This is a genomic window from uncultured Dokdonia sp., assembly GCF_947492815.1.
In the GTDB taxonomy this organism is placed as follows: Bacteria; Bacteroidota; Bacteroidia; order Flavobacteriales; family Flavobacteriaceae; genus Dokdonia.
In genome coordinates, this window is sequence record NZ_CANLOB010000003.1 from 57672 (window position 1) to 288357 (window position 230686).

The 230686-nt window shown below is 33.8% G+C and carries 214 protein-coding genes and 1 tRNA gene (2 of these 215 only partly in view); 133 read left to right on the plus strand and 82 right to left on the minus strand.

What is annotated here, in order from left to right; genetic code table 11:
* The 9 genes from Q1A01_RS04670 to Q1A01_RS04710 form a co-directional block, all read right to left on the minus strand.
* Window positions 1–1782 carry the beginning of an acyltransferase domain-containing protein gene (locus Q1A01_RS04670; protein ID WP_299676727.1) on the minus strand. The gene continues 2298 nt to the left of window position 1, outside the view, so 1782 of the gene's 4080 nt are visible here — the first part of the coding sequence; its start codon is at window positions 1780–1782; its stop codon lies off the left edge, out of view.
* A 13-nt stretch (window positions 1783–1795) separates the two neighbouring features.
* Window positions 1796–2461, minus strand: coding sequence for a class I SAM-dependent methyltransferase (locus Q1A01_RS04675; protein ID WP_299676730.1), 666 nt, complete (start codon window positions 2459–2461; stop codon window positions 1796–1798).
* A gap of 10 nt (window positions 2462–2471) precedes the next feature.
* Window positions 2472–3593, minus strand: a complete 1122-nt coding sequence (locus tag Q1A01_RS04680) for a citrate/2-methylcitrate synthase (RefSeq protein ID WP_299676733.1) — start codon at window positions 3591–3593, stop codon at window positions 2472–2474.
* A gap of 3 nt (window positions 3594–3596) precedes the next feature.
* Complete coding sequence (locus tag Q1A01_RS04685; protein ID WP_299676736.1) at window positions 3597–3854, minus strand: hypothetical protein; 258 nt, start codon at window positions 3852–3854, stop codon at window positions 3597–3599.
* Window positions 3851–4597, minus strand: a complete 747-nt coding sequence (locus Q1A01_RS04690) for a glycosyltransferase domain-containing protein (RefSeq protein WP_299676738.1) — start codon at window positions 4595–4597, stop codon at window positions 3851–3853. Before Q1A01_RS04690 ends, Q1A01_RS04685 begins: the two co-directional genes overlap by 4 nt.
* A complete protein-coding gene (locus Q1A01_RS04695; protein ID WP_299676740.1) occupies window positions 4594–5571 on the minus strand; it encodes a TauD/TfdA family dioxygenase in 978 nt (325 codons plus the stop codon). The genes Q1A01_RS04690 and Q1A01_RS04695 overlap by 4 nt, the downstream gene beginning before the upstream one ends.
* An 11-nt stretch (window positions 5572–5582) precedes the next feature.
* Entirely contained in the window at window positions 5583–6656 is a 1074-nt protein-coding gene (locus Q1A01_RS04700; protein WP_299676743.1) for a hypothetical protein, read from the minus strand.
* A 5-nt stretch (window positions 6657–6661) separates the two neighbouring features.
* Window positions 6662–14542, minus strand: a complete 7881-nt coding sequence (locus Q1A01_RS04705; protein ID WP_299676746.1) for a type I polyketide synthase — start codon at window positions 14540–14542, stop codon at window positions 6662–6664.
* Window positions 14543–14629: 87 nt separating this feature from the next.
* A complete protein-coding gene (locus Q1A01_RS04710; protein ID WP_299676749.1) occupies window positions 14630–14932 on the minus strand; it encodes a hypothetical protein in 303 nt (100 codons plus the stop codon).
* 292 nt (window positions 14933–15224) lie between these two features.
* Between Q1A01_RS04710 and Q1A01_RS04715 the strand changes: the two genes are divergently transcribed.
* Window positions 15225–15455: a YgjV family protein gene (locus Q1A01_RS04715; protein WP_299676752.1), complete on the plus strand. Its 231-nt coding sequence runs from the start codon at window positions 15225–15227 to the stop codon at window positions 15453–15455.
* Between the two features lie 389 nt (window positions 15456–15844).
* Window positions 15845–16069 carry a hypothetical protein gene (locus Q1A01_RS04720; RefSeq protein ID WP_089374008.1) on the plus strand — a complete coding sequence of 75 codons (225 nt, stop codon included), beginning with the start codon at window positions 15845–15847 and terminating at the stop codon, window positions 16067–16069.
* Window positions 16070–16256: 187 nt separating this feature from the next.
* Here the strand turns inward: Q1A01_RS04720 and meaB are convergent, their stop codons facing one another.
* Window positions 16257–17276 carry a methylmalonyl Co-A mutase-associated GTPase MeaB gene (gene meaB, locus Q1A01_RS04725; RefSeq protein WP_299677371.1) on the minus strand — a complete coding sequence of 340 codons (1020 nt, stop codon included), beginning with the start codon at window positions 17274–17276 and terminating at the stop codon, window positions 16257–16259.
* 243 nt (window positions 17277–17519) lie between these two features.
* On the opposite strand from meaB, the gene Q1A01_RS04730 reads away from it, so the two are divergent.
* From Q1A01_RS04730 to Q1A01_RS04740, 3 genes are read left to right on the plus strand one after another with little or no spacing between them, the layout of a single operon-like run.
* A complete protein-coding gene (locus tag Q1A01_RS04730) occupies window positions 17520–18068 on the plus strand; it encodes a sigma-70 family RNA polymerase sigma factor (RefSeq protein ID WP_299676772.1) in 549 nt (182 codons plus the stop codon).
* The gene (locus Q1A01_RS04735; RefSeq protein ID WP_299676775.1) at window positions 18052–18651 is read left to right on the plus strand and encodes a hypothetical protein; all 600 of its coding nucleotides are present in this window, start codon (window positions 18052–18054) and stop codon (window positions 18649–18651) included. Before Q1A01_RS04730 ends, Q1A01_RS04735 begins: the two co-directional genes overlap by 17 nt.
* A gap of 11 nt (window positions 18652–18662) precedes the next feature.
* Complete coding sequence (locus tag Q1A01_RS04740; protein WP_299676778.1) at window positions 18663–20348, plus strand: hypothetical protein; 1686 nt, start codon at window positions 18663–18665, stop codon at window positions 20346–20348.
* On the opposite strand, the gene Q1A01_RS04745 is transcribed toward Q1A01_RS04740, so the two are convergent.
* A complete protein-coding gene (locus Q1A01_RS04745) occupies window positions 20349–20903 on the minus strand; it encodes a hypothetical protein (RefSeq protein ID WP_299676781.1) in 555 nt (184 codons plus the stop codon). It lies immediately after the preceding gene.
* An 83-nt stretch (window positions 20904–20986) separates the two neighbouring features.
* Here Q1A01_RS04745 and Q1A01_RS04750 point away from each other — a divergent pair, with 83 nt between their 5' ends.
* Window positions 20987–21658: a peptidoglycan DD-metalloendopeptidase family protein gene (locus Q1A01_RS04750; protein WP_299676784.1), complete on the plus strand. Its 672-nt coding sequence runs from the start codon at window positions 20987–20989 to the stop codon at window positions 21656–21658.
* 257 nt (window positions 21659–21915) lie between these two features.
* Here Q1A01_RS04750 and Q1A01_RS04755 read toward each other — a convergent pair whose 3' ends face one another.
* The 11 genes from Q1A01_RS04755 to kynU all read right to left on the minus strand — a co-directional run bounded on the left by Q1A01_RS04755 (window position 21916) and on the right by kynU (window position 31984).
* Entirely contained in the window at window positions 21916–22797 is an 882-nt protein-coding gene (locus Q1A01_RS04755; protein WP_299676787.1) for a hypothetical protein, read from the minus strand.
* Window positions 22798–22959: 162 nt separating this feature from the next.
* A complete protein-coding gene (locus Q1A01_RS04760; protein ID WP_299676790.1) occupies window positions 22960–23451 on the minus strand; it encodes a DUF3592 domain-containing protein in 492 nt (163 codons plus the stop codon).
* Window positions 23452–23682: 231 nt separating this feature from the next.
* Complete coding sequence (locus Q1A01_RS04765) at window positions 23683–25605, minus strand: HEAT repeat domain-containing protein (protein ID WP_299676794.1); 1923 nt, start codon at window positions 25603–25605, stop codon at window positions 23683–23685.
* Between the two features lie 331 nt (window positions 25606–25936).
* Window positions 25937–26188 (minus strand): biotin/lipoyl-binding protein, encoded by a 252-nt coding sequence (locus Q1A01_RS04770; RefSeq protein ID WP_299676797.1) that lies wholly within the window; start codon window positions 26186–26188, stop codon window positions 25937–25939.
* A 17-nt stretch (window positions 26189–26205) separates the two neighbouring features.
* Complete coding sequence (locus Q1A01_RS04775) at window positions 26206–27036, minus strand: Cof-type HAD-IIB family hydrolase (protein ID WP_299676800.1); 831 nt, start codon at window positions 27034–27036, stop codon at window positions 26206–26208.
* A gap of 54 nt (window positions 27037–27090) precedes the next feature.
* Window positions 27091–27573, minus strand: a complete 483-nt coding sequence (locus tag Q1A01_RS04780; protein ID WP_299676803.1) for a hypothetical protein — start codon at window positions 27571–27573, stop codon at window positions 27091–27093.
* A gap of 97 nt (window positions 27574–27670) precedes the next feature.
* Window positions 27671–27967: an immunity 53 family protein gene (locus tag Q1A01_RS04785; RefSeq protein WP_299676806.1), complete on the minus strand. Its 297-nt coding sequence runs from the start codon at window positions 27965–27967 to the stop codon at window positions 27671–27673.
* A gap of 166 nt (window positions 27968–28133) precedes the next feature.
* Window positions 28134–28556, minus strand: a complete 423-nt coding sequence (locus Q1A01_RS04790; RefSeq protein WP_299676809.1) for a RidA family protein — start codon at window positions 28554–28556, stop codon at window positions 28134–28136.
* 2 nt (window positions 28557–28558) lie between these two features.
* The gene (locus Q1A01_RS04795) at window positions 28559–29956 is read right to left on the minus strand and encodes an NAD(P)/FAD-dependent oxidoreductase (protein ID WP_299676812.1); all 1398 of its coding nucleotides are present in this window, start codon (window positions 29954–29956) and stop codon (window positions 28559–28561) included.
* Between the two features lie 68 nt (window positions 29957–30024).
* Window positions 30025–30648 (minus strand): FMN-binding negative transcriptional regulator, encoded by a 624-nt coding sequence (locus tag Q1A01_RS04800; RefSeq protein WP_299676815.1) that lies wholly within the window; start codon window positions 30646–30648, stop codon window positions 30025–30027.
* Between the two features lie 55 nt (window positions 30649–30703).
* On the minus strand, window positions 30704–31984 hold the full coding sequence (kynU, locus tag Q1A01_RS04805; protein WP_299676817.1) for a kynureninase: 1281 nt from the start codon (window positions 31982–31984) through the stop codon (window positions 30704–30706).
* Window positions 31985–32274: 290 nt separating this feature from the next.
* Between kynU and Q1A01_RS04810 the strand changes: the two genes are divergently transcribed.
* From Q1A01_RS04810 to Q1A01_RS04830, 5 genes are all read left to right on the plus strand, one after another.
* Entirely contained in the window at window positions 32275–33435 is a 1161-nt protein-coding gene (locus tag Q1A01_RS04810) for an MFS transporter (RefSeq protein WP_299676820.1), read from the plus strand.
* A 153-nt stretch (window positions 33436–33588) separates the two neighbouring features.
* A complete protein-coding gene (locus tag Q1A01_RS04815) occupies window positions 33589–34221 on the plus strand; it encodes a 7-carboxy-7-deazaguanine synthase QueE (RefSeq protein ID WP_299676823.1) in 633 nt (210 codons plus the stop codon).
* Between the two features lie 130 nt (window positions 34222–34351).
* On the plus strand, window positions 34352–35704 hold the full coding sequence (locus tag Q1A01_RS04820) for a Mur ligase family protein (RefSeq protein ID WP_299676826.1): 1353 nt from the start codon (window positions 34352–34354) through the stop codon (window positions 35702–35704).
* A 56-nt stretch (window positions 35705–35760) separates the two neighbouring features.
* Window positions 35761–37107 carry a hypothetical protein gene (locus Q1A01_RS04825; protein ID WP_299676829.1) on the plus strand — a complete coding sequence of 449 codons (1347 nt, stop codon included), beginning with the start codon at window positions 35761–35763 and terminating at the stop codon, window positions 37105–37107.
* A 55-nt stretch (window positions 37108–37162) separates the two neighbouring features.
* Complete coding sequence (locus Q1A01_RS04830; protein WP_299676831.1) at window positions 37163–37837, plus strand: hypothetical protein; 675 nt, start codon at window positions 37163–37165, stop codon at window positions 37835–37837.
* 165 nt (window positions 37838–38002) lie between these two features.
* Here the strand turns inward: Q1A01_RS04830 and Q1A01_RS04835 are convergent, their stop codons facing one another.
* Window positions 38003–38443 carry a DUF1569 domain-containing protein gene (locus tag Q1A01_RS04835; RefSeq protein ID WP_299676833.1) on the minus strand — a complete coding sequence of 147 codons (441 nt, stop codon included), beginning with the start codon at window positions 38441–38443 and terminating at the stop codon, window positions 38003–38005.
* A 143-nt stretch (window positions 38444–38586) separates the two neighbouring features.
* Between Q1A01_RS04835 and radC the strand changes: the two genes are divergently transcribed.
* The 7 genes from radC to Q1A01_RS04870 all read left to right on the plus strand — a co-directional run bounded on the left by radC (window position 38587) and on the right by Q1A01_RS04870 (window position 47448).
* Complete coding sequence (gene radC, locus Q1A01_RS04840) at window positions 38587–39285, plus strand: DNA repair protein RadC (RefSeq protein ID WP_299676835.1); 699 nt, start codon at window positions 38587–38589, stop codon at window positions 39283–39285.
* Between the two features lie 90 nt (window positions 39286–39375).
* On the plus strand, window positions 39376–40584 hold the full coding sequence (locus tag Q1A01_RS04845; protein WP_299676837.1) for a polysaccharide deacetylase family protein: 1209 nt from the start codon (window positions 39376–39378) through the stop codon (window positions 40582–40584).
* Window positions 40577–41263 carry a YjjG family noncanonical pyrimidine nucleotidase gene (locus Q1A01_RS04850; protein ID WP_299676840.1) on the plus strand — a complete coding sequence of 229 codons (687 nt, stop codon included), beginning with the start codon at window positions 40577–40579 and terminating at the stop codon, window positions 41261–41263. Before Q1A01_RS04845 ends, Q1A01_RS04850 begins: the two co-directional genes overlap by 8 nt.
* An 86-nt stretch (window positions 41264–41349) precedes the next feature.
* Window positions 41350–41880 (plus strand): hypothetical protein, encoded by a 531-nt coding sequence (locus Q1A01_RS04855; protein ID WP_299676843.1) that lies wholly within the window; start codon window positions 41350–41352, stop codon window positions 41878–41880.
* Window positions 41881–41887: 7 nt separating this feature from the next.
* Entirely contained in the window at window positions 41888–43288 is a 1401-nt protein-coding gene (locus Q1A01_RS04860; RefSeq protein WP_299676845.1) for a DUF5723 family protein, read from the plus strand.
* Between the two features lie 3 nt (window positions 43289–43291).
* Entirely contained in the window at window positions 43292–44104 is an 813-nt protein-coding gene (locus tag Q1A01_RS04865; RefSeq protein WP_299676847.1) for a hypothetical protein, read from the plus strand.
* On the plus strand, window positions 44104–47448 hold the full coding sequence (locus Q1A01_RS04870; protein WP_299676849.1) for a VCBS repeat-containing protein: 3345 nt from the start codon (window positions 44104–44106) through the stop codon (window positions 47446–47448). Before Q1A01_RS04865 ends, Q1A01_RS04870 begins: the two co-directional genes overlap by 1 nt.
* A 2-nt stretch (window positions 47449–47450) precedes the next feature.
* Here the strand turns inward: Q1A01_RS04870 and Q1A01_RS04875 are convergent, their stop codons facing one another.
* On the minus strand, window positions 47451–48728 hold the full coding sequence (locus Q1A01_RS04875) for a replication-associated recombination protein A (RefSeq protein WP_299676851.1): 1278 nt from the start codon (window positions 48726–48728) through the stop codon (window positions 47451–47453).
* A gap of 87 nt (window positions 48729–48815) precedes the next feature.
* Between Q1A01_RS04875 and Q1A01_RS04880 the strand changes: the two genes are divergently transcribed.
* Window positions 48816–49568: a rhomboid family intramembrane serine protease gene (locus tag Q1A01_RS04880; RefSeq protein WP_299676853.1), complete on the plus strand. Its 753-nt coding sequence runs from the start codon at window positions 48816–48818 to the stop codon at window positions 49566–49568.
* On the opposite strand, the gene rlmB is transcribed toward Q1A01_RS04880, so the two are convergent.
* The 8 genes from rlmB to Q1A01_RS04920 form a co-directional block, all read right to left on the minus strand.
* Window positions 49565–50302: a 23S rRNA (guanosine(2251)-2'-O)-methyltransferase RlmB gene (gene rlmB, locus Q1A01_RS04885; RefSeq protein WP_299676855.1), complete on the minus strand. Its 738-nt coding sequence runs from the start codon at window positions 50300–50302 to the stop codon at window positions 49565–49567. The two genes, Q1A01_RS04880 and rlmB, sit on opposite strands and share 4 nt — an antisense overlap.
* Window positions 50303–50371: 69 nt before the next feature.
* Window positions 50372–51349: a hypothetical protein gene (locus Q1A01_RS04890; protein ID WP_299676858.1), complete on the minus strand. Its 978-nt coding sequence runs from the start codon at window positions 51347–51349 to the stop codon at window positions 50372–50374.
* Between the two features lie 22 nt (window positions 51350–51371).
* A complete protein-coding gene (locus tag Q1A01_RS04895; RefSeq protein WP_299676861.1) occupies window positions 51372–53039 on the minus strand; it encodes a SusD/RagB family nutrient-binding outer membrane lipoprotein in 1668 nt (555 codons plus the stop codon).
* A gap of 25 nt (window positions 53040–53064) precedes the next feature.
* Window positions 53065–56349 carry a SusC/RagA family TonB-linked outer membrane protein gene (locus Q1A01_RS04900; RefSeq protein WP_299676864.1) on the minus strand — a complete coding sequence of 1095 codons (3285 nt, stop codon included), beginning with the start codon at window positions 56347–56349 and terminating at the stop codon, window positions 53065–53067.
* A gap of 428 nt (window positions 56350–56777) precedes the next feature.
* A complete protein-coding gene (locus Q1A01_RS04905; protein ID WP_299676867.1) occupies window positions 56778–57629 on the minus strand; it encodes a hypothetical protein in 852 nt (283 codons plus the stop codon).
* Between the two features lie 12 nt (window positions 57630–57641).
* Window positions 57642–59114, minus strand: coding sequence for a RagB/SusD family nutrient uptake outer membrane protein (locus tag Q1A01_RS04910; protein WP_299676870.1), 1473 nt, complete (start codon window positions 59112–59114; stop codon window positions 57642–57644).
* A 17-nt stretch (window positions 59115–59131) separates the two neighbouring features.
* Window positions 59132–62170 carry a TonB-dependent receptor gene (locus Q1A01_RS04915; RefSeq protein ID WP_299676873.1) on the minus strand — a complete coding sequence of 1013 codons (3039 nt, stop codon included), beginning with the start codon at window positions 62168–62170 and terminating at the stop codon, window positions 59132–59134.
* A gap of 416 nt (window positions 62171–62586) precedes the next feature.
* Window positions 62587–64284, minus strand: coding sequence for a BamA/TamA family outer membrane protein (locus tag Q1A01_RS04920; RefSeq protein ID WP_299676876.1), 1698 nt, complete (start codon window positions 64282–64284; stop codon window positions 62587–62589).
* 185 nt (window positions 64285–64469) lie between these two features.
* On the opposite strand from Q1A01_RS04920, the gene rpsL reads away from it, so the two are divergent.
* The 38 genes from rpsL to Q1A01_RS05110 all read left to right on the plus strand — a co-directional run bounded on the left by rpsL (window position 64470) and on the right by Q1A01_RS05110 (window position 88935).
* A complete protein-coding gene (gene rpsL, locus Q1A01_RS04925) occupies window positions 64470–64844 on the plus strand; it encodes a 30S ribosomal protein S12 (protein ID WP_089373255.1) in 375 nt (124 codons plus the stop codon).
* Window positions 64845–64870: 26 nt separating this feature from the next.
* Window positions 64871–65347 carry a 30S ribosomal protein S7 gene (gene rpsG, locus Q1A01_RS04930; protein ID WP_299676881.1) on the plus strand — a complete coding sequence of 159 codons (477 nt, stop codon included), beginning with the start codon at window positions 64871–64873 and terminating at the stop codon, window positions 65345–65347.
* 3 nt (window positions 65348–65350) lie between these two features.
* On the plus strand, window positions 65351–67474 hold the full coding sequence (gene fusA / locus Q1A01_RS04935; RefSeq protein ID WP_299676884.1) for an elongation factor G: 2124 nt from the start codon (window positions 65351–65353) through the stop codon (window positions 67472–67474).
* A gap of 12 nt (window positions 67475–67486) precedes the next feature.
* Window positions 67487–67792: a 30S ribosomal protein S10 gene (gene rpsJ, locus Q1A01_RS04940; RefSeq protein WP_013073266.1), complete on the plus strand. Its 306-nt coding sequence runs from the start codon at window positions 67487–67489 to the stop codon at window positions 67790–67792.
* Window positions 67793–67943: 151 nt separating this feature from the next.
* A complete protein-coding gene (rplC, locus tag Q1A01_RS04945; protein WP_089373252.1) occupies window positions 67944–68555 on the plus strand; it encodes a 50S ribosomal protein L3 in 612 nt (203 codons plus the stop codon).
* A complete protein-coding gene (gene rplD, locus Q1A01_RS04950) occupies window positions 68555–69184 on the plus strand; it encodes a 50S ribosomal protein L4 (RefSeq protein WP_299676893.1) in 630 nt (209 codons plus the stop codon). The genes rplC and rplD overlap by 1 nt, the downstream gene beginning before the upstream one ends.
* 6 nt (window positions 69185–69190) lie before the next feature.
* Window positions 69191–69481 (plus strand): 50S ribosomal protein L23, encoded by a 291-nt coding sequence (gene rplW, locus Q1A01_RS04955; RefSeq protein WP_299676896.1) that lies wholly within the window; start codon window positions 69191–69193, stop codon window positions 69479–69481.
* A 9-nt stretch (window positions 69482–69490) separates the two neighbouring features.
* The gene (rplB, locus tag Q1A01_RS04960) at window positions 69491–70315 is read left to right on the plus strand and encodes a 50S ribosomal protein L2 (RefSeq protein WP_299676899.1); all 825 of its coding nucleotides are present in this window, start codon (window positions 69491–69493) and stop codon (window positions 70313–70315) included.
* 6 nt (window positions 70316–70321) lie between these two features.
* Window positions 70322–70600, plus strand: a complete 279-nt coding sequence (gene rpsS, locus Q1A01_RS04965; RefSeq protein ID WP_299676902.1) for a 30S ribosomal protein S19 — start codon at window positions 70322–70324, stop codon at window positions 70598–70600.
* 8 nt (window positions 70601–70608) lie between these two features.
* Window positions 70609–71019, plus strand: a complete 411-nt coding sequence (rplV, locus tag Q1A01_RS04970) for a 50S ribosomal protein L22 (RefSeq protein ID WP_299676904.1) — start codon at window positions 70609–70611, stop codon at window positions 71017–71019.
* A 4-nt stretch (window positions 71020–71023) separates the two neighbouring features.
* Window positions 71024–71740 (plus strand): 30S ribosomal protein S3, encoded by a 717-nt coding sequence (rpsC, locus tag Q1A01_RS04975; RefSeq protein WP_299676907.1) that lies wholly within the window; start codon window positions 71024–71026, stop codon window positions 71738–71740.
* 20 nt (window positions 71741–71760) lie between these two features.
* Window positions 71761–72183 (plus strand): 50S ribosomal protein L16, encoded by a 423-nt coding sequence (gene rplP, locus Q1A01_RS04980; RefSeq protein WP_089373245.1) that lies wholly within the window; start codon window positions 71761–71763, stop codon window positions 72181–72183.
* Window positions 72184–72194: 11 nt separating this feature from the next.
* Complete coding sequence (gene rpmC / locus Q1A01_RS04985; protein WP_089373244.1) at window positions 72195–72383, plus strand: 50S ribosomal protein L29; 189 nt, start codon at window positions 72195–72197, stop codon at window positions 72381–72383.
* An 11-nt stretch (window positions 72384–72394) separates the two neighbouring features.
* Window positions 72395–72652 (plus strand): 30S ribosomal protein S17, encoded by a 258-nt coding sequence (gene rpsQ, locus Q1A01_RS04990; RefSeq protein WP_089373243.1) that lies wholly within the window; start codon window positions 72395–72397, stop codon window positions 72650–72652.
* Complete coding sequence (gene rplN, locus Q1A01_RS04995; RefSeq protein ID WP_089373242.1) at window positions 72652–73020, plus strand: 50S ribosomal protein L14; 369 nt, start codon at window positions 72652–72654, stop codon at window positions 73018–73020. Before rpsQ ends, rplN begins: the two co-directional genes overlap by 1 nt.
* Before the next feature lie 11 nt (window positions 73021–73031).
* Window positions 73032–73343: a 50S ribosomal protein L24 gene (gene rplX, locus Q1A01_RS05000; protein WP_299676919.1), complete on the plus strand. Its 312-nt coding sequence runs from the start codon at window positions 73032–73034 to the stop codon at window positions 73341–73343.
* A 2-nt stretch (window positions 73344–73345) separates the two neighbouring features.
* Entirely contained in the window at window positions 73346–73897 is a 552-nt protein-coding gene (rplE, locus tag Q1A01_RS05005; protein ID WP_299676922.1) for a 50S ribosomal protein L5, read from the plus strand.
* Between the two features lie 2 nt (window positions 73898–73899).
* Entirely contained in the window at window positions 73900–74169 is a 270-nt protein-coding gene (rpsN, locus tag Q1A01_RS05010) for a 30S ribosomal protein S14 (RefSeq protein WP_089373239.1), read from the plus strand.
* 77 nt (window positions 74170–74246) lie between these two features.
* On the plus strand, window positions 74247–74645 hold the full coding sequence (rpsH, locus tag Q1A01_RS05015; protein WP_299676930.1) for a 30S ribosomal protein S8: 399 nt from the start codon (window positions 74247–74249) through the stop codon (window positions 74643–74645).
* Window positions 74646–74666: 21 nt separating this feature from the next.
* Window positions 74667–75209, plus strand: a complete 543-nt coding sequence (gene rplF, locus Q1A01_RS05020; protein ID WP_299676933.1) for a 50S ribosomal protein L6 — start codon at window positions 74667–74669, stop codon at window positions 75207–75209.
* A gap of 10 nt (window positions 75210–75219) precedes the next feature.
* Window positions 75220–75573 (plus strand): 50S ribosomal protein L18, encoded by a 354-nt coding sequence (gene rplR, locus Q1A01_RS05025; RefSeq protein ID WP_299676936.1) that lies wholly within the window; start codon window positions 75220–75222, stop codon window positions 75571–75573.
* A gap of 7 nt (window positions 75574–75580) precedes the next feature.
* Window positions 75581–76105, plus strand: a complete 525-nt coding sequence (gene rpsE, locus Q1A01_RS05030; RefSeq protein ID WP_089373235.1) for a 30S ribosomal protein S5 — start codon at window positions 75581–75583, stop codon at window positions 76103–76105.
* An 11-nt stretch (window positions 76106–76116) separates the two neighbouring features.
* Complete coding sequence (gene rpmD, locus Q1A01_RS05035; protein ID WP_089373234.1) at window positions 76117–76296, plus strand: 50S ribosomal protein L30; 180 nt, start codon at window positions 76117–76119, stop codon at window positions 76294–76296.
* A 12-nt stretch (window positions 76297–76308) separates the two neighbouring features.
* Window positions 76309–76761: a 50S ribosomal protein L15 gene (gene rplO / locus Q1A01_RS05040; RefSeq protein WP_299676940.1), complete on the plus strand. Its 453-nt coding sequence runs from the start codon at window positions 76309–76311 to the stop codon at window positions 76759–76761.
* Window positions 76762–76774: 13 nt separating this feature from the next.
* Window positions 76775–78139: a preprotein translocase subunit SecY gene (secY, locus tag Q1A01_RS05045; RefSeq protein ID WP_299676943.1), complete on the plus strand. Its 1365-nt coding sequence runs from the start codon at window positions 76775–76777 to the stop codon at window positions 78137–78139.
* The gene (gene infA, locus Q1A01_RS05050) at window positions 78139–78354 is read left to right on the plus strand and encodes a translation initiation factor IF-1 (protein ID WP_013751343.1); all 216 of its coding nucleotides are present in this window, start codon (window positions 78139–78141) and stop codon (window positions 78352–78354) included. The genes secY and infA overlap by 1 nt, the downstream gene beginning before the upstream one ends.
* A gap of 18 nt (window positions 78355–78372) precedes the next feature.
* Window positions 78373–78489, plus strand: coding sequence for a type B 50S ribosomal protein L36 (ykgO, locus tag Q1A01_RS05055; protein WP_010519235.1), 117 nt, complete (start codon window positions 78373–78375; stop codon window positions 78487–78489).
* Window positions 78490–78494: 5 nt separating this feature from the next.
* Entirely contained in the window at window positions 78495–78869 is a 375-nt protein-coding gene (rpsM, locus tag Q1A01_RS05060; protein WP_299676948.1) for a 30S ribosomal protein S13, read from the plus strand.
* A gap of 12 nt (window positions 78870–78881) precedes the next feature.
* On the plus strand, window positions 78882–79265 hold the full coding sequence (gene rpsK, locus Q1A01_RS05065; protein WP_089373230.1) for a 30S ribosomal protein S11: 384 nt from the start codon (window positions 78882–78884) through the stop codon (window positions 79263–79265).
* An 80-nt stretch (window positions 79266–79345) separates the two neighbouring features.
* On the plus strand, window positions 79346–79951 hold the full coding sequence (gene rpsD, locus Q1A01_RS05070; protein ID WP_299676961.1) for a 30S ribosomal protein S4: 606 nt from the start codon (window positions 79346–79348) through the stop codon (window positions 79949–79951).
* A 27-nt stretch (window positions 79952–79978) separates the two neighbouring features.
* Window positions 79979–80971 (plus strand): DNA-directed RNA polymerase subunit alpha, encoded by a 993-nt coding sequence (locus Q1A01_RS05075; protein ID WP_089373228.1) that lies wholly within the window; start codon window positions 79979–79981, stop codon window positions 80969–80971.
* Window positions 80972–81016: 45 nt separating this feature from the next.
* On the plus strand, window positions 81017–81484 hold the full coding sequence (rplQ, locus tag Q1A01_RS05080; protein WP_299676966.1) for a 50S ribosomal protein L17: 468 nt from the start codon (window positions 81017–81019) through the stop codon (window positions 81482–81484).
* Between the two features lie 140 nt (window positions 81485–81624).
* Window positions 81625–82329 (plus strand): hypothetical protein, encoded by a 705-nt coding sequence (locus Q1A01_RS05085; RefSeq protein WP_299676969.1) that lies wholly within the window; start codon window positions 81625–81627, stop codon window positions 82327–82329.
* A 28-nt stretch (window positions 82330–82357) separates the two neighbouring features.
* Window positions 82358–83059, plus strand: coding sequence for a hypothetical protein (locus Q1A01_RS05090; protein WP_299676972.1), 702 nt, complete (start codon window positions 82358–82360; stop codon window positions 83057–83059).
* Between the two features lie 98 nt (window positions 83060–83157).
* On the plus strand, window positions 83158–84270 hold the full coding sequence (gene carA, locus Q1A01_RS05095) for a glutamine-hydrolyzing carbamoyl-phosphate synthase small subunit (protein ID WP_299676976.1): 1113 nt from the start codon (window positions 83158–83160) through the stop codon (window positions 84268–84270).
* Between the two features lie 132 nt (window positions 84271–84402).
* Complete coding sequence (gene eno, locus Q1A01_RS05100) at window positions 84403–85692, plus strand: phosphopyruvate hydratase (protein ID WP_299676979.1); 1290 nt, start codon at window positions 84403–84405, stop codon at window positions 85690–85692.
* A gap of 901 nt (window positions 85693–86593) precedes the next feature.
* Complete coding sequence (locus Q1A01_RS05105) at window positions 86594–87880, plus strand: citrate synthase (RefSeq protein WP_299676982.1); 1287 nt, start codon at window positions 86594–86596, stop codon at window positions 87878–87880.
* Between the two features lie 140 nt (window positions 87881–88020).
* Complete coding sequence (locus tag Q1A01_RS05110) at window positions 88021–88935, plus strand: arginine deiminase family protein (protein ID WP_299676985.1); 915 nt, start codon at window positions 88021–88023, stop codon at window positions 88933–88935.
* A gap of 60 nt (window positions 88936–88995) precedes the next feature.
* Here Q1A01_RS05110 and purT read toward each other — a convergent pair whose 3' ends face one another.
* A complete protein-coding gene (gene purT / locus Q1A01_RS05115; RefSeq protein WP_299676988.1) occupies window positions 88996–90159 on the minus strand; it encodes a formate-dependent phosphoribosylglycinamide formyltransferase in 1164 nt (387 codons plus the stop codon).
* Window positions 90160–90194: 35 nt separating this feature from the next.
* Here purT and Q1A01_RS05120 point away from each other — a divergent pair, with 35 nt between their 5' ends.
* On the plus strand, window positions 90195–91961 hold the full coding sequence (locus tag Q1A01_RS05120) for a DUF4397 domain-containing protein (protein WP_299676991.1): 1767 nt from the start codon (window positions 90195–90197) through the stop codon (window positions 91959–91961).
* A 61-nt stretch (window positions 91962–92022) separates the two neighbouring features.
* On the opposite strand, the gene Q1A01_RS05125 is transcribed toward Q1A01_RS05120, so the two are convergent.
* The 3 genes from Q1A01_RS05125 to Q1A01_RS05135 all read right to left on the minus strand — a co-directional run bounded on the left by Q1A01_RS05125 (window position 92023) and on the right by Q1A01_RS05135 (window position 96312).
* Entirely contained in the window at window positions 92023–93807 is a 1785-nt protein-coding gene (locus Q1A01_RS05125; protein WP_299676994.1) for a DUF885 family protein, read from the minus strand.
* 175 nt (window positions 93808–93982) lie between these two features.
* Window positions 93983–95167, minus strand: coding sequence for a pyridoxal phosphate-dependent aminotransferase (locus Q1A01_RS05130; protein WP_299676997.1), 1185 nt, complete (start codon window positions 95165–95167; stop codon window positions 93983–93985).
* Between the two features lie 44 nt (window positions 95168–95211).
* The gene (locus Q1A01_RS05135) at window positions 95212–96312 is read right to left on the minus strand and encodes an acyl-CoA desaturase (protein WP_299677000.1); all 1101 of its coding nucleotides are present in this window, start codon (window positions 96310–96312) and stop codon (window positions 95212–95214) included.
* A gap of 192 nt (window positions 96313–96504) precedes the next feature.
* On the opposite strand from Q1A01_RS05135, the gene rsmG reads away from it, so the two are divergent.
* From rsmG to dnaG, 6 genes are all read left to right on the plus strand, one after another.
* Entirely contained in the window at window positions 96505–97134 is a 630-nt protein-coding gene (gene rsmG / locus Q1A01_RS05140) for a 16S rRNA (guanine(527)-N(7))-methyltransferase RsmG (protein ID WP_299677003.1), read from the plus strand.
* Window positions 97135–97271: 137 nt separating this feature from the next.
* A complete protein-coding gene (locus Q1A01_RS05145; RefSeq protein WP_299677006.1) occupies window positions 97272–97832 on the plus strand; it encodes an RNA polymerase sigma factor in 561 nt (186 codons plus the stop codon).
* Window positions 97819–98652 carry a hypothetical protein gene (locus tag Q1A01_RS05150; RefSeq protein ID WP_299677009.1) on the plus strand — a complete coding sequence of 278 codons (834 nt, stop codon included), beginning with the start codon at window positions 97819–97821 and terminating at the stop codon, window positions 98650–98652. Before Q1A01_RS05145 ends, Q1A01_RS05150 begins: the two co-directional genes overlap by 14 nt.
* A gap of 72 nt (window positions 98653–98724) precedes the next feature.
* Complete coding sequence (locus tag Q1A01_RS05155) at window positions 98725–99789, plus strand: hypothetical protein (RefSeq protein ID WP_299677012.1); 1065 nt, start codon at window positions 98725–98727, stop codon at window positions 99787–99789.
* Window positions 99790–99960: 171 nt separating this feature from the next.
* Window positions 99961–101406, plus strand: coding sequence for an aminotransferase class V-fold PLP-dependent enzyme (locus Q1A01_RS05160; RefSeq protein ID WP_299677015.1), 1446 nt, complete (start codon window positions 99961–99963; stop codon window positions 101404–101406).
* A gap of 121 nt (window positions 101407–101527) precedes the next feature.
* Entirely contained in the window at window positions 101528–103507 is a 1980-nt protein-coding gene (gene dnaG / locus Q1A01_RS05165; RefSeq protein ID WP_299677017.1) for a DNA primase, read from the plus strand.
* Here dnaG and Q1A01_RS05170 read toward each other — a convergent pair.
* Both Q1A01_RS05170 and nadE read right to left on the minus strand, forming a co-directional pair.
* Window positions 103504–104145, minus strand: coding sequence for a response regulator transcription factor (locus Q1A01_RS05170; RefSeq protein WP_299677020.1), 642 nt, complete (start codon window positions 104143–104145; stop codon window positions 103504–103506). The genes dnaG and Q1A01_RS05170 overlap by 4 nt on opposite strands.
* A 123-nt stretch (window positions 104146–104268) precedes the next feature.
* The gene (nadE, locus tag Q1A01_RS05175) at window positions 104269–105060 is read right to left on the minus strand and encodes an NAD(+) synthase (protein WP_299677023.1); all 792 of its coding nucleotides are present in this window, start codon (window positions 105058–105060) and stop codon (window positions 104269–104271) included.
* Between the two features lie 105 nt (window positions 105061–105165).
* Here nadE and gldB point away from each other — a divergent pair, with 105 nt between their 5' ends.
* The 3 genes from gldB to Q1A01_RS05190 are packed head-to-tail and all read left to right on the plus strand — an operon-like array spanning window position 105166 to window position 106886.
* Window positions 105166–106113, plus strand: coding sequence for a gliding motility lipoprotein GldB (gldB, locus tag Q1A01_RS05180; protein WP_299677026.1), 948 nt, complete (start codon window positions 105166–105168; stop codon window positions 106111–106113).
* Window positions 106114–106115: 2 nt separating this feature from the next.
* Window positions 106116–106454 (plus strand): gliding motility protein GldC, encoded by a 339-nt coding sequence (gene gldC / locus Q1A01_RS05185; RefSeq protein ID WP_299677029.1) that lies wholly within the window; start codon window positions 106116–106118, stop codon window positions 106452–106454.
* A 45-nt stretch (window positions 106455–106499) separates the two neighbouring features.
* Entirely contained in the window at window positions 106500–106886 is a 387-nt protein-coding gene (locus Q1A01_RS05190; protein WP_299677032.1) for a GTPase, read from the plus strand.
* Here the strand turns inward: Q1A01_RS05190 and yihA are convergent.
* Both yihA and Q1A01_RS05200 read right to left on the minus strand, forming a co-directional pair.
* The gene (gene yihA, locus Q1A01_RS05195) at window positions 106870–107475 is read right to left on the minus strand and encodes a ribosome biogenesis GTP-binding protein YihA/YsxC (protein WP_299677035.1); all 606 of its coding nucleotides are present in this window, start codon (window positions 107473–107475) and stop codon (window positions 106870–106872) included. The genes Q1A01_RS05190 and yihA overlap by 17 nt on opposite strands.
* 12 nt (window positions 107476–107487) lie before the next feature.
* Window positions 107488–108252, minus strand: a complete 765-nt coding sequence (locus Q1A01_RS05200; protein ID WP_299677038.1) for an alpha/beta hydrolase — start codon at window positions 108250–108252, stop codon at window positions 107488–107490.
* Between the two features lie 308 nt (window positions 108253–108560).
* On the opposite strand from Q1A01_RS05200, the gene mraZ reads away from it, so the two are divergent.
* From mraZ to Q1A01_RS05300, 20 genes are all read left to right on the plus strand, one after another.
* Window positions 108561–109034, plus strand: coding sequence for a division/cell wall cluster transcriptional repressor MraZ (mraZ, locus tag Q1A01_RS05205; RefSeq protein WP_299677373.1), 474 nt, complete (start codon window positions 108561–108563; stop codon window positions 109032–109034).
* Entirely contained in the window at window positions 109021–109917 is an 897-nt protein-coding gene (rsmH, locus tag Q1A01_RS05210) for a 16S rRNA (cytosine(1402)-N(4))-methyltransferase RsmH (RefSeq protein WP_299677042.1), read from the plus strand. The genes mraZ and rsmH overlap by 14 nt, the downstream gene beginning before the upstream one ends.
* 1 nt (window position 109918) lies before the next feature.
* On the plus strand, window positions 109919–110239 hold the full coding sequence (locus Q1A01_RS05215) for an FtsL-like putative cell division protein (RefSeq protein ID WP_299677046.1): 321 nt from the start codon (window positions 109919–109921) through the stop codon (window positions 110237–110239).
* Between the two features lie 8 nt (window positions 110240–110247).
* Entirely contained in the window at window positions 110248–112239 is a 1992-nt protein-coding gene (locus Q1A01_RS05220; protein ID WP_299677049.1) for a penicillin-binding protein, read from the plus strand.
* Entirely contained in the window at window positions 112236–113699 is a 1464-nt protein-coding gene (locus tag Q1A01_RS05225) for a UDP-N-acetylmuramoyl-L-alanyl-D-glutamate--2,6-diaminopimelate ligase (protein WP_299677052.1), read from the plus strand. The genes Q1A01_RS05220 and Q1A01_RS05225 overlap by 4 nt, the downstream gene beginning before the upstream one ends.
* Entirely contained in the window at window positions 113699–114937 is a 1239-nt protein-coding gene (gene mraY, locus Q1A01_RS05230; RefSeq protein ID WP_299677055.1) for a phospho-N-acetylmuramoyl-pentapeptide-transferase, read from the plus strand. The genes Q1A01_RS05225 and mraY overlap by 1 nt, the downstream gene beginning before the upstream one ends.
* A 162-nt stretch (window positions 114938–115099) precedes the next feature.
* Window positions 115100–116437 (plus strand): UDP-N-acetylmuramoyl-L-alanine--D-glutamate ligase, encoded by a 1338-nt coding sequence (gene murD, locus Q1A01_RS05235; protein ID WP_299677057.1) that lies wholly within the window; start codon window positions 115100–115102, stop codon window positions 116435–116437.
* Between the two features lie 372 nt (window positions 116438–116809).
* Window positions 116810–118030 (plus strand): FtsW/RodA/SpoVE family cell cycle protein, encoded by a 1221-nt coding sequence (locus tag Q1A01_RS05240; RefSeq protein WP_299677060.1) that lies wholly within the window; start codon window positions 116810–116812, stop codon window positions 118028–118030.
* Complete coding sequence (murG, locus tag Q1A01_RS05245; protein WP_299677062.1) at window positions 118017–119114, plus strand: undecaprenyldiphospho-muramoylpentapeptide beta-N-acetylglucosaminyltransferase; 1098 nt, start codon at window positions 118017–118019, stop codon at window positions 119112–119114. The genes Q1A01_RS05240 and murG overlap by 14 nt, the downstream gene beginning before the upstream one ends.
* Before the next feature lies 1 nt (window position 119115).
* Window positions 119116–119952, plus strand: a complete 837-nt coding sequence (locus Q1A01_RS05250; RefSeq protein WP_299677064.1) for a hypothetical protein — start codon at window positions 119116–119118, stop codon at window positions 119950–119952.
* Window positions 119953–119994: 42 nt separating this feature from the next.
* Window positions 119995–121344: a UDP-N-acetylmuramate--L-alanine ligase gene (gene murC / locus Q1A01_RS05255; RefSeq protein ID WP_299677066.1), complete on the plus strand. Its 1350-nt coding sequence runs from the start codon at window positions 119995–119997 to the stop codon at window positions 121342–121344.
* On the plus strand, window positions 121334–122050 hold the full coding sequence (locus Q1A01_RS05260; RefSeq protein WP_299677068.1) for a hypothetical protein: 717 nt from the start codon (window positions 121334–121336) through the stop codon (window positions 122048–122050). Before murC ends, Q1A01_RS05260 begins: the two co-directional genes overlap by 11 nt.
* A gap of 47 nt (window positions 122051–122097) precedes the next feature.
* Complete coding sequence (gene ftsA, locus Q1A01_RS05265; protein WP_299677070.1) at window positions 122098–123429, plus strand: cell division protein FtsA; 1332 nt, start codon at window positions 122098–122100, stop codon at window positions 123427–123429.
* Between the two features lie 149 nt (window positions 123430–123578).
* A complete protein-coding gene (gene ftsZ, locus Q1A01_RS05270) occupies window positions 123579–125561 on the plus strand; it encodes a cell division protein FtsZ (RefSeq protein ID WP_299677072.1) in 1983 nt (660 codons plus the stop codon).
* Between the two features lie 122 nt (window positions 125562–125683).
* Complete coding sequence (locus Q1A01_RS05275; protein WP_299677075.1) at window positions 125684–126133, plus strand: GatB/YqeY domain-containing protein; 450 nt, start codon at window positions 125684–125686, stop codon at window positions 126131–126133.
* Between the two features lie 88 nt (window positions 126134–126221).
* Window positions 126222–128186, plus strand: a complete 1965-nt coding sequence (locus Q1A01_RS05280; RefSeq protein WP_299677078.1) for an OmpA family protein — start codon at window positions 126222–126224, stop codon at window positions 128184–128186.
* A gap of 29 nt (window positions 128187–128215) precedes the next feature.
* Window positions 128216–128289: transfer RNA gene (locus tag Q1A01_RS05285), tRNA-Arg, on the plus strand.
* Between the two features lie 99 nt (window positions 128290–128388).
* Window positions 128389–128775, plus strand: a complete 387-nt coding sequence (locus Q1A01_RS05290) for a hypothetical protein (RefSeq protein WP_299677081.1) — start codon at window positions 128389–128391, stop codon at window positions 128773–128775.
* A gap of 124 nt (window positions 128776–128899) precedes the next feature.
* A complete protein-coding gene (locus Q1A01_RS05295; RefSeq protein ID WP_299677375.1) occupies window positions 128900–129727 on the plus strand; it encodes a transposase in 828 nt (275 codons plus the stop codon).
* A 315-nt stretch (window positions 129728–130042) separates the two neighbouring features.
* Window positions 130043–130285: a hypothetical protein gene (locus Q1A01_RS05300; protein WP_366520085.1), complete on the plus strand. Its 243-nt coding sequence runs from the start codon at window positions 130043–130045 to the stop codon at window positions 130283–130285.
* Window positions 130286–131025: 740 nt separating this feature from the next.
* On the opposite strand, the gene Q1A01_RS05305 is transcribed toward Q1A01_RS05300, so the two are convergent.
* From Q1A01_RS05305 to Q1A01_RS05365, 13 genes are all read right to left on the minus strand, one after another.
* Entirely contained in the window at window positions 131026–131868 is an 843-nt protein-coding gene (locus Q1A01_RS05305; RefSeq protein WP_299677084.1) for a helix-turn-helix domain-containing protein, read from the minus strand.
* 401 nt (window positions 131869–132269) lie between these two features.
* Window positions 132270–132617 (minus strand): hypothetical protein, encoded by a 348-nt coding sequence (locus Q1A01_RS05310; protein WP_299677087.1) that lies wholly within the window; start codon window positions 132615–132617, stop codon window positions 132270–132272.
* Between the two features lie 594 nt (window positions 132618–133211).
* Window positions 133212–133580, minus strand: a complete 369-nt coding sequence (locus Q1A01_RS05315) for a hypothetical protein (RefSeq protein WP_299677090.1) — start codon at window positions 133578–133580, stop codon at window positions 133212–133214.
* Window positions 133581–133773: 193 nt separating this feature from the next.
* A complete protein-coding gene (locus tag Q1A01_RS05320; RefSeq protein ID WP_299677093.1) occupies window positions 133774–134160 on the minus strand; it encodes a DUF2721 domain-containing protein in 387 nt (128 codons plus the stop codon).
* A gap of 3 nt (window positions 134161–134163) precedes the next feature.
* The gene (locus Q1A01_RS05325; protein WP_299677096.1) at window positions 134164–135573 is read right to left on the minus strand and encodes an FAD-dependent oxidoreductase; all 1410 of its coding nucleotides are present in this window, start codon (window positions 135571–135573) and stop codon (window positions 134164–134166) included.
* 50 nt (window positions 135574–135623) lie between these two features.
* Window positions 135624–136181, minus strand: coding sequence for a glutaredoxin domain-containing protein (locus Q1A01_RS05330; RefSeq protein WP_299677099.1), 558 nt, complete (start codon window positions 136179–136181; stop codon window positions 135624–135626).
* A gap of 131 nt (window positions 136182–136312) precedes the next feature.
* The gene (locus Q1A01_RS05335) at window positions 136313–137107 is read right to left on the minus strand and encodes a hypothetical protein (RefSeq protein WP_299677102.1); all 795 of its coding nucleotides are present in this window, start codon (window positions 137105–137107) and stop codon (window positions 136313–136315) included.
* Between the two features lie 13 nt (window positions 137108–137120).
* Window positions 137121–140678 carry a ShlB/FhaC/HecB family hemolysin secretion/activation protein gene (locus tag Q1A01_RS05340; RefSeq protein WP_299677105.1) on the minus strand — a complete coding sequence of 1186 codons (3558 nt, stop codon included), beginning with the start codon at window positions 140676–140678 and terminating at the stop codon, window positions 137121–137123.
* A 6-nt stretch (window positions 140679–140684) separates the two neighbouring features.
* Window positions 140685–141779, minus strand: a complete 1095-nt coding sequence (locus Q1A01_RS05345; RefSeq protein ID WP_299677108.1) for a trypsin-like peptidase domain-containing protein — start codon at window positions 141777–141779, stop codon at window positions 140685–140687.
* Between the two features lie 23 nt (window positions 141780–141802).
* Entirely contained in the window at window positions 141803–142369 is a 567-nt protein-coding gene (gene msrA / locus Q1A01_RS05350; RefSeq protein WP_299677111.1) for a peptide-methionine (S)-S-oxide reductase MsrA, read from the minus strand.
* Between the two features lie 21 nt (window positions 142370–142390).
* A complete protein-coding gene (locus Q1A01_RS05355; RefSeq protein WP_299677114.1) occupies window positions 142391–142552 on the minus strand; it encodes a hypothetical protein in 162 nt (53 codons plus the stop codon).
* 224 nt (window positions 142553–142776) lie between these two features.
* Window positions 142777–142908 carry a hypothetical protein gene (locus Q1A01_RS05360; RefSeq protein WP_299677117.1) on the minus strand — a complete coding sequence of 44 codons (132 nt, stop codon included), beginning with the start codon at window positions 142906–142908 and terminating at the stop codon, window positions 142777–142779.
* A gap of 12 nt (window positions 142909–142920) precedes the next feature.
* On the minus strand, window positions 142921–143703 hold the full coding sequence (locus Q1A01_RS05365; protein ID WP_299677120.1) for a hypothetical protein: 783 nt from the start codon (window positions 143701–143703) through the stop codon (window positions 142921–142923).
* Window positions 143704–144075: 372 nt separating this feature from the next.
* Between Q1A01_RS05365 and Q1A01_RS05370 the strand changes: the two genes are divergently transcribed.
* Window positions 144076–145440 (plus strand): sigma-54 dependent transcriptional regulator, encoded by a 1365-nt coding sequence (locus Q1A01_RS05370; protein ID WP_299677123.1) that lies wholly within the window; start codon window positions 144076–144078, stop codon window positions 145438–145440.
* Window positions 145440–147533 (plus strand): sensor histidine kinase, encoded by a 2094-nt coding sequence (locus tag Q1A01_RS05375; protein WP_299677126.1) that lies wholly within the window; start codon window positions 145440–145442, stop codon window positions 147531–147533. The genes Q1A01_RS05370 and Q1A01_RS05375 overlap by 1 nt, the downstream gene beginning before the upstream one ends.
* A 10-nt stretch (window positions 147534–147543) precedes the next feature.
* Here the strand turns inward: Q1A01_RS05375 and Q1A01_RS05380 are convergent, their stop codons facing one another.
* Together Q1A01_RS05380 and Q1A01_RS05385 are read right to left on the minus strand one after the other, a co-directional pair.
* On the minus strand, window positions 147544–148317 hold the full coding sequence (locus Q1A01_RS05380) for a TauD/TfdA family dioxygenase (protein WP_299677129.1): 774 nt from the start codon (window positions 148315–148317) through the stop codon (window positions 147544–147546).
* 44 nt (window positions 148318–148361) lie between these two features.
* Window positions 148362–148922 carry a sigma-70 family RNA polymerase sigma factor gene (locus Q1A01_RS05385; protein WP_299677132.1) on the minus strand — a complete coding sequence of 187 codons (561 nt, stop codon included), beginning with the start codon at window positions 148920–148922 and terminating at the stop codon, window positions 148362–148364.
* A gap of 542 nt (window positions 148923–149464) precedes the next feature.
* Here Q1A01_RS05385 and Q1A01_RS05390 point away from each other — a divergent pair.
* The 4 genes from Q1A01_RS05390 (at window position 149465) to Q1A01_RS05405 (ending at window position 152156) form a co-directional block, all read left to right on the plus strand.
* Window positions 149465–150016, plus strand: coding sequence for a carboxymuconolactone decarboxylase family protein (locus tag Q1A01_RS05390; protein ID WP_299677135.1), 552 nt, complete (start codon window positions 149465–149467; stop codon window positions 150014–150016).
* A gap of 164 nt (window positions 150017–150180) precedes the next feature.
* Entirely contained in the window at window positions 150181–150480 is a 300-nt protein-coding gene (locus Q1A01_RS05395; protein WP_299677138.1) for a hypothetical protein, read from the plus strand.
* Between the two features lie 217 nt (window positions 150481–150697).
* Entirely contained in the window at window positions 150698–150856 is a 159-nt protein-coding gene (locus tag Q1A01_RS05400) for a hypothetical protein (protein WP_299677141.1), read from the plus strand.
* 412 nt (window positions 150857–151268) lie between these two features.
* On the plus strand, window positions 151269–152156 hold the full coding sequence (locus Q1A01_RS05405) for a DUF6268 family outer membrane beta-barrel protein (RefSeq protein WP_299677143.1): 888 nt from the start codon (window positions 151269–151271) through the stop codon (window positions 152154–152156).
* Window positions 152157–152457: 301 nt separating this feature from the next.
* Here Q1A01_RS05405 and Q1A01_RS05410 read toward each other — a convergent pair whose 3' ends face one another.
* The 12 genes from Q1A01_RS05410 to Q1A01_RS05465 all read right to left on the minus strand — a co-directional run bounded on the left by Q1A01_RS05410 (window position 152458) and on the right by Q1A01_RS05465 (window position 165825).
* Window positions 152458–152625 (minus strand): hypothetical protein, encoded by a 168-nt coding sequence (locus Q1A01_RS05410; protein ID WP_299677146.1) that lies wholly within the window; start codon window positions 152623–152625, stop codon window positions 152458–152460.
* Between the two features lie 11 nt (window positions 152626–152636).
* Window positions 152637–154841: a peptidase domain-containing ABC transporter gene (locus Q1A01_RS05415; RefSeq protein ID WP_299677149.1), complete on the minus strand. Its 2205-nt coding sequence runs from the start codon at window positions 154839–154841 to the stop codon at window positions 152637–152639.
* Entirely contained in the window at window positions 154838–158005 is a 3168-nt protein-coding gene (locus Q1A01_RS05420; RefSeq protein ID WP_299677152.1) for a lantibiotic dehydratase, read from the minus strand. The genes Q1A01_RS05415 and Q1A01_RS05420 overlap by 4 nt, the downstream gene beginning before the upstream one ends.
* Window positions 157983–158936 (minus strand): LLM class flavin-dependent oxidoreductase, encoded by a 954-nt coding sequence (locus tag Q1A01_RS05425; RefSeq protein ID WP_299677155.1) that lies wholly within the window; start codon window positions 158934–158936, stop codon window positions 157983–157985. Before Q1A01_RS05425 ends, Q1A01_RS05420 begins: the two co-directional genes overlap by 23 nt.
* An 11-nt stretch (window positions 158937–158947) precedes the next feature.
* Window positions 158948–160168 carry a lanthionine synthetase LanC family protein gene (locus tag Q1A01_RS05430; RefSeq protein ID WP_299677158.1) on the minus strand — a complete coding sequence of 407 codons (1221 nt, stop codon included), beginning with the start codon at window positions 160166–160168 and terminating at the stop codon, window positions 158948–158950.
* An 8-nt stretch (window positions 160169–160176) separates the two neighbouring features.
* Entirely contained in the window at window positions 160177–161361 is a 1185-nt protein-coding gene (locus Q1A01_RS05435; RefSeq protein ID WP_299677161.1) for a lanthionine synthetase LanC family protein, read from the minus strand.
* Between the two features lie 108 nt (window positions 161362–161469).
* Window positions 161470–161631 carry a class I lanthipeptide gene (locus Q1A01_RS05440; protein ID WP_299677164.1) on the minus strand — a complete coding sequence of 54 codons (162 nt, stop codon included), beginning with the start codon at window positions 161629–161631 and terminating at the stop codon, window positions 161470–161472.
* Window positions 161632–161886: 255 nt separating this feature from the next.
* Entirely contained in the window at window positions 161887–162048 is a 162-nt protein-coding gene (locus Q1A01_RS05445) for a class I lanthipeptide (protein ID WP_299677167.1), read from the minus strand.
* 98 nt (window positions 162049–162146) lie between these two features.
* Window positions 162147–162308 (minus strand): class I lanthipeptide, encoded by a 162-nt coding sequence (locus tag Q1A01_RS05450; protein WP_299677167.1) that lies wholly within the window; start codon window positions 162306–162308, stop codon window positions 162147–162149.
* 96 nt (window positions 162309–162404) lie between these two features.
* The gene (locus Q1A01_RS05455) at window positions 162405–162566 is read right to left on the minus strand and encodes a class I lanthipeptide (RefSeq protein WP_299677169.1); all 162 of its coding nucleotides are present in this window, start codon (window positions 162564–162566) and stop codon (window positions 162405–162407) included.
* A 133-nt stretch (window positions 162567–162699) separates the two neighbouring features.
* Complete coding sequence (locus tag Q1A01_RS05460; RefSeq protein WP_299677171.1) at window positions 162700–165093, minus strand: outer membrane beta-barrel family protein; 2394 nt, start codon at window positions 165091–165093, stop codon at window positions 162700–162702.
* Window positions 165094–165141: 48 nt separating this feature from the next.
* Window positions 165142–165825, minus strand: a complete 684-nt coding sequence (locus Q1A01_RS05465; RefSeq protein ID WP_299677174.1) for a hypothetical protein — start codon at window positions 165823–165825, stop codon at window positions 165142–165144.
* A gap of 159 nt (window positions 165826–165984) precedes the next feature.
* Between Q1A01_RS05465 and Q1A01_RS05470 the strand changes: the two genes are divergently transcribed.
* The gene (locus tag Q1A01_RS05470) at window positions 165985–166743 is read left to right on the plus strand and encodes a LuxR family transcriptional regulator (RefSeq protein ID WP_299677177.1); all 759 of its coding nucleotides are present in this window, start codon (window positions 165985–165987) and stop codon (window positions 166741–166743) included.
* On the opposite strand, the gene Q1A01_RS05475 is transcribed toward Q1A01_RS05470, so the two are convergent.
* The 4 genes from Q1A01_RS05475 to Q1A01_RS05490 all read right to left on the minus strand — a co-directional run bounded on the left by Q1A01_RS05475 (window position 166740) and on the right by Q1A01_RS05490 (window position 170896).
* Entirely contained in the window at window positions 166740–167495 is a 756-nt protein-coding gene (locus tag Q1A01_RS05475; protein WP_299677180.1) for a ThiF family adenylyltransferase, read from the minus strand. The two genes, Q1A01_RS05470 and Q1A01_RS05475, sit on opposite strands and share 4 nt — an antisense overlap.
* A gap of 200 nt (window positions 167496–167695) precedes the next feature.
* Window positions 167696–168370, minus strand: a complete 675-nt coding sequence (locus tag Q1A01_RS05480) for a response regulator (protein WP_299677183.1) — start codon at window positions 168368–168370, stop codon at window positions 167696–167698.
* 29 nt (window positions 168371–168399) lie between these two features.
* Window positions 168400–170376, minus strand: coding sequence for a tetratricopeptide repeat-containing sensor histidine kinase (locus tag Q1A01_RS05485; RefSeq protein WP_299677186.1), 1977 nt, complete (start codon window positions 170374–170376; stop codon window positions 168400–168402).
* 244 nt (window positions 170377–170620) lie between these two features.
* A complete protein-coding gene (locus Q1A01_RS05490; protein WP_299677189.1) occupies window positions 170621–170896 on the minus strand; it encodes a hypothetical protein in 276 nt (91 codons plus the stop codon).
* A 304-nt stretch (window positions 170897–171200) separates the two neighbouring features.
* Between Q1A01_RS05490 and Q1A01_RS05495 the strand changes: the two genes are divergently transcribed.
* The 28 genes from Q1A01_RS05495 (at window position 171201) to Q1A01_RS05630 (ending at window position 208746) form a co-directional block, all read left to right on the plus strand.
* Window positions 171201–172157, plus strand: a complete 957-nt coding sequence (locus Q1A01_RS05495) for a hypothetical protein (protein WP_299677192.1) — start codon at window positions 171201–171203, stop codon at window positions 172155–172157.
* Window positions 172158–172168: 11 nt separating this feature from the next.
* Window positions 172169–172831: a hypothetical protein gene (locus Q1A01_RS05500; protein ID WP_299677195.1), complete on the plus strand. Its 663-nt coding sequence runs from the start codon at window positions 172169–172171 to the stop codon at window positions 172829–172831.
* A 558-nt stretch (window positions 172832–173389) separates the two neighbouring features.
* Window positions 173390–173995: a hypothetical protein gene (locus Q1A01_RS05505; RefSeq protein ID WP_299677198.1), complete on the plus strand. Its 606-nt coding sequence runs from the start codon at window positions 173390–173392 to the stop codon at window positions 173993–173995.
* Window positions 173996–174267: 272 nt separating this feature from the next.
* Window positions 174268–174588 carry a hypothetical protein gene (locus Q1A01_RS05510; protein WP_299677201.1) on the plus strand — a complete coding sequence of 107 codons (321 nt, stop codon included), beginning with the start codon at window positions 174268–174270 and terminating at the stop codon, window positions 174586–174588.
* Between the two features lie 15 nt (window positions 174589–174603).
* On the plus strand, window positions 174604–176073 hold the full coding sequence (locus Q1A01_RS05515; RefSeq protein WP_299677204.1) for a contractile injection system tape measure protein: 1470 nt from the start codon (window positions 174604–174606) through the stop codon (window positions 176071–176073).
* A 261-nt stretch (window positions 176074–176334) separates the two neighbouring features.
* Window positions 176335–177651, plus strand: coding sequence for an ATP-binding protein (locus Q1A01_RS05520; RefSeq protein WP_299677207.1), 1317 nt, complete (start codon window positions 176335–176337; stop codon window positions 177649–177651).
* 479 nt (window positions 177652–178130) lie between these two features.
* Window positions 178131–181919 carry a hypothetical protein gene (locus Q1A01_RS05525; RefSeq protein ID WP_299677210.1) on the plus strand — a complete coding sequence of 1263 codons (3789 nt, stop codon included), beginning with the start codon at window positions 178131–178133 and terminating at the stop codon, window positions 181917–181919.
* 2 nt (window positions 181920–181921) lie between these two features.
* A complete protein-coding gene (locus Q1A01_RS05530; protein WP_299677213.1) occupies window positions 181922–182446 on the plus strand; it encodes a hypothetical protein in 525 nt (174 codons plus the stop codon).
* Between the two features lie 239 nt (window positions 182447–182685).
* Window positions 182686–183063 (plus strand): hypothetical protein, encoded by a 378-nt coding sequence (locus Q1A01_RS05535; RefSeq protein WP_299677216.1) that lies wholly within the window; start codon window positions 182686–182688, stop codon window positions 183061–183063.
* A 2-nt stretch (window positions 183064–183065) separates the two neighbouring features.
* Window positions 183066–183587 carry a hypothetical protein gene (locus Q1A01_RS05540; protein ID WP_299677219.1) on the plus strand — a complete coding sequence of 174 codons (522 nt, stop codon included), beginning with the start codon at window positions 183066–183068 and terminating at the stop codon, window positions 183585–183587.
* 270 nt (window positions 183588–183857) lie between these two features.
* Window positions 183858–184928, plus strand: a complete 1071-nt coding sequence (locus Q1A01_RS05545) for a leucine-rich repeat domain-containing protein (protein ID WP_299677222.1) — start codon at window positions 183858–183860, stop codon at window positions 184926–184928.
* 650 nt (window positions 184929–185578) lie between these two features.
* Window positions 185579–186196 (plus strand): DUF4255 domain-containing protein, encoded by a 618-nt coding sequence (locus tag Q1A01_RS05550; RefSeq protein ID WP_299677225.1) that lies wholly within the window; start codon window positions 185579–185581, stop codon window positions 186194–186196.
* A complete protein-coding gene (locus Q1A01_RS05555; protein ID WP_299677228.1) occupies window positions 186189–187031 on the plus strand; it encodes a hypothetical protein in 843 nt (280 codons plus the stop codon). The genes Q1A01_RS05550 and Q1A01_RS05555 overlap by 8 nt, the downstream gene beginning before the upstream one ends.
* Before the next feature lie 28 nt (window positions 187032–187059).
* Window positions 187060–188721, plus strand: a complete 1662-nt coding sequence (locus Q1A01_RS05560; RefSeq protein ID WP_299677231.1) for a phage tail sheath C-terminal domain-containing protein — start codon at window positions 187060–187062, stop codon at window positions 188719–188721.
* Between the two features lie 32 nt (window positions 188722–188753).
* Window positions 188754–189185 (plus strand): phage tail protein, encoded by a 432-nt coding sequence (locus Q1A01_RS05565; protein ID WP_299677234.1) that lies wholly within the window; start codon window positions 188754–188756, stop codon window positions 189183–189185.
* Window positions 189186–189222: 37 nt separating this feature from the next.
* Complete coding sequence (locus Q1A01_RS05570) at window positions 189223–190572, plus strand: phage tail sheath C-terminal domain-containing protein (RefSeq protein WP_299677237.1); 1350 nt, start codon at window positions 189223–189225, stop codon at window positions 190570–190572.
* A gap of 138 nt (window positions 190573–190710) precedes the next feature.
* Window positions 190711–191142, plus strand: coding sequence for a phage tail protein (locus Q1A01_RS05575; protein ID WP_299677240.1), 432 nt, complete (start codon window positions 190711–190713; stop codon window positions 191140–191142).
* Between the two features lie 3 nt (window positions 191143–191145).
* Window positions 191146–191607, plus strand: coding sequence for a phage tail protein (locus Q1A01_RS05580; RefSeq protein WP_299677243.1), 462 nt, complete (start codon window positions 191146–191148; stop codon window positions 191605–191607).
* Window positions 191608–191780: 173 nt separating this feature from the next.
* Window positions 191781–191942, plus strand: coding sequence for a DUF5908 family protein (locus Q1A01_RS05585; RefSeq protein ID WP_299677246.1), 162 nt, complete (start codon window positions 191781–191783; stop codon window positions 191940–191942).
* Window positions 191942–192673, plus strand: coding sequence for a LysM peptidoglycan-binding domain-containing protein (locus Q1A01_RS05590; protein WP_299677248.1), 732 nt, complete (start codon window positions 191942–191944; stop codon window positions 192671–192673). The genes Q1A01_RS05585 and Q1A01_RS05590 overlap by 1 nt, the downstream gene beginning before the upstream one ends.
* A gap of 2 nt (window positions 192674–192675) precedes the next feature.
* Window positions 192676–194421, plus strand: coding sequence for a type VI secretion system tip protein VgrG (vgrG, locus tag Q1A01_RS05595; protein WP_299677251.1), 1746 nt, complete (start codon window positions 192676–192678; stop codon window positions 194419–194421).
* Between the two features lie 12 nt (window positions 194422–194433).
* A complete protein-coding gene (locus tag Q1A01_RS05600; protein ID WP_299677254.1) occupies window positions 194434–194724 on the plus strand; it encodes a PAAR domain-containing protein in 291 nt (96 codons plus the stop codon).
* A gap of 2 nt (window positions 194725–194726) precedes the next feature.
* Window positions 194727–195137, plus strand: coding sequence for a GPW/gp25 family protein (locus Q1A01_RS05605; RefSeq protein ID WP_299677257.1), 411 nt, complete (start codon window positions 194727–194729; stop codon window positions 195135–195137).
* 4 nt (window positions 195138–195141) lie between these two features.
* Entirely contained in the window at window positions 195142–198420 is a 3279-nt protein-coding gene (locus Q1A01_RS05610) for a baseplate J/gp47 family protein (protein ID WP_299677260.1), read from the plus strand.
* Window positions 198421–198506: 86 nt separating this feature from the next.
* Window positions 198507–201281, plus strand: coding sequence for a hypothetical protein (locus Q1A01_RS05615; RefSeq protein WP_299677263.1), 2775 nt, complete (start codon window positions 198507–198509; stop codon window positions 201279–201281).
* A 22-nt stretch (window positions 201282–201303) separates the two neighbouring features.
* Window positions 201304–204645: a PKD domain-containing protein gene (locus Q1A01_RS05620; RefSeq protein ID WP_299677266.1), complete on the plus strand. Its 3342-nt coding sequence runs from the start codon at window positions 201304–201306 to the stop codon at window positions 204643–204645.
* Window positions 204646–204662: 17 nt separating this feature from the next.
* Window positions 204663–208142 (plus strand): PKD domain-containing protein, encoded by a 3480-nt coding sequence (locus tag Q1A01_RS05625; protein WP_299677269.1) that lies wholly within the window; start codon window positions 204663–204665, stop codon window positions 208140–208142.
* A 433-nt stretch (window positions 208143–208575) separates the two neighbouring features.
* Entirely contained in the window at window positions 208576–208746 is a 171-nt protein-coding gene (locus Q1A01_RS05630) for a hypothetical protein (RefSeq protein WP_299677272.1), read from the plus strand.
* Between the two features lie 57 nt (window positions 208747–208803).
* Here Q1A01_RS05630 and Q1A01_RS05635 read toward each other — a convergent pair whose 3' ends face one another.
* The 3 genes from Q1A01_RS05635 to Q1A01_RS05645 all read right to left on the minus strand — a co-directional run bounded on the left by Q1A01_RS05635 (window position 208804) and on the right by Q1A01_RS05645 (window position 213181).
* Entirely contained in the window at window positions 208804–209784 is a 981-nt protein-coding gene (locus Q1A01_RS05635) for an aldose epimerase family protein (RefSeq protein WP_299677274.1), read from the minus strand.
* Between the two features lie 287 nt (window positions 209785–210071).
* Window positions 210072–210695 carry a hypothetical protein gene (locus Q1A01_RS05640; protein WP_299677277.1) on the minus strand — a complete coding sequence of 208 codons (624 nt, stop codon included), beginning with the start codon at window positions 210693–210695 and terminating at the stop codon, window positions 210072–210074.
* A 146-nt stretch (window positions 210696–210841) separates the two neighbouring features.
* Window positions 210842–213181 carry a glycosyl hydrolase gene (locus Q1A01_RS05645; RefSeq protein WP_299677280.1) on the minus strand — a complete coding sequence of 780 codons (2340 nt, stop codon included), beginning with the start codon at window positions 213179–213181 and terminating at the stop codon, window positions 210842–210844.
* Window positions 213182–213563: 382 nt separating this feature from the next.
* On the opposite strand from Q1A01_RS05645, the gene Q1A01_RS05650 reads away from it, so the two are divergent.
* From Q1A01_RS05650 to Q1A01_RS05675, 6 genes are all read left to right on the plus strand, one after another.
* Window positions 213564–214478, plus strand: coding sequence for a hypothetical protein (locus Q1A01_RS05650; RefSeq protein WP_299677283.1), 915 nt, complete (start codon window positions 213564–213566; stop codon window positions 214476–214478).
* A gap of 19 nt (window positions 214479–214497) precedes the next feature.
* Window positions 214498–215400 (plus strand): hypothetical protein, encoded by a 903-nt coding sequence (locus Q1A01_RS05655; RefSeq protein ID WP_299677286.1) that lies wholly within the window; start codon window positions 214498–214500, stop codon window positions 215398–215400.
* A 74-nt stretch (window positions 215401–215474) separates the two neighbouring features.
* A complete protein-coding gene (locus Q1A01_RS05660) occupies window positions 215475–216008 on the plus strand; it encodes a sigma-70 family RNA polymerase sigma factor (RefSeq protein WP_299677289.1) in 534 nt (177 codons plus the stop codon).
* Window positions 216005–216823 carry an anti-sigma factor gene (locus tag Q1A01_RS05665; RefSeq protein ID WP_299677292.1) on the plus strand — a complete coding sequence of 273 codons (819 nt, stop codon included), beginning with the start codon at window positions 216005–216007 and terminating at the stop codon, window positions 216821–216823. The genes Q1A01_RS05660 and Q1A01_RS05665 overlap by 4 nt, the downstream gene beginning before the upstream one ends.
* Before the next feature lie 103 nt (window positions 216824–216926).
* On the plus strand, window positions 216927–218021 hold the full coding sequence (locus Q1A01_RS05670) for a type 1 glutamine amidotransferase domain-containing protein (protein WP_299677295.1): 1095 nt from the start codon (window positions 216927–216929) through the stop codon (window positions 218019–218021).
* A gap of 34 nt (window positions 218022–218055) precedes the next feature.
* Window positions 218056–219111 carry a helix-turn-helix domain-containing protein gene (locus tag Q1A01_RS05675; RefSeq protein ID WP_299677298.1) on the plus strand — a complete coding sequence of 352 codons (1056 nt, stop codon included), beginning with the start codon at window positions 218056–218058 and terminating at the stop codon, window positions 219109–219111.
* 107 nt (window positions 219112–219218) lie between these two features.
* Here Q1A01_RS05675 and Q1A01_RS05680 read toward each other — a convergent pair whose 3' ends face one another.
* From Q1A01_RS05680 to Q1A01_RS05690, 3 genes are all read right to left on the minus strand, one after another.
* Window positions 219219–220496, minus strand: coding sequence for a hypothetical protein (locus tag Q1A01_RS05680; RefSeq protein WP_299677301.1), 1278 nt, complete (start codon window positions 220494–220496; stop codon window positions 219219–219221).
* Window positions 220497–220585: 89 nt separating this feature from the next.
* Window positions 220586–221221 carry a DUF4331 family protein gene (locus tag Q1A01_RS05685; RefSeq protein WP_299677304.1) on the minus strand — a complete coding sequence of 212 codons (636 nt, stop codon included), beginning with the start codon at window positions 221219–221221 and terminating at the stop codon, window positions 220586–220588.
* A gap of 24 nt (window positions 221222–221245) precedes the next feature.
* On the minus strand, window positions 221246–221923 hold the full coding sequence (locus Q1A01_RS05690; protein WP_299677307.1) for a DUF4331 family protein: 678 nt from the start codon (window positions 221921–221923) through the stop codon (window positions 221246–221248).
* 180 nt (window positions 221924–222103) lie between these two features.
* Between Q1A01_RS05690 and Q1A01_RS05695 the strand changes: the two genes are divergently transcribed.
* The 3 genes from Q1A01_RS05695 to Q1A01_RS05705 are packed head-to-tail and all read left to right on the plus strand — an operon-like array spanning window position 222104 to window position 225885.
* Complete coding sequence (locus tag Q1A01_RS05695) at window positions 222104–224488, plus strand: O-antigen ligase family protein (RefSeq protein ID WP_299677310.1); 2385 nt, start codon at window positions 222104–222106, stop codon at window positions 224486–224488.
* The gene (locus Q1A01_RS05700; RefSeq protein WP_299677313.1) at window positions 224489–225022 is read left to right on the plus strand and encodes a hypothetical protein; all 534 of its coding nucleotides are present in this window, start codon (window positions 224489–224491) and stop codon (window positions 225020–225022) included.
* A 26-nt stretch (window positions 225023–225048) separates the two neighbouring features.
* Window positions 225049–225885, plus strand: a complete 837-nt coding sequence (locus Q1A01_RS05705) for a zinc-dependent peptidase (protein WP_299677316.1) — start codon at window positions 225049–225051, stop codon at window positions 225883–225885.
* 73 nt (window positions 225886–225958) lie between these two features.
* Here the strand turns inward: Q1A01_RS05705 and rpe are convergent, their stop codons facing one another.
* The 5 genes from rpe to Q1A01_RS05730 form a co-directional block, all read right to left on the minus strand.
* The gene (rpe, locus tag Q1A01_RS05710) at window positions 225959–226618 is read right to left on the minus strand and encodes a ribulose-phosphate 3-epimerase (RefSeq protein WP_299677319.1); all 660 of its coding nucleotides are present in this window, start codon (window positions 226616–226618) and stop codon (window positions 225959–225961) included.
* 47 nt (window positions 226619–226665) lie between these two features.
* Window positions 226666–227076 (minus strand): BLUF domain-containing protein, encoded by a 411-nt coding sequence (locus tag Q1A01_RS05715; RefSeq protein WP_299677321.1) that lies wholly within the window; start codon window positions 227074–227076, stop codon window positions 226666–226668.
* A gap of 57 nt (window positions 227077–227133) precedes the next feature.
* Window positions 227134–227544 carry a BLUF domain-containing protein gene (locus Q1A01_RS05720; protein ID WP_299677324.1) on the minus strand — a complete coding sequence of 137 codons (411 nt, stop codon included), beginning with the start codon at window positions 227542–227544 and terminating at the stop codon, window positions 227134–227136.
* Between the two features lie 131 nt (window positions 227545–227675).
* On the minus strand, window positions 227676–228539 hold the full coding sequence (locus Q1A01_RS05725; protein ID WP_089373128.1) for a sigma-70 family RNA polymerase sigma factor: 864 nt from the start codon (window positions 228537–228539) through the stop codon (window positions 227676–227678).
* Between the two features lie 137 nt (window positions 228540–228676).
* Window positions 228677–229675 (minus strand): hypothetical protein, encoded by a 999-nt coding sequence (locus tag Q1A01_RS05730; protein ID WP_299677327.1) that lies wholly within the window; start codon window positions 229673–229675, stop codon window positions 228677–228679.
* Window positions 229676–229812: 137 nt separating this feature from the next.
* Here Q1A01_RS05730 and Q1A01_RS05735 point away from each other — a divergent pair, with 137 nt between their 5' ends.
* Both Q1A01_RS05735 and Q1A01_RS05740 read left to right on the plus strand, forming a co-directional pair.
* Window positions 229813–230253 carry a hypothetical protein gene (locus Q1A01_RS05735; RefSeq protein ID WP_299677330.1) on the plus strand — a complete coding sequence of 147 codons (441 nt, stop codon included), beginning with the start codon at window positions 229813–229815 and terminating at the stop codon, window positions 230251–230253.
* A gap of 107 nt (window positions 230254–230360) precedes the next feature.
* Window positions 230361–230686, plus strand: partial view of a hypothetical protein gene (locus Q1A01_RS05740; protein WP_299677332.1) — the 5' portion only. It continues 280 nt past the right edge of the window; the window shows 326 of its 606 coding nt (coding positions 1–326); it begins with the start codon at window positions 230361–230363; its stop codon lies beyond the right edge, outside the window.

Here is a 230686-nt window from a genome sequence, read left to right on the forward strand (position 1 = left end):
ACATATAGCTCCTACATCACTTATTTCTTTTTGAAAATCATCAATCGTTTCATTTTTTCCAAAAACTACAAATTGATGCGGACAATTATCCATAGCGATATAGATATCCTCTTTATATTTTTCTAGGATAGCATCTATATTTTGTTGAAATAATGCTACAGATATAAATTTACCTACCGGTATTTCTCCTTCGCTAATACCTTCGGAACCACGTCTGCTTATCTCGGTGACCAAATCAAAGAAGGCAGCTCTATCATTAGATAAAATTCCAGAAGTATTCAGAGCTGTGTTTTCTCCATGACTATGCCCCATATGTACTTCAGGAGATACACCACATTTTTTTAATAAATCAAATAGAGCGACACTAGAGATCACAATATTTGTAGCTCCGCCTTCCATATTGAATAGCTCTTTCTGAAGCATTTCTTTTTCTTCAGAAGTTTTTGCGCCCTCAGTTGGATACACAATCATACTATTAGGAAGCGCATTAATTCCATATAGAGCTTGATCTAATTCTGAAATGCTGGACCTAACGTCAGAAAAATGTAAAGAGAGTTCTTGTAACATACCTGTATACTGAGAACCTTGTCCAGGATATGTAAATGCTATTTTAGGTTTAGTCTGATGTACACCATAAACAATTCCTTTTTTAGAATGAGACCCAGATATCGTTTTTTCTTTTAATAGTGTGATGGCCTCTTCTAGTTTTTTTATGATAGTAAGAGGAGTTGCAGGAAAAACAAGCCTATAAGATTGGTGATGTTGCTGATTTAGCTTTCGCGAAAGCGTATACACGTCCTCTTCCTGATTTGTAAGAGAGAGAAGAGTTTCTTCTAACTGATGTAATAAACTAGGTTGATTAACAGCACTAAATAATAATAATTGGGGCTTATCTAAACTAAATAAATGCGCCTGTTCTTTTTTTGATGCTTCTTGAATGGTGATCTTATAAGCACTATCAGAAGTGATAAGACAACTTATGCTTTCTCTTTTAATCTCTGGAATGCTATGAAACCAAGGGAATACTTTTTTATAATGTTTTACAGTATCGTCGACTCCTATTTCTGATGCTGGAAGTAACTCCGAATAACTCGCTAAAATGGAACGTGAGATAGAAAGGAATGATTCAAAAAGAAGGGATTGAGAAGTACTCCAGTAGTAATGTTTAAAATTTTCAAGGGTATTTGTGGATGTCGCTTTTTGATATAAAGGAGCCGATTGATCTTTTTGTAAGATATCAATATACTTAGCGGTACCTATCTCACTATTCCATTCTTCTATAGATAATGTATTAGATACTTCGGTTATAGTACCTAATGATTTACTGTTTTGCTCATTTAGAAGTAGAAAAATAGCTTCATTAGATGCCTGTCTTTCGTATAAACTAGCAAAAATGGTAGTCTTTGTGTTGGGTGTCGTATACAACTCTTGTATAAAATCAGCTTCTTTAGCTCTTTGTACAGTTACCTTTTGAGGATTGAAATTAGAGTTCTTAATTGCTTTCTCAATATTAATGATATATTGATCTGTACTATTTTCTTCTATCAATATGATAAGATCATATGAAGATCGTAAAATGGTAGGAGATTGTACTATGATATTCTGGATAGCTAGATCAATAACTTCTTGAGTTGTGTATTTTTTAATGCTGTTCTCAAGTTCAAAGTCAGGTAAAAGAGTTTGTTGCCAAAAATCCTGAATACCTTGGCCTCTATAGCCTATATATGAAATAGCCTGTACAGCGTGTTTTGTAGTGGTTATATGTTGTGTGTTTGAACTCAAAATATATTACTGATTAGTTTTTCCAAATTTTTACTTCATATCCTAAAGCAGCCATCCCCTCATCTTCAGAATAGACATAAGAACAATCTGCTAGACCTGCTTCATGTAAGAATGTTTTCATCTCTGTTACGGTATATTTCTCGTGTACTTTGGTAGGTGGGTAGTTTACTTTTTGTCTAAGTGCATTAAAAGTATCGAGTATTGTCTGTGGGACATCACGTCTCATATCATGAATTAAACAAACACCGCCTGGTTTAAGAACTCTATACTTTTCCTGTAATGCTTTTATCGGGTTTTTTAAATGATGAATCGTTGCACGACTAATGACCATATCAAAATTATTATCCTGAAAATCTAGAGCATGTGCATCTCCTTCAAAAACTTTGATTTGATGGTCTAGAGAACGTTCTGCAAACTTAACATTGGCTTCTATTACATTGTCTTTATAGTAGTCAATTCCAATAAGTTCAAAATTGTCAAACCTTTGTGTTTTGTATAACTCTTCAAGTAAAACACCAGTACCTGTTCCTACATCTAGTAATTTTCCATTAGATGCTTCTGAATTATTTTCTTGTATACATCTTTTAATAAGCATATCATCCCAAGGTTTTAAATACTTAGAAGTGTAGGCTTCATATGCTGCTGCAGGCATTATATTTTTAAGATTTGTATCTTTCATTGTATAAAATTTATATCCATCCCATTGATAATTGATCTAGATGTTTACGAGCATCTTTACTCTTTGATCCAAATGGAGGTTTTTGTTTTTTCTCTTTTGCGTGAGCTAGTATTGCCGATGCTCTTGAAAAAAGAGCAATACTTGGAGCTAATGTGGCTTGAGTAGCACTAAACTCACAAAGTATTCCAGCAGTTATAAAATCTATATTAGGTTGTAGTCCTTTTATTTCTTCTAATAGAGAACAAATAGCATTATATTTTTTGATGTGTCTTTTATCACTAATACATTTACTCCATATTTCTTGAAGTGTATTGTTTCTTGGATCTTTTTTGAATAAAGGATGACCAAATCCAGGAATCTTCTCGTTAGATGCCAATTTACTTTTAATAGCTTCTAAAGTGTTTTCCAGAGTGTCATTTTTATAATTTTCTAAGAATGAGAAGGCAAATTGAGAAGCGCCAATATGAAAAGGGCCAGAGCATGTAAACCCTGTAATAAGTATCATTTCCATAGATGAGTAAGTGCCTGCAGCTACTCTTGGACCCATCACACTTGGAGTGAGGTGACCAAAACCAGCATGCCAAGCAATTAGAAGGCTTTCAAAAAGAATTAATTCTTCTTTAATTGTATTTGTTCTTCCAAAAAATAATTGAAATACATTCTCGGTATAAGATTGCTCAAGATGAATACTGGATAACGAGCCTATATTCTCTTTCTCAATTTCTTGAATAGCAATACCTACAAATAAGGGAATAGTACTTATTAAAAATAATCCATATGCCGTATCCTTATCATAGGTTATTTCTTGAGAAGATAAGACAATATTAAACTCTTCCTGAAACCCTAATAATAACCCTTGGATGATTGTTTTTGTAATATCTTTTGATTGAAATGCTTGTTGTTTAATAAGGGCAATTGCTTCAGTATTGTTTAAAATGCTGTGTAACGATTGATTACAGAAATGATGGATTTCTTTAAGTTCCTTTTCAGAAGGAAAGGCTCCTGTAATGATGTGATGAACAACTTCTAGATAAGAGGATTCTTGAATGAGACTGGTTAGGTTTTTACCTCTGATATTAAGCTGCTCAGGCGCTAATGAAGGGCCATCTATATTTGTGCCTTGATACATCATTTTTTATATATTCTCGTTTATTTTATAAATGTTTATTTCGTTAGTATTTCCTAGACTACTGTTGCGTATCATTTGATGTACTACATTGTATGATTCTGCATTAAGAATATATACAGTTCCTCCAGATACCATAGTGTAACATTGATCTAAGATTCCATCTTCCTTTAACCGTTGGATGGTGTTTTGCTGTTTTCTTACTTTTTCTACAGTTGTAGATTGGTGCCTTGCAGCTATAGGTTTACTGATGACAAAAAATTTCATAGTGTACTTAGTTCTTGGTTGTAATTAAAAATAGAAGCAGAGACAAAACCAATGTTTTGAAACATATTACAGGTATAATCTAATTGTACTTCAGGGTAATATTCCATAAAAAGCTTTTTAAGAATTCCTTGTTCTGACTCTTCTGCTTTTTCAACTCCTTTAATATGCTTTGATTTCTCAAAAAAGGATTTGCAAAATTTAGTTTCACCAATCCATAACCCTCCATTTAGATAATTGAAATCTCCAGGGTAATTACTCGCAATTAGATTTTCAAAACGTTCAAATTCTTTTAGAGGAGGCCAGTTAAGACGATCTGCTCCAAAAACTAGCTTGCAATCATATTCTCTTTTGAAAATATCTAAAATCTGTGACGGGTCATTGACAAAAATGGCATCTCTTGAATCTGCATATAGTACATATGGAGTTGTAATTTCATCGAGTACATTTGTAATAGATAAGGGCTTGTGAATACTATTGATCCATGGATTAAAATCACGTCCTGAAACTTTATATGGAATCCCTAAATGGTCTAAGCTACGTTCTAAAAGTCCCATATCAGGATGCCCGTTATTACAGGTAATGATTGTAAGATCTTTGGTTACTCCTATAGTCTGTTTTGGAGTACTAAAAAAACTATCTAATATAGGTTGCCAATTAGGTTTATAGGAATGACTTCCATGTGCGTGAACAATAGAAGGATAGGTGTTAAATAGTGTGTTTTCTATAAATACATTTGATCTCATATAGAAGCCGTTTCTGTGTTTTTATGTATAGGATCTCCCATACGTACTAAAATATTTCGAGGAACTCCATCTACTGTTTCCCTCCTTCCGTGGAGGACACTAGTGTTATCTATCATCGCAAGATCTCCTTGTTGCCAATCTATATTGTATGTGATTTTAGCAGCAGTTTTCATTACAGATTCAATGATACTATATGGTATTTTAGAACCATCACCAAGTCGTACTATAATTGGACTTTGTGTTGTATTATCATTTAAATGTCCCTTAATCCACCCAGAAGTAAATGCCCATTCTGCCATATATATGTATAGAATATTATTTATAAAGGCATGTTTTCCAGTAATGGGATGCTTTACTAAAGGCTTACAATTATATGTTACCTTGAATGACTTGTCTTTACTATCGTATTTAGCAATATTCTTTTTAGAAGCCAAAAATGCAATTGCTTCTGCTGCATCTTCTGTAAGAAAAGTGTCTTGCCATACACCATCTGATAGGAATCGTTGATATTGAATTTGATTTTCTAAAAAGAATGTTTTTACATCTTCTTCTAGTTGATCAAATAATGTGATCCCATCACAAATAGTTGTTTGTCCTCCTTCTGTTGGAGCTACATCAGCATAAAACCAGATGTGTTCTGGAGGAGTATCCATATAATACATTTCTCCATGTAATGGAATTTCAAAACTTTGATTTGCTCCAGTAGTAGTCATGACTGTTTTGTCATTTCCTACACTTTTACGATCAATCATTTTCCATCGAGATCCACCTCCTTTATAATCTGAAAACTCACCTGTAAATAGACGTGTGAATTCTTTGAAGCTAGAAATATCAGTTTTAAAACCTCTAAATAAAATAGTACGATGTTCATTAAATAAAGCTTGTATTTCTTCTGTAGAAATATCTGAAAAGTGTTCTCCGTTTTCTGCTGTTACCAGAATTCCAAATGACGGGTGTAGTGTTTCTGTTTTCATTACTTATATTTTTAAGAGAGATCTTTTGCGTGTTTTTTTGCGTAGGCAATTAAATTATTGAGAGCAACAGTAGCATCCTTGTTCACTTGTTCTGCATCATAATCAACATCTAGAAGTTTAAAATATGCTTCGACATGTTGATAGACCATTTGCTTAAAGTAATTTACTGTATCAAAAAGAGGAAGATGATCAATGATTTCTTTGTTTAAGACACCTGTCAATTCATAATCAGTAGTTGCTATCTGAGTATATATTAAGGGGTCTATTTTATAGAGTCTTAGGTCTATTAAAAGATCTACGGTGTATGAGTTTATTTCTGGAGTGTATAAAGTTTTGGCAGCTTCTAAAGTATCTTTATTAAATGCGTGAGGAACTACATCTAGAGAATTGAAAATGCGTTGTGTTTTAGGAATTTGACTATTATAGTATGTAGTGAAATTTTCAAGTCCTGGTGTTTGTCCAGCTGATGGCCAGGATTGAAAATCAGTAACTTTAGAATCTTTATCCCATGTTGACTGTGTGTCTTTTAACCATAACGCTACTAAAGGAGATAAAGCACCTCCTAAACTATGTCCACCAGTAATTAATGTATATTCATCATATTGAGATAAATTCTTGCTTAAGAATGTATTTAATGTTTGAGAAGCTCCAGGTAACCCTTTCTCTGGTTGCATCGCAACAAGTTTACTCAATCCTATAGAAATACCTTTAGAGATGTTTGCTTTTGTTTTACTATATGGCCATTGAACAACGGTAGAGGTATCTAAATCTTCAGTTAGCCAATCAAATGTAGAAGATGCATTGGTTCCTGCTACAGAGATAAAATACGTAGGTTTCCCCATATAGTCAGGATTGAAAGCAGCATACATCGTATTATCTAATACGCCTCCTGGATTATTTTGAAACAAACCTGCTCCCCAAACGATGCTCCAATTACTATCAGATTGAGTGTTTAAAATATCTAATTTCTTTTGGATTTCAGCATTTACTTTAGCTCCAATACCACTTCCAGTAATATCACTTCCTGCATTAGAAGTGATTGATAAAAAGAACATAATTTGTTCTTGAGACATTGTTGTTGCCATAGTTGTTAGTTTAATGTTATTGTTGAAAATTCCTCATTGAACAACTCTTCTATAGGATGTGTTTTTCTATCATCCCAAGTTCCTTGTCCAAAGATGACTTCGACATCATATGGATTCGTATTATTTAACTCTTGGGCAAAATATGTAGCACCTTCATTAGGCTCTATTGGTATGATTCCTCGTTTTATAAACTGTTCATTTACTGTATTACTTGCCATACCAATTTGTGCCCAAGGTCCCCAATTGAATGATTTTACAATTGTTTCTGGATGTTCACTTTTTATTTTCCAAGCAAGTCTATTCAAGACTTCGTTTGCAGCGGCATAATCTGTCTGTCCTTTATTTCCAAAACGACCAGCAGTCGAACTGAAAAAAGCAATACATTTAAGAGTATCTAAGTGAAGCTTTTGATATAAAGTCATACTACTACTAACCTTAGTATTAAATACTTTGTCAAAAGAGGTTATTGCTTTGTCAGAGATAAATTTATCATCGATCATTCCTGCTCCGTGGATCACCATGTCTATACGATTATACTTGTTGTATAATCCATCTATTAATTGACCAAAAACGTGACTGTTAGAAACATCACATTGCTCATATGAAACAATGACTCCTTTTTTGCGTAAATAAGAAATGTTTTTAGTGATTTCTCTATCTCTGATAATATGTTTGATTTCACCCTCTATTTGAGCTGGTTTTATCTTAGTGCCAGTTGCTTTGTATTGAGTGATTAAATGAGTTCTTATTTGAGAAATTTCTAGACCAGTTGTCGCATCATTGCTAGAAAAATCTTCCCAAGGACCATTCCCTACTAAAATGAATCGAGCTCCTGGCACGGCATATTTTTTTGCCACTTCAGCGGTAATTCCTCGAGAGCCTCCCGTTACAAGAATTACCCAATCTGATTCAGGTATTAAAGGAGATTGAGATTGAGCAATAGGTAATGGGGTATGTGCTGCTTTAAAAATAAAACGTTTCCCTTCTTTGTACCCTACTTCAAAATGACTATTTGGAGATTGTATTTCTTTAAAAATGCAGAGTGCTGCTTGTGCTGGATGTATCTCTGTTTCAAAATCAATAGTTTTTGGGAGCATATGTTCCCACTCATATTCTAATGATTTTAAAAGACCTAGGTGACTTCCTCCAAGTGGAGAACTTTCTTTTAAACCTAAATCTCTACCGTATGATCCGCCAAAATTTGTTGCAGCAATAATAGATTTAGAACCTGTGATTGAAGTATTCTTGAGATCTTGATCACAGATTTTAATGAGATGGAATAATGTTTTACATATATATTCAGATGAGGTGACCCAATCTTCTTGAGATTGTTTTTTAGGGTCAACAATAGCTCCTAAATGAATGATTCCTTGTACGGGACCAAATAATGATCTGAGTTCTTCAATATGTATTTCCAAAGCTTTAGGATCTGAACAGATAGTAGAAGGAAGAATATCTGTAAATGCACCTACTTCTTCCAATTTACTAGCAACTCTTTCGGCGATATGAAATTGATCAGGAACAATAATGTATAAACCTGTAATGAGTTTTCTTCTAAAAGGAGGTAACTCTTGTTCAATGGCTTTCATTATATAACGAGGTGCGTCTTCTCTTATAAGCTTCTGAGTACTATTTCGCGCAAAGCGAACAGGTTCTGTTGATTTATCTTCTTTAGAAATATCAATTATATTCTTCTCGACTCCTAATGCTTCTATAGCCATTTGAATCCAATCAATAATTCGTTTATGACGAACTATTTTTTCTGCCTCTTTTTGAATTTTATCTTGCTGAACTTGGTTTAATGTTTTTAAAAAAGTATCAAATATTTCTATTCGTTTTATAGAATCGATACTTAATTCTGCTTCGATATCAAGTGTAGGATCAATCATTTCATCAGGATATCCTGTATGTTCTGAAATAATAGAAATAAGCTTTTGTTGTAATTCTTCTGAAGTAATCTGATTAGTAGCGTTAGATGTTGTAGAAATAACTTCAGTACTTGTAGTTGTTGTTATATCAAGTGTTTCTACAATCATCAATATCCAATCAATAATTCGTTTATGACGAACTATTTTTTCCGCTGCTTTTTGAATTTTATCTTGATATTGATGATCTAATGTTTTTATGAAAGTGTCAAATATTTCTATTCGTTTTATAGAATCGATACTTAATTCTGCTTCGATATCAAGTGTAGGATCGATCATCTCATCTGGATATCCAGTATGCTCAGAAATAATAGTAATTAATTGTTGTTGTAAGTATTCTTTTGAGATACTATTTGCAGTAGTTTGCGCCTGAACTTCTTTAGTTTCTTTTTCTTCTGAATGATCTTCTATTTGTTCATGCTTCTTGAATAGTGTAATCCAATCTTTTAGATATTTTGTTTGTACAATATCTTGACTATTTTGTTTTATAGCTTGTATTGCTTGGTCAGATAAAGTTCTGAGCATTTCATCAAATATCTCAACACGTTTAATAGAGTCAATCCCTAATTCTGCTTCGATATCTAAAGTAAGATCAAGCATATCTTCTGGATATCCTGTTTTTTGTGATATGATACTAAGAAGACGTGTTTCTATACTTTCTGTTTTTTGAACGGGAGTTTTTTTAATAGGTGCTGGAGTATCTTCGACAACTGTTGTTTTTGTATCTACCTTAGAAGAGATGTCAGTTGGAGTAGGGATAATAGAAGGTTGAACAGGAGTAATTGATTTTACAACTTGTGGTATTGACGTGTTAGGTGTATTTAAAAAAGATTGCATGACTGCTTCTTGTGTCTTTAAGAATTGTGTCATGGTATTTTGATAAGCTTCATATGCTTCCATTCTAGCATCATTTGTTTGCATAGGAACGTGTGTGTTTGTAACAACAGGAGATGTTTTCTGAGCTATTGGTGCAGGTGTCAAATCGGATTGTGTAACAACGGGTTGTTGCTTCCCTTTTTGAACATCTATATTTTCTAATGTTAATAATGGAGATTTTCGTTTTTCTAAAAATTTAGAATTTACTGGGATAGAACGGGTCCCATTTACAATCCAACTTGTTGTTTTTGGAGCTTTAGGAGCAGTATTCTTTAATGTTGATATAGATAGAAGGTCACAAGTTCTACCATTATATAAACTATCTGTATTATCTATATATCCTTGTATCCAAAGCGTTGCTATAAAGTTTAAAAAGCTATTAAAATCTTTACCGTGTTCTTCTACTGCATATGCTGTATGAGAAGTGTCTTTTAAAATGTCTTTAACGCACTTTGTAAGAATATTTTTAGGACCTAATTCAATGAAATTTTGAACGCCATCATCATACATCTGTTGTATTTGGTGTACAAATTCTACAGGTTTAAGAAGGTGATTCTGTAATTGTTCTTTTATTTGAACCGTATCTGTAGGATACGCTTGTGCCGTTGTATTATTATAAATTGATTTTTTAGGAGATATAAATGTTATTTCTTTTATCGCTTTCGCTAAAGGTGCTTGCGCTTTCTGCATCAATGAAGAATGGAATGCACCAGAAACAGGTAATATAAATGTTGTCTTCCCTATTGATTTAAAATGAGTTGCTACTTGTTGTACTTCTTTTTTTGATCCAGAAATAACAACTTGTTGTGTGTGATTGTGATTTGCAAGAACAACATCTTTAAAAGATTGTTTTTTTAGATAATTTTCTACAGAAGTACGAGTATCTAAAATAGCAGCCATTCCTCCAAGACCATTATCGCTTTGAGCCATTAATCGACCTCTAAGCTCCGATAGTTTGAAAAAATCTTCTTCAGAAATAACACCTGCTGCGCAGAGAGCAGTATATTCTCCGTAACTATGACCAGCTAAACAATCGTAGTGTAATCCAAATGAGGTAAATAAGTCAAAATAACTTTTACAAGACCACCCTATAGCAGGTTGTGCTATATGTGTATTGTTGATTGCTAGTTCTTGATTTTTTGATGTTTCTATATCATAACTAGCAGGAGGGTTGATTGTTTTAAATGGCAAGATTTCATACTTGTCACCAATAGCTTGGTGCATGAGTTCCGTAGTATTTCCGAATTGAGAGAAATAAACACTTAACTCTTGCCCCATATGTACATACTGAGCTCCTTGACCTGGAAAAAGAATCGCCGTTTTTCCTTGTACTTGCTGTTTTTTAAAAGATATATTGCAATGTTTAGGTAATGATTGATTTGCTGGTTTTTCTATATGCTTTATAGCTTTAAGTAAATTCTCTTTTAAAGAATTTAGAGAATCTGTTACAATAGTAAGTTTACAATTGTCTTTTTTAGAAAGACTATTTGTATAAGCAGTATAAGCAAGATCTTTTAATGATATATCTGTATGACTATCTAATACTATAGTCCAATCTGTCAATTGCTGCGTTAATTGATCTTTGTCAGTAGCGTTGAATATGAATAACTCTGATGGATGTTTTTCTGGACCGTATAGTGTATTAGGAGATACATATTCTTCTAATACAGCATGATAATTTGTACCTCCAAAACCAAAGGCTGATATACCTGCTCTCCTTGGATGATCTTTAGGTTTAGGCCAATAAGTAGCCTTTTGTTGAAGACTTAGAGGAGAGTCTTTATGATTGATGATATCTCTTGGGGTAGTTACTCCTCCTTGAGGTGGAATCACTTTATGATGTAATGCTAAAGCAGTTTTGACTGTACTTACTAAACCAGCTGTTATTTTGGTATGCCCTATAAGGTTTTTTATAGAGCCAATAGTAACTGATTTAGAAGGCGTATTACATTCTTTTAAAACCTCAGCAATGGATGTTAATTCAGCTTGATCTCCTACAGCAGTTCCTGTTCCATGTGCTTCATAATAATCTATAGTAGAAGTACTGAATCCAGCTTCTTCATAACTGCGTTGTAATGCTTTCTTTTGACCTGCAGGTCTAGGAGCTGTCATTCCCATAGCGCGTCCATCACTAGATCCTGCAACACCTTTTATGACAGAATAAATCGTATCTCCATCTCGTTCGGCATCTTCAAGTCTTTTTAATACAAGTACAGCTAGACCTTCACTAATGACAATACCATCTGCATCTTTATCAAAAGGAATACTTTTTCCTTTTTCAGATAATGCTTGTGTTTTACTAAAACTCATATAACCATGTGGAGTTTGTCCCATCTCAACACCTCCAACAATAGCAACATTGCTTCGATGACTTGTGAGTTCTCTGACTCCATTATTTAGAGCGACAATAGAAGATGCACAAGCCGCATCTACAGTGTAATTACTTCCTCCAAAATCAAATCGATTTGCCACTCGTCCAGCTACTACATTAGTAATAGTTCCTGGAAACGTTTCTTCTGTCCAAACGGGAAGCCTTTCATTTATATATTCACGCTCTGTGGCAGAAAATAAATGTGTTGTACTTCTGAGTACTAATTCATTTCCAAAAAGGCCAGCAGCATCTGCACCAGCAAAAATGACAGAGACATTATCTTTATCTAGTTCATCAGGAGTGTATCCAGCATCTGTAAGGCTGCTTTTTACAGCTTCTAAACTTAGTAGTTGAGCAACGCTAATGTTAGGAATTGACTTAGGAGGGATCCCATACTCTAATGGGTCAAACTCTATTTCATCAATAAACCCACCCCATTTAGAATACATTTTGTCAGGGTTGTTTTTATCTGGACTATAATATAGTCTCCAATCCCAACGATCTAGAGGTATTTCAGTAATGCTTTGCTTTTTAGCAATAATATGTTCAAAAAAAGAATCTAGTTCTTTTGAACCAGGAACATGAACACTCATTCCTACAATAGCAATATCTACTGGGGTTGATTTTTTTGAGATTTTCTTTTTTGAGATTTTCTTTTCTTTTATGAAATCAGCTCCAGCGGCAATATCTTCGTGTAATGCTTGAATAGATTGTACTTTATCTATAAACTTTGCAATATCTCCAGACATAAACATGCCTGTTTCCTTTTGTTGCTCTTCAGCTACATCTATAAAATTTCCATTTGCATCTCTTTGTACACCCTTAGAAGCAATTCTCAATCTTCCTAGAAGTAGTTCGTCAAGCTGCTCTCTTATCGTATCTGGATCTGTCTTTTTTTGTAATAATTCTTTTCGCTTTAAGTTAAATTCATCTGTAAAGTTGCTTTTCACACACCGATTAGAATGACCTACAGCACTATTGAGAAGTACAGAAGTAGTTTCTTTAACAACAATATTTTGAAAAGCAGGAGTGATTGCTTTTGTTGTAATCGCTTCCTTAGTTGCTAAATAAGCAGTACCCATTAATACACCTGACTGCATACCATGAATTGCTAATTCTGATGATAAAGCTGTAATAATTGCAGCAGAAAAACGATCGTGAATTCCTCCAGCAAACAAGATTTGTACTTTTGATTTTTCGTTATCTGGAATTTCTTTTTTGAGAATTTCTATAGCAGTTTCCCATAAAGGAAATGAATGAATAGGGCCTACATGACCACCACACTCTCTTCCTTCAAATACAAACTTTCGTACACCTTGGCGTATAAAGCTTTTTAATAACCCCCCAGAAGGAACATGTAAGTATGTTGGTATATTATGGCCTTCAAGTTCTTTTACTTGATTAGGTTGTCCTCCAGCGATTAAAGCAAAAGGAGGTTTATGTGTTAATACAGATTCTAACTGGCTTCGATATAAATTAGGTTCAATAAAGCCTAATAGTCCGACTCCCCAAGACTTATCTTGAAGTACTTCTTTTGTGTCTTTTAGAATTGTATTTAATATTTCTTTCTTCTTTAAAGCAACTGCTATAAATGGTAATCCTCCTTGAGCTGCAATAGCATTAGCAAATTCAGGAGTGTCACTTACTCGAGTCATAGGACCTTGAACAATAGGAAATGTGGTCCCATGTGTTTGGGCTAAAGGTGAATTCTTAGCTAGTATTGATTTATGAACACTGATAGATTGAGATATGCGCTGTATTTCTTTTTTAAAGTATTGAATGCATCTCCCTGTAGTTTTGCAAGTAGTTGCATAAATTTTTGCTAGTTCTATAGTCTGTCCTATAGGCCAGACAGTAGTTTTCGAATCGCCCCAACCTATATTTTTTTGAAGGACTTCATTCCATTTTTTTGGACTTACTTTATTGGTTGAAGTTTCAAGAGTTTCTATTTCTTTTAGAAGTGTTTTACTTCTAGGAACTAATGGATGAAAAACTCCACGATAAGGAGTAGAAAATGTTGCACCATAGATATGGGTATCTCTGGCTTCTATTTTTTCTAATATTTTCTTTGCTCCAGTATTAAGCGGAGATTCTTTTAATAATAATAATTGATCATCAAGAATAATACCTGATAATCCTAAAGAATAACAAGCTGAAGCAGTGTGTACTCCAATACCACCCCTTAGGTATTTAGGGATTTTAGTGTCAATTTGTATCGCTTTTTGTAATAGTAAGAAACTAGCAGTTTCTCCTGAAAAACCTCCAGCTTCTTGGCCAGAAAATATAATTCCTTGTTGATTCTTAGGTAAATTAGCTAGTATCTCTATCGAATCTTTTACATGTTTTAATTGATTAATCTCAATAAGAAATCTATGAGAATACGTTTTACAAGTAAGTGCTATTTTTTTAGTTATTGTTTTTTGATATTGACTAAGAATAATAGTGACATGAAAATCTTTAAAAATATCCGATAATTGAGGGATTAAGGAATAAGTTTCTTTTGAAACACGTATTCCTATGGGGGATTTTTTTTGTAAAAATGATGTTGAATTTTTACAAGTTTTTATAATTGAATCATAATGAGATACTGTACAATAGGCAATATCAAAAACACCTGTAGCACCTGACCTTGAAAGTGAAGTAACTTGATGGTTATCAAAAGTGCCACAAGGGGAATATGCTAAAATCTCAAAATTGTTCAATACTGAAGTCATCGTAATAATAGTTGTTTTAAGAGAATTATAAATGATAAATAAGACTGCAACGTGTAAACACGCTACAGCCTTGTAAGCATTTTACCTTTAAGAAAGGTGGTCAGCTACACCGTCAAGAAAATCAACTGCATCTGCAATTGGGATAATCTCAGTGCTACTTGACTTAAATAAAGGATTGCTACGTACCTTAACTGCTAATTCTTTAGTAGTGTCTGCGTTCATAACAACGGCAGAACCACCAGAGATAAAAGCATAAGCTCTCTCCACAGTTTTGTCTTTAATAACTTTTTTAAGGTTTTTGCTGTGGTCATTAACATTGTCCACAACATCGTAGGTTCCGGCTAAGCCGTGATCTTGACCATTCGGTCTGCTGATTACAAGAAACTTCATTTTTTTAAGTTTTTTGGTTAATATTTCTAACTAACGGTATTTCAAAATTAGAACCCTCTTCAGAGAGATTTACGCGTATTTTTACCGCAATAAAAAATGAGTGTAAATACTTGTTAGTTAAATAAATAAAAATTGTACCTTGATATGTTTTTTCTTCTTTAGAAGCTTGTGAATCAACATATTTACGCAACGATAGTATATAGTTATTTGAAAAGTCAACTCAGTTAAAACATGAATAATTTGTGATTTAATACTACCAGTATTCTTAGTTTTGTACCTATAAAAATGAAATATGGAATTTAACTCAGTAGAGGTTGTAGGATATTTAGCTAGTCTGTTTGTATTATTATCTTTTTTTAGAAAAGACATAAGACAACTTCGAATTATTAATTCGCTTGGATGTGCGTTTTTTGTTGCTTACGGGATTTTACTAACAAGCATTCCAATTATCATTACAAATGTGGCTATTTTATTGGTAAATGGATATTATCTTTTTGTGAAAAAACCTCAAGAAAACGTATAATTCTATCTTTTGAAAACCAATATTTTACTAGAATTTGAACCTTTTTTGTTTATGCTTTAGTGTAATTAGTATGTCTAATTATGTTCGTTGTTAAACAGAAAACTATAAAACACCCTATGATTTAAGGCTAAATAAGCCTTTTAAAAATGTAAAATGCTAAAATTAAATACCTATAGATAGCATAAAATAGCGTATTTTTAAAATCTTTTAGTTTGTAATAAAACATTGATTTATAGTGTTTTGTGGTGAATTAGAATCGCTACCTATAAAAGAGTGTATATAAACAAAATGTTAACATAAACATAATCAATACATCTTTTTTGTTTAATAAACTTTGTTTATTTACATTTACGAACTTTCAAACAACTATTGAATAAACAAACATAACTATGGATATTTTAACTGAAGCGGAAGCTTTTGAAAATTCCAAAATGAGTCATATGTCGACAAGTGATCGTGTGGTAGCTTCTAGAGAAGCAAAACGACTCATTTTAGCAATTAATGAAATTTATAAGGAAACAAAAGAACCGGAGCTGATGGATATGATGAAGAGGCTTACCGAAAAAAAACGTAAGATAGAAAAGCGTCTTAAAGGACGTCCAGATACTGCTTAATTAATACAATGGCTCGCAAATGCGGGCCATTTGTTTTTTAGTGAAAGCCTATTTGTGGAGTCTTTTAAGATTACATACAATAGGAAGTTGAACTCATCTAGCTGTAACACTTTGTTCTTTAGATTGATTCTTTTTTGCTTCTAAGAATTGTCTGAAGATTTATAAGAAATTTGTAATCTTCTGTTTGCTATTTTTTCTTTAGAGATAGTAATTTTCGTGCAGCAATAAATGGAGATATCTCATTTTTTGATAACTGTTCCAATAGTCTAGGTAGTTGTTCTTTTACCTGTGTATCTCTATAAAAATTTTCTTTTAAACTATTTTCAATGGTTTGCAATAACCAATAGGTATTTTGCTCGTGGCGTTTTGTAGTAAAATATCCGTTCTCTTGTGTAAGTGTTTTATAAGAAAGAATACCTTGCCAGATATCAGAAATTCCTTTATGCTCAATAGCACTACAAGTACTTACTGTGGGTGTCCAGTGACTATCCTTTGGAGGATATAAATGTAACGCTTTCGCGAAAGCGGTCTTAGCAAGCCTAGCAGATCTTTCATTTTTACCATCGGCTTTATTGATCACAATGGCATCTGCCATTTCTATAATTCCTCTTTTAATGCCCTGTAACTCATCACCAGCTCCAGCCAATTTTAAAAGTAAAAAGAAATCTACCATGGAGTGTACGATGGTTTCACTTTGACCTACCCCTACAGTTTCGATAATAATCGTATCAAAGCCAGCGGCCTCACACAGTATAATTGCCTCTCTCGTTTTGCGAGCAACACCTCCTAAAGAGTCACCAGAAGCAGAAGGCCTTATAAAAGCATTTTTATCCTGAGAGAGCTCGGCCATTCGGGTTTTATCTCCTAGAATACTTCCATGTGATAAAGAACTAGATGGATCTACGGCGAGTACAGCTACCTTTTTTCCTAAGTTTGTAAGATAGCTTCCAAAAGATTCAATAAAAGTACTTTTACCCACACCAGGCACTCCTGTAATTCCTATACGTATAGAAGAATTAGCATGCGCAAGGCATTTTTCTATAAGTGATTGTGCTAGTTCTTGATGTTTTAAGACGGTACTTTCTACTAAAGTGATTCCTCTAGATAAAGCTGTATGATTACCAGCAATAATATCTTTAGCCAGCATTTCTATATCAAGAAGCTGTTTTGTCCGTTGCTTTTTTCCTTTTGCAAAAGCAGGATTGATCCCTTTAATCACCTTTTTATGTCCTTTATTAGAATCCAAAAATTATTTCTTTGTAATTATTTTCTGCATGGAAACTCCTGTAAATACAGTAAATTTAGTGTAAAGTAAAGGTAGTACATTTGAAAAGATGAAACTTTTTTTATTTTTTTTGCAACATCATAAAATTCGTATCGTATTTAGATCGAATAGCAAATAAAAAGCACCTCATTTTAAAAGGTGTATACACTAACCAAAAACCATACTTTGCTTACAACTGATATCATAGAACAATGTAAACGCAACGATCGAAAAGCACAGTTGCAACTGTACAATAAATACTGTGATGGTATGTACCACGTGGCTTTCCGATTTTTAAAAAATGCGTTTGAAGCTGAAGAAGCGATGCATGAAGGGTTTATCAATGCCTTTGCAAAGTTACATCAGTTTACTGGAGAGGTTACTTTTGGCGCTTGGTTAAAACGTATTGTGATTAATAAAAGTCTCGATATGATTAAGGCCAAAAAAGCAACAATTATCCCTCTTAATGAAGAAGTGATAGGCAAAGTAGATGAAGATACCGAAGACTGGAATGTAGGAGATGAAGTCACGGTAGATCACGTAAAAAAAACTATTGCTGAGTTGCCTGAAAAATATCGTTATCCGCTTATGCTATTCCTTATTGAAGGATACGATCATCAGGAAATTTCAGAAATTTTAAATATAACATCTGTAGCTTCTCGTACCATGGTGCACCGCGGTAAGAAAAAGTTACAGGCACAATTAAAAAAAGAAAGCTATGGCACAGGATCTTAGAAAAATGCTAAAGCAAGCAGAAGATACCGAAGTAACGCAATTAAGAGAAGGACATCAATCTCGTTTTGAAGACCGTCTCGCACAAGCATTACCTCAACAAGAAGAGACTAGTGGTTCTAAAAGAAACATTTTCTTTTTTATGAAGATAGCCGCAATGCTTATCCTAGCTGCTGGTATTGTATGGAGTATTTCTAAGTACGCTTTCGCGAAAGCGGACCCAGGAAACTCAGTTGTATCAACAGAAGTAAAAGTAAAAAAAGAAAGAACCATACAGTTAAGTGAGATATCTCCTGACTTTAAAAAAGTAGAAGATTATTACCTAGCGAGTATCAATCTAGAATTAACGCGACTAGAAATTAATGATGAGAATAAAGAACTTATCGATTCTTTCATGAAGCAATTAAGCGAACTAGATGAAGAGTACCAACGATTAAATAAAGAGATTTCAGAAAGCGGAATCAGTGAAGAAATGGTAAATGCCATGATAGATAACTTAAGACTACGTGTAGAATTGTTATCAAAACTGAAACGCAAATTGGCCGAATTAAAAGCATCTCAACAAGATGCGATCCAAACGATCTAAAAAATATTAAAATGAACACAACAAAAATATATTGGTTTCTAATAGCAATCTGTATGATGCTATCAGGAAATGTGCTAGCACAAGCCAAAAAAGAAAAACTAAAAGAACGTTTTAACACTAATAAAGATGTTGAAATAGAAGTAGACACTCGTTATGCAGATGTGATTTTTGAAACATGGAACAAAAATGAGGTTTCTGTAGAAGCCTATGTAGAAGGAGAAGATGCAGATAGAGCGATAAGAGATTGGGATTTATCTGTGAGTGGGAATAGTGATCGTATCCGTGTAAGTAGTTCTAGCGGATATAGAGGAAATGATACTGTAATTCGTTTGGATGATTTAGATGACCTTGATCTAAAAATCGATTTAGAAGAACTGATTGGAGGGACACTTAGTATTGTAGAGCCTGTTCTAGAAGGTGTTGTCGGACCTGTTTTAGAAGGTCTTACAGGAACGCCGTTACCTGTAGAGTTTTATGAAGAACTAGGGAAAACAAAGTTTGATCATGAGGCATATCGTAAAGAAGGAAGAGCATACTTAAAGCGTTATGAGAAGGAAATGGAAGATAGCTTTGGTCCTGAGTTTGATAAAGCTATGGAGAAGTGGGAGAAAGAAAATGATTTTTCTGGAGACGGATTTTTAGGAGGTGCATTACGTAGTCTTAAAGATATTCCAAGATGGCCTTTTAGTGATGATGGAAATATGAATTTTAACGATAATGAATATCGTAAAGATAAGCAGGACTATGTAGATAAGCTAAATAGAAAGTACGATACGAATGTAAGAGTACGTGAGGTTGATGCTTGGTTAGAAGACATGGAAAAATGGGGAGATAACTTTGAAGTCGATATGGAAGAATGGGGAGAAGAGTTTGGAGAATCTTTAGAAAAAGTTTTTGAAAACTGGGGAGAAGAGTTCGGAAAAGACATGGAGAAATGGGGAGAAGATTTCGGAAAGAATATGGAAGAATGGGGAGAGAACTTTGGAAAAAAAATAGAGAAGTGGGTAGAAGATAATGAAGATGAGTGGGAGAAAAACCATAGAAATAAAAAGAATAATTTTCATTTTGACTATGATACGGATGATCGATCTAGTCGTAATGTAAAGCGTGTTATTATTATTAAGATGCCTAAAAAGGCAGAATTAGATCTTAATGTACGTTATGGTAAAGTAAAAATGGCGGCGGTATATAATCCAAAAGCTATGATATCACATGGTAGCCTTGCAGCTACAAACATTGATGGAGGAGATACCTCCATCAATGTTTCTTACAGTCCAGTTTCTATAGGGACATGGAATGGAGGTGAATTGGAAACAAGTCACGTAAAAGAATGTACCATTGGAAATGCAAAAGACATTGCACTGACTTCAAGTTCTAGTAATGTGGTTATTAATACGCTGTCAGGAGCAGGTTTGCTTACAGGATCTTTTGGTCAATTATCTATTTCTAATGTAGTGGATGATTTTGGCTCTTTGTCCATTATTTTAGAGAATAGTGACCTTGTTTTGAACTTGCCTGATAGTGCTTTTAACTTCAACTATAGTGGAGAACTAAATGAGTTTTTAGTACCAAGACAATTGGAAACGAAAACGGTAAAAAGTAATAAAACATCTATGGTAAACGGGTTTCATAAATCTCGTAATACATCCAATGTGATTACCATTACAGCAAAATATAGTGATGTTGTATTAAAATAATTATCGACCTACCCAGTTTATTAGAAATACCTCAACAACCGTTAGTAATCCCACAAACAGTATTACAAAACCATATCCTATCCAAATTCTTTTTTTAGTTCTAGAAACCTTCGAGGTTTCCAGTATCCTTTTTACAGCCGCTATGAGCTGTTTTTTGTTGTAATACAGAATGTAGCAACACATTAAAAAATATACAATAGCACTAAGCATTGCGCCATTTGAAATCTCAAAAAAGAAATCTACGACAATAATGTTTAGGAGTATTGGAATTAGAATTCCTACTCCTACAATTTTTGTTTTATTGAAGAGTAATAGACCACCTCCTACTATTTGTGAGAGTCCTATAAACCAAATATACCCTTCTGAATATCCAAAGAAGGTCCAAGCCAAATCAAAACTTCCAACCTCAGCAATAGGCGTTTTGGCAATTTCTTCAGGAATATGCCCCGTACGATGAAATTGACCTCCTACTATTTTTCCAATACCATAGATCCAAATTTTTGACCAAACATAGATACGGCACGTACGTTCTAAAATCCAAAGGTGTTGTTTCATGAGTATCTTTTTTAGTAAGACTGTTCTTTTGTGAATCTCGTTACAAGAGAATTCCTATTTTTGGTATCAAAATTCCATTTGCTATGACACTACCTGAGGTATCTACTTCTTTTATTCCTATCATTAATCCCGATTTTAAATACGCCGATTATACCCCATTAGATTTATCAAGTGGTAATAAGGCATTAGATGTAGCAGTGCTAAAAGACCCAGAAAGGCATCATTTAGAATTGCAAGAATTTCTGAAAGAAAAACAAGCGAAAGTGGCGTATGGAGGGTATTTGGAAAAACGTAAATTATATGATCGTTCTGACTATTTTCAAGCAGCACATCCAGATGATACCCGTAATATTCATTTAGGGATTGATTTATGGTGTGACGCAGGTACAGCTGTCATGACGCCGTTAGATGGAAAGATTCATAGCTTTCAAGAAAACACCAATTTTGGTGATTATGGTCCTACCATTATACTTAGTCATACGGTAGAGGGTTTTACATTCCATACACTTTATGGTCATTTAAGTAAAAGTTCGCTAGATGATTTAGAAGTGGGGAAAGACATAAAAGCAGGGGAACAAATCGCCACCTTAGGACGCCCATTTGAAAATGGAGATTATGCACCCCATTTACATTTTCAAATCATTATTGATATGCAAGGAAATCAAGGTGATTATCCAGGTGTATGCTCTAAAAACTCACTACCTTTTTATAAAGAGAATTGTCCCGATCCTAATATACTGTTGAATATTTACTAAATCAAATAACTGGGTTAGGGGGTGGTTGTTTAAAATAAAACGTATTTTTCGGAACGTTTTATTTTAAACTTTCCGTTCTTCATATGATAATCTTTTCAGTACGCTTTATTATAAACTTTCCGTTTTTTATGACGTAAAATATATTGGAGTTTTATAAACTGAATTGCCCTGGTCCTAACTTGTTACTGAAGATTTATTAATTTCAAAATAACTAGAAGTAAGCGAGTAGAAGCAATTACTTATAGCCATTATTTTGCTTAGTGTTTTTTGTTATTCATTTTCACATCGACTTTGACTTTTCCGTCTTTATCTTTAGTCGTAGTTCTTTTGGTATCAGGCTGTAAGTTACCTTTAAGAACTTCCTTCACATCCTTTTTAAGTTGCTCAAAGTCAATTTCTTCTTTGTAAGTATAAGAATATAATGTTCCGCTAACATCTTCTGTCGCTGTTTCAAGTCTCTTATCCATAACATAATCAAAATTTTCATTGTTGCCATGAAACATTAAAACGTGTAATCGGTAAAGTTGGTTTTTATCTGAACCATCTGAATTTGTATTGTATACATAATAGACTATTTTGGTAAAACTGCTTGAAAATCGGTCTTTTGGTAATTCAGCATACCATTCATAACCCCAAACATTTTTATCCTCAAATTTAAAAAAGTCATAATTGAAAAATTCATCAATTCCATCGGGAAGCATATCATTTCTTTTAGCCTCATACATTTTCTGTTTCCATTTTTTTCCTTCTTCGAAATTCCCTAATCCATAGTATGAAACAATTATATTTTTTATCATAAAATATTTTCTTTTAGCAAATTCCTCGTCAAATATTTCTATTCCTTTTTCAATTCCGTCAAGCGCCTCTTTTGCATATTTAAGAGATTCGTTAAAATTTTCTTGAAAACGATTTAGTTCCTGTAAATGAGTTGCAGTTCCCACTTTATACCAAAGAGCATATTCGTATAAAGTGTCATTTTTTGGAAGACTTTTTTCTAATTCCTTAAATTTCACAAAAGCAGAATCAATTTTGTTTGTTTGTAAAAGATTTTCTGCTTTTTGGTATTCGGTTAGATAATCGTTTTGACTAAATCCAATTAATGGAATTAATAGTGAAATTAGAATGTTTATTTTTCTCATAGATGTTCGTTTCGGCATTAAGCACAACGTCTCGTATAATTTTAGTTACGGTTTAAAGTACTAAAGATAGTAAAAGGTAAACGACAGTAGAAAACCCAAGGATTTTTCCAAGTAGACATGTGCCTTAGTAATTAAATTTATGCAATGTTGACCACAGTTATTTTAAAAAATAATTTGTATAATTTCTAAAAGACTTAAAGTTCCAACTGTCAAAAAAACTACTCCAACTAAAATAATTAAAATCAGACTGAAATAATTAAAATCCCGTTCAGTTTCGATAACAAATTTTTCAGGGTTCTTTTTGTCATATAATACAGAAACAGATTCATTAATTTTATTTTTATAAGTTTTAATTTTACTCAAATCAGTTGACGCATAATAATATGGTTTTTTCTTTATTTGATTCCCTTTTTTGGTTTTAAATTCAATCGTTGGTGTTTTATGTCCATCTTCATCAGATTCATAGGAAAGTATTTTTCCAATACTTTTAATTCCGTTTTTTTGAATATTAACTATAAAAATCCAAGATTTTATTCCGATTAAAGTAGTCAAAGAACCAAGAATTAAAAAACAAACTACAGGTTTGTAAAACATAAAAAAGACAAAGAGAATAAAAATTGGTATTGAGTATTCTTTTTTGTTTAATAATTCCATTTTTATTCTTGTCCTTAAAGTTTGTCTTTAATTGTAGCCTATGGGTTTGTATATGAAACGTAGCGTATAAATAAACGCTAACTTTTCGGATTTAACATGAGCCGAATTTTTTATTCTTTTCTTTTATAAATATAACCAAATAAAAAATTTAGCGTATTTTGTAAATAAGCAAAAACCTCTCGTAAAGTCTATAATAGCTATGTTTTATACACGTTGTTGTCAGTAGTTTTTTTAGTTAAGGATTGATTTACAACTCTCAATTGCTGTTTTTAATTTCCTCTTTTCATAATCCGTTTTTGCATATTCAAATTCAGATAGCTTTTGTAAAAAAATCAAATCCTCTTTGTCGGGATTAGTTGAGATATACTTTAGAAATTCTGTCATTAGTCCATCTTTAAATTCTAAAGGTTCGCTGCCTCCTAAATTTTGAACCATATAACCTGTTGTAAGTCTTATATTCTCTTTGTTATACCCCTGTTCAATTAATTTATCTCGAACAGAATTAAAAGTCGGCTCAATTTCTTTCCATTTGTCTTTGTTAGAGTTTATTATTACATTCAACGAATAGTTAATAATTGCATCAGTTTTTGAGTCGATTTGTAACAAAAAATCAATTCTTTCTATATCTGAATCTTTTTCCACTGATGAGATTTTTTTTCTAAATTCGTTCTCAGCCTTTTGTTTCTTATCAAAAAGAAGGTTGTCTTTCCTGAATTTTGAATTAAAACCATAATATTCAAACATTGCATCATAGATAAGTGATTTTACCTCTATCATTTTTAATTGATTGAATGATGAAATGTATTCTTGAAGCCAGTCTTTTTTATTGTCAATACTTTCACCTCTTTTCATTTTCATAACTTTCTTAAAATCTGAGACGAGAAATTCTCTGACTTCTCGATTGTCAAAATTAGAAAGTCCGCAGCACCAAGAAATTGTAAACTCCTTACTAGGGTGAATAGTTCTGTCGTGATTTGAGATATATGACATTAATGATGGAATACATTCTGTTAAATTATTTTCGGTTATTAAATCACATATTTCATAAATTAAGTCATTTGTTCCCTTTTCCAAGTGACTATTTAAGTAAGGTATATATTCTTTAGTTCCCAAATTATTGAGAACATTGAATGTTGTCATAAACAAGTATTCATTTTCCGTGTTCAGTAATGGCAATAATTTTGGAATTGCTGGTTTGTATTTTAAGTCTCCCAAAGTTTTGATAATTTCAATTTTTCCTCCGTCCACACTATTTTGAACAGGATTCATTAAGTTTTGAGGATAAATACCATCTTCTCCAGCTTTTGAAAGTTTTGATAGTAATATTGGCCCGATAAAGTTAGAACCTTCGGTTGATAGTTGTCTAACAGCTTCTCCTTGTACAACACCATTTTCGTTATCTAGTAATTTAACCAATAAATCCCTTGACGAATTACTTTTTACATTTCCCAATAGTTTTGCTAAAGCATAAAGCGAATTATCTACATTAGTTTTATAGATGTCTTCATAAATAGAATTGTATTTTTTGTATGATGTTAGATATAACATCATCAAAATTTGTGATGTTTTATCATTAGATAAATTGTTGTTAAGTTTGGATAATAAATAATTATGAAAGTTCTTTCTGTTACTGTTAAATGAATTTAGAAACTGGTCAAATTCTTTAAGTGAATAGAATTTTTGGTTATCATAAAATGTAGTTTGAGTCAAGTCATATTGTACTTTTTTTGACTTAACTTTTAAGTCTCCTGCTGTTGGTGTCCAAACATAGTAAGCATTATTGTTTTTTAAAGCGTTGACATAAGTTATAAGTTCTTTGTCTTTTTTTATTTGTTCTTCCCAATATTCAAGATTTCTTTTTGAAGGCTTATTCTTATTTAAAAAAACAATGAATTTGTCTCCAATTTTCATTTTGTCAATTGGTCCATAACGATTACTGAAACCTGAAATCCATATCAAATCCGAACTAATTTTTCCTTTGTAGATTTTTATAATTTTTGCTTGTGCTCTGAAATCACCATCACTAACATACTCTACTAAGGCAATGGCATCTGATTCGGCAATCATTTTTTTCCAACTTGGGTCAGTCCATTGGTCTGCTTTAACTGTCAGATGACAAAATGTTAGAAGTATTATTAATGTTAGGTCTTTCATTTTTTTGGTTTTCTCAAAACTATTTCAATTCTTTTAATTGGAAAAATAGAAATGAGTTAACTGGTCATTCGAATAAGTGAAAAATCTTGGAATACGATGTTTCTCAACATTACTGGCAATATTAGTATAAAACTAATTTACAATATTTTATGTGATAACCTGCTTTTTTATAGCTATGATCAAAAGGTTCTTGATGTCAAAATCATAACCACATAATGACGGGTTATCTAAAAGGTTTAAATACGTAAAGATTGTAATAAGAAACAGTCTATGTTCTATACGTGAAGCGATCTATATTCTTTTATCTCATAAGAGAAACGCCTAAATAGCTTTAGCGACTCTGAATTATCCACATCATATCATTCTTATATAACGTTTGATTTTCTTCAACGAATAATTCCGTTACGATTCCGTCAGCATCTGCAGTTAGTTTCATTTCATAATCTCCACTCGATAAGATCGCTAGTAATTCTCCTTTTTTTACTTTTTGATTTAATTTGATGTGTAGTCTATCGACAATAGAAGAATCTTTAGCATTCATTCCTCCGGGACATTTACAGGTGATATTATCTGGATTACTCATTTTAGTGGATGATTACGTTAAAGATGTACAAACTCCTCAATAGCTTTGGCGACAGCATCCTCTTTATTTTTAAATGCACTGGTGTAATTTGCAATTGCTTTGAGCTTATCGGTAGCATTAGCCACAGCAACTCCAAAACCAGCATGTTTGAGTAATTCTTCGTCATTATGATTATCGCCAAAAGCAATCACCTTATCCATTCCAAAATCAAAGCTATGCTCTAATAAGATTTGAAGTGCTTTTGCTTTGTCTATATATTTTGGGGTAATTTCCAAATAGGTGTCTTTAGAGCGATATAAGTGCACTTCTTTGTCATGACGATCTGCGAGATACGAAACAATGCTATCTATTTCAGAAGCATCTCCCATGCACATTAATTTATGGGGTGCTCGTTGGTTTGTTTTTAAGAACGTATAACTTTCAGATCCTTCTTGGTAAGTAGGCGTGACTCTAGTGTTATTTATTTCGCGTAAGCTCCAGAAATCTTCTTGATCTGTAAACCAATCATCATCAGCATAAATACTTAAGTTGTACGTGTGCTTTTTATGATGTGTAAGAAGATCTTCTAGGACAATTAAAGGCATGGTGTTACTTTCTATACAAATACCATTTTCGCCTAAAATAAGCCCTCCATTATAGGCAATCAAAGGAGCATTTTGAATGCCTAAACCTTTTTGTAAATAATGCATGGCACTTGGCATACGAGAGGAAGCTAGTACAACTGGGAAATTCGCTCCTGCCTTATCGGTAGGCAGGTTCCCGAAAGCAGACACTGTAGCATCACTCAAATATCGATCTGCATTGAGTAAGGTTCCATCTATGTCGGTACAAATAAGAGTATAGTTCATTACACTTTATATGTTTTAAAAAGTAGAGACAAAACTAATGAAAGAATAATGCTTTTACTCATTAAGATGTATTTCAATAAGTGTATCTAAATTTTCGTAATCTTTTATACTTGTTCCATGCGGGAATTCAAGAATAACAGGTTTCTTTTTATGAGTATTCTTTTGGATGATTTCCATTCTGAAGTCTTCTTTTTTAGCAGGATCCCATCCGTTTTTAATTCCTTTACTAAGTAAAATGGAAATCAATTTTGGTGTTATCTGAATAATTTGTTCAGGCCCCATAAACCCATCAACTATTAATGTGTGACAGGCAATGTACATCTTAGAAATAGGGTTTGTAGCAGATTGTATTACAATATGTATACTAGCGTCTTTTACACTTCCAAGGCCATAATGCTTGGCATATCGCATAAATGTATTGTCTAATTCATTTTTCTGTACTCTCCAGTTTGCTTTACTTTTTAACTTAGAGATTTTATAGAGAAAATGATTTCCGTCAACTTCTATTTTTCGAGTTCCTTTTTTCGATAATGCCATATCAAATGGTTTATAGTAATTATACGCTAAGGTCTAAATAACGTATCATCTATGTCGGTACAAATGAGGTGATACATTTTGATGTTTAGGAGTTATATTAATGTTCAATTTTCTGAATCATCTCTTTAAATAAACCTAGTAGAAATGTTAGTTTGTCGGGATCACCCGAAGCATTAAATTTTTGGTTTTCAATTTTAACTCCATACCAATTTTGTGCATTCGTTTCGTTAAGTATCCATGGGACATGAATATTAGCTATGGAAGTATTGGAAATATCAATTTCAACATCCCATCCAGGATTATCTATGGTGGTGATTTGGATGCCATCACTATGTTCCCATTCGCCATCGCAATGATCCTTAAACCAATTTTGAATCCATTCTAAAACTTCCATTTGTGATTTATTTTAAATATCGATTTGAATTGAGTAGTGTATCATTTATACCTGTACAAATGAGATGATGCATATTGAAATAAATTTTAAGAGTTGATATGTATAGGATTGTATGAGATTTAAAATCTACACCTAAACGAAACTTCGTACTTCGTATTTTGTATTTCTAATTTTCAATAGGCTTATATGCCATCACCTTGATTTCAACCACCAAATGCGGGTGTGGTAATTGATGTACCGCTACGGTAGTACGTGCAGGCCCCGTTTCTTTACTAAAATACTCGGCATACACTTGATTATATCCTGCAAAATCATTCATATTTACCAAAAAGGAAGTCACATCTACGACATCTGCCATCGTTGCTCCTTCGGTAGCCAAGTAATCTTTAATGTTTTCTAGGACAGCACGTGTTTGCTCTTTAATATCCAAATGCATAGTACCCATGTCGTCTATTTTGTTGACACCAGCAAATGTATTGTCTGGAAGTCGACTACTCGTTCCTGAAATAAATAAAAAATCACCAGCACGTTTTACATGTGGATATGCCCCTCGCGGACTCGCTTTGCCTTCTACTAAATTACTACTCATGGTTATAAATTTTCGACAATGGCATCATCATGCAGTATGTCATTTGTTTCTTGTTGGATTTTTTCTAGTTTCGCTTTAAGCGAAAGATCATCAGAAAGGGCCCCTTCACTGAGTAAGCTTAGTATCGCTTTGTCTTGAGCTCTTCCTCGTAACATGGCTTCTCTGTAACCTATATTCTCATTGAATGTTACTAAACTATACTTTGAGTAATACTCATTAGGATACTCCTTTTCAAAAGCCGTTTCTAATTTCCGTTTTTCTTGAAATAATGGATTTGCTGTATGCTCTTTCATTTCATGGAAATTATCTACAGCAAGGTCAGCAATCGCATCAGTATCTTTTTTACGTGCCTTTTCGTATTCTTTAAACACGGTTTCCCAATCTCCTTGGTATTTTTCAAGAACGGCATCAAAAACAACCACATCTTCAAAACTAGCATTCATACCTTGCCCATAAAAAGGAACAATCGCATGTGCTGCATCTCCAAGGATACATGTCTTTCCAAAGGAATGCCAAGGGCTACATTTAATAGTTCCTAACGGTCCCGTTGGGTTTTCTTGAAACTCTTGGATTAAGTTAGGCATCATCGCTACCGCATCGGGAAATTGTCGCGTGAAATATTCTGTAATGGCTTCTGGCGAATTTAGAGAGGCAAAACTATCAGGCGCATCATCATAATCTAGGAATAACGTTACTGTGAAGCTTCCATCTAAATTAGGAAGTGCAATAATCATATCACGACCACGCGGCCAAATATGAAGGGCATTTTTTTCAGTACGATACCCTCCACCTTCAGTAGGCGGAATCGAAAGCTCTTTATACCCATGACCTAAATATTCCTGAGAAAAACTAAATAAGAATTTCTTGCTTAGATACATACTCTTGCGAAGTGATGATCCAGCACCATCGGTACCTAAAACAATATCTCCAGAGAATGTTTGGATGTCTCCTGTCGTATACTCTTTAAAAGTAGCTGTAGCATTTTCAAGATCTACCTCTTTACATCCTAAATTAAAATGAATGGTCAGATCATCAAATTTGTCTGCTTCATTTAATAACATCAAATTAAGATCACTACGAGATATAGAATTGATATATTCATCTGTACGACCACTATACGGACTAAAAAAGGTATTTCCTTTAGGATCGTGAATCATACGTCCATTCATAGGAATGCATAAGGTACGAACGGCATCTTCAAGACCTACCAATTTGATTCCTTTCATCCCTCTATCAGAAAACGCAAGATTGATAGAACGTCCTGCATCTTGATGCACCTCTCTTGGATCTGGGCGTTTTTCTACAATAGTAACTTTATAGCCTCTTTGTACCATGCGTAATCCTAATAACGATCCGCAAAGACCTGCCCCAATAATTAATATGTGTTCTTTTTGTTTCATATCGTCATTCCCGTCCTTCGACTATCGCTCAGGATAAACTCCGGTAGGAATCTTTTTAAATTAACAATTTATTTCTTTGTACTCCTCAATTGATCCATCTCTTTAGCTATTGCCTTACTTCCTGAATCGCCAGTTTTGTGTAATTGATCTACAACTGCTGTATGGTTTTTATCATCTCTATTTTGAGATAATTTATAGGTGGCTTCTATAGAAGAAATAGCAATTTCAAAACCTATGATGCCATTCATCTGTTTCAATGTTTTTTCAGACAGTGCTTCCATACGAACAGGTTGTTCTTGACTGTCTTCGTATTTGTGCATTAAGGTTTTTACAGAATTCCATAAGCCTTCTTTGTCTAATACTGTAAAAGTACCTCGTATGTGAACAGCAATATAATTCCACGTAGGAACTTCTTCAAAATCATACCAGCTACTAGAAACATAACTATGTGGACCATTAAAAATACAAAGCGCATCAGCACCATTTTCTATATGCTTGCACTGGTCATTAGCTTTGGAAATGTGTGCATGAAGAATCTCTGTGCCATCTTCTTTTTGTGCATATTCTAAAGGAATATGCGTAGCTAAAGAAACACCCTCTTTATTGGTAACCAAAATTCCAAAACTGTTTTCTTTTAAGAAAGCTCTGATTTGTTCTGGATTCTCGTTTTTATAAATTTCTGGTATATACATTCTAATGCCTACGTAGGCGGAGTTTTCTTTTGATCCCCGCGAAGGGATCTATTTATTATTCTAAAACCATTTTTAATCGTTGTACAAGTTCGTACACATCTTCATAGTTAGTGTATAAAGGTGCTGGCGCCACACGAATCACATCGGGCTCTCGCCAGTCTGAAATCACTCCTGCTTTCGTTAATTGATCATGCAAACTACGATCAGCATTTTTTACTTGAATAGAAAGTTGGCAACCACGTTGCTCAGGATCTCTAGGTGTGATTACTGAGATACGATCATGATTAAGATCGTCTAATAAAAATTCTAAGTATCCTGTAAGATGAATAGATTTGGCTCGTATGTTTTTCATTCCCGCTTCCGCGAAAATATCTAAAGAGGCTTTTACTGCTGCCATAGACAAAATAGGAGGGTTGGATAATTGCCATCCTTCCGCTGAAGGAATAGGGTCAAAGCCATGTCGCATGTTAAAACGCGTATCTTTATTATGGCCCCACCATCCCGAAAAACGGTTTAGTTCTGTATTCCTATGATGACGCTCATGTACAAAGCAACCTCCTAAACTTCCAGGGCCACTATTTAAATATTTATACGAACACCATACTGCAAAATCAGGTCCATTTTCATGTAAATTGGGCATGATATTACCTACACCATGTGCTAAGTCAAAACCTACTTTACTTCCATTGTTATGTCCTAATTCTGTGATTTTTTTAATCGGATAGCATTGTCCAGAATAGTAATTTGTATTTCCTATTAAGAAGAGTGCAATACTGTCCCCATGTTCTTTTACAATCGCCTCTAAATCTTCATAACGACATAATTCTTCTCCTTCTCTCGGTTGCCATAAAATAAGACTCTCAGAAGGGTCAAATCCATGATGTTTGATTTGACTTTCTACCGCATATCTATCAGAAGGAAAGGCATCACTTTCAATAATGATTTTGTGACGTGTAGCAGTAGGTCTATAGAAAGAGACCATCATGAGGTGTAAATTTGTAGTGAGTGTATTCATAATGACCACTTCACTTGGAAGGGCTCCTACAATGTCTGCCATTTGCTTTGCTAAAAATTCATGATAGGGCATCCAAGGGTTTTCTGCTTCAAAGTGTCCTTCTACGCCAAGATTTGCCCAGTCATTGAGTTCTTGTTCTAAATAAGTCGCTACCGATTTTGGCTGGCATCCTAAGCTATTTCCACACATATATACAAGTGGATTGTCATCTTTGTCTATAGGAAGATAAAAACGATCTCTAAAATGAGCAAGTGGATCTTGAGTGTCTTGTTCTTTCGCGAAAGCGAGTGTATTTTGATAGGTAGTTTTTGATATGGTCATTAGATACTATTAATGATCTATAAAAATACGCATTATACATCGATGTGAAAAGGAATTTATACCACTTCTGCTTTAAATTTTTTCAAAATAAAATAATAGGTTTTTGTGATAGATGAGGCATAAAAATCAAGCATAGCCTTTGTTATGGTTTATTTTTATAACAAAATATAGCGCAAAAAGACATATTTTCTTGAGAAGGTTTAAAGTAGAAGAGGTATTATGTAAACGTTTTCGTAATTAGCGGGATCATTTATGCTCGTTATAGCATAGGATTTAGTAGTTTTAGAACCATGAATTCGCTGTTGTTAATACTTTCGCGAAAGCGGTATTTTGCCCCAGTATGGGTCTTTGCTTCCATTAATATTATGGTGGGAACATGGGTGCTTTATATTCCAAGGGTAAAAGAAAAATTGATGATAGATGATGGCGATATTGGGATTGCTTTATTTTGCTATGCTATTGGAGGGCTTTTTGCAGTGACTTTTTCTTCAAAGCTTATCGATGCTATAGGAGTGGGAAAGGCTACGTTGTATGGTATTGTAGTTTTTGCTTTATTATTTTTATTTCCCATAATAGCGCCATCACTGGTTTTATTATGTGTCAGTCTATTTGTAGCAGGAATGAGTAGTGCTTTTACGGATATAGCAATGAATGCTCTTGTATCTGAATTAGAAAAAGAAGATGGTGTTCATTTTATGAGTGCGGCGCATGCTTTTTTTAGTTTAGGAGGCGTTCTAGGTGCGGGAATAGGGAGTCTTGTTATTGGGTCTGTAACCGTTTCTTTTATGCATATAGCAGTTGTTACACTCGTACTCATAGTGACTAATATTTTATTGTCTAAAAACTTTATAGCCATAGCAAGCAAACCTCTTGAAAAGGAGCATACAGGATTTTCATTAAAATTAGTAAAACCCATTTTTGCCTTAACGATCATTTCTTTTATTGTGATGGGGAGTGAAGGGTCATTAGAGCAGTGGAGTAAGTTATACCTTGAAGATGTTGTAGGGGTGTCTTTAGAATGGCTAGCTGGTTTTGGGTTTGTTATTTTTAGTGCTGCGATGACTCTAGGGAGATTTTTTGGTGATGAGGTGAGTTCTCGTATTGGTTCTTATCGAATTATTATATATGGATTGCTGATTGCAATTGTAGGGTATATGGCTATTTTATCTCGATCGCAAGCGTTGAGTTTAGTTGGATTTGGTCTTGTTGGGATTGGTTTTTCTGTCATCATTCCTGAGTTATTTCGAGTGGCTGGAAAAGCAAAAGGAGTTACCTCTTCTCAAGGGATTTCTATCGTCGCTGGGATGGGTTTTGTAGGATTTATGGCAGGACCTGCTATTATGGGGTCTTTGGCGGATATCTATTCTTTGTGGACTAGTTATTTGGCTTTAGGAATTTCAAGTGGTATTGCACTTGTAGCCGCCTTCTTATTATTTCTTAAAAGACGATAAATACCATTTTTTAAAGATCGTTTCATAGGTTGTCTAATATTTACTAGTTACTACCTTATACAATTTAGTTTTGAAATGTAGTATTCAAAGAACAATCTAAAATGAGACATTTTAAAACTAAATTGGTATTAATACTTACTATCTTTGCATCTTATGACAAAAGAGGCCATACAATCACGGGTAGATTTAGGGGAATTGCTTCCACTTATGGAGGAGTTTTATACGATTCAAGGAGAAGGATATCACAAAGGGACAGCCGCATATTTTATACGTGTAGGTGGTTGTGATGTAGGATGTCATTGGTGTGATGTGAAAGAGAGTTGGGATGCAGCAATTCATCCGCCTACAGAAGCTGTTACGATTGCAGATAATGCAGCTAAATACAGTGATACTATTGTTGTGACAGGAGGAGAGCCTTTAATGTGGGATATGAAACCTTTAACGTCTTTACTTAAAGAACGTGGGTTGCAAGTGCATATAGAAACTTCGGGGGCGTATGATCTTTCTGGAGATTGGGATTGGATTTGTCTTTCTCCAAAGAAACGAATGTTGCCTAAAGATGAGGTGTCTCAAAAAGCACACGAACTTAAAGTTATTGTATATAACAAAAGTGACTTTGCATTTGCCGAAGAGCAAGCAGCCAAAGTATCTGAAAATTGTATTCTATATCTACAACCGGAATGGTCTGTGAGAGATAAGATGGTACCACTTATTGTAGATTATGTAATGGCACATCCAAAATGGAAAATCTCATTGCAGACACATAAGTATTTGAATATTCCATAATACCAACTCATTTTTAAAGTTTTTATAGGGATTGCTTCTACTTTTGCTTTCGCGAAAGCGGAAAAATCATAGGAAAGAACTTCTTTTCTAGAATTAATCTTATTTTTAAAGACGATTATACATACGATATATGAACGTACATTTTATAGCTATAGGAGGCGCAGCAATGCACAATCTAGCCTTAGCATTACATCATAAAGGATATCAAGTTACAGGAAGTGACGATACTATTTTTGATCCTTCAAAATCTCGTTTGGAGAAATATGGATTATTACCAGAAACTTTCGGATGGTTTCCAGAAAAAATAACGACTGATCTAGATGCTGTTATTTTAGGGATGCATGCCAAAGAAGATAATCCTGAATTACATAAAGCACAAGAATTAGGGCTTACGGTGTATTCGTATCCTGAGTATTTGTATGAGCAGTCAAAAAATAAAACCCGTGTCGTAATAGGTGGGTCTCATGGAAAAACAACAATTACTTCTATGATCCTACATGTGATGCATTATTGGGAAAAGGAAGTCGATTATATGGTGGGAGCACAACTGGAAGGTTTTGAAACGATGGTACATCTTACTGAAGAGAATGATTTTATTGTATTAGAAGGTGATGAGTATTTGAGTAGTCCCATAGATAGACGTCCTAAGTTTCATTTATATAAACCCAATATTGCCTTATTAAGTGGCATTGCCTGGGATCATATCAATGTATTTCCCACATTTGAAAATTATGTAGCGCAGTTTCAAATATTTGTCAATAGTATGACCAATGGTGGTGCGATGGTATATAATACAGAAGATGCTGAGGTAGTAAAAGTGGTAGATAATGCAACTGCGCATATCAAAAAGTATCCTTATGAAACTCCAGCGTATGAAGTAGATAACGGAGAGACATTGTTAGAGACCCCAGAAGGTCCTATGCCGATAGAAGTTTTTGGAAAACATAACCTTAATAATTTAGCTGGTGCGAAATGGATTTGCCAACATATGGGAGTAGTAGAAGAAGATTTTTATGAAGCTATAGCAACCTTTAAAGGAGCATCAAAACGTTTAGAAAAAATAGCAGAAAGCACTACCAATGTTGCTTATAAAGATTTTGCGCATAGCCCATCCAAAGTAAGCGCAACCACCAAAGCCGTAAAAGAACAGTATACAGATAGAACATTAGTCGCGTGTTTGGAATTACATACGTATAGTAGTCTCAATGCTGAATTCTTATCTGAATATCAAGGCGCGCTAGACGCAGCAGATGTAGCCGTTGTTTTTTATTCGCCGCATGCCGTTGAAATAAAAAAGCTAGAAAAAGTAACTGAGCAACAAATTGCTAAGGCCTTTCAAAGAGAAGATTTGATTATTTATACCGACCCTGCACAGTTTAAAGAATTTTTATTTGATCAAGAATTTAACAATACAGCCCTGTTATTAATGAGTAGCGGGAATTATGGTGGGTTAGATTTTGAAGAGGTGAAGGGGATAATATAACTCTATCTGTAACATTCCTACAATAGTGTCTACCTATTAGTATGGGTAAATTCTATATGCATAAGCCACTAAGTATTTATGATTTTTCTAAAAGAAGAGCAATCATAAGCATATTATTAGCATTAGGGGCTACACTTATTTTTTACTTTTTTCAGCAGTATTTCTTTTCATTGTATCGATCTGCAATGTTGTCTTTTCAATTTAATGTAAATTATCTTTTATCGGATGATGCTATATCTCTATTTGCATTTGTTTTTGCAGGAAATGCTGTAATTGTAGGGAATTCAGTAGGCATTTCTTTTTATATTTCATGCGTGTCTAAATCTATACGACAGCGCTCAAGAAGGCGGAATATTTTAAATAATCAATCTTTTCTTTTAGGAAATTACATTTACTTATTTATAAAATTAGCTTTCCTAATAGGCTTTATGCAATTTATGTTGTTAAAGTATGGTTTTTTAGAAGAAAGTTGGGCTGTATATATACTATTGTTTAGTGTATTGTTTCTTGAAAGTGTCAAAGAATTAAGAAGGTCTTTTAAAGAGTATACAGTAAAAATATTATTACTTCATTTTGTAGTCGTTTTTGCTTTTATATTTTCTTGTTCATTACTTAAGAAATCAAATTATAATAGATTAAATGAGGTGTATGATAAGTCACATCCTTATGTAAATGTTCCTACAACTACATATGACATGCAGCCATATGACAACCCTATAGTATCTCCATACAATAGATATTTAAAAATATTTGTAAAAGTATTGGATGATTCTAGTAACCTTAATTATAAAATATATGATGAGTTGACAGTAGAGGAAGTAGTAGAAGCACCTTATTCAGAAGAATATAATCATTATGGAAGGAAGTATAGTGTCAATCCAATACTTACCATACATGCCGATAGAATATTGTCTTATGCTAAACTTAAGGAATTAGAGAGTAAAGCGATTATAAGAGGAATAAATAAATTAAATTATGTGGTTCATTCTACTATTAATGATCAGCCATATGTGTACACAAAATATATATACCCTACAAAAGCGTTGTATGCGAATACTGAGAAATCTAAACCACCTTCACCATTAGGAATTTTCTTTTTTGAAGATCACCTAAAAGATAAGAAAGAGCAAATTGTAAATCTTGAAACTTTTATACTAAATGAGAAAGTAGATGAGCAGAAAGTATATACTTATTTTCAAGAATCTGTATCTGATAGTGTATTTTTTAAACTCAAAGTAAGTCAAAAAATAACACTTCAACACTATCTTGATTTTATGATTTCTTACAAGCAAAGTGTGTATGATTTAAGAGATGAACAAAAACGTATGAATCACGCGTTAAATGAGTATGCTTTAAAGGCAGAAAATAAGTATCCATTTTTGTTTGTAGAAGAAATGGAGTAGCTATAAAGACATACTAAATATTTGATTAATTCGTTTTAGTACAAACTTACTTCTTATGAGAAAACACTTTTTTTTTATTTGCTTTTTGTGTCTTCTTTGTATTTCTTGTAATAATGATGAAGAGACATCAGTTTCTCAAGGCGAAATAGAAATTGAAGTTGCAGGGTTTTACAATTTAAGAGTAGGAAATAGTTGGACGTATGAATATTTTAGAAGGGATGAATTGGATAACCCTTCTAGTGAATTTAGTACAACTGGTATTACTGAAGAACAAGAAATTATAGCTTCACAAGAAATTAATGGAGAACAAATTTTTACATTTCAAGTTACCGTTTCTGGAGTTGAAGAAAGTTCAAGTAATTTCCCCGCAGAAGATGTAGCTACATTTCAAGTAAAAGATTCATTAGGCTATTTGGTGCGTTTAAATGAAGGTGTTATTTTTTCTAGTGAAAGTGAACAAGAATACTTAAGAAATGATACTCTTTTTGAAGGAGTTTTTGGAGTTTTACTAAATACTCAAGAGGCTGTCGAAGTTCCAGCTGGAAACTTTGAATGCGCCGTTAATGAAGTGTATGTAGTATTAAGTGAACAGGGAGAGTTGTCTCTAGGACGTGATGAATATCTATATGCTGAAGGAATAGGAGAAGTGTTGTATAGAATCTCATTTGTGTCTACAGAAATGCATGTTTTTGAACAACGACTCATAGATTTTAGTTTTCAAGAGCAATAGTATTTTACTTTCTATATAGCTTTTGAACTTAATTCAACTATTTATAGAAGAATCTATAACGGAAAGATTTTCTATTTTTTGTGCTTCGCAGATTACAAAAAATAGAAAACAACTACCCCGTTTTAAGAGAGTGTTTAAGATTTCGTTTTTCTACTTTTTACTTTGTTATACCCCAAACTGTCTCAAATGATGATCTAGGTGTTTGTACTCTAGCTGACCCCACTGTTCGGGGGTGAATGTGCCAAACATAGGGTGTGGTTGCCATTCGGTTTGCTCTTTTTTAGCATGAAAGGCATCTACCATAGAGACTAATGCTTCTCGTTCTTTTACAAATTCTCTTTGATCTGTGATTTTTGCAGGTTTTGCTGTAGGTAGTCCTTGTCGCCATGGTTTGTCATTATACAGTGATTTTTTGAATAAAAAACCTATTAAATTCCATTTGTGTTTTCGAGGCTTACTACTTAAAGCAATTTTTAAAGGGAATTGACAATGCGTAACCATTTGTCCTACATTCATTTTACCCCAAGTAGGCGTGCTTTTTTCGTTTAAGGCCTCCAGACGGGATTTGATTTCTGAATATGCAGTGGGATCAAATAAGGATTTCATAAGCTATTATTTTATGGTATTGCTATGTGTGTTTTGTTAAAAAACTGCATTTAAAATTACTATAAAAAATTCTGATTGTAAAAAGTCAAGTATTTTATAATAACAATCTTTATTTTAGCAATGTCAGAAAAATAAGTTTTAATATGTCAGAAAAACAAACTTCATTCTCGATCAAGCATTGGTCGGAGGATGACAGACCGCGTGAAAAATTAGTAAATAAAGGAAGGTTAGCGCTTTCAGATGCCGAACTCGTAGCTATTCTAATAGGTTCGGGCAATCGAACAGAAAGTGCTGTAGGCTTGAGTAAGCGTATTCTAGCGTCGTCTTCAAACAACCTTTCGGAACTCGGTAAAAAATCGATTAAAGATCTCAAAAAATTTAAGGGAATTGGTGAAGCTAAAGCCGTAACAATTGCGGCAGCCTTAGAATTAGGACGACGACGAGATGATAGTGGTACGCTTTCGCGAAAGCGTATAACATCTTCTTCTACAGTATTTGAGTTGCTCCAACCTATTATAGGCGATCTGTCTCATGAAGAGTTCTGGGTGGTTTATCTCAATAATTCCAATAGCGTTTTAGAAAAACAACAATTAAGTAAAGGCGGTATTACAGGAACACTCGTCGATGTGCGATTGGTACTCAAAATTGCATTAGAGTTAAATGCAGTAGGGATTATTTTGGCACATAATCATCCTTCTGGGACGCTTAAACCTAGTAAGTCAGATATACAACTTACTCAGAAATTAAAGGTCGCCTCAGCAAGTCTGGATGTAAAAGTGTTAGATCATATTATTGTAACCGAAAAGGCGTATTTTAGCTTTGCCGATGATGGCTTGCTTTAATTCCTTTTTTAAATGCTACTGGTTTATACCCATAAAATTACCCCTAGAGTCACCTATATATTTAAACATATATGTACTAGAGTGATGGGTATGACAGTTTCTTTTACTTCTAAAGTAGAAGATTTTGTAGCACACGATGGCCCTAAATTATCCTATACACAAAAACAGTTAGGAAATGAGTTGCATATAAGTGCTGTTGAGCTTCTTTTTGAACAAGGAGTGATGGATGTAGATATACAATTACAAGATTGGGAAGGAGTGCCTTGTTTTTTTGCTTCAAAAAATCCAGAAGCCATGCTGCCTTATGATATATTTGGCGCTGCTTTTTATATGTTAAGTCGGTATGAAGAGTATTTGCCTCATGTAAAAGATGCATTAGGACGTTTTCCAGCAAGTGAAAGTATAGCTTATAAGCATAAGTTTTTAGATCGACCTGTTGTTGATGAGTGGATCGTGCGTTTTAAGGAAATTATGGTGTCATCATTTCCTTCACATGTATTCCAAGAGTCGCAGTTTGAAACGCAGGTGGTTATAGATGTGCCTCAGGCATTTGCGTATAGGAAGATTGGGTTTTTAAGAACTATAGGTGGTTATGGGCGTGATTTTATAAATTTTCGTTTAAAACAAAATTTTGTGCGAACCCAAGTATTACTGGGATTACGTAAAGATCCCTTTGATATATTTAGTTGGTTGGTAAATATTCAAAAACAAGCATCCTCTCGATTTAAAGTGTTTTTTGAATTAGGAGATTATACTGAAGATAGTAAGAATATAAAATATAGTAAGCGAAGCTTTCAATCATTAATAAAAATGGTAGGAGACTATTCTTGTGTAGGATTGTTAGTTTCTAAGAGTGCTACAAAAGATATTGCAATATTAAAGGAAGAAAAAAAGAGAATAGAACAAATTACCAATAGACCTTTAATACAATCTAGAATTACAGATTATAAAATAACAGTCCCTAGCACGTATAGAAACCTATTAGATCAAGAAATTTTAGAAGATTATACAATGGGGTATCCTGATGTACTAGGTTTTAGGGCAAGTACAAGTACTCCGTTTTTATTTTATGATTTGGACTATGAAATACAAACCCCTTTGGTGATATATCCATTTTGTATCCATGTAAATACAATTATAGATGTACATAAGCATACGGTAGATAGCGTAAGCTTACAGAAAATGAAAGAGGTCGTAAAGGAAGTGAAAGGCGTATTTTTAATTGCTTTTTCAAATGCAGATTTCACAAATGTATATAGCAAAAAAGTATTTAGAACATTATTGACAACAGATGAATAAAGAGATAAAAGATGTTTTTTTTGATCTTGATCATACCTTATGGGATTTTGATCGTAACTCAGGATTGGCATTTGCCAAAATATTTGATAAAAATGAGATAGATGTAAATCTAGACGAATTTTTAAAAGTGTATTCCCCTATTAATTTTCAGTATTGGAAGTGGTATAGAGAAGAACGTGTCACTAAATCACAGTTACGTTACGGAAGATTTAAAAAAACATTTGATGCACTTAATATCAATGTAGCAGATGATACTATTGATAGACTTTCTGAAGATTATATTACGCATTTACCTGATCATAATTACTTATTTGATGGTGCTATAGAGCTTCTTGAATATTTAAAGCCAAAGTATAAGTTACATATTATAACGAATGGTTTTGAAGAAGTACAGCATAAAAAACTGAAAAACTCCAAAATTGATAGTTATTTTGATACCGTAACAACCAGTGAAGCGGTAGGGGTTAAAAAACCAAATCCTCGTATTTTTAAAGTTGCGTTACAAGAAGCAAATGCAACTGCAGTGCATAGCATGATGATAGGAGATACTTATGAGGCAGATATATTAGGTGCAGAAGGGGTGAATATGAAAACAATTTGTTATAATTATCATAATTTAAAAATGCCTAACAAACAAGTCGTTGTAGATGATTTGCTAGATGTTCGTAATTATTTATAGCAATATACTTAGTTATTAAGCGTTTTTTAACTAGACACAATCAATTCCTCCAAATTATGAAATATTACCTGCTTTACGTAAGATTTGTGGCACTAATCACCTCTTTTTTCATATGCACTTCCTGTGTGAGTGATGTGGATTTTGATCAAGCGCAAGATGTGGTTATTAGTCCTACAGTAGATGCCTCATTGATTTTCTTTACATTAGACACGTCAGATTTTGAAACTGTAGATACACAAGAAGTCATTATCACTGCTCGAGATACAACTAGGTTAGAATTTCTGGATGATGATTTTATCAGAGAAAATTTAAAAGAAGTTACATTAGATTTTCAAGTAGATAACACATTTGGACAATCACTAGTAAATCGTGCTTCATTTTTAAATGGAGGAGGACAAGAACAGTTTGTCGTATTTTTCGAAATTACGTCTTCTACTGATGGATCGGTACAGAGAACTGAATTTACTCAAGTATTGAGCGAAGAAGATATTCAGGCTATAAGTAATTCTCGCATATTAGCAAATGAAGTGATTCTTACAACAAATGGCGCTCCTATAAATGGGGAGTTGTCACTCCAAAGTAAGGTGCTCTATTCATTAGAATTTTCTGATCTATAATAATAGTATGCGAGCATTTATTATCATATACATAAGTTTTGTAGTTACACAAGTATGTGCTCAAAATAAACAGTTGCTCTATAATGTAGATGATCTTCCGCAGACACTACTGAGTAATCCAGGTGCTGCAATATCATTTGAAAAACATATTGGGATCCCGCTTTTGTCAGGATTTTCAGTAAGTGCTGGATCTAGTGGAATTAGTACGTATGATATTTTTCAAGAAGGAGGAGATATAAATACACGAATACGAGATGCTATTTTTAGATTAGATAACAAAGATTCATTTGTTGTAAATCAGCAATTAGAATTAGCTTCTTTTGGATGGAAAAGCAAGTTTACAGAAAACTATTACTCTGCAGGATTGTATCAGGAAACTGATGTGATTGCTTATTTTCCAAAAGATATTGCAGTTCTTGCATACGAAGGAAATGCAAACTTTTTAGATGTTCCCTTCCAATTTTCTGACATAGCTGTCGCAGCAGAAGTGATTTCAGTATATCACTTTGGAGTTAATAAAGAGATTTCAAAAAAACTTAGAGTAGGAGGGAGAGCAAAATTATATATGAGTATTGCCAATATCAATAGTACAAACAATCAAGGTTTTTTTATAACTAGAGAAACACCAGAGGGCCCTAATTTTTTGCAACATCAAGTGCAAGATGCATCTGTGACAGCTAATACTTCAGGATTACGTTCATTTATAGATGAAGATGCAGGACCAGGTAAGGCTGTAGGAAGAGCAATACTAAGTAATAATGTAGGAGTAGGATTTGATGTAGGGGCTACCTATACAATTGATGATCACTGGACAGCAACAGCGAGTGTTATTGATGTAGGCGCTATTTTTCATACGAAAGACTTAAAGAATTATAGAGTGTCTGGGAGCTATGCAACTAATGGTATAGAACTAGAATTTCCTGATGTTTTGAATGGAGAAGACCTAAACGATTATTGGCAAAATCTACAAGATGAATTTGAAGAAAACCTTCCTTATGAAGATTCACTACAAAACTCATATACTACATGGCGTCCTACAAAGTTTAACGCTTCTATTAATAGAGGCTTTGGAGCCAATCTTAATGGTGATTGTGATTGTACAAATAGTGGTGTAGATAGATATGCTACTAATGTAGGAGCACAACTATATGCTATAAAACGTCCAAGAGGATTTCAGGGAGCTGCAACACTATATGTTGATCGAACTTGGACTCGGTTTTTAAGAACAAAAATGACCTATACCTATGATGCATTTTCTAATAGAAATATAGGACTATTACTTTCAACAAAAATTAACAAATTTAATGTTTATCTTGCAGCAGATAATATATTAGACTATTCCAATCTGGCAAAGGCTCAAAGCGCCTCCATACAGTTTGGTTTTCAGTTAATTTTTGATCCTGAGTAAACAATGAAGCACCTAGTAATTGCACTATTATTACTGATACATTTCTCTTCTTTTTCACAAAGCGTAAATGATTATCAATATGTTATTATTCCAGAAAAATATGATTTTGCAAAAAGTATAGACGAATATCAATTAAATTCACTTACACAATTCTTGTTTAATAAGTATGGATTCGATTCTTATAGGGTTAGAGACGAGAAACCTATTGGATTTGAGAAAGGGAATTGTAATACTTTATATGCAGATGTAGAAAGTAATTCTAATTACATTGTTTCAAGATTGAAAGTCATCTTAAAAGATTGTAAAGGGAATATAGTCTTTGTATCAGAACAAGGAAAAAGCAGGGACAAAGATTTTAAAAGATCTTATCACGAAGCTTTGCGCAAAGCATTTCTTTCCATAGAAGATTTACACTACGTTTATAGTGGAAAAAAACAGGAAAATATAACTACAGAGACTGTTGAAGCTCCAAAGCCTTCTAGAACTATTGAAGTAGAAGAAGTAATTCCTGAAAAGGAAACTGTTGTCAAGCAAGTAGAAGAAACAATAGAATCTAAAGTTGAAGAAGTAATATCTAATCTTGATGGCACTTATGAGAGCGCAGATGGTTCCTATAAAATTATTGTAGCAGCAGATAACCTAATGATATACGAAGGATCAACAAAAATAGGAACAGCCATCACAAACGATACGAAAAACTATGAAGTGCTAACTACTCAATTTAATGGTAAAGGACGCTTTAATGGTTCAAATTTTATTATAGATCGTATTGTAAAAGGAATAGGTGTAGTACAAATGATATTTTCTAAAAACTAATGAAGTACCTTTTTGCCATAAGTTTAGCACTACTTTTTTTAGGCTGTGGTCAAGAACAAGAAACGACAACCACTTCAAAACCTGAAGAGAAAGTAATTAAAACCCAAAACCTTTTTGAACTTGTTTCTAGTGAAGAAAGCGGAATTACATTTTCAAATACACTTAAAGAAAATGTAGGCTCTATAGAAAACCTGTTTGATTTCGATTATTTTTATAATGGAGCCGGTGTTGGGGTGGCCGATATTAATAATGATGGACTACAAGATCTTTTTTTTACAGGAAACCAAGTTGGAAATAAACTATACCTAAACAAAGGAAATTTACAGTTTGAAGATATTTCTGAACAAGCGGGTATAAATACAGGAAAACAATGGGCAAACGGAGTCACTTTTGCCGATGTAAATAACGATGGGTGGTTGGATATCTATGTTTCGCAAGGAGGTCCAAAACAAGCTGAAGAGCGTAAAAACTTATTATATATTAATTTAAAAGATAACCGCTTTCGCGAAAGCGCACAAGAATATAATCTCGCTGATACGGGTATTAGTACTCAATCTGTGTTTTTTGATTACGATAATGACGGTGATCTAGATTGTGTGGTCTCTAATGAAAATGAATTTTATGGATTAGACCCACAACGATTCTTTGCTAGCATGAAGTTGGGGAATAACTTAGAAAAAAGTTCAGTCCAATTATATGAGAATACGGGAAATTCGTACCGTAAAATTACTAAAAAGGCAGGATTGCTTAAAGCAGCATTCGGGTTAGGAATCACCGTAAGTGATATTAATAATGATGGATGGTTAGATATTTATATTGCCAATGATTATTATGTGCCTGATGCAATGTATATCAATAATAAAAATGGAACCTTTACAGACCGCATAAAAGAATATACAAAGCAAGTTTCTTTCTTCGGAATGGGTGTTGATATTGCAGATATTAACAATGATAAGCTTCAAGATATTTTTGTGCTAGACATGGCAGCTAGTGACCATGTGCGTTCCAAGACACTCATGGCAAGTATGGATGTAGATCGATTTTCTATGCTCGTTGATGATTTTGGGTTTCAACATCAGTATATGTTTAATTCACTACAGTTAAACATGGGAGGAAATCATTTTAATAATGCTGTACACCAAGCAAAAATGGCAAAAACCGATTGGAGTTGGGCAGGCCTTATTGCCGATTTAGATAATGATACACATCGAGATGTATATGTTACAAATGGGTATAGAAGATATGCATTAGATAATGATATACAGAATCAAGTGCGGGATACACAAAAAGCTTTTGGAGGTAAAGTCCCTTTAGATGTAAAACAAAAGTTGTATGATGCAATGCCTACAGAGAAACTAAGTAATATTATGTTTCATAATGATGGAAATCTTCATTTTGAAAATAAAGGTTATCAATGGGGGCTTGCAGTTGCATCGTATTCTAATGGAGGTGCCTATGCAGACTTAGATAATGATGGTGATTTAGAACTTATTGTAAATAATATCGATGATGAAGCATTCTTATTTAAGAATACTAGTATCGAAAAGGAAACAGGAAACTATCTGCGCGTTGCTTTAAAAGGGAAAACGTCAGAAACATTTGCTAAAGTCACGATTGCTTATGGAGATCAATCTCAAGTGTACGAATCTAAAAGAACTAAAGGGTACCTTTCTGCTACAGAAAATAGTGCTCATTTTGGTTTAGGATCTATAAGTACAATCGATAAAGTAACCGTACAATGGCTTTCAGGGAAAAGTGAAGAACGTACCGATATAGACGCAAATACAGTTTTGGTTTTTTCTGAAGAAAATGCTACAAATACTGCTAAAGCAATTTTTGAAGTTGATACAAATGCTGGGTACGCTTTCGCGAAAGCGGACACAAACTACGGACTTGATTTTATTCATAAAGAAAATGACTATGATGATTTCACTACTGAGGTCTTATTACCTTATAAACAGTCAACTTTAGGCCCTCACATGACAAAAGGAGATGTGAATAACGATGGTCTTGATGATGTCTATATAGGAGGAGCTTCTGGGCAGGCAGGTCAATTATATGTGCAAACAGCTAGGGGCTTTTCAAAATCCTCACAACCCGCTTTTGCCGCAGATGCTATCCATGAAGATATGGAGTCTATACTTTTTGATGCCGATGGAGATCAGGATTTAGACTTAATAGTCGTGAGTGGCGGTAATGAGTTTGTATCTAATGCGCCAGAATATAAGAATAGATATTATCAAAATAATGGTAAAGGAGTGTTTACAGCGGTTTCTTTTGACGAGAATAATGCTACAGGATTTATGTCAAGTAAATCTATAACAACCATCGATTATGATGCCGATGGAGATACGGATATTATTGTAGGAAATCGAATTCAACCACAACATTTCCCTGTAAGTGCGTCCTCTCATATATATCAAAATAATGCAGGTATTTTTACAGATGTTACTGCTCAAGTAGCTCCAGAATTACTAACATTTGGGATTATAAATAAAGTGATTACAACAGATTATGATGCCGATGGAGATGCTGATTTTATGGTAGTAGGTGAGTGGTCTCATATAGGTATGTTTAAAAATGATAAAGGAATATTTAAAGATGTTTCCAAAGAAATAGGTCTTGATAAAGAAAAAGGATGGTGGTTTACTATTACAGAAACAGATGTAAATAAAGATGGTTTGCCTGACTATATTGTTGGAAATATAGGAGATAATATAAAATATAAAGCAAGTTTAAAAACACCTTTTAAAGTGTTTGCGTCAGATTTTGATGATAACGGAACGTTTGATTTGGTACTTAGTAATAATTACAATGGAAATTATGTGCCAGCTAGAGGAAAAGAGTGTTCTACACAGCAAATGCCTTTTATCTCAGAAAAATTTGAAACATACAATGCGTTTGCTAATGCTACTTTAAAAGATATTTATGGAGAAAAATTAGAAACGGCTTATCAAAAAGAAGTGACTACATTTTCCTCAAAGCTTTTAATAAATAAAGGAGATGGGACGTTTGATGTTTCTATGTTGCCATCTGTTGCGCAATCGGCGCCTATGTTAAGTGTCCTTTCTAGAGATGTTAATAAGGATGGTTATGAGGATCTTATTGTTACTGGTAATATTTATGAAACTGAAGTAGAAACACCTCGATATGATGCCGGAAATGGTATTGTCTTATTGTCTAACCAGAAAAATGGGTATACAGCATTATCTGCTATGGAATCAGGTTTGTATATTGAAGGGAATGCTAAAACGTTATTAGGGATATCTCATAAAGGGTTAGAGAAAGATATATTACTTGTAGGTGTAAATGATGATGCGCTTAAAGTATATGCGCTTAAATAGGCTTAATAGCCGTATTTGTCATTCCATCGAACTTTAAGAAAATCTCTAAGTCCTTTTTCTCTTGATGAAGTGCCAGGGTCATATAACTTCGTATTTGTGATTTCTTCAGGTAAAAATTCTTGATTCACAAAATTACCTGGATAATCATGAGAATATTTATAATCATCTCCATATCCTAAATCTTTCATAAGTTTTGTAGGAGCATTACGTAAATGTAAGGGAATGCTTAAATCACCTGTTTCTCTAACGAGTTGTTGTGCTTTTTTTATAGCCATGTAAGAAGCATTACTTTTAGGTGAACTTGCAAGATAGGTAACACATTGGCTTAAAATAATTCTTGCTTCTGGATATCCGATAGTATTTACAGCTTGAAAACAATTGGTTGCTACAACTAATGCTGTAGGATTTGCATTTCCTATATCTTCAGAAGCTGCTATAATTAATCTACGAGCAATAAATTTTACATCTTCACCTCCTTCAATCATTCTTGCTAACCAGTAAACAGCAGCATTTGGGTCACTACCTCTTATAGATTTGATAAAAGCAGAGATAATGTCATAATGTTGTTCTCCTGTTTTGTCGTATAAGACGGTGTTTTTTTGAATTTTTGACATCACCAGATCATTGGTGATTGTTACTTTATCTTGTGCTTCTGTTGTAACAACTAATTCAAAAATATTTAGAAGCTTTCGTGCATCTCCACCGCTTAATCTTAGTAAAGCTTCTGTTTCTTTAAGGACTATTTCTTTTTTCTTAATGATACTATCTTCTTCTATGGCGCGTTTTAGTAAGGCTTCTAAATCTTCTTTGCCAAAAGGTTTTAGAATGTATACTTGGCAACGCGACAAAAGGGCAGGAATTACTTCAAAGCTCGGGTTTTCTGTAGTGGCCCCTATAAGCGTTACCCATCCTTTTTCTACAGCACCTAATAAAGAATCCTGTTGTGATTTGCTGAAGCGATGGATCTCATCTATAAATAGAATAGGATTTTTTTGAGTAAATAAACCACCACTTTGTTTTGCCTTTTCAATTACTTCTCTTACGTCTTTTACGCCACTATTTATAGCACTTAAGGTGTAAAATGGTCGTTTAGATTCATTAGAAATTATAGTAGCTAATGTTGTTTTTCCTATGCCTGGAGGTCCCCAAAGAATAAGTGATGGGATTACGCCTGCATTGAGTGCTTGGCGTAATGAACCTTGTTGTCCAACAAGATGAAGCTGACTTAAATAGTCTTCAAGTTTTTTAGGACGTAAACGTTCTGCAAGTGGTGCATTCATATCATAAAAATAGGTATTTTATAAGTTAAAAGAATGACATTATTACTGTAAAGTTATATTTGGCTAATTCTTTGCTTTTAGTAGTATATGAATTCAAAACCTTCTTCTTTTCAGTTTTATAATGGGGTGCTATTATATCCTGTTGGTTTTGTATTGCTTATTTGGATCGTATACTGGGTAGAAATACGATTTGGCATTAATTTTACGCCTTATGGGGTAAAACCCCAAACAGCATTAGGATTAAGAGGGGTGTTATTTTCTCCATTTATACATGGAAGTATAGCTCATTTATGGCATAATACAGTACCATTATTTGTTTTGAGTACTGCATTGTTTTATTTCTACCATAAAATTGCTTGGCGTGTATTTTTCTTTCTTATACTTCTAAGTGGGATTGGTACTTGGTTTATTGGGCGTTCTGCATACCATATAGGAATGAGCGGAGTAATTTATGGACTTGTTTCTTTTTTATTCTTTAAAGGAATAAGAGCAAAGCATTTTAGGTTGATTGCACTTTCGCTATTGGTTGTATTTTTATATGGTAGTTTGGTATGGGGTACACTACCCGTTGATGAGAAGATTTCTTGGGAAGGTCACTTAGCTGGACTTGTCTCTGGAGCTCTATTAGGTTTTTGCTTTCGCGAAAGCGTAGAAAAGCCCCCTAAATATGTATGGGAATCTGAAGATTATAATGAGGAAGACGACCCATTTATGCGTCAATTTGATGAAAATGGGAATTTTATTGAAATAGTGGAGGAAGAAAAGGAAGAGGACGTAGAAGAATCTCCTATTATAAACTATATATATAAAGAAGAAGATTCAACTTCTGAAACAGATTAAAGTCTTTGTCTTACAACCTCATATAAAAAAGCACCACACGCTACAGATACATTTAAAGAAGCAATAGATCCCATTAGTGGGAGTTTTGCTTTTTCATCTACAATTTTAAGAATACCTGATGAAACACCACTGTCTTCTCGTCCCATCACAATAGCAGTTGGTTGTTTAAAATCAATATTATATAACGTATTTTCTGTTTTTTCTGTTGCGGCAATAACTTTTATATCTGAACCTTGAAGATAATAAATAGCATCTTTAAGATGATCTACTTTTGCAATAGGGATATTAAATGCTGCTCCTGCAGATGTTTTAATAGCAATTGCATTTAATGGAGCTCCTCCTTTTTTTGGAATGATAATACCATGCGCTCCTGTACACTCAGCGGTACGTATAATTGCTCCAAAATTTCTAACGTCAGAAAGTTGATCTAGTAAAATAAACAATGGTGTAACTCCTGATGCTATCGTTTTATTTACAAGTTCCTCAAAATCTTGAAATTTGATAACAGATATATTAGCGATTGCTCCTTGATGATTTTGTTGCGTAAGCTTATTTAATTTCTGAATAGGTACATAAGAAGTTTGTATCCCTTTCTTTTTTATAAGTGTGTTTAATTCGCTAGTAAGATTGTTTGTGAGCCCAGTTTGTAGATATACTTTGTCAATTTCTTTTCCCGCTTCAATAGCTTCTATGATGGCTCTGGTGCCAAATATCTGAAGATGTTTCTTTTCCATAATATTAGTAAAAAATAAGAGAGACAATCTAAGTAGATTGTCTCTCTATTAATATTGATATAGTAAGAATTAAATTCTAGTTAACTCTAATACTTGTCTGTATTGATCTGCACCACATCCTCCAGCATCTTCAAAGTTATTTTGGAAGATTAATTGGATTGTAGAATCATCTGCAGGATCGTAAGAACCTAGATCACTAAGATCAGATTCTAATAAGATAGCAGCACCACAACCTACACCACCTCCAGGAGCTTGGTTAGGAAGGATAACTGATCCACATACAAGGTTAAATGTAAGTGGTCCACAGAATGTACCGAATTCAGGTAAATAACATGCACTTTCTATAATACGCTCAGTGTCTCCAGTACCGTTAACAATAGTTACAGGCTCTTCAATCCAATCGATAGTTGCATCAAATGCAGGGAATACACCTTCTATGATAGAAAGTTGGTAAGTACCTACAGCAAAATCACCTTCAACTGGACAAGTAACTGTCGCAGTATATTGGAATGGAGAGTTAAAGAATCCAGCAGTAATAATACCACCTGCATTGTTTACAGAAAATACACGACCATCAGTCAAGTTTAATGAAAGACGAATTGTAAATGTATCCCCTCCAAAAAGTTGAGCACCCGTTACACCAGCACCAGCATTTAATACATCAGATGAATAATTTAATGTAGCACGAGGTAAACCAAAAGGAGATGGATCTGTAAATTCAGAAGCATCAACAGTTCCTAGAGAAAATTCATTGAAGTTTGCTCCAGTAGTATCTCCATCATCTGGAGAGTTATCTGCAAAAGTTGCAAATACATCTACACTTTGTAATAGAGCACCTTCTTGCTCATCTTGTTCTTCTATTTGAACAGAAAAACCAGCGTCTAATCCAATAGGAAGTTCATTTGAAATTACTTGGATTGTACGTAGTACTGCTCCAGTTTCAACAGTGTCCTGAACAACTACTGTTACATTTTCTTCATCGTCATCACAAGAACCTAGACCTAATGCTAAGATTCCCATAAAAACATATTTATATAAATTTTTCATGTTTAATTTTCTTTATTAAATTTTAGTTTGCAACAGGGAATCCACCACCACCAGCAGCAGAAGGAGGGTTTGTATCCCAGAATACTTGAATAGTCTGATCTGCTTTTTGGCTAATATTTGGATTAGCTAATACCTCAGACGAAGCATAAGGGAATGACCTTACAAAACTTCCTGGATTAGGCTCTAAGTTTGGAGGAAGTGTTGTTGGGAAACCTGTTCTTCTATAGAAGTTATAAGCTTCAGCACCAGCTCCAAATTGAGAAATCCAAAATTGCTCAGCTAGTAAGTTCATACGATCATCATTGTTAGTAGCATCATTAAATGCTTGTACTTGAGCAGCAACAAATGCAGTAATATCTGCAGGAGTAGCCTCAAAAGAAGTATCTCTAGAACCGTCTAATGCAGCAAATGTAACTACTTTGTTCACATGCTTGCTGATAGCATTTTCTAAGTGCATCGCAGCCGCTCCAGTATTATTTTGAGCCATTGCAACTTCAGCACGCATAAAGTCTACTTGAGATGCAAGTAAGAAAGGCTCTATACCAGCACCACCTCCACCTAGAGTTAATCCTACATTACCAAAACGATCATCATCAAATAATCCTCCAGCAGGGTATACGCCAGCCGCAGTTCTAAAGAAGTTATCTGGTGGAGCTCCACCATCATCACCATGTAAACGACCCCAGTATCCGTCTTCTAAGAAACAGAAAATGTCACCAAAACCAGCAGCAGCTACGTGAGCAGGTGGCTGTTGTAATGAACACTGTAATGTTTCTCCGTTACCAGCTGGATTACAACTAGCACCAGGAGTACAATCAGTTTGTCTGTAATAGTAGTAACGTATTCTTGGATCATTTGATTCTAACATGTAGTTCATAGTCCAATTAGACTTGTAGAAACCTGCACCAGAAGGTGTGTAATCTGCAACATAGTCAGGATGACGCTCATCAGGATTTACTTCGTTTGTTCCAAATCTAAATTCGAAATCTTGATCATTAGATTCGATGAAGTTACCTCCAGCGATAATCTGATCAAAAGTTGTATAATCTTGAACAGTAAGAGCAGCTTTTAAACGCATTGTGTTTATCGCTCTGATCCATAATGCAGAATCTCCATTATAAAATAAGTCAGTTCCTGAAGTTCCATTTAATAAACCTTCTGCTTCGTCTAATAAACCTAAAGCAGCAGTATAAACTGATGCTCCCGGATCTACATTAGGAGCTGGGAATTCGCTTGGATTTGCTATTTCAGTAAATGGAACATCTCCAATAAAATCAACTAGTAACATAAAGCTATGCGCTAACATTGCTTTTGAGATACCTTCTTGAAAGTTTAAAGAACCATCACCTGCTTCTTCGTTAAGAGCAGTAATAACATTAATGTTTGGCACCATAGCTGTAGAATAGATCCTATTCCAGTTACCATTAAGTGCGTTACCTGTTATTCCAGCGAAATAATCTCTAGATCCGAAAGTATTAATTCGGACAAGACCTGCAGCATTACCATTGAAACTAGAAATGTTATTTAAATACCCTATTTGAATAGTATTCGCTAACAAAGTTGGATCAGCTTGACTAGGGTTAAGTCCATTGGGATTTTCTAATTGCTCAAGTTCTATAGTTTCACACGAGTAAAACATAGCAGAACTAGCAACTGCAATCGCCATTATGAATTTAATTATTTTTTTCATAATTATTATTTTATAAATTTTTTAATTAAAATGATGCTTTAACACTTACACCATAACGCTTAGATGAAGGTCCATTAAGGAAGTCAAATCCACGTCCATTACCTACACCTACACCTGCTACGTTTGGATCAAAGTTTGCTCCATCAGGTGTGTTATATGCATCATACCAAAGGTTAAATCCGCTAGCCGTAATGCTGAAAGAACCAAATGGTGTTTTTTCTAAATATTTCTTAGGAACATTATATCCAAAAGAAATTTCTTGAAGTCTAACTACAGATCCGTCATAAACTTGTAATTCACCAGGACCGAACAGTATGTTTGAGAAGTAATACTGTGAGTTATTAATTTGAGTTTGATTAGGAGTTGAATTTCCAGCAGCATCAACATTTACACCAGGAAGGATAAATGTATTTTCTCTGTCTTCAGTTTCAACGATTAATCCACGACCAAGAAGTACAGATACAGTTGATGCATAAATGTCACCTCCTTTAGTGTGGTTAATTTGGAATCCTAAATTAAAGTTTTTATAAGATAATGTATTGATAAAGTTCATTACATAATCTGGTTGTGGGTTACCGATAATAGGTTGGATGTTACGTCCGTCATCTAAAGTAATATTTGGTTCAGATACATAGTTACCAGCACCATTTACAACGAAATTACCATTAGCGTCTCTTAAAATACGATCTCCAACAATTACACCTAATTGCTCACCTCTAATAGCAGCATTTCCTAAGTTTCCAAAACCAGCGTACACAATAATGTCATCATCTTGTTCGGTTACTATCTGCTCTGATTGTGTAAAGTTAACTCTTGAATTCCAGTTAAATCCATTGCTTTCGCTTTTGAAAATATCTACACCAAGATCAACTTCCCATCCATCTCCTTCTACTTTACCAATATTGTCCGTAGTTTGAGTAAAACCACTTGAAGGTGCTAGGGGTCTAAAAACGATTAGATCTTCTGTTTGACGATCAAAATAAGATACATCTAAACTAACTCTATTTTTCCATAAACGTGTTTCAATACCAAATTCAACTTCACTAATAAGCTCAGGCTTTAAGTTGAAGTTAGATTGGAAAGAACTTAGTCCGTTAGTAGTTAATCCTACCTGTTGCTGATTAATAGCTTGGTTTACTAACTGAGACACAGGGAAACCTGCATTACCAGTAAATTGATCAGGAAAACCTGCAGATGTACCTAAACTTGCTCTTACTTTTAAGTAATTTAATGCATCACTTTTTAAGCCTTCAAATGCAGCTGTAGGTAAGAAGGAAATACTTCCACTAGGGTAAAACTGAGAGTTGTTTTCAGTTGGTAAGTTAGAAACCCAATCATTACGTCCAGATAACGTAAGGAATAAGTAATTGTCATAATCAAAATCAGCTTGTGCTAATACACCAACAATGTTTCTAAAAGTAGTGAATTGTGCAGCTACTTGCTGTCTGAAGTTAAAGTGTCTTTGAACTCCAAATACAATTTGGTCAGTACTGCTTACTCCTTGTCCATCTTGTTCTCTTGATCTAGATGTTGCACCAGCAATAAAAGTAAGACCAATTTTATCACTTAAGTCATAATCTCCACTTATTGCTGCATAATGATCCCATATTCTTGTGTTAGTGTCAAATGTATTGTAATAACCTCTAATATCATCTCTAGCAGCTCCTAATACTCCTCCTCTATTTGAGAAACCTTCACTTCTATTATTAAAGAAATCAACACCAGCTCTATACTGAAGATTTAGATTATCATTTAATTGGTATGATAAAGTACTAGTTCCGAATACACGGTTAGTTAATTGAGAATCTCTTGCATTTTGAACAATCCAGTTAGGATTGTTAATGTCATTTCCGTTACGGTAGTAGATACTTCCTCCTGTTTCAGGAATTTCAAATGGAAGATTTGCTAAATCCACATTACGAGGTGTAAAGAATACATTCGCAAATACTGAGAATCCTGTAGTACCATTACCTAAAGATGCAGCTACTGGAGGGATAGAAAAGTTTGTTCTAGCATAATTTAAAGATCCTGAGATTGTAAATTTGTTAGATAATTGTGCTCTACCACCAATTGATAAGTTATTTCTTCTTAATGTGTTTCCAGGAATAAATCCTTGATCATTAAGATGACCGTAGTTTACATTATATGCTACTTTACCATCCTCAGAACTTCCGTTAAGGTTAATAGAAGTGTTAGAAACTGATCCAGTTCTAAAGAATGCGTCTACGTTGTTATATGGTCTCCACTCATATCTTTGGTCTTGAAATTCTTCTTGAAGAATGTTGTTACCACCTAAGAAACCATCTAAGAAAGCAGATGAAGAATAAGGGTGTTCAACAGTTCCATCTGCAGCGATTAACTGTGCAGGGTCATTTAAATATCCGTCAACACCATCTGGTCTGAAAGCAGGTCCCCAGTTTGAGAAAAACCATCCAAATGATTGGTCGAAACCTCCACCATAAGTGTTTTGGTAATCAGGTAATGAAGCGATTTCGTTTGCAAAGTAAGATTGGTTAATTGTAATCTCTGTTTTCTTTGGTCCTTGACCACGAGAAGTTGCAGATTTTGTAGTAATTACAATTACACCATTACGTCCAGCAGTACCATAAAGAGTAGCAGCAGCTAAACCTTTAAGTACGTTAACACTTTCGATATTATTTGGATCAAGATCTAAGAAACGAGAAGATCCGTTGTTTCCATTAGCAAAGTTGTTTCCGCCATTCGGATCACCGTTACCAGCATTGGTGTCACTACTAAAAGGAACACCATCAACGATGAAAAGAGCTTGGTTACTACCGTTAATAGAGTTGTAACCACGAATTACAACGTTAGTTGCAGATCCTGATGCACCACTCTGAGAAGTAATATCTACCCCAGATGCTTTACCCGAAAGTATACGTCCAACATCACCTTCTGTACGGTTTTCTATCTCTTCAGAAGAAACCTCACTTACAGCATATCCTAACGCTTTCTTTTCACGTTTTATACCCTGAGCAGTTACGATTACTTCATCAAGTTGATTGTCTGAAGCAAGAGTAACGTTAATTGTAGTTTGATTACCTACAGTAACCTCTTGATTTGAGTAGCCTACATAACTAAAGACAAGTACATCATTTGGACTTGCTTGAATAGTATAGTTACCATCAAAATCGGTTTGAGCTCCAGTCTGAGTTCCTTTAATAAGGACACTTGCTCCAGGCAATGGTCCGTTTTCTTCAGAAACTGTTCCGGAAACTGTTGTTTGTGCAAATGAAACTTGCACGACAAACGCTAACAAAAGCGTTAAAATTCCACTAAACTTTGTTTTCATTTTTATAAATTATTTGAATTAGCCAATGTCAAAAATCACAATAAAAAGTTAATTACACAACTATTTACTCCTAAATTTTAGAATTTTTAAATATATCTGAATATTAGGTGAGATGTATTTAAAATTAGAGCTCTAAGTGTTGAGTGTTATTTAATCTTTTGGTATTTGACAAGAAAAGTATGGAATTGTAATAGAATTAATTTCTTAATTTTTTAACATATTGTGCTAAGTGATTGATAGTGTAGTGTTTCTTGATTTGTAGTTTAGTTGTTTTGTTTTTTTCTTTTATTGGGTTTCTTGGTGTTAAATGTAATCTACGAGATAAATGCTTGTTGTTTTTTAAAATTAATTAAAGCTTAAATAAAAAAAAGTCCCATTACTTTAAAACTTAAAGTAATGGGACTTTTAAAAGTAACTGAGAATTAAACTTAAATCTTAGTTAGTCGGATAACAGCATCACTGGCCATTGCGCAGGTAGCTGTTCCGGGTTCATTGTAACCAATGACAATTTCAAATTCTGAATCATCTCCAGTAGTATAACTTCCTAAAACGTCTCCAATAGCAGGTCCTAGATCTAAGGAACCTCCACATTGAAGATTTGTAGGTTGATTAGGTGGTAGTACTACCGAATCACATACTAGGTTGAAAGTAAGGATTGTAGCTGGTTGTCCAATATCTAAATCTTCAAGTACAACTGCTTCAAACATTCTTTCTCCGAGAACATCCCCAGCAGATATGTTTACTATTTGACCTTCAGCATATAAGTTTCCAAAATCTACAGGAGTTATATTTGTTAGTTGATAGTTTCCTATAAATTCTGTGTCTTCAACTGGGCAAACTACGTTTACATTAATGTTTAGACTAGGGAAGAGTGTTGAGATTTGATATTCTGCAGATTCCGGAATATCTAAGATTAAATTGTCTTCTGACGGCATTCCTTGATTTTCTGTTATAGTAACTGAAAAATTAGCCACAAATTCATTGGCAGGAATAGTTACTTGCATGGGTGAAACAGTAAATGATTCAGACGGCAAGGAAGTAGCTTCATTTAATTCTAGTGTGATTACTCTATCTACATTAGATGTTTTTGAAGCATTTATCGAGAAATCTAACTCTATGGATTCGCCAATAGACAAGAAAACGCTCTCGCTAGTTTGATTTAAACTAATTATAGTTGGATCTGAATCTTGAATTCCTGATCCGAATTCTGAATCATCATCGCAAGAAATGAATGCGATAATACTCATTGTTACTAATAGTAAATATTTAATTTTTTTCATTTTCATTATATTTTAGTATCCAGGATTCTGAACGTAATTAGGATTTGCATTGATTTCCGCTATAGGGATAGGGAATTGGAATCTAAAATCTCCTGCAGGAAGTGTTTGAATCTCAGCTGGAGTTCCAGTTCCGTCCCTTAAATCTCCAAAAGAAGATCTTTGTAGAGCTTCTCCGCGTCTCTTAATGTCAAAGAAGCGATGTCCTTCAAATGCTAATTCAACACGTCTTTCAAATTGAATTGCATCTTCGAGATCTTGTCCAGTCTCTGTTCCAGCTACAAAATTGTTAAATCGTTCTGCTCTAAGTTCATTAAGTGTTGTTAAAGCAGGGCCTTCTAATCCTAATTCAAATTGTGCTTCTGCCTTATTTAATAAAACTTCAGCAGCTCTTATTGCTTTCGTGTCAAGACGACCATTTACTTGACCTTCTTCTCCTAAGAATTTTCTGATGCCATTATGTTCTGCATCTCCATTGGCGCTGTCAAATTGAATAACTTCTTTTCTGGCATCATCGTCGCTAATACTATTTAAGAATTCTAAATCAACGACATACTCCGAAATAGTGTTAGTTATCTCTCCTGTATCAGCGTCAAGGCTTCCTTGACTATAGATAACACCAACATTAGCTGCATTAGCTTCTGAACTTGTGTTTACAGAGAATTCAACAACAATACCTGCATTATTTGAATCTGTATAAACACCAGGTAGTTCAGGTATAGTTGCTAGCGGTGTAGTTACTTGATTTGCTGCGTCAATCGCATTTTGATATTGTCCCATATATAGGTAGACTCTAGATAGTATTGCAAAAACACCATTTCTAGTTAATCTTCCTTCATTGTTTTCTGTTGATATAAGAGCACTTGCCGACACTAAATCATCAATAATTTCAGTGTAGTTTGAGGCAACGGTTTCGCGTATAGGTGAGATAAAAGGATCTTCTATGTCTCCATCTTCAACTTTCACGTAAGTGATACCTAAAGCATTATTTGCATCATTTGATTGTGTAGGGATAGGTGCATAAGTTCTTACTAGGTCAAAATGTGCTAGTGCTCGTCCAGCTAAAACTTGACCTAAAATATTATCTCTAACCTCACCAGCAGGTAAATTGTCTATTTGTCCGATAACTAAATTAGCAACATTAACTGCTTCGTAAGCTTCGCTAAAGTATAGTGCTATAGCTCCACCAGTAACAGATGTATACTGATAGTTGAAAAAGACTTGATTGGAGCGTCTTCCTGTAGTTGCTAACACTGCGTTATCAGATAAAATGTCTGGAATCCCTTGCATTGCAGATCCTGGGGAAGCATAGTAGTTAAAAAATTGATTGTACATTCCGTCAACAGCAATTTGAAATGCTTGAGGATTGTCTAAAAACTCAACAGGGTCCACTTGCGTAAAAGGTGATAAATTGTCTATTTCATCACTGCAAGAAGATAAAATACTAAATAGTACTGTAGATAGTATTATTAATTTTATATTTTTCATTTTGTTCTTTTTTTAAATTAAAATCCTACTTCTACGCCAAAAGTATATGAACGAGTCTGTGGATAACTAAATAAATTAAATGCTCCGGCTACAAAACCAGCATTTCCTGGTGCAGAAGTCTCAGCAGAACCAATACCTACTTCTGGATCTCCTTCAAAACCAGTTACAGTGAGAATGTTTTGTCCAGTTCCGTATATTCTTAAAGAATTAATAAATAATTTTTCAGTAAAAGAACTTGGAAGGCTATAGGCTACTGTAAGAGATCTGAGACGTAAAAAGTCACCTTTTTCAAGAAATCTTGTAGATGTTTGATCTGCTGTAGCTTGGAATAATGGGCTAGGGAGCACGTTAGTATCTCCTGGTTGTCTCCAGAAGTTTAATGCTTCAGTTCTTAAATTTGCATCTATATTCCCTATAGCGACACCAGCTTGTCGTTGGAAGTTAAGGATGTAATTTCCAGCTTGGAATGCCCAGTCAGAACGTATGCTAAACCCTTTCCAGCTAAAATCTGTGTAAAAACCTCCTTGTAGGTCTGGTGCTGGGGATTTGCCTTCTAGTAAGGTGTTGAAGTCGCCGCTGAAAGCGTCAGTGATGTTGCCATCTTGATCTAGATATAATGGTGCTCCATTTCCAGGATTAACACCGGCATATCTAGGTAGAAAGAAAGAGTTGATTTCTTCCCCTTCTCTTAGAATTGTAGTGCCATTAATAATATCTTCTCCATTAACGAGAGATACTACTTCATTATTTAATTGGAATGATATATTTCCTCCTACAGAAAATCTCATATTGCTATTTCTTAAAACATCATAATTTAAAGAAACTTCAAGTCCTTGATTTTCTATTTCTCCAATATTAGATATGATAGAGTTGTTCTCGTCTCCAATAGTAGCGGAGATTGGTCTTGGTAATAATAATTGATCAGAATTTCTTTGAAAGAAATCGACAACCCCATTTAAGCGATTATTGAATAAGCCCCATTCTACACCAATATCAAGCGTTTCTTGAGCTTCCCATTGGATGTCTGGGTTACCTACACCTATAGGAAGAAGAGATGTGCTTCCATTAAATGTTCCGAAGTTAGCAAGGTTTAAGAATTGGAATTCTCCAATAGCTTGATTACCCGCAGTACCTAAAGATGCTCTAAGTTTTAAATTACTTATAGTAGAGTTACTTGATAAGAAATCTTCATTGGTAAGATTCCATGCCAAACTACCACTCCAGAAATACCCTTCTTGGTTATTCGGACCAAAACGAGTAGAAGTATCTCTACGTATACTACCTGAAGCAACATATTTCCTGTTATAATCATAAGTTAAAAATAATCCTTGTGAGAATAATCTGTTTCTAGCTTCATTGGATCCTGCAGCAGAAGCTTCTGCAGCAACATCTTGAAAAGGAATATCTGGTGTTGGAAAACCTCTACTAGTAGAAAACTGACTAGTGAAAATACGTTCAACGTAATCTAATAGAAAATCTGCTTGGATATTATGTACTTCATTAAAAGTGTCTTTGTAACTGAATGTATTCGTTACGTTGTAGCGTAGGTCTATAGAAGCATTGTCAGTTTGAGTTCCTGGGAAATCTGCATCTCCCACAAACCCTTGAAGAACTCCTCCAGGAAGTGATCTGTTGGTTCTGTTAAATCTATTAGATGTTGCTCCTACTAAAAAGTTGTTGGAGAATTTATTAGATATCTTTATGTCAGCACCAAGGCTTCCAATGATTAAAAAGTTTCTATTGTCTTCTGGTTCTGTTTGAAGTGCTAAAGCAATAGGGAATCCTGTAGATGTTGGATTGTATACATTTTCTCCATTTTCATCTACAGCAATGTCTCCATTGTCATCTCTTAAAAATAAAGGTTCGTATGGGTTGTAATCGTATAAAGCTCTAAATGGGTTTTGTACGTTGTTTCTATCTCGAGGTAAATCAGATGTATTACGTGATAAAGAGATGTTAGTGTTTATGCGTAACCAATCTTTGGCTTGGTACGAGGTGTTTAATCGAAGAGAGGTTCTTTCAAATCCATCTATACGATCAATGATACCTGTGTTTTTACTGTAGCCAAGGGATAGAAAGTAGTTTAAGCGATCGTCACCTCCAGAAATAGAAAGGGAGTTGTTTTGAATAAACCCTTGTCTGAGTAGTTCATTTTCCCAATCTGTATCTAAAGCTATAAGGTCTGCAAGTTCTTCAGGGGTTGATGTTGCTCCAGGTAAACTTTGAGCAGCAGCTACGCCTAATTCAGCAAATTGTCTTTCAATATCTAATTTCCCTCTTGCGTCTAAAAGATCAAATGGATCTGGGATACGTTGAGAAAAACCTATGGAAGAATTAAAATTAATTCTAGCTTCTCCGCTTTTTCCTCTTTTTGTTGTAATAAGTACAACACCATTAGCTCCACGTGAACCATATAAACTTACAGTTGCAGCATCTTTTAGAATAGAAAAACTTTCGATGTCATTAGGGTTGATGTTGTTTACGTCATTTGCGTCAATTGGAACACCATCTACAACATAAAGTGGTGTGGTAGATGCGCTTAATGATCCAATTCCACGTATTTGTACAAATGCGGTTTGACCTGGTCTACCGTTAGCCCCAACTACTTGTACTCCGGCAGCTTTTCCTTGTAAGGCGTTGTCTAAACTGGTAGATGGTACTAGGTTTTCTATGTCTTTCCCAGTAACTGTAGATATGGCTGAAGTAGAGAGTTCCTTGGTTCTACTACCAAAACCAACAATAACAACTTCGTCTAATGTGTTGTCCGGTTCTAGGGTAATAGTAATAGTAGTTTGATTCCCTACGGGAACTTCTACATTTTTAAACCCTACATAACTTACGATAATAATGTCGGTAGAATTTACATTGGATAAGGAGAACTTACCGTCAAAATCTGTTTGTGTACCATTTGATGTTCCTTTTATGAGGACATTAGCCCCAGGTAGAGGCCCCTCAGCTTCAAGAACTGTTCCTGATACTGTTTTTTGTTGTGCAAACGCAGTCTGAACTGCAAACACTAGCAATAGTGTTAGCACTAAGCATAACTTCTTTTTCATTTTTTTAAATATTACAATTTTTGATAAAAATCACAATAAAAAGTTATTTATACAACTATTTATTGCTAAATATTGACTTTTTGCGCACTTTTGATGAATTATCTTTAAATAGAATAGATTTTTTTCTTTTAAATTCTTCTGCTTAAGTGTTGAACTACTGCTCATTCAGTTAATGAATGGTGTTGTGTTCAGTGGTTTCCGTGGTGTAATTTTTTTTAAGCAGAAATTATAATTCTTTTAAAAATGCGTATCGGGTCATTATTTCGTTCACGATGAACTTAAAAATAGTAAGGAGGTGCTTCCCGAGATTTTCTATTTCTTTATCAAGATTGCTTTTTTCTAAAGGTTTTTAGATAACTCCGATAAAGTTTTACTTTTATGTTAATTTTAACATAAAAGTGAGATGAGTGCTTGGTTTAAAAGCGAATAGCTAGTTGGAAGTGTAGTTTAGTGTTTGAAAAACGAAATGTCTGATTTTCAGATTTTCCATTAGCAATGTTGATCTTAAAAATCCCAGCTTTAGTTCTTAGTCCAGCGCCAAGTCCAAAGCTTATTAGCTTTTCTTTTTGATCTGCTATTTCATTTTCAAAATAAGCAAGGTCAATAATGCTATGCACGTATATACTGGAGTTTAATACGTATCGATATTCAGTGTTCAGAGTGCTTACTAAGTTGGCGAAAATACTATTCTCCTCAAAACCTCGTATACTTGTGATTCCTCCAAAACGATAAAGTTCATTGGTTAAGTAGGAGTCCGAAAATAAGGCTTGTGTTCTGTTTCGTATGTAAATTTGATTTACATCATTTAATTGAAAGATGTGACTTGTGTTTGCATTTATATTAAGTTGTTCTTCTTCCTCAGTTGTTGAAGTTCTGTTTCCAATCTCTCCTCTTATAGTCAATTGTGTTTTTACGGGAAAGAAAAAATCAGATTGTAGTTTTGAAAAAGAAAAACTACCTAGAACTCTTTGTTGTGTGTAGTCTTCTATGATTTCATTGAAGGTGTCTGTTGTGTCAATAAGATCTTCAGATTGTTTAGATTTGTATCCTAGAGAAACGGTGCTATTCGGATTGATTTGGTAAAACAAGCTGACTTCTTGGCTGTTTTCAGAAAAAGTGCTGTCTTTTCTGAATAATGATAGTTGTGTTTCAATGCCTAATGGACTTTTGAATAAATAGGGTAATGTGACTTTTACATTTAATTGTGTTTGATCGTCCCCGTCACTTTTATAGTTTAAAAGTAGAGTTTCTCCGTAATTGAGATTGTTGGTGAGTATAAGATCTACATATCCATCTAATTGTAATCTATTGGTTTCTTCGTTTGTGGCAAAACCTAAAAAACCGTCAAAACGATTGTTGATTTTTCGTTCTAAATAGAAATAGACCGTAGTGCTATCTTTTGTGAATAAAACTTGAGGGTCCTTTTTAGAAGTGATAAAGCTAAGGTTGTTAAGTCGTTCGTTCTGTTCTAATAATTCTTTTTGGTTAAATATTTTCCCTTCTTTTATTCTAGCATAATATTTTAAATATCCTTTAGGAGCATTTTTGTAACCATTTATAATGATACGATCAGCATATCGATTTAAATCTTTTTCTATTATTAAGTTTCCTGAAAGCGTTCCTGTTTTGTTCTTGGATATGGAGGTAATTTGAAAACTGGTAAAAGGGTTTCCGCTATTAGATGCAATAGTGGTTAAGTTTTCTAAAACCGCTTTCGCGAAAGCGGTCTCAATAAGAATACTGTCGTTTCTAACCGTAAGTTCTGCTTGTTTAAGATATGTTTTGATAGTGATTTCCTTGCCTACGTGTACTCTTATGTATTTATAATGCCGACCTAAATTTATTGTTGATTCATAAGATGAATCGTTTGTTTTTTTTCTTGTTTCTGTAATATCTATGTAGCCTAATTGAGAAAGTTTTCCCTTTAAACTGTCTATCGTTTTAAATAAAGGAATGAGCTCTTTGAATGTTTTCTGGTAGCCAATACTGTCAATTGTTTTTGTTGAGCTGGGTAATTTTCCAATGATATTGAGGGTTATTTTTTTTTCTTGAGATATACAATAGGAGGAACTACATATATATAGAATGAAAAGGATGTAGATGGTGCGTCTCAAGTAAATTATTTTTTGATGTAAAACTAACGGTTTTTGTAGCTAAAAAGTGTTTTTCGTTTTAATTATTAAGAAACCATTTTAAAATAAGTGAGTTATTATTTGAATAATCTCAAAATAATTGTACTTTTGCAAGCCCTTAGAGAAGGGTTAGTTAATTTTTAACAAAATTTAGGTAGAAAGAAATTATGCCAACAATTTCACAATTAGTACGAAAAGGAAGAGCCAAAATAACCAAGAAGAGTAAATCGGCTGCTTTAGATTCGTGCCCACAACGCCGCGGCGTATGTACTCGTGTTTACACGACTACACCTAAAAAACCAAACTCGGCTATGCGTAAAGTTGCGCGTGTTCGTTTAACAAATGGTAAAGAGGTGAATGCATACATTGGTGGTGAAGGACACAATCTTCAGGAGCACTCGATAGTATTGGTTAGAGGCGGAAGGGTAAAAGATTTGCCAGGAGTTAGATATCACATTGTACGTGGAGCTTTGGATACCGCAGGTGTTCAAGGAAGACTACAGTCGAGATCTAAATATGGTGCAAAACGCCCTAAGAAGTAAATCATCAACACTTTTAAAGAGAAGAAATGAGAAAAAGACAGGCCAAAAAGAGACCACTTTTACCAGATCCACGCTTTAACGATCAGTTAGTAACTCGATTTGTTAATATGATGATGTGGGATGGGAAAAAATCGGTAGCCTTTAAAGTTTTTTACGATGCAATAGATATCGTAGAAGAAAAGAAAACAGATGACGAAAAAACTGCACTTGAAATGTGGAAGGATGCATTATCTAATGTGATGCCTCACGTTGAAGTTCGTAGTCGTCGAGTAGGAGGGGCAACTTTCCAAATTCCAATGCAAATTCGTCCAGATCGTAAGATCTCAACTGCTATGAAGTGGTTAATCGGATATGCAAGAAAAAGAAACGAAAAGTCAATGGCTTCTAAACTTGCATCAGAAATTCTTGCTGCTGCAAAAGAAGAAGGTGCTGCTGTTAAAAAACGTGTTGATACACATAAAATGGCAGAAGCAAATAAAGCATTTTCACACTTTAGATTCTAAGAAATGGCAAGAGATTTAAAATTTACTAGAAATATTGGTATTGCTGCACATATTGATGCAGGAAAAACTACTACTACAGAGCGTATTCTTTATTATACAGGTGTAAGTCATAAAATTGGAGAAGTACATGATGGTGCTGCGACAATGGACTGGATGGAGCAAGAGCAAGAACGTGGAATCACGATTACTTCTGCTGCAACTACTTGTGAGTGGAAATTTCCAATCGAAAATGGAGAGCCAACTCCTGATACTAAAGGATATCATTTTAATATTATAGATACTCCAGGTCACGTTGACTTTACGGTTGAAGTAAATCGTTCGTTGCGTGTGCTTGATGGGTTGGTGTTCTTGTTTAGTGCTGTTGATGGTGTAGAGCCTCAGTCAGAGACTAACTGGAGACTAGCGGATAATTACAAAGTACCACGTATTGGTTTTGTAAATAAAATGGACCGTCAAGGTTCTAACTTCCTTGGTGTTTGTCAGCAAGTGAAGGATATGTTGAAGTCTAATGCTGTGCCAATCGTATTGAATATTGGTGATGAGGCAGACTTTAAAGGGATTATCGATCTTGTTAAGAATCGTGCTATTGTATGGCATGATCATACACAAGGGGCTACTTTTGATGTGATCGATATTCCAGAAGATATGAAAGAAGAAGCTAGAAAATATCGTGCACTACTTATAGAGGAAGTTGCAGGTTATGATGAGAATCTTCTTGAGAAATTTATGGAAGACGAAGATTCTATTACGGAGGAGGAAGTGCATGCTGCGCTTCGTGCTGCTGTAATGGATATGTCTATCATACCTATGGTTTGCGGCTCAGCATTCAAAAATAAAGGAGTTCAATTCCTTCTTGATGCTGTATGTCGTTACTTGCCTTCTCCTACGGATAAGGAAGGTATCGTAGGAATTAATCCTGATACTGAAGAAGAAGAAGTGCGTAAGCCAGATGTGAAAGAACCTTTTGCGGCATTGGCATTTAAAATTGCAACAGATCCATTTGTAGGTCGTCTTGCATTCTTCCGTGCGTATTCAGGTCGTTTAGATGCGGGGTCTTATATTTTAAATAACCGTTCAGGGAAAAAAGAACGTATTTCTCGTATTTATCAAATGCACTCTAATAAGCAAAATGCTATCGAATATATCGAAGCAGGAGATATTGGAGCGGCAGTTGGATTTAAAGATATTAAAACTGGAGACACAATGTCTGCAGAGAAGCATCCTATTGTTCTTGAATCAATGGACTTCCCTGATCCGGTAATTGGTATCGCGGTAGAGCCTAAGACAAAAGCTGACGTAGATAAACTAGGTATGGCACTTGCTAAGCTTTCTGAAGAAGATCCAACATTCCAAGTAAAAACTGATGAAGCTTCAGGTCAGACTATTATATCTGGTATGGGTGAGCTTCACTTAGATATTATTGTAGATCGTCTTAAGCGTGAGTTTAAGGTAGAGGTTAATCAGGGACAGCCACAAGTTGAGTACAAAGAGGCGATTACGCAAAAAGCTGATCATCGTGAGGTGTACAAAAAACAATCAGGGGGTCGTGGTAAATTCGCAGATATCGTATTTACTATAGAGCCAGCTGAAGAAGGTAAGGTGGGTCTGGAGTTTGTTTCTACAATTAAAGGTGGTAATGTTCCTAAGGAATTTATCCCGTCTATTGAAAAAGGATTTAAAACAGCAATGATTAATGGTCCTTTAGCTGGATATGAAGTAGATGCAATGAAAGTGACATTAACTGATGGTTCGTATCACGATGTGGATTCTGATCAGTTGTCTTTCGAGCTTGCTGCTAAGTTAGGATTTAAAAACGCTGCAAAAGCTGCAAAAGCAGTAATTATGGAGCCTATTATGAAACTTGAGGTAATTACACCTGAAGAGAATATGGGTGACATTGTGGGGGATCTTAACCGTCGCCGTGGACAAGTAAGTGATATGGGAGACCGTGCTGGAGCAAAAACAGTAAAGGCTACCGTACCACTTTCGGAAATGTTTGGATATGTAACTACATTGAGAACATTGTCTTCTGGACGTGCAACTTCAACAATGGAATTTTCTCACTATGCAGAAACTCCTTCTAATATTTCAGAAGAAGTAATTGCAGCATCTAAAGGAACAAATTAATTTACTAAGGATATGAGTCAAAAAATAAGAATCAAATTAAAGTCTTACGACCACAACTTAGTAGATAAGTCTGCTGAGAAAATCGTAAAGACAGTAAAAACGACAGGTGCTGTTGTAACTGGGCCAATCCCACTTCCTACACACAAGAAAATTTTTACAGTACTACGTTCGCCACACGTAAACAAGAAGTCTCGTGAGCAGTTTGAGCTTAGCTCTTACAAGCGTTTACTAGATATCTATAGTTCTTCTTCAAAAACTATTGATGCGTTAATGAAGTTAGAGTTGCCTAGTGGAGTTGAAGTAGAGATAAAAGTGTGATAGATTGAGTGCGCTTTCGCGAAAGCGTACTCATCACTATAAAATGTCCTGAGCTGCGTGCGAAGGAAAAACGGAGAAAATACATTCAGGGTTGAAGGTATTTGACCCTGTTTTTTTTGAATAGATTTTTTAATAATTAATATAAATAAATATGTCTGGGTTAATCGGAAAAAAAGTAGGTATGACCAGCATCTTCGACGAGAATGGGAAGAATATTCCTTGTACAGTCTTAGAGGTAGGTCCCTGCGTAGTTACCCAAGTCAGAACCAAAGAAACTGACGGGTATGAAGCCCTTCAACTTGGTTTCGATGACGCAAAAAAGGCAAACAAAGCTGCTAGCGGTCACGCTAAAAAAGCAGGTACGGTTGCAAAACGCAAAGTTGTCGAGTTTCAAGGATTTGAAGGAGAGTTTAAATTAGGAGATGCAATCACTGTAGATCACTTTGAAGAAGGTGAATTTGTAGATGTAGCTGGCACTTCAAAAGGTAAAGGTTTTCAAGGGGTTGTTAAGCGTCACGGTTTTGCTGGGGTAGGACAAGCGACTCATGGTCAGCATAACCGTTTGAGAGCTCCAGGTTCTATTGGTGCTGCTTCTTATCCTGCACGTGTATTCAAAGGAATGCGTATGGCAGGTCGTATGGGAGGTGATCAAGTGAAAGTTCAAAATTTAAGAGTTTTAAAAGTAGTTGCAGATAAAAATCTACTTGTAGTGAAGGGGTGTGTACCTGGACATAAAAACGCTTATGTAACCATTCAGAAATAATGAAAGTAGCAGTTGTAGATATTAAAGGAAAAGAAACAGGGAGAGAGGCAAACCTTTCTGATGCTGTTTTTGCTATAGAGCCTAATAATCATGCTGTTTACTTAGATGTTAAGCAATATCTAGCTAATCAACGTCAAGGAACTCATAAGGCAAAAGAGAGAGCTGAGATTTCAGGGTCTACTCGTAAGATTAAAAAACAAAAGGGAACTGGTACTGCTCGTGCGGGAAGTATCAAGTCTGGTGTTTTTAAAGGAGGAGGAAGAATGTTTGGTCCTAGACCAAGAAATTATTCCTTCAAACTAAATAAAGGGATGAAAAGATTAGCACGTCGTTCTGCACTTTCTTTAAAGGCAAATGATAAGGCAATCACAGTCGTAGAAGACTTTAATTTTGAAGCTCCAAAGACAAAAGATTTTATTAATGTGCTTAAGGCTTTGGGTCTTGAGAATAAAAAATCTTTAATAGTGTTGGGAGAGTCAAATAATAATGTATATTTGTCGTCACGCAATTTAAAGAGCTCTGAAGTTGTAACAAGTTCAGAATTAAGTACTTACAAAATTATGAATGCAAATAATGTTGTATTGCTTGAAGGTTCTTTAGAAGGTATTGAGACTAACTTAGCTAAATAAGACGTCATGAGTATTTTAATAAAACCTGTTATTACGGAAAAAGCTACGATGGATAGTGAGGTTAATAATCGCTATACTTTCGAAGTAAGTATGAGAACAAATAAGGTTGAAATTAAAAAAGCAGTTGAGTCTGCTTATGGCGTTTCAGTTGAAAAAGTTCGAACAATGAATGTCCGTCCTAATCGCAAATCTCGTTATACGAAATCTGGGGTTATTACTGGTAAAACAAACGCTATAAAAAAGGCGATTGTACAGTTGGCGGAAGGTGATACAATAGATTTTTATAACAACATTTAATTTCTTAAAATGTCAGTAAGAAAACTAAAACCTATCACTCCAGGGCAGCGATTTAGAGTTGTAAATGGTTTCGACCAGATTACAACTGACAAGCCGGAAAAGAGCCTTTTGGCTCCGAGAAAACGCTCAGGAGGTAGAAACAACACGGGAAAAATGACTGTGCGCCAATTAGGTGGTGGTCATAAAAGAAGGTATCGTATAATTGATTTTAAACGTAATAAGGAAGGAATTCCTGCTACAGTTGCTTCAATTCAATACGATCCAAACAGAACAGCATTTATTGCATTGCTTAATTACCAAGATGGTGAAAAGCGTTATGTGATTGCTCAAAACGGTCTTCAAGTAGGTCAAAACATTGTTTCTGGTGCTAATGTAGCTCCGGAAATTGGTAATGCTATGCCGCTTTCAGATATTCCATTAGGTACAATTATTTCTTGTATAGAGTTACGCCCAGGGCAGGGAGCTGTTATGGCTCGTAGCGCTGGTGCTTTTGCTCAGTTAATGGCGCGTGATGGTAAATTTGCTACGGTTAAATTGCCATCAGGAGAAACAAGGTTAATTCTTGTTACTTGTATGGCTACAATTGGAGCTGTGTCAAATAGTGATCATCAATTGTTAGTATCTGGTAAAGCAGGTAGAAGCCGTTGGTTAGGAAGAAGACCTCGTGTGCGTCCAGTAGTGATGAACCCTGTTGATCACCCAATGGGAGGTGGTGAAGGTAAATCTTCTGGAGGTCACCCTCGTAATAGAAACGGAGTTCCTGCAAAAGGATACAGAACACGTTCTAAGACGAAAGCGAGTAATAAATATATTGTAGAACGTAGAAAGAAATAATAAGATATGGCACGTTCATTAAAAAAAGGACCTTACGTTCACTATAAATTAGAGAAGAAAGTTGCTGCAAATGTAGAGGGTAATAAGAAGACAGTGATCAAAACTTGGTCAAGGGCTTCTATGATTACTCCTGACTTTGTTGGTCAAACAATAGCAGTACACAATGGTCGCCAGTTTGTTCCAGTATACGTTACTGAGAATATGGTAGGACATAAATTAGGAGAATTTTCACCTACACGTTCTTATAGAGGACACGCAGGTGCAAAAAATAAAGGTAAAAAATAATTGAAGTCATGGGAGTTCGTAAAAGAGAATCAGCAGAGGCGCGCAAGGCTGCAAATAAGCAAGTAGCTTTCGCTAAATTGAATAACTGCCCGACTTCACCTCGTAAAATGCGTTTAGTAGCAGATATGATACGTGGCGCAAAGGTGGAGAGAGCACTTCAATTATTGAAATTTAGTAATAAAGAGGCATCTCGTAAAGTGGAGAAACTTGTTCTTTCAGCTATCGCAAATTGGGAAGCAAAGAATGAAGATTCAAGTCTTGAAGATGCAGATCTTTTTATTAAAGAGATCAAAGTGGATAGTGGAGCGATGTTGAAAAGACTTCGTCCAGCACCACAAGGTCGCGCACACAGAATTAGAAAACGCAGCAATCACGTAACAGTTGTGCTTGGTGCAAACGATAACACACAAAGCAATTAATTAGATGGGACAGAAGACAAATCCAATCGGAAATCGCCTAGGAATTATCAGAGGATGGGAATCTAACTGGTATGGTGGTAACGACTACGGTGATAAACTTGCCGAAGACGATAAGATTAGACGTTACATTCACGCTCGTTTAAGTAAAGCTAGTGTGTCACGTGTAATTATTGAGCGTACGCTTAAACTTGTAACCGTTACTATCACTACTGCTAGACCTGGTATTATTATCGGAAAAGGTGGGCAAGAGGTAGACAAGTTAAAAGAAGAGCTTAAGAAGATTACTGAAAAAGAAGTACAAATTAATATTCATGAGATCAAACGTCCAGAACTTGATGCGTTCTTGGTGGGGTCTAGTGTTGCGCGTCAAATCGAAGGTCGTATCTCTTTTCGTCGTGCAATCAAGATGGCAATTGCGGCTGCAATGCGTATGAATGCAGAGGGTATTAAAATCCAAATTTCTGGACGATTGAATGGAGCTGAAATGGCACGTTCTGAGTCTTATAAAGATGGACGTATTCCTTTATCAACATTTAGAGCCGACATAGATTATGCTTTAGTTGAAGCTCATACTACTTATGGTAGATTGGGGATTAAAGTGTGGATTATGAAAGGTGAAGTATATGGCAAAAGAGAACTTTCTCCATTAGTTGGTTTACAGAAAAAATCAGGTAAAGGTGGTTCGGGTAAAGATAATCGCGGATCTCGCCGTAGAAAGTAATTTTTTAAAAGAACAAGAAAATGTTACAGCCTAAAAAAACAAAATTTCGTAAGCAGCAGAAGGGGCGTATGAAAGGTCTCTCTCAAAGAGGGCATACACTTTCAAACGGAACTTTTGGAATTAAGTCAACAGACTCTAATTTCATTACTGCTAGACAGATAGAAGCAGCTCGTATTGCAGCAACACGTTACATGAAAAGGGAAGGTCAATTATGGATCAAAATATTCCCGGATAAGCCTATTACAAAGAAGCCTCTTGAGGTACGTATGGGTAAAGGTAAAGGTGCTGTAGAATATTGGGCAGCTGTGGTAAAACCAGGACGTATATTATTTGAAGTAGGTGGGGTGCCTGAGCCAGTGGCTAAAGAAGCACTTAGACTTGCAGCTCAAAAACTTCCTGTGAGAACAAAGTATATTGTAGCTAGAGACTTTTCAGCTGAATAAATTATAAGATAATGAAACAATCAGAAGTAAAAGGATTATCTGTAGCAGAATTACAAGAAGAACTTGGAAAAGCTAAAAGATCTTATGCAGATCTAAAAATGGCACATACAATTTCTCCATTAGACAATCCTATTCAATTGCGTGCTTTAAGACGTACTGTCGCAAGAATAGCAACTGAATTAACTAAAAGAGAACAATAACGCTGCTTAAGATGGAAAAAAGAAATTTAAGAAAAGAGCGTATTGGTGTTGTAACCAGTAATAAGATGCAAAAATCAATTGTTGTATCTGAGGTTAAGAAAGTAAAACACCCTATGTATGGAAAATTCGTTTTGAAAACGAAAAAATACGTAGCACACGACGAAACAAATGACTGCAACGAAGGAGATACCGTTAGGATTATGGAAACACGTCCTATGAGTAAATCAAAGTGTTGGAGATTAGTAGAAATCATTGAAAGAGCTAAGTAATGTTACAGCAAGAATCAAGATTAAAAGTAGCAGATAACACAGGAGCAAAAGAAGTTTTGACTATCCGTGTGTTGGGAGGTACTAAGAGAAGATATGCTTCTGTAGGGGATAAAATTGTTGTATCTGTAAAGGATGCAACTCCTAACGGTCAAGTAAAAAAAGGAGCCGTTTCTACAGCAGTAGTTGTGCGTACTAAGAAAGAAGTGCGTCGTCCAGATGGATCATATATTCGTTTTGACGATAATGCTTGTGTTCTTTTAAACGCTCAAGGTGAAATGCGAGGGACTCGTGTTTTTGGACCAGTAGCGAGAGAACTTCGTGATAAACAATTCATGAAGATTGTGTCATTAGCACCTGAGGTGCTTTAATACATAAGAAGATGGCAAAACTTAAAATAAAATCAGGAGATACTGTTCGTGTTACTGCTGGAGCCCAAAAAGGGAAAGAAGGTAAGGTAATGAAAGTATTTGTAGATAGTAATAAAGTTATCGTTGAGGGAGTGAACATGGTGAAAAAACATGAGAAGCCTAGTGCTGCAAATCCTCAAGGTGGTATTAAAGAGAAAGAAGCACCTCTTCAAATTTCAAATGTGTCTTTAATAGACAGTAATGGTAAAGCAACTCGTGTGGGTTACCGTATGGAAGGAGATAAGAAGGTTCGTTTCGCAAAAACAACAAACGAAATCATATAGTCATGGGATACGTACCAAGATTAAAACAAGAGTTTAAAGACCGTGTGACGGCTTCTCTTACAGAAGAATTTGGCTATAAGAATGTAATGCAAGTTCCTAAACTTAATAAGATCGTTGTGTCTAGGGGTATAGGGGCTGCTGTTGCAGATAAGAAATTGGTTGAGAATACAGTAGAAGAGCTAACGCTAATTACTGGGCAAAGAGCAATTCCTACAATTTCTAAGAAAGATGTCGCTTCATTTAAGTTGCGTAAAGGAATGCCAATTGGAGCAAAAGTTACTTTACGTGGTGAGCGTATGTATGAATTTCTTGATAGATTGATTACATCTGCATTACCTCGTGTAAGGGATTTTGGTGGAATTAACGCTACTGGATTTGATGGTAGAGGTAATTACAGTATGGGAATTACTGAGCAAATTATCTTTCCAGAAATTAATATCGATAGAATAAAGAAGATTGAAGGTATGAATATTACTTTTGAGACTTCGGCTACTACCGATAAAGAAGCGAAATCATTGTTAACAGAACTAGGTTTACCTTTCAAAAAGAATTAATTATGGCTAAAGAATCAATGAAAGCCCGTGAGGTGAAAAGAGCAAAAACAGTTGCTAAATATGCAGAAAAGCGTAAAGCTTTGAAAGAAGCTGGAGATTATGAAGCGCTACAAAAGCTTCCTAAGAATGCATCTCCTGTACGTATGCATAACCGTTGTAAGTTAACAGGTCGTCCAAAAGGATATATGAGGCAATTTGGTATTTCTCGTGTTACATTCAGAGAAATGGCAAACCAAGGTCTGATCCCAGGAGTTAAGAAGGCTAGTTGGTAAATAAAGTATAAACTGGTGGAAGGTTTTGCTTTCGCGAAAGCGTATAAAGTAAAAAACCCCCTCCGAAACATAAATAAATGAACACAGATCCAATTGCAGATTTTCTAACTAGAGTTAGAAATGCTGCTGCAGCAAATCACAGAGTCGTTGAGATTCCAGCATCTAACCTGAAAAAGGAGATGACAAAAATCTTATTCGATCAAGGTTACATATTAAGTTACAAATTTGAAAAAGGTAAATCTCAAGATATTATCAAAATTGCTTTGAAATATGATGGTTTTACAAAAGAATCTGTAATTAAAGATATACAAAGAATAAGTAAACCTGGTTTACGTAAATACGCTTCATCTTCAGATATACCTCGTATACTGAACGGCTTGGGTATTGCTATTGTTTCAACTTCCAAGGGAGTTATGACAGGAAAGCAAGCTCAACAAGCTAATGTAGGTGGCGAAGTACTTTGTTACGTTTACTAACCCAGTTAAAAAGACAACGAAATGTCAAGAATAGGTAAAAGTCCAATTACAATTCCAGATGGTGTTACTGTTAATGTAGCTGATGGTGTTGTAACCGTAAAAGGAAAATTAGGTGAACTTACACAAGAGTTTTCAGATATTACTATTAAAGTAGAAGATGGAACAATAACTCTTGAAAGACCTTCTGATAAAAAAGATGTTAGAGCTAAACACGGTTTATACCGTTCTCTTATATTTAATATGATTGAAGGAGTGTCAAAAGGATGGACCAAAGAGTTAGAGCTTATAGGAGTAGGATATCGTGCAAGTAATCAAGGGCAAAAATTAGATTTAGCTGTTGGTTTTTCTCACAATATAGTTTTAGAAATTGCTCCAGAGGTAAAAGTGGAAACTGTATCTGAAAAAGGTAAAAATCCAATTGTAAAATTAACTTCTCACGATAAACAACTTGTAGGTCAGGTAGCGGCAAAAATACGCGCTTTCCGTAAGCCAGAGCCATATAAAGGGAAAGGTATCAAGTTTGTTGGTGAGATCATTAGAAGAAAAGCAGGTAAATCTGCATAATACATAGATTATGGCATTATCAAAAAGTGAAAAAAGAAATAGAATCCACTTAAGGATTCGTAAGACTATTTCTGGAACTGCAGAGCGCCCTAGACTCTGTGTATTTAGAAGTAATAAAGAAATTTATGCTCAGATAATTGATGATTTATCAGGCAAGACTTTAGGTGCTGCTTCTTCTAGAGATAAAGGAATTGTTGCAGGATCTAATAAGTCTGAGACAGCAAAACTTGTAGGAAAAGCAATTGCTGAAAAAGCTGTAAAATCGGGTGTTGAGTCTGTTGTTTTTGACAGAGGAGGTTACCTGTATCATGGAAGAGTAAAACAACTAGCAGAAGGCGCTCGTGAAGGCGGACTTAAATTCTAAATAAATTATGTACCAGAATTATAAAAACGTAGAGTTAGTTAAACCTAGTGGTTTAGAACTTAAAGATCGCTTAGTAGGAGTACAACGTGTTACTAAAGTAACAAAAGGGGGTAGAGCCTTTGGTTTTTCTGCTATTGTTGTTGTTGGTGATGAAAACGGTGTCGTTGGTCAGGGATTAGGTAAATCTAAAGAAGTAGCTTCAGCTATTGCAAAAGCAGTAGAAGATGCAAAGAAAAATTTAGTTCGTATTCCTTTGAATAAAAAAACAATACCTCACGAACAAAAAGGTAAGTACGGAGGAGCAAGAGTGTTATTAATGCCAGCTGCTGCGGGTACGGGAGTTATTGCAGGAGGTGCTATTAGAGCTGTATTGGAGTCTGTAGGAATACATGATGTATTATCTAAGAACCAAGGATCATCAAATCCTCATAATGTTGTTAAAGCTACATTTGATGCATTACTTCAATTAAGAAGTGCAGAAACTGTTGCAAAACAAAGAGGAATTTCGTTAGACAAAGTTTTTAAAGGATAAACCAAGTAGTTATGGCAAAGATTAAAGTAACAAAGATTCGTAGTGCGATAAATCGCCCTGTTGATCAGAAAAGAACCCTTGAGGCTCTTGGATTAAGAAAGATGGGCCAAGTAAAGGAGCATGAGAATACTCCAAATATCCTTGGTATGATAAATAAAGTAAGTCATTTGGTTTCTGTAGAAGAAGCATAAATATTAGTATAGATGAATTTAAGTAACTTACAACCTGCAAAAGGTTCAGTTAAGAAAAACGATAGCCGTAAAGGACGTGGTCAGGCAACTGGTAACGGAGGTACAGCTGGTCGTGGTCATAAAGGAGCGAAATCTCGTTCTGGTTATTCTAAGAAACTTGGTTTTGAAGGAGGTCAGATGCCATTACAGAGACGTGTTCCTAAGTTCGGTTTTAAAAATGTAAATCGTAAAGAGTATGCTGGTGTTAATATAGATACGCTTCAAGAATATGTTGATGCAGGTCGTATTAAAGATGAAGTAACTCTAGATGTACTAGTTGAAAATCGTCTTGTTGGAAAAAATGACTTAGTAAAAATATTAGGTAGAGGAGAGCTTAAGGCAAAGCTTAAAGTAACTGCTCACAAATTTACGGCATCAGCAAAACAAGCTGTTGAAGCTGCTGGAGGTGAAGCTGTAACTTTATAATCGATATAAGAGGATGAAATTTATAGATACAATAAAAAATATTTGGAAGATTGACGAGCTGAAAAATCGCATTTTGCTTACGTTAACCTTACTCCTCGTTTATCGTTTTGGAGCTCAAGTAGTATTACCAGGAATTAACGCTTCTGAGTTAGCTGGTTTAAGAGGTACTGTTGAAGACAACAACCTTTTAACCCTTTTCAGTGCCTTTACTGGAGGAGCATTTTCAAATGCTTCTGTATTTGCACTTGGTATTATGCCTTATATCTCTGCATCTATTGTAGTACAGTTAATGGGAATTGCAATTCCTTATTTACAAAAACTACAAAAAGAGGGGGAGAGTGGAAGACGTAAAATCAATCAGATAACAAGATGGTTAACTATTGCTATTTGTTTATTGCAGGCGCCAGGTTATATTGCGGCACTACCTTCGCTTTCAGGAGTAACAGGTATAAGTCAGCTTTTAGCTGCAGGGTTTGATCCAACTACTTTTTATGTGTCTTCAGTAATGATACTTGTGACTGGTTGTATTTTTGCAATGTGGTTAGGAGAAAAAATTACTGATAAAGGTATAGGTAATGGTATCTCACTATTAATTATGGTAGGTATAATTGCTAGTTTACCTGTTTCATTTGCTCAAAACCTTACTTCAAGACTTGAAGCCGGAGGAGGAGGTCCAATATTAATACTTATTGAAGTTGCACTTTGGTTTGTTATTATTTTGTTGTCTGTTCTTTTAGTAATGGCTGTTCGTCAAATTCCAGTGTCGTATGCAAGACGTACTGCTAGTGGAGCATATGAGAAAAATGTTTTCGGAAGTAGACAATATATACCTCTTAAGTTAAATGCTTCTGGGGTAATGCCTATAATCTTTGCGCAGGCTATTATGTTTGTACCAGGTTTAATAGGAGGTAATCTCTTAGGGGATACTAGTACAGGTCAATGGTTACAGCAAGAGTTTGGTGGAAATATATTTGGATTTTGGTATAATCTTGTATTTGGATTATTGATTATCATATTTACATATTTTTATACTGCAATAACTGTTCCTACAAATAAAATGGCTGATGATTTAAAACGTAGTGGAGGATTTATAGCAGGAATTCGTCCAGGAAGTGAAACGGCAGAATATCTTGATAAGATAATGTCACAAATTACTTTACCAGGATCAATATTCTTAGCGCTTATCGCAATTTTCCCTGCTATAGCTCATAAACTTATAGGAATTCAACAAGGTTGGGCTCTCTTTTATGGAGGTACTTCTTTATTGATTATGGTTGGTGTAGCTATAGATACGATGCAACAAGTAAATTCATACCTGCTTAATAGACATTATGATGGTCTTATGAAGTCAGGTAAAAACCGTAAAGCAGTAGCATAATGGCAAAACAAGCAGCTATAGAACAAGACGGGTCAATTATAGAAGCATTGTCTAATGCAATGTTTAGAGTTGAATTAGAAAATGGCCACGTAGTGACTGCGCACATATCAGGTAAGATGCGTATGCACTATATTAAATTATTACCTGGAGATAAAGTAAAATTAGAAATGAGCCCTTATGATTTATCAAAGGCTCGTATAACATACCGTTATTAACGGGAAAACAAGCTTGATATGAAAGTAAGAGCGTCTATTAAAAAAAGAAGTGCCGATTGCAAGATTGTACGTCGCAAAGGCAGATTATACGTAATTAATAAAAAGAACCCTAGGTTTAAACAAAGACAAGGTTAAGAATTATGGCTAGAATTGCAGGGATAGATATCCCAAAACAAAAGAGAGGTGTAATTGCGCTAACATACATCTTTGGAATTGGTAGAAGTAGAGCTCAAGAAATTTTAGCTACTGCTAATGTATCAGAAGATAAAAAAGTATCTGATTGGGACGATGACGAAATAGGTCGTATTCGTGATGCAGTTGGTAACTACACTATCGAAGGTGAATTACGTAGCGAAGTTTCGTTAAACATTAAGCGTTTAATGGATATCGGATGTTACAGAGGTATTCGTCATCGTACAGGACTTCCTTTAAGAGGTCAGCGTACAAAGAATAATTCTCGTACTAGAAAAGGAAAGCGTAAAACTGTTGCAAACAAGAAAAAAGCAACTAAATAATAACTTGTAGTAATGGCAAAGCAAAGTACAAAAAAACGTAAAGTTGTTGTAGAGTCTGTAGGTGAAGCACACATCTCAGCTTCTTTTAATAATTTGATAATTTCATTAACAAATAAAAAAGGAGATGTGATTTCATGGTCATCTGCTGGTAAAATGGGTTTTAGAGGTTCTAAAAAGAATACTCCTTATGCTGCTCAAACTGCTGCAGAAGACTGTGCAAAAGTTGCTCATGAAGCAGGTTTACGTAAAGTAAAAGTATATGTGAAAGGACCAGGTAATGGACGTGAGTCTGCTATCAGATCTATTCACAATAGTGGTATTGAGGTTACAGAAATTATTGATGTAACTCCAGCTCCACATAATGGGTGTCGTCCTCCAAAAAGACGTCGCGTTTAATTTTAATTTAATATCTAGAGGGAATATGGTTTGCGAAGGATTGACCTTAATTCCTAACCCCCTCAAAAAACAATTTTTTAATGGCAAGATATACTGGTCCTAAGACTAAAATTGCACGTAAATTTAGCGAAGCAATTTATGGAGAAGATAAATCTTTTGAAAAAAGAAATTATCCTCCAGGACAGCACGGAAACAACAGAAGAAGAGGTAAAAAATCTGAGTACGCTGTTCAATTACAGGAAAAACAAAAAGCTAAGTATACATATGGTATACTAGAACGTCAATTTAGAAATCTATATGCAAAAGCAAATAGATCTAATGGAATTACAGGTGAAGTATTACTTCAATTGTGTGAGCAACGTCTAGATAATGTTGTTTTTAGAATGGGAGTTTCTCCTTCTAGAAATGGAGCACGTCAGTTAGTTTCTCACCGTCATATTACTGTAAATGGAAGTATTGTAAATATTCCATCTTATCAAGTAAAACCTGGAGATGTAATCGCTGTTCGCGAAAAGTCAAAATCATTAGAAGTTATTACAAACTCATTATCTAACGCAAGTCATGTGTATGAGTGGATATCATGGAATAATGATAAAAAAGAAGGTACTTTTGTTGCTGTACCGCAGCGTCTTCAAATACCTGAAAATATCAATGAACAATTCATCGTCGAATTGTACTCTAAGTAAAAATTAACTAAAGCTAGAAAACACGATATGGCAATATTAAATTTCCAAAAGCCTGATAAAGTCATTATGATTGACTCTACTGATTTTGAAGGTAAATTTGAGTTTAGACCTTTAGAACCTGGATACGGTTTAACAGTAGGAAACGCTTTAAGACGTGTATTACTTTCTTCTTTAGAAGGTTTTGCAATCACTTCTGTACGTATAGAAGGGGTAGATCATGAATTTTCTACAATCGCTGGAGTAGTTGAAGATGTTACTGAAATTATCCTTAACTTAAAGCAAGTACGCTTTAAAAGACAAATAGAAGAAATAGATAATGAAACTGTTACTATATCTCTATCTGGAATAGATCAACTTACTGCTGGAGATTTTCAGAAATTTATTTCTGGTTTCCAAGTTCTTAATCCTGATCTTGTTATTGCAAATATGGATAAGAAAGTTTCTATTAACATGGAAATTACTATAGAAAAAGGTAGAGGTTATGTACCTGCAGAAGAAAATAAAAAATCAAATGCACCTCTAGGTACTATATTTACAGATTCTATTTACACACCTATTAGAAATGTAAAATATAGTATTGAAAATTACCGTGTAGAACAGAAGACGGATTATGAAAAATTAATCTTTGAAATTATTACAGACGGTTCAATTCATCCAAAAGAAGCGCTTACTGAAGCTGCAAAAACACTGATACATCATTTTATGTTATTTTCTGATGAGCGTATCACTCTGGAAGCAGATGAGATTGCTCAAACAGAAACTTATGATGAAGAGTCTCTTCACATGAGACAGTTGTTAAAGACTAAGTTAATAGACATGGACCTCTCAGTACGTGCTCTAAACTGTCTTAAGGCTGCTGAAGTTGATACTTTAGGTGATCTTGTTTCTTTTAATAAAAATGATCTTATGAAGTTTAGAAACTTTGGTAAGAAATCATTAACAGAGCTTGAAGAGCTTGTGAATGTAAAGGGACTTAATTTTGGTATGGATTTATCAAAATATAAATTAGATAAAGATTAATTACGATTTGTACGCTTTCGCGAAAGCGAATAAAGAATAACAACAATGAGACACGGAAAGAAATTTAATCATTTAGGAAGAAAAACAGCACATAGAAAAGCAATGCTTGCAAATATGGCCTGTTCCTTAATTGAACATAAAAGAATAAATACAACAGTTGCTAAAGCTAAAGCGCTTAAGCAATTTGTAGAGCCTTTAGTTACAAAATCTAAAGAAGATACAACTCATAATAGACGTATCGTATTTTCTCGTTTACGTCAAAAAGAGGCTGTAACAGAACTTTTTAGAGAAGTAGCAGTAAAAGTTGGTGATCGCCCAGGAGGATATACTCGTATTATTAAATTAGGTAATCGTCTTGGTGATAACGCTGATATGGCAATGATTGAGCTTGTAGATTATAATGAAATTTATAATGCTGGCAAACCTGCTAAAAAGAAATCAACCCGTCGTGGAAGATCAAAGAAAACTGAGGTAGCACCTGTAGTAGAAACGACTTCTAACGAGGAAGAATAAGTCGGGAAACCTGTTATATAAAGGTTAAATAGTATCGGGATTTACCGCAAGGTGGGTCCCTTTTTTTATTTTTACACCGTTAAGTTAAATTTGGCAAACTATTTGACTGATAAGAAATATAATTTAGAAATACATAAACTATGAAAAAATTAATGATTGTTTTAGTATCCTTTACTCTTTCAATGGGATACGGATACGCACAAGCAGTTGATGCAAACAATAATGCATTGGGAGCGCTCGCTACTTATGGACCTGACGGGGCAAATATTGGAGCCTCTAGTTTTGTACGTAATCCACCTAGACCTATAGATGGAACAGTGTACATATTTGATTCTTGGAATAATAACACACTTATAGTTGCTAGCAACCAAGAAAAAGCTTTTAGACTTAATAGTAATATTAATTTTAATGCAAAACGTAACGTTTTTGAATCAAAAATTGATAGTGAGACTATTTTTACTTTTGACTTTGCAAACATTGAAAAAATAGTTATCAATAATAGAACCTTTAAGAATATTTATTCTCCTGTAGAAGGTAGTTATAGAGTATATGAAGTTATTGCAGAAACAGATGACTTCGAAATTTATAAAGATTATTCTATAGATATTAGAGAAGGTAATCCTAATCCATTACTCGCTCGTGCAAATGATAAATATATTTTAAGAGATAACTACTACGTTAAGAAAGGAAAGTCTTTTAAAAGATTAAAACTTAAAAAATCAGAAATCCTTAAAGCAGCAGGTTCTAAATCTTCAGTTGTAGAACAATATGCAAAAGACAATAATCTGAATTTCAAAAGCGAAAGAGACTTGCAAAAGATTGTTAGTTATTACAGAACATTATAATAATAGCACCACCTAAAAATAAATTGATATGAAAAAGATAATTTTTTTGGTGCTAATTTTAATGAGTTCTGTTTCGTTTTCTCAAGAAGAAGATGCCGGTGGAGATACATTTAGAAATACGCTTAATTTAGGGCAAGTTGCTAATGATCAGCCCGCAACAGCAACATTTGCTATATCTTATATAGCTCCTACAAGTATAGATGGGTCAAAGTACCTATATGATGACTGGAAAAATGTAGGTGTTTTAGAAACAGCAAAAAATAAGAAATATAGAATTAGTAACCTCAATTATGATGTTCAGAAGGATGTGTTTGTTTCTAAAGTGAGTAAAGATTCAGTACACGAGTTTAGCACTGTAAACTTTAAAAAGATTGTTATTAATAATAAAAATTTTAAAGTAGTACATAAAAATGATGAGAATGGAAGCATTTTCATGGAAGTAGTAGGAGAGAGTAAAGATGTTATACTACTGAAAGACTATAAATTGACTATAAGAGGTGGTGTTTTTTCACCTACAACAGGTCAAGGGAATGATGAGTATGTAATATCTTATAAATACTATTTAGAAAAAAATGGTAGGATTACTCCTATGAAATTTAAGAAGTCTGAATTACTTAAGGTTTTTGGTTCAAGAGCTGATGAGATAAAGACGTTTGCAAAAAAGAATAAATTGTCCTTCAAAAAGGATAAAGATGTAAAAAGATTGTTTTTGCATTACAATAATTTATAATAGATATTAACATTTTTAAAAAGAGCTTTGATAAAAAGCTCTTTTTTTTTGCCTTAGTATTTTAAGCTATATAATATATTTGCACAAATTATAATCATATGAAATATCAGTCTCGACGTCCAGCACTTATTTTATTAGCAGATGGAACCATTTTTCACGGAAAATCTGTTGGTGATGTAGAAGGTACGTCTTTTGGGGAAGTATGCTTTAATACTGGAATGACAGGATATCAAGAGATTTTTACAGATCCTTCTTATTTTGGCCAACTTATGGTAACTACAAATGCACACATAGGTAACTATGGAGCTACTAATGAAGAAACAGAATCTCAAGGAGTTAAAATTTCTGGCCTTATTTGTAGAAATTTTAGTTATACCTATTCAAGAAAAGATGCAGAAGAGTCATTAGAAGAGTTTTTGGCTACAAATAACCTTTTTGCAATATCAGATGTAGATACACGAGCATTGGTGGCATATATAAGAGATAATGGAGCTATGAACGCTGTTATCTCTACAGATGTAGATAATATAGAAGCACTAAAAGCAAAATTAGCTGAAGTGCCAAGCATGAATGGTTTAGAGCTTGCTTCACAAGTATCAACAAAAGAACCTTATTACTTTGGAGATGAAAATGCAGAAGTTAAAATAGCTGCTTTAGATATTGGGATTAAGCGTAATATATTGCGTAATCTTTCAAAAAGAGGTGCATATATAAAGGTGTTTCCATATAATACTTCATACAAAGAAATGAAAGAATGGAATGCTGATGGATATTTTTTATCTAATGGCCCAGGAGATCCAGAACCACTAGATAACGCAATTCAAGTAGCTAAAGATATTATAGAAGAAGATCAACCGCTATTTGGAATATGCTTAGGACATCAAGTTATTGCACTTGCCAATGGTATTTCTACTTATAAAATGCATAATGGGCATAGAGGAATTAATCACCCTATAAAAAATCTAATTACTGGAAAAGGTGAAATTACATCTCAAAATCATGGATTTGCTATTAATAGAGAAGAGACTGAAGCAAACCCAAATGTAGAGATTACTCATGTACATCTTAATGATCATACTGTAGCTGGTATTAGAATAAAAGATAAAAACTGTTTTTCAGTACAATATCATCCAGAAGCTAGTCCTGGTCCTAATGATGCAACATATCTTTTTGATCAATTTATAGAGAATATTAAAAAGGTGAATGTCTAGTGTAAGATAATAGTTATCAAAAATAGTTTTTCACTTGTTAATAAGCGAAAACGTTATCGCGACTAATCGCCAATTTTTCAGGTTGTACAAGAGACAAATTGTATCTTTCAGACATATAAATAATATAATACTATGAGCATAATAATAGACATTCACGCAAGACAAATTTTTGATTCTAGAGGAAACCCTACAGTAGAAGTAGATGTTTATACAGAAAATGGAATAATGGGTCGTGCTGCGGTTCCTTCAGGAGCTTCTACAGGAGAACATGAAGCAGTTGAACTAAGAGATGGAGGCGATGCTTATATGGGTAAAGGTGTGACAGAAGCAGTAAGTAATGTGAATACAATTATTGCGGCCGAACTATTAGGAACCTCAGTATTTGAACAAAACTTAATCGATCAAATGATGATCGATCTAGATGGTACCCCAAACAAATCTAAATTAGGGGCAAATGCAATACTAGGAGTTTCTTTAGCTAGTGCAAAAGCAGCAGCAGCAGAATTAAATCTTCCACTGTATAGATATATAGGAGGGGTAAGCGCAAATACGTTGCCAGTTCCTATGATGAATATCATTAATGGAGGTTCTCATAGTGATGCGCCAATCGCTTTTCAAGAGTTTATGGTAATGCCAGTAAAAGCAAAAAGCTTTACAGAAGCTATGAGAATGGGAACTGAAATTTTCCATAACCTTAAAAAGGTATTACATGATCGTAATTTAAGTACTGCTGTAGGTGATGAAGGAGGGTTTGCGCCAGCACTTGATGGTACTGAAGATGCATTAGACTCTATAAAAATTGCTGTAGAAAAAGCAGGATATTCTTGGGGTGATGAAATTATGATTGCATTAGATTGTGCTGCAGCAGAGTTTTATGTAGACGGAAAATATGATTATACAAAATTTGAAGGTGATTCTGGAGTAATCCGTACTAGTGAAGAGCAAGCAGATTATTTAGTTTCATTAGCTGAAAATTATCCAATTATATCTATCGAAGATGGAATGGATGAAAATGATTGGGATGGTTGGAAATATCTTACTGATAAAGCAGGAGGTAAAGTACAATTAGTAGGAGATGACCTTTTTGTAACAAATGTAGATCGTTTGTCTAGGGGAATTGAAAACGGAATCGCAAATTCAATACTTATTAAAGTAAATCAAATAGGTACGTTAACAGAAACTATTGCTGCTGTAAATATGGCTCATAATGCAGGATACACATCAGTAATGTCGCATAGATCTGGAGAAACTGAAGATAATACAATAGCAGATTTGGCAGTGGCACTTAATACAGGACAAATTAAAACAGGATCTGCATCAAGATCTGATAGAATGGCAAAGTATAATCAATTACTTCGTATAGAAGAACAACTTGCTGAAGTAGCTTACTTTCCCGGAGAAAATGCTTTTAAATTAAAGTAATCACTTCTTTTATAGAATTTTAAAGCCTCCTTAATGGAGGCTTTTTTTATGAAAAATTACCGATAAAGTGCAGTTTTTATAGATTAAATACGAATTTTAAATGCACTTATTCTGTGAAAACTTATTTTAATTTAGAGAAATTTAAAATGAATATTAAATTTAAATAATTGATAATTAATATATTATATATGTAATTAACACATGTAAGAATTATCTTTCTTTTTATTTTTGTTACTTATATGCTTTTTGTATACTTTTATCATCCAAATCTATTAGAACTTAAAAGGAAACCTACTTAATTAGATATAACTATCTGTTATTTTAAAGTTATAACAAACACTTAACTTTAGCTTTTAAATTCTTAGCTCAACGATTGTATTGCACGTTAGTGAATAAACAAGCAAAATGATTTTAAGTTGGGTAAAGAGCGGGAGATGAAGCTTTACTGCCGAGTAACTCGCTCTTTTTAAGAATTATTTTTTGGTATTTTAAAACACCAAAATTTAGGTTTGAAGTTGGGTAAAGAGCTTGTGCTATGGTATAAGCTCTTTTTTATTTGCTGTAATATGATGTTTCTTGACAAGCTGCTAGGAATATTGATAACTCCTTTTTGATAACATTTACTATGTTTTTTAGGGAATTTGTTTAAATACGCTTTCGCGAAAGCGTATAATAGAATTTTAAAAAATTAGATACTATTATAGTAAGAAAAAGTTGTGAGTCTTCTGTAGATAAGGGCTTGTTTAATGACTCATATAGTAATAACTTGTCATTATTTCCTATTTTAAGTTTTTTTTAAGTGCTTTACTGTATGGAAACATTTAAAAAACCGACTGTTTTTTTGTAAATTAGCAATCCTTCTAAAAAAAGGAATAATCACCTTAAATTTTTCAAAAAAAGCATGGCAGATAAAGCAACGCTAACCATAGACGATAAATCTTATGATTTTCCTATCATAACTGGTACAGAAAACGAAAAAGCAATTAATATAAAAACCCTTAGAGGAGTAACAGGCGGTGTCACTACAATTGATCCTGGATATAAAAACACAGGTTCTTGTGAGAGCGGAATTACTTTTTTAGATGGAGAAAAAGGAATTTTAAGATACAGAGGATATTCTATAGAATCTCTTGCAGATAAAGCAGATTTCTTAGAAGTAGCCTACTTGTTGATTTTTGGAGAACTTCCTACAAAAATACAACTAGAAAAATTTCATAATGACATAAAAGCTGAGTCTCATGTAGATGAAGACATGAAGAAAATTTTAGATGGTTTTCCTAAGTCGGCTCATCCTATGGGAGTGTTAAGTGCATTGACCTCTGCGCTTATAGCTTTTAATCCTAATTCTGTAAATGTAGATTCAGAAGAAGAGATGTACACAACGATCGTAAAGTTACTAGCAAAATTTCCAGTGCTAGCTTCTTGGGCTTTACGTAAAAAGAAAAGTCAACCATTAGACTATGGAGATAATAACTTAGGGTATGTAGCAAATCTTCATAAGATGATGTTTTCAAAACCTAATGAAGATTATAAAGTAGATCAATCTATTATAGATGCGTTAGATAAGTTATTAATCTTACATGCAGATCACGAGCAAAACTGTTCTACTTCAACAGTTCGTATTGTAGGTTCTGCTCATGCAGGATTATTTGCTTCTATATCTGCTGGTATTTCAGCACTATGGGGGCCTCTTCATGGAGGAGCTAATCAAGCAGTAATCGAAATGCTCGAAGCTATCAAAGAAGATGGAGGCGATACTAAAAAGTATATGGCTAAAGCTAAAGACAAACAAGATCCTTTCCGTCTAATGGGATTTGGGCATAGAGTATATAAGAATTTTGATCCACGTGCAAAAATCATTAAAGTTGCTGCAGATGATGTTCTAAATATGTTAGGAATAGAAGATCCTGTATTAGATATTGCTAAAGGATTAGAAAAAGAAGCGTTAGAAGATCAATACTTTGTAGATCGTAAATTATATCCTAATGTAGATTTTTATTCTGGTATTATCTATAGAGCATTAGGAATTCCTGTAGATATGTTTACAGTGATGTTTGCTCTTGGGCGTGTACCAGGGTGGATTGCTCAATGGAAAGAAATGAGAGAGCGTAAAGAGCCTATAGGTCGTCCGCGTCAAGTATATATTGGAGAGAATGCTAGAGAATTCGTTCCTGTATCTGAAAGATAAAGACACGTTATCATATAAAATTTAAAAAAGCGAGCAGTAATGCTCGCTTTTTTTACTATAGTAAAACGCCTTGCTAAAATATATATAGGTGTTTCCTCTTATTTTTTGTGATCAATCTTGGAGATTAGTATCTTAGTCCAATGCTTAAATTACACGTTAAAGATGAAACTTCACGGTTACGTGCCGTTGTTTTAGGAACTGCAGAAAGTTGTGGGCCAACACCAAAACTTGAGGACGCTTACGACCCGAAAAGCGCACAACATATTCAAGCGGGTACATATCCTGTGGAAGAAGATATGGTTAAAGAAATGGAGGCTGTGGCTGCTGTTTTTAAAAAATATGATGTGAAGGTTTTTAGGCCAGAAGTTATCAAAGATTATAATCAGATTTTTTCAAGAGATATAGGCTTTGTTATTGATGATAAGTTTATAAAAGCAAATATTCTTCCAGATAGAGAACGAGAAATAGAAGCAATACAATATGTGATAGACCAAGTTCCAGCTACACATGTATTTCGTTTACCTGAAGATGCTCATGTAGAAGGAGGTGATGTAATGCCTTGGGGAGATTATATTTTTATAGGAACATATACAGGTAGTGATTATCCAGATTATATAACTGCTAGAACTAATAAGGAGGCAGTACAATATCTCGCAGAATTGTTTCCTAAGAAAAAAGTAGTTTCTTTTGAATTAAGAAAGCATAATACAGATCCAAAAGAAAATGCACTTCATTTAGATTGTTGTTTTCAACCAGTAGGTAAAAACAAAGCAATTATTCATAAAAACGGTTTTCTTAAAGAAAATGAGTATGAATGGTTGGTGAATTTGTTTGGGAAAGAAAATGTTTTTGAAATTTCTAAAGACGAAATGTATAACATGAATAGTAATGTTTTTAGCATTGCTCCTAATGTTGTGATTTCTGAAAAGAGTTTTACGAGATTAAATACTTGGTTAAGATCACATGATATCACTGTAGAAGAAGTGCCTTATGCTGAAATAGCAAAACAGGAAGGATTACTTCGGTGTAGTACGCTTCCCTTGATTAGAGATTAAAAAAGTATAGTTAGTAAGAATTATAAAGCGTATTGTTATCTTAAACAATACGCTTTCATTTTATGAGAGAACGTTCACTTTGGAAGCGAGTTCTTTTGCTCTTTGTGTTACTTCTTTTATATTTCCATCTATAGAGTCGTAGGTGACTACTACCCCCATGCGTCTATAAGGTCTAGATGTTGGTTTGCCAAATAATCTGAAATCAGACATTTTTGCATTTGCAATAGTAGAAATACCTTTAAAAGTAGGGTTTTCAGAATGCTCTTTGGCTAAGATTACTGCACTAGCGCCTATGCGTTCTTGTGTGATTTCAGCGATGGGAAGACCTAAAACTGCACGTAAGTGCAATTCAAATTCATTAAAATTTTGAGTATTGCCTAAAGTTACCATTCCGGTATCATGGGGTCTTGGTGAGAGTTCAGAAAAATAAACACCGTCATCTGCAATAAAAAACTCAACGCCCCAAATACCAGCGCCACCTAAAGCATCTGTTACTTTTTTTGCCATGTCCTGTGCTGTTTGTAGATGGTCAGATTGCATAGTGGCTGGTTGCCAGCTTTCTTGATAATCACCTCTTTCTTGTCTATGTCCTATAGGTGGGCAAAAAAGAGTTTCTCCTTCTCTTTGTGTAACAGTCAGTAATGTGATTTCATAATTAAAATTTACAAACCCTTCTACAATAACCTCAGCAACATCTCCTCGAGATCCTTCCTGAGAATATTCCCATGCTTTTTGAATATCGGCTTCGGTTTTGATAGTAGATTGCCCTTTTCCACTAGAAGACATAAGTGGCTTTACTACACATGGCATTCCTATATCTTTAACGGCTTCTGATAATTCTTTCGCGGAAGCGGCATACTGATAATTAGCTGTTTTTAATCCTAACTCTTTTGCAGCAAGATCACGAATGGATTTTCTGTTCATTGTGTAATTAGCTGCTTTTGCACTTGGAATTACAGTATATCCTTGCTTTTCATACTCATAGAAACGTTCAGTGCGTATGGCTTCAATTTCTGGTACGATATAATCTGGTTGATGTTTTTCAACAAGGTTATCTAGAGCTACTCCATCTAACATATTGATTACTTCAGCATCATGAGCAACCTGCATTGCAGGAGCATTGGTATAGCTGTCTACAGCAATAACGGTTTGCCCTAAACGTTGCGCAGCAATTACAAATTCTTTACCGAGTTCTCCAGAACCTAAAAGGAGGATTTTTGCCATATTGTTGTATATTTAACTAATTGATATATAATATTATGAAATTAAAACTACTCTTATTATTTATTGGTTGTATTCAATTAGGATATAGTCAGACCGCTAAAATACAATTTATACACAATGCACCTGATATTTCTATAGAAGAAGTTGATGTGTATGTAGATGGAAATTTAATAGTAGATAATCTGAACTTTAAAACAGGATCTGCTTTTTTAGATATTCCGTTTGATGGAGATCAGACTCAGATTGTAATTACAAGATCTACAGATGAAAACGATGTTTTAATATCTCGTGAACATATGTTGATAGATCAAGAGAATTATTATGTGGTTATTGATGGTATTTTTGATGCAGATAGTTATTTAGATGTAGCGCCTTTTGATATGTATATATATGAAGGGGCTCGACTTGAAGCTATAAATCCAGAGCCTTTTTTAGATATAGATATAATGGTTCATAATGGGAGTATAGGTTTTGATACGACATTAATAGTTGAAGGATGTCAAATTTTAACAGCCCCAATTGAGTTTGGTAATTCAGTATCTTTTTCTGAATACTCGGGGTATTCAACTTGGGCAAGTAATGAAGATATTGGTTGTGTTGCACGAGAATCTTATTCGGTACCAGGGTATTTTTATTTCCCATATAACTTTCCCTTGGCGAGTGGAAACTTAGGATTAGAAAATCAAGCAATTATTATGTTGTTATCTGGTTTCAGACATCCAGAGAATAATAATGATGGAGAGCCTTTCAATACGTGGTACCTCACACCAGAGGGAGGTGATTTTATATTACTAAGTGAGCAAAGATCATCAAACATCCAATTTGTGCATAATTCTCCAGATACTTCTGTGTCAGAAGTAATTGTTTATGTAGATGAAATGATCGTTGCTGATGATCTAAGTTATAAAAATGGAACACCTTTTTTAAATGTCCCATTTGGGCCAGATAATATTGTAAATATTTATATAGTAGATAGTAATACTGGAGATATATTAATCAACAGATTTGTTGACTTGATAGATCAAGAGAATTATTATATGGTCATCGATGGTATTTTTGATACTGATGCATATACTGATGTAGAACCTTTCGGCTTGCATACATATATAGGTGCGCAACTAGAAGCATCAGTGCCAGAATCTGATTTGGATTTAGATATTTTAGTGCATCATGGGGCTATTGGTTTAGATCATACGCTAGATGTTCAAGGAACGCAAACATTAGCCTTTCCATTAGAGATGGGGAGATTGCTTTCGTTTTCAGACTATTCAGAAGAAGTTGAAGGCGCACCCTATTCAGTGTGGTCAAGTCAAGGAGATATTGCTGTTGAAATTGGTGATTATGGTGGGAATATAGGGGGTGATTTGCTTTCTGAGTTTAGTTTTGATTTTAATTTCCCTCTTTTTTCTGAAGATTTAGGATTAGAAAATCAAGCAATTCTTATGTTACTTTCTGGTTTTGAAGATCCAACTGTTAATAATGAAGGTCAACCTTTTGATGTTTTCTATTTAACACCAGAAGGAGGTAATTTTAGGTCTGCTACATTAGGTCTTGACGATACTACGTTGCAATCTATTTCTATAATTCCTAATCCAATAACAGACTTAGTGACAATAAAAATTGCTTCTTCTGATGCTATAGGCGTTATCTATGATATGCAAGGAAGATTAATTCGTGAAAACATTTTACTACAAGAAGAAACTGTTATTGATCTTAGTAAACTTGCTTCAGGTGTGTATTTTTTTAAGCTAATAGATCAAAACAATAATGCGTCTACAGTGAGACGCATTATTAAAAGATAATTAAGAATATGATATACGCTTTCGCGAAATGTCATACTGAGCTTGTCGAAGTAGTGTTCTCTTATTGTTTGCTAGCAATCCAGTTGTTAATTTTATCTTCCAGAAGCGCTAGTGGGATACATCCTGTTTCTAATACTTCTTTATGAAATTCTCTTATGTCAAATTTATCACCTAAAGCTTCTGTAGCTTTAGTTCTTAGTTCGCGTATTTTTAATTGCCCTATTTTGTACGAGAGTGCTTGACCTGGATTTGCCATATAACGTTCTATTTCTGAAGTGATCCCTGCTTCACTTTCAGCTTCATTGTCTAAGCAGTAAGCGATTGCTTTTTCTCTGCTCCATCCTTTGGTGTGAATTCCTGTGTCTACAACAAGACGTACGGCACGGTGCATTTCTGCTCCTAACATTCCAAAAAGTTGATAAGGATCTGTATATAGCCCTAATTCTGATCCTAAAGACTCCGTATATAATGCCCATCCTTCTCCATACGCACTATACCATAATGTTTTTCTAAACTGAGGAAGTTCTGTGCTTTCTTGGGTAAGCGAAATCTGGAAATGATGACCAGGAATTGCTTCGTGTAAAAATAAAGACTCATCTGAATATACATTGTATTTAGAAGCATCAGGAATAGGTGTGTAAAATATACCTGGACGTGTGCCATCTAGTGACCCTGGATTGTACTCTGCACTCGCAGATTTTTCTCTAAAAGCTTCTGTACGACGTACCTCAAAAGGTGTTTTAGGTTGAAGACTAAAGAGCTCATCTACTTTTGGTTTCATTGTAGCGTGCATTTTATTAAAGTTTGCAATCACCTCTTCAGGTGTAGTGAAAGGCATTAGCTCCTTACTGTTACGTACATAGTCAAAAAAGGCTTTAAGGTCTCCTTTAAAACCTACTTGCTCTTTAATTTTTTCCATTTCTGATCGAATACGAGCAACTTCACTTAATCCTAAATTATGTATCTCATCAGCACTCATGGTAGTGGTTGTGAAATATTTGATAGCAAAATCGTAATAATTAGATCCATTAGGAAGATCGCTAAATCCAGAAGATTTACGTCCTGCATCCATGTATTCATTTTTCATGAAGTTAGCCATTTTTGTATATGCAGGAATGATTTTATCTTGAATCATAGTAGTATATTCTGATGTGATCGCTTTTTGATCTTCTTTAGAAATACTTTCAGGAAAATTTGTGACAGGCTTGTAGAATAAGTGGGTCGTCACATCAGGCTTTGCAAGCGATTCCATTTGTGGAATTACTTTTTTAATCAATGATTTTGGAAGTACATATCCCTCTTCCATTCCTTGGCGCATGTTCTTCTCAGCACTGTCTAGCCAAACCAAGTATTGGTCTACTCTTTTTTGCCAGTTTCTGTAATCTTCTGCAGTTTTAAAAGGTTGTGCACTTGCACCACTTGCTAATTGACCAAACATTAAATGCGGAGACCACATCTGATCAATAGGCATTAAGTCCTTTTTGTAACTCAATAATTCAAGGTTTACATCGCAATCCCACTCTAAAACAGCTTTGCTTAAAAGTTCGGTAGTAGTGAGTTCTTCATCCGGGTAGTTGGATAGTTGTGATTTGTACGAAGTGTAATAGTCTTTTATTTTAGCTTTATATGCAGGGGATAGTATATCTGGAAATTGATCATTATATCTGCTGTCTCCAGCCATAGTAGCACCTAATGGATTTAATTTGAGACCTTCTTCATAATAAGTGTCAAGAAAATCTCCAAAGGTTACAGTAGTGGTCTTTGTTGTGGTTTCTGGAGCTGTTGTTTCGTTTTTACAACTAATGAATGCTATCAAAATACAACCTGCAAGAAATATTTTTTTCATAATGTCTAAGGTGTTCGTTAAATCAACGAGTTAGATTGTTTTAACTATTAAATTTTAATGTAATCAGTCAATAAAGATATGGATATTAGGCAATAAAAAAGCCTTCTTTGTCATAAAGAAGGCCTTGATTATTTATGTTTTATTTATACGCTTTCGCGAAAGCGTACTCATATATTTAAGCAACAGCTTCTTTAATACGTCTGATTGCTTCTTTTATTTGATCTGAACTTGCAGCATATGAAATTCTAATAGAATTTGGGTTTCCAAATGCTTCACCAGTTACTGTAGCTACATTTGCATGTTCTAATATATACATGGCAAAATCTGAAGCGTTATTGATAGTAACTCCATTTAAAGTTTTTCCGAAAAATGCAGTAATATCTGGAAAAACATAAAAAGCACCATCAGGTTCGTTGCATGTAAATCCATCTATATCATTTAGAAGGCTAAGTATGAGTGAGCGCCTGTTTTTAAACTCATCAACCATATACTGTACTTTGCTTGGATCTGCTTCTAATGCTGTTATGACAGCGCGTTGCGCGATACAATTGGCGCCACTCGTAATCTGACCTTGCATTTTATTACAAGCTCTAGCAATTTCTTTTGGTGCTCCGATATATCCTATACGCCATCCAGTCATGGCAAAAGCTTTAGATACGCCATTTACAGTGACCGTACGATCATACATGTCTGGAAATTGAGCCATACTCGCATGTCCACCTACATAGTTGATATGTTCGTATATTTCATCACTTACTACTGTTATTTGAGGATGCTTAGCGAGTACATCAGCAAGTGCGCGTAACTCTTCTTTGCTATACACAGAACCAGAAGGGTTGCAAGGAGAGCTATACCATAACATTTTGGTTTTTGGTGTAATAGCTGCTTCTAGTTGTTCTGGAGTCATTTTGAAGTCAGTTTCAATAGACGTTTTTACTTCTACAGGAACACCCTCTGCTATTTTTACAATATCACTATAACTTACCCAGTATGGGCATGGTAAAATGACCTCATCGCCAGGATTTAATACAACAAGTGCAACATTTGCTAATGATTGTTTGGCACCTGTAGAAACTACTATTTGAGCTGGATCATAAGTGAGCTCATTATCACGCTTGAATTTTGTGATAATAGCATTTTTAAGTTCTCCATATCCATCTACAGGGGTATATGAATTATAGTTGTCATTGATTGCCTGTATTGCAGCGTTTTTTATGAAGTCTGGAGTATTAAAGTCCGGTTCTCCAAGACTTAATCCTATAATGTCTTTTCCTTCGCCACGAAGCTCTCTTGCTTTGGCGGCCATGGCAAGTGTGGCAGATGTTGCCATACTTATAACGCGATTAGAAAGTATGCTCATTCTGTAAAAATATAATGGATTGGATATTGATTATACGCTTTAATTTAAGCAGTCACTTTTACAGGCTGCATTCCCATTTCACGTAAATGACGGAAATGTGCTAAAATTGCCTTGCGTGTTGTTTCATACTCAAAATAAGGTAAGTTAAACTCTTTTGCTGTTTCTCTTACAATCTTACTGATTTTAGTATAATGCACATGACTTATGTGTGGAAATATGTGGTGTTCAACTTGATGATTTAAACCTCCAGAAAACCAATTCATAATACGGTTTTTAGTAGAGAAATTTACAGTAGTAAATAATTGGTGTATAGCCCATGTGTTTTTCATGGTACCTGTTTCATCTGGTAAAGGCATATGTGCTTCTTCTACCATATGTGCAAGTTGGAATATCAAACTTAAGATAACACCAGCAGTATAATGCATAATAAAGAAGCCTAGTAATACTTTCCACCATACAATATTAGAAAAAGCAAGAGGAATAACAATCCACATACCTATATAGATAAGTTTCGTAATTACTAACGTACTCCATTGTTTTGTTGGGCTTTGTAGTTTTCCATACGATAGCTTGCGCTTAAGGTATCTTTTCATTTGTGTGATATCTGCAGTAATTACCCAGTTAATGGTAAGAAGTCCATATAGAATAAACGAGTAATAATGCTGAAATTTATGATGTTTATGCCATTCTCCATGTTTTGAAAATCTTAAAACACGTCCAGCTTCCATGTCTTCATCATGACCGTGTATGTTTGTATATGTGTGGTGTAGTACGTTGTGTTGTACTTGCCAGTTGTATACATTGCCAGCAAGTATGTATATACTACTTCCCATAAGTTTATTGACCCACTTTTTACTTGAAAATGAACCATGATTGCCATCATGCATTACATTCATACCTACACCAGCCATGCCTATACCCATAACAACCGTTAAAAGTAATTGAACCCATCCAGGCATATCTAATGTTAGGAATAAAAAGTATGGTGTTAAGTACATAGAAAACATAATAATGGCTTTGCCGTATAGTTTCCAGTTTCCAGTACGTTTTATATTATTGTCTTTAAAGTAGGTGTTTACACGTTTATTGAGTGTTCTGAAGAATTTTGCAGAATCTGAACGTGAAAATTTAATTGTAGTTTCCATATAAATGTAAATAGTACCTCATGTTTATTGTTATAATGAAGTATAATTATAATTGTTTTAAGGGGGTAGCTTTATGAAAAGCGGAAACTCAAAACATATACTACAAAAATAACGATATATTCCAGAATCATACCTGTCTTCTGCAAAAATTAACGTGTAATTTAGGTACTTTTGCACTAGAAGTTTTATCATATGGATATCATTACAAAATACTTTCCTCATCTTACGGAAGAACAAATAGTGCAGTTTACAAAGCTCAAGGATTTGTATAAAGACTGGAACTTGAAAATAAATGTTGTGAGTCGTAAAGATATAGACGAAATATATTTAAGGCATGTGCTTCATTCACTTGGTATTGCAAAAGTAATGGAGTTTCAAGAAGGGGCTCGAGTTTTAGATGTAGGAACTGGAGGTGGTTTTCCTGGAGTGCCCTTGGCTATTTTATTTCCTGAGACTCAGTTTCATCTTGTAGATAGCATTGGTAAGAAAATTAAAGTAGTTGATGAAGTTGTTGCTGGATTGGATCTTACAAATATCAAAACTACAAATGATCGTGTAGAAAATGTTCCTGGTCAATATGATTTTATTGTGAGTAGAGCTGTAGCACAAATGGAAACCTTTGTTCGTTGGGTGAGAAGTCATATTGAAAAGAAAAGTACGCACGAACTTAAAAATGGAATACTTTATTTAAAAGGCGGAGATTTGACCGAAGAACTTGCAAAGTTTTCTACTGCACAAGTTTATAACCTTACAGATTATTATGAAGAAGACTTTTTTGAAACAAAAAAAGTAGTGTATCTTCCTATGAAATATAAAGGATAATTTTTTATCTCAAATATTCATCCTGATAATCAGGTGTTTGTGTTTATTTTTGAAAAATTTTTACTTTTTTTTATCAATCAGGCAACCTTTTTGAAAAACGTTGCGTCTATGTAAATAGAAACCATCTTTTAGAATTGATGAAAGTCATACAATTTACAAACGAGAAACAACTCATTAAAAAAGCGATTAAGAAAGATCGAGCGGCCCAGCGTCGTTTATACGAGTTGCATGCACCAAAAATGCTGAGCGTTTGTAGGTATTATATAAAGGATATTCATCAAGCAGAAGAAGCAATGTGTAATGGATTTTTAAAAGTATTCACACATTTGAGTAGTTATAAAAGTGAAGGGAGTTTTGAAGGATGGATTCGAAGAATTATGGTGAGAGAGAGTATTTCTTATTTGCGAACTGTAAAGAAATTGTATTTCTCAGAAGACGGAAATTTTGAGACAGGTGATAGTATAAATAATATAAAAGATGAATTAGATGTGTCACACATACAACAACTTATTGACGAATTGCCAGAAGGGTATCGAGTTGTTTTTGTAATGTACGCTATTGAAGGGTATAAACATCAAGAAATAGCAAATTCATTAGGGATTTCTGAAAGTACATCTAAATCACAATTATTTAAAGCACGTAAGTTGTTACAATCTAAGTTAAACGCACAAAATAAATTGAGTTATGGCACCGATTAAGCTGGAAGATAATATGAAGGAGCGTTTAGAAGAGCGTACGATAGAGCCTACAGTGGCAGCATGGGATAGAATTTCTTCAAAACTAGATGCAGAACAAGGAGTAAAAAAAAGTAAACGAGTACTCTGGATGTCTATTGCTGCTAGCTTTGTAGGAGGAGCCTTGATTGCATTATTTGTATTTCAAAATATGGGAGATACTACAAAAGGGCCTGTTTTAGTAGATGCAGAAAATGAATCTTTATTTATTGACCCAACTGAAACGATACAAAAAGAAGAAAAAAGTGAAAGCCTACAACAAATAGAAGAGGCAGTAGTACAAAATATAACAACAGTTAATGAAGCATCTAAATCAGAAAAAGAAACGGTTCAAGAACAAGATGTAAGTAAGCAGTCTGTAGCATCAACTGTTGAAAATACAAAGGTAAATGATGTAGCAAAAGTTGCACAAGAAAACAAAGGACTAACACAAGAAGCAGTAATTGTATCTGTGCAGAAAGAAAAAGAAGAAAAGTCACCACTAATAAAAGGAAGTGACGAGTTGGGGGAAATCATAACCGAAAATTTAGGTGAAGCGGTTGCTCAAGTAGAAAATGAAGATTCTATCCTTGATACAGAGATAGACAACCTTCTTAAAAATGCACAAAGAGAACATGTAAGTCAACAAGTATTTAATCAAAAAACGAACACTGTAGATGCTAATGTTTTGCTTCTAGACGTAGAAGCAGAAGTTGCACCCTTATCTTTCAGAAATAAAGTATTCGAAGTGATTGCTGAAGGATATGAAAAAGCACGAGATGCAGTAGCCAACAGAAATAATTAAAAAATAATTCATCAATACGTCTTTGAAACGCTTTCATCAAGCAAAGTTTTAAAAACACAAATCATTACCATTATGAAAAGAATAATAGTATTCGTCTTAGCGACGACCATGGGATTTTTTGCCCAAAATGTACAAGCTCAAATAGTAAAAATTGAGACCAATAAAACAGAACTTGAAACTCAAGAAGAAAAAATAGAAGTTTTGAAAGCTCGGAAAGATGAGGTTGTCGAAAGTGAGAAAAAAGCATTAAAACGAGAAGTAAAAAAGATTATGAATCGTCTTGAGAAAAATGAAATTACAGAAGAAGAGGCGGAAAAGTTAAAGAAAGAAGCTGCAGAAAAACGTGCTTCGAATATTGAAAATAGAATTGCAATTTTAGATAATCAAATTGCTCTTTTAGAACGTAATGGGGTGTGGAGTAGTAATGTTGTTTGGGATAATGATTATTTGAAAAAGGTCATTAATAGAAGAAAAAATAAGAAACCAGAAAGATATAGACGTACACGCTCAGATTTTGTGTTTGCTTGGGGATTAAACAATGCTCTTGCAGATGGAAGGTCACTGGATGATTCTCCATATAGAATAGGGGGAAGTCGTTTTGCAGAGTTAGGTTGGGCATGGACAACCCGTGTGTTTGAAAATAGTGGATGGCTACGTGTGAAGTATGGTTTTTCATTTCAATTTAATGGGTTGAAGCCTGAAAATGATCAAACATTTGTAAGAGTAGGAGATCAAGTAGTGCTTCAAGAGTTTGATAGAAATTTAGATAAAAGCAAGTTGAGAATGGATAATCTTGTGTTTCCTTTTCATTTTGAATTTGGTCCTGCAAAAAGGATAGGAGAAGATGATAATACAGGGTTTACAACACACGATAAATTTAAAATCGGAGTTGGAGGATATGCAGGATTTAATATTGGAACGATTCAGAAATTGAAGTTTGATAATGATCAAGGAGATCGAGTAAAACAAAAAAACCGAGGAGGATTAAATACAAGTGATTTTGTATACGGATTAAGCGGTTATGTAGGATATGACAATGTAGGGATATATGTTAAGTATGACTTGAATCCTATCTTCAAAGATAACCCAGTAGACGAACGTAATATATCTTTAGGACTTCGATTTGATTTAGATTAAGCACAAAGAAGCTGCTTTGTTTCGATAAATTCCGTTTTTGTGAAAGTGTTCCGCTTTCGCGAAAGCGGAATTTTTTAATTCATAAGATGTAGTCGTTTATTTTTTGATAGGGAAAATTATATAACGCTCAATCATTTGATATCAAGTATCTTTGAGTGATAACCAAAACTTATGAAGAAATTAGTTGATAGGATCATAGCCTTAGAAAAAATATCAAAAGAGCTAGAACCCACAGAAAAAGAAAGAGATCTACTTAATCAGGAAGTGCAGTCTTATGCAAATAGGTTTATTGAAACCTTAAAAACAAAACCAGCTTTTAGTGAAGCAAATGTAGATAGTCGTAAATTAAAAATGGGTTCTGAAAAATTGTCATTAGCTACATTATTAGAAGTGTATGGTAGTGAGGTGGCAGATCAAGGTATTAAACCAGCTTCTGGTGGTCATCTAGGATATATCCCTGGAGGAGGTATTTATACAGCGGCACTCGCAGATTTTTTGGCGGCTTTTACAAATGAATATGCGGGCATGTATTTTGGTTCTCCAGGAGCTGTTACGATAGAAAATGAATTACTCGATTGGATGAAAGGAGTATTTGGTTTTCCGAAAGATGCCGTTGGTAATTTAACTTCAGGCGGATCTATCGCAAACTTGGTGGCACTTACAGCTGCTAGAGATAAGCATCAAATTAAGAATGAAAAGGTGACAAAAAGTGTTATCTATATGAGTCCTCAGGTACATCATTGTATTCATAAAGCAATTCGGATTATTGGACTGGAAGATGTTCAAGTTCGCTTGTTAGCACTAGATGCGCTGTCAAAAATTGATCCTGTACAATTAGAAGAAACTATCAAACAAGATCTTCGTGATGGCTTACAGCCATTTATGGTGATCGCATCTGCAGGAACAACAGATACAGGTGCTATAGACCCTTTGCATGAAATAGGAGTCATTGCAAAACGTCATAAATTGTGGTACCATGTAGATGGTGCGTATGGAGGTTTTTTTATCCTCGCTGAGGAAAAGAAAACGCTGTTTAAAGGAATTGAAATGGCAGACTCTCTTGTGATAGATCCGCATAAAAGTTTATTCATTCCTTATGGGCTAGGTGCTGTTTTGGTAAAGGATAAAGAAGCTGTTTTTCATTCTCATCATTACACGGCAAATTATATGCAAGATGCGCTTGTAGATATGCAAATTAATCCAGCAGATGTGTCGCCAGAGTTGACAAAACATTTTAGAGGACTACGCCTATGGTTGCCTCTACAACTTCATGGGTTGAAACCTTTTGTGGCTTGCTTAGAAGAGAAACTGTTATTAACAACCTATTTTAGAAATAAGCTAGAGGCCATAGGATTTAGATTGGGACCAGAACCTGATTTGTCAGTGAGTTATTTTTGGTATCCTGTAACTCAGGTAGAAGAAAATAAGTTCAATGAAAAATTAATGGAATTAATGCATCAAGATGGAAGTGTTTTTTTGAGTTCTACAAGAATAGATGGTAGGTTTGTAATTCGAATGGCGATACTGTCTTTTAGAACAAAAATAGATACTATAGATAGTGCTATGGTAATGATAAAGAATTGCTCGTCTGCTACAAAATTGTATTTTAAAATTTGATTATGTTTTGAAGTGAGGTAAAAGTATTACGCTTTCGCGAAAGCAGAATCTTCTTTACTTACAGATTTTTTAATGTATCATCTAGCTTTTTCCTATTTTTACAGACTAACCCTTTTTTAAATTGATCTCAAAAGAAACCATAGATAAAGTATTTGAAACTGCTCGCGTAGAGGAAGTCATAGGGGATTTTGTAGTGCTTAAAAAATCAGGAAGTAACTTTAAGGGATTAAGTCCTTTTTCTGATGAGCGAACCCCCAGTTTTATGGTATCGCCAGTAAAGCAGATTTGGAAAGATTTTTCTAGTGGGAAAGGTGGAAACTCAGTAGCATTCTTAATGGAGCATGAGCATTTTACATACCCAGAAGCGATTAAGTATCTTGCCAAAAAGTATAATATAGAAGTAGACGAGACAGAACAAACCGATGAGCAAAAAGAGCAGGCAAGTCTTAGAGAAAATCTATATGTGGTAAGTGAATATGCACGTGATTACTATCATGCTACACTTCTTAATTCTGAACAAGGAAAAGCAATTGGAGGGACCTATTTTAAAGAACGAGGATTTACTCCAGATACAATCAAAAAATTTCAGCTAGGGTATAATCCAGATCAATGGGATGCTTTTACAAGTGAAGCCTTGCGAAAAGGCTATAAATTGGAGTTTCTGGAAAAATCAGGACTTACTATTGTAAAAGAAGAAAAGCAATTTGACCGTTTTAAAGGCCGAGTGATGTTTCCTATTCACTCTATGAGTGGTCGGGTGTTGGGATTTGGAGGGCGTATCTTGACAAGTGATAAAAAAGCAGCAAAATACCTCAACTCTCCAGAGAGTGATATTTATCATAAGAGTAAAGTATTGTATGGTATCTATTATGCTAAGCAATCTATCGCCAAAGAAGATAATTGTTATTTAGTAGAAGGGTATACAGATGTGATTCAGATGCATCAATCGGGAATAGAAAATGTAGTGTCTTCTTCCGGTACTGCGCTTACTCCAGAACAAATCCGTTTAATTAATAGGCTTACAAAAAATATTACAGTGCTATTTGATGGTGATGCTGCAGGACAGCGTGCCGCCATACGAGGAATCGATTTGATCCTTGAACAAGGTATGAATGTAAAAGTGTGTTCCTTTCCAGAAGGAGAAGATCCTGATAGCTTTTCGCGAAAGCATACCAAAGAACAAATTCTTACTTATTTCAATGAACATGCAAAAGACTTTATTCAGTACAAGGCAAATCTCTTAGTAGAAGAAGCTGCGGGCGATCCTATCAAAAAAGCAAGTACTGTTAGAGATATGGTTGAGAGTATTTCTAAAATACCAGACACTATAAAGCGAGAAATCTATGTGCAGGAATGTTCGCGTATTATGGAGGTTTCTGAATCTGTGTTGTATGATACTCTTGCGCAAATTTTCAAAAAAAATAAAAAGGAAACTGTAAAGAAAGAAAAAGCAGCTGCTGCTTCAGAGCCTCTTTCTAAAGTGCCTGATCAGATGCCTAATCAAATAGAAAAAGTAGATGTTCTTTATGAATTAGAACGAAAACTTATTGAGGCTTTGCTGGTGTATGGTCAAGAAGAAGAAGACTTTGAAGATTTGGTATTAAAAGAAACAGAAGATGGAAATCTAGAGTTAGAGCCTGTTGTGAGTAAAGCGAGAGTTTTTGAAAAAATATACCTTGATTTACAAGACGATGAGGTGGCATTTACGAATGAATTATTTAGATCTCTGTATGCCAAAATCATAGAGAAATTACATCAGGATGATAATTTTAAAATAGAAACCTTTATCAATGATTTGGCGCCAGAAGAAGCTTCTGAAATTTCTAATATTATTCTTAGTTACGAAAAATATGATTTACATCGCTGGGTAGATAGAGAAGTGTATGTGAAAACTAGAGATAAGACGGTGGCGCAATTTGTGTCAGAAATTGTGCTGAGTTTGCGAGGTTACCTCATTGCAAAGAAAATACATGATTTATCTACAGAAGTATCTAATTCAGAAAGCAACAGTGAGTTGTTAAGTGATATTAGAGATTATATAAACCTTAAAAAATTAATCCATGAAAAACTTGGGAGAGTATTCTCTGCCAAAATGGGTTAAATACTTGTTGTATTCTGTAATAAACGCGCATGTTTAATTAATTCAGCTACATTTTGAGCTTCTAGCTTTTTAAGCAAACGCATTTTATATGTACTTACAGTTTTTTCGTTGATATTTAAATTAGCAGCGATTTCTTTATTACGTTTTCCGTTTGATAACAGATTAAGTACTTCAATTTCTCTACTAGATAGCTTCATGTATTTATAAGCAAGTCCTTGTGTTGTGTTACCATCACTGATAAGTCGTTTGCTTAATGCTTCATTGAGATAGATGCCTCCTCTTTGAATTTGGTTTACAGCATCTAATACACGTTGAATGGAAGCTGTTTTTGAAACATAACCAGCAGCCCCGTATTTGATAGCACTCAGTGCATACATTTCTTCAGGGTGACAGCTTAAGACAAGAATTTTCACATGAGGAAACTCTCTCTTTATGGCTTTTATAGCTGTAATGCTATTAAGATTAGGGATATCTATTTCAAGTATTAGAATATCCACTTCTGTTTTTGTAAGTACTTTTAATAAATCATTTCCATCACTTATCGAACTTATGACTTCGTAATTTCCTTCTGTGTTTAAAATTGAGGTTATACCTTTCCTAGTAATAGGGTGGTGGTCCGCAATTAGAACTTTGTCCATGGTAATATGTGTTTCAATATGTTACAGAACAAGTCATTTAAGGGGGGAACTTGTTTAGGGTTCTCAAACTTACAAAGAAAAGACTCGGAAGTTGCAATTTTTAATTACAAATCGATAAAATGTTTATTTAAATAGATGAACGGGTATTTCGCATACTGGAATTGGATTCATTTTGTGTTGGTTTGCATTATTTAGCCTTTTATAAAGATTAAAAACGCGCTTTTCTTCACCTTCAAAATCGCTATCTACCTTCCCAATTTCGTCTTGTCGCATAGCCCATTCTAATTGGTCGTAAGTGGCTCCTATTTGATCTTCGTCTGTGCGATCATCTCCCCATAATCCGTCTGTAGGTTGTGCTTGTTGAATGCTGTCAGGTACTTGCACTGCTGCTGCGAGCTTATATACTTCAGATTTCATTAAGTCTGCAATAGGACTCAAATCTACTCCGCCATCTCCATATTTAGTGTAAAAGCCAACACCAAAATCTTCTACTTTATTTCCTGTTCCTGCAACAAGATATTTATGTAGTCCTGCAAAATAATATAAAGTTGTCATACGCATTCTCGCTCTAGCATTTGCAAGACTCAAGAATAGATTTTCATTGTCTGATGCGTCTGGAACCGAAGTTTTAAAAGTTTCAAAAAATGGTGTAAGATCCACTTCTGTACTAGATACATTTGGAAAGCGTTCTTTGAGTTGTGCAATGTGTTCTCGTCCTCTAGAAACTTGACTTTGTGCTTGATGAATAGGCATTTCTACACATAGTGTTGGAAATCCTGTTTTTGCACAAAGTGTAGAAGTGAGTGCGCTGTCTATTCCACCACTTATTCCTACAACAAAACCACTCATTTTAGCATTAGTGGCGTATTCTTTTAACCAATTTACAATGTGATCTACTACTTTATAGGCTTGCATATAGATATCTTTAAGTTTGTAACCCGTATTTTTGCATTTTAAAATGACAGGTAAAAAATGAATTTTATTTTCTTGCGTTTAAGAAGTCTAAAGATACAAATTCACATGAAGAAAATACTTGGTGTTGCTTTGATTTTAATTGCTTTTGTGGCATGTAAAAATGATAAGGCTTTAAATCCTGAAATAGAGAATGTAGCAGTAGAGATGACTATAGATCGCTTTGATAGGTTGTTTGCAAATGTCACTCCAGAAGGTTTGCCAAACTTAAAAGCGGAATATCCTTTTTTGTTTTCAAAGCAGTATGATGATGCTTTTTGGATTGCAAAACTTTCAGATACGTTACAAGAAGAATTAGAAAGAGAAGTAGATGTTGCTTTTAAAGATACAGAGCAGGTGTCACAAGATTTAGAACGTTTGTATAAGCATATCTTGTATTATTTTCCTAAAACAACAGTCCCTAAAGCTATAAGTATTATTACTGAAGTGAGAAATAAAGTAGTACTTACGGATGATTTGTTGCTTATAGGATTGGATAATTACTTAGGGGAAGATCACTATTTCTATGAAGGTGTTCAGAATTATAAATCAAAAAACTTCAGAAAAGAACAGATTGATGTAGATGTGGCGCACGCTTTCGCGAAAGCAAAAGTATCCAGACCTCAAACGTCTACATTTTTAGATCAAATCGTCTATGAAGGGAAGTTACTGTTCTTAATGGAAACCTTATTAAGTCAGAAACCTATTTATGAGGTGTTGTCATATACGGCAGATGAATATGCATTTGCTGAAGCAAATGAAGTAAATATGTGGGAGTATTTTGTTTCTAATAAATTATTGTATAGCACTGATAGAAAGCTGCTTTCAAGATTTATAGACCCAGCACCTTTTTCAAAATTTTATTTAGAATTTGATAATGATACTCCTGGGAGACTGGGAAGATATATAGGATATAAAATTGTAACATCATATATGGATAGGAATGATGTTGCTCTTAAAACAATGTTACTGCAAGATGCAGAGACAATTTTTAATAATGCAAAATACAAACCTTAATTATGGCAATTAAGCATAAGACAGATATAAAAATAGCAATAGAACTTGATGAAAATAGAGTTCCAGAAAAAATGGCATGGACAGCAAGAGATGGAGGTGTTGCGGAAGAACCAGCAAAATCTATGTTACTCTCATTGTGGGATCATGAAAATCAAGAAGCTGTAAGTATTGATTTATGGACAAAAGATATGCCTGTAGATGAAATGCAAGTCTTTTTTCATCAAACACTTGTTGGGATGACCAATACCTTTAGAAGAGCAACAGGGAATGATAAGATGAGTGATACCATGAAAGATTTCTGCGATTATTTTGCAGAGCACCTTAATCTTAAGAAAGACTAATTAGCAATATGCGACAAAGATTGTGGTAGATGTTGATTTTAAAATATGAGAAAGTTAATCTTTGTGTATAACGCAAACTCTGGCATTGTAAATAATTGGTTAGATATAGCGCATAAAGTTGTGAGTCCTACGACTTACGAATGTGATTTATGTAGTTTGACACATGGTAGTTTCTCAGAAAAACGAATCTGGAAGAAATTTAGAGATACCAATCTCATCGAGATGGAGTTTTATCATAAAGATGAGTTTCTGAAGCTGTTTAAATCAAAATGGTTGCCTAAGTATACCTTTCCAATTATCTTAATTTCAGATGAACAAGGATTACAGCCTTTTATGCATGCGCAAGATTTTAAAGAGATAGACTCCGTAGAGGTGCTAATTGAAAAGATTAGAAATTTTGTAGTTGGATTAGATACTACTGCTCTAGATTAGCATTTATGTCTCCTATATAATTTAAGATCTCCTCTTGACCTATACTTTTTGATGAGCTACTTATGAAGTAATTAGGAAATTCAAACCAAGCACCTTCTAGTAAGGTCTTCTTGTAGTGCTCTATGTTGCGTTCTAATGCATTAGGTTTGAGTTTGTCTGCTTTGGTAAATATAATTGAAAACGGAATTTCTCGTTCTCCTAAATATTCCATGAAATCAACATCAATAGGTTGAGGTTCGTGGCGGCAATCTACAAGAACAAAGGCAGAAATTAATTGTCTTCGTTGTTCAAAATAGTCTGTAATAAATTTCTGGAAATATTTTTTATCTTTTTTAGAAACTCGTGCATATCCATAACCAGGTAAGTCAACAAGGTGCCAGTTTTTATTAATCAAAAAATGATTGATAAGTTGTGTCTTTCCTGGCTTTCCTGAAGTTTTAGCAAGGTTTTTTCGACTTGTAAGCATGTTGATTAAGGAAGACTTTCCAACATTGGATCTTCCTATGAAAGCATACTCAGGAATCATCGTGTTTGGGCACTTCGCTGCATCAGAGTTGCTTATTACAAATTCTGCTGATTTGATTTGCATGGTAAAAATATATTAGAAACTGCGTTTCTTTAACCAGTCTAATAATGTTTCATTAAAAATATCTGGTTGTTCCATCATCGCTGCATGACCACATTTGTCTATCCAAAATAAATCAGAATCTGGAAGTAGTTTATTGAAATCTTCAGCTACCTCTGGTGGTGTTACACTGTCTTGTTTTCCCCAAATGATACAAGTAGGTGTATGCATATCTGGAAGGTCTTGCGCCATGTTGTGTCGTATCGCACTTTTTGCAATCGCAAGTGTTTTTAATAATTTATTTCTGTCATTTACAGTGTCATAAACCTCATCTACAATCTCTTTGGTTGCAATATCAGGATTGTAGAAAACACCTTGTGCTTTTTTCTTTATGTATTCGTAATCTCCACGTTTAGGATAACTTTCTCCCATAGCGCTTTCGTATAAGCCTGAGCTTCCTGTAATAACAAGGCCTTTTACTTTTTCAGGATATACTTTGGTGTGGTATAATCCAACATGACCACCCATAGAGTTTCCTAATAAGACAACCTCATCATAATTTTTGTGGTCAATGAATTCTTTAAGGTATTTAGCAAAGCTTTTTACACCCGTTTTTATAAGTGGCATGGAGTACACAGGTAATTCTGGAATCACCACTTTATACCCATTTTTAGAGAAGAAATCAGTAACAGCATCAAAGTTGCTCAATCCTCCCATTAATCCATGTAGGATAATGATTGGAGTACCTTCACCTTCTTCTAAATAAGTGAATTTGCCTTCGGTTTTTAGTTCGTGCTTCATAGTTGTGGTTAAGCCTAAGCTCAATGGCAAATATAGGTATTTCCCTCGTATTGCAATCTTTATTTTGTAAATGCTTTGAAAGTATAAAGTTGTCGTGATTTTTTAGTAAAACTATCACGCTATAAACGTTAATTTTTTCTGTATGCGCTTTCGCGAAAGCGTACCAAGTCAGATTAAAATAGTTGTAAACAGTTTGTTTGTAAAGTGGCTGTAGTGGTAAAACTTATCAACAAAGTGCAATAAAGTGGTAAAATGTGCAGTTTTTTCTTATATATTTGATCAATAAATCTAATTTTCTAGAAAAAGTAGTGCTTAATCTTATTGGGACATATGAGTGTAAAATAGATGCAAAAGGCAGACTGATGTTGCCTCAAGCGTTTAAAAAGCAGTTGGCTTCAGTGCTTCAGGATGGCTTTGTGCTTAAGCGTGCGGTGTTTCAAAAATGCTTGGAGTTATACCCTATGGCAGAATGGAATGCATTATCTCAGAAAGTAAATAAGTTGAATCGATTCAATAAAAAGAATGACGAATTCATTCGTCGTTTTAATGCAGGTGTGAAACTTGTTGAGATGGATGGTTCAGGTCGTATTCTTATTTCTAAAGATTTACATGCGTTTGCGCAAACCAAAAAAGAAATTGTAGTGAATGCAGCAATCAATGTGTTGGAAATATGGGATAAAGACTTGTATGAAAAGGCTATCGATGAAGCAGCACTTGATTTTGCAGATTTAGCCGAAGAAGTAATGGGAGATCAAAATGAAGAACCAGATGGAATATCATAACCCAGTATTGCTTCATGAGACCGTAGATGGTCTTGATATAAAACCTAATGGTGTTTATGTAGATGTGACTTTTGGAGGAGGAGGGCATTCTAGGGAAATTATGAAAAGACTTGGTGATGGAGGAAAGCTATATGCTTTTGATCAAGACCAAGATGCTCAGCAAAATAGTATTGATGATGACAGGTTTACACTTGTTCCGGAAAACTTTAGGTATGTCAAGCGTTTTTTGCGTTTTCATGGTGTGCGAAAAGTAGATGGAATTCTAGGAGATTTTGGCGTTTCTTCTCATCAGTTTGATGTGGCAGAAAGAGGTTTTTCTACACGATTTGAGAGTGATCTCGATATGCGTATGAATCAAAACGACTCGCTTTCGGCATATCATGTAGTTAACGAATATGAAGAAGAAGCACTACGACAAGTTTTTTGGCAATATGGAGAATTGCGTAATGCACCTAAGTTGGCAAGAACCATTGTAGGAAGTAGAAAAGAAACTCCTATTAAAACGAGTGAACAACTTAAAGAGGTGTTGCGTTCGTTTTTACCGAAACATAGAGAGCATAAAATTCTGGCGCAGATTTATCAAGCCATACGAATAGAAGTAAATCAGGAAATCGAGGTGCTAAAAGAATTTTTGTTGCAAACCGAGCAGTTGTTAGATGTAGGTGGTCGTTTGAGTTTAATATCCTATCACTCATTGGAAGATAGGCTTGTAAAACGATATATGCGAAACGGTTTGTTTGAAGGAGAACCGGAAAAAGATATGTACGGCAATTTTGAAGTGCCATTTAAAAAAGTAGGAAAATTGATTGTCCCAGATCATAAAGAGATAAAACAAAACAATAGAGCACGAAGTGCTAAGCTGCGTATAGCAGAACGCGTATAAGATGAAAGATCGAATTAATAACATACTTAAAGGGAAGTTTCTTGTAGATGAGGAAGCTTTTAAGAATTGGCGTATGATTATTTTTTTATCAATACTCGCATTAATTATGATTGCTAGTTCGCATCGTGCAGATGAGAAAGTACATGAGATAGCAAGGCTCAAAGAAAAGGTTCAAGAGTTGCGAAGTGAATCTGTAGATGCACGCCTTAAGCTTTGGAAGTTAAAAATAGAAAGTAATGTGGCTCGTAAGATGGAATCAAGAGGTATTCTACCATCCACCGCGCCACCTCAGAAAATAAAAGTTAAAACAAGACAAGAGTAGTTCTTAGCATGGCAACCAACGAGAAGAACATATTAAACCGATTGTATTTTGTGGCAGGATGTATGTTCATCTTCGCCCTTCTCGTGACGTATAAATTAATCAGTATTCAATTTTTTCAAGGAGCCAAATATAAAGAGATGGCAATCACCGCTACTGAAAAAATGGTGACCATTCCAGCCACACGTGGAAACTTATATGCAGGAGATGGAAGTTTGTTAGCAACCTCTGTAATTAAGTATGATGTGCGTTGGGATGCAGTTTCTCCTTCTGAAGATAATTTTAATGAGAATGTAGTGCCACTTAGTAAGGGGCTGTCGGATCTTTTAGGAAGACCAGCTTCCTATTATCAAGAGCGTTTTCGTAAAGCACGCGCTACTAAAAACAGATACCTTTTTGTTGCTCGAAACCTCAGCTATAGTGAGTATATAAAAATAAAATCCTTACCACTCTTTAATAAAGGACAGTTTAAAGGAGGGATTATTATCGAAGAACATACCGAGAGAGAACATCCTCTAGGAAAAATAGCAGAACGTACCGTTGGCTATGAACGTAAAGATGAAAATGGGTATTATACACGAGTAGGTCTTGAAGGTGCCTATGGTCACTATTTAAGAGGAAAAGAAGGACGCCGTCTCAAACAGAAAATTGCCAAAGGAGAGTGGAAACCTATAGGTGTAGGTAATATTGTAGAACCACGCGATGGTTATGATGTCATATCAACGATAGATGTAAATATTCAAGATATCGCGCACAATGCTTTGTTGACAAGTGTAGAAAAGTTTAAAGCAGAGCATGGTTGTGTCGTTGTGATGGAAACGGCTACTGGGGAAATTAAAGCTATTTCTAATCTAGGTCGTACTTCAGAAGGCAACTACTATGAAGATCGAAATTATGCTGTGTATGAATCTCATGAACCAGGAAGTACATTTAAGTTAATGGCAATGGTAGCGGCTTTAGAAGATAAAGTTGTTGATACGAGTCAGGTGATTGATACGGAAAATGGACGTGTGAAATTTTATGACCGTACAGCCATTGACTCTAAAAGAGGTGGTTATGGCAAAATAAGTGCTGCTAAAGCATTTGAGTTGAGTAGTAATACCGCTTTCGCGAAAATGATTAATGAACCTTATGCAAAGAATCCTAAGCGTTTTGTAAACAGACTATTTAATATGGGGCTTAATGAGAAATTAGGCCTTGAAATTAAAGGTGAAGGATCTCCTAAGTTTCCGTATCCTGGAGATAAAAACTGGTATGGTACTACGTTACCATGGATGGCATTTGGTTATGGTGTTGAACTTACACCTCTGCAAACGCTCACATTCTATAATGCAATAGCCAATGATGGTGAGATGGTAAAACCTCGATTCATTAAACAAGTAAAAGAGTGGGATGTAACGGTTGAGACTTTTGAAAAAGAAGTGTTGAATCCTCGTATCGCATCACAAGAAACAATTAATGCAGTAAAGCAAATGATGGAGAATACTGTGCGAAGAGGTACAGCAAGAAATATATATAGCCCAGACTTTTCTATGGCTGGAAAAACAGGGACCTGTCAAACAGAATACTGGATAGAACCTAATAGATACATTTCTTCATTTGCAGGCTATTTCCCTGCAGACAATCCGAAGTATTCTTGTATAGTCGTGATTCATAAGCCAGAAAAATCTATAGGGTATTATGGAAATATAGTAGCAGCTCCTGTATTTAAAAAAATTGCACAAAAAATATATACAGACACGCCACTTATAGATGAAGTAGATCTTTTAAAAGAGAATGCTAAAACTATTGAAAAAGATTACGAAGGATATTATGGTAACGTAAATAAAGCCTATAAAACAATTCCAAATGTAAAAGGAATGAGCGGTATGGATGCTGTAGCACTCTTAGAAAATTTAGGTATGCAAGTGCGCTTTCGCGGAAGCGGAAACGTAAAAGCGCAATCTGTAAATCCAGGAGAAAAATTAACTAAAAATCAAACTATTACACTAGAGTTATTGTGATTGTACTCAAAGATATATTATATAAAGTACCCTTAGACAGTGTTGTTGGGAATACAAATGTGGCTATAACAGACCTGCATTTTGATTCGCGACTTGTAGCATTAAACGATGTTTTTGTGGCTATTAGAGGAACGCAAAGTGATGGTCATGAGTATATCACAAAAGCTGTAGAAAAAGGCGCAATCGCTGTTGTTTGTGAAAAATTACCTGAGCAAATCATACATGGTGTTACTTATATTAAGGTGGTAGATAGTGCTTCTGCCTTAGCGGTAATGTCTGCAAACTATTACGAAAACCCATCTCATAATTTAAAACTGATAGGTGTTACAGGAACCAATGGTAAAACTACTATTGCGTCTCTGTTACATCAACTTTTTGAAAAAGCAGGCTATACTGTTGGCTTGCTTTCTACTGTAAAAATAGTTGTAGCAGGTAAAGATTTTAAAGCAACACATACCACCCCAGATTCATTAACGATCAATAAATATTTGACAGAAATGAATGCTGCTGGTGTAGAATATTGCTTTATGGAAGTAAGCTCTCATGGAATTCATCAAAAACGTACGGAAGGATTAAAATTTGCAGGAGGAATATTTACAAATCTAAGTCATGATCATTTAGACTATCATAACACCTTTGCTGAGTATAGAGATGTAAAAAAGAAGTTCTTTGATGAGTTACCTAAAGATGCTTTTGCATTGGTAAATATAGATGATAAGAATGGGGCAATAATGTTCCAAAATACAAAAGCAAAGAAGGTTACATATGCCTTAAAAACAGTAGCAGATTTTAAAGCACAGATTCTTGAAAATCAGTTTTCAGGATTGTTACTTAAAATAAATGACCAAGAAGTTTGGGTGCGTTTAATAGGTTCTTTTAATGCCTATAATTTGTTAGCGATATATGCCACTGCAGAATTACTTGGTTTGGAGCAAATGGAAACATTACAATTACTAAGTCAATTAGAAAGTGTAAGCGGACGCTTTCAATACTTGATTTCTGATGGTAAGGTCACTGCTATTGTAGATTATGCGCATACTCCTGATGCTTTAAAAAATGTATTAGAAACTATAAATGATATCAGAACCAAAAACGAACAATTAATTACTGTTGTAGGCGCAGGAGGAGATAGAGATACTACAAAGAGACCTAAAATGGGACATATCGCATCTGCTTTAAGTACCAAAACTATTTTTACAAGTGACAACCCTCGTAGTGAAGATCCTAACGTCATTATAGAACAAATTGAAGCTGGGGTCGAACCTCAAAATTTTAAAAAAGTACTATCCATTTCAGATAGAAAACAAGCGATTAAAACAGCATGTCAATTAGCAAACCCTAATGACATCATCTTGATTGCAGGTAAAGGACATGAGACGTATCAAGAAATTAAGGGAGAACGCTTTGATTTTGATGATTATAAGATTGTAGAAGAAACACTTAAACAACTAGACAAATAATGTTGTATTACTTATTTAAATACCTAGATGAAGCTTATAACTTGCCTGGTGCAGGATTGTTTCAGTTCAGTACGTTTAGAGCGGCAATGGCTATTTTATTGTCATTAGCAATTTCTACAATTTATGGAAAACGTATTATTCGTTTTCTACAGCGTAAGCAAATGGGAGAAACCATTCGTGATTTAGGACTTGAAGGACAGTCTGAAAAAGCAGGGACTCCAACCATGGGAGGACTTATTATTATTCTAGCGACGTTAGTACCAGTATTCTTGTTTGCAAGACTAGATAATATCTATATCATTCTTTTAATTGTGACTACACTTTGGATGGGAGTCATCGGATTTTTAGACGATTATAAGAAGAAGATGGAGAAAAATAAAGACGGTCTCGCAGGCAGGTATAAAGTAATTGGTCAGGTAGGCTTAGGAATTATTGTCGGAACCACCATGTTCTTTCATTCAGATGTGACTATTAAAGAAGAACGATTGGATGTGCCTGTAACTGTTCAGGTAGATGTTCAAGCAAATCAAGATAATCCAAAATTTACAGAAGAAGAGAAGAGTTTGAAAACAACGATTCCTTTTGTAAAGAATAATGAATTGGATTATGCAAAATTGGTTACTTGGATCAATCCCGATTGGGCAAAATATGCCTGGATTATTTTTATTCCTATCGTGATTTTTATCATCACAGCAGTATCTAATGGTGTGAATTTAACAGATGGGATTGATGGTCTCGCAGCTGGCACAAGTGCTATTGCAGTATTAACGTTAGGGCTCTTTGCATTTGTTTCGGGGAATATTGTTTTTAGTGATTATCTCAATGTGATGAACATTCCTCGAAGTGGAGAAATGGTTGTCTTTATTACCGCTTTTGTGGGAGCACTCATAGGATTCTTGTGGTACAATGCCTACCCAGCACAAGTATTTATGGGAGATACAGGAAGTCTTACTATAGGGGGAATTATCGCGGTATTAGCTATAGCAACACGTAAAGAGTGGCTTATCCCAATTTTAGGAGGGATTTTCTTAATGGAAAATCTATCAGTGGTTATGCAAGTGGGATATTTCAAGTATACAAAAAGGAAACATGGAGAAGGAAAACGCATTTTTTTAATGTCGCCATTACATCACCATTATCAGAAAAAAGGAATTCACGAAAGTAAGATTGTTGCTCGATTTTGGATCGTTGGTATTTTACTAGCTATTCTAACCATAGTGACATTAAAAATTAGATAAATGGGGTATACGCTTTCGCGAAATCGAATTTGTGAGACCTGCCTGCCGGTAGACAGGTTCACAACCGTAAAGGGGAGTGAAACGCTAAGCGTGTAAAAAAGATAATAAAGAGTAGAGTTTAATAAAGTAAAGAAAGAGCGTGAGATTTCCGCCTTCGCAAAAATGAAAAAGAAATTAGTCATACTTGGAGGAGGAGAAAGTGGAGTAGGCACAGCGATACTTGCAAAACAACAAGGATACGAAGTCTTGGTTTCTGACTTCGGTAAAATAAAAGAAACCTATAAAAAAGTTCTGACAGATTTTGACATCGTTTGGGAAGAAGGCGGTCATACGGAAGCAATGATAGTAGAGGCAATGGTTGTGATGAAAAGTCCTGGAATACCAGATACAGCACCCATAGTAAAAACTATTTTGGAACATGGTATTTCCGTGATTTCCGAAATAGAATTTGCAGCAAGATATACGGATGCAATGCTTATTGGGATCACAGGAAGTAATGGTAAAACAACGACCACATCATTGCTAGGTTATCTCTTACAGCAAGCAAAGTATAACGTAGGTATTGCTGGTAATATAGGAGACAGCTTTGCAAAGATGGTAGCGCAGCAATCTATTGATACGTATGTGCTGGAGATAAGCAGTTTTCAGCTAGATGGAGTAGTAGATTTTGCACCTCATATAGCAATCATAACAAATATAACTCCCGATCATTTAGATCGATATGAGTACGAATTTGACAACTATATCGCGTCCAAATTCCGAATAGCGATGAACCAAACAGCAGCTGATTATCTCATTTATGATGCAGATGATCCTGTAATTACGGATTGGTTGAAAAAACATCCAGTCAGATCAACACTCGTTCCATTTTCGATGCAACAAAAGCTTGAATATGGAGCCTATATAGAAGATAACAAAATACATATAAATACAGATAACAACCACTTTAGTATGACAACCCGAGATTTAGCATTAAAAGGAAAACACAACACAAAAAATGCAATGGCTGCAGCCACTGTAGCTAACCTTTTAAGTATACGAAAAACAACAATACGAGAAAGTTTAGAAGGCTTTCAAGGTGTTGAACATCGTTTAGAACAGGTCCTTAAAATAGGAAATGTGCAGTATATCAATGATAGTAAAGCAACCAATGTAAATGCAACATTTTATGCTTTAGATAGCATGTCTGCACCCACTGTTTGGATCGTTGGTGGTGTCGATAAAGGGAATGATTATCGTGATCTATATCCACTTATCAATGAAAAGGTAAAAGCTATTATCTGTTTGGGAGTTGACAATGCAAAGTTGATGAGTCACTTTGGGAATATGGTTGATATTATTATAGAAACACAATCGATGACAGAGGCTGTTAAGATTGCTTATAAGGTTACAGAAAAAGGAGATAATGTGTTGTTGTCACCTGCATGTGCAAGTTTTGATTTATTTGATAATTATGAAGATAGAGGACGTCAATTTAAAAATGCTGTCCGTAATCTGTAAAAATTTTATTTCCGCTTTCGCGAAAGCAAACGATTGTCATACTGAGCTTTTCGAAGTATTTTTAAGTGTAGAGAAAAAGAGAAAAAGAGAAAAAGAGAAAAAGAGAAAAAGAGAAAAAGAGAAAAGAGAGAATAGAATATATAAAAGAGATTTTAAAAATAGAGTATTGCTCTATTTTAGAGTGTTACTCTATTGTGAGTGAAAAATAAAATGAAAGGAGACTGAGTGATTTTCACTTTTATGAAAATAGTATCGAAGTCCCGAATTAAGTTATTAATAATGAGATTTCCACCTCTGCCTGCTAGCAGGCAGGTTCGAGGAGATGTATAATGAATGAGATTTCCGTCTTCACGGAAATAAATAAAATAGAAGATGTCTAACGCAAAAAAAATATTCGCAGGATTAAAAGGAGACAAGGCCATATGGGCTATTGTTGCTTTACTTGCATTATTTTCTTTTCTACCCGTTTATAGTGCAGCAAGTAATCTTGCTTATATACGAGGTGATGGAAATACGTTGCGTTTCCTTATCAAGCACGGAATGCACCTTGTCTTAGGTTTTGCAATGCTGTACGGAGTACATAAAATACCATACCATTATTTTAAAGGGTTATCTGTTATCTTTTTACCATTAGTTATTTTATTACTTCTAGTTACAATTGCTCAAGGGACAACAGTTTCAGGAGCTTATGCAGCGCGTTGGATTAAAATCCCGTTTATGGGAGTTGGTTTTCAAACCTCAACACTCGCAGCTGTAGTACTCATGGTGTATGTGGCAAGATATCTCTCAAGAATAAAAGATAAATCAGTGACTTTTAAAGAAACGTTAGTGCCATTGTGGTTGCCTGTAGGTGTTGTATTAGCATTGATTCTGCCAGCTAACTTTTCTACTACTGCTATTATGTTTTCTATGATTTTAATGTTAATGTTTTTAGGAGGGTATCCTATTAAATATTTACTAAGTGTTATAGGAATGGGAGTTGCTGCATTACTTCTATTTATTCTTGTGGTAAAAGCATTTCCAGGAACATCATTATCAAGTAAAGTTGCTACTTGGGAAAATAGGATATCGAATTTCGCAAGTGATGAAGTAGATGCAGATGCTGATTATCAAATAGAAAAAGCAAAAATTGCTATTGCTTCTGGAGGGCCTTTTGGTCTTGGGCCAGGCAAAAGTGTTCAAAAAAACTTTTTACCTCAATCATCTTCAGACTTTATTTATGCCATTATTGTTGAAGAGTTTGGGCTTCTAGGTGCATTGTTTTTGATGTTATTGTACATGTTGTTATTGTTTAGAATAACAGTTATTGCGCACAAAGCTGAAACCATATTTGCAAAGTTACTTGTAATAGGTGTCGGAATGCCTATTATATTTCAAGCATTGATTAATATGGCAGTAGCCGTAGAGTTATTTCCGGTGACGGGACAAACACTTCCTTTAGTGAGTAGTGGAGGAACATCCATATGGATGACCTGTTTGGCAATAGGTATTGTATTAAGTGTAAGTGCAAAACGTGATCCAAAAGAACTAAAAAACGAAACTACTGAAGAAAAAGAATTAAATCCATTAGACGTATTAAGTGAAACCATATAAAGTCATATTATCAGGAGGTGGTACAGGAGGGCATATTTACCCTGCTATAGCTATTGCGCGCGAAATCGAAAAGCGATATCCAGATACGGAGTTTCTTTTTGTGGGAGCAAAAGATCGTATGGAGATGGAGAAAGTGCCTCAAGCTGGTTATAAAATCGAAGGTCTTTGGATTTCTGGAATACAACGTAAGTTATCTATAGAAAATCTGAAATTCCCTTTCAAACTCATCAGTAGTTTATGGAAGTCTAGTAGGATTCTTAAGCGTTTTCAGCCAGATGTAGTCATAGGAACAGGTGGATTTGCAAGCGGACCATTACTTAAACAAGCTACTCGTAAAAAGATTCCAGCACTTATTCAAGAACAAAATTCATATGCAGGAATAACAAATAAATTGCTTTCAAAGAATGTTCAGAAAATATGCGTTGCCTATGATGAGATGCATCGCTTTTTTCCAAAAGATAAAATTATAAAAACAGGAAACCCTGTACGTGATGATCTACTGACAATCGAAAATAAACGTACAGATGCAATATCGAAATATACATTGTCAGTTACTAAGAAAACCATATTGGTGATAGGTGGTAGTCTTGGTGCTAGAGCAATTAATGAGTTAGTGAGTAAGCAGCTTGAATTCTTTGCTGAACATGGAGTGCAATTACTTTGGCAAACTGGAAAGTTATATTACGAGCAATACAAACACCTTGCTTCTGAGGATGTCAAAGTAATGGCATATATAGATCAAATGGATATGGCATATGCAGCTGCAGATATTATTATATCTAGAGCAGGCGCAAGTTCGGTTTCAGAGCTATGTATTGTAGGAAAAGCCACTGTGTTTATTCCTTCACCTAATGTAGCCGAAGATCATCAAACTAAAAATGCATTGGCTATTACTGCAAAAAATGCAGCAGTGTTATTACGTCAAACAGAAGTGGCATCAAAGTTTCAAAATGAATTAAAAAATTTGATTCAAGACGCAACTAGAAGAGAAGCGTTAGGAGTTGCTATTAAAACATTAGCATTACCAGAAGCAACTACAGCTATTGTTAATGAAGTTGAAAAATTATTAGAAAGTATTCATTAGAGTGAGGTTATTAAAAAACATACTAGTATTCATTGGATGTGTCGTTTTTACGAGTTGTACATCAAGCCTAGCTGATACCTATGGTAAAGAAATCTCGAGTTTAAGAACTCAGGAAGAAATAGATGCTTATTGGAAAGAATTAGAACGTATAGATCAAGAGATTTTAGTTGGTAAAGAACATACTACGGCAGTGTATGATTCTATTTCTATAAGTAATATGATTCGTGTGGCGTTACTTTTTGAAGTACCAGAAAAAGAATCTTTTCATCAAAAAGGCCCTGTTCCGGTAGTAGCTCTGAGTCACAACTTCAATAAAGATGCAGCAATTGCTTACTGGCCTGTTATTGTAAAATGTGCAGAAAAAGGAGGTGCTATTGATCAGATTGGATACCCTTCATACCCTTTAGAAGCAATATCAATGACTTTTTATGGGTATTCATTATTTGATCAAGATGAAAGATATTCAGATTTAGTACGTAAGCTCAATAAGTCGTCGGGAGGATTTGTTCTTTCTCAATTGGAATTAGCATTTAAGAAAGAGAAAAGGTTGCAATCGCTTACGGAAACTAAAAGCATAGGTGTTTGGCATATAGAAGCAACTAAGAACGAAAAAAGTAAAGAGGTGTTTGAGTTTGTTCAAATGTCTGATGATGCTATTTATAAAAAATCAAAAGGAAGGATTCAAAAATTAGTTGTTTCTAAAACAACAGATACAGCTATTATTTATAAAATTGAAAACGAACCTTTTGATTGGTATTATCAGTTAGAAGAAACAGGTGATTTGATTTTGTTTGATCAACATGATAAAGAACTTATAGCGTATACAAAGGTTAACTAAAGAAAAGAATGAAGTTTTCGCGAAAGCGAAAATGAAATATATATGAACGCATTAAAAGACATACAGCATTTTTATTTCATCGGTATTGGTGGGATAGGTATGAGTGCCCTTGCATTTTATTTCCATAAAAGCGGAAAACATGTTACTGGTTATGATAAAACACCTAGTGCTGTTACAAATTCATTAGAAAATGCGGGTATTGCTGTTCACTTTGACGATAAAGAAGATGTTGTAGATGCTACTTATGGTCCAGAAAACACATTGGTGATCTATACCCCTGCGGTGCCTAAAGAATTTGGGGAATTGGTACGCTTTCGCGAAAGCGGATACACCATCAAAAAAAGAGCAGAAGTGCTAGGGATGATAGCAAACGCACATTATAGTTTAGCTGTAGCCGGCACGCATGGAAAAACCACAACTTCTAGTATTTTAGGACATTTACTTGCAGAAACTGGTGCGCCTGTTACTGCTTTTATAGGTGGTATTACAAATAATTATAATGGAAATTTAATTCAGAAGGGGAATGATGTGATTGTTGTAGAAGCAGACGAATTTGATCGTTCTTTCTTGCAATTGACCCCAGATATTGCATGTATTACGTCTATGGATGCAGATCACCTTGATATTTATGGAGATGCCGCAACCTTAGAAGATACTTTTAAAGAATTTGGCAATCTGGTTTCGAAAGAAAAACTTTTTGTTCAAAATGGATTACCAGTAGATGGACTTACTGTAGGAATAGAAGATGACGCTATGTATAGTGCTCAGAATGTCGTTGTAGAAAATGGATGTTATCACTTTGATTTTAAACACCCTGATGGGGTGATATCTCAAATGCAATTTAACCTACCAGGCAGACACAATCTGTCTAATGCAATAACAGCTTTGGGTATGGCAATGCTCTATGGTTCCCCGACCGAATTGCTACCCAAAGCTTTATGGAGTTTTTCTGGAGTAAATAGAAGATTTACATACAGGATCAAATCAGAACATAAAGTGCTTATTGATGATTATGCACATCATCCTACAGAAATAGCGGCGGTATATCAAAGTGTGAAAGAAATGTATCCTGAGATACCAGTATTAGCTGTTTTTCAACCACATTTGTTTAGTCGGACACAAGATTTTATGGAAGATTTCGCAGTGCAACTTTCGCAATTTGATGAAGTCTTTCTGTTAGATATATATCCGGCAAGAGAGTTGCCTATTGAAGGTGTAACAAGTAAAGTGTTGTTAGAAAAAATAAAACTTGAAAAAAAACGATTAGTAACAAAAGAGCATCTATTAGAAAATATAAAAAAAGCTTCTCAGAAAGTTATAGTGATGATGGGGGCTGGAGATATAGGAGTAGAAATATTGAAAGTAACTGAATTCTTTAAAAATGCGTATTAACTGGAATTACATAAAGTTATCTGGGTTACTGTTATTGACAGTGCTTTTGTATGCATTTGCATCACATCGTAATAGTACGAGAACGGTAGCTAAAGTAGCCATTCAATTTGAAGATGAAAGTACTCCTTTTGTGACCAGAAATACCGTTGATAAATTGTTAATACAAAGTGAAGGCAATGTTACGGGTATGCCTAAAGAAAAATTAGCTTTGAATGAGATGGAATCGCGAGTGAAGTCGCATCCAATTGTCAAAAATGCAGATGTTTATGTTACCGTAGCAGGAACAGTAGGAGTCGCTATTGAACAGCGAAAGCCTATCGCTCGTGTATATGGTAATACTTCATTTTATATAGATCAAGAAGGAGAGGAAATGCCGCTCTCTGAGAATTTTTCGGCGCGAGTACCTATTGTAAATGGAATTACTAAAAAAGATATACCTACAATAACACAGTTGATTTTATATATAAAAAATGATGATTTTCTAAATAAACACATTATTGGTGTCAATAAACAAAAAGACAATCAATATGTACTTATCCCTAGAAAATTGAACTATAAAATTGTATTGGGAGAAGTAACAAGCTTAGAACATAAGCTTAACAATTATAAAGCTTTCTATCAGAAAGCAACAAAAGACAAAACACTAAGTGTATATAAGCTCATTAATCTTAAATATGCTAATCAAGTGGTTTGTAAAAAAGTATAAGGGGTCATGAGTATGTACTTTTAGTATACACTCTAAACGATAGTAATATGGAACAACAAAATATCGCAGTAGGACTAGATATAGGTACAACAAAGATTGTAGCTATGATAGGTCGTTACAATGAATATAATAAAGTTGAGATTCTAGGGATTGGAAAATCTAAAAGTTTAGGAGTGCATCGTGGTGTTGTAAATAATATTACCCAAACGATACAATCTGTTCAACAAGCTGTTCAAGATGCAGAGAGTGTATCTGGTATTAAGATTAAAGATGTTGTTGTTGGTATTGCAGGACAACACATACGAAGTTTGCAGCATAGTGATTATATCACTAGAACAAATGCAGATGCTGTTATAGATAGTAATGATATTGATGCTTTATGCAATCAGGTGCATAAATTGGTCATGTTACCTGGAGAAGAAATTATTCATGTGTTGCCACAAGAATACAAAGTAGATGGCCAAAGCGAAATTAAAGAGCCTGTAGGAATGTATGGAGGTCGTGTAGAGGCTAATTTTCATGTCGTAGTGGGGCAAGTAGCTTCTATTCGAAATATAGGACGTTGTGTAAAAAGTGCAGGATTAAATTTAGATAGAATTACATTAGAACCACTAGCATCGGCAGATGCTGTATTGAGTCAGGAAGAAAAAGAAGCAGGGGTTGCCCTTATCGATATAGGAGGTGGAACAACTGATCTCGCTATTTTTAAAGATGGTATTATACGTCATACTGCGGTGATACCTTTTGGAGGAAATGTGATTACTGAAGATATAAAAGAAGGCTGTTCTATCATTGAAAAACAAGCAGAGCTTTTAAAGATAAAATTTGGATCTGCTTGGCCAGGAGAAAATAAAGACAATGAGATTGTTTCTATTCCAGGACTTAGAGGACGTGATCCTAAAGAAATTACATTAAAGAACTTATCTAAAATTATACATGCTAGGGTTGTAGAGATTATTGAGCAAGTATACCTAGAGATAAAGAATTATGGTCATGAAGAGCAAAAGAAAAAATTAATTGCTGGGATTGTATTAACAGGAGGAGGCTCTCAATTAAAACACCTCAAGCAATTAGTAGAATATATTACAGGGATGGATACACGTATCGGATATCCTAATGAACATTTAGCTGGTGATAGCGATTCTGAAACCACGAGTCCGTTGTTTGCAACAGCAGTAGGACTTGTTATGAATAGTCTTGAGCAAGGACTGTACAATAGCGCAGAAGAAGAGGTTAAAGATGTGCAAGAAGAAACACTAATAAATGAAGAGATTGATACATCTCCTAAAGAGACTATTCAAACTCCAACAGCGCCCAAGAAGAGCATTTTTGATCGATGGGCAGAAAAGTTTAAAGACTTTTTAGATAATGCAGAGTAGTTGCTAAGTACGACGCATAACAGGTTAATTAAAATAAAATAAAATATATACGCTTTCAAGGAATACAGTGACGCAGAAGTTTATGCTGAGCTTAGTCGAAGTACGAAAGCGGAAACGAAAAAAGTAATAAAGGGGCTAAAATCAAAAATATGAGTACGACAGAATTTGATGGAATTACATTTGATCTACCTAAAAACCAGAGTAATGTTATAAAGGTTATTGGTGTAGGAGGAGGAGGAAGTAATGCAATAAATCACATGTTTCACCAAGGTATAAAAGGGGTGGATTTTGTGATATGCAATACAGATGCACAGGCATTAGAAAATAGTACAGTGCCTATTAAAATACAATTGGGAGTAGGGCTTACAGAAGGTCTTGGGGCTGGAGCAAACCCTGAAGTGGGAGAGCAGGCTGCTATCGAGAGTGAAGCAGATATTAAAGAAATGCTAGGCACTAATACGAAGATGATTTTTATTACTGCTGGAATGGGTGGTGGTACAGGAACAGGAGCTGCACCAGTAATTGCAAAAATGGCTAGAGAAATGGAAATCCTTGTCGTAGGGATTGTAACCATTCCTTTTCAGTTTGAAGGTAAGATGCGTAATGAACAGGCACAACGAGGGGTAGATCGTTTACGTTCTCAAGTAGACTCTCTTATTGTTATTAATAACAATAAACTAAGAGAAGTATACGGAAACCTTGGTTTTAAAGCTGGTTTTAGTAAAGCAGATGAAGTACTTGCCACAGCTTCTAGAGGTATTGCAGAAGTAATTACACATCACTATACACAAAATATTGACCTTCGTGATGCTAAAACTGTATTGAGTAATAGTGGGACTGCTATCATGGGAAGCTCTACAGCGAGTGGATCTAATCGTGCTTTTGAAGCAATTACAAAGGCATTGGATTCTCCATTACTTAATGACAATAAGATTACAGGTGCTAAAAATGTATTATTACTTATCGTATCAGGAAGTGATGAGATCACTATAGATGAGATCGGAGAGATTAATGATCATATCCAAGCAGAAGCAGGTAATAGTGCAAATATTATTATGGGTGTTGGTGAAGATGAAGCGCTTGGAGAAGCTATTTCTGTTACAATTATAGCAACAGGATTTAATGTAGAACAACAAGATGATATTGTAAATATTGAGTCTAAAAAAATTATACATACACTTGAAGAAGAGCAAAAGGCACAGCATGATTTAATGCCAGAAGCTACTACTCAAGAAACAACGACTATCTTAGAAGATATTCAAGAAGTTACTCCAGAAGTTGTAGTGCCAGTAGTACCAGAAAAAATAGTACACACATTAGACTTAGACGACTTTGAAGAAAAACCTGCTGTTCTTGTTAAGAAAGAAGCGGTAGATTTAAAAATGATACCTACTACAGATGTTATCAGAGATATTGATGTGGTATATGAAGAGGTGCTTGCTGTATCTGAAGATGATTTTGAAATCATAGACACTACGGTTCGTCAAGAGGAGACTATCGTTGAAGAAACACCCCCAGCTCAAGAAGAAGTTACCGGAATGTTATCATTTGATCTTCCTATGCATGCAGAAGAAGAACCTGTAAAGAAAGAAGAAGTGACAGAAGCTCCTGTTCTTTTTGAACTTGAAGAAGATATTGAAGCTATAGAGGTAAAAGATCCTATTGAGATTATTCCAGTAACAGAACTTTCTACTGAAGGAGAAAAGCGTTACAGCTTAGAAGACTATATGGAGGTAGAAGATAGTCTTGCTGCAGCAAAGGCATCTGAAGACACACAAGTAGAAGAGGAAACCATTGTATTTGAAAAGAAAACAATTGCGCCAGAGGTAACTCCAGAAGATGAAAAAGAAGAAGAAGTAGACCCTATGAATAGTCCTATTTCTAAACTTTTAGTCGATCGCGCTGCAGAGCGTAAACGTAAGATGAAGGAATTTAATTATAAGTTCCATCACAATCAATCACGTATTGAAGAAATAGAGAAACAACCTGCGTATAAACGTATGGGGATTGATCTAGATGATAAAACACCAGATAAGGAAGGAAACTTATCACGTACTACCTTATCTACAGATGAGAATGAAGATATACAGTTACGTAGTAATAATTCTTTTTTACACGATAATGTAGATTAGAGAAAGAGCCAACTTGATAGACCTGAAACCTGAGAGTTATACCATAGCTTTCAGGTTTCTTTTTTATCTTCGCAATCCTAATAAGAAGGCGTTTATATACGCTTTCGCGAAAGCAAAAAAATATGAGTTTACAAACAGCTATAATGACAGCGATGAAAGAAGCAATGAAGGCAAAAGATCAAAATGCTTTAACCTCTTTGCGCGCTGTGAAATCTGCGATACTATTGGCACAAACTGAAAGTGGAGCTAAAGAAGAACTAACAGAAGAGCAAGAACTTAAACTATTACAAAAACTTGTTAAGCAACGTAAGGATAGTGCGAAAATTTTTAACGAACAAGGACGCGCCGATTTAGCCGATCCAGAACTAGCTCAAGCTGAGGTGATTGCTCAATTCCTTCCAGAACAAATGAGTGAGGATGCCATTGCTGCTATTGTAGATGAGGTTATTGCCGCTACGGGTGCTGCTGGTATGAAAGATATGGGTAAAGTAATGGGACAAGTAAATGCAAAAGTAGCAGGAAAAGCTGATGGTGGTACCATTGCTAAAATTGTGAAAACTAAACTTAACTAGTTCTAAGGTATATACTTAACTAATTTAATATCTTTACAGTCAAAATAATAAGCTACTCCCCCATTGTTATTAATCATGAATCATTACAATGAGTAAGAGAATGTGTTTACGATTAACATTATTAGTAATGTTAGTATGTATAGGATCTAGTTTTGGGCAGCAATCTAAACTAGCACGAGCAGACAAAAAGTTTTCACAATATGCATATATAGATGCTATAAAAATCTATAAGGATTTAGCATCAGAGGGGTATGAGTCTTTTAAGATGTATACCCGTATTGCAGATGCATATTATTTTAATGCAAAATACGCAGAAGCTGAAGAGTGGTATACAAAGATTTCTCAGAAGTATAAAGATTCCGTTTCTAAAGAATTTTATTTTAGATATTCCCAAACATTAAGGGCTGTAAAAGAATATGCAAAAGCTGATGAGGCAATGCATTTGTTTGCTTCTTTAGGAGGGGAAGATTATAGAGCTAAATTATTTATAGCACAGCCTGATTATGTTTCTGTAAGCGGATATAAGAAAAGCGATTATAAAGTAGATATGATACGCGAGATTAATTCTCGTTATTCTGATTTTGGTCCTGCGTACTATAAAAACCAGTTAGTTTTTGCTTCTGCTAGAGATACAGGGGTGTTTTCAAGAAGAATCCATAAATGGAATAATCAGCCCTTCTTAGACTTATATTGGTCTACTATTAAAGAAGATGGTAGCCTCACACCTCCTAAGGAGTTTGTTAAAAAGTTAAACACAAAATTTCACGAGAGTACTAGTTGTTTTTCAGAAGATGGAAATACCATGTATTTTACCAGAAATAATTATACAGAAAACACATACGGTAAATCTACTGAAGGTGTTAACAAGCTTAAAATTTACAAAACAATAAAAACTAAGAAAGGTTGGAGTAGGGCTGCGGAGTTGCCTTTTAATGATAAAGAATATTCCTGTGCGCATCCTACATTAAGCAAGGATGGCAAATTCTTATACTTTGCATCAGATATGCCAGGTACTGTTGGCTCTTCAGATATTTGGCGAGTAGCACTTATTGATGACGAAGCTTCGGGAGAGACAACCTATGGAACCCCTGAAAACTTAGGAAGACCTATTAATACAGAAGGAAGAGAATCTTTTCCTTATATAAGTGATTCTGGTCATCTTTATTTTGCGTCAGATGGTCATCCTGGTTTAGGAGGATTAGACATTTACATAACACATCCATCTGAAGAAGAAGTTACGATACTAAGTCTTGGGAATCCTATCAATAGTTCTAGTGATGATTTTGCTTTTATTGTGAATGATAGTACAAAAACAGGTTTTTTCTCATCTAGTAGAAAAAGTGGTATGGGAAGTGATGATATCTATAAATTTGTGCAAAAAGAATTGCCTGAACCTACTTGTGATATCACAATAAAAGGAGTTATTAAAGATCAAGACACGAAAGAAATTATTTCTGATGCTCAAGTACAATTGTTAAATCAAGATAATGAGTTAATAGAAGAAGTGACTGTTTCTAAAAATGGTCAATATTCTTTTATGACTAGTTGTAATGAGCGTTATATAGTGAGAGCTAGCGCTGATCTATATTATTCTAAGGAAGCGCTCATAACAACACCTTCTGCAAATGAGACACTTACCAGAGATCTTGAATTAGAGAAAAGAGTGACAGAGGTGAAACTAGGGGATGATTTAGCAAAACTGCTGGATCTCAAACCTATTTATTTTGACTTTAATAAATCAGACATTCGTCCAGATGCAGCTCTCGAACTTTTAAAAGTAGTTTCTGCAATGCGTCAAATACCTACTATGAAAATTAGTGCAAGATCTCATACAGATAGTAGAGGGCGTGACGCTTATAATTTGTTACTTTCGGATAGAAGGGCGCAATCTACTGTAGCATATATTATTAGTAAAGGGATAGATGCTAGTAGAATTACAGGTGAAGGTTATGGAGAGAAGGAATTGGTAAATCAATGTTCTAATGGAGTAGAATGCTCAGAAGAAGAACATCAATTAAATCGTAGGTCAGAATTTATTGTGGTTAGTCAATAAACAATACATTTGCACAAGAATTTTACAATGGCCTCGTGGCGCAACTGGATAGCGCATCAGATTTCGGCTCTGAGGGTTGGGGGTTCGAATCCCTTCGAGGTCGCTAAACGGGAGTTTTCAATATTATTTTGAAAGTTCCCGTTTTCATGGCTCAACGATAATTTATGGGGATTAGTTATCTTAGGCGTATAAAACAGATCGATTGCATTTAGAAATATTATCGGCACTATTGCCATCGGATTTACTTGATTATTTTACGATTACAGCTTTCAAGGAATTAGGATATATTTACTCAAAAAAAGATACATTCCATATTTACCTAGAAGAAAAGAATACATTGCCTCCAGGGTATTCAAAGCAAGAATACGAGTCTAAAGGATTTATTAGCAGCAAACAAATACAAGACTTTCCCATGCGAGGCAAGGCTGTTTATCTTCATATAAAGACTAGGCGTTGGCGTGATAAAAAGACTAAGCGTATAGAGATTAAAAATGATTACTCATTCATAGCACAGGGCAGTAAATTAACATCTGAACTCTCAGCTTTTTTAAAAGCTACAGGTAGAGACCCGAGAAGATACGATAAGTAATATAGCAAGTTATTACTGTATCTACTCGCGGACTCTACAACGCCATTATAAAAAACAAATCAGCGGATTTGATAAGTGGAAACAAAAGCCACATTGCGAAGATTATCTGATTTATCCAGATAACATAGGGGCCTATTTAAGCCTTGATGAAGTAAGCCTATCTAAAGGAGAGATCTACACGTATTTAACCAATAAGAATGGGCGCGGCAAACAAGGTACGTTGGTAGCTTGTGTGAAAGGAGTCAGAAGCCAAGATCTTGTAGCTGCTATTGAAAAAATACCTTTAGAAAAACGTAAACAGGTCAAAGAAGTCACTCTGGATATGGCTAATAATATGAATTTAACAGCTAAGATCTGTTTTCCTAATGCTAAAATTGTCACAGATAGATTCCATGTCGTAAAACTGGTAACAGAAGCTTTACAGCATGTTAGGATACAACATAGATGGAAAGCTATAGAAGATGAAAACAAAGCCATTGAGGATGCTAAAAAAAAAGGCGAGAAATACAAACCAATACTCTTATCTAATGGTGATACAAAAAAGCAACTCTTGGCTAGGTGCAGATATGTTATAGCTAAAAAACCAAGCGATTGGACTAATAATCAAAAACAAAGAGCTGAATTAATGTTCAAACTCTACCCAAACATTGAAAAGGCTTATAGACATACTCTAGAGTTTAGAAGTATTTATGAAGAGACATCTAAAGTAAGTGCCAAAAAAAGGTTTGAACTCTGGCTTGAGTATACAAAAGTATTAGAATTTAAAAACTTCAATACAGCTGGAAATAGTATTAAATATCATCTTAAGACGATCTTGAATTTCTTTGATAATAGAAATACAAATGCCAATGCTGAATCATTTAATTCTAAAATTAAACTATTTAGAGCCAATCAAAGAGGCGTAAGAGATATTCAATTTTTCCTCTTTAGACTCCAGAAATTATTTGCCTGATCCCCAGAAAATGTAATTGACCCAGTTTTTATCGTCTCTTCTGTAATTTCTAGTTTCGGCTCCAGCATTGAGAAGGTTAGTGAATTTTGAGAAATACTTGACGACTAATAAGAGCTACATGTTAACCCTCTACTATCTCTTCTGGAATAAGGCTGTTAACTATTAAACCACAGTAGAAAGGATTTTTGAAAAGGTCACTAAGTTTCTTATCGCTGATGTTCAATCCTCTTTTTTGTAATCGTTTTATGACATATTATCATTTGCCTTCCATATAAACCTTGCTTCAATAATTTACCTTCTTTTGTAATAACAAAATTGGGTGTTTTTACTTTCCCAAGATTTGCATTGGCAAAACTTGCAAAAAACATTACAGAAAATCGTGGTAATACAGACGCCAGTGTTCTAAAAAATTTCTTTGATGCTGGTTGGACTAAAGAAAATTTGATAGATACTATTTCTTTAGTGGGCGATAAAACCATCTCAAATTACATAAACAACACGACGAGAATACCTGTAGATTTTCCTGTTGTTGCCCCATTAGAAACTGCATTTGCATAATCCCTAAATTATGCAGTTTTACTCTCAACAGCTCGCCATAGGTGAGCTGTTCTTTTTGGTTTATCACAAACAACTAACAACCAATATTTTTTAAGAAAAACATCTGAGTATAAGGACGGTTTTAATATTTCATTAAGATACAACTTAGCACATCTTTGTATAGAAATAATTACCAAACGGATACCTAATTAAAAAAAGTGAAAAGCAATTTTCAAAATAGTAATTATCCGAGAAATCTATTAAAGAATTAAAAATAGTTGAAAAGAACACAATTTTATACCCAATTTTCACAAAATACTTACCTACTCTGAAAACCAACTAGAGAAATACGGTAAACTGTCAAGAGCAAAAACAAGTCTAAATGAAATCGAAAAGCTTCTTGTAGGTTTTGTGGTTAGTGAAACAAATAAATCTCATTATTGGGTATCGTATTTAAAAGAAAAGAGTAAGAAATTAGAATTAACCGAAAGTACTATTATTGAATTTAGAATAGGTACTTCTTGACTTAGTAAAAAATTAAACGCTTTGGCTAAATTCACAAAAAACTATTGCTCATAGAGGAAACTTGAATCGCAAGACTATTCTTGAATTTTTTGACAACGGTTGGTCAAAAGCCAGTATTATGGATATTAATATACTTATAGGTCAGTTTATGATGGCAAATCTCATCACTAGTGTTTTTTGATGCACCTATAGACTTTTCTTGGGCTTCTTTTATTAACACGGAGTAAGAGGAGTAATTACAAACTCTCTTTAAACTGTTTTTTGAATGTGGAAGGTGGTGAACCTACTTGATTTTTAAAAAACTTAGAGAAATGCGCAGGCTCAGAAAACCCTACTTCATAGCCTATCTCCTCAGCAGTTTTATCAGAATAAAAGAGTAGTCTTTTAGCCTCTAAGACAATACGTTCATTAATGACTTTTAAAGGTGATTTATCTCCAGATTTTTTAAATAAATTGGAAAGTGTTTTGGGTGATTTAAAGAGCATTTCTGCATAGTCTGCTACCTGATGTTTTTCTCTAAAATTCTGTTCTACTAAAAGATGGTACTGTCGCACCATATCATATTGTGGTTTAGGAATATCTTCTTCAGAATTTTCTATTTTAATTAATCGAGTTGCTTTAATGAGCAAACGTTTTAGTATAGAGCGAAGCATTTCGCCTTGAATATGGTCCTTTGTTTCAAACTCTTCTCGTAGGATAAGAAACATCGCCTCAAAACTCGCTACATCTTTTTCACATAAGGTAATCACAGGCGGTAGCGAAGAACCAAAGAATAGAAACCCTTGGCAAGATACCTCTGTATCGTGGTCGCGTATGCAGTAAAACTCACGATTAAAAATTACTGCAGTAAGTCCAGCATCTTTTTCCATCTCGACAATATTGAGCGGCGTACAAAATGCAACCTGATTCTTTTTTATTTGTAATCTATACCCATCTACTATAATGGTAGTATCTCTGTCTTTTGCCCAAAGTATCTTATACAATCCCTTTCTATTTAAAAGATTCATCGCAGGTCCACAGCTAAAATCGGTTAACGTTAACAGACTTTCATCTTTTAAACTTGAATAATCTAATTTCATATATAATAAGAGTTGTATTTTGTTTATAAATATAAAAAATAAATCGCTTTGCGTTTAAACATAGTAACACTTCATTAGAAATATAACCATACCTATTTAAGCATCCAAGCCTATAAAAGTTTCTCTTTGTTTGATTTGAATGTACGGGGTATTTTCATAGAAGTTTTTTAGAAGATAAAAGTAGTTGAATATAATATGATAATTTCAATATTTTTTGCTGCCGTTATTTTTAAAGTTATTGAAGCTAGCCGTGTTTTTATTGTTTTCTCTTTAGTTGAACGTTTTGTGATTTGCTTTCGCGAAAGCGTAAAACTTAAAAAGCCTACCCCCTAAAGTCATTAACTGATTTTAGGGGGTAGGCTTTATTGTATATCTAAGTTTTACGCTGTTATACAGAGTTTTTAAGCTTCCTTTTTATGTAAAGAAACAACTAGTAGTACGGCAGCACCATTAATCCAATAGAAATAAGCGTCAAGTCCTTCAAAAGAAAAAATAAATGGTGCCAAAATGAATAATACGGCTACCGCACCATCTACAAGCAAGTGTAAACGGTATGAGATAATAGGGAGCAGCCCTGTATGGTGGTCAGTGAGTATTGTCAGACCTAAAGCTGCAACACCTACTATTACAGAAAGATAAAGAGCAATAGGATTAGATTCTCCTAAGCCTAATAAAAAGGGTAGGGTCATTAAAGAGACTGCTACGGGATAATCTAAGTACGAGTGAATTTTTTTTGTGATAAATCGCATAATATTGTTTTTTTATGATTATTAATTATTTATAATCCAAATATAGCGTCGTTATCAAGGGGTTGAAATAGAGGTTATTCCTCCAAAATTGTACATTATTCACTTTCGTATAAAATGATGAGCAAAAGTACCATAAAACCTTCAAGATGCACATTTGTGAGTATCATTTAGATTTGTCAAATACTACTATAGAGCAATTTTATCGTTATTATTATGATTCTATATCACTTGTGTAAAATGAAGCGTGTGAGTATATAAATAGCGTGTATTATGGTGATTTAACTTTATGACTTAGTTACTCTTTACTACTTCTCTCTTAGTCTTTAATGACTCATATTTTTTAAAGTAGATTTGCTTTGCTTTCTCCCGTGATTATGGGGTTATGCTGTTTGCTTTATTTGTTGGTGCTCCTAATAATACTGTGCATCTCAGTCTTTATTTATAGCATCACGCTCCCAATGGATGTCAACCTCACCTACGGGTAGAAGGCCTCACAAGGTTCGCTTTCGCAAAAGCATAAAACTTAAAAAGCCTGTCTCCTAAAAATCAATTTATGACTTTAGAAAACAGGCTTTATTTTGTGTAAAAGCTTTTTTATGCTTGCATAACAGGGTATTGAACTTCTTTTTTATGAAGTGAGACCACTAGTAGCACGGCAGCACCGTTAATCCAGTAGAAGTAAGCGTCAATCCCTTCAAAAGAAAAAATAAATGGTGCCAAAATAAATAATACTGCTACCGCGCCGTCTACGAGTAAATGCAAACGGTATGAGATAACAGGGAAAAGACCTGTTTGATGGTCTGTAAGGATAGTCAAAATCAAGGCGGCAAAACCTACTACAACTGAAAGGTAAAAGGCTATGGGATTGGATTCTCCTAAATTTAATAAAAATGGCAACGCAATTAAAGAGATTGCTACTGGGTAATCTAAGTACGAATGGATTTTTTTTGTGATAAATTTCATAATGTTTGTATTTATTGGTTATTAAATTATTTATGGTTACTAATTATTTACAGTTTAAAAAGAGCATTTTTATCTAGGCGCTAAGACATAGGGTACTCCTTTAACATTGTACATTTTTCATTTCAAAGTAAAGTGCGTTTTTTACTATTCTTAGTTTTAAGTATTGAATTCATTAACGGGTTCATTATAGTTTCTAACAATTTTTATGGTACTGGTCTTGCCTTAGTCTTACTGCTCTAAAAGAATATAACATCAAGCTTAAAAGTGCTAGTATTGCTACCAATATTCCTAAAAAGAGCACATAAATATCTCCTTGAAAATTCCAACCCACGTTTTCCTTTAGTCCAGAAAAGAGTGCCGAAAGCACAAAACTTACTACCGATAAATACAGTAGTGCCATGGCACTGTTAATGAGTTTAAGCTGCTTTAGTTTACGTTCAATTAAAGTGGAAGCATCCCCTTCATTTTCATTAATAAGTGACTTTATCTCTCTGCTCAAGTCTATCATAATATTTGAAGTAGATAGAATGAGCAAACAGATACCTGGTAAAATGGTTATGGGTACATACCACTCTTGCATTGCTTAGTGCTTTAAGTAATCTTTAAGACCATAACTGGCAAGCACACCTTCTCCAGTAGCTGCTGCCACTTGAGCTATGGCTCCTTCACGACAATCACCCGCCGCAAAAATGCCCTCTACAGAGGTTTTTGCCAAGCCGGTTGAGGTGATAAACCCTTGCTTATTTAAGTCTATTACGTTTTCAAAAACTTTTGTATTTGGAATTAATCCGATGAAAATAAACGTGCCATCTCCCTCGATAAGTTCTTCTTCTCCTGTAGCGTTGTCTTTCACTTTTAACCCGACAAACTGGTCCTTATCATCTGACACAAATTCTAAGGAAGTTTTGTTCATATACGTTTGTACATTATCCATTTTGGGCAGTTTCTCGGTATATGTAGGTGATGCCGTAAATGCTTCGGAACGGTGTACAATCTTCACCTCTTTAGCAAAGCTGGACAAGAAGATGCCCTCTTCTAGGGCGCTGTTTCCTCCACCTACAACTACGACAGTTCTATCGCGATAAAATGCTCCATCACAGGTAGCACAAAAATGCACTCCAGAGCCTATTAATTCCTCTTCTCCAGGAATATGCAAACGTCTATAGGTTGACCCCGTAGCCGCCACAACACTACGACCAATGTAAGTCTCGGTAGCAGATTTTACATAGAATTTATTGTCCTTCTTTTCAATGGATTCCACATCAACTCCTGTGGCTATGGTTGCGCCGTAGGTTCGGGCTTGTTCTTCCATTTTATCCATTAAATCTGGACCAGAAATATTTGTAAAACCAGGATAGTTTTCAATGGTTTGTGTTAAAAAAGCATTGCCGCCAATAGTTTTCTTTTCTAAAATGATGCTATCAAAACGGTCGCGCTGCGCATAAATAGCAGTCGTCAATCCTGCGGCACCACCACCGATGATTATCGTATCATATACCTTATGTTCTTTTTTTACATCGATATTCAACAATGCTTTTAAAGTGGCGTTATCAGGATTAGTATGTGGTTTTCCGTCTATTAACACGGTAGGTATGATACGCTTTCCGTTGTTTATTTTTTCAACCGCATCCGTTGCCCACTTGTGCTCATCTACATCTATAAATTGAAAGTTGACCCCATTATCTGCAAGGTAACTTTTTGCTCTGCGACAGTCTGGGCACCAGTCTGCGCCGAACAACTGTACAACGCCTGCATCATTAATACCTAAAACATCTGCAAGCTCTGCATTATTTGGGTTGGTATAGGTGGTCCCATTTAAATCTATGGTTGGGATAATACGCTTTCCGTTATTGATTGTTTCAATCAGGCGTGTGGCGCTTTCATCTAAATCCACATCAATAAAGTCAAAGGGAATGTTGTTTTCTTTTAAGTATGCTTTTGCCCTTCGGCAATCGGGACACCAATCGGCTCCGTATAATTTTAATGTGTTCATTTTTATTGGTTTTTGTAGTTATGTTTTAGTGATGCACAAATATCTTAGGGTTACACAGCTCTTGAAATATCCATAGTTCCGAAGTGATTATACATTTTTCCCATTTGCTTTGAGTAAAGACTCGCCCCATAGTTTGTGTATCGGTATTGCTTTAAAAATCTTGTTACTTTCTCCTCAGTTATCTCACAGGGCTTAAGCTGTATTCCCGCTTTTGTATAGTAAAGGTTGAATGAAATAACATCATTATCGCTTAAGTTTTGAGCATAAACTTTTACACTCTTTCCGTCATTAAAAACTTTTTTGGTCACGGCATACTTTTGCTGTTTAAAACTTACTTCAGAATATCCTTCTTCTAACTGTTCTACACTAGCTGTAATAAGCTGTCTCCCAATTTTACTTACCTCAGGGTTTCTCAACGTTTTGTTCCCTATGACAATGGTTGGGAAATGTTGCTGTCCGTTAGCATAAAATAGGGTCAAAAAATCTTGATTCATTTCATTATTTTCCAGTTCGTAAAAATCATACGGTATGTGATTATCAGTAAGCCATTGCTTATAAAATTGAGATTTGTGGCAAGTAGCTTTTCCAAAAAGTTTTATTGCTTCCATATCTTGTTCCTTTTACTGTTTAATTAGTGTGTTGCGTCTTACCTTTACACTCTCCTTGCAGTCCTAAAGCTCCATCGTTCGCTTTCGCGAAAGCGAACTTTACGAAATTTAAGACCATTAATAAAGTTCATTCATACCCTACCTCCTGCTTTGAGTTTATGTGTTGCTTCTTTAAAAAATTGATATCCTTCCTTGATTGTGCTTTTATCACTAAGTTCAAGCACAGCACCATTAAAAGTTGTGTTCCAATAGCCGTTTTTTAACTCAGATATATTATTTACATTCACAGCAAGTTCTCCTGCGTAACCTTTTACATATAGATAAAAGTTTGAATAATTATCATCTGGAAGTGCCATTCCTAAGCCTATACTATGACGTTTCCTTTTATTGAACGTATAGAGCGAGGCAATATCAAAATGATGTGGCCAGACTCGAATTTCTGAATGTGGTTTAAATTCCTGAAGCGCGTCTTCTAACGCAAGGTGTGCCATAAGTCTATAATGCATAATCTGCTTTAATCTTGGTATATTTTCAAGATGATATACGTAATTATCGGTTATGGTTTTGTAGGGCAACTGGTAATGCATTTCGTATTTTAAAGGCAATGAAATACCACTTTCTATTGCTCTGAGTCCTATCCAGTTTAAGACTTCGCTGTGCGACTTCCCTTGTAAAGGAAACTTAATTTTAGCAGTATCTCCTACCCACCATTCTATTGAAAAGGATGAATAACTAAAAGCTAAAACATCATTGTTTTGGTTTAAAGGTCTTGTGGTTATACAGCCACAACCCGTCAATGATTTTAGGTTGATATGACTATCGTCTTTTTTCTTAGGCAGAAAGCTATTTGCTGTAGCGGCGAGGTATTGAATGATTTTATGTACCTCTGTTTCTACTTTTTGATGTGATATTGTATAAATTCCCATAATACTTGTTTTTTTAAAAAGGAAGACTTAATCCAAATGTGATACGTCCACCTTCATCAGAATTGAAATAAGCAAAGTTGAGTGCTGCAAATCCTCCCATCTTAAAATAAACACCTCCACCAGGTGATGTATGCCACTCATCTGAATCTTCATTCTCTAACCATACGCGTCCATAATCAAATCCCGCATAGGCACCCACGGCAATAGGTACAATTCCATTACGTAATCTACCTAATGAGACTCTAAAATCCGTACTGTGGTAAAAAGATTGTTTGCCTGTAAAGCGCTCGTTTCTAAAACCTCTTAAACCATCGTTACCGCCTATAGTTGCTCCTTGGTAGAACTCAAACTCGTTACTCAAATTTATTTGTCCTTTTACTTTTGAAGCGAGAATGAGTGTGCCACGATTATCTAATTTGGTTGCAATACGTGCTTCAGGAATAAGGTATCCAAAGCTGTTGCTGTTTTCTAAGTTAGATGTGTAGCCAGCGGTAAGTTTAAATCCTAGTCCCGCTTTTGAAACCACGGCATTCTTAAGATTGTCATACTCATACGAGGCTTCTATACTCCCAAAATTTTGACCTTCAAAGTTCTCTGGATTTATGCCTGCTTGTGCTATAAAACGGTCGGCAGTATTTTCTATCTCATAATTATCGTAACGTACGCCCAGTTTAATCTCGCTTCCTTGATAGCCTCTAAAAATGAGAGATGGCGCAACCGATAAACGTCGTGTACGAACCCGGTTAAAATCTCTTCCAAAATCATCTTCAAAATTTTCGGTCTCATTCCCAAAACCAAAGAAGTTATTGGTATAGTTAGGGCTGCTGTAACCTGCTTCTAGGCCAAAGTTTACTTTATCAAAAATGTATGCAAATTCTCCAGAATAAGAGGCATTCACACTACTTGTTTCATAAAAATAAGTGAGTCCTAAATGATGTTCATCTGTAAACGGGTTTCTAACCAATGAGTTTTTTTGATAATTAAAGCGTGCGCCTATTCCTAAACCATCATCTGGGTCAAAGCCTAAAAGCGGTGTGATATTGCTTAAATCCCTGCGGTGCTTTTTAAAATAATAGGTGTTAAGGTCATAATTATCTGAAAGCATTTTTGCAACTGGCTGACTAAAGGTATTTTGTTCACTTTTATGGTCGTACACTTTGAGGTTTTTGCGATTGAGTGCTTGGTACGTGTCGTTCCCGTTCCCACCAATGATTTTTATATGAATGGTTTTATTGCCATTACCTTCTACTTTAAAAGTGTCATCATCTGCAAGACCATAAATCCATATTTCCTTGGTATTACTTCTATCATATGTAACATCCCAGAACACTTCGCCCATTTCTTCTTGGGTCTGGCGCTCACCTATAATTCTAGTCTTGCCATCCGGCATTCTAGTAATAATAAATAAATCTTTCTTATCTGTTCCTGTAATAAGAACGCAACGAGATAGGTATTCAAACATATCATTTGCATTACTCTCAATGTTTGCTAATCTGCCTTTGAGTGCTTTCTTTACACGAGTTACTTTTTCTTGGTCTATTTCTGGTGGAAGATGTGTAAATGCTTTTTCAATGACATCCTCTGTGATATTTGCTTTTATAAATTGTGCTTCTTCTATCCAGTCTTCTCTTTTATGGTCTTTCAGTACTGTGAGGTCTACATCATCTCCTGCATCGTTATACCATTTTACGTGCTTATAATTTTCATCATATCGCTGCATAAAACGTAATGGCGGTGTAAGTGCGGTCAATGTTCCCAAAATAAATCCATCAAAATCTGAATAGACCTGATCGCGGTCTCGTGGAATAGGGCGGTAGTGCATCTTACCATTTTCATCTTCGGTCTCGCTCCATTTCCATTGGTCTGCGTGCCGGTCCCAATCGCCTATGAGGTTGTCAAAAATACGTGTGCGGATGTATAATCGTTCATCTATGGTAACATCATCTTTATTGCGCAATTCTTCAAAAAGCTCAAGGGTATTGATGATGTTATCGCCTGCGCCTAAAGATGCTACATCTTCCTGACCGTCTGATAAACGTTCTTCAATAAAATAAATAGTATCGCCATAATCATCATTATAATTGCCTAGCGCATTCTGTTTTGGAATGTAATATAATGCTGGGTTTGGGTGTAAAATGCCCACAGCATCCGCAAGGTCGCCTATGGTTAATGCACCGTATGGATTTGCTGTGGTCCAGTAATCTTGTAACAATTGAATAAAATAGGTTTGCTCTACTTCAGCTTCAAGATATTCTGTTTTAAATAAGAAGTATTGTATAAACCTAAGAGCACTTTTCTTTGCGCTACGCATTGCGTATTGTCTTCCATCTTTATCTACCAAGCGTATAGAATTGGTCTGATGTCCGCCCCCTTTGCGTAAAGGCTTCAAACCACCGTATAATGTATCTAGTAAAGCAGTTTTTATTTTAATTTTTGTGGTATAATCCTCTCGGTAATGTTCTCCCCAAAGTGCTTTATAAAACCCACTTCTTTCCAGTTCTTCTTCCGTATAAATAGATTTGTTTACATACTGCGGACTTTCATATTCCTTATAATCTTGCATTGCTACCATTTCATAAGGTGGTCGCACTTCTTTTGAAAAAACAGTCGTACTAAAACCGTTTGACGCATCATAAAAACTTACCCAAACTGCTCCATCTTTAAATTGAGTTATTTTAGAAAAGCCCAATTGCGAACTACTGAATCCACCTTTTATAGAACCAACCTTTGCAGTTGCACTTCCAGAACCGCTTATGATATTTGGGATTCCCTTAATGTCAAAATATTGCAAGCTGTTGTCGTGAGCACTTAATAACACTACATTTTTGGTTTGTCTTGCAATAGTGACCACTCGCTCACTTAATTCTTTATAATGCACATTACTTACGTCTTGTGGGTTGACCCCAAAACTAAATTGAGAACCAGCTCGCCCCAGGCTTTCTACAGGGTGATGCATAGCAAGAATGACTGTTTTGCCTTCACTCTTTTTTATGGTGCTTTCCAGTTCTACATAAAATTCTTCTTTGGTTTTTATATCGCAATGTTCATTAAGTGTAGCATATGCGTCCCAATTCATTATCGCCCATTGAGAATCAATAATAACCATATCTACCTCATCATTAATTTTTACACGCTTCATAGGGCAGCCTCGCTCTGGTTGAAAAGTATTTTTACCTACAGCCTTGTCTATGGTTTTTTCAATGTTTTTGAGATTTTCAAAACCTCCCGACCACTCGGTATCTCCTGGGATAAAATAGGAAGTGCCATTAAACGAATTAGCAAGTTTGGTTTGTAGTTGGAGCGTGTTTTTATCTTCTAAATTTATGGCGTTTCCTAAAAACAGTAGTGTGCTTTCTTTTGGAACGTTTTCTGTAGTTTTTTGTAAACCGTTAAGCACTTCTTGCAATCGTGTAGTGGTGCCTTGGGCTGTGTTACCTATGGCGTAAAAGGTATGGGATACTTCTTTGTTGGGTAGTTGTTGCGTTGAAAACCGTGCCTCACTTTGTTGCGCTTTCGCGAAAGCGGAAACAAACAACAACATTCCTATTAGTAAATGTAAAATTAGCTTCATCTTCAATTAATTAGTAATTAAAAAATTGCGTCTCGTTTCTGAAACATCAAGAGTTGTTGTGTAGGTTTTTCCAGCGCGTACGTATGTAACGGCTAGTGTTTCTTTATCTAGCATATCTGTTCTTGCAGCCAAAAGGCAGTCTGTATGACAGGTTTTATGGTCGTTGATGGAAGTAACAATATCACCACCTAGTAACATCTCACGACCATTAATGGTGCTTTTAATATATCCAGCACGTAAACCTGCTTTTTTTGCTGGACTACCCTTAGCAATACTTTGTATAATAACGCCACCTTCTAGAGCGCTATTAAATACAAGCGCAAAGTCTTCCTTTTGTAATAAGATACCATCTATGCCCATCCAAGGTCTGTTTTCAAAAGCTAGAATATCTTTTGCGGTATTAATAGAAACCGCCATACCTATGCCTTGAAAACCGCCTGAAACGGTTAAAATGCTAGAAGCAATCCCTACCACATTACCTTCAGAATTAAATAAAGGACCACCGCTGTTGCCAGAATTTATAGCAGCATCTGTTTGTATAAACTCGACCTTTACCGTACCATCATAAATCTTATCAAAACCCCTAAATGCCGAAATAATCCCTGATGAAAATGAATGTTCCATTCCATAAGGACTTCCTATGGCATAAATGTTTTGACCTACTGCAAGTGCATTAGAATCTCCTAAAGTGGCGTGTGTTAGTGAGGCATCAGGTACTGTAAGTTTAAGCAATGCAATATCTGCACTTTGCTCACTAAAAAGAACCGTTGCTTTACGCATTTTACCGTCTAGGGTTTTTACTACAATCTCTGAATTACCAGCTACTACGTGTGCCGCAGTAAGAATATGACAGTCACCAGAAATGAGAACACCAGAACCCAAGCCACCGCTTTCTTTTACACCAGTATTTGTAGCGACTTGTGAGCGTGTAAATATGGTAACTACTGCGGGAAGTACTTTTGTGTATAGGTTTGCCGCATCTTTTTCGGCTTTGCTTAAGGTCTTTGAAATATTGCGTTGCTGGGGTTGCGCGTGTTGGTCTAATTGTGCACTTACTGAAAAAAAGACAAGAAATATAAGGATGGATAAAATGATTCTCATAGTCGTTTTATAGTGTTTTTGTCTTATAATGTGGTGGAGGCAGATTTCTTAAGTTTTTCTGCATACTGCTTTCTAAATTTGACCAGTTTAGGTTCTATAATTGCGGTACAGTAGCCAAATTGCTTATTGAGTTGGTAATATTGCTGGTGTCGATCTTCGGCTTTAAAAAAACGATTAAATGGCTTAATCTCAGTAACGATAGCCTTTTCAAAATAAGGTTGTAGTTCTTTGATAACTGTATCTATAATTACTTTTTCTCTTTGGGTTTCGTAAAAAATAATAGAACGGTATTGCGTGCCTTTGTCTGCACCCTGCTGATTTAACGAGGTAGGATTGTGCGTGGTCATAAAAATGATGAGCAATTCTTCAAGAGAAACAATCTCAGGTTCATATTCTATTTGTATTACTTCTGCGTGTCCAGTCATTCCTTTACAAATAGTTTGATATGACGGGCAATCGTCAGTCGTGCCACCACTATAACCTGATGTGACGTTTACCACACCATTTACTTCTTGAAAAATAGCTTCTGTACACCAGAAACAGCCACCACCTAGGGTAAGAAATTTTGTGTCGTTTATGAGATTATTCATATTAGTTTGTTCTAATTTACTTTAACGGCTTGTGTAATTATTTTCATTAATTTTATTTAAAAAGTGATTTGTCGTCTCTAAAAAACTTGCGATTCTAAATGTATCAGATAGTAATATTGTATCTTCCGAAAAACCATAGAGTACTTTATCCATTATTGTTGAGGTGTCATTTGTATAGTCCATAATCATTGTGTTTTTATTTAGTGTAAAGTTATGATGGATGTACAGCCTATAGAATGACAGTACTTCCGATATATCTATACATTTTTCCCTTAGATATTATTTGTGTTGCAGGCAATAGCTCTATTTTCTCATTACTAACCAATGTTTATCTGCTATTTAGCAAGTATGTTTTTAGACGTATTTTGTCACTCATATATGTCGAGGTTACGTTGGTATCATCTTATTTAAATATTTTCTTTTTTTGCTTTCGCGAAAGCAGATAAAAAGTACATTTTCCACACATAAGAGACTATGACTACAAAGAACTGAGATCCTGATAAGACAAGGAATACTATATGTTTTAATCTCTTTTTCATAGCTGTTGCATGTTATAGTTGATGTTCGGCTTCTGAAAATGTGTTAAGACGAGATGGGTACTGAATTTCCATACGTTTTTCAATATGCGCGCTTGCTTGTTTAGACTCCAGTATAATTTTTTCTTTAGCGTTCTTTACAGCGCTTTTGCCAAAGTACTTTTTTACCAATTTGCTTAAATAAGTAGGCTTATGATTAAGCAACTTTGGAATGTCTGTAAACGCTATCTTGTTTCTAAAATGGTCTTCAATAAGAAGGCTAAATTTTTTGATAATATGCAATTGTCTTTCTCCTATGGCTGGAATAATAGGGCTACCTTTTACACGTATGAGTGAGACATTCATTAATCTTTTAAGTAGCTCTCTTACCGTATCTACGCAACCATTAAATTGGTTAAACTCACGTTCCATAGAATCATACATCATCCGGAAAAAATCTTGTTCGGCTTCAGAAAGTTTAAAAATGTGAGGGTGATTTACCCCAAAATACCAAAACCAATAAAAGCTTGCTTCTTCTTCCGTATTTGACAATCTGTAAAAATCTTTGTTGTATGCTACTACTTTTACTGCTTCGTTTTGATAAGTAACTTGAACAGTATTGAGTGGTTTACAAAAAAGAACCTCCTCTTTTTTAAGAGTTATCATTTTATAGTCTACATATATATTTATAGCATTACCTCGATTATAAATAATTTTATAGAGTGCGCTTGATGTAAGTAATCCTTCGTAATCTTTGTTTTTAAAATCCGAAAGGAATAACAGTCCTCCTGTCTTTGGACAAATAATGTGATGTTGCATATCTCAAATATTTAGAGACTCACATTCTATTGTTATGCCATTATTTTAATTAATTTGAAATCAATTATTTACAAAAAAATAACATTCAATAAAAACACAATATTTTGGGTATTCACAATATTTTGTTTGATTTCCGCATAAAATATTTCAATAATTTTTTAAAAAAGATATTTCATGGTACAGCAGTGCTGGTCTGAACTACGCCTCCCATATATTGTAGGTGTACAAAATGCGAGATTTTTTTATGCTTGGTTTTTTAATAGCTATTTGATATGCAATCATTTATAAACAGGAACATTTTGGCACGTTTATGGTTATTATAGGAACAAAATCTGAAAATTATGTTAATTTTGAGATATATAAAATCTAAAGATGTCAAAAAAATTACTCATTGTAGAAGATGAATTCTTAATTGCAAATGAAGTTAGAAGTATTGTAACGCAATTAGGGTATGCTGTAATGGGTGTTTCTAAATCTGCCAAAGAAGCTTTAAAAGCCATTGAATCGGAAAGGCCAGATTTAGCACTCCTAGACATCAACATTATAGGCAATACAAACGGCATTGAGCTCGCTAAAACGTTACAAAAAAAACAAGGTATTAAGCATCTCTTCATCACATCATACGCTGATGATGCCATTATAAAAGAAATGAACCAGACCCAACCGTTGGGTTATATTTTAAAACCATTTGACGAAAGAGATATCCGTGTAGCATTGCAGATGGCAATAGCCAAATTAGATGTTACTCATTCTGTCCTGACTGATAAAGACAATACAGGCACAAAAATAGACAAAACTGCAGTAGGTAATAGCCCTAAAATTTTAGAAGCATTAAAGAAAGTTGCGCTAGTAGCATCTACAGATGTTACTGTTTTATTAACTGGCGAAACAGGCGTGGGCAAGGAAGTAATGATGCAGGCCCTCTTTGATAATTCTACCAAGAATAACAAAAAATTAGTGAAAGTTAACTGTGCAGCGATACCCTTAGAACTTATAGAATCTGTACTCTTTGGGCACGAAAAAGGCAGTTTTACGGGTGCAACAGAAAAACGCATAGGCAAATTTGAGCAAGCAAACGGTGGTACTATTTTTCTTGATGAAATAGGTGAGCTCCCGCTAACAAGTCAATCTAAATTGTTACGTACGCTACAGGAAAAAGAAATTGAATCTGTAGGTAGTTCTGTCCAGAAAAAAATTGATGTTCGTGTTATTGCTGCAACAAATAAAAATTTACCTCAATGTGTAAAGGATGGCACTTTTAGAGCAGATTTATACTTTAGACTTAGTACTTTTCCTATTGCTATTGCACCACTTAGAGAACGTAAAGAAGATATATTATTACTTTCAGAATATTTTATTAATAAAGCTTGTCAGCGATTTGATAGAGATATCATTCATTTATCAAAAGAATCTAAAAAACGCTTATTACAGTATTCTTGGCCGGGTAATGTAAGAGAGCTGCAACACGTTATAGACCGTTCTATTTTACTTAATGAAGGAAAAGATTTAGACATTAAAATAGAAAAGATTAATGATACTCAAAGTAATGGTTCTGAAGCGTTTCAATTAAAATCTCTCGAAGAAATAGAACGGCAACAAATTATTGAAACCTTAAAATACTGTAACGGAAAAGTACGCGGCACTGACGGCGCGGCAGAAATCTTAAAACTACATCCCAATACGCTGGATTTTAAAATTAAAAAACTAAACATTAACAAAGCAACCTTGTTTTCGTAGTGGGCATTATTAAAAAAATTGTACTACTCGCAGCTTTAGCAAGTACCACACTTGTATTCTCGCAAAAAGAGCAAGAGCGCGATAGCTTAAAGCAAGCACTTTCCTTAAAGGTTGTAGATTCTGTAAAGCATAAGACTTATATACATTTAATACGAAATTACTTCCCTCACGAAATTGATAGCGCTGCACACTACGGCAAAGAGATGTTGCACTTTTCTGAAAAGAATAATTACACTAAGGGCGTTATAAAATCTAATATAATTTTAGCAAAAATAAACCGGACTCTAAAAAATAATGATGAAGGTCTAAAGCAGGATAGTTTAGCGTATGAGTTGGCACATAAAATACAAGATACTACCCAAATGCGAGACGCCCTGATAGGGATTACAAAGTATTATGTTATCACAAATAATCTTGTTGACGCTAAAAAATACGGGCTTCAAACTCTAGAATTAAGTAATAAAGAAAACACACCCATAAATACCCAAATCGAAATAGCTATAACCCAAAGTTTTATCTATAAAAGCTTTGAAGAATACGAAGCTTCTATTGCTATTTTGTTTCCTCTTAGAGAGCATCTTAACAATCCTGAAGTATTGGATATACGCAAGCAAGAAATAAACAAAAAACTTGCCGAAACCTATGAGTTAAGTAAAGACTACACAAAAGCACTTACCTACTATAAGGAGGCACTTGGATATGCTACAAAGACCAATATTTTACTCAAAAAAATGTTGCTTACACTTAATGTTGGGAATGTGTATGACATGATAGACAGTATCCAGCAGGCAAAATCGTATAACCTACAAGCCTATCAACTTATAGAAGACAATAAAGCGTATGCAGCTTACAAACCATACATTGCATCTCGATTGGGAAGTAATTATATGAAACTAAAGGATTATGAGAGTGCCTCCATAAATTTTAATCGCATTCTGGAATATGGTAAAGAGACCCAAAATAATTTTATGATTGCTAATGCATATGTAAACCTGGGTGATGTTTTAATGAAACAAAATAAAATCACCGAAGCCAAAAAGATGCTAAACAACTCTAAAAAACGTTACTTAAAAGAGCTTCACAAAACAAATCCTAAGGAACGCTTAACTGTTTATGAGGCTTTAATAGCTATAGATACACTTCAAAAGAAGTACGATAAAAAAACTTTTGAAAATCAAATGGCATACTTTAAGTTAAAGGATAGCCTCGATAATAAAAAGGTACAACAAAAGATAGCCAATATAGAACTGCAGTACCAAGCATCACAAAAAGATGAAAAAATAAAGCTACTAGATGCACACAATGACGCGCATCATCTTTTAATAGAAAAAGAAAAAAATAACGTTCTAACACTTAGAATCATAGGGTTACTTTTACTATTGTTAGGCATTTTACTCTACTACAAATTTCATTCAAAGCAAAAAGCCCTGCGCATTATAGATGAGCAAAAAAGAGAATTAGAAATAAGAAATCGTGAGAACGAACTTTTAACCCAAGAGATGCATCATAGGGTTAAAAACAATCTTCAGATTATAATGACCTTACTTTCTTCTTCTTCAAACAAGGATAATCTTGCGCATAATGATGTAAAAAATATACTCAAGGAGAGTAAAAATAAAATTAAAACAATGGCACTTATTCACCAGGACTTGTATGCAAGTAAAGAGAAAGGTGCTGGTGATATTCTTGCTTCTTCCTATTTTGCTAATTTAATAACAAATATAAAGAAATCATATACCGTCGTAAAGGAGCGTGAAATTGTTATACGTCACAAATTTGAAGATATTAAAGTCCCTTTAAATATAGGTGTACCTTTAGGGCTTATTGTAAATGAACTTTTAACAAATGCCATAAAATATGCTTTTGAAAAAAAAGAGGATAATGTGATTGATGTCGCTTTCGCGAAAGCGGAAAATGAAGACGCACTAACGCTTACAATTAAAGATAATGGTGTTGGGTTTAAAAAAGAAACTCTTGAAAACGGTAGCTTTGGGATTTTAATGGTGCGCGGTTTAGTAGAGCAACTCGACGGGAAGATATCTATAAATCATCTAGACGGCGTTGCTTATGAAATCACCATACCAAATCAATAGCTATTCTTTTCTAAAAAAAGATGCCTTCTGTAGTTGTACGAAGCAATGTGCGCTTTTCGTTTTCCAGCAAAATATCTGCCCTATGCGCCACTGCATAATTATCTAAAATGACAACGTCTCCTACTTCCCATTGATGCTCTATTAACGAAGCCTCATTAGAAAGTCGCTCATTAATGTAGTTAAAAATGTGGTTGCTTATTTTTATAGGTAACGGTTTTTCGTTATCCCGATAATCTACTATATCTGTAGAGAAACCAATGTCAAAATAAATAGTGTCTTTACCACTAAAAGGGTGCTTCCAACGTAAAGGATGCACAACCTTATCGCGATATACGACACCGTAGTCTAACCAACGTTTTTTATCTTTTTCTGGCAAGTTTACACTAAGATTTACCAAGGAGGCAAAAGAAGTTGCTGTACCAGATTGTGGTATTTCTATCATTTGAAAAACACTCAAATGCGACGGTCTCTCTTGGTATGAATTATCAGAATGCCAGAAAACACCAGAACCTTTTGTAACCTTTGCGTCACTTTTACGTTCTTCAACTTGAGCAGGCGGAATAGAATATACCACAGGTAACTCTACAGTTCCTAACAAACGTGTAAAATCTATTTGCTCCTTCTCTGACCATTTACGTTTTCCTCTAATGACAACCACGCTGTGGGTAGTAATTAACTGTTTAATTTGGTCAGCAGTAGACTTGTCTACTGTTGTGATATCAAAAACGTCTTCCATCTCAATACCGATGTATTGATTTAACTTTTTAAACTTTAGAGTATTCATAATAGTTAAGTGCTATTAAAATTTATTTTTGCTATGATTTACTTTTAAATAGCATAATCATATTTTTCTAAATACATTGCTATGGCTTTTCTAGCTCTACTCATTAATACCCAAGCATTGTTTTTTGAAATACTAAGTTTATCGCATATCTCCTCAGTACTTAACTCATCATACACGCGTAATTTCAACACCTTGGCTTGACTTATAGGTATCTGAGTAAGACTTTCTTTCAGCACGTTTTCTAAAGTTTTAAGATGTATATCAGCAAGTGTGGACGCTTCACTTTCGGTAATTGCGGTGGTGTAATAAAATGCCTCTTGATACTCTTCGTGAGAAATTGTATATTTTCTCATTCTACCTTTGTAAGACCCTTCTCTTCGGTAATAATCAATGATTTTGTGCTTGAGGATGCCAACTAGCCACGTACGTTCAGTAGATTTTTGCTGGAAATTATCTTTAGCTTTTAAGGCTGCAAGAAAAGTATCTGATATAATCTCTTCTACATCTAGCATATTAGAAACTCGAGCTTTTGTATAGTTTTTTAGAAAATTATAATAATTATCCATCCATTTTTCAGCATTAATAGTATCCTTTTTGAGGTGCATTGGTGATCTTTTTTACTCCTATCATAAAAAAATCATACCAACGTATAATTATTTGATTACCATATGTTTAAAAAAAAATATTTTTGTAAAGAAACACAACATATTGTACTATTCCTAAAAAAACTCACTTTTCTGTTGTATAAATGTACCTCGGTACAACTTATCTCATAAAAATAGTTGTTACTATCTAACTAAGAGGTATTTTTTACCGTTAAATTATTAAAAACATAACACTTCAAATTTTAATTCTTGAACTTTTTTCTTCTACCAGTATTTGTGGAGTTACAAAATATTGTATACTTATTTCATCTTTATTAAATACAAATATTTGATTATTAGTGTTTTATTATAATTTATTGGAATGGCATTGACTTTGGGTACTTTTTTATGACATAGAACTATTTAAACCTAAATGAAAGGTTCAGAAGAATATACAATCTGTCAGGAAATAGGTGTATTTCAGAGGGCTATGTTTCGTCGCATCTTTGTACCAACAAAAAACAAATACTGAATAATAATAACATAATTAAAAATCAGAAATTATGAGCACATTTAATGTCCCAACAAGAGAAGAAGTAAGCACAATCAATCAAGCCATTTTCGATAATCTAGAAAAGCAAGTAGGTTTTGTACCTAACCTTTATGCAACATACGCATACTCAGAAAATGCATTGAAAAACTATCTAAACTTCGCAGGAGCTAAAACATCGCTTAAAGGAAAAGAAAAAGAAGCTATAAGTCTGGCTGTGAGTCAAGTAAACAATTGTGAATACTGTCTATCTGCACACACGGCTTTAGGAAAAATGAACGGTTTTACAGATGGCCAAATATTAGAACTAAGAGCTGGTAAGGCATCTTTTGATAACAAACTAGATGCGCTCGCGAGATTATCAAAGAATATCACAGAAAATAGAGGAAATACGGATACAGCGGTGCTTGAAAACTTTTTTAAAGCAGGATGGACTAAAGAAAATTTAATCGATACTATTTCCTTAGTAGGTGATAAGACCATTTCAAATTATATCAATAACACAACGCAAATACCTGTAGATTTTCCTGTAGCAGTACCACTTGAAGCAGAATTAGCTTCCTGAAAATAGTAGATTTTTCCATGAGAAAGGCTCGTTTTACAAACACGAACGAGCCTTTTTTCTTTGAATTACTATAGCTTATTACGCTTTAACGCTGCACTCTCCTGAAGGTCGTGAAATTCCTTCGTTCGTTTTCACGAAAGCGTACACATAACTATCACATCACAATGAAACTATTTTACCTTTTTATTGTCCTATTTATTTCTGTAAGCAGTTTTGCGCAGACCACAACCGATGATGATCATTATCAACCTGAAGTCGAAATAGGAACGGATAATGATTTTTTAGTCATTGTTGCAGAGTCTGACAAATATTACACTTACGGTATCAATAGCACTTTTATATGGCGTAATGAAAAATCTATCTTTTTAGATAAATGGTTTTCAAAAAAAACAGGCTACTTTCAAAGTGTAGGTCTTAACGTAACATATAAGCCTACACGCCATATTATGAAAGAGAAGGTATAGAAACAGATAGGCCCTATGAAGAGTTTGATGTCACCTATGGGTTTAAGAAATCCTTTTAAGCTTTGGTGTCGATTTAGGGATTTTAGAACCAGATTCCCAAGCAGGAGCATCATAAAATTGGTTTCACAAGCTCGTATCTGGAGCCCCAGTTTTAGACAGGAGCAATCAGATATAAAATCAATTTGGGTTAAATCTAAGAGATACATATGCGCAAACTTTGTATGCAAGAAAAAACTTTGATGTGTATGGTATCACAGATGTCTCGTTAGGTAACATTGTTGCTTATGTAAACCCAGGTGTAAACTTTAGGTTAGGTGATTTTAATCCACTTTCTCAAACTGCTGCTTTTCAAAATTCATTACTGGCAAGCAAATAAAATAAGAAGTTTTATATGGGTGCTGGTATTGCACTTAAATTTTCGAGATTTAATGCCACCATACAAAGCGATAAGGTTGAAGACCTCAACCTTATGGATAGTGAGTTCATAAACAATCTATTTTTGAACAGTCACTATTCATCTAACCGATGATCTGTAGGTATGCGCTATATGTATTCTAGAGGAGAATTGAGCGATAACGATAGTAAGTAATTTACAATGCTTACGGGCTCGTATCGATTTAATTAAATACCGAGTATTGCTTACTAAAAGCAGTAAAAAAATGGTTTTAAAAAACTAGTGACAAAACTTAATCCATCGGACTGAGCAAAGTGGTTTTTCAATTTGATGGTTGAAGGAGTTCGTTTCATCATATAAGCGAGCTTTTTTTAAATTAAAAACTTAATAATCAATGAATTTTATAAAAAATATTTTTTGTAGCATACTGTTTCTAGCTGGTATCATTTGCCAAGCACAGCTGGCAGATTTAGCTCGGATAGATTACACTATCTTACCAGCTAAAGATTCTGATTTTGAGTTTAATAGAACGAGAGCATCTTTTAACTATCCAATAAAGTTGAATGATAATCAAACCTATTTATTTCTAGGACTCGACTATAGCAATATTAATATCACCTACGGTGATGAAGAAGTTCCTTTTGATAGAGATGACCTGAATGGTTTTCAACTTATAGTTGTAAACATAGGGTATACTTCTAAAATAAACGAAAAGTGGCGTTTTGGTGCGCGTTTAACACCAGGTGTCAGTTCAAACCTACGCGCTAGTGATTTAGACATTAAAGATATAGTTTTCTCTAGTGACGTCGTATTTATTAATGATAAGAAAGATGACCCAACGGCTCTTAAACCCAACAGATTAATTCTGGGTGTTTCCTATTCTCAAAATAGAGGGTTTCCGTTTCCACTTCCGTTTATAAGTTATTATAGAAAGTTTGCAGAAAAATTTTCTTATAACTTTGGTGTTCCTAAGTCTAATATTCAATATCATATTTCAGATGCACACCGAATAAAAGTTTATGCACAACTCGATGGATTTACGTCAAATATTCAACAAGGCACAACCATAAATGATGAGCGTCCGGAGCGTTTTAATATGTCGCTCATACTTTCGGGACTTCAATATGAATTTCACTTTAAAGAACATTTTGAATTCTATTTAAGGAGTGCTTACATATTAGATAGAAGTGTCCAACTGCGAGATAGCAGGAATAATGAGATTTTTGAAATAGATAATAGCAATGGATTCTCGTTAAGTACCGGGTTGCGGATTAAGATATAATAGAGGCTAATTTAAATCTGAAAATATCCATAATTTCATATCATTGATAATGTGTTTATCAGATTAATATCTTCATTCAAAAAGTTTGAACTCTGTCCCTTCGCGGTCACAAATGGAAAGAAAACCATCAAAAATAATCAAGCTTGCTTAGATTTATTTTTTTGGTGGTTTTCTTTTATCAAAACGGCGCTTTTATGGACTATTATAGATAATACTTTTAAGGCTTCTTAAGAGTTCTTAGTATGTCTCTTTTATCTAATAATTTTACAAATAAGATAAAAATACTAATGTTACAATATCACTATTTAAAATAATATTTATAGACCATTTCTAAAATAGACTCTCCTTGAATTTTTATTAAAATAAGTGAGAGTAGTACTGCAGCTGTTGTCGTTAAAATATAGAGTAATCCATACTTTACGATTGAGAAACGATTCTTATCTAATTCCTTTTTTAAATTTGAGTTCATAGCTGTTCAATTTAATTTCCTAATTCTAATTGGTTTTTAACTAAGTTGTAATAATCAGCTTTATTTTCAACCAATTTTTCATGGCTTCCTAATTCAACGATAGTTCCATTTTTCAATACAATAATTTGATCTGCATTTTTTACAGTACTCAAACGATGTGCTATAATTAGTACTGTTTTTTCTTTAAAAAATGATAATAAATTATCGTGTATTACTTTTTCATTTTCTGCATCTAAAGCACTAGTAGCTTCATCAAAAAACACATAATGTGGATTTTTGTATACAGCTCGGGCTATCAAGATACGTTGCCTTTGTCCTCCTGATATACCGTTACCTGCTTCTCCAATTTTGGTTTTTAATTTTAATGGTAATGAGGCTACAAATGATTCTATGTTAGCTACTTTAAGTGCATGATCTAATTTTTGATAATCTATGTTTTCATCTCCTGTAGCGATATTTCGTTCTATTGTATCAGAAAAGATATATCCATCTTGCATAACGACACCACAATTACTTCTCCAACTCATTGGTGATATGTCTTGCAAGTTATGTTGGTTTATAGAAATACTTCCTTGTACAGGGTCAGAAAATTTAAGAAGTAATTTCATGAGTGTTGTTTTACCACTACCACTTGCTCCTACAATAGCTGTTGTCTTACCTTCTGGAATTAGTAAATTAATATCTTTTAATACTAAAGGAGAGTTTGGTCCTTCATATTGGAAATTTAAATTCTTGATATGAATTCCTCTAGGTCCTTCGTTTTGATTTATAAAATCTTGGTCTGTTAGTTGTAAATGATGTTCTTCCTCTTCTTCATCTTGATCTTGTACTTCACTTAATCTTTCGAAACTGAGTTTTGCATCTTGTAAAGAGCGAAAGAAGCGTATCAACTGACTCACAGGAGAGTTCATTTGTCCTATGATATAAGAGATTGCTAGCATAGAACCTATAGTTAGATTCCCTAAAATTACTTCTCTAACAGCAATAAAAGTGACTAAGATATTTTTTAATTGATTTACAAAATCAAAACCAATAAGTTGAAACTGGTCTAATTTTAGAATACGAATATTAACATTAAAAAGCTTTACTTGAATTTGCTCCCATTCCTCTCTTTTGTAATCTTCAAATCCATTCAGTTTTATTTCTTCAATACCATTAATCATTTCATAGATAGAATCATGATTTTCACTATTGTTTTGAAAACGATAGTAGTCTAATATTTTTCTTTTCTTTAAGAAGAGTGTAGACCAAATAATAGCGATAGCTGTTAGCAACGCATAAACAATAACAATTTTCACATCATAATATAAGAGTACAAAGAAGAAGACAGAAAAGTTAATAACCGAAAATAAAGTAACTAGACTTTGAGACGTTAGGAAATTCTCAATACGTTCATAATCTTGAATACGTTGTGTAAAATCTCCTGTAAGTTTAGTTTCAAAAAATTTAATAGGTAATCTCAATACTTTAGTTAAGAAATCAGAAATTATTGAAATATTAATACGGGTTCCTATATAGAGCATGATCCAATTTCGGACAATTTCTATAATAGTAGATCCTAGAAATAAAAATACTTGTGCTAATAATATAGCAAAGACTATATTGAGACTTTTGAGATTAACTCCTTTATCTATTAATGTTTGTGTTAAAAAAGGGAATATTAATGTAAATAAACTTCCAGCAATAAGTCCTAATATTAATTGGAAAAACTCTTTCTTATATGGTTTTACAAAACGATACAAATATGAGAAATTAAGCTTGTTTTCTTTAGGGACTTCTTTGTCATAAAATTCTTCTGTAGGAGTTAAAAACAATGCGATTCCTTTATCTTCTGTTTTTAACCAAGACTCCTTAAACTCTTCTTCATTAAGTGAAAGAAAACCATAACCAGGATCAGCAATTTTAAATGTAAGTTTTTTAGTAAAAACATTTTTTGTGATTTTATGAAGAACAACAAAATGGTTTTGATGCCAATGCAATATACATGGGAATGATGATTCTCTATATAATGCTTCTGGTGTTAATTGAGTAGGAAATGTTTCAAAACCAATATCTTGAGCTGCATCATTAATTGCTAGAAGACTTACGCCATCCCGGGATAGAAAAGAAATCTCTCTTAGGTGATTTAACGAATACTTTTTACCGTATTTGTGTGCGACCATAGCTAAACTAGCAGGTCCACAATCTGTCTGATCATGTTGTTCTATAAACTTCATACCAATTCTTTTTTAGTTCTATACTTTGCAATTCCTATACATCGTTTATAATACTTCTCAAGAATGCCATATAGTACTAATTCATGCATTCTGGGATTTGTTTTTATCAAGCGATTAATACACATATGAACATGACTAGCGATGAGGTTATATAGTTGGATTTTTGTTAAGTTTTTTTTGAGATTAATAACTGCGGGTTTTATTCTCTCAGTTCTATCTTGAAATAGAGGTGTTAGTATATGTGTGTTAGAAAGAACATCTTCTAGTTGGTCTATATGGGCTCTATATTTAAGATCGATTTGTTTCCTTACTTTTTTATCGGCTTTGAATTCTGTGTAAAAGCTTTTGTAAAATTGAAAAAGTAAATGTTGCTTCTCTTGAAGTGTAATTTCAAAGGCATCTAATAAAGTATCAATACTTTGTAAGCTGTATAACCATAGTGATTCACTATCATTAGTTTCTCTTGCATTCTTTAATAAATTAATAACGAGATCACTGTCGTGAAAGAAAATAGTTTCGCTTTGTGCTATATGATGATGATGATAACGTTCTAATTCTCTTTCGTACGTTGCTAATTGTAGTTTCCAGATAGATTTGCTTTCTATATATGGTTGTATATGCTCATTAAAAATAGTAATAATCTCATTTTTATGATCAGGGTTTGTAAAGTGAAAACGAACTCTTAAATGAAATTTAGGATCATTATAGCGAATGAAGAACCATTTATCTATGAGTTCTTTCTCTTTTAAAGTGGTGATTATGTTTTCAAGGGTAGTCGTCAGTATTTTATCTGCAATATTTGCTCCTGTATATACTTTAAAATATAACCACTCATCGCCAGGGATAAAATCTTTTTTCACAAAAGAAGTTGTTTTTTCTTCAGGGATATAAGTAGCAGTAGTAAAAGGATTCCCCTTAAAAGAAACTACCTGTTCATTTGCAAAAGGAGTTTCTTTTTGATCTGAAAATTGATACATACTTTCGGTAAACCTAATGTACTTACTTTTATTAAGGTTTTCCTCTATAATCCCTAGCATGAATTCATTTTCAGTATCTAATGTTAAGGGCTCACTGCCTCCTTCTGAAAGATGGATATATCTAGGAATTTTATGATCTTTTTTAAACGTTTGAAATTTGTCAAAATTGATGGTGTTATTTTCATTTAAGAAGCTTTCACATTCAGAAATCGTAAAGCGCCATCTTGCAAGGGATAATACAATTCTATTATCATATTCAATTCTAGGGATGAAGCTAAAATGTTGTGTGATATTTGTGTTCAGATCTAATGATAATAGATTTGACCTATACTGTGATTGTAAATCGCATAAGAAGTGATAGATAGAAATTGTGCCATAATGATAATTCTGAGCACATGACAAAAAAGGAATAATTTCTTTATTAAGTTTTTTACTTCTTACTATAATTTTTGTTCCAGTGACACGTATCATGAGGTCATTAAGATCAATTTTTTGCGTGTGATTAGAAGTATTACCAAAAATAGGAATCTCATAATCTCTATTGATATTTCTCATGGCTATATTCCCTGCTTTGTATGTGGTTAAATGAGTAACCTCAGCTACTATTTTTTCTGGAAATAGATTCTTTTCAGCTTCTGCAATTTCATTACCAAATTCAGTAAGTTGGTTATCATTACTCATGAATCTTCCAATATAATGAGCCGCTGTAGCTCCTCCAGCAGAGGTGATAAACATCTTACCTTCTGATCTTGCATATATCATGGGGAATGTACCTCTTAATGTAGTTGTTCTATTTTCAAAAGCACTTATGTCTTTATTCTTTAGATCTATAGAAGTTTCTCCATTTTTTAAAGCATCCATAATCGTTTTAAACCAAAATGTATCAGCTTTTGTATCACAAGAAATTTCTTCATGGAAAGAACTTGATTCTGGGAATGTAAGATCGTCTATAAGCCATGAAGAACTACCGTCATATAAGCTTTGGATATACCCAATCCCAGTTTCTTTATCTAAAGCTTCTAATAATGGGACTTCAATATCATCATATCTTTCTACAAATGCTTTTTTAAATGCCTCTAGGTTTTTATATGAGGTATATTTTTTTTCAGGTTTTTGAGTTGCAAATACAGAAAGTAATTGAATCGCTTCTTGTAACGATGTGTGATCTTCTTGTGAGTTTTGAGATAATACTTGTGGTAAGTGTACTCTTTTTAAATCTGTATGTATTGTACTTTTATCGACGTCCCAGTTTAATTTTTTGATTTCACTGTGTAGTAATTCATATTCAGCTATTTCATTTCCTATAATCTTAGCATCTAATCGATCAATAATAGTTTTTATAGTTTTTAAAACAGTGATGATAGCACTTAAAGTAGTATCATTATCCCAAGCACGATCTGCATGAGTCGTAACAAACTCAAATACTTGATTAAAAGGAGCAGGACCATTAAGACTAAAATCTAATGAACTAATAATAATTTGAGAGTGAATTAAATCATTTATATAATGAGTAACCTGATCTATAGTAACACCTTCAACATGATCCATCAAAAGCTGTATAAGTTCTTTTTTTGTTTTTGGTGTTACTTTACAATTTGATATGATAAGTTGTAAAACAGCGTCAAGATCTACATCTGATAATGTAAACTTTCGTTCACCAGAATTACTTTTAGAAGATTCAATATATCTACAGCTTATATCGTTAGTATATGCTGTATCATTTATGTGATAATGAAGTTTTTCTTGTACTACTTTATGATTTTGTAATAGATCTATTATATGTGATAAAAATGAGATGTCTATTCCTGTAAAACGCTCAAATGAAGCTTCGTTATCTAGAGTGGAGTTTTTGATTTTAGAAGGGTTGACAATACCATAAGAAGCAAATAACCCAAAAGGAACACAATTTGTGATAGCTCGTATATAGTATTTTAAAATACTTTTAAACAGCTGTTCTTTCTTGTGTGATGGGTACTCTTCTTTTTGAATTGATTTTTTCCATTCATAAAATAACTCTGGAGAGGCTAAAAAAATAGCTTCTTTAAATGTTGAATCTTTGAATAGATTTTCAACAAACGGAATAATATCTTCTTCTTTGGTAGGAATTGTTTTATAATTCTCTAAAGCATAGAAAGGAGTTCGTATAACTTTTGTGTCAAAGGTCTTATATAACTGCTGCTGTTTCATTTGCTATTTCTTTTTTAAGATTAAACACATCACTTATGCCTTGTAGGTTTTTGATTTTTTGAGTGTTATTAATTTCTGTGTCCATTAAAATAAACTCGTCAATACCATATATGATTTGGTACTCATGTAATAAGTCATATAATTGATTCATAGAGCTTACATGAATTGTTGTTGATTTTTTAGTAGCTTCAAATTTTGAAGTAGTATTAATCATATTTTTAGAACCAGATGGATCATACGATATTCCTAATGCTAATGTTACTTGAGGTAAAAAGTTATGCTCTTGGTAAAACATTTCTTTATACATAGTAAGCTCATCTTTATTGTAATTGACATCAATTAAACCACTGCCGTGCATAATAGACCTACAGTAATTCATTTTATATTTGATAGCATCTGGAAAGTTTCTATAAGAAATAGATAAGTACCACAAATCTGGTAATGTCCCTCCAAATGGTGGAAGTACTATTTGATTCTTTTGTAAGTTTTCTAATTCGTTTTGTAATAGGTTGTAAATCCTTTCAATTTTTTTATCAAATAATTGTTTGTCATTTATATCATATACTTGATCGGTCAGATAGTGATTATCGGGACTACTTTTAGCTAATCCAAGATCTATTCTGTTTGAGAAAAGATTATTCAAAAATTTGAAATTTGAAGCTGTAAAGTAGGGTTCATGGATTTTTGCTAAAACACCGGCAGCACCTACTTTAATTCTTTCTGTCATTCCAACAATTAAAGCAATTAACATTTCTGGAGAACCATATGGTAAGTCTTTGTCATCATCGTGATGTTCTGTAAGCCAAAACCTCGAAAAGTTTAATTCATCTGCATGAACAGCATATTCTATAATATCTTGTATTGTACCTAAAGCGGTTTTATTTTCTTCGCGATACCCCATTTCTAAGAGGCCTATTGATAATTTTTCCATTTTTTTGTTTTTTAGTTTAATAGAAAAACACGATCCCAACCAGCACTCTCTTGACCATTATAATCAGACAATACAAATAATGGACCTAGCCATCCTGTTAATAATTCGAGATCCTTATCACTTGGTTGTTTTTCTAATTCCTCCTCCATTACGTTTACGGTTTGTTCTAACCAGTATGTATATGTTTTATGGAAAATAGGTTCTCCTGTTAAGTCATATATTTTTTTGTAAATATGTGCTACTCCTGAAGTGCCATGACACATATAACAATCAGATATGGCAGTGTCTTCAATAGCTACTCTCATACTTACTTCATCTATCATTTCATTTGCTATTTGGATGTACTTGTTTTCGTTAAATGTTGTTCCTACTTTATATAGCAAATACATTCTTGATAAATCACTATTACACCATCCTAAGCGGTCTGTATAATGCACTATGGTACTTTTGGATGTAGGGTCAATTACAGTTCCTTTTTCTGAAATCACGTTGTAAGGAAAAATGGAAGGATAATCATAACCATCATGCATGATGGTGATGCCACTAGGATCCATAATATCTCTTTTAAACTGTAAAAGCGCATCTGTTGTTTTGAGGATAAGTTCTTTTGCTTTAACTTGTTGTATACCTTTGTTGTAGATTTCAAGAAAAACTGCTATAATAGCTAAAGAACCATGTGCAAAACCAAAATTAATTCCTTGGCTATACAGATCATCTACTTGATTATAGAATAGAAAATCATTTTTTTCTGCATAGTCAAAAATGACATCTATAAGATTTTCAACATACGTTTGCGCATTTACTTCTTGTAAATAAAATAGGAGTCCAATAGCTCCATAGAAATAATCAAAATTACCTTTAGACACAGCATCAAGACATTTTGTATATACAGTATCAGAAATCATTTGAACTTGTTCTGAATAAGAATCATCTAATATTCCACCTTGAATTAATTGATTGATAACAAGTCCTAGTCCTGGAATCCCATCTGCTAATGACGGCTTTTCGGTAAGAGAAGACTTGCCAGTATTCATGTCATCAAAAATGTTTTCAAGAATTTCTTCTATTTTACTTAGGTATCTCTCATCATTTTGATTTTTATATAGTTGGTAACAAGTTTGTGCCAATCCCAATTTTCCAATCAAAATATCTTCAAAGTCAATCGTCTTTGCATTACTATTCAAAATTCTATTTTGGATAGTTGTTACTATTGTATTAATTCTTTTATCCATGATTTCTTTTATTTATAGTTAAAAAATGTCAGGTATTTACGGTGGGCTAATTTCATTTCGTGTGATAGTAGTGTAATTCCTATGCCGCAAATCCCATGAGAGAAGGAGAGTTGTATATCTTCATCAAATCCATTGATGTACGTATCGTATCCTGCCCAAGGAGTATTATTGTCACTATGAGTGATTATTTTGTCTAACCAATATTGTGAAGCACTTTTAAAGTAATCGTTATTGGTTTCTGAGGCTAAGTCGCTGTATAGTGCAAATAAGCCAGATGCTCCATAAATAAGCTCAGCATCTTTTATGTGTGTGTTTTTAGGATCTCTAAATCTTGCTGTATTTTCAAGTATGTATGTACCATAGTTTACATATTCTTGATGATTCAATATATTTCCAATCCTATAGATGGCATACCCTATTCCTACATCTCCATATACTAAACTTTGATATGATAATTGTTTTCCAGATTGCAATTCGAATGGAAATAAGTTTACGCCGCAATTCTTCTGATGCTCTTTTAAAAATCGAATTCCTTGTACAATTAAATTGTTACAAACTTCTCTTTTGATTCCTTTTTCATAAACTAATGAAAGGAAAAATAGAACGCCAGCAATGCCGTGGAAAAACCCAGGTTCTATGGTTAGATTTTTTTTGTCTCTGAAACTAAACTTCCAGTATGTTTTATTCGTTGAAGAAATAGATAAAGTCTCTATTATTGTTATAATTTCTTCAAGTGTTTTATGATGGTTTGTAAGAAGACTGGCATCTAGATAATAATGTCCTACTGCTATAATTCCACTGATAGCATCTAGGTCTTTCTCTTGTATTTTTTTTTGTAGATATACGTTAATGTATGGATTAAGTATTTCTAAATATTCTTTTACCGTAGCAGTTTCTATGATTTGTTCTCTATGTAAAAAGCATAAGTATTTTGCAATTTCAATAATATGTAAATGCGTTATAGCATTTTGGATGCTTCCACCTTCTGATAAGCAACTAAACGATTGATCTAAATATGAAGATACATGCTGTAAGTACGTTTGATCATTGGTACTTAGATACTGATAATAGTTAAATAACGACAATCCTAATACTCCTTCTTCTAAACCAACAGCTTTTAATATATCTGCACGCATCTCTAAAGTTTCTTCTATAGAAGCGATTACTTGTTGGTATGTTTTTTCGAGTATCATTGGTAGTTATAGTTTATTATACAGTATGATTTTGTGGTTTTAATGTTTGGTAAGCTTTCGCGAAAGCGTATATTTTAAAATAACAACATGTAATAATTGATGTCTTATTTATAAATCAATTTCTTCTTCCACTCCTCCGCAGCTATGTCTTCGGCACGTACACTTAGGTCCGCTAGATCCTTGGCCTTTTATATTAATCATTTGGCTGTCTTCTAATTGAAGTAAAGTTTCTTTACTTATCTGTAATCCTTTATTTAATTTGATTTTCATTTGTATATGTTTTTGTATTAAAATAACTTTGTTGTCTATTAGAATAGAGGATGTTATAGTCAACTATTCTGATTTTAGAGCTTTTCCTATGATGGATATTTTACCTTCTTAGGTCTATAAGATGATTTAGTTTTATAGCTCTTTATTTAAATTTCATACTAAATTAGTTTTAGCATTTTTATACTAAAATGTTTGAATTGGTTAAAAAATCAAGGTAGAAGGTGTCGTAGTCAACTACCCTGATTTTTTAGGAGCTTAGGCTACAGCCACTTCATCATTACCTTGACAAGAGTTTCTTCGGCAAGTACAACGAGGTCCACTAGATCCTTGTCCTTTTACGCTAGCCATTTGGCTATCTTCAAGTTTTGTTAAAGAATCTTTAGTTAATTGTAGTCCATTGTTTAATTTGATTTTCATAATAAATAGTTTTAAATAATTGATAAAAAATGTTTGAATTAATTAAAAAGTCAAGGTAGAAGGTGTCGTAATCAACTACCTTGATTTTTTTTAGAAGCTTAGGCTACAGCTACTTCATCATTACCTTGACAAGAATTTCTTCTACAAGTACAACGAGGTCCACTAGATCCTTGTCCTTTTACGCTAGCCATTTGGCTATCTTCAAGTTTTGTTAAAGAATCTTTAGTTAATTGTAGTCCATTGTTTAATTTGATTTTCATAATAAATAGTTTTAAATAATTGATAAAAAATGTTTGAATTGATTAAGAAATCAAGGTAGAAGGTGTCGTAGTCAACTACCTTGATTTTTTAGAAGATTAGGCTACAGCTACTTCGTCGTTACCGTTACAAGAATTTCTTCTACAAGTACAACGAGGTCCACTAGATCCTTGTCCTTTTACGCTAGCCATTTGGCTATCTTCAAGTCTTGTTAAAGATTCTTTAGTTAACTGTAATCCTTTGTTTAATTTGATTTTCATAATAAATAGTTTAAATAATTAATAAAGTAGAGTACCTTTTTGTGTCATAAACTCTTTTCTTGGACGATCGCTTGCAAGCATTTTATAGTTAAGTCTGACATTTATTGGCCAAGCCAAACTTTAGATATAAATTTTAATTTGTTCTTTTTCGTTCTTCTTCGTTACTGAATTTTCGTTTCTTATTTCTTAGCTTATTGTTTCCAAATCGGTACACCGCAGATAATCGTAACCTTCTCGAATCGTAATAGTTTTCATACTGAACTCCAAGCCCGTTTGTGATTCCTTCTACCACAGCAATGTTGCTTCTTAGGATATCTGTAACTTGAAGACTTAAGGTTAGGTCCTTATCAAATAAGAGTGCTTTAACTCCTGCATCTAGATTACTTACACTAGATATTTTGTATACTGAGTCTACTCCAGGGGCTTCATACCAGAAGTTAAGCTCTCCTAATAAGGTTTTATCTTCATTAAAGAAAAAGGCATTGTCTATAGAGAAATTAAAGTTAATTCCGTCTTGAGACTCTATAGTGTTAGGGATGGTAGAATCTACCTTTATATAGAATACATTAAGTTGTGCATAGGTTTCAAACCAATCGAAGTAATCAAATGTATATGACTCTATGAGCCCAATACTAAAGTCTTCTATAAAATTCCTCCATACGGTAGCCTGTATATTAGAACCTTCTTCTACAAGTGTAATTTGATCTGCTCCATCTGTTGTTCTAGAAAAATAGAGGGATGTACTTAAGTTATTTTTAAATATGTGTGCAAATTCTAAATTATCAGTGAATGAAGGTTGTAAAAATGGGTTTCCTTCTGTGAATGCAAAAGAGTTAGAAAAAAACCTAAAGGGGTTAAGTCTACCATAATTAGGACGACTTATTCTTCTTCCGTAATTTAAAGAATAACTATTGTCATCATTAGCATTATATGTAACATATGCAGTAGGAAATAATTGCGTATAATCATTTGTAGTTATTTCATCTAAGGTGATGGATCTTCCTTCGGTTTGTGTGCTCTCTAAACGTAAGCCAACTTTAAAATCCCATTTGTCTATAGATTTTCCAGCACTTACATACGCAGACTGTGTGTCTTCTGTATATTCAAATAAATTGGACTGGCTATCATTTAATGTAAATACTCCATTAGCAAAGTTTAGTAATGAGATGTCACTATTATTCTTAGTGAATGAAACACGTCCTCCAAAAGATAGATTGGCAAAATCTAACGGGAATTCAAAATCTAACGCAGATGTAAATACTTCTATATCTTGTGCAGAGTTGTTTCTAAAAATATCTTCAGAGTCGTTTATAAAATCTCCATTATTAAGAAATGTACCTGAGTCATTTAATCTAGATGATGTATTGTTATAGGTTAAGTAATCAACATCAATAGACATGTTTTTTCCTAATGTGTCTAGCTCGGTTCTGAAATGACCATTTAAAGAGTGATAGTACTGTCGTATATCTGAATCACCCCGTGTTAGAATTAATGAGTCTACATTATTAGAGGCTCTATTAATAATATTAGTTCGTATCGTTTCATCAATATTGCGTCTATTCGTATTTCCTAAATATTGAACCCCTATAGAACTTCTGTTGGAAATATCGTAATCAACACCTACTCTTGCTGTAATGAATTCAGAAAAATTATCTTGTTCACTATCTGTATCCCACAGTTGGTCAGGATAAAACACTTTAAGGTTTTCTGTAGGAGCTGTAGCGCCGTTACTTGAATTTACATTAGCAAAGACAGAAAACTTATTTTTTTGATAGGTAATTCCTCCTCCTAGATAGCCTCTTGGTAATGTGGCTTGTTGATATATAGACCGTACATAACCACTTAGATAATCTCTCTTTACATTTTTAAGTACGATATTAATTAATCCGCTATTACCTTCAGCTTCATACTTTGCAGGAGGGTTGGTAATCACCTCAACCTTTTCAATATCTTCAGAGTTAAGAGACCTTAGATAATTAGATAAATCTTCACCAGATAAACGTATCAATTGGTTATTAACCATGACATTCATATTGCTTTTACCAAGCAAATTAATTTCATCTCCTTTTACACGTACACCTGGTGTGCGTTGTAGTATGTCAACAGCATCTCCACTAGAAGCCACAATACTATTTGCAACATTAAAAACAAGCCTGTCTACTTTTCTTTTAATAGTAGGTTTTTTAGCAGTGACGATAACTTCATCTAATTGATTTTGGCTTTCTTTTAATGTAATTAAGCCTAAGTTAGTATCATTTGATGGTGAAATTTCCTTTGTCCAGTCCTCAAAACCTAGATAACTAATGACAAGAAGAAAAGTTTCGTCAGTAGTTACTGTAATATTAAATTCTCCATTTTCATTTGTAACAACACCAGTGATTAAAGAACCGTCTGTGTTATTTTGTGCAATAACATTTGCAAATGGGATAGGAGTACTCTGTGTATCATTAACAGTTCCTTGATATGTTTGGGCTGGGGCGATGTAACTCAATAAGAGTATAAACATGCAAGTGGCTAAATTTTTCATATGTTTAATTTTATATTTCAAAACTACTGGTGATTAAGTGATTACATGCTACACAAAAGAGTAGTTGTCTCCTTGAGTACTTAAAACTACACTTTTGGGTAGTTGAGGAATTTGAGTAGAATTTGACGGAATTGTATCTACAAGCCCTTTGTTTTTGTTGTAAAAACTAATTAACCCGTCATATGTTAATGAAACAGGAATTGTTTCAGAACCTAAGTAATCTATAGATTTACCTATAACAGTTGCTTTTATTCCCATTAATGATAGCACTCTTAAGAGCTTACTATCACATTCTGCAAAGGCAATGTTATCTTTGTGTTCACAGATAGGAGCAATGGCACAAACCATTAATTTTTTAAAAAGATTAATGTCTCCAGCATCTTTTTTTATAGCAAATCGACCTATGTGGTAAATGTTATTTATTGATGGTTGATGAATCGCTAATAAAGGATTTATTCCAAAAATCTTTTGAATTGGTAAAGTATCTGTATAGTTCCATCTTAAAACACGAATGGCTCCAAGAATACTTCCTGAATAATCTTTAGCAACAAAAATTTGAGAATTTTTAAAATAATTTAATTCTTCTTTTTTGATAGAATTAATATCCTTTTTGTAATCTTCAGGAAGTATGTTTTCTGAATGATGTTTGAAGTTTTCTGTAACAACAAATTGAGCTAAATCTAAAATTTGATTTGCATTAAGTTTTTCTAAATAGTTCTTTGTGAGTATCATAATGGATTATTTTACTCTCAAAGCTATTTCGGTAGCACCGCTAGTACGCTACACAAAAGGCTAGTTATTAGTATGTTACGTAAAAACTACACAAAAGTGTAGGAAATTAAGAGGTCTCTGAAAAAAGCATATCTTTGTGTTTATTAACTATTTAGGTATATGACAGACGTAAATGATTTTTTTTCTTTTAAGAATACAGTTAATAATATTTCTAGTGAGGAAGAAAAGCAGACTGCAAATTACTTAGAGACTATAAAAGCCTTTGCAAGAACTACCTATAAAAGTATCTATGTAATAGATTATCAAAAAAAAGGTTTTGAGTTTGTTTCTGACAACCCTCTTTTTTTATGTGGGCATACTGCAGATGAAGTGAAGGAAATGGGATATGCTTTTTATTTTAAGTATGTAATAAAACCTGACTTAGATCTCTTGCTGAAAATTAATACTGTAGGATTTGAGTTTTATGATAAAACACCTTTAGAAGAGAGGCGATATTATACAATATCGTATGACTTTCATATTAAAAATCAGGAAGGAAAGAAAATTCTAATAAATCAAAAATTAACTCCTTTATTTTTGACTCAAGATGGTAAGATTTGGAAAGCCATTTGTATTATCTCATTATCTGATGAGCAAGAATCAGGTAATATAAAGATTTATAAAAAGGGTGATAATAAAATCTTTAAATATGATTTAGAAGGTGATTTTTGGAAAGCCACAGAATCTATTAAATTGACAAGTAGAGAAAAAGAAATTCTACAATACTCTACGCGTGGATATACCATAAATGAAGTTGCAGAAGCTATTTTTGTTTCTCCAGATACGGTAAAGTTTCATAGAAGAAAACTATTTGAAAAACTAGAAGTTGTCAATATCTCTGAAGCAATAGTTCACGCAACAAATAATAAGCTTATTTAAGAGTCCATAATCGTTGATAAGTAAAACTCTGGAAATTTCTTAAACTCTTTATCTGTAGCTATATTAAAAAGGATATGTGTACACATCGCTGCGACTGTCCAAGACGCAATAGACAATTGTGGAGGTGATAAGACTTCTTTTTCATTTCTATATTTTTCTATAATATCATCTATCCAGTTATGTGGTGATCCCCAGAATTTTAAATAACTAGAAGCATATTCTACCATATTTACTTCATTAAAGACCTCTTTGGGTTTTTCTATAGATGTAAGCGATAGTCCTCCAGGGGCAATTACAGCAACTAAACCTCCCCAACCTATATTGTAAGGATGTAAGACCGGAATACTATGTTCCTGACAAACTTTGTCAAATAACAATGGCACATCTGAAGAGAAGTCTAATGCATTGATGGCTATTTTGTGTCCAGTAATATGTTCTTCTACATTTTCTGAATTTAAAAAGCCATTGTATACTTTTATAGTTGCTTCTTTATTTATTGATAGTAATCTGTTTTTAATAGCTTCTGTTTTGTCTATAGAAATATCATCCTGCGTATAGTTTTGTCTGTTGAGGTTAGACAGTTCAACCTGATCTCCATCAATGATGGTAATATTCTCAAACCCTAAACGCAACGCACATTCAGCAATAACACTCCCTATACCACTACCTCCTAATATAATAGGCGTATTTTTGATTGTATTTTGCTCTTTTTCAGTTAGATAAATCCTGTTTCTGCTATATCTTGTTTCCATCTCTGTATTAGATTTGAAACAAAAGTACTAGGTAACTAATCACTATATATTACCTAAAAGGGTAGTTTTTATAATAATGATGTAAAAATCAAGGGTTAGGCTTAAAAAACTATTGAATATTACATTATGTATAGACTTATTAATTTCTTAATGAATAAGAGATTTGGTAATAATGTATTAATAAATAGATGGGTGAAGATTTATATGAGACCGAAATCATTTACGATAGTGATAAGATGAGTAGTGCTTTTTGCATCAAAGACATCTCTTAATTTTTCAAGTTTTTTTTCAATAATACTTATACTATATGGAGTGATATTTTGTTCTTGAAATTTTTTTTGAATTTGCTTCTGCGTATAACCATCGGCCAATTTTCTTAATAATAATTTTTGATAATCATCTAATTCAAAACTATTTTTTTTATTAAAAATGTCTCCTAAATGAGAAGAGATATAGATATCATTTTCATATATAGCGTTTATAGAATTTATTAATTCCTGAGAATCGTTACCGTCTTTACAGATATATCCGTTTATTAAATATTTGGAAAATAATAATTTGATTTTAGAAGGTTTATTTTCTATGGAGTATACAATAATTTTGATATTACTTTGAATTTTACGGATCTCCTTTATTAACTCAATACCTGAACTTATTTTCTCCTTTCTATGGTTTTTATCAAACGATAAATCAGTAATGAGTAATTGAAAAGGTACATTTTCGTTATGAGCTTTTTTAAATTCTATGATAGCTTTATCGCAATACTGTGTGTTTGTAATACCATCTTCACGTATTATTTTTTTATCAATAAGTGTTTTTATAATGCCATAATTAGCAATTTCTAAATCTTCAACAATTAAAATTTTTGTAAACATATTGTTTTTCTAATTAGGAAATTAATCTTCTACATATCGTTAGGAATAATAATAATAGCCTTAACTCCTTTTTCTCTTGTTATATCAAAATTAATATGTCCATCAATATTTTCTATATGGTTTTCCATAATATGAAGTCCATTTTTTTTCTTGATAGCATTCCAGTTTATACCGACACCATTGTCGGTATAAGTGATTAATAAATTATTCTTGTTTTGCTTAAAAGTGATACTAACAATAGTTGCATTACTGTATTTATCCATATTGATCATTAACTCTTGGATTACTTTGTAAATAACTATTTTTTTTATTTGTGATTGATCAACCCATTGTATATGATCTATATCAACAGGGTAAATGTTTCTTGAGTCTGATATGTAGCTAGATATAAGTTCTTTAAGTTCTATTTCGTAAAATTCAAAATCAATATCTGTATTCTCTCTAGATATATCTCTTGCTTTGTTGTAGATAGCGTTTAGTTTCTTTAAAATAATAGGAATATTAGGTTTATCCGCTATTATTTTTTTGATGAGATAAATGTCACTAGCAATAGTATCGTGTACCTTTTTGGATATCCTTGTTTCGGCATGGTATGCTGTCAATATTTTTTCAACCTTATTACGTTCAGCTTGTAACTTATCTCGCTCTTTTTGAATTTTAGAGCGTTGTATCGTATAAATTATAATTGAAATGATGATAAACGAAAATATAATGATAAGCCATTTTTTGTAATTTCTTTCGTTTTTTAATTGTTGTTCTTTTTGAATTTTTTCTTGAGTCAAACGATCATTTTCAAACTTAGTAGGTGCATATATTTGCCTTATTTTTTTTTGAGTTTCAACTAATGATTTACTTACATTTTTAAATTCTCTATATTCTTTTACAGCATTAGTATCAATGGTAGTTAGATGATCTAATGATTCTAGTATTGATAAAGGATTATTTATTAGTTTACTATTTCTATAAGCCTCTTTTGCATGTTTAATAGCTTTTGAATTATCTTTTCCCGAATAGTATTTTGATAAATGTATATTACTAGCTATAAGATCTGCTGGATATTGATTTTTTTGTCTAATTTTTAACGCATCTAGAAATAAAGATTCACTTGTGCTATTGTTTTTGTTATTAAGCCATCTAATCTTACCTAAATTACTTAATACCCTAGCTTTTTCGTTTTCATTTTGAATAATTAATGGATCGACTAATAGTATTTCTAAAATACTTGTAGCTTCTTCAAATTGATGTAGATCAGCAAGAATATTTGCATTGGTAATCTTAAACTTTACTATGTTTTCTGGTTTGATTTTTTCACGAAAACTTTCATGTTCTACTAATGATAAGGTTTTCTCATTCCATAATAATGCTTGTTTGTAATTTTTCATTTCGCGATAACAAACTGCTATCGTATGATAAAGCGCAACACGAATTTTTAAATCAGAAGAATTAGATAAATATTTTAACCCATCTGTAGCAGTGATAGTACTAGCAGTATAATCCCCTAAGGTTTTCTGAGTGTTTGCCATTGAAAATAATCTCTTTACAGCTAGACTACTATCTTTTAATTTTCGATGTACTTGGAAAGATGTATTGTAATTATTAAAAGCCTTAGTGTAATTGTTAAGTGCAGAATAATAAATTCCTAGTTTATTATATGCTTTGCCTATATACGAGCTGTCGTTGTTTTTTTTTGCGTATTCAAGGAGTTGTTCAGAAACTTTAATAGCTTCTTTATACTTTTTCTGAATACCTAGAATACGTGTTTTATACATATATCCTTTATAAGTAAATGAATCTATTTTTAAACTTATGGAACCATAGATATAATTATCAATAGCTTCTACAGCTTTAGTGAGTGAAGTACTTTTCTTACTGATTATATAATAACTAGTAAGACTATCTGTTTTTTTTATAAAGTCAGGAGATGGCTCCTCTTTTTTTATGGAATTACAAGAGCAGTAAAGTAATATAAAAAGAAGGAGGGATGTTACTTTATAGTTTTTTTTCATCCCTCCAAAGTTAACTTATTTTATTAAAGTGCTATTTTTTAATCTGTTACATTCGTAATAGTACTTTCTTTATCTACATGATTTTCACTTTTTTTAACCTTGTGATTCGTCTTTGTATCACTGTTAAAACTTGAATTTATATAGATAGGTGCTATAATTTTTAGAATACTTATCATATTATATCATTTTAATAAAAGAAAGATCAAGATACCTTGATCTTTCTTCCTAGGTTTATTAGATATCTCTATTCTTCATCATCTTCTAAAATAACTTCACCGTCTTCGCCCACAGTTTTTTTAGATGTTTGATCACAAGGTGTATGTTTATGATCTTTATTACAAGAATTGTCTTTAGATATTGTACAGCATAATTCTAAATAACTGTCATCATTAGATGTTTCTACAGGTTGTTCTGTTGAAGGAATATCCATAAGAATGACTTCTTCTAATGGTTCTTTTTCACAACTTTGTATTATTAATGTTGCATAAATTACTACTGATAATTTTATTATTGTTTTCATGTTTTTTAAAATTTAAAGTGTTTGCAGTGTTGTTATGCGTAACCGGTATTTGCCTTCTAACATCTGCTTAATTAGTTTTGTAGATTTCTACTTTGCAAATGTTGAGATAGTAGTTTGCCGTCTAAAAACGCCTGATAACACCAGTCATTAAATTGAATGTAATAAATTGATTATCAGTTAATTGTGACTATTTAAAAATAAAAAATATATTAAGTGTTTTAAAAACAAGAAGGAGGGTGTTATGGAAATCCATAAAATGTATGAGCGTATATAAAATACATTTGTATCAAGCTAAGTATACGCTATGGAGCACTCAAATTCAGAAATAATAGAGAAACAACGGATTGTATTTATCACTTTTATGCAAGACGTTGTTAGGACTTATAGAAAGAATACTCGGGAGAAACGTAAGGTTGTTGATTACAGTAGAAATGATGTAACAAATCTTCGTGCAGATATAAATAAGTATTTAGAGAAACATAAGAGTGTTGATGAAGATAAAGCAAAGACTATTGGCTTTACAACTTTACTAGGTTATGTTGAAATTTGTCAGCATGAGCATAAGGAATTAAAATATAGAGAATATATACTTAACTCATGTGCAAAGTATATAGATATTGAACCTAAATATAGAGACTTTAGACATTATGTAGAAAGATCTAAGGATCGTTTGAGACTATCAGGTTATTCAACAAATCATTTAATATATCCCTATAAAAAACCTGATGATACTATAAATAAAGAACTAAAATCTTTCGATTATAAAGAAATGTCATATGAGCTATTATCTACTCTAGATAAAAATCAGATTGATAGATATATTAAATTTTACTTAAAAGAAGTAGATGATATTAAGTCTAATGATAAAGCTAATTTCTGGCTTGGTGTTCTATTACTTTGTAAACGTCAATACTATTTAGTGATAAAGCGTTTAGAAAAATGCATTGACCTAAACCCTATAGATGAAGAATATCATTACAATCTTGCTTTAGCTAAGTTTAAAGGAAGAATTCCCTTTATATTAAAGAGTAAAGAGATAGAAAGTATCGGTGTTGATATAATGAATGCTATAAACCTTAATCCTGATAAGCGGAAATTTTATGAGCTTCAGTATATCATACAAGAAGAATTTTATAAGAAACGCTCATTACGCCCCCATTACGATGAAATATCCTTAGCATATATAGACACATTCGATCAGGACGAAATAGAACGTAACCGACTACTTGATGCTTTGAATATCATTGATTTCTTTAATTAAACAATACAGTTATGACATCTAATGGTGAAAAAATTTTAAATTACTTTAAACAAGGAACTTTTACTTTTAAAAAAGTAACAGACGAAGAATTTGATGAATTAATTCAAAGAGCAATAGCTCCATTACAAAAAGTTGCATTACAAAAAACGCTATTACATGAGAGTGAATGTATACGAGATTCAGAAATGCTTTTTGGACCTGCACGAGCAAAAAATAGTCTGCTTGAGCATCATTTTAAAAAAGGAAAAGATGGTTTGGTAAGGTACACTCCTATTGTAGTAACCATTATGAATTTTACAGAACACGAGCTGGTAATCTATAAATGTGTTTTTGACCCCATAACAGAAACGGCATTAAATCAAAGTACATGGACCTATTTTTATAAAGAAATAGTCTCTATAGAAACAAAGGAACCTTCAAGGACGGGAGAATTTCTTACTTCAACACAAAAGGTACTAGCCAAAGTTCCTCTCATAGAACTTTTAGTTAAAGGGAAACAAAAACATTTTAATGTTTCTAAGGAATTTATTTTAACAACTCGCGGAAGTTCTTTTTACAAGGCAAGACTATCAGATTATGAAATCCTTGATGAAGTAGGAGGCGAATTTAAAATATCTGAAGCCGAAAATACAATCAGAGCGATTCGTACAGCTTTAAGAGATAAACAACGATAAAATAGACAGTATAAATATTCTCTTGACAGTTTATGGAAGTCCATAAAATAGAACACTAACTTCTTGTTATGTTTGAAAGTAGAGAACAAAAGTACCACTTTTTTAAAGTGTTTAGTACGTCTTTTTTCTAGCAAAAGAATATAAAGTTTATGTCACGCTTTCAATATAAGTCATTCAGTTTTTTTGTATACCTAGGACTCATTGTAGGAGCAATGAAAGGGTATGAATTTCGAGGAGTGGTAGGCATGCTCTTATTGGGTTTGTTCTATGGGGTCATAGGTCAATACGTTGGGAAATCTGGTACTATTATTATTAAAATTTTACTCTTCATTTTTTTTGTTTTACAAAATAACTTTTTAAGAGAGTATTTGTCATACTTGTTTTCAGAATTAGGAGGATTCTAAGACTAGAATAGGAGCTCTTAATAATAAAACATGATTTTTTAAGAAGTAGATAGCTTATTACAGTAGAAGCAAAACTAAAGAAAGATGCTTCTAATACTTTGTAAAATTGAATCCTTAAATCTCGTAATAATAAAGTTCAAAAAAATAATATAAAATGAAATCAATGATAATTAACCTGTCAAATCTATATCCTGGTAATATCTGGATCAAAAGACTAGGATATTTAGTACTTGTGTACAGTATAGGTGTAAACTGTTTTGTTGGAAAAGTTCAAAATAAAATCATTCAAGAGATTGAAATCAAAACAGAAAACATAGAATCTAGTAATATGCTATTAAGAGCAAATGATTTCCCAGATCTAGAGATCATCAAAATAGAAAAAGGGAGTACTATTGAAAGAGTCTTCAAAGAGGTTAAATCCTTTCTAGAAAACACATTTGGTATAAAAGTAATGACCGTAAAAAGGATAAATGAATTAGCAGATTTAAGTAACAATATAAACGAAGAATCTCAAAAAATCACCACACATATAAGCGCTATCAAAAATTTATTACACACAGTTCTAAATATAATACAAATCACAAGTAATTTAATATGGCTTTCCATTATATGGGCAATTATTTGGTTGTATTTTGATATTAAAAAAGGAAGCGTAAAACGTTTTACTAAAATAGGATTGTTGCTTTCTATTCCTTTTAATATAATGGCTTTTTACATGTTGTCAAATTACGTAAATGAATATCTAGTTTCTTTCATGTAATAGTGATGTATTAACATATTTAAAGATGGCGCTTCTTTATACGCTTTCGCGAAAGCGTACCCAGTAACATTCCATAAAATAAAGTAGCAATATGGCAAGCTTACGATCAAAAAAATGATGAAACGACTGTTTTTTAATCGTTTTTTAAAACAATGAGTTCATTAAAAAAAATCAAAAATAATTCTACTGAAAAGACCGATTTCCTACCCTTGATTATTTCTTAAAATCAAGATATACAGAGTAATTTGTACTATAAAATAACAGTACATACTATGGATTTAAAGGAAATTTATAAAAAGCGAAAAGAGATTATCAATGGACATATGAATGAGCTGTATACCCTTGCAGGAATGACAAGTAAGAGTGATGCGGCCGTATTTAGTATCCGAGAAAAAATATGCAATGATTGCCCTCTAAAAATTAATAATACATGCAATACGAATATGTGGATTCACCCAACAACAATGGAGACCACCACAACAGCTAAAGAAGGTTTTATAAGAGGCTGCGGATGCAGATTAAGCGCTAAACAAAAATCAAAATATAGCAAATGCCCAGCGGGTTTTTGGGGAAATGAATTTAGCTCAAAATAAGAATAGGTAATCCATATGGAGAAGCACATTATACATAAGGTATACCTAGATCTTACCACTTCAAGTATTGCAGAAGCACACCATTTAAAAGAAAATATCGGAAGCTTTCTAAATTCAGAAGTACTTCCTTTATTAGAAAAACAAATGGATACAATTGATGATGATATGTCATCATATGCCATTCGATTAGATCAAGTTCATGTAGAAATTACTCAAAACGGAACCCAACTAAATAATGAGTTAAAACATACGATTGTCGATACGATCAAAACCGAAACAAAGGAAGCTATAAAAACAATTGGTGATGCAGTAAAACCTACGGAAGAAATCATTAAAAAAAGAAAATTATTTAGCAAAGGAGCACATCAAACAGAAACCTTTATTCATTTCCTTAAAACAGGTACAAACCCTTGGTGGAGTAGTGAGTCGATCACAAAATTAATGACTCCTAAAAACGTTAAACGATTACTAGAAACACGTGGTTTTATAACAAAAATAATAAGCATATTTAGAGATCATAAAGTAAGAAACAGAGCATTAAATCAGCTCACAAAAGCCTCTTTAAAAGAAATATGCATTGCTATTGTAAAAGAGAGTCATACGTTAGAAATAACAGAAGTTGAACTACAACAAATAAGTAAGCGTCCTGTTGTACAACAGCAACAAATTTGGAAAGAAGTACTCAAAGCTATAACATACCAAGAACCCATTGATGTTATAACATTAATTACTACTGTCAAAGAAGAAACCTCTTTACATAAACGTAGAGAAAAAGAATTACAAAAAGAAAAGAACAAACAAGTAGGAAATAAGAAAGAGGCAAAAAAACAAGAAAAAAGAATAGAAAACACCTCAGATTCACTACAAGACCCTTCAGCACAAACCGCTATAACAAAAGAAACTATAGACGCACTTATACACCCAGAAAGTAGTCAAAAACAAATAGAAGCAGCTACAATACCTACTGAAACAAGTGATCAAGCCGCAGTCATAGAAGGCGAATATGTTCAAAACGCAGGATTAGTACTTATACACCCGTTCTTAACCCACTTTTTTAGTCACTGTAACTTATTAGATGAACAAAAACAATTGAAAGACCCAGAACATTGTGTGCATCTACTACACTATATCGCCACTGGAAAAACAAAGCAAGCAGAAAGTGATATGGTTTTTGAGAAATTCTTGTGCAATATTCCGATTCATGAATCGATCAATAGAAATAGAACCATTACAAAAAAACAAAAAGAACAGGTAACAAACTTATTAAATGCAGTCAATGAAAATTGGGGAGCTTTAAAGAAATCTTCACATACTTTATTACAACATGAGTTTTTACAGCGTTTAGGAAAAATAGAAAAAAATAGCAATGGAACTACGATTCAGATAGAGGGGAAAACACATGACATTTTATTAAAAAAACTCTCTTGGGGCCTAGGACTGATACGCCTTCCTTGGAAAAAGGAATTCATGTTTGTAAACTGGTAAAATCAATTAGTAAATGGTATAAGCTCTAGTTGCACTAACTCCCGTGTAATCTGCTGAAACTACAGATTCTATAGCGTGATTTGCTTGCTTATGAAAGCTCCTAAAAGCATCTTTGTAATCTAAATATAAGAGGTGTAATTGCTAAGAAGTAGGCACTACAACCTTGTTTTTTAAAGGAAGGATTTAGGACAAATTTTTATTTTTTAGAAAATAGAAAATGTCAAAATGAATTCTAGAATATAATATAAATAACATTATACTATGCTGTCAGAACAGAAGGGCACACAACAAATTTTTGACCACTTAAAAGAAGTTATTCTTTGGCGATTAGAAAATACAAAAACACCACTTAATGAGTGCCCTTTGAAGTATATACCTTCAGAATATGAAGGGAATTCTTTAAGTCATTACATCTCAAAGTATGCATTAGATCAAGAAGAAATCATCTCCCTTTTACTTTCATTAGTACCACATGTGTATCCTACTTTTTTAAGAGATGTGAGTATTGAAAGTGAAAATGGTGTGTTGTATTTCTTTTCACAAACACGATCAGATCAAAAAAATGCAGACCCTACCGCAGAGACAGTATTATATACACTTGCAGGAGATGATGTGGCAGGAAGAATCGCGGCCATTCATTTCATACATAAAAATAGATTATTTAATGAGTTACAAGTATTACATACAGCTCCTGTAGAAAAAGGAGAGCCTACAGTACGAGGTAAATTATTGATCTATCAAGATGCCTTTCAGGAGATCTTATTAGGAAGTACACTTACACCTAAATTAAGTGAAGAATTCCCAGCGCAAGAAATTAAAACGCAACTTACTTGGAGTGATCTTATCTTACCAGAAACAACATTAAGCAAACTACAAAACAGCAAAATGTGGTTAGAACATAACGATACTCTTTTAGAAGAGTTAGGTATGAAAAAAAGACTCAAACCAGGATATCGTGTATTGTTTTATGGAGCGCCAGGAACAGGAAAGACATTGGCAGCAAGTTTACTAGGGAAATATACAGGGAAATCGGTGTTTAGGGTAGACCTCTCTGTATTGGTATCTAAGTATATTGGAGAGACAGAAAAACACCTAGCAAATCTATTTAGCAAAGCACAAAAGAAAGATTGGATTCTATTTTTTGACGAAGCAGATTCGGTATTTGGAAAAAGAACCAATGTACGAGATGCACATGATAAATACGCAAATCAAGGAGTTTCTTATTTACTCCAAAAAATAGAAGCCTATCCAGGTATGGTGATTTTAGCGTCAAATTATAAAGACAATATAGACAGTGCATTTATGAGACGTTTTCAATCTATTATTCATTTTGAATTACCAAAAGCTAACGAGCGCTTCCGTATTTGGAAACATAATATTCCAAAAAAACTAGAACAACATCCATCATTAAAATTAGATGAAATTGCTTCAAAATATGTGTTAAATGGTTCAAATATTATGAACTGTATTCAAGATGCAAGTTTGAAAGCATTGGCAAATAAAGATCGAATACTAACACAGGCAATGGTGTTAGAGAGTATAAAAAAAGAATACCATAAAGAAGATAAAGTGTTTTAACTCGAATTATGTGATAGAACTTCGTTATGAGGGTTGAAGCAGCAATAAAATATGACATTTTCTTAGTTTTAGCATAGCATCGTTATGGTTAAACTTAAAAATGTAGCGCAGCGATATATTTTGCAGCAGTTTCAAGACGGAATAGATTTTCTATCACATAATGCGGGTTTAACAAGACCTTCCTTTTTTATTTGGGCGTGACAAACGTGTCTAAAAAGTGCTAAAATTAGATACCAGTTATCCTGAACTTATCGAAAGAGTTTTGATCATCAAATAACAAAACTTCGACAAGCTCAGTTTGACAACATAAAAGCACTTTTTAGACACACTTGTCGGGCTTTTCACTACAATTCCTCGCACTTCCTTACAGTCAGGCTGTGGGATTTTCATTGCAATCCCTCACGCAAAAAGAATTAGTAAAACCGTGAGAAAGTATACATATGTCATGACATATGGTAAAAGACCATAATAACAATACTATGAGAACAGGTACGCAACCCGAAATAAGAGCGTCTCAACTAGGCGCTGCTCAACAAAACAAAAAAGCAAAAAATGCTGTTGCTCTCCAAGGAAAGAAACAGCAAAAGGCAGTTAAAGGAGTTCCTCCGTCGCTAGACGAAGCCCTCTTTGGAGCACCTCAAAAAATGAGTACAACAGGTCTTAAGGATACAGACTTTAATGCAAAACAAGTAGGACAATTGGCAGCAGATCCTACAGCCGGAATACCCGATATCTTAGATGCGCAGTTTCTAGATATAGCAAGTATTCCTACACCAAAAAAAGCAACACCAATCGTTGCAAAAGATCCAATAGTAAAAGAAGCTTCAACGGCAAAAAAAGCTAAGAATACAGCAGTAGACACAGGAAAAACGGAAGAAAAAACACTTCCAGAAACTGAAGCAAAAGCAGCGGTTCCTGTAACGATAGCAAAAACACCAGAAGAAAACGAAAACTTCCAAGCTTTAAAAATGGAAGTAAGTGATACTGCCAAAGGGCAACAACAACACGAGTCTTCTAGCAAAGCAAGTTCAAAAGCACAAGCTGCAGCGCCTTCACCAAGCAATGAACGCGAGAGTATGGCGCAAGCAAAACAAGTAGATGTGATGGCTGCGCAAGATGCAGAAGAATTTAGTGCAGCTGCTTTTAAAGTGCAATTACAAAGTCGTATTGCAGAAATGCAATTACCCGAAGATGAAGAAGCCGCAGATAAGTTTGATGAAAATAATAATATTGCAGAAGTAAATAAAAATGCGATGGGAGATGTGAGTGGTGCCTCACAAAAATCTTCAAGCGCGATTGCAAGCGCAACTTCTGCAAAACCAAATACCGCTGCCCAACCAAAACGACAGGTAGCTAAAATGCCAACGCCAAAATTTGGTAAAAAACCCAATATAGGAGGCGCCGGAAAAGCAATGCCACCTTCACGTACTGCCGCCGAGGTAGAACAACCGTTACAAGAACAAAATAATACGGTAGATAATGAGATGGCAACTCATGGAGTAACAGACGATATGTTAGCCAACTCAAATGAGGCTTCCTTTACAGGAGCATTGGCAGAAAAGAATGCAGCCAAAGCACAAAGTGATGCCGCCACACAACAGTTTAGAACACAAGAAGAGCAAGAACAACAAAACGTACAGCAAAACGCACAACAACAAACCAATACACAAATTGGTGGAATGAATGCAGCACGTGTTGCTGGATTGAATAAAGTAGCAGGAAATCAAAAACAAACCGCTTCTAAAAATTCGGTAGAACGTAAACGTATCGCCGATGCCATCAATGGAAAATACGAAGCTGCCAAATCTAAAGTAGATACAATTTTAGATCAATTGGATATTGATGTAGCTAAGGAGTTTGTAAAAGGATCAAATGCAGCCAAAAAAGCCTTTGAAAGCCATATAGACAAAGAAATGACCGCCTATAAAGAAGAACGTTATGGCGGTGCTTGGTATAGCTGGAAAAACATTCGTCGTGTAGGTGATTACTTAGGCGGACTCCCTGAAGAAGTTAATGAATTCTTTGTGACAGGACGTGAAGTCTATATCAATACTATGGATGGGTATATCGAAACCATTGCAAATATGGTGGCAGATAGACTTAACAAAGCAAAACAAGAAATAGCCAATGGTAAAAAAGATGTTCAGGAATATGTAAGTTCTTTAGATCCTAATTTACGTAAACTTGGTAAAGAAGCAGCCACTGCCATAGAAGATAAGTTTGATAGCTTAGAGCAAACTGTAAATGATAAGAAAGATTCATTAATAGAAGCCTTAGCCGAACAATATGCAGCAAATATAGAAAGTGTAGATGCGCGTATAGAAGAACTCAAAGCAGCAAATGAAGGATTGGTCAGTAAAGCACTAGGAGCGTTAAAAGGAGTTTTCGATTTTATTATCAAAGTAAAAAATACCTTAACCAATTTATTAGCAAAAATAGTAGAAGTAGTCGTAGCGATTATTGCAGATCCAATAGGATTCTTATCCAATATGATGGCAGGCATAGGACAAGGAATTTCCAACTTCTCTTCTAATATTGTGAAACATTTACAAAGTGGTTTGATAGGATGGCTTACAGGAGCTATGGGAGGTTTAAGCATCACTATGCCAGAAGATATATTCTCTTTAAAAGGAATCTTCTCCCTGTCTTCACAAATTATGGGCTTTACTTGGGAGAGAATACGTAAAGTAGGATCTAAGGTCATAGGAGAACCAGCCATAAAAGCCTTAGAAACCGGATTTGAATTGGTCAATATTTTACGTACAGAAGGACTTGCAGGATTGTGGGAATACATAAAAGAACAATTCCAGGATTTAAAAGCAACCGTGATAGATGCTGTAATGGATCTGATCCAAACACAAGTAGTACAAGCGGGTATCAAATGGTTATTAGGATTACTTTCGCCAGTAGGCGCTTTTGTAAAAGCCGTGATGGCGATTATAGATGTGGTTAAATTCTTTATAGAACGTGCCGCACAAATCGCTGAGTTAGTAAGTGCCTTTATGGATTCTGTTTCAGCCATTGCTTCTGGAAAAGTAGGCGCCGTTGCAGCCTCTATAGAAAAAGCCCTAGGAAAAGCAGTGCCTGTCGTGATAGGATTGTTGGCATCTATCTTAGGAATAGGTGGCTTAGCGCGAAAAGTGATCAAGCTCTTTAAGAAAATCCAAAAACGTGTAGAAAAAGCACTGGTAAAACTTTGGAAGAAGATTAAGAAGATGGCGAAGAAGTTCTTGAAGAAGATTGGGTTTGGTAAGAAGAAGAAAGATAAAGATGGGGAAAAAAATGAAGGAACTATCAAGTCTCAGAAATTTTTAATGAATAATGAAGAACATACATTATCATTTGAGGGTGGAGTTATAATGATGCGTAGTATAAAAAGCCCACTTTCTCAAAAACTTGAAAAATTTAAAGACAAGGTTAATAATAATACCGAAGCAGATAATTTGCAAGGAAAATCAAGTCAAATTTTAAACTCTATAGAGGGATTAATGAGGGCAGAGAAAAATATGGCTAAAAAATTAGATGATGCAGAGACGCCTAAGGAAAAGAAAAAATCAGAAAAAGGATTAAAAGCATTATCTCTAAACATAACTAAATTTGGAGATAAATATGATTTATCTGATATTGATTGGGATGTTGATAGTCAAACACAATTAAGTGCAGATGAAATTAGTAAATTAAAGTCCTTAAAAGGAGGAGAGGCTACCATAAAAAGTATAAATAACTTAAAAAATAAAGATATCACAAATTATATATCTTCAATTAAAGAAGTTAGAGTAATGATGTCTTTGAATGATAATGTTATTTTTGTAGGAGGGGCTATAAATAAATTTGATAAGGAAGTTTTCTTTAAAACAGGAAATGAAAAAGAAAGAATAAAAGAATTTGGAGAAATAGATATTTTGACAGATCAAGAATTGATAGAAGTTAAATCAGGAAAACACGGAACTAATATTAATCTAGGACTTAAAAAAGATGTTCATGATCAATTGTTAAAATTAAAAAGATTGATAGGGGGTAACCCTGAAATTTTTGATGAAAATAAAAATAAAATTGATCTTTCAGGAAGAATACTAATTCTACAAATAGAAAGTGCAAAAATAGCACCTATAGCATTAGCTCAATTAATTAAACAAAAGAAAGTCGATTTACTTAGATTAGGAGACGGAAAAGATATTAAATTGTCTAATGTAAAGAAGAAAATAAAACCTTCTGATTACAAGGGGGAAAAATTAATAAGCTCTATTGAAGAATTTAATAATATATAATTATGGGTAATGTGAAATTTATAACAACATTAATAGTTTTGAGTGTTGATGGTCAAAATAATACAGTGAAAGAAGTAAATGATATATTATTAGAATTTGGTTATTCTATTCTAGAAGGAGTAAACTCTCATTTTGGATTAAATGAGTTGATAAATGATAAACATTTAGAAGATGATTATGATGTTATACGAGAAATAAAGGATTTAAACGATGATTTTAATAGATTGCAGCATCATCCATCTGGAGGCTCAATAAAATATTCTATACAAGACGAAGTAGAAATATTAATTGATTTCTTAACTACTGATTTTAATAGTATAGCAGCTGTAGTCTTTTATGTTGATTCATCATACGCTATAGAAAACAAGGCATCTTTTGATAAAATATATGCTAATATAAATCAAAGGTTAAGTATAAAAGGTGTTCTGCAAGCTGAGTACCTTTCAGAGTTGATAGATGAAGAAGTTGAAATTACAAACATACTTCAAGGAAATATCAATAAAGAATATGAATATATAATATCTTAAGATAGCGATAAATTTATTTTAAAGAGATCATTTATATGTCAATATAAATGATCTCTTTTTCATTTATTAAAAGTGTAAAAAAAGAAAAATACTATATTTTGAGATTAGATGAATTCGAGATGTTTTAGGCGAAGATGTTATTTTTATAGGCGGATCTATAAAAAAAATCTGATAAAGAAGTTTTCTTTAAAATAGGAAATGAAAAAGAAACAATAAGTGAGTTTGGTGAAATAGATATTTTGACAGATAGAGAGTTAATTGAGTTTAAGACAGGGAAGTTTATGGATAAAATAAATGGTCTTAGTTCTAAAGATATTGAACAGTTTGATAAATACAGAAAAATGATTAACGGTTCAGTTAAAATATATGATGAAAATGGTAATCTAATGGATTTTTCTGATAAATTAGTGGTGTTACAATTAGAAGAAAAAGCTGTTGCTCCAATGGCGTTAGCTCAATTAAGAAAGAAAAATACTATAGATATTATAAGATTTGGTAATGGATATGAAATAGAAATGATAAATGTGCCATTTGATGGTAAAAGAAGAAAACCAAGGAGTTTTAAAGGAATGAAACTTGTTAATACTTTAGAAGCATATATTAATATTAAACTATAAGGATGGGATTAAGGAATGATATAGATTCGATAATTGTAATTGAATCAATTAATAGTAGAGAAGCTGTAAGTATAATACACGAAATATTAATTAATAATAAGTTTTCTATTCAAGAAGATAAAGATTTTTCATCATTTTCTTTAGCAGAAGTTCTAGATGATGAACACTTACCGGAAAATTATGATGAAACTAGGTGTGTTGAAAATGTAGAAAAGGATTTAGAAGTTTTAAAGTCTCATGATGCAGGAGGTACTATTGTGTATGAGAATAATAATTTTAATCTATATACGACATATAAATCATTAGATGATAAAAATATAGATGGAATTATCTTTCAAGCTGATTCATATTTTGTAAATACAGATTATTTAGACGCAATTATTGAAAATATTATCAATAGTAAACTTAGAATAGTTGGTATAACTAAAGGAATCAATATGTTACATGATTTGGATATTGAAATTGAAATGGAAAAAATTCTATCTGGAAATATCAATAAAAAATACGAATATATAGTTTCTTAGAAAATTAATAAATTTATTATTAAAGAGATCATTTATTGTTATAGGTGATCTTTTTCTCTTTTCGCGAAAGCGTAAAAAAAGAAAATACTATAGTTGAGGTTGTGTGTGTCTAAATTGTAAATTGACGGGATAGTTTCTCACTCAAACCTCCACCAGTTACAAACTGGCGAAATTTTAAATGATAGATTACAAGGAGACTTGAAACAAAATCCAGAAGGCGATGATAATGATGAACGATTTGAAGATTTAAAAAAAGATAGAACTTAGGATATGATAGATTTTATAAAAAAATTAGAGAAAAAACTAGACACTCAAATTATTCATTCTGAGAAGCGTATTAAAGGAAAAAATTATTTTAATTTAGATAGCGATGGAAATATTAAAACATTGTCTATATGGGAGACTAATTTAAAAGACCTTAATGTATTATTGCCTATAGCAGATAACTTAGTTGAATTAGATGTAGGTTATTGTAATATTAAAACCTTAGGGCCATTAAAAAGATTCTCTAAACTTGAAACATTAGATTTGAGTCTTAATCGTTTACATGCTTCTTCATTAAGGCATTTAAATTATCTTAAAAACTTAAAAAAGTTAGATTTAGGGGTAACAAACCTTAAAGATACATCTCCACTGAGTAATCTTACCAATTTAGAGAAGTTATGTGTTAGTGGAAGCGATCGACTATATGAAGTTAAGGGCTTAGAAAAACTAAAATCTTTAGAGTATTTAGATGTGGGGGGCAGTCCAATTAGTAGTATTAAAAAAATTAATGCTCCTGATACTCTTAGACATCTGAGTATAAGAGGAGATGAAATTGAAAAATTAGCATATTTAGATAAGTTTCCTAATTTAGAAAGTTTTGTTTTTGAGGGTGATATAGAAAAAATTGAAGGCTTAGATGAACTTCAAAAACTTAAAGAGCTTTTTATTTCTGGTAATGGTTTAAAAAAAATTGAAGGTTTAGATAAGTTACAGAATTTAGAAATGCTAGATTTATGTCTTAACCGAATAACAGAAATAAAAGGCTTAGATGCATTAGTGAATTTAAAACAATTGAATCTTAATGAAAACGAGATAGTTAAAATTGAGAATTTAGACAATCTTACCAAGCTAGAACTTTTATTAGTAGAAGCTAATTATAATCTAAGTAATTTTGATACACGTTTTTTACAAAATTTAGAATCAGAGTGTCATATATATATTCGTGGTTTTAAGGATTCAGATAAAATTAAATCCATGGCACCAGAGAATGTTAAAATCAATTTTAAAAAGGATTATCCTTATCCTATGAGTTTAAAATTTTTCTCTCAATTTTATACTAGTTCAATATTAGATTAATTTAATATTTTGAATATGATTAGTCTAAAAAAGTTGTAATTTTTAGATTAGTTAAAAATATATTTAAACCTTGGAGAGTTTCAACTCTCTAAGGTTTTTTCTTTTCGCGAAAGCGTAAAGAGAAAAGACTATAGTAGAAATATGATCTCGTATTTTTTACTATAACCTATACCAGTTACAAACTAATAGCAATATAGTATTCGCTTTCATGCTTCAGAGAAATTCAACATAAACTACCTACTTCCGCTATGGGCTTAGAAAGCGTATAAAACCCTTAATAACCTGTTTTAAAGTAAACCTACACTTCCTGCTATCTTTTGAGATTTAAATGCCTCCTTAAAACATGATAATTTGTAAAATGTGATATTTGAAATCAGAATATTACAAAGTGTATTTTTCTGCTTTTTAGTGTTTTAAATGCATTTCTCATTCTACTTACTGAAACTACGGATTAGACGTTGTAAAATGTTTGGCTTTGCTGAGCTCTCTACGTATGTTTGTACTGTGATTAACAAATAACACAAGAAGTACTTCACTTATTAGCAATCACATTTGTCTTACCATTCTAGAAAATCAAGACAAGAAAAGCTAGTTGCACTGGCTACATACTAAATGCTTTTATATAAAAATAAATCAATAAAAAGGAGACCATGATCTACGATGTATTAAGAATACTCAAAAAGGAAATAGGGGATTATCTGAAAGACGAAAACCTAGTGGTATTAGATAATATTGCTAAGGCAGAAGATGCAAGTAATACGTCACTAAATGATAAAGTAATTGTCACTTTATTAAGTACAGAAGAAGAGTCTATACTCAAAAACACACCAAGACACGAAGTGAAAAACGGCACTAAAATTTATAAGAGTGGTGCAGCTTATCTTAATGTGTATATGATGGTAGCAGCAAACAGAAGTACGTATGAAAAATCACTGCAATCTATTTCTAAAGTGGTAGAGTTTTTTCAAGACAAATCCATTTTTACAAATAACAATACAGACACTTCCATTTTTACACAAGGAGAGGCAGACCCTCAAATTGAGGAATTCAAGTTTATGGTAGATCTCAAGTCGCTTCGTATTGAAGAGTTGAGTTATGCTTGGACCGTATTAGGGGGAAGAACAATGCCTTCTGCTTTATATAAAGTGAGTATTGTAAAAGTACAGAGACAGAAAGTCAAAGGCAAAGGACCTGCAATTACTACAATACAAGAAACTGCACTGAACCTAACGAAAAATTTAACAGAAAACTTTACAGAAAATGAGTAGTACAATTAAATACGTGCAAATATTCAACTTGAATATTTTTCACAATTACTTTCTGGATACAAAAGAAAAAGATATAGATGGAAATGAAATATTAGTAGTCTTTGATGATACTCAAAAAACAGGAGATTTAGTAAACTATAATGTAGCTGACTTTCTTCATATAGCACCTAGTCAAGACACAAATAGAATCCTTGCAAATCATAAAATTGCTTTTAAAAAAACAACAGATGGAGCTACTTGTTTTATTTCGGTAGATCAAGATTCAAAACCAATGATAGATAGTACAGGAGTGACTATAGATCTATTGATATATAGCAATGATACTCTTTTTGAAAAATATACAGATATCAATACAAGTCCAGAAGATCTTTATTTCTTCACAAATGATACTACAGTGCCGGTCGCAAATAGAATCAATATTTTAAGCGATGTAGCTACAAGTTTAGACAACTATACGATAACAGCAAGTGTAGATCTTATGAACAAATATCAAGCGCTTTCAGAAAGCTTGACAGGAAGTGAAAAACGTTCTTTACTTGGAGTTGTATCAATAAAACTTGATGAAATAATAGAGAATGGTCAAGCTGTAGGGGATGTAACAGAATTCAAAATAGTTTTAAAGAATAGAAAAACTATATGGCAATATCTAAATGATGATGGAAGTATATATGCACAAACAGGAACACCACAACCGTTTATGCGTAGAGGAAATATTATTCCTAGAGATCAAGATGACGCTATAATTCCTTATAGAATGGCAACGCCTTTTGATGCTTTTAAATATCCAGAAGCTTCAGATGTAGACCAGTCTGTAAAAACGCAGATATATATTTAAAATAAGAACTTTTTTAAAATAGATAAATATGTTAACACAATTAAAAACACCAGGTGCATTTATAGAGGAAGTATCGATATTTCCTCCTTCAGTAGCACAGGTGGAAACAGCAATTCCTGCATTTGTAGGGTTTACTGAAAAAGCAGAAAGAAAAGTAAAAGATGATTTGCTACAGGTGCCAACAAGAATTACTTCGTTGTTGGAGTATGAAACGCTTTTTGGAGGGGCAAAGAAAGAGCAATTAACGTTAAAAGATGATCTAGTAAGAGGGACAGAATTAGTAACAACAGATGTTATCTTTTTAATGCCGTACGCTATGCAATTATATTTTGCGAATGGAGGAGGTCCTTGTTACATTGTTTCGGCAGGAACTTATGAAGCTTATGCTATCACAGAAGGAGAAGGAGCTGAAGCACCAGATGTAAGAATGAAAAAAGGTTTAGATGCTGTAGCATTGGAGGATGAACCAACACTTCTTGTATTTCCAGATGCAATAAAAACACTTGATGAGGCAAAGTTTTATGGTCTTTATCAAGATGCATTATCACAAGCTAATGAGTTAAAAGATCGCTTTGTGATTATGGATACTTACAGAGGAGAAACTGAAACTGAAATTGATGTAGAAGGAACTCCTACTATTGTTAATACAATAGATGAATTTAGAACAGCTATTCCAGGAGATAAATATGGTGCAGCGTATTTTCCACACGTAAAAACCATTTTAAACTACGAGTTTGATGAGAATGCTTTAATTGTACATGATGGAACGGGGTATGATTATGCATCAGAAATTGCAGAATTAGATGTTGTAATAGCTAGTGTTGATTTAGATATAGCTAATAATACGGAAGATAATTTTGAACAAAATCAGGAAACTATCATTGAGATTATGAGGAGAATAAATGTTACTCATGATATGACTTTTGATTTAACAGGTATTGAAGCATCTATTAATTCAAGTGAATTAAAAGCTGCTTATGCTAATGCTATAATACTTGCTTTAGGTATTAAAGATGATGATGATGGTGCGTACAAGGATGGTACACTATCTGGATATAAAGGGACAACTGCTTATAATGAGATTCAAGCACTTATCAACGCTACTCCAGTCGTATTATCGCCATCTGCAGCAATTGCAGGTGTATATGCAAAAGTAGATAGTACAAGAGGAGTTTGGAAAGCACCAGCAAATGTAGGATTAAACTATGTAGTGGGACCTACTGAAAAAGTAGATAATACACAGCAAGATGGATTAAATGTAGATCCAAATGCAGGAAAGTCAATAAATGTTATTAGAACATTTACAGGAAAAGGGACCTTAGTATGGGGTGCTAGAACACTAGATGGCAATAGTAATGAATGGCGTTATGTATCAGTGCGTCGATTCTTTAACATGGTAGAAGAATCTGTAAAGAAAGCTTCAGAACGCTTTGTATTTGATGCAAACGATGCTAATACTTGGGTGAAAGTAAAAGGAATGATCGAAAACTTCCTAAACACGCAATGGAGAGCAGGAGCACTAGCAGGAGCTACGCCAGAGGACGCTTATTTTGTAAGTGTTGGACTAGACGAAACAATGTCTGCACAAGATATCTTAGAAGGAAGAATGATCGTTGAAATCGGAATGGCTGCAGTACGTCCAGCAGAATTCATCATACTTCGATTCTCACATAAATTACAAGAATCATAAAAATTAAACAGTAAAAATTAAAACAGAAAATTATGAATGAATATCCGTTATCAAAGTTTCACTTTGGAGTAGATTGGGGAGGAACCAATATTGGTTTTCAAGAGGTTTCAGGTCTAGATATGGAAGTAGAGCCTATTGAATATCGTCAAGGCGCAAGTCCAGATTTTACAAAGATCAAGATGCCTGGTATGAAGAAGTTTAGTAACATCACATTAAAACGTGGATCGTTTAAAGGAGACAATGAATACTTTGATTGGTTTAACAGTATCCAATTAAATACGGTAGAACGTAGAACTATCACAATTTCATTATTAGATGAAACTGGAACACCTGCAATTACTTGGAAAGTAAACAAAGCATTTCCAATCAAGATAATGTCTACAGATTTAAAAGCAGAAGGAAACGAAGTAGCAGTAGAATCTATCGAGATCGCACATGAAGGATTAGTGATCGAAAACAATTAATAACAAATTAAATAATAAACAATAAACATTTTATATTATGAATTATAAAACACCAGGTGCATTCATCGAGGAGGTATCAATATTTCCACCTTCAGTAGCACAAGTTGAAACGGCTATTCCTGCTTTTGTAGGATATACAGCAACAGGGCCTGCAAATGAACCTACTAGAATTACTTCTTTATTAGAGTATAAAACATTATTTGGAGGTGCACAGCCACAAGCAGATATTTCTGTAAAGATTGAGAATGGAGTAGCTACAGCTTCTCTTGATAAAGCAGATGTAAGTGATTTTAAAATGTACTATGCTATGCAAATGTATTTTGCAAATGGCGGAGGTCCTTGTTATATTGTATCAGTAGGAAACTACGGTGGAGGTGTCTCTTTTACAGAATTAGAAGCTGGATTAGCAGAAGTAGCAAAAGAAGATGAGCCTACATTATTAGTATTTCCAGACGCTTTATCACTACCAACCGAAGCTGAAGTATATTCTCTATACATCACTGCATTAAATCAATGTAATAAGTTACAAGATCGTTTTGCGATTATGGATACTATTGAAGATAATCAAGCATCTGTAGATAGTTTCAGAAATAGTAATGTACCAGGAGATAAGTACGGAGCTGTATACTATCCACATTTAGAAACTATTTTAAATTATGAGTATGAAGATGGAGCAGTAACTATCGATGCAAATAGTACAAATAGTGCAGGTGTAGCTATTACAGAAACAGATTTAGCTGCTTTAAAAACTGCAAATTCAGGAGCTTATAATGCTGCTAAAAATGACATCGCTTCATCATTACGTGTTGTTTTACCACCATCATCAGCTATGGCAGGTGTATATGCAAAGGTAGATAGTACAAGCGGAGTTTGGAAAGCACCAGCAAATGTAGGATTAAACTATGTAGTAGCACCAACACTAAAAATTTCTAGTCAAGATCAAGAAAGTCTTAATGTAGATGCAAATGGAGGAAAGTCAATAAATGCTATCCGTACGTTTACAGGAAAAGGTACTTTAGTTTGGGGAGCTAGAACACTAGATGGTAACAGCAATGAGTGGCGTTATGTATCTGTTCGTCGTTTCTTTAACATGGTAGAAGAGTCTGTAAAGAAAGCTTCAGAGCGTTTTGTTTTTGAATCTAATGATTCTAATACATGGGTACGTGTACGTGCTATGATCGAGAATTTCTTAAATACACAATGGAGAGCAGGTGCATTAGCAGGAGCAACTCCAGAAGATGCATATTTCGTAAGAGTAGGCTTAGGAGAAACAATGTCTGCACAAGACGTATTAGAAGGAAAAATGATTGTAGAGATTGGAATGGCAGCAGTGCGTCCAGCAGAATTTATTATTCTTCGTTTTTCTCACAAACTACAGGAATCATAAAATAATTTGAGAGCTTAAAAAATATAAATACTGGGTACGCTTTCGCGAAAGCGGAAAAAGGAACACTACACGTAATTTATATTCTTTATCGTGCATTGAATTAGAATAATAAAACAGTAAAAATTAAAACAGAAAGTTATGAATGAATACCCATTATCAAAGTTTCACTTCTCAGTAGACTGGGGAGGGACTAATATAGGTTTCCAGGAGGTTTCAGGTCTAGATGTTGAAGTAGAACCTATTGAATATCGTCAAGGCGCAAGTCCAGATTTTACAAAAATCAAGATGCCTGGTATGAAAAAGTTTAGTAATATCACATTAAAACGTGGATCATTTAAAGGAGACAATGAATACTTTGATTGGTTTAATAGTATCCAATTAAATACCGTAGAGCGTAGAACTATTACGATCTCATTACTAGACGAAACAGGAGCGCCAGCAATTACTTGGAAAGTAAATAAAGCATTTCCAATGAAGATACAATCTACAGATCTTAAAGCAGAAGGAAACGAAGTAGCCGTAGAATCTATTGAGATTTGTCACGAAGGATTAGTCATCGAAAACAACTAAATCATGGCAGCAATATATCCACCCACTAGTTTCTCTTTTATTGTCAACGGGGTTTCTACTTTAGAAGGCATTGATTCTCAATTTCAATCGGTAACAGGACTTAGTACTGAGATTGGAGTTGAAGAGTATGCCGAAGGTGGAGAAAACAGATTCTTACATCAACTTCCAATGCGTCCTAAGTATCCAAACTTAGTGTTGAGAAGGGGATTGATTACAAACTCTGGCTTGATTAAATGGAGTAGAGATGCTATGGAGAAGTTTCAGTTTGAACCTCGAGATCTTATTATAACACTTAATGGAGGAGCAGAATCTACAGCACCTTTGATGGTGTGGAATGTGATAGGTGCATATCCTGTTAAATGGGATGTGTCAGAATTTAATGCCGAAGAAAATAAATTGGCAATAGAAACTGTAGAGTTAAAATACAGATATTTTACAATACCTAGCGCAAGCTTTGGCCTATAAGTGATCAAAAAACAACACATAGGACGCTGATTCATAAGAGGTAAATCAAAAACATTTTTTGAATAATACATACAGATTCGTGGAGTATTCCATGATGCTGAAAGGGCGTGCTATGTGTTTGATTTTTGAAGATGTTGTTTTAAAAAAAATGGAACATAATAAAGTAAAACAATATGCCAATAGAAATTAAAGAGTTACACATAAAAATTAATGTGGACGAGAATAAAGCAGGAAGTACAGGAGTAACTACTGTCGATCAGGAGAAAGTGACACAATTAATACAAGAAAATGTGTCGCAAATAATGAAAATACAACACCGTAAAAAAGAAAGATAATGGGATTATTTGAACAGGGAATAATTGAAAAATTAACCATAGGAACATACGAGAACTCTGATTATAAAAAAAGAGTAGCATCTGGAGTTTTTACTGCTTTTCTTAATCCAGAAGGGTATGATGTAACTTTTAAAACAAAGCTTAATAAAGAGCAACCAGAAGGTGCAGCAAAAACTAATCAGAAATATGTTTCTTCTCCTTCTACAGATTTGAATTTAGAATTTCTTTTTGACGGAACAGGAGTTACAGAAGCTAATGCAGGACTTGCACTTATTAATAGAATACAACGCAAAAACTTTGCAGAAACAAGTGTAAAAAAGCAATTAAAAGATTTTTATGAAGCAACAGGAGAATTTGTATCTGGAATTCATAAACCCTATAACGTAATTATTAACTGGGGAGATTTTGAGTTTAAAGGAATACTTGCAGAGTTTACAGTAAACTACAAGTTGTTTGATAGTAGCGGACTTCCATTACGAGCTGTAGGAAAAGCAAAATTTTGTGAGTCTATAAGCCCTGAATTAGAAAAAGCGATAACTACACCAAATTCACCTGATGTGACGCATACTAGAATGGTCAAAGCAGGAGATACATTGCCTTTAATGACTGAGCGTATTTATGGAGATGATAAATACTACTTAGAAGTAGCCAGAATAAACAATATCACAAGTTTTAGACAACTACAACCTGGAACAGAAATTTTCTTTCCACCGATTGAAAAAGTATCATAAATATGAACAATAGCGGATACATACAAACATCAAAAAATCCTGACTTAATTACACATAAAGTACTGTCAGGAGGAAGTGAATTACCAGGGAAATATGGTGTAAAAAGCATCGTAGTAGAAAAAGAGATTAATAGAATCCCTTATGCTCAGATTGTTATTTTAGATGGTAGTGCTTCAGAACAAGATTTTGAATTAAGTAATGAAGAGTTACTAATTCCTGGTAAAGAGATTGAAATTACAGCAGGATATCATCTTGATGAAGAAACTATTTTTAAAGGTGTTGTCATTAAACACAATATCAAAGTAAGAAAAGGGAAGTCATATCTCATTATTGAGTGTAGAGATGAAGCTGTTAAAATGACAGTAGGTAGAAAGAGTAAGTATTTTTATGATAGTACAGATAGTGCAATTATAGAAGAACTTATAGGAAATCAAGGACTAACAGCCGATGTCGAAACGACTTCAAATGAACATCAAGAATTAATACAATACCGCACATCTGATTGGGATTTTATGCTCACAAGAGCACAAGTAAACGGAAAGTTGTGCTTTGTTGATGATGGAACGGTAAAAGTAGCAGCGCCAGTTTTAAGTGGTGATACTGTAGAAACAGTAGTATATGGTTCATCAATTTATGAATTTGATGGAGAGATAGATGCTAGAGATCAGTTTGATAAGATTACATCCTATTCATGGAGTTATACAGATCAAGAACTTTTAGAAACAGAAGCACAAGATCCTAGTGTAAATCTTAATGGAGATTTAGCAGCAAGTGATTTAGCAAATGTGTTACAATTAGACAATTTTGAATTAAGACACGGCGGTAATCTATCTCAAGAAGAACTACAAGATTGGAGTGACGCAAAAGCATTATATCAACAACTAGCAAAAACAAGAGGACGTGTAAAATTTCAAGGAATTCCAGCTGTAAAACCAGGCACTCTCCTACAATTAGAAGGAGTTGGTAATCGCTACAACGGAACTATTTATGTGACAGGAGTACGTCATGAGATTGTAGATGGAAACTGGTTAGTAGATGCACAATTTGGATTATGTCCTACTTGGTTTTCAGAAACCTATGATGTAACAGACATGCCAGGTTCAGGAATCATTCCAGCAATAAGCGGATTACATATTGGAATTGTAACACAACTTGAATCTGACCCAGATGGAGAAGATCGAATCTTAGTTCAAATTCCAATTATCAATAATGAAGAACAAGGTATTTGGGCACGTATTGCCACACTTGATGCAGGTGAAAATAGAGGTTCTTTTTTTAGACCAGAAATAGAAGACGAGGTCATTGTAGGTTTTATAAATGATGATCCTAATGATGCTGTTGTTTTGGGAATGCTAAATAGTAGTACAAAACCAGCACCACTTACTGCTTCTGATGATAATCATGAAAAAGGAATTGTCACTCGTAGCGAAATGAAAATGATCTTTAATGATGATAAAATTTCCTATGTCTTAGAAACTCCAGCAGGTAAAAAAGTAACTCTAGATGAAGATGCAGATCTTGTTCAAATAGAAGATGAACATGCAAATATTCTAACTTTTAATAGTGATGGAATCACCATGGAAAGTGCCGGAGATATAAATATTAAAGCTACTGGAGATGTGAATGTAGAAGGAATGAATATTAATGGAAAAGCAAATGCACAATTAAAAGTTGAGGGTAGTGCTGGAGCAGAAATATCATCTGGAGCAGTTACAGTAGTTAAGGGCTCTCAAGTACAAATTAATTAATAAAAATAATAAATGAAACCAGCAGCGAGGATTACAGATATGCATACATGTCCTTTGGTAACAGGAACGACACCTCATGTAGGAGGACCTATACTTCCAGCAGGAGAACCTACTGTGTTGATAGGAAAAATACCTGCAGCCAGAGTAGGAGATAAAGCGCTATGTACAGGTCCTCCAGATACGATAGCATCAGGCTCAGGAACAGTCTTAATTGGAGGGAAACCTGCCGCTAGATTAGGGGATTCTACAGTGCATGGAGGAGTTATAGTAGCAGGAGAAGCAACGGTTTTAATAGGAGGATAATTATGAAAATAGATAGAGATTTTTTAGGAAGAGGGTGGAGTTTTCCTCCTGAATTCAATAAGGCTCAAAAAGAAGTAGCAATGACAACAGATGTAGAAGACATCAATAATAGTTTGGTCATTTTACTTTCTACTCGATTAGGAGAACGTGTGATGCTTTCTGATTATGGATGTGATCTAGAAGAGCTGTTGTTTAAGCCGATTACATTGACACTCATAACACAAATAAAAGGGATCGTTGAAAGAGCAATCCTTTATCATGAGCCAAGGATAAGCATTCTAAGTATTGATATTGATAGCAGCAATGAATTAGAAGGAGAAATTCTAATAGTGGTAGACTACGAAGTCAGAAACACAAATACAAGAAGTAATATCGTCTTCCCTTTCTATAAAGGAGAAGCAACAGAAATCTAAAAACATGAAGAAACAAATAGATACATTTTCACACTATAGCGACGGTAAATCACAATCGCAACGCTTTTTAGAGACATTAGATCCTAAGAGTTTCAAACTTCATGATTTAAACATGGCAGATTGGTTGCTTTTTGCATACAATTTTGCAAAGCATGTGAATTACTTTGATAAAGATAATAACACAACTCCTGAAGGAAATTGGCAGGACTTCTTTAATTATTTTGAGATTGATCAAGAAAGCATTCCTAGAAGAGAAACCATTGCATACAAAAAGCTAGAAAAAAATGTCTTAAAAACACTTTCTGATTTTGAAAACGAAAGATCGCTTACACCACATTTAAGTCTTTTTGTATGTTTTATTAGACTTTTAGAATTGTCTCAAGAAAAATTTAATAATCTATCAAAGAGACATCTTGATTTCTATTATGGAGAAGTATTAAAAATAGAAAAGAAAGAAGCTGTTGCAGATAAAGCATATATCATTTTTGAACTTGCCAAAAAAGCAATTCAAGAAAGAATACCAGCAGGAACTTCATTAGATGGAGATAAAGATACACAAGGTAAAAAACGAGTATATAAAACAAATGAAGAGCTTGTTGCAAATCAAGCACAAGTTGTTGGGTTAAGAAGTTTTTTAAATGACGAAAAAAAGAAAGAACTCAAGCTTGCTAGAAAAGCCGATTCATTAGATGGTTTAGAAAAAGAACTTCCAGAAGAAAGCAATTTTTGGTGGCCATTTGGATATAATTCTAGTGAGACTAATTATGAAGAATTACCAGATGCCAATCTAGGGTTTTCTATAGCGTCATCGTTATTAAATCTAAAAGAAGGAAAAAGAAAGGTTACTGTAACAATAGAGTATACAAAAGAGTCAGATAGAGCATTAAGCTATAACTCAGAAAATAACGGAGTCACCGTTTTTACGGCAAATGACTTTAGAAATAATATTGAAACTCAATGTAGTGGAGAAGAAGAATGGTTGTCTGGTATAACGTTAGGAAGTGTTTCAAATACTTCTAAATCATTAACATTATCATTTGAATTAGCAAAAGATTTTCCAGCAGTTGTAAATTATAATCCAGAGGTATTATTAGAAAGTTTCAATACAACTTTTCCAGTAGTACGTTTTCTAATTAAAGGAGATAAACGCTATGATTTATATCAAGCATTATCATTAAAAGAAATTCAAAATATAACAGTCTCTGTAGATGTAGAAGGTATTACAACGGCAATGATTGAGAATGATAATGGAACTTTAAATGCAGAAAAGCCTTATTTTCCATTTACAGGACAGCCTACAAAAGGGTCTAATTTTTATATTAGACATCCAGAAATATTTTCTAAAAACTGGAATAATGTTAATGTTAAAATAAATTGGAAGAATACTCCAAACTCAATAACAGATCATTATAAAGCATATGTGTTTAATTCTGGAGATAACCTCTCACAACAGACTTTTAAAACAATAGCTCCAACAGCAAGATTAGAGTCAAGTACAGGAGTATCAGCACAAGCATTTTCATTAGCTACGGCACAACCATCAGGATCAGTTGTAAATTCGGATTCTTATTTTAGAGCAAATGCTTACTTATTAGACAGAAAAGAGTGGGGCTTAAAAAATCCAAATGTTGTATTGTTTAATCAAACAACAGATGGGTACAATACTAATTTTACAATAACGAACACTACAAGTGATGTAGGTACCGCAGAAGCAATACGCTTATCTCTAAATCAAACAGCACTACAAGATATATATCCACAGTTATATACACTTGCATTATTGGATTCTAATACAGTTCCAAACGAAAATTCAGATACATTAATTCCTAATGAGCCGTATATTCCTGAGGCACAAGATATAGAATTGAGCTATTCTGCAACAGATATTGCTTATTCATATGTATCAAGAAGTAGTAGTGGCGGACCTTCAGAAAATAAAGAGATAAGAGTGTTTACTGAAGATGTTTTTGGACAATATATAAAGTCTCCAGATGCTCAACAATTAGTGCCAGCAAATGTTCCAGGAGGACAGTTTTATGTAGGACTAGATGCAATGCCTAGTCAAAGAATATCACTGCTTATTCAAACATTAGAAGGAAGTGAAAACCCAGAGGTAGATACGTTTGGAGATCGCGAAAAAATAACTTGGGAAGTACTCTCTGGAAATACGTGGAGAAACTTATCTGAATATATTTTAGAAGACGACACCAATAATTTCTTAAAATCAGGAATTGTAAAATTTGATATACCTAGAGATGTAGATGTAAATAATACACGTCTTCCTAAAGATCTTGTTTGGGTGAGAGCTAGTATGAAACGAAGCTATGATGCTGTATGTAGAGTACAAGGCGTATTTACGCAAGCTGTCTTAACAACATTTGAAAATAATGATAATGAGGTATCTCATTTAGAAACAGGACTCGAAGCAGAAACCATTAGTAAACTCATTACTAGAATACCTAAAATCAAGTCTGTAAACCAAAATTACAACTCGTTTGGAGGGGTATATGAAGAATCAGATGTACAGTATTACAGAAGAATTAGTGAGCGCTTAAGACATAAAAATAGAGCAATTACTTCATGGGATTATGAGCAACTTATTTTAGAAAACTTCCCAGAAGTATTTAAAGTAAAATGTTTAAACCACACCTCTGAAGACTCTTTTATGTCACCAGGTAATGTAACGTTAGTTGTCGTGCCAGATACGAGAAATAAAAATGCTTTTGATATCTACCAGCCTAGAGTAAGTAGAAATAGTTTGAGCACTATAAAAACGTATATAAATAGTTTAAATACAGCACATGTAAATGCTTCAGTGATAAATCCTAATTATCAAGAGTTGAGAGTAGCCATAGCTGTAAGATTCTTTGAGCAATTTGATGAAGAGTTTTATAAAAAACAGTTAGATATAGATATTAAGAAATACATCTCTCCTTGGGCTTTTGAAGCAGACCGCTCTATTGTTTTTGATGTGTCTTTAAATACAAACCTGATGCTAAACTATATAGAGCATTTAGCGTATGTAGATTACATAGATAACATCAGGGTATATAAAATAATTCCAGTGATAGATGAAGATGGTAATAGAACTTTTAGAGAAGAACTACAAACAAGTGCTTCAATAATAGCAGATCCTAAATCCATTTTAGTGTCGGCAAAACAACATCAAGTGACTATTGCTAAGAAAGTGTGTGACGATCCAGATAGTTTTCAGAGGACAACTGTAGACAGTGAAGTTATGAGTCCTCCAGAAAATCCAAATCCACCAACGGTAGGTTTGTAAGGCGTTTACGCTTTCGCGAAAGCAAAAAAAATATTAATTACAAGTACATGTCATCTTGGTTTTGTACTTAGAAAAAACATAAATAAATGTTAGAAAATCAGCATATCAGTATACCTAAAAAAGTTGAGACTCAAGATGATTTGGATTTTCAATTTTTGAGAAGAACAGGTATTAATTATATAGAGCAATTAGGAAGTAAACTTTGGACTGATTTTAATTCTCATGATTCAGGTATCACGATATTAGAAGTGTTAAGTTATGCGATAACTGACCTCGGTATGAGAATGGATCTGAATACCGCAGATATCTTAGCATCAAACGAAGCCGGAAAAGGAATACAAGATCAGTTTATTAAGGCTTCAGAAATTTTACCAGCTAAGCCTTTAACACAAATCGATTATAGAAAGTTAATTCTTGATATTGGAGATAGCTCCATGGGTGAGAAACTAGTGAAAAATTGCTGGATCATGCCCAGAGAACAAACACTATTTGTAGATTGTAATACAGGGGATATCGCTTTTGATAGTACAGATCTGCAAACAGATAAACTACAGCAGTTTAATATAAAGGGTCTATACGATATCTTAATAGATTATAATGACGAGATAGATGATTGCGGGAAGTCTACAGTGCTCTCAGAAACATTAAACCGTTTTCATGATAATCGAAATCTATGTGAAGATCTTATTGAAATAAAAGAAGTGCCTACACAAAACATTGCTGTTTGTGCAAGAATAGATGTAGAAAATAATGCAGATGAAGAATGGGTACATGCAAATGTCTTGAAAGTAATTAATAATTACTTAGCACCAGATATTAACTTCTATTCGCTAAATCAGTTATTGGAGGAAGGATATCCTACAGATGAAATTTTTGAAGGACCTATTCTTGATAATGGATTTATAAAGACAGAAGAGCTACAAAATAGCGAACTGCGTAGAGAAATACGAGTTTCGGATCTGATTAAAGAAATCATGTCTGTAGAAGGGGTGAAAGTGATTAATAATATTTCTATTAATAATTGTGATGGAAAAGTTAATCTAGATGATTGGGTATTATGTGTTGACTATGGTAAGAAGCCTGTATTATGTGATTTAAGTTCTTTTAGTTATAGTAAAGGGACTTTGCCTTTAAATATTAATGAGGCTCAGGTAGTCGCTTTTCAACAACAAATTAGAGAAGAGGAAGCGCTTGCTAGAGAAAATGCAAGACTTAATAAAGAATTAGAAGTACCTCAAGGAACTGTATTAGATATAGAAAACCATTCAACAATATTAAATGATTTTCCAGATACGTATGGTGTAGGAGAAACAGGTATTATAGCAAAATCAACTCCCGAAAGAGAAGCATTAGCAAAACAGTTAAAAGGATATTTATTATTCTTTGATAAAATGCTTGCAAGTTATTTTCAACACTTAGGTAAAGTGAAGGAGTTATTAAGCATCAACGGAACATTAAAACGCACTTATTTTACACAAGCAATCAAGGGAGTAAAAGGATTTGATGAATTAGTAAGTGATAGTTATGAAACTTCTAATGATACAGTACTTACAGATACTCTTTATAAGGCATTAGATAATAGTGTAGAAAGAAGAAATCAAATTTTGGATCATCTTATTTCGAGGTTTTCAGAGCAATTTAATGAGTATACTTTTTTAATGAAAACTTTGTATGGTAGAGCTTCAGATGAAATTATTCTTAATAATAAAGAAGCATTCCTAAAAGAGTATAAAGATGTAAGTGCAGAGAGAGGATTAGGGTATAATTATTATGCACAACCAGATTCAGAATTATGGAATACGTCAAATATTTCTGGAGTACAAAAAAGAATAGCTCGATTACTAGGAATACAAAATTATGATCGTAGAAATTTATCAGATTCTCCTGTAGTTATTAATAGTGTTACAGATACAGATGGTAATGCTACATATACTTGGAAAGTTAAAAACGCTAGCGGAAATATTGCACTTTCTTCTGTAAATACAAAAGAATTAGAGTATGCAGCTTTACAAGAAATGTATGAAGCAGTTTTCCTTGCGATACAGATAGATGCAGAAGATCTTGATATTGCTTTTGAAGAAACGTTTGAAGATGGAGATTTTGTAGGAAACTTAAAGATATGTGTTTCTGGATCAGGAAGATATTATTTTAAAGTAGTTAAGAAAGAAAGTTCAGATGGTGTTACTCCAGAAGAAGTAATAGCCATTCATAATCCCACTTATATTACTCAAGAAGAGTTAAAGGATGTAATAAGAACACTAATTAATTACTTCAAGTTTGAATTTTCAGAAGAAGGAATGTTTCTAGTAGAACATTTATTGCTAAAGCCAAGAACAGAAGTTGATTATGAGCTTTTAGGAATTGGATGTATGGATGTAGACAGTAGTTTTATTGTTGCTTCTGATGTTAAAACCGATGCCGAAGTTGGGAGTGAAGAGTTTATGACTTCTTGTGAAGATGGTTGTGAAGAAGATGTATTTGATCCGTATACGTATAGAGTAAGTATTGTATTACCAGGATATACATTCCGTTTTTCTAACCCTGATTTCAGAAAATATGCTGAGACTTTAATTAGACAAGAACTTCCTGCACATATACTCGCAAAGATATGTTGGGTAGGAGATAGACAAGACGGAACTACTGCTGCAAATGATTTATATGATTTTGAAAAAGTCTATAAGAAGTACTTAATAGATAAATCAGGAGAAGATCTTGCAAGTTTAGCTACGAGTACCAGAGATCTTATTGCAGCCATGAATAACTTAAATAATATATACCCTCCAGGAAGACTTCTAGATTGTGATCAAGATGATAATGATGACTTAAATGGAAAAATAATCTTAGGGCAATCAAACATTTAAAAGCGTTTAAAAAAAATAAAAGATGAATACTAAATTAGATAATATAACAGTACAGTATAGAAAGTTCAACGAGAACCAGGCGCTTACAGAAGACCAGTTGAACGAATTTATAGATTATTTTGAAGATCAAGATCGCCTATCTAGAACCCGTCTCAGTGGTGTAGGTGTAGTCTGTGGTTTTAGAACTGCATCATCATTTGGACTAGCTGATCCAAATCTAAATGGTCTTGGAATAAGCCAAGGAGCAGGAGTGACAACAGATGGCGATATTATTACCCTAAGAAACAATCTGGATGGCCTTAAAGAAGTGTCTATAGATTTAGATGGAAAAGTGTTTACACACTATCGATTATATGAGACAGATAATGAAATATTCTCATATCCTCATTTTACGGATCTAACTTCTATGATAGAGTTAAAGAATTTAAGTGATATTCAGGATGGTGAAGTAGGTTTTGTCGCATTAGATGAAGCTACATTAGCAGGAAAAGTAGTGCTTCTATATTTAGATAGTTATGTGAATGAAGGTGGTGATTGTGATACTGTAGATTGTGATAGTCAAGGAGATGAACAAGTCTCTGATTTAAAAATATTGCTAGTAAGTACTGCCGATGCTCAAAAAATTATAGAAGGTAATACTCAAGATACTATTTATAATAAATACAACGAGTTTGAAGTACTTTATGATGACTTGCCAAATATAGAAGTAGCTAGAGCCTTTTTAACAGCAGATGTAACAACAAATGCAGAAGTAAGAGCGAAGTTTACAAGTGCTATAGAAAGAGATAATATTTTAAAAAAATTAGGTGAAGGGTTTGAGCTGATTAGCAATACATTTGGTGTGCCTATAAATATATTAGGTACATTAGAAGCTTCCTTAAGAAGTCTATTAATTAATACAGAAACAGATTTTCAATATCGTTATGATTTATTAAAAGACTTAGTAGCGACTTACAATGAAATTAAAGACTTGCTTTTGCATTTAAAAGCAGAATGCTGTCCAAATATTCAATCTTTTCCTAAACACTTAATGTTAGGTCCAGTAGATGCTTCTTTAGAATTAGGAGAGAATACTCCGTATCGTCATGATTTTTATAAATCACCAATTCTTTCTGAAGAAGATGAAAACTACGCAAGAACTGTATTACTAGCAGAACGTTTTGTACAAGAAATTGAAAACTTCCGAAAGTTTATTGGTCCTGTTAGAATTACACCTTCTAAAAAAGATACTAATTTAGGTGAAAAAGCAGTCCCATTTTATTACAATGTAACAGATGAGTTACTGGGAACTTGGGATTATGAAAAATCAGAAAATGATGAAGAAGACCAAAATTTAAGTTATCATAAAGGGAATTTAGCTAGCGATGATTTTGTTCAAAACCCATTAAATTATACGTTAGATGATAATAACTTCTTCCGAATAGAAGGTCATTTAGGACAATCTTATAAAATTGCCTATGAAAATATCAATACCATAAAGGCAAAATATGGTTTACCATTTGATATTAAGACAGTAATGCTACGTAGAAAAAGTGCAGATGTAATTAGCGGTCCTGTAAGAGGTTTCCCTATTACTTCTACTCCTAGAGTACTAAATACTCAAAGAGTTGCATTAGATCCGACTATTGAAGTGAATGATACACAAAAGGTGGACTTAGAATCTACTACTGATGTAAATGATACACAGAGAGTAAGTGCAGATTTAGTAAGTGATCAAGAGGTTTTAAGAACAGCAGAACAACTCCCTGAATTATCATTAGAGCCTGAAACAACTGAAATCTCAATTGCTGATTTAAGACAACAATTATTAGAAGTGTCAGAAGCTTTTGTAAGCAATGCAGAAGTAGATCAGCAAGAAACATTACAAACTATTGCTAATCTAGATTATCAATTGAATTTGTTAAATGAGGTGGAAGCATTAACAAAACCACCACTTACACAAGATGGAGGTGTTACTGTAGTTACACAAGATCAAAAAGATGATGAGATAGAGAGTGAGTTGTTGAGTGACTTTATGGAAAGGCATTCAGGACTAGAGCATTTTGCAGGAGTAGAACCAGGAGGAACATTTATTTTGGTACATGAGTCAGAAGATAGTCCTCAAGTGATTGCAGATTTTTCATTACCATATTTATGTTGTGATAAGAAAGATCCAGTATTCTTAGTATTACCAGTAACACAACTTTGTGAAAATGATGCACCTATTCCAATGACGGTAATTCCACTAGATGGAGAAATTAAAGCATTTGCTAATGGAGTGGCAATTCCAGGTATTGTGGCAAAAGGAGGACAGAGTGTATTTAACCCTAGTTTAGTACCTGTAGCAAATCACGAAGATCAAATTACATTTACTGTAAATGATGATCCTGTAGAAACTATATTAACCGTATTTGCTCAGTCACAGTTAGAAGTAACAACGAGTATAGATTATGGAGATGCAAATTCACCTACGCCTACAGCAGAAGTAGATTTTGTTTTAAATAATTATAATCCTCAGTTCACGTATGAATGGAATTATGGAGACGGAAGTCCTATAGATGTTAATCCTCCAATTGTCAGTAATACGGTAACACATGTATATAGTTTGGTAGTAGGACAGGAAGAAGTTTATACTCCTACAGTAACAATTACAAACACAAACGGATGTAGTACGGTAGTGCAAATAGAACCTGTGTCACTTAAATTAGCGATTAATAGGAATACACAAATACGTATTTATTTTGATTCGTCTGGTTCAATGAATTCTTCTTTAGCACCATTAACAACAATGAAAGATGGTGTCCTGAAAAATACATTATTACCATTATATGATAATGACTTAGCTGCTTATAATGACAAAGTAAAAATACGTAATTTCAGAGATGAAAGAACTTTTGATGTACTTAATTTAGAAGGAGAAGCTGCTCCAGAAGGTAATGTGATTGTATTGGTATTCCAAGATGAAGCTAATGCTATTTATCATTCTGGCAGTATTACACCTAGAAGATCTCAATTTGAAACAGATATTACAGCCTTTAAAGGTAGGTTAGCCAATAACTTTGGAACAGGAAATCCAAATTATTATAGAGGTGTTGTATTTCAAGTGATAGGTAATAGTACGTTTAAAACTTTAATGGAGGCAGTAGAGAATGGCAATCAGTCACCAGCGACTCCTAGCGATTATACTTCATTAAGTAATAACTTAGTTTCAGAAGTAGCAGGAGGACAAGTACAATTCCAGTATGATGTTCAAGATGGGGATACAGCTCAACAGTATTTTAATATTATAAAAGCAGCATTAGTTGGTTTTGGTTACGAGATACCAGAGACTACTGTGTCTCGAGTTGCAGCACCATCAACTCCAACTTCTCCTTCAACGCTATAATTGCTAAAAAATAAAAGATGATGAATAATCGATTAACGAATATAACAACAGAATATAGAACATTCAGCAAAGGACAATATGTAGAGCATACCCAATTTAATGAGTTTTTAGATTATTTTGAAGATCAAGATCGTCTCTCTAAAACCTTATTGCGAGGAGTAGGGATTGCTTGTGGATTAAAACACCAACTCAAATATTCGACTACTGATAGAAGAGTAAGAGTTGTAGATGGAGTAGAAATATCTCAAGGAATTGGAGTAACCACAGATGGTGATCTTATTACGTTAAGTGACATTACTCAGGTAAGTGACGAACTAGGAGTAAGTGATCTTAAAAAAATAAATCTAAAAAGTAAGTGCTATTCTTTTTTTAAACCTTACGATAATTCAAAAGTAAATTATCCTCCTTTTTATGAAGATGATGGTAATCAAATTCCTCTTTGGGAATTATCAGAAACAAATAATAAAGCCGAAGAATATACACCTGTAAATGAGTCAAGCGACGCTATTTTAAATATTTTATACTTACTTATATACATAGAGTCTTATGAAAAAGAGGTACGTCCTTGTAGAGGAGTAGATTGTGATAACCATGGGTTACAACAAATACAAAATGTAAAAGTACTCTTTACTAATTTGAGAGGGATAACTAATATTGTTAAGAAGGGCGATACATTATATCCACATCCATCAAATAGTACGTTTCCTGAGTTGAGGTTAAAACGAGCACTAGCAAATCCAGAGCTTAATAGTATTGGTGATCTTAAAAAAATCTATAGTGATATTGTCTTAGATACAACATTACTAAATGATATGTCTGCAGGTATAGCTACTGTAACATCACATTTCAAAATAGTAAATAGGTTTGATCAACTAGATTTAATATCAAAACTTACCAATACCATAGCGCTTAATAATGATGGGGCTACAGGCTTTCAGTATGCATATGATTTTATGAAAGATTTGGTAGAGACATATAACGAGATAAAAACGTTATTACCAAAATCATTTACAAGTTGTTTTCCTGATTTTAATGCGTTTCCTAAACATGTAATGATTGGAAAGGTTGTAGATAATACTGCTAATAATTTTAGACACGAATTCTATAATTCTCCAATATTAGATGATGAAGCTGTAGAAGCTAAAATTAAAATATTAATTCAACGATTTAATGAATTAGTTGAAAATTTTGGATTGCCAACTGTTTCAAAAGTAGCTCCGGATATTAATATTACGCCTTCTAGAAAATCAATAGAATTGAGTAGTAAAGCCATACCTTTTTATTATAATATAGATGAGGAGTTTCTAAAAAGATGGAGTTTTGATAAGACAAGTCATAGAATAGCAGATAGAAATTTGACCTATAATATTTTAAATCCATTACTGTCAAATGATGCTAATATAAAAGGTGCTACCGCTTTTAATCTAGAGAAAAACACTTTTTATAGAATAGAAGGACATCAATCACAACCATACTCTTTAGTACAAGAAGTGCTTAATTTTAAAAAGAATGCATCTCAATTGTCTTTTGATGTCATGTCACTTTCACTAGAAGAATTAAATAATAATAAAGATCTTTCTAAAGCTTATTTTAAAGAATATGTAGCAGAACATCCAGGCATAGAACATATGGCAGGAGTAGAGCCAGGAGGAACGTTTGTTATTGTGTATGAGTCAGAAGCAAATCCAATTGTAATTGCAGATTTCTCCCTTCCATATTTATGTTGTGGACCAAAAGTAGATGTAAGTCTGAGTTTGCCGGTAGATGAAATTTGTAGTGGTAGTAAAGCAATTCCTTTTACTGTGTCACCATTAGATGGAGTTGTAGAAACAGTCAATGCTATAAGAGGCAATGGAGGTGTTGTAAAAATAGGAGAACAATATTTCTTTGATCCAACATTAGTAAGCTCATCATTCTATAATACAGATATTGGATTTACTGTTAACGGTAAGTCTACAGGAACAACAATAAGAGTAGTGTCACAACCTAATGTTTTAATAACAGTAGATAATATAACACCTTCTGAAAATGATACAGATGTGTTTGTGACGTATAGAATAGAAGGTACAAATAATGCTAATTATCAATATGAATTTGATTTCTTAGGTAATGGAAATTATATTTCAGTTACTCCAGTTAATGGAATTGTGGGCTATACTTTTTTCAATTATAGAAATACAAAGAGTTTAAAAACACCGATCACTAATGTAATCGTAAGTGGAAATGGTTGTTCTGATACTATAGAAGTTATCGTTCAGTCGTCTAATGAAGGTCCAACTGCAAATGCAGGTAGTGATGCTAGTATACAATTACCCGAAAATTCTGTAACTCTAGATGGTTCATTAAGTGATGATACAGATGGAACAATAGTAAGTTATTTGTGGACTAAAACATCATTCTTAGATGCAACGATAGAAACGCCTACTAATGAATTAACCGAAGTAACTGGTATGGCTGAAGGAGAACATACTTTTGAATTAACAGTTACAGATAACTCAGGAGATACATCTACAGATACAGTAACAATAACAGTACTTCCTAGAAAGAAAGTTGGGCCAACTGCAAATGCAGGTAATGATGTTAGTATACAACTACCCGGAAATTCTGTAACTCTTGATGGCACATTAAGCGATGATACAGATGGAACAATAGAAATTTATTCTTGGGTAAAAAAAACAGCATTAAGAGCAATTATAGCAAATCCTAATGATATTATGACAACGGTGACAAGTATGGTGGAAGGAGAACATGTTTTTGAATTAACAGTTGAAGATAATGATGGACTTATTGCTGTAGATACAGTAACTATTACAGTGCTTCCTGCTAAGAATGTTGCTCCAACTGCAAATGCAGGTAGTGATGCTAGTATACAATTACCCGAAAATTCTGTAACTCTAGATGGTTCATTAAGTGATGATATAGATGGAAGTATAGCTAGTTATTCATGGGTGAAAACATCGTTATTAGACGCAACTATAGAAACGCCTACTAATGAATTAACCGAAGTAACTGGTATGGCTGAAGGAGAACATACTTTTGAATTAACAGTTACAGATAATTCAGGAGATACTTCTACGGATACAGTAATTATAACAGTTCTTCCTGCTAAGAAAGTTGGACCAACTGCAGAAGCGGGGAATAGTAGAAGTATAAGATTACCTCAAAATTCTACTACTCTTGATGGTTCTTCAAGTACAGATTTGGATGGAAATATAGAAAATTATTTTTGGGTGAAAAGGACGTCATTAAGAGCAACTATAGAGAAACCTAATGATGCTACGACATTAGTAACTAATATGGTTGAAGGTACTCATATATTTGAATTAACAGTTGAAGATAATGACGGACTTACTGATGTTGATACAGTAACAATTTCAGTAGTTAATCGAGAAATTATTGAAAATCCTAAAGGAAATTGTGATCCTAATTTAGAGTGCTGTGTTGATGATGGAAATGGAGGATATAGGCCAGCAGTAGGAGATGAACCTTGTATATAATAAAGTTTAAAAAACACATCTCAACACTTTAAACGGTTGTTTTTAGAGAAAGGAGTTATAAAGATTGTCTTAAAGTGTGATGTGTTTTTTATGTTAAATGCTTTATATGACCCGTTGTACATTTTAATAAAATAACTATTATATATTCTGATGATCTTCATTATTTTCCCTAAATCTTAAAGAAATCTATTTAAAATGAACAACGGGTTTTATATACCATATACCCCTCGAGATATCTCGAGGGGTATATTTATTTACCTGTGTTTACTAAAATAATTCAAGTACATAGATGTTTTTGTAATGTGTTGATTATGTTTTTGTTATAATATTACTGTAATTAAATAAATAATATATGGGTAAGCCGTAAATTGTTGATAATCAGGAAAATTTGTTTTAATTTTAAGTAATTACTAATCTCATAAAACATAGCATTATGTTAAAATCAATTTTAAAACTAAACGGAGTTAAAGAGTTAACTATTGCGTCGCAACGACAAGTAGAAGGAGGGTGGATTCCTAGAAATATTTGTCATTCTGATGATGAATGTCACCATACACAAGAATGTATTGCTTGTATTTGTACGGCTCCCGGTGATCCAGTATAATTATAGTATTAGCCAGTTAGGTAAGCGAACTTTTATAAGTTCGCTTTTTTTATACCATCAATCTACAATAGAAAATGTAAACGAACTTTTATTCTTATAAATATCATTAGGTAGTAATAAAGTAGAGGGAAAGTGCTGATTATTTGGTGAATCAGGAAAATGTTGATTTTCAAAACATATTGCCGGATATACCTCATAATGAGTTCCGTCTTTATACGTTAATTCAGGAAATGCTTTAGGCGTATAAACAACCATAGCAGGTTGATTCGTACTTATTGTCATTAAGATTCCAGAAGCAGGACTATATAAAGAAGCTTTTATGGGTTGATCTTTTAAGATAAAAGTGTCATCATATCCTTTAAAAGTTACATTCCCAATTTTTGATTGTTCTATACGATCATAATTATTATGTGCAGTAGATACGTAACCCCCGGTAGGAACTAAATTAGCATCTACTTCTAAATAAGAATCACTGGCTATTTGTAATTCATGATCAAGAATGCTACCAGATCCATTAAGATTAAAGTACGAATGATTGGTGAGATTTACATAAGTAGCAATATCTGTAGTAGCTGTATAGGTTATAATAACTTCGTTAGTTTCTGTAAGCGTATAACAAACAGTTACCTGTAAAGTGCCAGGATATCCTTCTTCAAGATGCTTACTTACATACGATAAAGTAATTGTTTGTGAATTTTCTTGAGATTCGAAAGTCCAATATTTTTTGTCAAATCCATTTTTACCTCCATGTAGATGGACCTTATTTTCAAAAGCGAGATCCGTATCTTTAATAAACATACTTTCTTTTGTGTGCGAAATACGCCCAGCATATCTGCCTATAGTCGCACCGAGATATAAATTATGGTTTGTATAAGGCAACTGTTTATAGGCTTCAGGAGTAGAAAGTCCTACAATAACATTGGTGTTTTCTCTATGTTTATTAGGTACTTTTAATGAGGTGATAGTAGCCCCATAATTAGAGATCTCTAAACAGCAACCATTTGTATTGGTAAGTATCCTTGTTTCAAGTGTAGGCATAAACGATATAAAGTTATAAAGGTAGCATCATAATAAGCATGATAAAGTATCCTAGTATATTTAACCCACATTATGCAATAAAACTTCGTGATGAGGGTTGAAACAGCAATGAAATATGACGTTTTCTGAGTTTTAGCATAGCATCGCTATGGTTAAACTCAAAAACGTAGTGTAACGATATATTTTACAGCAGTTTCAAGACGGAATAGATTTTCTATTGTATAATGCGGGCTTAAAAAGCCTGCATGAACTACAGACCTTTTAAACATCCTGTATATTTTAATGTGTTAGTGTAAGAAATCCTCTAGCCCTTTTGTTTCTACTTCAGCATTTTTAGGAAAAGAAGTAGCTACAAACGTTTTGAGATGGTTGCTTACAATACTTTTATAATGTCCAGATTTAATAACTTGACCTTTCATAGTAAGTTCTTCTGTGCCAGTAAGTATAAAAATATGAACCAATTGCCACCAAACAATAGATACTTCACCACTTTTAGGTGTAACAGAAAAAGTATCACTCACAGTTGTAGCTGTCGAAAATGTAACCGAGTGTGAAAATGTTTCAGTAATACTAGCACTAATAGAGCCCATATCACCAGATACTCCCATACTTGCAGAATACTGTTGAGTTTGTGAGTTTGTAATAGCGGTTCCATTTGTTACAGAAACCAATTGACTAAAAGGAGTCGCTGGGCTTGCTGAACAGGATACAACTTTTTGCCATTGTGCTAATACGCGGATTTCTTGATTTTTACGTGTAATTTGCATTAAGTCCAGGTATTTTGGATCATTCTCTGTTTGATCAGGAATACTTTTTAAAGAAAGTTCAAAAGGTTCTGATATTCCAGGAAATTGATTGATACCATTAGGTCTTGGTGGTGGCGGAATTTTATTCCAATTAGTAGTTGTCATAAACGTTTATGTCTTTTAAAAAAAATGATTGTTAAAACTTAAAATATACGGACTTAAATTTAATAATACGGAGATTGTTTTGAGAAATGTGCTGTATACGCTTTCGCGAAAGCGTACCCAGAAACAATAGTATTCATAGTATAATACTACTCACTGAACCACTTTCGTACAGTTGCCTCCGTAGCCTTATTATTAGGTGTGAAAGCGGTGTTTTCTATACCTCGATATTCTAAATAACTAGGGAATTTCCACCATAAAATTCCAGCACACCAAGGCTCATTCTCAATACCTTCAAAAATCACCTCGTAACAACGACGCTGATGCGTATCATTAAAAGGAGTGTCTCCATCTGCATGTGGATTTTTCCAAGGCATTTCAATACTCCTAAATCCTATTTCAGTAAAGACGATGGGTTTTTTATATGCTTGGTATACTTTCTCAATCTTGGTTTTAATACCTTCAAAATTAGTTTTTAACTCCTCATCTGTGGGTGTATCATTCTTACTTAATGGATAGTAAGAGTTGAGGCCTATAAAATCTAGTTCATTCCAAAAATCAATTGTTTCAAATTCTTCTCCCCAATTGGCAGCATAGGTGAGATTACCTTGATATAACCCTCTTGTTTTTTTAAACATTTCTTTCCACTGTTTGCTATGTGACAGTGTTGCTTTTACAAACTCAACACCCATACACAAAGCATCTATTTGATGAATCTCAGCTAGAAATGCATAATGGCGTATCCATCTATAATAATAATCAAAAAAAGCATTCCAATCTGCTTCCGTTTCATAGGTAAGAGCACCAGGCCAGCTACTTCCAAAAAACACCTGCGGTTTTAATAGTGATTGCATTCCTCTTTTTTTAGCTTCATACGCACTATGTACAACACCTTGGTCATTTTCAGAACCTGCTCTACTTCCTATAGAAAGATAGGTAGGCGTACTTCCCATACGTATATAACTGTAAGGAACAATAGCCAGTGCATTACTGCCCATGTCTTGTTGTTTTGCAATCGCTTCTGTTGCTTTTTGAGATAAATAGCCATTGTAAATGCTATACCCTTCATGTGCAAAATTGAAACCTTTTAAATAGTTAATAGCTGGTTTTGCTCTTTTCTTTTTAGGATATTTTATTGCTTCTTTAGCAAGATATCGTTGCCATTTGACTTCTAAGGATTTTAATTCTTTTGTTGATGGTGTCCAGTCTTTGTATTGTTGTAAGAATGTTTCTTTTCCTAACTGATCTATTAAAAATGTAACCAATGAAGCAGACATACATTCTGTAAGTAACGGCGATTCTTTTTCGATCAATTCATTATCAAAAAGCTCTTTTAATGTGAGCACATTCTCAGATTCAAATAGTCTTGCTGTCCAATAGGGAAACCCTTCTCTTTGCCACTGATCTGTAAAGTATACAGAGAGTCCTTTGGAAAGTGTTTTCGATGAAGCTTCTCCAAGGGTGTGGTGTAAAATAAGCTCGTTTTCTTTTTCTATGTAATTGTCAAGATATTTGTCATTAATGATGGTGTGTACAGCATTGTTTTGGATATCTATATGTGCTTGCTGTGTGTTTCCTAATAGTAGACCTTTGTCTTCTGCGGTCTTATAAATATGATATGTAATCTTAGGAATTGTATCTTTATATCCTGTAAAATCAATGATGTTTTGATAGGTGTTTTCCAAACCCAAAATCAACGTATTTGTCGTTTCTTTAGATAGTTCCTTTTGATGTGTGGTGATGGTATAATTTGTTGATGCAGCAATGATATTATTTCCTTCAGAATAATCAAAATGGGTAGTGGTGTCCAATTGCCATTGCGTATTGAAGTTTCCCATAACGGCTCTATTGGTAGTTTCATATAACTCATAATCCATGTTTTGCCAGAAAAAAGAAGCACCAGCTTTTTGAATACTACCTTCAAAAAAATTGTAAAGTACCAAAGGATCATTACCTGTAAAAAAACTAAATGGAAGTGTATTGTTTTCTGGATTAGGATAAAAAGAAACCGATAAGATGTCAGAAGGATCTTGATAGACTTTAGTGTCAAAAACGATCCCTCGGTCTGAAATATCAATAGGAACAGCCGCTATAAATCTTTTTAATAAAGGATGTTCTTTTGGGGTTCCAATTAAAAAAAGAATATTGTTTTGTATATCTGAAGCTGTGACGTCTGAAACTTCTTTATATAAAAAAGTAGCATTTCGACGCCTCCCGTTCTGAGGTATTTGATTGATGGTGTCTAGTAATGCTTTATATTTTTCTTTGAGTGTGTTATTCTCGGTTCCGTAAACGATAAGAATCTCTCTTTTATCAAAAAAGCTACGTCTTAATTGGCGACGTGTAGGAAGAGAAATAAGACCATCTTGTGGTAGCACCCTATTTTCATTGATAAGAGCAATATCTTTTGAAGCTGTTGTAAAGGCTGAAACCCCAAAAATAACCAGTGTAATCACTAAGAGTATAATGCCTATAAACGTGCGCTTCATGAGTTGGTATTGTTAGAATTTTTTAAAAATACAGCAAAAAATAACACACCATCTCTAAATATTTATTAAAGTTAACAACGATACTAAAAGGGATACATCTAAAAATAGATGATTATTACTCTAATTTTCTAGTGAAATTTTGAGTTTTCACCTCAATCCTAAAGGAAGAACTAAAAATTTCGTCGATATTCCCTTTAGGGCTAGGGAAAAAATCGATGAAATTACTCAAAATGCACAAGGGGTTAATTCTATCTAATTGTATGCATATAATAAATAAGATGATTATTACTGTAATTTTAATAGTACCTTGCCTACATATATATGTATAATTAATCCTCTTGAATTGATCATTCGTAATTTTATATACATAAGTTTCTTTTTGTTGAGCTATACACTTAGTAGTCAGCAATTGCAAATAGACGGCGGAGTATTACTCAAAGCAGAGATCACACTGGGTAATCAAAATCAATGGCTTAAAATTGGAGCTTTTGGTTTTGGAGTTGCCAATTATGGAGATGTATCATTAGAAAGCGGACTCTCTTTTGCTTCGTATCAGTTTTTTAAAAAACATACGAAGAAGAGATCAGGTCTTGCCTATAGCTATGAGTTTTTTGCATTAGGAGGTATAGGAAAGAATACAAACCTGTTAGGGTCTTCAGTTTCAGAAATGAATACGGCTATTATTTTTGATCCAAGAAAAGAAGGAGGTTTTAATGGATTGGGCTTTGGTTTTGGAAAAGATTACTTACCCAAAGACTTAAAGAGTTACGGAATAAAAAGAGGACAGTTTATTATGCGATTTAGTAATGCAAATCATAGTGTGCATGCTGTTTTTTCAAATGATTTTAAATTTGGAAATATATTTAATGGAGAACGTACAGATTATGCTACAACAGGATCGCTTACGGTAGGGTTTGCTCATATTCAAAATGATCACAGTATATATCAAGCGGGATTAGGGTTAGAATTATTTACACCACAACCTGATTATTCAAGATCTCCTAGAAACAAAATCAATTCGGATGATGGTCGAAAAAATGTATGGTTTACATTACCTCCTTTTAAAGAGTTGTTTTATGCAAACCTCTATGCATTTGGAACGTATCAAGACGAACAGTATACACTACATTCCAAACTCGGTGTCAATAGCCAGTGGATAGGAGCCTATGTGCAAAATACATTGCACGATGGTTTTGGTTTAAACCCTCGATTTCCATGGAATGTGGAAGCAAAAGATAAACTGTTTTTTGAATTAGCAGGAAGTGCCATTTATACCTTAGGAGTACCCAATGATTAGAGCATTTACAATAGCTATCATGACACTTGTACTATTCTCTAGTTGTAGTACCTATAATACATTTTATGGGGAAACAGTAAGAGCTACAGCAGTTGATGCAAAGACTAGGCGTCTAGACTTGAGTTATCAAAATCTAAAAGAAGTACCTATTGATCTTGAAAAACTACATTCACTACGAATGTTAAATATAGCTGGAAACATAGATTTAGATATTTCGGCAGTTTTAAAAGCATTACCATCTCCAGAAACCTTAGAAGTATTAGTGTTAGATAGTTTAGATCTTCATAAAATTCCAAAAGAATTGAATGCCTTTAGAAACTTAAAACAAATATCTCTTGGATATAATCCATCACTTTCTTTGGAAGAAATAATACCTACTCTAGAAAAGATGCCTCTAGAGTTTTTGAACTTAAAAGGAAATCAACTCACACGGTTGCCAGAAGCAATTACACGTTTAGAAAGACTAAAAGACCTTAATCTATCATATAATGAATTGCGAGATACGCAGAGTTATACTTATTTAGGAACGATGCCTACTTTATACTCCTTATGGTTAGATCATAATAATTTAAAAACGCTTCCTGAAACTATAGGAGAACTCTCTCAAATACGCTATTTATATATAGACCATAATGAGTTAACTACATTACCTGATCTTTCAGGATTAAAAAACACCTGGGTACTTCATGCAGGACATAATCGTTTTACTTCCTTACCTGAACAATTAATGGAAATGCCAGGGCTGTTTTTGGTTCATATGAATAATAATGAAATCACTGAGATTTCTAGAGCATATGAAGAAAAAGAGTACTCGATGATGGCATTGATACTAGATCATAATTTTCTTTCTGAAGAAGAACGTATGTGGGCTGAGAAAACATTTAAAAAGTTCTTCTTGTTGTCTTTTAAGCAGACATTTTAAAAAGGAATATATAGACGTCTCGAATTATTTTTTTTGATAGGAATGCTGTACATTAGATGTCTGTAAAACTATCCATGCAACCAGACCAACTTATAGCGAAATTTCAACAAAAGGATGAAAGTGCTTTTGCAGAAATTTATGCACGCTATAGTGAGAATATTTTGGGAGTGATACATAGTGTATTACATGATCAAGAACTCTCTGAAGAAGTATTGCAAGATGTATTTGTAAAAGCTTGGAATAATGCAGGTTCTTACAATGCTCAAAAAGGTCGATTTTTTACCTGGTTACTCAATATTGCTCGTAATGCAGCTATTGACAAAACACGATCTAAAGCATTTAAGAATAGTAAGCAAAACCAGAACGCAGCTTTTTTCGTAGATATCCTTGAAGATAAAAATAATTTCTCTTCAAAGATAGATGCAATAGGAATTAAAAAGTACATAGAAGTACTAGAACCTATTTGTAAGAAGGTGATACAATTGCTTTTTTTTAAGGGGTATACACAAAAAGAAACAGCCGAAGAGTTAGACATTCCTTTAGGTACAGTCAAAACGCGTAACAGGATTTGTATCAATAAACTAAGAGAAGTATTAGGAGTAACGTGATAGATATTCAAGAATATATCGAATCAGGAGTTTTAGAACTCTATGTCTACGGAACACTTTCCGAAGCAGAAAGTGCTGAGGTATCTCGATTGGTCGCATTACACCCTGAACTCAAGGCAGAAATAGAACAGATTGAAACAGCGCTGTTACAACTCACAAGTGCTGCTGCGCCATCTACACCTTCTAGTTTTGAACGTATACAATCTAAAATCCAATCAACAAGTGGAAGTGATGTAATCCCGCTCCTGCCTGCCGGCGAGGCAGGTTCGCGAAAGCGTATACCAATCGCCGCCTATTTAGGATGGGCTGCCGCCGTATTATTATTAATCGTAATAGGGTATCAGTTTGCTGAAGATAAAAAACTAGAAAATAAAATTACCACCTTAGAACGCGAGCAAATTCTTCAACAAGGTAAAACCGATATGGCGGAAGAAGAGTTGGTAAAAGCAACAGAGTTACTAGATGTATTACGTACAAAAGATATCATTTCTGTACCATTAGGAGCACAAGAAATCTCACCAACATCATATGCATCTATTTACTGGAATAAAGAAACCCAAAAAGCCTATGTAGATGTACGTGGATTACCTAAGCCGCCAGAAGGCAAAGTATATCAATTATGGTCATTAACCTTAGATCCACTAACGCCTACAAGTATGGCAGTTTTAGATCAATATGATGAAAAAGGAACACAACTTTTTGAGGTTGATAATCCAAATACCTCTGAAGCTTTTGGAATTACCTTAGAACCCGCAGGAGGAAGTGCATCACCTACCTTAGAACAACTCTATGTACTCGGAGTTGTGGAACCTTGATATATTTAATACTATAAAATCATCTTTTCCTATGACGAAATGATCATTTCGTCAGTCTTTATAGGCTATTATCACGTATTTAGCATCATCAAAATATATGATTATGTCTAAAAAACGTCGCATCCTTAAATGGTCACTAATTACTTTTCTAAGCTTGTTATTAATACTTTTTTGTTTTGGATTATGGTTTAAAAGTTTACTACCTCCTAAAGAAATAGGTATAGAAAACTCATTAGCGAAAAACTTGCCGTATTTATCAGAAAATGTGCTGCCAAACCGAGGTAAAATACTCGCAATTGTCACAAGCACAGATACGATGGGAACTAGTGGAAAAGCAACAGGATATGAATTAACTGAATTGGCGAGGGCATATTATGTATTTGAGGCCAATGGTTTTGAAGTAGATATTGCAAGTCCGTTAGGAGGGAAGCCTCCTGTAATTATCGATGATGATGATATGGGAGCATATGATTATGCTTTTTTGAATGACTCCATAGCGCAATATAAAACTAGCCATACGATAGCTGTAGAGGATATTAATCCTAATGAGTATGAGGCTGTGTTTTTTGCAGGAGGAAAAGGGGCCATGTTTGATTTTCCTAATAATAAAACAATTCAAACGATTGTTAGAACGTACTATCAATCTAATAAAGTAGTAGGAGCGGTGTGTCATGGTCCAGCTGCACTCGTTAATGTGGTATTAGATAACAACCGTCCGTTACTAGAAAACAAAACCATAAGTGGGTTTACAAATGAAGAAGAGTTACTTCTCATTCCTGATGCAGAAACCATATTCCCGTTCTTATTACAAGATAAATTGACTGCACAAGGTGCGCAAGTAAGTGAAGGAATGATGTACTTAGAGAAAATTAGTCATGATGCTAATTTAATTACGGGACAAAACCCTTGGTCTACTTGGGGCTTGGCAGAAACCATGATCAAACAGTTAGGCTATACACCTAAGTATAGAGAAATCACAGCAGAAGAAAATGCAGTTCAGGTAGTATCTATATACCATGAACAAGGAACTCAAAAAGCAAAAGAAATGATCAAAAAAATGATCATCACCGAGCATAAAAAAGTGAATCGAGTTTTGATTGCAGCTCATAGTATTGTAGCAGTAATGAAAGGAGATGTAGGACAATTTTATGATATGATTCGTTTGGTATCTTACACTAAAAAACAAGCCTCCATCTAATAGAAATATAAGTACATTTGAAAAAAATAAACAATTGAGTTTTCTAGATATTCTTCTTATTATTATAAGTAGCGCAGGACTTTTACACGGTGTTTTGTTTGCTATTTACTTATGTGTTCTCAAAAAGAAGAAGCCTATCACAAATATTTTACTAAGCCTTATTTTATTCTGTATGGCATTTAGAATAGGAAAATCTGTAATACTAAATTTTGGACATGATTTAGAACCGTTATTCATATTTGCAGGCTTAGCTTTTTTATTACTTATAGGTCCGTTGTTGCGATGGTATGTGCAAGGAATGACACAATATGATTTTAAGTTGCCTACTTATTATTATGTAGAACTCATTCCTTTTGTGGTTGTGTTTTTAATGAGTTTTTTTCTTCCAAAAGGTTGGTTTGGGGAGCATAATAAGCAAGCAATTATTGTATTTGGGAGTATTCTTATATTTATATACCTACATTTTGCAACCTATATTTTTAGTGCGATTACGCTTTCGCGAAAAGCAAAAAAGAACCATAACGATAAACTTCATATAAAAGAAGTGAATGTCATTTTTAAATGGCTGCCTATGCTATTGACTGGTTTTATTGTTATTTGGTTTTCCTATGTGTTAAACATTATAGAAGACACAGTTCCGTATATCATTGGTCCTATTATGTATTCTATAGTGATTTACTTTTTGAGTTATAAAGCATATACATTAAAGGTTATTGATATTGACGGAACTATTTTTGAAGAAAATAATCATGAGTCATTATTTCAGACAGTAAAGCAATTAATGATAGAAGAAAAACTATATCTAACGCCAGATATCTCTCTATCTAAACTAGGGAAGTTACTAGGTGTAAGTGCACAAAAGACCTCTAAAATTATTAATCAACAAGCGGGTCAAAATTTCAATGATTTTATAAATTATTACAGAATTCAGGATGCAAAAATGATATTGCTAGATCCTTCCAAAACAAAATATACCATTTCCTCGGTAGCTTTTGATACAGGTTTTAGTAGTTTGTCTTCCTTTAATAGTGCTTTTAAAAAGTTTGAAGCCATGACTCCTTCCGCATACAGAGATAGAAGTAAAGTATAATGTGTTTTTATATAAAAAACGCCTTACTCAAGTAATCAGCAAGAGTAAGACGTTTAACTAAACACAATCAAAAACAAAATTTAGTAAGCTATCATTCTTTTTCTGGGTTATAAGTTTTCAATAGCACTCATGGTTACAGGGCCTAATTCATAACTAGCATCTAGTAATTCTTTTTTAATGATAGCTACAAGATTTTCTAGTTTATTGGCTTTGTATATTTCGGCAAGGTGATATTGTGCTACAGGTTCAAATGTTTTATGAGCAACATAGGTTTCGGCGATGTCTAATGCTTTTTTGAAGTCTCCTTTTTGTTGGTAGACATATGCTAATAAATCATATGCTTGTGGTGTAGGTCTATTATTAACTTCTTTTTGTGCAATCGCTAAGGCTGTATCATAGGCTTCTTTTTCACTTACGAGAACTTCTGCGGTATGCATATTATACATATCTCCATACTCAGGATTTTGAATGGCTTTTAAGTAAGCTGTAATATTTTCTTCTTTAGCAGAAGGGTCATTTTGAAAGTCGGCTATTTCGGCTTTTAATAAATAGTAGTCAGGACTTTGATGTTGTTTTTGGATGATATCTAAAATGCGTGTTGCTTCCGTTGGATTTTTTTCGTGTGAATACGTGATCCATGCGATTCCCTTTTTCGCGTAAGCGTTATTAGGATCAATAGCTAATGATTTTAAGTAATATATATAAGAATCTTCAATACGTCCAGCATGTCCGTAGTAATCGCCAAGGTTTGTATACGTCCATAATTTTAAAGTTTTATTATTACTGTATTCAGCTATCGTTTTAGCACGTTCCATATTGTGAATAGTAGCATCTAAGTCACCGATGTAGTCTTTCCATTTAGCGAGACGGATGAGATAATTAAAATCTGAAAAATCGGTCAGTGCTTTTAAATAGGATTCGGCTTTTTTATAAGCGCCTAATTCCATAGCGACATCAAACTGCATGAGTTGCGTTGCTCTTTTATTAGGGGAGAAGGTGTCCGCTTTCGCTAAAACTTGTAAAGCCTCTTTAAATTTATGTTGAGAGATGAGGTTTTTTGCAAGTGACCTTAGATATACGTCTTTGCCTATATTTGCTTTGTTTGCTGCTTTTTGTAATGCTATTTCTGCATTTTTAAGTGACTTGATAGTTCCTGTAGTTTCAAATAAGGTGGTATATATTTGAGCGCTTTTTCCTAAGGCTATAATTTGAATACTATCTTGTTTAATTCTGGTATTCCAAAAGTCTAAATGTTGGTTTGTTAGATTTTTACTTTCTGTACTTTTTGCGACTAGGTACTGGTTGTAATCTTCTGGGTTTGTAATTTGTTTTTCTTGACAAGCGTATAGAAAACAAATACATATGATGAGATATATTGATTTCATGAGATATTATTTTTGATGTTGTTTTGTGTTTGTTCAATTTTGTTTTAAAAGGAGTTTACAAACATTGTAAACTCCTTTTAAAGATAGACTTAGTTATGAGGCGCTTCTAGGTATGGAAATGCATTAGAAGGAGTCTCTCCTGCTGCACTCACACCATCAGTAACTAGAATAGGTAGATCTGGCGTACCATCTCCATCCAAATCCTGGCCATTAAAACGATCTCCATTTTCGCCTCCAAAAAATAGGATAAGCGAAATGTCAATTATGTCATCTGTAAGTGTACGACCTGTTAATACATTGGTTCCATCAAAATAAGATGTAGGATTATTAGGTGCTACTTGTAATACATCTGATGCTAGAATCGTAGTAAGTGTAGGCGCATCTAGTCCTAAAATATTTGTTTCATATTCTACACCAAATGCTGCGTGTAAATCTACAGCACGTTGTAAAAATGTAGGTTGGAATGCAGCTCCTTGTTCTGAAGGGATGGTTACATTAAATGCATTTTCGGTAGTATTATCTGGACTTAATACGGTATTAATTCCTGGACGTCCCATTTGATCTTCTTGTGCAAATGTTCCAGAAAAATCAATCATTACTTCTCCATCATCGTCATTCATCATCATGTCGTCTGTTGGGATTGTGGCATCGTCGTCATCACTACAGCTCATGAATCCAACCATGGCTAATAGTATAAATAGTGTTTTGAAATTATTGAGTTTCATAAATATATTTTTTAAATAAATTGATTATTGTTTTCTTTTTGCTTCTACCCAAGTATTAAATACTTCGACACCAGTTCCTGCGGGGTGTGGGAAAGTGCTTCCTAAAAGTGAGTTAGGTACTTCAACTACAATAGATAGTATATTGGTACCATCAAAGTCATCATTTCCAGGATTGTTAAAACCATTTGGAGCCATTCCACCTACAACAGCATTAAATTGATTGAAGTCAAAGAAAAAAGGATCTTCACGTAAACCTGCAAAATAAGAGATGTCGTTTGTGGTCTCTGTAGTAGCAGTAGCTCCTGTAGAAATAGCTACTTGACCAGTAAGTTGGGTGTCCTCATCAATAGTACTATTGAGTCCTGTGGTGTTAGGAGAATACGGACCAAAGAAATACATAATCCCATCTCTTGGAATTGCTTGAATAATTAAATCTTCTACAAGATCTCCATCATTATCGATGTTAATCTCTACAAGAACATTTTCATCAAATTGAGCTGAACTTCCAGGCGGTAGTAAGCCTTGTACATTTGCTACAAAAACAGTATTGTCTTGTGTAGCACCCTCAAAGGCATAAAAATCTGTGATGTCTGCAGTAGTGGTAGCAACATCTGGCGCGTCTACGTGGTCTGCGGCAACTAAAGCAAATGTAAGTGCTAATACCAAGCAACCACCTAATGCTAATAAACTTGTTTTTTTCATAATAGTAATTTTAAAATATGTTTTACGGCGAGACTTACGAAGATGTAGAAAGGGCGGTTTTCTTATAAATGTTAAATATTTCTTAATAAAAAAAGAATGCGATCATCCTTTACTTGTGTTTTAAGTTTCATATTTAAAAAGAAAAGACCTAATTTAGTTCGCTACCAAAAACATATTATTGTGGGAAAAAGTGAACCAAAATTAGATCTTCTCGTTCCAAAAATATTAGTGCTATTATATCTTGTTATAGGTATTTTTCCTAGACTAAAAGCTGTGGATCCTATTGGTTCTCAGTGGTTTTATTTTTCTGTCGTAAATGTGTTGGCTCTTTTTTACATATATGCAAATCGAGAAAAAGTTGCAATTTTTAAGAAGCAACGGCAAATTTTACTATTCTTTGGAAGTTATCTATTATTCTTTTTAGTCGCAGGAATTTCTATATATGGAGCTCTTAATGTATCTGAAGGTGTAAAAGATCTTGCTAGAATAGCAATTACACTCATTGCAAGTGTGAATCTATTTTTAATCATTAAAATCGCACCAAAAGCCTTATTTGAATACATCGTTAAAGTGTGTCATATCATTATTATATACATTGCTATTCAAGTAATATGGATCTTTTTAGATAATGATACTTATAGGAATACCACCTTACTACTAAAGACAGCTTTAAATACATATGGTACTCAGAATGCAACCGCCGCGACATTAGCTATTCAAATTCCCTTTTTGTTATGGGGGCTTGTAAAACATACAGGTAAATGGAAAATAGCGAGTATCATTAGTTTATTTATGGGAGTTTCTGCATTGTTTTTTATAGGAGCAAGAACTGCCGTTTTAAGTGCTATTTTTTATGTGATTATTTTTCTAGCATATTTTATAATAGATAGTGCACGTAAGAAAACAATAGCAGTTTCTTTTAAAACAATATTACTTCCTTTTGTTGTTATTTTATTGGTGTCATATCTTTTTGCAACTAATATTAATAGGATTGATGCTTCCAGAGCAAATACCTTTAATGAATTATTGTTTGCTCCTGTATTAAATCCAGATAAAGTAGCACAAGAGTATGCTAAGAATCAAAAAGGATTTGTTAGTTATGGTAGTGGTCGTCCTATACATTATGAAATGGCTTTTGATGACTTTAAGTCTCATCCTATTCTTGGGGTAGGGGTTGGTAACTGGAAACTAGCCAATAAGGATAAATATTTTGCAAAGGCAAAGAGGGATAAATTTATATATCCATTGCGAGTTCATAATGATTTTTTACAAGTGCTCGCAGAGATAGGTATCGTAGGTTTTATAAGTTACCTGTTTATGTTTTTTGTTCTCATATTTTGTATTCTGAAATTGTTTTTTACACATCAGAAACATGAAGATCGATGGATTTATGCGGTTATAGCCTTGGCATTACTAGCTTATGGCTTTGATGCTTTAATAAACTTTCCATTAGAACGTACACCTATTCAAGGACATTTTGTTGTGATAGCCTCTTTAATTCTTGTTTTCTTTTACAGTAAATACAAAAAAGAAGAAGCAAAGAAAGTGACTGTTAATATGCCCACAATGATTGTATTAGCTGTTTTAGCTTTAAGTGCAGCTGTAATTACTTACGTAAAGTATACAACATATGTGACTCAAAATTATGTGCTTGCTGATACAACGGGTAAAAACCTTATGAAGGATAAATATGTGATGTCTTATGATCAAGTTGTTAGAGATCTTTCTGGGTTTTTTAATTTAGCAGGTGTAGGAAGACCTAATGAACATGTTATGGGTATGTACGCTATGAGTGAGGGTAGGCTAGACAAAGCATTGTCTCATCTGGATAAATCAATAAAAATGGCTCCTAATCATTTTGAATCTACGATGTTAAAAGGTATTATTTATGGCCAACGTAAAATAAATAACGATAGTGCTATTTTTTATGCCAACATAGGCTTTGAAAAGTTTCCTGCAATAAAGAATAACTATATCATTTTATTAAACGCTTATAGAGCAAAAGGAGATACGATAAGTTACTTTAATACAATAGATACCTTTTTAAAACGAAATCCAGATGATATCAGCCAATGGCAACTTAAAAGTCAGCGTGTTATGGAGTTTTATAAAGATGTAAATGGTGCCATTGCTGTCATAGATGAAGCTTTAGAAAAAAATCCAGATAATGAAACACTAATTAAGTATAGAGAAAAATATACTGTAAAAAATAGTGCTACAGATATAAAAGATTGGTATGCCACAGCTTTTGAGTTTATAAAACAAAAGGAATATGCAAAAGCTAAGGTTGAGTTTTTAAAAATATTAGAAATAACGCCGTCCAATAATCCTACACTTCTGAATTTAGGGATTATAGAGATTAAGCTGAAGCAATATGAGGAAACTATAAAGCACCTTACAAAGGTCATAGATTCAAAAAAATATAAAGATGGTCGTGCTGAATACAATAGAGGACTTGCCTATGACAGATTGGGTGAAAAAACCAAAGCAGCCAAAGACTATAGAAAAAGTAAAGAATTAGGATATAAATTAGCGTTAAAGCTAAGTGATAGTAAATTTGAATAAATGCAAAAAATTTTAGGAATAGGATCTAGAATAGATCATCCTACACATGGTATTGGTGTAGTTACAAATGTAACCTCAGAATTGTATTGGGTTACTTTTATAAAAGATGGTTTAGAAACCATCACAGTAGACGATTCATTTGAGGTTATAGAGGCTGTAGAAGATGAAGTAGATACGATAAGTTTTTATGAGGTAGAAAAGAGCTTACGAGACATGCTTAAACGCTATAGTGATATATCAGAAGTGGTGCCTATTGCAGATAAGTGGAGAGGTGGCTCTATGACATTAAATCCTAAGGATGCAAGCCTTAGTTCTAAGGATATTCCGATAGATACATTTTTCCATAAAATAGTCATGGTACGAGATCGTATACGTGTGATGGAACAGAAAATTAATTCTAGTAAAACATTAGACGATCAAGATAAAATAGATTTACAACAGTATATCACGAGAATATATGGGAGCTTAACGACATTTAACGTGCTCTTTAAAAATAGTTCTCAAAATTTTAAAGGAGAAAGCTCTAAGAAATAGAAAGCGTTTTTTAACGTTGTTACAATATGTTTATAATCCAAGGATATGCCCAGAAGTATGAATGGCTAATGTATTGCATAGTAGGAGCGCTTGCTTTGTGGGTACTTTATGTGCTTTTTAGGATTTATGAAAATTGGTATGCAAATAAATACGATCGTTTACTTTATAGAGATATATTCATTTTTAAAAAGCTTTCGCGAAAGCAAAAACAGATACTTAGCAATGAGTTTCACTTTTATACACTATTAACAGCTAAAGAAAAAAGGCGTTTTGAACATCGAGTTGCTACTTTTATAAAAGATAAAAAATTTGTAGGAAGAGATGATCTTGAGATTACAGATAAGATGATTGTCCTTATTGCAGCTGTAGGATGTATGTTAACCTTTGGAAGAAAGCATTATACGTATAAGTTTATTGACCATATCTTGATTTACCCAAAAGCTTATTACAGTAGTGCTAATGAAGAATATCATAAAGGAGAATTTAATCCCAGAGAAAGAGCACTTGTGCTATCGTGGGAAGATTTTGAAGAAGGGTATCGTATCACAGATGATAATCTTAATTTAGGTGTACACGAATTTATGCATGCATTGCAACTTGGCGCAAAACAAAGTAGTGATATAGATGCTTTGCGATTTGAACGTCAATTTCAAAAGATATTAAAAAGACTTACAGATCAAGATCTTAAAAATAAACTAGATGAGGTGACGTATTTTAGAGCATACGCATTTACAAATCAGTTTGAGTTTATGGCAGTGCTTGCAGAATACTTTATTGAATCGCCAAAAGACTTTAAAATGCATTTTCCTCAGTTATATGCGTATCAGAAATGCTTACTTAATTTTAATTTTGCAGGGTATTAATTTTGTTTTTTTGGAAGTAAAACTTCAGAAAAGGGAGTTTACCTGACATCATTTTTTTAAATCAAACAAATTACTAGTTTACAAGCTTTCTCAAGTCTTTTACTGTTGCAACAGGATCATTAGATTTAAATATATAACTCCCAGCTACAAGTACATCTGCACCAGCATCTACTAACTGTTTTGCATTTTTATTCGTTACTCCTCCATCTATCTCTATAAGTGTTGATGTATTTTTACGAGTGATCATCTCTTTGAGTGTACTTACCTTCGAATACGTGTTTTCTATAAAACTTTGTCCTCCAAATCCTGGATTAACACTCATAAGGCATACCATGTCTAAATCTTGGATACTATCTTCTAGTAAGTGTACACTTGTATGCGGGTTAAGAGCTACTCCAGCCTTCATTCCTGCCGCCTTGATTGCTTGTATAGTACGATGTAAATGTGTGCAAGCTTCATAATGTACGGTAAGAATATTACTTCCTAAATCTGCAAATGTTTGTATATACCTATCTGGATCTACAATCATAAGATGTACATCTATTGTTTTTGTAGCATGTTTTACAATATCACGTAATACAGGCATCCCAAAAGAAATGTTAGGAACAAAAACACCATCCATGATATCTATATGAAACCAATCTGCATCACTATTGTTGATCATTTCTACATCACGTTGTAGATTTGAAAAATCTGCTGCAAGCACGGAAGGAGCTATTAATTTTTCAGACATAGATAGGCGTTTATGTTTTTTGTAAAACTACATCTTTTTTAAGAATTCTAACGGTCATTTAAAAATGAATTGACAGTTTTCGTAAGGACTTTAATCTCGGAAGAGTCTAGGTAGTTTAAGAGATTTAAGTATGACTTTAAATTTCTGACTTGATTTTTTTCTAGGATAGATACATAGCCAGCTTCAAATCCTGAAAAATATAATTTATTTATTTTTTTTTCTAAAATGACAATAGGACTTTTATGTCTATTGTCTACACATATTTTTTTATAATATAATGTTTTAACATCCTGTTCGTTTCCTTCTAAGTATTGTAAAAAATTGCCAGAATTATATAGTAGTATACCACTAATGTTATTCTCGATATTTTTCTCTACAAAATTTTTAAATAGTCGTTTTATATCTAAATCTTCAATAAAATTAGTGATAGTGCTTACATAGCAAATAGTATAAGGCATATTTGTTTAAATTGCGTATTTTCATAAATATATAAAAAAAATATTTGTAAGAAAATTCTATACAGCACTTAAAAAAGAATTAACCGTTTTTGAAAGTGCCTCTATTTCTGATGAATCTAGATAATTGAGTAAATTAAGATAAGAACGTAAACTTCTTGTTTGGTTTTCACTTATAATGGATGTAAAACCAGCTTTGTATCCTGTAAAATATTGGACTTCTATTTTCTTTTCAAATAAGGTTATGATATTTTTATGCCTTGTGTCTTTTTTGATTTTAGAATAATAGAGCTCTTTTATTTGTAATTCATCTCCTTCAAAATATTGTAAGAAATTACCCGAATTATGTAGTAATACTCCAGAAATACCTCTATCTATATTTTTAGTAGAGCAAAAATCAAATAATTTTTTTAATTCAGTATCTTCTAATTGTTTACTTAAAGTGCTGACATAACATATACTATATAGCATAAATTTGGTTTGGGGGATTGTCTAGTTTAATAAACAAGGTACAAAAAAAATCCCCGGTAATCAGCCGAGGATTCATTCATCAATCAAAAAACGAACAGTTATGATAAACTGTTGTTATCGTAATTAGGATATTATCCTAAATATGTTTTTAATATTTTACTACGAGATGTATGTTTTAATCTACGTATTGCTTTTTCTTTTATTTGACGTACACGCTCACGAGTAAGATCAAAAGTTTCTCCTATTTCTTCAAGTGTCATAGGGTGTTGATCTCCTAATCCAAAATATAAACGGATAACATCTGCCTCACGAGGTGTTAATGTTTCAAGTGCACGTTCAATCTCTGTACGTAATGATTCGTGTAATAACTCACGATCAGGATTTGGTGATTCTCCAGAACGTAATACATCATATAAGTTTGAATCTTCACCTTCTACAAGAGGAGCATCCATACTTACGTGACGTCCAGAGTTTTTCATAGACTCTTTTACGTCATTAATAGTCATATCAAGCTCTTTTGCAATCTCTTCAGCACTTGGTGGGCGCTCATGAGCTTGCTCAAGAAAAGCATATGTCTTATTAATTTTATTTATAGAACCAATTTTATTAAGTGGTAAACGTACAATACGAGATTGTTCTGCTAGTGCTTGTAAGATAGATTGACGAATCCACCATACAGCATATGATATAAATTTAAACCCACGAGTTTCATCAAAACGTTGGGCAGCTTTAATAAGACCAAGGTTTCCTTCATTAATTAAGTCAGGTAATGTTAATCCTTGATTTTGATATTGCTTTGCAACAGATACAACAAAACGTAAGTTTGCTTTTGTTAATTTCTCTAATGCACGTTGATCTCCAGCTTTAATACGTTGTGCTAACTCTACCTCTTCATCTGCGGTAATCAAGTCAACTTTTCCAATTTCTTGTAGGTATTTGTCCAGGGAAGCAGTCTCACGATTAGTAACCTGCTTGGTAATTTTGAGTTGTCTCATGTAAAAATCAACTTTAGTTTGAGTGTTGTACTTGTTATACGTATTAAAGTCGCATAATGTTACAAAAACTTTACATTAATTTTAAATTATATTGGAAATAATCCTTTTTAAGCTTTCGCGAAAGCGTATATAACCCTCTAAAATACAATGGAATCATTGTCTGCATTAATACGATCTACTACCGATTTTATTTTTACATGCATTTTATTGAAAAATAAGGATCGGTCTCTTTCTCCAGCATTAGCCAAGAGTTTTGAGTTAAGCATTTGCTTTTGAAAAAAACGATCCATTTCTTCACAAGTCTGCCCATGTTGAATTTTGAAATAGGTCAATACTGTAAACGGTGTGAAAAATACTTTTTGACGATTTGTCTTTACCATAATGGTATTACTCATTGTTAGTAAATCACTTTTATATAGCTTATAAGAAGCATTGTTTTTTGAATTAATAATTGTTTGATTGATCGTTTGTTGCTCTACATGATCTACAATATTAGAAAGATCTTCGCATATTTTTATTGCTAACTCTTGTGATAAAAGGCCCGTTTCAAAAAAGTAAAGTATCTGTTGTAACGTTCCATTAATTGTATTGTCGTTCCAAAACTCTGTGATAGATATATAATTGTATGTTTCGCCTAAAGCAAAAGCACTCTCTAATAAAGATTTAGGTATTCTTTTTATAAAATCTTCAAAAGTAGTCTTGGCCATACTGCCATCTTCATTTAAAAATTTAAGCCATACATATATTTTATAACGTGTCAAAAAAGAGTCAGTTAGTGTATAAAATAACGGAATGTCTTTTGCCGAATAAGTAATTGAAGCACTTTTTATTTTGGTAAGAGCTTCAATATTTTGCAAAGAAGTTCTAAAGTATCCTTCTAAACCTGCCTCATCTACAATTTTAGGAGATTTTTCAGAAATAAGCGTATGCTGAGATCCTACTTCAAAGAGTTTATTAAGAGAAATTTTAAAATGCTTAGCTAAAATAACAGCCTCTTCTAGAGATAGATTTGTTTTGCTGTTTACTCTTCTATACGCGGCATCATAGTTAATATTTAAAATATCAGCTACTTCATCAATTAATGAAAGATCTTCAGGTAATTGATTCTTAAGATGTTGAATAAATACTTGTTGCATATTTTAAAAATACAACACTTAGCTGAGTTAGTATTTGTAAAAAATGCAAAAATTGAGATAAGTTTTTGGTAATAAATGGGAAAGCCCTTTAGAATATAAACCTAATTTGGATGGAGAATTACTAAAAATATATACTTATGAAATTACATGTTTTAATGATTTTGGGGTTGCTTTTTACATCTTTTATATATGCTCAAGAACGAGGTATTATGATTTCCAATACCAATTTGCAAAAAGAAAATTTTATTGAGGAGGGTAAACGTATTCGTGTAAAAACAAAAGATGGGAAGAAGAAAAATGGTAGGTTTTATATTGTAGATGATACAAGTATTAGAATACGAAAACATACCATTTTATTGGATGATATAGAAAAGATTAAGAAAAACCCTTTGGGCTTACTGGTTGCTAATACAGTTGTGTTATTATTTCCAGTAGCTATTCCTTCCTTTTTTTTAGGATTAGTCGCTTCAGAATTAGTATTAGTTGGTGTAGCGGGTTATGGGTATGGGATAGGAAGTTTAAATATCTTAAAAGGGTATAAGCCAGATAAAGGTTGGAATCTTGAGATACGGATGTAATTCAACGAAGGTTTTTGATTTATACAATTCCTTTTATCAAGTAATGATAGAGAAGGCAGTTATTAGTATAACTATAGGGGTGAAATAAGAATTTTTAATGTATCAAGATGATGTATTCAATACAGCCACATAACATGGCAATCGCTTTAGAAGTTTTAAGAAAAGCGATGAAAGAAAATCCGAATCTTTTATGGATGACAGGCGGAGGTAGAAAAAGGTTGCGCAATCTTTATAGCTTCTGTTTAAAAATGGCAATATTGTGTCAGGGTGCTTATCTGCATGCAAATACAAAAGGTGTTTTGTTATTCTATAAAAGGGGAAGTAAAAGCACTTTTAGAAATGGTATTAAAAAAATAAAACTCTACTTTTTCTTTATTATTTCTGTAATAGATGTATTTAAACTATTTAAAGTGTGTAAAGTACAGGCCTTAGT

Bases quoted from the DNA above. Each gene is read 5' to 3' on its own strand.
- Q1A01_RS05720 (WP_299677324.1), bottom strand. From the start codon at position 227,544: ATGCTATATAGTATATGTTATGTCAGCACTTTAAGTAAACAATTAGAA.
- Q1A01_RS04915 (WP_299676873.1), bottom strand. From the start codon at position 62,170: ATGAAAAAGAAGTTATGCTTAGTGCTAACACTATTGCTAGTGTTTGCA.
- rplO (WP_299676940.1), top strand. From the start codon at position 76,309: ATGAATTTAAGTAACTTACAACCTGCAAAAGGTTCAGTTAAGAAAAAC.
- Q1A01_RS04845 (WP_299676837.1), top strand. From the start codon at position 39,376: ATGACAGTTTCTTTTACTTCTAAAGTAGAAGATTTTGTAGCACACGAT.
- rpsN (WP_089373239.1), top strand. From the start codon at position 73,900: ATGGCTAAAGAATCAATGAAAGCCCGTGAGGTGAAAAGAGCAAAAACA.
- Q1A01_RS05510 (WP_299677201.1), top strand. From the start codon at position 174,268: ATGGATTTAAAGGAAATTTATAAAAAGCGAAAAGAGATTATCAATGGA.
- rpmC (WP_089373244.1), top strand. From the start codon at position 72,195: ATGAAACAATCAGAAGTAAAAGGATTATCTGTAGCAGAATTACAAGAA.
- Q1A01_RS04900 (WP_299676864.1), bottom strand. From the start codon at position 56,349: ATGAAAACAAAGTTTAGTGGAATTTTAACGCTTTTGTTAGCGTTTGTC.
- Q1A01_RS05155 (WP_299677012.1), top strand. From the start codon at position 98,725: ATGAAAAGAATAATAGTATTCGTCTTAGCGACGACCATGGGATTTTTT.
- rplV (WP_299676904.1), top strand. From the start codon at position 70,609: ATGGGAGTTCGTAAAAGAGAATCAGCAGAGGCGCGCAAGGCTGCAAAT.
- Q1A01_RS05500 (WP_299677195.1), top strand. From the start codon at position 172,169: ATGACATCTAATGGTGAAAAAATTTTAAATTACTTTAAACAAGGAACT.
- rplX (WP_299676919.1), top strand. From the start codon at position 73,032: ATGGCAAAACTTAAAATAAAATCAGGAGATACTGTTCGTGTTACTGCT.
- rplP (WP_089373245.1), top strand. From the start codon at position 71,761: ATGTTACAGCCTAAAAAAACAAAATTTCGTAAGCAGCAGAAGGGGCGT.
- Q1A01_RS04820 (WP_299676826.1), top strand. From the start codon at position 34,352: ATGAACGTACATTTTATAGCTATAGGAGGCGCAGCAATGCACAATCTA.
- purT (WP_299676988.1), bottom strand. From the start codon at position 90,159: ATGGCAAAAATCCTCCTTTTAGGTTCTGGAGAACTCGGTAAAGAATTT.
- Q1A01_RS05490 (WP_299677189.1), bottom strand. From the start codon at position 170,896: ATGAAAACAATAATAAAATTATCAGTAGTAATTTATGCAACATTAATA.
- Q1A01_RS04785 (WP_299676806.1), bottom strand. From the start codon at position 27,967: ATGGAAGTTTTAGAATGGATTCAAAATTGGTTTAAGGATCATTGCGAT.
- kynU (WP_299676817.1), bottom strand. From the start codon at position 31,984: ATGACCATATCAAAAACTACCTATCAAAATACACTCGCTTTCGCGAAA.
- radC (WP_299676835.1), top strand. From the start codon at position 38,587: ATGTCAGAAAAACAAACTTCATTCTCGATCAAGCATTGGTCGGAGGAT.
- rpsD (WP_299676961.1), top strand. From the start codon at position 79,346: ATGGCAAGATATACTGGTCCTAAGACTAAAATTGCACGTAAATTTAGC.
- rpsE (WP_089373235.1), top strand. From the start codon at position 75,581: ATGTACCAGAATTATAAAAACGTAGAGTTAGTTAAACCTAGTGGTTTA.
- Q1A01_RS05150 (WP_299677009.1), top strand. From the start codon at position 97,819: ATGGCACCGATTAAGCTGGAAGATAATATGAAGGAGCGTTTAGAAGAG.
- gldC (WP_299677029.1), top strand. From the start codon at position 106,116: ATGGCAATTAAGCATAAGACAGATATAAAAATAGCAATAGAACTTGAT.
- rpsS (WP_299676902.1), top strand. From the start codon at position 70,322: ATGGCACGTTCATTAAAAAAAGGACCTTACGTTCACTATAAATTAGAG.
- Q1A01_RS04895 (WP_299676861.1), bottom strand. From the start codon at position 53,039: ATGAAAAAAATAATTAAATTCATAATGGCGATTGCAGTTGCTAGTTCT.
- Q1A01_RS05415 (WP_299677149.1), bottom strand. From the start codon at position 154,841: ATGAAGTTTATAGAACAACATGATCAGACAGATTGTGGACCTGCTAGT.
- Q1A01_RS05670 (WP_299677295.1), top strand. From the start codon at position 216,927: ATGTCTAAAAAACGTCGCATCCTTAAATGGTCACTAATTACTTTTCTA.
- Q1A01_RS05505 (WP_299677198.1), top strand. From the start codon at position 173,390: ATGAAATCAATGATAATTAACCTGTCAAATCTATATCCTGGTAATATC.
- Q1A01_RS05485 (WP_299677186.1), bottom strand. From the start codon at position 170,376: ATGAAAAAAAACTATAAAGTAACATCCCTCCTTCTTTTTATATTACTT.
- Q1A01_RS05120 (WP_299676991.1), top strand. From the start codon at position 90,195: ATGAAATTAAAACTACTCTTATTATTTATTGGTTGTATTCAATTAGGA.
- Q1A01_RS05575 (WP_299677240.1), top strand. From the start codon at position 190,711: ATGAATGAATACCCATTATCAAAGTTTCACTTCTCAGTAGACTGGGGA.
- Q1A01_RS04815 (WP_299676823.1), top strand. From the start codon at position 33,589: ATGACAAAAGAGGCCATACAATCACGGGTAGATTTAGGGGAATTGCTT.
- Q1A01_RS05715 (WP_299677321.1), bottom strand. From the start codon at position 227,076: ATGCCTTATACTATTTGCTATGTAAGCACTATCACTAATTTTATTGAA.
- Q1A01_RS04835 (WP_299676833.1), bottom strand. From the start codon at position 38,443: ATGAAATCCTTATTTGATCCCACTGCATATTCAGAAATCAAATCCCGT.
- Q1A01_RS05085 (WP_299676969.1), top strand. From the start codon at position 81,625: ATGAAAAAATTAATGATTGTTTTAGTATCCTTTACTCTTTCAATGGGA.
- Q1A01_RS05565 (WP_299677234.1), top strand. From the start codon at position 188,754: ATGAATGAATATCCGTTATCAAAGTTTCACTTTGGAGTAGATTGGGGA.
- Q1A01_RS04795 (WP_299676812.1), bottom strand. From the start codon at position 29,956: ATGAAACAAAAAGAACACATATTAATTATTGGGGCAGGTCTTTGCGGA.
- Q1A01_RS05380 (WP_299677129.1), bottom strand. From the start codon at position 148,317: ATGAATACTCTAAAGTTTAAAAAGTTAAATCAATACATCGGTATTGAG.
- Q1A01_RS04680 (WP_299676733.1), bottom strand. From the start codon at position 3,593: ATGATGTATCAAGGCACAAATATAGATGGCCCTTCATTAGCGCCTGAG.
- ftsA (WP_299677070.1), top strand. From the start codon at position 122,098: ATGGAACAACAAAATATCGCAGTAGGACTAGATATAGGTACAACAAAG.
- rpe (WP_299677319.1), bottom strand. From the start codon at position 226,618: ATGTCTGAAAAATTAATAGCTCCTTCCGTGCTTGCAGCAGATTTTTCA.
- Q1A01_RS05615 (WP_299677263.1), top strand. From the start codon at position 198,507: ATGTTAGAAAATCAGCATATCAGTATACCTAAAAAAGTTGAGACTCAA.
- Q1A01_RS04720 (WP_089374008.1), top strand. From the start codon at position 15,845: ATGGATATTTTAACTGAAGCGGAAGCTTTTGAAAATTCCAAAATGAGT.
- Q1A01_RS05330 (WP_299677099.1), bottom strand. From the start codon at position 136,181: ATGGAAGCAATAAAACTTTTTGGAAAAGCTACTTGCCACAAATCTCAA.
- Q1A01_RS04755 (WP_299676787.1), bottom strand. From the start codon at position 22,797: ATGAGAAAAATAAACATTCTAATTTCACTATTAATTCCATTAATTGGA.
- Q1A01_RS05075 (WP_089373228.1), top strand. From the start codon at position 79,979: ATGGCAATATTAAATTTCCAAAAGCCTGATAAAGTCATTATGATTGAC.
- infA (WP_013751343.1), top strand. From the start codon at position 78,139: ATGGCAAAACAAGCAGCTATAGAACAAGACGGGTCAATTATAGAAGCA.
- Q1A01_RS05550 (WP_299677225.1), top strand. From the start codon at position 185,579: ATGATCTACGATGTATTAAGAATACTCAAAAAGGAAATAGGGGATTAT.
- mraY (WP_299677055.1), top strand. From the start codon at position 113,699: ATGTTGTATTACTTATTTAAATACCTAGATGAAGCTTATAACTTGCCT.
- Q1A01_RS04710 (WP_299676749.1), bottom strand. From the start codon at position 14,932: ATGAAGTTTCTTGTAATCAGCAGACCGAATGGTCAAGATCACGGCTTA.
- rplF (WP_299676933.1), top strand. From the start codon at position 74,667: ATGTCAAGAATAGGTAAAAGTCCAATTACAATTCCAGATGGTGTTACT.
- Q1A01_RS05435 (WP_299677161.1), bottom strand. From the start codon at position 161,361: ATGATACTCGAAAAAACATACCAACAAGTAATCGCTTCTATAGAAGAA.
- Q1A01_RS05430 (WP_299677158.1), bottom strand. From the start codon at position 160,168: ATGGATAAAAGAATTAATACAATAGTAACAACTATCCAAAATAGAATT.
- rpsH (WP_299676930.1), top strand. From the start codon at position 74,247: ATGAACACAGATCCAATTGCAGATTTTCTAACTAGAGTTAGAAATGCT.
- Q1A01_RS05725 (WP_089373128.1), bottom strand. From the start codon at position 228,539: ATGAGACAACTCAAAATTACCAAGCAGGTTACTAATCGTGAGACTGCT.
- Q1A01_RS05190 (WP_299677032.1), top strand. From the start codon at position 106,500: ATGAGAAAGTTAATCTTTGTGTATAACGCAAACTCTGGCATTGTAAAT.
- Q1A01_RS05240 (WP_299677060.1), top strand. From the start codon at position 116,810: ATGTCTAACGCAAAAAAAATATTCGCAGGATTAAAAGGAGACAAGGCC.
- Q1A01_RS05145 (WP_299677006.1), top strand. From the start codon at position 97,272: ATGAAAGTCATACAATTTACAAACGAGAAACAACTCATTAAAAAAGCG.
- Q1A01_RS05360 (WP_299677117.1), bottom strand. From the start codon at position 142,908: ATGAAAAAGAGATTAAAACATATAGTATTCCTTGTCTTATCAGGATCT.
- Q1A01_RS05525 (WP_299677210.1), top strand. From the start codon at position 178,131: ATGAGAACAGGTACGCAACCCGAAATAAGAGCGTCTCAACTAGGCGCT.
- Q1A01_RS05110 (WP_299676985.1), top strand. From the start codon at position 88,021: ATGCTTAAATTACACGTTAAAGATGAAACTTCACGGTTACGTGCCGTT.
- Q1A01_RS04705 (WP_299676746.1), bottom strand. From the start codon at position 14,542: ATGACTTCAGTATTGAACAATTTTGAGATTTTAGCATATTCCCCTTGT.
- Q1A01_RS05105 (WP_299676982.1), top strand. From the start codon at position 86,594: ATGGCAGATAAAGCAACGCTAACCATAGACGATAAATCTTATGATTTT.
- rplB (WP_299676899.1), top strand. From the start codon at position 69,491: ATGTCAGTAAGAAAACTAAAACCTATCACTCCAGGGCAGCGATTTAGA.
- Q1A01_RS05520 (WP_299677207.1), top strand. From the start codon at position 176,335: ATGCTGTCAGAACAGAAGGGCACACAACAAATTTTTGACCACTTAAAA.
- Q1A01_RS05090 (WP_299676972.1), top strand. From the start codon at position 82,358: ATGAAAAAGATAATTTTTTTGGTGCTAATTTTAATGAGTTCTGTTTCG.
- msrA (WP_299677111.1), bottom strand. From the start codon at position 142,369: ATGAATAATCTCATAAACGACACAAAATTTCTTACCCTAGGTGGTGGC.
- Q1A01_RS04675 (WP_299676730.1), bottom strand. From the start codon at position 2,461: ATGAAAGATACAAATCTTAAAAATATAATGCCTGCAGCAGCATATGAA.
- Q1A01_RS04800 (WP_299676815.1), bottom strand. From the start codon at position 30,648: ATGTATATACCAGAAATTTATAAAAACGAGAATCCAGAACAAATCAGA.
- Q1A01_RS04740 (WP_299676778.1), top strand. From the start codon at position 18,663: ATGAACACAACAAAAATATATTGGTTTCTAATAGCAATCTGTATGATG.
- Q1A01_RS04850 (WP_299676840.1), top strand. From the start codon at position 40,577: ATGAATAAAGAGATAAAAGATGTTTTTTTTGATCTTGATCATACCTTA.
- Q1A01_RS04685 (WP_299676736.1), bottom strand. From the start codon at position 3,854: ATGAAATTTTTTGTCATCAGTAAACCTATAGCTGCAAGGCACCAATCT.
- Q1A01_RS05370 (WP_299677123.1), top strand. From the start codon at position 144,076: ATGTCAAAAAAATTACTCATTGTAGAAGATGAATTCTTAATTGCAAAT.
- Q1A01_RS05275 (WP_299677075.1), top strand. From the start codon at position 125,684: ATGAGTTTACAAACAGCTATAATGACAGCGATGAAAGAAGCAATGAAG.
- Q1A01_RS04780 (WP_299676803.1), bottom strand. From the start codon at position 27,573: ATGGCATTATCGAAAAAAGGAACTCGAAAAATAGAAGTTGACGGAAAT.
- Q1A01_RS05570 (WP_299677237.1), top strand. From the start codon at position 189,223: ATGAATTATAAAACACCAGGTGCATTCATCGAGGAGGTATCAATATTT.
- Q1A01_RS05320 (WP_299677093.1), bottom strand. From the start codon at position 134,160: ATGCAAGAGTGGTATGTACCCATAACCATTTTACCAGGTATCTGTTTG.
- Q1A01_RS05625 (WP_299677269.1), top strand. From the start codon at position 204,663: ATGATGAATAATCGATTAACGAATATAACAACAGAATATAGAACATTC.
- Q1A01_RS05440 (WP_299677164.1), bottom strand. From the start codon at position 161,631: ATGAAAATCAAATTAAATAAAGGATTACAGATAAGTAAAGAAACTTTA.
- nadE (WP_299677023.1), bottom strand. From the start codon at position 105,060: ATGCAAGCCTATAAAGTAGTAGATCACATTGTAAATTGGTTAAAAGAA.
- Q1A01_RS05260 (WP_299677068.1), top strand. From the start codon at position 121,334: ATGCGTATTAACTGGAATTACATAAAGTTATCTGGGTTACTGTTATTG.
- Q1A01_RS05335 (WP_299677102.1), bottom strand. From the start codon at position 137,107: ATGGGAATTTATACAATATCACATCAAAAAGTAGAAACAGAGGTACAT.
- Q1A01_RS05640 (WP_299677277.1), bottom strand. From the start codon at position 210,695: ATGACAACTACTAATTGGAATAAAATTCCGCCACCACCAAGACCTAAT.
- rplC (WP_089373252.1), top strand. From the start codon at position 67,944: ATGTCTGGGTTAATCGGAAAAAAAGTAGGTATGACCAGCATCTTCGAC.
- Q1A01_RS04825 (WP_299676829.1), top strand. From the start codon at position 35,761: ATGCATAAGCCACTAAGTATTTATGATTTTTCTAAAAGAAGAGCAATC.
- murC (WP_299677066.1), top strand. From the start codon at position 119,995: ATGAACGCATTAAAAGACATACAGCATTTTTATTTCATCGGTATTGGT.
- Q1A01_RS04690 (WP_299676738.1), bottom strand. From the start codon at position 4,597: ATGAGATCAAATGTATTTATAGAAAACACACTATTTAACACCTATCCT.
- Q1A01_RS04745 (WP_299676781.1), bottom strand. From the start codon at position 20,903: ATGAAACAACACCTTTGGATTTTAGAACGTACGTGCCGTATCTATGTT.
- Q1A01_RS05160 (WP_299677015.1), top strand. From the start codon at position 99,961: ATGAAGAAATTAGTTGATAGGATCATAGCCTTAGAAAAAATATCAAAA.
- rpsJ (WP_013073266.1), top strand. From the start codon at position 67,487: ATGAGTCAAAAAATAAGAATCAAATTAAAGTCTTACGACCACAACTTA.
- Q1A01_RS05545 (WP_299677222.1), top strand. From the start codon at position 183,858: ATGATAGATTTTATAAAAAAATTAGAGAAAAAACTAGACACTCAAATT.
- Q1A01_RS05215 (WP_299677046.1), top strand. From the start codon at position 109,919: ATGAAAGATCGAATTAATAACATACTTAAAGGGAAGTTTCTTGTAGAT.
- rpmD (WP_089373234.1), top strand. From the start codon at position 76,117: ATGGCAAAGATTAAAGTAACAAAGATTCGTAGTGCGATAAATCGCCCT.
- Q1A01_RS05680 (WP_299677301.1), bottom strand. From the start codon at position 220,496: ATGAAATCAATATATCTCATCATATGTATTTGTTTTCTATACGCTTGT.
- Q1A01_RS04750 (WP_299676784.1), top strand. From the start codon at position 20,987: ATGACACTACCTGAGGTATCTACTTCTTTTATTCCTATCATTAATCCC.
- Q1A01_RS04905 (WP_299676867.1), bottom strand. From the start codon at position 57,629: ATGAAAAAAATTAAATATTTACTATTAGTAACAATGAGTATTATCGCA.
- Q1A01_RS05635 (WP_299677274.1), bottom strand. From the start codon at position 209,784: ATGCCTACACTTGAAACAAGGATACTTACCAATACAAATGGTTGCTGT.
- ykgO (WP_010519235.1), top strand. From the start codon at position 78,373: ATGAAAGTAAGAGCGTCTATTAAAAAAAGAAGTGCCGATTGCAAGATT.
- Q1A01_RS05700 (WP_299677313.1), top strand. From the start codon at position 224,489: ATGCAAAAAATTTTAGGAATAGGATCTAGAATAGATCATCCTACACAT.
- Q1A01_RS05585 (WP_299677246.1), top strand. From the start codon at position 191,781: ATGCCAATAGAAATTAAAGAGTTACACATAAAAATTAATGTGGACGAG.
- Q1A01_RS05310 (WP_299677087.1), bottom strand. From the start codon at position 132,617: ATGCGATTTATCACAAAAAAAATTCACTCGTACTTAGATTATCCCGTA.
- Q1A01_RS05730 (WP_299677327.1), bottom strand. From the start codon at position 229,675: ATGCAACAAGTATTTATTCAACATCTTAAGAATCAATTACCTGAAGAT.
- vgrG (WP_299677251.1), top strand. From the start codon at position 192,676: ATGAACAATAGCGGATACATACAAACATCAAAAAATCCTGACTTAATT.
- ftsZ (WP_299677072.1), top strand. From the start codon at position 123,579: ATGAGTACGACAGAATTTGATGGAATTACATTTGATCTACCTAAAAAC.
- Q1A01_RS05420 (WP_299677152.1), bottom strand. From the start codon at position 158,005: ATGAAACAGCAGCAGTTATATAAGACCTTTGACACAAAAGTTATACGA.
- Q1A01_RS05325 (WP_299677096.1), bottom strand. From the start codon at position 135,573: ATGAACACATTAAAATTATACGGAGCCGATTGGTGTCCCGATTGCCGA.
- Q1A01_RS04775 (WP_299676800.1), bottom strand. From the start codon at position 27,036: ATGAACTATACTCTTATTTGTACCGACATAGATGGAACCTTACTCAAT.
- Q1A01_RS05540 (WP_299677219.1), top strand. From the start codon at position 183,066: ATGGGATTAAGGAATGATATAGATTCGATAATTGTAATTGAATCAATT.
- Q1A01_RS05605 (WP_299677257.1), top strand. From the start codon at position 194,727: ATGAAAATAGATAGAGATTTTTTAGGAAGAGGGTGGAGTTTTCCTCCT.
- Q1A01_RS04765 (WP_299676794.1), bottom strand. From the start codon at position 25,605: ATGAAAGACCTAACATTAATAATACTTCTAACATTTTGTCATCTGACA.
- Q1A01_RS04760 (WP_299676790.1), bottom strand. From the start codon at position 23,451: ATGGAATTATTAAACAAAAAAGAATACTCAATACCAATTTTTATTCTC.
- rpsM (WP_299676948.1), top strand. From the start codon at position 78,495: ATGGCTAGAATTGCAGGGATAGATATCCCAAAACAAAAGAGAGGTGTA.
- Q1A01_RS04790 (WP_299676809.1), bottom strand. From the start codon at position 28,556: ATGAGTAGTAATTTAGTAGAAGGCAAAGCGAGTCCGCGAGGGGCATAT.
- Q1A01_RS05610 (WP_299677260.1), top strand. From the start codon at position 195,142: ATGAAGAAACAAATAGATACATTTTCACACTATAGCGACGGTAAATCA.
- rpsG (WP_299676881.1), top strand. From the start codon at position 64,871: ATGAGAAAAAGACAGGCCAAAAAGAGACCACTTTTACCAGATCCACGC.
- Q1A01_RS05630 (WP_299677272.1), top strand. From the start codon at position 208,576: ATGTTAAAATCAATTTTAAAACTAAACGGAGTTAAAGAGTTAACTATT.
- Q1A01_RS05200 (WP_299677038.1), bottom strand. From the start codon at position 108,252: ATGAAGCACGAACTAAAAACCGAAGGCAAATTCACTTATTTAGAAGAA.
- rsmG (WP_299677003.1), top strand. From the start codon at position 96,505: ATGGATATCATTACAAAATACTTTCCTCATCTTACGGAAGAACAAATA.
- Q1A01_RS05690 (WP_299677307.1), bottom strand. From the start codon at position 221,923: ATGAAAAAAACAAGTTTATTAGCATTAGGTGGTTGCTTGGTATTAGCA.
- Q1A01_RS04830 (WP_299676831.1), top strand. From the start codon at position 37,163: ATGAGAAAACACTTTTTTTTTATTTGCTTTTTGTGTCTTCTTTGTATT.
- Q1A01_RS05410 (WP_299677146.1), bottom strand. From the start codon at position 152,625: ATGAACTCAAATTTAAAAAAGGAATTAGATAAGAATCGTTTCTCAATC.
- Q1A01_RS05660 (WP_299677289.1), top strand. From the start codon at position 215,475: ATGCAACCAGACCAACTTATAGCGAAATTTCAACAAAAGGATGAAAGT.
- Q1A01_RS04700 (WP_299676743.1), bottom strand. From the start codon at position 6,656: ATGGCAACAACAATGTCTCAAGAACAAATTATGTTCTTTTTATCAATC.
- Q1A01_RS05645 (WP_299677280.1), bottom strand. From the start codon at position 213,181: ATGAAGCGCACGTTTATAGGCATTATACTCTTAGTGATTACACTGGTT.
- Q1A01_RS05385 (WP_299677132.1), bottom strand. From the start codon at position 148,922: ATGCACCTCAAAAAGGATACTATTAATGCTGAAAAATGGATGGATAAT.
- Q1A01_RS05365 (WP_299677120.1), bottom strand. From the start codon at position 143,703: ATGCAACATCACATTATTTGTCCAAAGACAGGAGGACTGTTATTCCTT.
- rlmB (WP_299676855.1), bottom strand. From the start codon at position 50,302: ATGGAAAAGAAACATCTTCAGATATTTGGCACCAGAGCCATCATAGAA.
- Q1A01_RS05495 (WP_299677192.1), top strand. From the start codon at position 171,201: ATGGAGCACTCAAATTCAGAAATAATAGAGAAACAACGGATTGTATTT.
- rplQ (WP_299676966.1), top strand. From the start codon at position 81,017: ATGAGACACGGAAAGAAATTTAATCATTTAGGAAGAAAAACAGCACAT.
- rplE (WP_299676922.1), top strand. From the start codon at position 73,346: ATGGGATACGTACCAAGATTAAAACAAGAGTTTAAAGACCGTGTGACG.
- rpsL (WP_089373255.1), top strand. From the start codon at position 64,470: ATGCCAACAATTTCACAATTAGTACGAAAAGGAAGAGCCAAAATAACC.
- carA (WP_299676976.1), top strand. From the start codon at position 83,158: ATGAAATATCAGTCTCGACGTCCAGCACTTATTTTATTAGCAGATGGA.
- Q1A01_RS05395 (WP_299677138.1), top strand. From the start codon at position 150,181: ATGAAACTATTTTACCTTTTTATTGTCCTATTTATTTCTGTAAGCAGT.
- rpsC (WP_299676907.1), top strand. From the start codon at position 71,024: ATGGGACAGAAGACAAATCCAATCGGAAATCGCCTAGGAATTATCAGA.
- rsmH (WP_299677042.1), top strand. From the start codon at position 109,021: ATGGAATATCATAACCCAGTATTGCTTCATGAGACCGTAGATGGTCTT.
- Q1A01_RS05600 (WP_299677254.1), top strand. From the start codon at position 194,434: ATGAAACCAGCAGCGAGGATTACAGATATGCATACATGTCCTTTGGTA.
- Q1A01_RS05465 (WP_299677174.1), bottom strand. From the start codon at position 165,825: ATGATACTCACAAAGAACTATTTAGAAAAACTTAATGCAAATCAAATT.
- Q1A01_RS05475 (WP_299677180.1), bottom strand. From the start codon at position 167,495: ATGGAAACAAGATATAGCAGAAACAGGATTTATCTAACTGAAAAAGAG.
- Q1A01_RS05390 (WP_299677135.1), top strand. From the start codon at position 149,465: ATGAGCACATTTAATGTCCCAACAAGAGAAGAAGTAAGCACAATCAAT.
- Q1A01_RS05735 (WP_299677330.1), top strand. From the start codon at position 229,813: ATGAAATTACATGTTTTAATGATTTTGGGGTTGCTTTTTACATCTTTT.
- Q1A01_RS05470 (WP_299677177.1), top strand. From the start codon at position 165,985: ATGACAGACGTAAATGATTTTTTTTCTTTTAAGAATACAGTTAATAAT.
- Q1A01_RS05305 (WP_299677084.1), bottom strand. From the start codon at position 131,868: ATGAAATTAGATTATTCAAGTTTAAAAGATGAAAGTCTGTTAACGTTA.
- Q1A01_RS05130 (WP_299676997.1), bottom strand. From the start codon at position 95,167: ATGAGCATACTTTCTAATCGCGTTATAAGTATGGCAACATCTGCCACA.
- Q1A01_RS04865 (WP_299676847.1), top strand. From the start codon at position 43,292: ATGAAGCACCTAGTAATTGCACTATTATTACTGATACATTTCTCTTCT.
- murD (WP_299677057.1), top strand. From the start codon at position 115,100: ATGAAAAAGAAATTAGTCATACTTGGAGGAGGAGAAAGTGGAGTAGGC.
- Q1A01_RS04875 (WP_299676851.1), bottom strand. From the start codon at position 48,728: ATGAATGCACCACTTGCAGAACGTTTACGTCCTAAAAAACTTGAAGAC.
- Q1A01_RS05580 (WP_299677243.1), top strand. From the start codon at position 191,146: ATGGCAGCAATATATCCACCCACTAGTTTCTCTTTTATTGTCAACGGG.
- Q1A01_RS05425 (WP_299677155.1), bottom strand. From the start codon at position 158,936: ATGGAAAAATTATCAATAGGCCTCTTAGAAATGGGGTATCGCGAAGAA.
- Q1A01_RS05315 (WP_299677090.1), bottom strand. From the start codon at position 133,580: ATGAAATTTATCACAAAAAAAATCCATTCGTACTTAGATTACCCAGTA.
- Q1A01_RS04695 (WP_299676740.1), bottom strand. From the start codon at position 5,571: ATGAAAACAGAAACACTACACCCGTCATTTGGAATTCTGGTAACAGCA.
- Q1A01_RS05530 (WP_299677213.1), top strand. From the start codon at position 181,922: ATGGGTAATGTGAAATTTATAACAACATTAATAGTTTTGAGTGTTGAT.
- Q1A01_RS05655 (WP_299677286.1), top strand. From the start codon at position 214,498: ATGACACTTGTACTATTCTCTAGTTGTAGTACCTATAATACATTTTAT.
- Q1A01_RS04735 (WP_299676775.1), top strand. From the start codon at position 18,052: ATGGCACAGGATCTTAGAAAAATGCTAAAGCAAGCAGAAGATACCGAA.
- rpsK (WP_089373230.1), top strand. From the start codon at position 78,882: ATGGCAAAGCAAAGTACAAAAAAACGTAAAGTTGTTGTAGAGTCTGTA.
- Q1A01_RS04860 (WP_299676845.1), top strand. From the start codon at position 41,888: ATGCGAGCATTTATTATCATATACATAAGTTTTGTAGTTACACAAGTA.
- Q1A01_RS05515 (WP_299677204.1), top strand. From the start codon at position 174,604: ATGGAGAAGCACATTATACATAAGGTATACCTAGATCTTACCACTTCA.
- Q1A01_RS05405 (WP_299677143.1), top strand. From the start codon at position 151,269: ATGAATTTTATAAAAAATATTTTTTGTAGCATACTGTTTCTAGCTGGT.
- Q1A01_RS04890 (WP_299676858.1), bottom strand. From the start codon at position 51,349: ATGAAAAATTTATATAAATATGTTTTTATGGGAATCTTAGCATTAGGT.
- rplD (WP_299676893.1), top strand. From the start codon at position 68,555: ATGAAAGTAGCAGTTGTAGATATTAAAGGAAAAGAAACAGGGAGAGAG.
- Q1A01_RS04770 (WP_299676797.1), bottom strand. From the start codon at position 26,188: ATGAGTAATCCAGATAATATCACCTGTAAATGTCCCGGAGGAATGAAT.
- secY (WP_299676943.1), top strand. From the start codon at position 76,775: ATGAAATTTATAGATACAATAAAAAATATTTGGAAGATTGACGAGCTG.
- eno (WP_299676979.1), top strand. From the start codon at position 84,403: ATGAGCATAATAATAGACATTCACGCAAGACAAATTTTTGATTCTAGA.
- Q1A01_RS05345 (WP_299677108.1), bottom strand. From the start codon at position 141,779: ATGAGAATCATTTTATCCATCCTTATATTTCTTGTCTTTTTTTCAGTA.
- Q1A01_RS05560 (WP_299677231.1), top strand. From the start codon at position 187,060: ATGTTAACACAATTAAAAACACCAGGTGCATTTATAGAGGAAGTATCG.
- rplN (WP_089373242.1), top strand. From the start codon at position 72,652: ATGTTACAGCAAGAATCAAGATTAAAAGTAGCAGATAACACAGGAGCA.
- Q1A01_RS05280 (WP_299677078.1), top strand. From the start codon at position 126,222: ATGAGTAAGAGAATGTGTTTACGATTAACATTATTAGTAATGTTAGTA.
- fusA (WP_299676884.1), top strand. From the start codon at position 65,351: ATGGCAAGAGATTTAAAATTTACTAGAAATATTGGTATTGCTGCACAT.
- yihA (WP_299677035.1), bottom strand. From the start codon at position 107,475: ATGCAAATCAAATCAGCAGAATTTGTAATAAGCAACTCTGATGCAGCG.
- Q1A01_RS05460 (WP_299677171.1), bottom strand. From the start codon at position 165,093: ATGAAAAATTTAGCCACTTGCATGTTTATACTCTTATTGAGTTACATC.
- Q1A01_RS05170 (WP_299677020.1), bottom strand. From the start codon at position 104,145: ATGGACAAAGTTCTAATTGCGGACCACCACCCTATTACTAGGAAAGGT.
- Q1A01_RS05135 (WP_299677000.1), bottom strand. From the start codon at position 96,312: ATGGAAACTACAATTAAATTTTCACGTTCAGATTCTGCAAAATTCTTC.
- Q1A01_RS04870 (WP_299676849.1), top strand. From the start codon at position 44,104: ATGAAGTACCTTTTTGCCATAAGTTTAGCACTACTTTTTTTAGGCTGT.
- Q1A01_RS05450 (WP_299677167.1), bottom strand. From the start codon at position 162,308: ATGAAAATCAAATTAAACAATGGACTACAATTAACTAAAGATTCTTTA.
- Q1A01_RS05455 (WP_299677169.1), bottom strand. From the start codon at position 162,566: ATGAAAATCAAATTAAACAAAGGATTACAGTTAACTAAAGAATCTTTA.
- Q1A01_RS05125 (WP_299676994.1), bottom strand. From the start codon at position 93,807: ATGAAAAAAATATTTCTTGCAGGTTGTATTTTGATAGCATTCATTAGT.
- Q1A01_RS04810 (WP_299676820.1), top strand. From the start codon at position 32,275: ATGAATTCGCTGTTGTTAATACTTTCGCGAAAGCGGTATTTTGCCCCA.
- Q1A01_RS05340 (WP_299677105.1), bottom strand. From the start codon at position 140,678: ATGAAGCTAATTTTACATTTACTAATAGGAATGTTGTTGTTTGTTTCC.
- Q1A01_RS05445 (WP_299677167.1), bottom strand. From the start codon at position 162,048: ATGAAAATCAAATTAAACAATGGACTACAATTAACTAAAGATTCTTTA.
- Q1A01_RS04910 (WP_299676870.1), bottom strand. From the start codon at position 59,114: ATGAAAAATATAAAATTAATAATACTATCTACAGTACTATTTAGTATT.
- rplR (WP_299676936.1), top strand. From the start codon at position 75,220: ATGGCATTATCAAAAAGTGAAAAAAGAAATAGAATCCACTTAAGGATT.
- Q1A01_RS05685 (WP_299677304.1), bottom strand. From the start codon at position 221,221: ATGAAACTCAATAATTTCAAAACACTATTTATACTATTAGCCATGGTT.
- Q1A01_RS05590 (WP_299677248.1), top strand. From the start codon at position 191,942: ATGGGATTATTTGAACAGGGAATAATTGAAAAATTAACCATAGGAACA.
- Q1A01_RS05480 (WP_299677183.1), bottom strand. From the start codon at position 168,370: ATGTTTACAAAAATTTTAATTGTTGAAGATTTAGAAATTGCTAATTAT.
- Q1A01_RS04715 (WP_299676752.1), top strand. From the start codon at position 15,225: ATGGAATTTAACTCAGTAGAGGTTGTAGGATATTTAGCTAGTCTGTTT.
- rplW (WP_299676896.1), top strand. From the start codon at position 69,191: ATGAGTATTTTAATAAAACCTGTTATTACGGAAAAAGCTACGATGGAT.
- Q1A01_RS04880 (WP_299676853.1), top strand. From the start codon at position 48,816: ATGAATTCAAAACCTTCTTCTTTTCAGTTTTATAATGGGGTGCTATTA.
- gldB (WP_299677026.1), top strand. From the start codon at position 105,166: ATGAAGAAAATACTTGGTGTTGCTTTGATTTTAATTGCTTTTGTGGCA.
- Q1A01_RS05555 (WP_299677228.1), top strand. From the start codon at position 186,189: ATGAGTAGTACAATTAAATACGTGCAAATATTCAACTTGAATATTTTT.
- Q1A01_RS05355 (WP_299677114.1), bottom strand. From the start codon at position 142,552: ATGGACTATACAAATGACACCTCAACAATAATGGATAAAGTACTCTAT.
- rpsQ (WP_089373243.1), top strand. From the start codon at position 72,395: ATGGAAAAAAGAAATTTAAGAAAAGAGCGTATTGGTGTTGTAACCAGT.
- Q1A01_RS05620 (WP_299677266.1), top strand. From the start codon at position 201,304: ATGAATACTAAATTAGATAATATAACAGTACAGTATAGAAAGTTCAAC.
- Q1A01_RS05220 (WP_299677049.1), top strand. From the start codon at position 110,248: ATGGCAACCAACGAGAAGAACATATTAAACCGATTGTATTTTGTGGCA.
- Q1A01_RS05705 (WP_299677316.1), top strand. From the start codon at position 225,049: ATGTTTATAATCCAAGGATATGCCCAGAAGTATGAATGGCTAATGTAT.